The organism is Nonomuraea jabiensis (assembly GCF_014204795.1).
Lineage (GTDB): Bacteria > Actinomycetota > Actinomycetes > Streptosporangiales > Streptosporangiaceae > Nonomuraea > Nonomuraea jabiensis.
In genome coordinates, this window is record NZ_JACHMB010000001.1 from 4298142 (window position 1) to 4527336 (window position 229195).

Genomic DNA, 229195 nt, shown 5'->3' on the forward strand with positions numbered 1-229195 from the left:
GGTGGCCGGCGTGGTGTGGGGCTGGATGCTGCACCCGTCGTACGGCGCGATCAACCAGATCTTCGGCCTCGACCTCGACTGGCTCGGAGATCCCGACCTGGCGCTGGCCACGGTCATGGCGGTCATGGTCTGGTTCCAGCTCGGCTACCCGGTGGTGATCTTCATGGCGGGCCTGCAGCGCGTCGACCCGGCCTACTACGAGGCGGCCGAGATCGACGGGGCCTCGTGGTGGCGCAGGTTCTGGCACATCACGATCCCGCAGATCCGGCCGGAGATCTTCGTGGTGCTGCTGACGTGCACGATCGCCGCGCTCAAGGTGTTCGGGCCGATCTTCGTGCTGACCCGCGGAGGGCCCGGCAACGCGACGATGGTGCCGTCGTACTTCTCGTACCTGAACTTCTTCCAGAAGAGCAACGTCGGGTACGGCTCCGCGATCGCCACCGTGCTGGCCCTGATCATCATCGTGGTGACGTTCCTGTTCCTGCGGATCCAGGAGCGTGAGCAATGAGGGGGCCGGGGCGCTGGGCGGTGCTGTTCTCGCTGGTCGTGCTGGCGATCGTGATGGTGTTCCCGTTCGCGATCGTGGCGATCAACGCGGTCAAGTCGCCGGCCGAGTACAGCTCCGACGGGCCGCTGAGCCTGCCCGACGGGCTCTACCTCCAGGGGCTCGTCGACTTCTGGAACCGGGTGGAGTTCGGCACGAAGCTCTGGAACAGCTTCCTGATCAGCGCGTCCGTGGCCGTGCTCGCCGTCGTGCTGTCGGTGCTCAACGCGTACGCGCTGGGCATCGGCAGGGTGAAGGGCCGGCTGTCGATCCTCGCGCTGTTCCTGGTGGCCAACACGCTGCCGCAGGAGGCGCTGGCCTACCCGCTGTACTACCTGGCCAAGGCCGTCGGGCTCTATGACACGCAGCTGTCGGTGATCATCGTCATGACGGTGATCCAGGCGGCGTTCGGCACGTACCTGCTGAGCGCGGTCCTGGGCCAGTTCCCGAAGGAGATCCTGGAGGCGGCGGCGATCGACGGCGCGGGGCGGCTGCGGTCCCTGTGGCGGATCGTGGTGCCGATCAGCCGGCCCACGCTCAACGTGCTGCTGATCTTCTTCTTCATCTGGACCTGGAACGAGTTCTTCCTGCCGCTGATCTTCCTGATCTCGAACGACACCCAGACGGTGCCCGTCGCGCTCGCCGTGCTGCAGGGCGAGAAGTACATGGACGCGACGATGTCCAGCGCCTCGGCGCTGCTCGGCCTCCTGCCGGCGGTCGCCTTCTTCCTGATCTTCCAGCGCACGCTGACCCGAGGTGTGACGGTCGGCGCCATCAAATGATGGAGAACCATTGATGCGAAAAATCCCGTTACTAGCCACCCTCACGCTGGCGGCCTCGCTGCTGGCCGTACCTCCCGCGCAGGCCGACGGCTTCCCGTTCCAGAACCCGGCCCTGCCGGTGGAGCAGCGGGTCGACGACCTGCTCGGCCGGCTCACGCTCCAGGAGAAGCTGGGCCTGCTGCACCAGTCGCAGGCGGCCATCCCGCGGCTGGGCATCGCCTACCACAAGAACGGCACCGAGGCGCTGCACGGCGTCGCCTGGTCCAACGACTTCAACGACAAGTGGAGCCAGAAGCTCGCAAGCGGCACCATGTTCCCGCAGGCCGTGGGGCTGGCCAGCACGTGGGACCCGGCGCTGATCAAGAAGGTGGGCTCCGCCGTCGGCGACGAGGCCCGCGGCTACAACGCCGTGGACCCGACCGTGTGGGGCCTGCAGGTGTGGGCGCCCGTCGTGGACCTGCTGCGCGACCCGCGGGCGGGCCGTAACGAGGAGGGCTACTCGGAGGACCCGCTCCTGACCGGGGCGATCTCCACTGCCTACGGCAAGGGCCTGCAGGGTGACGACCCCTTCTACCTGAAGACCGCGCCCGTGCTGAAGCACTACCTCGCGTACAACAACGAGAGCAACCGCAGCCTCAGCTCCTCCAACCTGACGCCGAAGCTCAAGCACGAGTACTACGAGCAGGCGTTCAAGGCGGCCATCTCGGCCAACGCCGCGACCGGGGTCATGGCGTCGTACAACCTGGTCAACGGGCGGCCCAACCACGTCAACCCCGATCTCGGCACCACGGTCAGGTCGTGGACGGACAAGACGCTCTACAACGTCAGCGACGCCTGGGGGCCGCACGCGCTCACCGACCTGGAGAAGTACTACGACACCAAGCCCGAGGCGTTCGCCGCGGTGCTCAAGGCCGGGCTCGACAGCTTCACCATCGACGACAACAACCCCGGGCCGCTGGCCGAGCACCTCACGGCCGCGCTGAACCAGGGGCTCATCACGCAGGCCGACGTGGACCGGGCCGTACGGAACGTCCTGACCATCCGCACCCGGCTGGGGCACTTCGACCCGGACGGAGGGCCGTACAAGAAGATCACCAAGGACGTGATCAACAGCCCGGCCAACCAGAAGCTCAACCGGGAGGCGGCGGGCAAGGCGGCGGTGCTGCTGCGCAACTCCGGCGCCCTGCCGTTCAAGGGGCCGAAGTCGGCGGCCGTGGTCGGGCCGCTGGCCGGGACGCTGTACCACGACTGGTACGGGGGCACCATGCCCTACCAGGTGACGCCGCTCGACGGGATCAAGGAGCGCGTCGCCGACGTCAGCACCGGCACCGGGCTGGAGCGGATCGCGCTCAAGCACCTGGCCTCCGGCAAGTACATCACCGCCACCGGCACCGGGCCCGACGACAACGCGGCCCTGGTCGACACGGCGCCCACCGCGGCCTCCGAGTGGGACCTGACCGACTGGACCAGCGGCGTGTCCACGCTGCGCAACGCGGGCAACGGCAAGCTGCTCGGCGGCGACTGGCGCTCGCTCGACACCGACGACGACCAGCCCCACGGCTGGTACGTGCAGCAGCAATTCGAGCTCCAAGCACAGGCCGACGGCAGCTACCTGATCAGGTACGCCGGTTATGAGACCGGCGATGACTGGTACGGCCTGCGCGAGCCGTACGTCACGGTCTCCGCCGACGGCACGCTCGGCCTGGGCACCAAGGAGCAGGCGGCGAAGTTCGGCAAGGAAGTCGTCTCGGACGGCGTCGCCGAGGCCGCCGCGCAGGCCGCCAAGGCCGAGGTGGCGGTCGTGGTGGTGGGCAGCAACCCGTTCGTCGCGGGACGTGAGGTCCACGACCGCGCCAACCTGCAGCTCGGCGAGGGGCAGCGGCGGCTGATCGAGGCCGTGCGCAAGGCCAACCCGCGCACGGTCGTCGTCCTGGAGACCAGCTACCCGGTCATCGTGGACGCCCCGAACCTGCTGTGGACCACGCACGCGGGCCCGGAGACCGGCCACGCGGTCGCCGACGTGCTCTTCGGCGCCGTCAACCCGGCCGGCCGGCTCACGCAGACCTGGCCCGCCACCGACAACCTGCCGAGCATCTACGACTACGACCTGGCCAAGACCGGGATGACGTACCTGTACGGGAAGGGCAAGCCGCTCTACGCGTTCGGGCACGGCCTGAGCTACACCACGTTCGGCTACCAGGGCCTGACCGTCCGGGGCGACAAGGTGAGCGTCAAGGTCACCAACACCGGCAAGGTCAAGGGCGACGAGGTGGTCCAGCTCTACACCCACCAGCGCGAGTCCCGCTTCAAGCAGCCGGTCAAGCAGCTGCGCGGCTTCCAGCGGGTCACGCTGAACCCGGGCGAGACCCGTACGGTGACCTTCACCCTGAAGAAGTCCGACCTGGCGGTCTGGGACTACACCCGGGGCAGGTGGGCCGTGGAGAGCGCCACCCATGACGTCCTCGTCGGCTCGGCGTCCGACAGGATCCGCCAGTCCACCACGCTGCGGGTCTCCGGCGAGACCATCCCCGCGCGTGACCTGGCGAAGACCACGCGGGCGATGGACTTCGACGACTACGCGGGCGTGACGTTCGCGGACGAGACCAAGGCCGGCGGCGAGGCCGTGGAAGGGTCGGCGGGGGACTGGATCTCCTTCACCGGCGCCTCCTTCGGCTCCCGCTTCACGGCCGGCGTGTCGTCGGTGAGCGGCGGCTCGCTGGAGCTGCGCTCCGGCTCGCCGACCGGCGCCCTGCTGGGCACCGTCCAGGTGCCCGCCACCGGCGGCGTCTACCAGTGGGGTACGGCGACCGCCACGGTCAAGGCGGGCGGCGGGAACCTGTACCTCGTGTTCAAGGGTGACCTGCGGATCAAGGACTTCGCGCTCGCCCGATGACGTTTCGCGGCGGCCGTGAGCATGGTCATGGCCGCCGCGGAACACTCACTTGCCTCCGTTGGATAGTCGTGCTATCTGTTATCTAGATAATTCGACTATCCAATGGAGGCTCCGGTGATCGTGATCGTTCTGCTGGTCGCCACGCTGGCGTTCCGGCTGCTGGGCGCGCTGGGTGTGGCCAGGTTCGCCACCTGGGGGGTCAGCGCCGCCCACGGGCTGGCGGTCATGCTGGTGATGACGGCCAGCGCGCATTTCGTCCCGGCGGGCGTGACGTTCATGCCCAACCAGGCCGACATGGTGGCCATGGTGCCGCCGTTCGTGCCGTTCCCGGCCCTGGTGGTCTATCTGACCGGCGTGCTGGAGCTGGCCGGCGCGGCCGGGCTCGTGCTCGAAAGGACCCGCCGGGCCGCCGGGATCTGCCTGGCGCTGCTCTTCGTGTTCCTGCTGCCGGCCAACGTGTACGCCGCCCTCGCCGGCCAGGACGTGACCCCGCTCTGGCAGCGGATCCCCGAGCAGGTCCTCTACATCGCGATCGCGCTGTGGGCCGCCGCGCGCGGCCACAAGCGCCTTAATTCGTTGTCCATCCAAACTATTGACCGTCAGCGCGCCCGTGTGTGAGCCTTCTTGAGTAGCTCATGCGCGAAGGCGCGGTGACGGTCAGGGTCCCTGCACTCTGCTCGTGCATGGCGGTCATCTGAAGCCTTTGGGGCGCCTGCTGGCGTGCCTGGAAAGGGAGAGCCGCGCATGCGAAGAAGATTATCGGTCATGTTCACGGTCGCCGCCGTCCTGCTCGTGGCGGCGATCGTGCGGATGTCGCCGGTCTCGGCGGTCGCCTCGGACCCGTACGCGTACAAGAACGTCAGGATCGACGGCGGCGGCTTCGTACCCGGCATCATCTTCAACCCCACGGAGAAGAACCTCATCTACGCCCGCACCGACATCGGCGGGGCCTACCGGTGGAACCAGTCCACCAAGTCCTGGACCCCGTTGCTGGACTGGGCCGGCTGGGACAAGTGGGGCTACAACGGCGTGATCAGCCTCGCCACCGACCCCGTGCAGACCAACCGGGTGTACGCCGCCGTCGGCATGTACACCAACAGCTGGGACCCCAACAACGGCGCGATCCTGCGTTCGACGGACAAGGGCGACAACTGGCAGGTCACGCCGCTGCCCTTCAAGCTGGGCGGCAACATGCCCGGCCGCGGCATGGGCGAGGCGCTGTCGGTGGACCCGAACAACAACAGCGTCCTCTACCTGGGCACCCCCAACGGCAACGGGCTCTGGCGCAGCACCGACTACGGCGCCACCTGGGCGAAGGTGGCCAGCTTCCCGAACCCGGGCAACTACGCCCAGGACCCGAACGACTCCAACGGCTACCTCAGCCACAAGCCGGGCGTGGTCTGGGTGACCTACGACCCGCGCTCGTCCACCAAGGGCACCGCCACCAAGACCATCTACGTGGGCGTCGCCGACAAGGAGAACAGCGTCTACCGCACCACCGACGCGGGCGCCACCTGGTCGCGCGTGGCCGGCCAGCCGACCGGCTACCTCGCCCACAAGGGCGTGCTGGACACCACCAACGGCTACCTCTACATCGCGACCAGCGACACCGGCGGCCCGTACGACGGCGCCAAGGGCGACGTGTGGCGCTACGCCACCGCGACCGGCACCTGGACCCAGATCAGCCCCATCCCGTCGTCCAGCTCCGACGACTACTTCGGCTACAGCGGCCTGACCGTCGACCGGCAGAAGCCGGGCACGATCATGGTGGCCACGCAGATCTCCTGGTGGCCGGACGTGATCTTCTTCCGGTCCACGGACTCCGGCGCGACCTGGACCCGCGTGTGGGACTGGACCTCGTACCCGAACCGCAGCTTCCGCTACAAGCAGGACATCTCGGAGAACCCGTGGCTGAGCTTCGGCGCCAACCCGCAGCCCCCTGAGGTCACGCCCAAGCTCGGCTGGATGACGGAGTCCCTGGAGATCGACCCGTTCGACTCCAACAGGATGATGTACGGCACCGGCGCCACGATCTACGGCACCGAGGACCTGACCAAGTGGGACTCGGGCACCCAGTTCACCATCAAGCCCATGGCCAAGGGCCTGGAGGAGACGGCCGTCCTGGACCTGATCAGCCCGCCGAGCGGCGCGCCCCTGGTCAGCGCCCTGGGCGACATCGGCGGCTTCCGCCACACGAACCTGGACGCCGTGCCGTCGACGATGTTCACGGCCCCGGTCTTCACCACGACCACCAGCCTGGACTACGCGGAGAAGTCCCCGTCGATCATGGTCCGGGCAGGCAGCTTCAAGGACTCCGACCGCCCGAACGACAGCCACGTGGCCTTCTCCACGGACGGCGGCGCCAACTGGTTCCAGGGCACGGAGCCGGGCGGCATCGACGAGGGCGGCACGGTGGCCGCCGCCGCCGACGGCTCCCGCTTCGTCTGGGCGCCCAAGGGCGTCACGCCGGTCTACTCGGTCGGGTACGGCAACTCCTGGCAGCAGGCGTCCGGCCTGCCCACGGGGGCGATCGTGGAGTCGGACCGCGTCAACGCCACGAAGTTCTACGGCTTCAACGGCGGACGCCTCTACGTCAGCACCAACGGCGGCGCGACCTTCACCGCCACCGCCGCCTCGGGCCTGCCTGCCACCGGCAAGCTCAAGGCGGTGCCGGGCAAGGAGGGCGACCTGTGGCTGGCCGGCGACGGCGGCCTGTGGCACTCCACCGACAGCGGCGCGTCCTTCACGAAGCTGGCGGGCATCACCAACTCGGTGAACGTCGGCTTCGGCAAGGCGGCGCCCGGCGGCACGTACATGGCGGTCTTCGCGGTGGCCACGATCGGCGGCGTCACCGGCCTGTACCGCTCGGACGACGCCGGGGCGAACTGGGCGCGCATCAACGACGACAAACACCAGTGGGGCAACATGGGCGAGGCCCTGACGGGCGACCCCAGGGTGTACGGCCGCGTCTACGTCGGCACCAACGGCCGCGGCATCCTGTACGGCGACCGCACCGGCCCGCCGGTAACCGTCACCCCCACCGTGACCCCGACGGTCACCCCCACCGTCACACCCACCGTGACCCCGACCGTCACCCCCACCACGGGATCGGGCTGCGCGGCGACCTACAAGGGAGTCAACGAGTGGTCGGGCGGCTTCCAGTCGGAGGTCACCGTCAAGAACACGGGCGCAGCGCAGATCACGGGCTGGAAGGTGACCTGGACCTGGCCGGGTAACCAGAAGATCAGCCAGCTCTGGGGCGGCACCCCGACCCAGACGGGCACCGGGGTGAGCGTCGTCAACGCCGGCTACAACGGCACCCTGGCACCGAACGGGACGACGTCGTTCGGCTTCACGGGCACCTACACCGGCACCAACACCCCACCCGCCACCCTCACCTGCGCCCCGGCGTAAGCACGGCCTTTCACGAGGGGGGCGCTGCGCGCCTTGGGATTTCAGACAGCGCCTCCCAAGGGGGCTCCGCCCCCTTTCGATCCCCCCTCAACCCCCCGCTCGCTGCGCTCGCCAGCACCCGCCCGTTGCCTGGTTACCGGCTGGGGCTGCTGGAGCCCGCCCCGAGCGGCCCTCGCTGGCGCTCGGACGTGTCCATCGGCGTCTCGCGGCTTCGCCACGAGCCCCCAGGCGAGAGGGCTTCCCAGCCCTCTCGCGCTCTCCCGGTCCTGGGCCTTCAGCCGGAGAATCGGCTGCGTGCATTTCGTCCGTGGTAATGAGCATCGTCTCCCACGGGAACGCCACGGCCACGATCGCTGCCACGTACAGGATCAGGATGGAGGCTCCGACCAGGGCCCGCCCCCTGAACCTGTCGCGCAGCGCCAGGGCTGCCACCAGCCCGATCGCGATCGACAGCGCGCCGGCCGGCTCGTGAGGGGTCCCCATGAAGTTGGCTCCGAAACGATTCGGTAGCCCCCGCCGTGCTCTACGGCGGTCGGCCAATGCCGGTCTACAGCGAGTCCAGCGGGCCAGAGGCGCGCATCACGACGACCAATCCGAGGGGGTTCCCAAAAGGTTTTTGAGGGGTTCGAGGGAAACTCATCACATGGCCGGATGCGTCGCGACCGTAGGTGATGGAGATCATGACGCCCAAGCCAAGACACCAAGCTGCGGATGACGCGGGCAAGAAAGCCTCATGAGCTGGTGGCTTGATGGTGGTCGCGGTGCTCTGTGACGGCTTCGGTGTAGTCCATGGTCGATAGATCGTCTTCGGTGATCCCGAGGTCGTACATCTGCAATCTGACCGCTTCAAGCGCGGCCGGAAGCTGATCGAGGCTATCAACGATCGTCTCGATCTCCAGGAAAGTACCGTCCAGTTCGGGGACAGTAACCATGGTTGCCAGCATGGCGCGTCCCCTCGCTCGAAACTGCCAATTGACGCAGTGCTTTTCGAACGAGATGTACGGGTTGTAGCCAAGGCTCCTCAGGATGGTGTCGATCGCCTCAGCGTCGGCAACTTCCGTCTCGTCCTCGGGCTTGGAATGGCTGGCTTCGTCCACCATGGGCGACTTGTGGGTCAGCAGAACGCGACGTCCCTCGTTGCTGGTCACCGTGCGGACGCGCAACTCACGGCCGATGGCAGTGAGGGAGCCGTCCGAGCAGTCGTAGTAGGTGTCGCGGTAGATGCTGGTCGCGCTCGTGGCTTGATGGTCCAGTGTCTCCCGGACCAGGTCAGGATCGCGGAGTCGGGCCTTCAGCTCGGCTTCGATGCGCACAGATGTCCTCACTTTCAGATGACGCGTTGAGCGGTGCGAAGAGTTTGCTCGAACAGACGACGAAACCCTCGGTGGAGAGCCCCTTGGGGAGTAGGTGCGATCTTGTAAACGGCGGATTCGTGCCCCTCCCACTTCTGGCCGAATGCTGACACGTACTGGATCTCATCCAAGGTGATCAGCCGCCAAACGGGGAAGACGTTGTACCTGTAAACCTCAACGGTGAGCGATGGGGCGATGGTGCTCAGTTCCCTCAAGCGGGCCTCAGCAAGCTGGATACCGGCAGAGAAGGATTCGGGGGTTTCGTTGATCTCCTCGGCCCTGCGAGCCGCAGCCTGACCCTCAGGGGAGAGAAGTAGCACACGAAGAGTGCGAGGGACATCGGGTTCCCCGATCAACTCGGGGCGCAAGAGGGAGTCGTTGAGACCGAGTATTCCCAGTCCCCGGACGGCGAGGACGTCGATAGCGGTGACCTGGCGCGCGGCAGTACGGATGTCCTGGGCCGCCATTGACTGGGATGGGAATGTTTGGATGATCTCCGCTCGCCCGACCGGGCCTAGGTGATCAAGTCCAGCCGGGTGCTGGGGAGCAAGCCCAAACATCATTCGCGCCTCGTCGGGCATCCCTAGACCCTCGGCTACCCGCTCGTACGTCTCCATCGCTGTGATCGTTCGGACGCCGCTCATTACTTCGCTGACCCTGCCTTGCAGCATCCCGGTCGCGATTGCAATGCGCGTTTGAGTTGCGCCGTGATGCTTTGCGAGGGCGAACAACGCGCGTACGTCCCTTGCCTGAAGTGCGGCTCTGGTGCTCGGGAGTCTCCACGACCGGAGGGGGATGACGATTGGCTCATACGACGGAGGGCTCACGCTGACTCCTGTCCCGGAAGCAAGTGAGCAGAGTATCTCACCATGAGATACCACGCGTGAGATGGCAGCGCACGCCCTTCACGGGGATCGTCATTACGCAGTACGACGAAGGGTTGGGCGTGAGGTAGAGCGTTTGTGCCCGCCAACAAGCCCATCCAGTCAGGGGCGAGAGAACGCCACAAAGGCGGGAGCCGCAGGCGCTAGCACGCCGTACGGCTCCCTTGATCAGGAATCGAGGTCCTGACCCATGGCACAGGATACGGCGAATCGGGCGCGAGGAAGCGACTGCGAGAGCGGCCTAGGCCACGCTGAACAGGGCACGCCGAACGCGTGGCCAGTCCTGGACACGCTGTCGAAGGGGCAGCAGGAGCCAAGGATGTCGCGGTCGGTGATTGATCTGAATGTGCCGAATGTGGCGCGTATGTACGACTGCTTCCTTGGCGGCAAGGACAATTACGAGGCGGACCGGGCGGCAGCTGCGGAAGCGTTGCGGCTGAATCCGGACGCGGCGCGGTGCCCGCGAGAGAACCGGGCGTTCCTGGGTCGGGCGGTGCGGTTCGTCGCTCACTCGGGGGTGCGGCAGTTCCTGGACGTCGGGACGGGTTTCCCCTCGATGGGCAATGTGCACGAAGTAGCCCAGAGCGTCCATGGTGACGCTCGGACGGTGTACGTGGACTATGACCCGGTCGTGGTTCAGCACGGGCGGGCGCTGCTGGCCACGGACGAGCGCACCGTGATGGTGGAAGAGGACCTACGCAAGCCGGGACGGATCCTTGAGCAGGCGGCCGATCTGCTGGACTTCGGTAGGCCGGTATGCGTGCTGCTGGTGGCGTGCCTGCACTTCGTCACGGCGACGGAAGACCCGTACCGGGTCGTGAAACGGCTGATGCGGTCCACAGCGCCGGGAAGCTACCTGGTCATCTCGCATGTGATCAAGACGCCACAGACGATCGCGGCTGCTGCTGCCTATCGGGGCGCGTCTGCGCCGGTGGTGCTGCGAACGGAAGAGCAGGTCGGCAGGATTTTCACAGCGGCGGGCGTGGAACTGGTGGAGCCGGGGCTGGTACGGGTGCCGTCATGGCGTCCCGACCTGGACCATGCACTTGCCGAAGAGGACGCCGCGAGGGCGGACTTCCTGGGCGGGGTTGGGAGGAAGGCGTGAACGCGAGGGCGGGGGTGGACAGCCCTGCGGAGAGCCTGGCGCGAAAGCTGGCTGAGGAACTGGAGCGGTACGGGATCGCATCGCAGGTCTCCGAGTGCCAGGGGGTCGCGCTGGTGGGAATCTGGTCGGTCCGGCTGGCGGTCTGGTGCGAGTGGGGGTCGCAGGGCTGGCGTTTTCGCTGGTGCCTGAACGATACGAGTGAGCGGTGGACGTATACCTCGTGCCCCTGCTCAGCGATGGAGACGGCGGTGCGGCGGCTGGTGCACCGCTACCAGATGCGGCACATACAGGTGTACGGGACGGACCCCTTCGCCACGGGTGAGGTGCGGTCGTGAGCGGCCCCGGGAACGCGGCGGCGACGGGGTTCCGGTATCCGTACGTTATCGGCTGGACGGGCGAGGCTGAGAGGCATCGCCTGATGTGGGTGCCTCGGCCGCTGGGCGGGGTGCGGTTGTGCTACGTCGATTCGCGGCCGGGTGATCACGAGCTGGGTGTGCTCCGTCTGCGGCAGAACGGCAGGCGGGCGGGGCGGCCGGACTTTACGACGGTGAACACGCGTCGGCAGTGGCGCTGCATGACCCGGTCGTGGTGCCAGGTGTGCGGGGGGTCGGCGGTGGACGCGGAGACGGGACGGATCTGGTGGCTGTTGTCGTCGGATCAGGGTGAAGGCGGGGACGGCTACACCAACGCGCCTCCGACGTGCCGGGCGTGCATCCCTGAGGCGATTCGGCAGTGTTCGCATCTGCGTCGTCATGCGGCGGTGTTCACGGTGGCGGAGTGTGCTCCGTTCGGGGTTCGGGGGGATGTGTTCCTGCCGGGCTTGCCGCCGATGGTGCCGTTGGCTGTGAACCGGGTGGTGCGTCTGGACGATGCGGAGTTGCCGCACTGCTTGGCCCGAGAACTGTTGATGCGGGTGGTCGATGTGCGGGAGGAGACAGCCATCGATCACTAACCCTTGAGCGCCCCCGGTTGTACCCGCCCGCGCCCCGGAGCAGCCAGCCGCCCTCCGCTCTGGGCGGCAGCCCCGGCTCCAGCAGCAGGCGCAGGTTGCCCACATACCTGTGGACGACGTTGACCGAGCTGGACGGCGGGTCCTGGCCCCAGAGGACGTCGACCATCTCGTCCAGGCTCACGGGCCGTCCCGCGTACGCCAGCAGGAGGGCGAGCAGGGCTCGTTGCTGCGGAGGACCGGAGTTCAGCTCGACGTCTCCCCGCCAGAGGCGCACAGGCCCCAGCACCGCGAACCGCATCCGTCGCATCCCCCTCCGCCGACACTGACATTTGGGAGTATTTTTAACCGGCCATGCAATCGGATTGCAGCGGGCTGAACGCCCCAAGGGCTCGAGGGTGCGCGTTTCGGGCGTGTCCGAGCTGGGGAATGGTTCTCGGAGTAATGTGGCTATAAGAGTGATATGCCCGAATAGATGGTTGAGGGATGTGCGCTCCAGTCCCGCGACCGCTCCATCACCTTCTCGAGAGGAGCGAGTCATGATCTTCCCGCGTTACATGTCCGCTGCGAGGATCCTGCCCGTGGCCATGGAGCCCCCTGGGCCCAATCCACTGGGGCCGAAGAAGAGGATCAACAGCGACAGCAGCAGCCGTTCCAACCGCCGTCGCAGCCGCCGTCGCCGGTGAGCGAGGCATAGTTCAGACCTGATGACGACCTGGCCGCCCGTAGTGGCCAGGTCTTCGTCTTGCGCGGTCATCCGCGGCGTTCGCGGTCCAGCTCGTTGAGGATGCCGGCCAGGCCCAGCTCGAAGCGGCGGGTGAGGCCGGGGGTGCCGGTGAGCTCGTCGGCGACGGCCGTCACGTGGGGGTAGCGGTCGGCGGGCAGCTCCTGCAGGAAACGGGTGATCTGGGCGAGGCGGGTGGGGTTGTCGGGTCCCTTGCCGAAGGCGATCTCATGGCCGGCGAAACCGGTGACGTAGAACAGCAGCAGCAGGTAGCCGTAGCCGGCCAGCCGGTTGTCGAACCCGGCCTGGCGCAGGACGCCGATGATATGGTCGGCCAGCCGCAGCCCGTTCGGCCCGAACGGCACCCTGCCCGGCAGGAGCCGGGTGGCCGCGGGGTGGGCGAGAAGGACCTGCCGGAGTTCGAGCCCGATGCCGGCCAGCCGTTCGGCCCAGGGGCGGTCGTCCTCGGGCGGCAGCCGGCACTTGCCCAGGACCACGTCGATCAGCAGGTCGAACAGCTCGTCCTTGCTGCGTACGTGCCAGTAGAGCGACGGCGACTTGATGTCGAGCGCCACGGCGAGCTTGCGCATGCTGAACGCGTCGAAGCCGTGTTCGTCCAGGAGGTCGAGCGCCGCCCGGGCGATCTGGGCGCGGTCCAGCCTCGGCCCGGTCTCCTCGATGCCGCCCGGGAAGCCGGGATCTTGACGTGCCATGCGCGAAACCCCTCCATCTGCCGCGCACCAATCTAGCAGTGCAAGGCTTTCCCTAGCAGTGTTAGGGTTTCCCTTGCACTGCTAGGGACGACTGGACGAGAGGCAGCGGACAATGCACGTGATCGTCATCGGCGCGGGGCTGGGCGGGCTGTGCCTGGCGCAGGGGCTGCGGCGCAAGAACATCGGCGTCACCGTGTACGAGAGCGACGACGCCCTGACCTCGCGGCAGCAGGGCTACCGCATCCACATCGACGAGCACGGCGACCGGGCGCTGGCCGCGAACCTGCCCGAGCGGCTGCACCGGTTGTTCCGCGCCACGGCCGGACTGCCGCGTACCAGCACGCCTGTCTTCGACCACCGGCTGGAGCGGCTCACGGTCCTGGAGCCGTCCGACGGCGGCGTGCACCTGGCGGTCGACCGGCTGACGCTGCGGCGGATCCTGCTCTCGGGCCTGACGGACGCGGTCCGGTTCGGCAAGCGGTTCACGCACTACCGCGCCGGCGCCGGCGACCGGGTCACCGCGTACTTCGCCGACGGCAGCACCGCGACCGGCGACGTGCTCGTGGCGGCGGACGGCGTGAACTCCCCGGTGCGCGGGCAGTACCTGCCGCACGCGCGCGTGGTGGACACGGGGCTGCGGCAGCTGTACGGCAAGGTGCCGCTCACGGCGCGGACCCGCGAGCTGTTCCTGGACGACATGTTCGCCGTGTTCACCCCGATCATCGGCCCGGACGGCAGCTTCGTCGGCGTCGCCCCGGTGGAGTTCCCCGAGCCCGTGCCGGCGGAATGGGGCGTCACCCAGGACTACATGACCTGCTCCTTCGGCGCCCGCCGCGAACTCCTGCCGCCCGACGACGAACTGCGCGCCATGCCGGGGACCGAACTGCGCGCCCTGACCCTGCGGGCGATCGAGGACTGGCACCCCCGGGTCCGGGCGATCGTCGAGCACTGGGACACGTCCACGGTCTTCGCCCTGGTGCTCCGTACCAGCGTGCCGATCGAGCCCTGGCCGACCACCAACGTCACGCTGCTCGGGGACGCCATCCACGCGATGAGCCCCGCGGGCGGGGTCGGCGCGAACACCGCCCTGCGCGACGCGAGCGCGCTCGCCGCCGCGCTCGGCGCGGCCGCCACAGGCCGGCCGCTCCTGCAGGCGCTGGCCGGGTACGAGTCCGCGATGATCGCCTACGGCTTCGCCGCCGTACGCGCCTCCGCCGAGAACGGCCACCGCCTGCTCGGCCAGGACCCCCTGCCCGCCGCCTGACGGTCAGCGCCGGCTGCTGTCGTCCGGGGCAGGTGTTCGCGGGAACACCACGACGAGTTCCAACCCGCCCCCCGGGTTGGGGCTCGCTCGTACGTCGGCCCCGTGAGCCTTCGCGATCGACGCGACGATCGACAACCCGAGCCCGGCACCCTGTCCACGGGTCGTCTGCAGCCGGCGGAAGGGCTCGAAGAGATCGCCGAAACGTTCCTGGGGCACGTGCGGGCCGGTGTTACGGACCGTCAGAACACCGCCGGAGAGCGTCACCTCAACGGTTCCGTCAGGATGGTTGTAGCGAACCGCGTTGTCGAGGAGGTTGGTGACGAGCCGGTTCAGCAGGACAGGGTCCCCATCGACGGTGAACGGCTCCACCCGCCCCGTCACGGTGACGCCGTCCGGATCTCTTTCCGCCAGGACGAGCCGTACCACCTGGTCCAGGGCCACCGGGCTCCTGTTGTCCAGGCCGTGTTCCGCCTGGGCCAGGACCAGCAGGGCGTCGATGAGGTTCTCGGCGCGGCGGTTGTGGAGCAGGAGCGTGTCGCGGATCTCGCCGACGTCCTCGGGGAGCCCGATCTCGATGGCCGCCCGCTGGACGGCCAGCGGGGTCCGCAACTCGTGGGACGCGTTCGCGATGAACCGCCGCTGCCCCGCGACGGAGCGTTCGAGCCGGTCGAGCATCGCGTCGAAGGTGTCGGCCAGTTCCTTCAGCTCGTCCTTCGGCCCGGCGAGCGCGATCCGTTCGTGCAGGGTCGAGAGGGACAGCCGCTGCGCGGTGGCGGTGATCCGGTGGACGGGCCGCAGGATCCGTCCGGCGACCAGCCATCCGACGACCAACGAGACCAGCGCCAGGACCCCGACCGTCACCGTGGTCACGTCCCACTGGTAGCCGATCACGTCGTCCACCAGCGCGGGCAGCTGCGGCTGCGGCGGGAGCCGATCGACCGGCACGCCCTGGAGCGGGGCCGTCGGCGCCACCGGTCCTCCGGACAGGCGCGCGATCCGCGTGTCCAGCGCCCGGCGCAGCAGGAGATTGACCGTGACCAGCAACACGACCGAGGTCAGCAGGAACAGCCCGGAGTAGGTCAGCGTGAGCCGTACCCGGATTGTCGTCACAGCAGGTATCCCGCGCCGGGAATCGTCTGGATGCACGGCGGGTCGCCCAGCTTGCCGCGCAGGCGGCTGACCAGGACCCGCACCACCGTCGTGAACGGGTCGGCGTTCTCGTCCCATGCCTCTTCGAGCAGCCGTTCGGAGCTCACGACCGCGCCGTCCGCCCTCATCAGCACCTCAAGGACGGCGAACTCCTTGAGCGACAGGTGCAGGTGCCGCCCGTCCCGCGAGGCCTGCATCCGGTGAGTGTCGAGCACGATCCCGTGCCGCGCCAGCACCGGCGGCACCGGCGACTGGCTGCGCCGCCCCAGTGCCTGCACCCGCGCGACCAGCTCGGCGTAGTCGAACGGTTTGGGCAGGTAGTCGTCGGCCCCCATCCCGAGACCCGCGACCCGCTCCGGCACCGACGCCGCCGCCGTCATCATCAGGATCCGCGTACGGCTCCCGCGCGCCACCAGCTCACGGCACACAAGGTCGCCGTGCGTCTCGGGCAGGTCCCGATCCAGCACGAGAACGTCGTAGTCGTGCACCGCCAGCCGCTCCATCGCGGCGGCCCCGTCGTACACCACGTCAACGGCCATGGCATGGCGGCGCAACCCCACCGCCACGAGATCGGCCAGGTCGCGTTCGTCCTCCGCCACCAGGATCCGCATGCTGATGTTCGTACCCGAACCGGGGTAACAACGGCGTTAACGAATCCGTTCACGACCGTGAAACGCGCTTCAGGCCACGCTGGCGACCATGATCAGAGCCTTATGCGCCGCCGTCCTGGTGACGGCCTGCTCCATGTACGCACCCGCGTCCGCCCTCGCATCGACGCCGGCGACCCCATCGGCCACCACCCCGGGCGGGGGCTGCACCGCCATCACGGCGCCACCGCCGGAATCGGCGCCGCCGACCACGGTGAACACGCTCCGGCAGGCGTACTTCTGCGTGCTGGACAACTATTACAGCGGTCCGGCCATGGATCCGAAGGCGCTGCTGAAGAGCGCCTTCGCCGCCTACACCCAGAACCTGATGCGGCGCGGCGCCGACCGGGCCGACCTCAGGCTGCCCGCCCTGACCGGGAACCGCGACACCGACTGGGCCGCCTTCGCGAAAGTCCTCGGCGCCGGTGACCCCGCCGCCCTGCGCGCCGCGATCACCGGCATGGTCGCCGGACTGCACGACAACCACGCCCGCTGGGTCAGGCCGACCCCGCCGCCGGAGGGCGGGCCAACCGGAACGGGCATCGTGGGCGCGTCGGCCATGCAGGGACCGCAGCTCGACCCCGCGGCCCGGCCGCCGCTGTTCATCACCCGCGTCCTGCCCGGCAGCCCCGCCGCCAAGGCCGACATCAGAGCCGGCGACATCGTCGTCAAGGTCAACGGCATGCCGGCGTTCATCGGGGACACCGTGAATCAAGGGCTCATCGACGCCTTCGCCTCCGGCACGGTACGGCTCACGCTCAAGCGCCCCACTACGGGACGGACCCGCGTCGTCGAGCTCGAAGAGGGCCCTGTCACGCAGCAGCCTCCGGCGGTGACGTCGCGGGAGCTCGCCGACGGCGTCACGTACGTCCAACTGCCCGGTTTCTACGGGGGCGCCGCCGACCAGGTCATCGCCAAGCTGCAGGACAAACCGAAGGCAGTGGTCCTCGACCTGCGCGGCAACGGCGGCGGGTCCCCTCGCGAGGTGACGCGGCTGCTCGGCGCGTTCGCGCACGGCAAGATCACAAGCTACTTCTGCCCGCTCAAGGGCGACTGCGTGCCCAACCGGACCGACGACAGCGTCCCGCTGCTCGGCTCGCGCCTGATCGTCCTCACCGACCGCGGATGCGCCTCGGCCTGCGAGGACTTCAGCGCGGCGGTCAAGGACAACGGCCTGGGCACCCTCATCGGGACCCGCACCGCCGGTGCCGTCTCCGGCCCCAGCGAGGGATACCTCCTCGACGACGGCAGCGTCCTGCTCCTGCCCAGGGTCCGGCACCTCGGGCCCGCCCGCGAAATCATCGACACGATCGGCGTGCCGGTCGACCACTACGCCCCCATGACCGCCCTGGACCTGGCCACCGGGCGCGACCCGGGCGTGGCCAAGGCGCTCACGCTTCTTTGACGTGCTTGCCGCGGCGGCGGCATGTGAGAAGTACTGGACCTGTCGAAGGAGCGGATCGTGAGCAATGCCGCCCACGCGCCCGTACTGAGCGCCCGCGGGTTACGAAAGGAGTACGGCAAGGGGGGAGGTGCTGGTACACGCCGTCGACGCGTCGAGCTGTCGGCGCTGCTCGCCGGACGCTCGCCGCGGGCCGCCCGGCGGCGCGCGGAGGAGCTGCTGGATCAGCTCGGGCTCGCCGGCCGGTCGCGTTTCCTGCCCTCCGCGCTCTCCGGAGGCCAGCGGCAGCGGGTCGCGGTCGGATCGCGGCCACCGCGGACCGGACGTTGTCGATGCGCGACGGCGCGCTCGTGGACGAGACCCGGCTGGCCGGCGGCACCACCGGCCAGCTCGGCGCGCCGCGCAGGTGCTGCCCGCGCTCGTCGGCGCCGTGCTGGGCGTCTTCCCGGGAGGCTGGGCGCTGTTCGCCGCCGTCAACGCGATCACCGGTGGCGACAGCGACAAGGCCACGCTCCCCGCGCCCTGGCAGCTGATCGCCATGGTGCTGGTCATTGTGGCGGCGGTGGCGGCGCTCACCGCTGTTCCCGCCCACCTCGGCGGCCGCCGTCCCGTGACCGCGACCCTCTGAGCGTCGCTAGGTAGCGAGCCTTCCTGCGATCTGGCGAGAATGCGGTAGTGCTGGAGAACGAGGACCGGACGTCCGACTCGCCCTACATCGAGCGGGTCTACCGCAGCGAAGGCGTCACCACGGTGAAGCGGATGCACTCGGTCGCCAACTCCAACTGGGAGCTGGTGGTCTGGGAGCATCGCGGGCGCGCGCACGTCGCGATCCGCGGGCCGGAGACCAGGCCGACCACGGTGGACGTGAGCCCGGAGGGGTCCGCGTTCGGGATCATCTTCGCCCACGGCGCGGCCATGTCGCACCTGCCGGTCCAGGGCCTGGTCGACTCGGCCGTGCTGTCCCCGCACGTGACCTCGGACACGTTCGTGCTGCAGGGGCAGGAGTGGGAGCTGCCGGGCTTCGGCAACGCCGAGGTCTTCGTGAACCGGCTCGTACGGGCCGGCGTCCTGGTGCGCGACCCCCTGGTGACCGACGTCGTCGCGGGCGACGACGCCCCGCGGCTGAGCGCCCGCTCGGTGCAGCGCCGGGTGGTCGCCGCCACCGGGCTCACGCAGGGGGCGATCCGGCAGATCGAGCGCGCCCGGGAGGCGGCCATGCTCCTCGGCGAGGGCGTCGCGCCGCTGGACGTGGTACACCGGCTCGGCTACTACGACCAGCCGCACCTCGCCCGCTCGCTCACCCGCTTCATGGGCCGTACGGCGACCGAGCTGCAGCACCCGGACCCGGACGAGCCCCTGTCGCTTCTGTACAAGTCCGGCCAGTGAATCCCTCGTAGCGTGCGACCACCTACCCACCTCAGTGAGCACAGGAGCGGGAGCATGCCGAAGTTCGCCCTCATCTACCAGTACGACCCCATGGCGACGGGCCCGACCGAGGGAGAGGAGCCGGACTGGTTCGCCTACGACCAGGAAGTGCGCGAGGCCGGCGTGCTCGTGTACGAGGCCGGCTTCCACGAGGCCGGCACCGGCCGGACGGTGAGCGTGCGCGACGGCGCCACGGTCGTGGACGACGGGGCCGCGCCGACGTCCGGCGCCGTCGTCGCCGGCCTGTACGTCGTCGACGTCGCGAACATCAACGCCGCCACCTCGTGGGCGGAGAAGATCCCCACCGCCCGCTACGGCAGCGTGGACGTGCGCCCCGTCGTCGAGTACGAGGGCTGAGCGCACGAGCGTGCGGGGGCTCGCCATGCGGTCGCTTATGGTGTGTTCGTGACTGCCAGCCAAGGCCGCCGTGACCAGCTCAAAGAGTTCCTGCGTGGCAAGCGGGAGGCCCTCACCCCCGCCGACGCCGGCATGCCCGCTGGAGGGCGCCGCCGCACCCCGGGACTGCGCCGGGAAGAGGTCGCGGTGCTCGCCGGGGTGGGGGTGTCCTGGTACACCTGGCTGGAGCAGGGACGCGACATCAAGGTCTCCGACGCCGTGCTCGACGCGGTCGCCCGCGCGCTGCGGCTCGACGAGGCCGAGCGGGCGCACCTGTACGTGCTCGCCGGGCTGAACCCGCCGGACCCCGCAGGCCGGCCCGGCGCGCCGGTGAGCGAGCAGCTGCGCGCGGTGCTGGACGCATGGATGCCCAACCCGGCGCACGTGCTGGACCGGCACTACAACCTGGTGGCGATGAACGACGCGGCCAGGTGGGTGTTCGGATTCGACGGCGAGGTCCGCAACTGCATGATGGCGTTCTTCACCCATCCGATCTACCGCGGCAGGTTCACCGAGTGGCAGGAGTTCGCCCCGGACATGGTGGCCGACTTCCGCGCCAGCGCGGCCCGCTACCACGACGATCCGGTCTTCGGGCAGATCGCCGAAGAGCTGTGCGGCGCCAGCGCGGAGTTCGCCGAGTTGTGGGCCCGGCCGGACGTCCGTTCCCGCTCCCAGGGGATCAAGGCGATCACGCACCCCGAAGCCGGGGACCTCGTCTTCGAGTACTCGCTGTTCCGGCTGCCGGATCGTGCGGACCTCAACGTGGTGCTGCACACGCCGCACCCCGACACCGACACCAAGGCGAAGGTGGAAAGCCTGGTGGTGGCACACCCAGGATGAGCTGACACTGCCTCACCGGGAGCCGTCCCAGCACGATGGACGGCATGAAGGCAATCACGATTCCCGAATTCGGCAGCGCCGACGTCCTCCGCCTCGACGAGGTCGAGCTCCCCGAGCCCGGGCCGGGGCAGGTCTCCATCGACGTGGCCTACGCGGGCGCCAACTTCGCCGAGATCCTCTACCGGCAGGGCGTGGTCGACGTACCGCTGCCCTTCGTGCCCGGCATCGAGGTGTCCGGCCGCATCCGGGCGCTCGGCCCCGGCGTCGAGGGGCTGCGCGTGGGCCAGCCGGTCGCCGCCCTGACGATCGTCGACAGCGGCGGCTACGCGGAGGTGGCGGTCACCTCCGCTGACCTGGTGGCCCCGCTGGACGGGCACGACCTGGAGCCGGGCATCGCGGCGGCACTGCCCTCCAACAGCACCACCGCGTTCCTCGTGCTCGACCGGGTGGCCCGCATCGAACCCGGGGAAAGCGTCCTCGTGCACGCCGCCGCCGGAGGCGTGGGCAGCCAGCTCGGCCAGGCCGCCCGGTTGCTGGGGGCGGGCCGCGTGGTGGGCACCGTCGGCAGCCCCGCCAAGATCGAGACCGCCAAGGCGTTCGGCTACGACGAGGTCGTCCTGCGCGAGCAGGTGTCCGAGGCCGGCCACTTCGACGTCGTGGTGGACATGGTCGGCGGCCCGGCCCGACGCGGCAGCCTGGACCTGCTCGCGCCGATGGGCCGGATGGTGGTGATGGGCAACGCCTCCGGCGCCGAGGACGTCGGGATCTCGGCCAACGAACTGTGGTTCACCAACAAGACGGTCTCCGGCTTCAACCTGGCCGCCTTCTCCGCCGCCTTCCCCGCGGAGGCAGGCCGGGCGCTGCGCCGGGCCGTCGCCGCGGCCGCCGGTGGGGAGCTTCGGGTGCGGGTGGAGTCGCTACGGCTGGAGCAGGCCGCCCAGGCCCACCACCGCATCGAGTCCGGCCACACCACCGGCAAGCTGGTGCTCGAAGTCGAACGAAGCTGAGGTGTCCTCCGTCAGCTCCCGAAGGGCGGCAGCTCAGCCAGCTCCAGGACGGCTGCCGGCGGGAAGTCCGGCCACGAGCTCGGCGGGTCCTGGCTCAGGTCGCGCAGGTGCTTGTCGATGAAGCGCTGAGCATTGCGCAGGACCCTGACCGCGGTGGCGGCATCGATGGCGCCGTCCTGCAGCGCGTCAGCAAGCTCGTCGAGGTCCAGGACTTCGTAGCGCCGGCTGACCGGGGGCACGACGATGTCCACGTAGAGGTCGTGGACCACCAGCCGCTTCGGGCCCGCTTCCGCCAGCTCGACCAGGTCGATGTACCAACCGCCTTCGAGCGCGTCGACGAAGGTGACCGGCCTTCGGATCTGTATCCCTTCGTCGGCGATCACGAAGCAGCGGTCGGTCGTGGGCCGGCCGGGAACCCGCCACGGGGGAAGGATCTCGACGTCGTAGGCCACGATGTTGTCGCCGGTCCGGACACCGGGGCACCATTGCCCAGTGCGGTGGCGGACACGTACCTCTTCAAGGGTCACGAAACGCAGTATGACCGCGCCGGGACGCAGCGCGCCCCGGCACCCGCCATCTTGAAGGGGCCGCTCGGGGCGGGCTCCGGCAGGCCAAGCCGGTAACCGGGCAACGGGCGGGTGCGGTGGGCGCCGGCTGGGGTCCGGAGGTGCGCGGCGCCCACCTTGTGGGAGGGCAGGGTGGTCAGCCCTTGATGGCGCCGACGATCACGCCCTTGGTGAAGTGGCGTTGGACGAAGGGGTAGATGATCAGGGCGGGGATCACCGCGATGACCACGATGGCCATCTTGATGGCGAGTGTCGGCGGCGCGTCGCCGGTCACGCCCGCCGTGGCGCTGGGCAAGGGGTTGGAGTCCACCACGTACTGGCGCAGGATCAACGCCAGCGGCCACTTCCTGGTGTCGTCGATGTAGAGCATCGCGTTGAACCAGGCGTTCCAGTAGCCGACCGCGTAGAACATCGCCACCACGGCCGTGACCGCCTTCGACATGGGCAGGACGATGCGCCACAGGATGCGGAACTCGCCCGCCCCGTCGATGCGGGCGCTGTCCAGGACCTCTCCCGGGATGCTCATGAAGAACGAGCGCAGCACCACCACGTTGAACGCCGAGACGGCCGTCGGGAGGATCAGCGACCAGTAGCTGTCCTTCAGGCCCAGGCCGCTGACCATCAGGTAGACCGGGATGATGCCGGGGAAGAAGACGAACATCAGCAGCACGCTGAACAGCAGCGGGCGGTGGAGGAACGAGCCCGGGCGCGACAGCGAGTACGCGCCCAGGATGCTCACGCCGGCGCTGATGAGCGTCCCGACCACCGTGACGCCCGTGCTGACCAGGACGGCCCTGCTGACGACCGTGTCGGAGAAGATCTGCTCGTACGCCTCGAACGTGATCCCCTCCGGCACCAGCACCAGCCCGCCCGCGCGGTTGACCGTGGCGGCCGAGCTGAGGCTGGTCAGGACGATGGTGTAGAGGGGGCCGAGGATCGCCACGACGATCAGCGTGATCAGCGTGCCCTTGCCGAGCTGGCCGAACGGCGAGGGGCGTTCCTCCCATGGCGCCAGCCGGGAGGGCTTGCGGGAGGTGAGTACGGTCATGATCGCGAATACACCCCTCGCTCGCCGAACGCGTGCGCGACCCGGTTGGCCGCCACGATGAGCAGCAGCCCGACCAGGCCCTTGAACAGCCCGGCCGCCGCCCCGTACCCCAGGTCCCCGGTACGCAGGCCCGACCAGTACACGAACGTGTCGAAGACTTCGGACGCCTCGCTGCCGACGGCGCTGCGCTGCAGCATGAACTGCTCGAACCCGACGTTCAGCGCGTCCCCGAGCCGCAGGATCAGCAGGAGCACGATCACCGGACGCAGCCCGGGCAGCGTGATGTGCCACATGCGACGCCAGCGCCGGGCCCCGTCCACGGCGGCGGCCTCGTACAGGTTGGGGTCGATGGTGCTGAGGGCGGCGAGGAAGATGATCGCCCCCCAGCCGGCGTCCTTCCAGACGGTCTGGGACGTGATCAGCAGGATGAACGTGTCCGAGTTCGTCATCCAGTCGACGCCCTCGTGGCCGCGCTCCCGCAGGATCTGGGCCAGCAGCCCCGCCCCGCCGAACATCTGCTGGAAGATGGCGATGACCAGCACCCAGGAGAAGAAGAACGGCATGTAGACCACGCCCTGCACGAACGCCCGCAGCTTGGCCGAGACGATGCTGTTGAGCAGCAGCGCCAGCATGATCGGCACGGGGAAGTAGAAGACGAGCTGGAAGGCCGTGATGGACAGGGTGTTCGCGATGGCCCGGAGGAACTGAGGGTCCTGGAAGAGCAGCGCGAAGTTGGTGAAGCCGATGATCGGGGAGCCGGCGATCCCGTCGGTGTACGGGTTGTAGTCCTGGAACGCGATGACGTTGCCCAGGGCGGGGATCCACCAGAAGGCGAGGACGAGCAGCAGCATCGGCAGGTTCATCACGAGCAGCGGCCAGTCCCGCCGGAGCTTGGCCCGCCAGGTCAGTTCGTGGGGCTTGGCCGTGGCGTTCAGGGGGCGCCGGGCCGTCCGCCTGGCCGTCGTCACGCCCATGACAGGCCCCTTGTGGTACCCGACAACGTCACAGCCTGCCGTTCTCCCGCGCGACCTTCATGTAGAACTCGCGCGCCTCGTTCCCGCCCTGCTCCTGCCACTCCTTGACGATCTTCGGCCACTCGGACACCGGCCGCTTGCCCCGGAAGATCTCCTGCATCTTGTCCTCGGTGGGCGTGACCAGCCCGGCCATCTTGGAGGGCGTCTCCACCCGGATCCCCACGAACGGGTCGTTGTCCAGGATCTTCGAGGCCTGCGTCTGCCAGTCGTACAGCGCCTGGACCAGGCCCTTGTACTGGCTCTTCTCGTTGGCGTTCGGCCGGCCCGACAGGAACAGGTACGTGGGCGCGACCTCCTTGCGCCCGAGCGCCGTCTGCTCGATCTTGCCGTCCTTGACGTTGTAGTGCTTGCCCTCGACACCGTTGAAGACCAGCTCGTACTCCTGGGTGCCGAACGGCGCCGAGCACCAGTTGGACAGGGCGAGCAGCTCGCGGGTGCGGGCGTCGCCGAGGCCCTTCTTGATGAAGACGAACATGCTGGCGGGCTCGTTGCGCCACATGATGGTCTTGCCGCCGGGCTTGGCCGGGTAGGGGGCGACGATCTGCATGTCGAACTTGGGGTTGTCGGGCTGGAACCGGCCCAGGTTCTCGTGCCAGGCGCCGAGCCCGTCCCGGTAGATGATCATCTGGCCGCTGCCGAAGATGGCTTTGTTGTCGGCGTCCTTGTTGGCGGCGATGTCGGGGTGGACCCACCCGGCCTCGAAGACCTTGGTCATGAACTCGATCGAGGCGGCGAACTCGGCGGTCTCGTACTTGTACTCGAGGGTGCCGTCGCTCTTCTTGCGCCACTCGCGCGGAGCGCCGAAGGCCCGCTGCATCTCCTCCTCCATGCCGCCGCCGAACGCCCAGCGCTTCTTCTTGGGGTCGGTGATGGCCTTGCCGAGCGCCAGCAGGTCGTCGCCGCTCTTGGGCTGCTGCAGGCCCAGCTCGTTCAGGATGTCCTGGCGGACGAAGGTGGCGAACGGGAACGGGTCGTTCTGCCAGGGGATGCCCTGCAGGACGCCGCCGAAGACGCCGTACTGCCAGGCCGCGGTGTCGTAGTTGGCCAGCAGCGGGAACTCCTTGGCCTTGTCCCCGGCCAGGAAGGGGGACAGGTCGGCGAAGAGCTTGTTGGCGGCCTCGGTGAAGTGGGCGATCTTGATGAGCTCCCAGTTCGGCACCATGAGCATGTCGGGCACGTCACCGCTGGCCAGCAGGGTGCTGAGCTTCTGCCCGTAGGTGTTGCCGTCGGAGATGTTGAAGCGCACGACGCCGCCGAGCCGGTCGTTGACGTAGTCGTAGTAGGAGTTGCTGCCCAGTCCGGGCGGCACCGTGCCCCACAGCGGAGTCATCGCGGTCACTTCCTTGCCGCTGGTCAGCGGCTTGGTGGTGACGGCCTGCACCATGGTGGCCGGGCGGGTCAGGAAGCCGGGCGAGACGAACTCGGCGCCGGGCAGATCGGGTTTGAGCCCGGGGATCTCGAACGGGATCCGCGTGGGCACCAGGCTCTTGAGCTTGTCGGCCGCCACGGCCGTACCCTTGGACAGCTGCTTCTTCTCGGCGCAGCCGGCCACCAGGACGCTCGCACCGACCAGGCCGAGGAATCCGCGGCGGGACGTGTAGGTTGCCATGGCCCGCTCCCTTCTCCAAGTGGGGATGACCTCGTTAAAATTAGTTGGTATTGCGACCAAACAAATTAGTAGACTGTGACCGTGGCCACAAGGGATCGCGACGTCACAGGTTGGTGCCGATGAGAAGGTTCGCGGCACCGACTCCTGTTGGTGAAGGGAGCCCGGGATGCGGCATGCTGGGGTCATCTCTTGGCGGGAACGGGGCTGATTTTGATCACTTCTACGACCGGCCCTCAGCCGGCCGACTTCGCCGACGTACGGGCCACCAACCTCGCGGTCGTGCTGCGGTTCGTCCGGGAGCACGCGCCCTGCTCGCGGGCCGACATCGCGGCCTCCACCGGGCTCAACAAGGCGACGGTCTCCAGCCTCGTCGCGGACCTCATCGACCGGCGGCTGGTCCGTGAGACGGGGCTGACCGAAAACCGGGTCGGGCGGCCGGCCACGATGCTGGTGCTGGACGGCTCGCCGTACGCCGCCATCGGGGTCGAGATCAACGTCGACTACGTGTCCGCCGTGGCCACCGACCTGGCGGGGGAGCGGCTGCTGACGTGGCGGCGCTCGTTCGGCGGCGGCGAGTCCGTCAACCAGGGGGTCGCGGGCGTCGGCGCGATCATCCGGCGGGTGGTCAACCGCATGGCCAAGGAGGAGCGCCAGGTCCTGGGCCTGGCCGTGGCCGTGCCGGGGCTGGTCGACGTGCAGGGCGCCGTACGCATCGCGCCCAACCTCGGCTGGCGCGACGCCGACCTCGGCGCAGACCTGACCAAGGCGCTGCGCGATCCCGGCTTCCCGATCCAGGTCGACAACGACGCCAACCTCGCCGCCCTGGCCGAGCAGCGCTTCGGCGCGCACGCGGGGGCCTCCGACCTCGTCTACCTCACCGGCGAGATCGGCGTCGGCGCGGGCATCATCCTCGACGGGCGGCTGCGCCGCGGCCGCCTCGGCTACAGCGGCGAGATCGGCCACGTCCAGCTCGATCCCGACGGTCCCGAGTGCCACTGCGGGCGGCGCGGCTGCCTGGAGGTCATGGCCGGGATCGGCGCCGTGCTGGGCAAGGACCCCTCTCCCGCCGAGATCCAGATGGAGATCGAGGAGTCCGTACGCCTGGCCCGCGCCGGCGACCCGGCCACCCTGGCCACGCTGGAGTCGGTGGGCCGGAGCCTGGGCAAGGGCGTGTCGATCCTGGCGAACCTGCTCAATCCCGAGGTGGTGATCCTCGGCGGCTACTACGTCCCGCTGGCGCCGTGGCTGCTGCCCGCCGTCCAGGAGGAGATGGACGACCGCGTGATCGCCTCCGGGTCGGGCGGTTGCCAGGTCGTCGCCTCGACGCTGGGCCACGACGCGGCCGCGCTGGGCGGTGCCGCGAGGGTGCTCGACTCCATAGATTCGGGGAGATTGCCCCGAGTCCCTTGACCTTGCCCACCGGGGAGTGCACTCTTCAGTCAACCCACCGAAATGTCCGTGTAACTTCCCCAGGCCGGTCGTCGAAGCGCTTCGACACTCTCAGAGGGATGACCATGCAAGAACCCTTCCGCGACCCAGCGATCCCGATTTCCGACCGGATCGACGACCTGGTGCGCCGGCTCACCCTTGAGGAGAAGGTGGGACTGCTGCACCAGTACCAGGCGCCGGTCGAGCGGCTGGGCCTCGGCGCGTTCCGCACCGGCACCGAGGCGCTGCACGGGCTGGCCTGGCTGGGACCGGCGACCGTGTTCCCGCAGGCCGTGGGGCTGGCCTCGACGTGGGATCCCGACCTCGTACGCCGGGTGGGCGAGGCCACCAGCGACGAGGTGCTGGCCTTCCACCACAAGGACCCGGCGGGCGCGGGGCGCAACGTGTGGGCCCCGGTGGTCAACCCGCTGCGCGACCCCCGCTGGGGGCGCAACGAGGAGGGTTACTCCGAGGATCCGTGGCTGACCGGCGTGATGGCCACGGCTTATGCGCGCGGACTGCGTGGGAGCGCTCCCGAAGTCCTCAAGACGGCCCCCACGCTCAAGCACTTCCTGGCCTACAACAACGAGACCGACCGCTGCACGACCTCCAGCAACCTGCCGCCGCGGGTGCTGCGCGAGTACGAGCTGCCCTCCTTCCGGCCCCCCATCGAGGCGGGCGTGGCGGTGGCGGTCATGCCGTCGTACAACCTGGTCAACGGCCGCCCCGCGCACCTCAGCCCGCTGATCGGCGAGGCGCTGCGGGCGTGGGCGCCCGACGACCTGCTGGTGGTCAGCGACGCGTACGCGCCGGGCAACCTCACCGCGCTCCAGGGCTACCACGACACGCTGCCCGAGGCGTACGCGCACGCGATCAAGGCGGGGCTCGACAGCTTCACCCAGGACGACGACCGCTCCGAGGCCACGCTCGGCCACGTGCGCGACGCCCTCTCCCAGGGGCTGCTGGCCGAGGAGGACGTGGACCAGGCCGTGCGGCACGCGTTGTCGATCAGGTTCCGGCTGGGGGAGTTCGACCCGGCGACGCCGTACGACGACATCAGCGACAACGTGGTCAACTGCCCCGAACACCAGGCGCTGGCCAGGGAGGCGGCGCGGCGCTCGTTCGTGCTGCTGAAGAACGACGGGCTGCTGCCGCTCGACGGCGTGACCAAGGTCGCGGTGATCGGCCAGCTCGGCGACGCGCTCCTGGAGGACTGGTACAGCGGCACCCTCCCGTACGCCGTCACCGCCCGCCAGGGGCTGGGCGAGCGGTGCGAGACGGTGTTCTGCGAGGCCGTGGACCGGGTGACGCTGACCGCCGAGGCCGGGCCGGTGGCCGCCGATCCCGCGGGCGGGCCGCTGAGCGTGGACCCCGGCTCCGGGGCGGGCCTGTTCGACCTGTTCGACTGGGGCGGCGGGGCCTACGCGCTGCGGGCCGTGACGACCGGCCGGTTCGTGTCGGTGGACGGCGTCACGCTGGTGAACGACCAGCCGGGACCCAACGGGTGGGAGGTGCGCCAGACGTTCCGGATGGAGGAACGGCCGCGCGGCACGCTCGCCCTGCGCCACATCTCGACCGGCTGCTACGTCGGCGCCGCCGACGACGGCGTGCTGCGCCTGGTCGACGACGCCGACCAGGCGGTCTGGCTGGCCATGGACGTGGTCAGGAGCGGCACCGACCAGGCCGCCCGCCTGGCCGCCGCGGCCGACGTGGCGGTCGTCGTGGTCGGCGACCACCCCCTCGTGAACGGCCGCGAGACCGAGGACCGCATGACGCTGGCCCTGGCCCCCGGGCAGGACGCCGTGGTGCGGGCCGTCCGCGAGGCGAACCCCCGTACCGTCATGGTCATCACCAGCGGCTACCCGCTCACCTGGACCGACGACGAGGTCCCGGCCGTGCTGTGGTCGGCCCACGGCGGCCAGGAGTACGGCCACGCCCTGGCCGAGGTGCTCTTCGGCGACGCCGACCCGGAGGGCCGCCTCACCCAGACGTGGTACCGCTCCGAGCAGGAGCTGCCCGACCTGCTCGACTACGACATCATCGCCTCCGACGCCACCTACCTGTACTTCCGCGGCGTCCCGCTCCACCCGTTCGGCCACGGCCTGAGCTACACCACGTTCGAGTACGCCGACCTGCGCGTACAGCGGGACGGCGACCTGGTGCGGGCCCGCGTCACCGTGACGAACACCGGCCCGCGGCCCGGCGTGGAGGTCGTCCAGTTCTACACCCACCAGCAGCGCTCCCGCGTCAAGCAGCCGCTGCGCCGCCTGCGCGGCTTCGAGAAGGTCCGCCTGGCGCCCGGCGAGAGCCGCGCCGTCAGCCTGACCCTGCCCGTGTCGGAGCTGGCGTTCTGGGACGTGACCAGGAGCAGGTTCGTCGTGGAGAGCGCGCCGCACCAGCTCATGGTCGGCCGCAGCGCCACCGACCTGCGCCTGAGCGCCCGCTTCGAGGTGGACGGCGAGACCGTGCCGCCCCAGTCGGGGCTGCTGCACGCGGCGGCGCACGACGAGTACGACGCGATCACGTTCGTGGACGAGACCAAGGTGGACGGCGACGCCGTCAGGTCCGACGCGGAGGGCGCCTGGATCCTCTTCCGGCAGGTCGACCTCAGCGGGGCCACGACGTGCGTGGCGACGGCGGGCAGCGTGGAGGGCGGCATGATCACCCTGCGCCGCGGCGACCCCCTCTACGGGGAGGCCCTCGCCACCTTCCCCGTCCCCAGGACCGGCCGCTACGCCTACCACGCCGTCACGGCCTCGCTGGCGCCCGCGGACGGCGTGCACGACCTTTACGCCGTGTTCGAGAACGACGGCGTGACGCTGGCCCGGCTCGACTTCGGAGCCGGGGCTTGAGCGGGCGCACGGTCACGATCGCCCAGGTCGCCAAGCACGCGGGCGTGGCCGTCAGCACGGTCTCCTACGTGCTCAGCGGCAAGCGGACGATCTCGGCCGACACCAGGCGCCGGGTGCTCGACAGCATCAGCGCGCTCGGCTACCACCCCAACGCCGGCGCCCGCGCCCTGGCGAGCAAGCGCTCCAACGTGATCGCGCTGGTGCTGCCGCTGCGGGCGGGCATGCACGTGCCCGTCCTGATGCGCTTCGCCAGCGCCGTGGTGACGGCCGCGCGCCGGTTCGACCACGACGTGCTGCTGCTGACCGCCGACGAGGGCACCGAGGGCATCCGGCGGGTGGCCGCGAGCGCGCTGGTGGACGCGCTGGTGCTCATGGACGTCGAGCTGGACGACCGCAGGGTGCCGCTGCTGCGCGAGCTGGCCGAGCCCAGCGTCCTCATCGGCTTCCCCGCCGAGCCCGCCGGGCTGACGTGCGTCGACCTCGACTTCGCCGCCGCGGGCGCGCGGTGCGTGGACCACCTGGCCGAACGCGGCCACGAGGAGATCGCGCTGCTCGGGGCGCCCACGGTGGTGTACGAGCGGGGGACCGGGTTCGCCCGGCGGACGCGCGAGGGGTTCGTGGAGGCCGTGGCCGCCCACGGTCTGCTGGGCGTCGCGCTGCCGTGCGAGGAGACGTTCGACGAGGTGTACGAGACCGTACGCGGCCTGCTCCTCGACCGCCCCGGCCTGTCCGGGCTGGTCGTGCACAACGAGGCGGCGGTCGGCCATGTGCTGGCGGCGCTGCGGCAGCTCGGCCGGCGGGTGCCGCACGACGTGGCGGTGATGGCGATCTGCCCCGACGACGTGGCCGAGCGGGCCAGCCCGCCGCTGTCCTCCGTGCTGATCCCGGCCGAAGAGGTGGGCAGGGAGGCGGTCCGCCTCGTCATGGACAAGCTCGAAGGCCGCGTGGTGCCCGACTCCACCCTCCTCACCCCGCTGCTGGCCGTCCGCGCCAGCACCTGACCGGTGATCTAGCATCGGGTGCGTGGACGACCTTGGGGCGGAGGTGTTCGAGGGGCAGCGGGCGCGGCTGTTCGGGCGGACGCCGCGGCGGGCCAGATTCCGGTACGTCTGGCAGAACATCAGCCTGGGCCGGCACGATCTGGGCTATGCGCCACCCGGGCCCGTACCGGCCGTGACGGCCCATCGCTCGTGGTCCCGCCACGCCCCGTCGATGAACTGGAAGTCCGGCGAGTATCCCTCTCGCCGGAAGCCGACCCGCTTGATCAGGTTCAGGGAGGGGGTGTTGGACGGCTGGATGTTGGCTTCGACGCGGTGCAGGTCCAGCTCGCCGAACGCGTACCGGACGAGCAGCCGCAGCCCCTCGGTCATGTAGCCGCGGCCGGTCGTGGCGGAGTAGGCGCAGTATCCCAGGGTGCCGTCCTGGCGGGTGCCGCGGATGATGTTGTTCAGGTTGGCCCGGCCGACGATCGCGCCGGTGTCGACCCGGCAGATCACGAACCCTTCGTTCGCCGGGTCGTCGAAGCGCGCCAGGTACCCGTCGAAGGCCTCGTCGGTGGTGATGGGGGCGCCGGGCATCCAGCGGGCGAGCAGGTCGGCGCTGTCCCGGTTGAGAGTCAGGAATTCCGTACGGTCACCGTGGTCGATGCGGCGGAGGCCGACGCGGGCGCCCTGGGCGAGGTAGGTCACTCATCGATCTTGTCGCAGAGCCGGCCACGACGCGCACCGCCAGGACCGGCCGTCCCATTCGACCGGGAACGGCACCGCGTGCGGGAGCGGCGTCCCCCAGACCCGCTCACCCAGCCCGTGGCACAGCACGCTGAGCCCGGCGGTGAGGCTGCCCACATGCCCGACCAGCGCGACCGTCCCGCCGTCACGGGCGGCCGTCTGGGCCGGGTGGGTGGCTGCGATGGAGGCGAAGGCGGCGGCCATCCGGGTCACGACGGCGTGTCCGGTCTCGCCGTCCGCCACCGCCTCGTCCAAGCGCCCCTCCACGACCCAGGAACGCAGCACCTCGGCGGTACGCGCCCGGACCGCCGGGTCGGCGGTACCCTCCAACCGCCCGATCCCGAACTCCACGAGCTCCTCCAGCGCCACCACCTCCCGCACACCCAGCGCCCGCGCGATGATCCCGGCCGTCTGCCGGGCGCGCACCGCCGTACTGGCGTAAATGCGGATGACACCCTCGCCCACCAGGCGCTCGGCCGTCTCCGCCGCCTGTGCCCGCCCCCTCGGGGTCAGCTCCGCCGACGGCAGCGCCCCGGACACCCGGGTGACGACGTTCTCGGACTCGGCATGGCGCAGGCACAGCACGCGGACACCCATGCGCCCGACCCTACGATCCGGAGCCCCCGACGCGCTCGAGACCCCGCAGGAGAACGTCCAGCGACTCCTCAGGGGCCTGCCCGGCGGTGTCGACGAGGAGGCGTTCGCGCTCCCACGGCTCGTACTCACGCTCGACGACCTCCCGCCACTCGGGCGGCCGCAGGCCGGGGATGTCGATCGAGCGCGAAGTGACGCGGTGCCGATGCTCGGCGGGATCGGAGCAGACCACCTCCACCTCGGCCACCGGAACGCCCGCCTTCGCGCCCACGTCCCGCCAGGCGTCGCGGGTGACGGCCAGCGGGTTCACCGACTCCGCGATCACCGTCAGCCCCTGCCGCAGGTGCTCCTCGGCCAGCGCGTAACCGACGACGTATCCGGCGGGGCCGATGGGGTGGCGGGCCAGACCGGAGCGGACGATCGCCTGCTCGATGGTGTCGATCCGCACGTGTACCCCGCCGACGCGGGCGGCGAGGAGCCGGGCGAGCGTCGTCTTGCCTGTCGCGGGCAGGCCGCCGATGACGATGAGCACGCACTCCATCCTACGAACGCCCCCCTCGGCGAACGCGGAAAATGTCACCCCCGTAGGCCAAGCTGGAGCCCGTCCGCTCTCGTGAAGGGGTGCCGTCCATGCCGATCCAGGTCGCCGGCCGCCGCCGTTCGGCTGCCTCGCTCGCCAAGGCCTTCCCCGGGGCCGAGGTCATCGACGTGACCTCCAGAGCGGACGAGCCGTGGGTGCGGCTGAGCCCGTTCTACCCGCACGGCGGCATCCCCGTGCCGCAGACCCCGGGCGTCACCAGCCAGAGCGTCGAGGGGATCTGGCAGGCGCTCAAAGTCTTCGAGACCGCCGACGTCGACCCGGCCAAGCTCGCGATCACCACCATGACCGGCCTCAAACGCACCGTGCGCAAACACGGACCGGTGCGCGGCCACCGCGACGGCCTGCACGGGGACCGGCTGCTGCCCTACCGGGCCGCGCGGCGCCGCATCTACCTCCCGGCCTACCGCTGGGTCCTGGAGCACAGGACCGGCGATCTCGTGGAGCGCCTGCGCCTGCTCGCGGCCGACCGCGAGGTCGTCCTGCTCGACTACACCACCAACGGCGACGTCGACGATCCCGCCACCCCGCTCTCCCACGCCGCGCTGATCTGCCTGCACCTCCAGGGGAAGTGGCCCGAGGAAGACTGACCCGCTGGGTCACCAACAGGTTCCCCAGTCACCAAAAAGTGCGTTCTTCCATGTCAGGGCACACTCTCTTATGGTTTCTGAGTAACTGCAAGAGACCACCGGCGTCTCGGTTCGCCGGATGTCCGGACAAGGAGGCAGGCAGCATGGCCATCACCCTCGTGAACCCCAACGGATTGCCCAAGATCGACGTCTACCGGCAGGTGTCGATCGCATCGGGGACGAAGCTCGTCTTCATCGCCGGACAGGTCGCCTGGGACGCCGACGGGACCACGGTCGGCGAAGGCGACCTCGCCGCGCAGGTCGAGCAGTGCTACCTCAACATCGCCACCGCCCTGGCCGAGGTGGGCGGTTCCTTCGACGACGTGGCGAAACTGAACGTCCACGTCGTCGACTGGACCCCCGACAAGATGCCCGCGCTCCTGGAGGGCATCTCCCGGGCGGCCGCGAAGCTGGGGGTCACTCCGACTCCACCGGCCACGCTGCTGGGTGTTGCGGCACTGGACATCCCGGACCACCTGGTAGAGATCGAAGCCACCGCGGTCCTCGACTGAGCAGCTGCTCCGTCCCGTAAAAAGGGGATGAACCTCTCCAGGTTCCGGTGCGAGGCTGGGCTGGTGATCGATACGCGAACCGTGGTCCTGGTCGAGGGCGTCAGCGACAAGTCGGCCGTCGAAGCGCTGGCCGAGCGCCATGGCCGGAACCTGGCGGCCGAAGGCATCTCCCTGGTGGCGATGGGTGGCGCCACGAACATCGGGACGTATGTCGGCAAGTTCGGCCCCGCCGGTCGCGATCTCCGCCTGGCCGGTCTGGTTGACGTCGGGGAGGAAGGCGACTACCGGAGGAGCCTCGAGCGCGCAGGGCTCGGATCCAACCTCAGCAGAAGCGATCTGGAGGCGCTCGGGTTCTTCGTGTGCGTCGCCGACCTGGAGGACGAGCTGATCCGCGCCCTCGGCACCGCCATGGTCGAGGAAGTCATCGACGCAGAGGGCGAGCTCGGCTCGTTCCGGTCGCTCCAGAAGCAACCCGCGTGGCGCGGGCGGGCCACTCACGACCAGCTGCGCCGGTTCATGGGGGCAGGCAGCGGCCGCAAGATCCGCTATTCCGCCCGGCTCGTCGCGGCCCTCGATCTCGATCGCGTGCCGCGCCCGCTGGACAGGCTGCTGGCCCACATCGCCGGATGAGGCGGACTCGCCGGCGGAACCGGCGGGTGCGGGCAGCCAGGCGGATGATGGCGCCGCTGCATCTTCGGCAGCGGCGTGGATCGGCGCCGGGCGGAGGCCGCGACGTGGCGCCTGACGCGCGAGCGCTCCCCGCGGGCTCGCAGGCCCAGGGGGAGCGCTCGTTGTGCTGATCGGTTTCAGCCGGGCTCGGGGTTACCAGTCGCCGCCGCCGAAGTCTCCGCCGCCGAAGTCGCCTCCGCCACCGAAGTCGCCCCAGCCGCCGCCGTCTCCGCCGCCACCGAAGTCGCCGCCACCGCCGAAGTCGCCTCCGCCGCCGTCAGCGTAACCCTCGGCGTAGCCGGCGCCGTAGCCGCCGTAGCCGAAGCCGCCGCTGAGCATGCTGCCCATCATGGTGCCGATGAACATGCCGGTCATGATGTCGCCGAAGCCGCCGTAGTAGCCGTACGCGTACGGCTGGTACGCGGGCCCCGCGTCGTAGTAGGGGCGGCGCTGGCCGTCGACCATGACCTCGCGCATCTGCGGGTCGAAGCCGCGCTCCACGGCCTCGGCGTCCATCTTGCAGGCGGGCACGTCGCGGACGGCGCCACCGGGCGGGGCCCAGCGGACGTCGCGGGCGGACGGGCCGTGCTGCGGGTTGAAGAAGCAGGGGGCACGCCGCTCGGGGACCGGGTCGTTGTGGACCTTGGCCTTCACCACGGCCAGCGCGTAGCGGCCGTCCTCGAGGGTCTGGGTGACCTCGCGGACCTGGTCGGCGCGCTGGACGTTGGCCAGCTGGGTCTTGGCCTTCTCGTAGGAGTCGAGCGCCTGCTGCCACTCCTCGATGTGCGCACCGCCCTGGCCGGCGAGCGTCACGTCGGTGTCGAGGGCGGTGATCTCCTCGCCCAGCTTGGTGACGTCCTCGTCCACGGTCTGCTTGACGGCCGCCAGGTCCTTGGCCTCCTGGATGGCCTTCTTCTTCTTGCGGTTGCTGGAGTAGAGGAAGTAGCCGCCACCGCCGACCACGACCAGGCCGCCCAGGGCGATCAGCGCGGCGGTGCCGCCGGCGCCGGGGTTGGCCTGGCTGCCGCTGTCGAGGGCGGAGCGCTTGCCGTCGACGGCGAGGTCAACGCGGTTGACGAAGTCCTTCATGCCGTCCACGACGTTGCCGGAGTTGGCGCTCACCGCGAGGTCGGCCAGCCTGCCCGCGACACCCGACTGGCGGAAGGCGCTCGAGGCCGCGAACAGCGTCTGGCCGTCGAGCACGACGAACGTGGCGCGGTTGCGGCCGGCCTTCGTGAGCTCGGAGTTGAGCGAGCTCATGTAGGGCGCAATCGTGGAGTTGTCCAGCGTGCCGTCGGGGAGCGCCACGGTGTAGATCTTGCTCTTGGCCCCCTTCAGCGCGTCACGGATCTCATCCTGCTGGTCTGACGACAGTGGTGAACCGGACTGCACGAAGAGCGGGTCCTTCTTGTCCTTCCAGTAGGACACCACCGACTGAGCATCAGGGGGTGCCGCCGCGTTGGCGGCAGGGGACAGCGCAAGCACGACGAATAGACCGGCGATCAGAGCCGCAAACGCGGCCCCTGCTCGGCGCAGCGAGTGGGTCATTGGCAGCAAGCCTCCTTCGCCCATGAGGACGAACGAGCGGTGGGCAAAGTTCCTCACTGCGCACGTTACCTGTCCGCGAGCGCGCGGGCGCACACCGTGGCGAAGATGCCGGGATCTCCGTCAGGTGTCCTTGATCTCACAGATGGTCGCGCCCGACGTGACCGTCTGCCCGATCGCGGCCGTGAGCCCCGTAATTGTGCCCGGTTTGTGGGCGGCCAGCGGCTGCTCCATCTTCATGGCCTCCAGCACCACGACCGTGTCGCCCTCGCTCACCACGTCCCCGTCCGTGGCGACGACCTTGACGATCGTTCCCTGCATGGGGCTGACCAGCGCGTCGCCGCCCGCCGCCGACGCCTTCCTGGCGCCGGCGCCGCCGCGTCGCGGCGCCTTCGCTGGTGCCGGGGCGGACGCGCCGAGCCCGGCGGGCAGCACCACTTCGAGACGCTTGCCCCCGACCTCGACCGTCACCGTCTCGCGGGCGGGGGCGGCGGCGTCCGGGCCCGAGGCGATCTCCTCCTCGTACGGCGCGACCGAGTTCTCCCATTCCGTCTCGATCCACCGCGTGTGCACCGAGAACGGCGAGGCGACGAACGCCGGATCGGCCACGACGGCCCGGTGGAAGGGCAGCACGGTGGGCATCCCCGAGATCTCGAACTCGGCCAGCGCCCGCCGCGAGCGCTCCAGCGCCTCCTGCCGCGTCCGGCCCGTGACGATCAGCTTCGCCACCAGCGAGTCGAACGTCTGCGGCACCGTCATCCCCGCCTCGTAGCCGGCGTCGAGGCGCACCCCGGGCCCGGCGGGCGGGCGCATGACGGTCAGCGTCCCGGGGGCGGGCAGGAAGTTGCGGCCGGCGTCCTCCGCGTTGATCCGGAACTCGATCGAGTGCCCGCGCAGCTCCGGGTCGCCGTACTCCAGCGCCTCCCCGTCGGCGATCCTGAACATCTCCCGCACCAGGTCGATCCCCGACACCTCCTCGGTGACCGGGTGCTCGACCTGCAGCCGGGTGTTCACCTCGAGGAACGAGATCGTCCCGTCCTGCCCCACGAGGAACTCGCACGTGCCGGCCCCGACGTAGCCCGCCTCCTTCAGGATGGCCTTGGAGCTGGAGTAGAGGATCTCGACCTGCTCCCGCGACAGGAACGGCGCCGGCGCCTCCTCCACCAGCTTCTGGTGGCGGCGCTGGAGCGAGCAGTCGCGCGTGCTGACCACGACCACGTTGCCGTGCGTGTCGGCCAGGCACTGCGTCTCGACGTGGCGCGGCCGGTCGAGGTAGCGCTCCACGAAGCACTCGCCCCGCCCGAACGACGCGACGGCCTCGCGCACGGCCGACTCGTACAGCTCGGCGACCTCCTCCAGGCCGCGCGCCACCTTGATGCCGCGCCCGCCGCCGCCGTACGCCGCCTTGATCGCGATCGGCAGCCCGTGCTCCTCCGCGAACGCCACGACCTCGGCCGCCCCGGAGACGGGGTCCTTGGTGCCCGCGACCAGCGGCGCGCCGACCTGCTGCGCGATGTGCCTGGCCCGCACCTTGTCGCCGAGCGCGGCGATGGCCTCGGGCGGCGGGCCGATCCAGATCAGGCCGGCGTCGATGACGGCCTGCGCGAAGGCGGCGTTCTCGGCCAGGAAGCCGTAGCCGGGATGCACGGCGTCGGCGCCGGAGCGCCGCGCGACGTCGAGCAGCTTGGCGATGTCGAGGTAGGTCTCCGCGGGGGACCGGCCACCCAGCGCGTACGCCTCGCCGGCGACCTTGACGTGCAGGGCGTCGAGGTCCTGGTCGGCGTAGACGGCCACACTCCCGATCCCGGCGTCCTGGCACGCGCGGGCCACCCGTACGGCGATCTCGCCGCGATTGGCGATCAGAACCTTCCGCACCGACCTAAGTCCTTCCTGAGAGGTTCAGCGGCCCAGGTACGCGCCGCCGTTCACATGGAGCACCTGCCCGGTCACATGCCTGGCTCCCGCGGAGGCCAGGAACAGAACGGTATCGGCGACGTCGGAGGGGGTGCCGGGGCGCCCGTTGCGCGTGTTCTCCACCCGTGCCCTGATGCCGTCGTCGGTCAGCCGGCCCCGGAAGAACTCGGTGTCCAGGACGAGGCCGGGGGCGACCACGTTCGCGGTGACGCGCCGGGGGCCGAGCTCGGCGGCCAGGTCGGCGGTCCAGGACTCCAGGGCGGCCTTGGCGGCGCCGTACGAGCCGGAGCCCGTGCCGCGCGCGGCGATGGAGCCGATGGAGACGATCCGGCCGCCCTCCCGCAGGCGCGGCGTCAGCGCGGTCGTGACGAGGACGGCGGACATGAGGTTGGCGTTGAGGTTGGCCCACCAGGCCTCGGCCACGTCCACCAGCTCGCCGGGCTGCCTGCGGTCGAGGTTGGTGTTGCCGCCGGCGTTGTTGACCAGCACGTCCACGTGCGGCGGCAGGCTGTCGAGCGCCTCTTTCACGGCGGCGGGACTGGAGGCGTCGAACGCCACGTGCGCCGCCCCGAGCCGGGCCGCGGCCTCCTTCAGCACGTGCTCGCGGCGGCCGGTGATGGTCACGCGGTCGCCGAGCGAGACGAACGCGGCCGCGACGGCGTATCCGATGCCGGTGCCTCCGCCGGTCACCACAACCTCGCGCATGACCCGAGTGCTCCCCGAGACGAATCCGAACAATCCTCGGGTAGACCATAGCCGCTCGGTATAACTCAGGCGACGGTAGGTGGTCACACCTTAGGTTGAGGGCGCTTTCCCCCATGTTCCAGGAGGTATGCATGAGCCAGAGCATGTTCGGCGGCGACCTCGCCGAGATGCAGCAGATGGCCGGCCAGTTCACGCAGCAGGCGGAGGCGGTCCGCACCACGATGACCGCGCTCGACCGCGAGGCCGCCAAGGTCGGCACAGCGTGGACGGGGCCGGGCGCCAACCGTTTCCAACAGTCGTGGCAGAACTACCGCACGGCCTTCCAGCGCATGGCAGAGGAACTCCAGGAGGCCTCGCGGGTCATCGGTACCTACCGTCAGAACATCGAGTCCGCGACGCAGTGAGCGACGGATCGGGGCCCTGGCAAGGGAGCCGGGGCTTCCTTCCGAGGAATCAAGGCTGATTTCGGCGGCCCGCGCCGCCGTCCGAAACCGGCAGGCTACGCTTTTTCCCCATGATTGGTCGCGCGTTGGTGGCGAGCGTGCTCGCTCTGCAGGTTCCCCTGGCGCCCGCGGCCGTGAAGGACGAGTGCCGGCCGCCCAGGGGCACCATGCAGGTGGGCGAGTCCTGGGCGCAGAAGCGGCTCGACCCCAAACGCGTCTGGTCGCTGTCCACCGGCGCGGGCGTGAAAGTGGCCATCATCGACAGCGGCGTCGACCTGCAGCATCCGCAGATCCGCCTGGCGGGCCGGGCCGACCTCACCGGCACCGGCTACCGCGACTGCGTGGGCCACGGGACCGCGGTGGCGGGCATCATCGGCGCCCAGTACATGCAGGGCGTGCTCTTCTACGGCATGGCGCCGGGCGCGCGGCTGCTGTCGTACAAGCAGACCGTCTCCGAGCGGGACGGCGACCCGGAGCTGCTGGTCAAGGCCATCAAGGCGGCCGCCGACGAGGGCGCCAAGGTCATCAACGTGTCGGTGTCGACGAGCGACCTGCCCTCGCTGCGCGAGGTGGTGCAGTACGCGCTCGCCAAGGACGCGGTGATCGTGGCCGCGGCCGGCAACGTCACGAAGGAGGACGGCACCCCCGTACCGGCCTACCCGGCCGCCTACGAGGGGGTGCTCGCGGTGGGCGCGGCGGGCCCGAACGGCATCCTGTCCAACTTCTCCAACGTCAAGACCCCCGTCGCCGTGCTCGGCCCCGGCCAGGGCGTCACGTCCACCTGGCCCGGCCGCTCCTACTTCAAGGACCTCAACGGCACCAGCTACGCCGCCCCCTACGTCGCCGGGGTGGCCGCGCTCGTCCGGGCCCGCTTCCCGAAGCTGGACGAGGCCCAGGTGCGCCAGCGCATCATCGCCACCGCCGACGGTGCCACGGGTGGCGGCAAGGGCGCGGGCATGGTCAACCCGATGCTCGCGCTCAGCGCGATCCTCCCGTACGAGCCCGCCGACGCCCCCGTGGTCGCGCCCCCTCCGCCCAGCCCGCTCTCGGCCGACGCCGTGGCCAAGGTCCCGCCCGTGGACCACGACGCGGTCAACCTGGCCCTGATCGTCGCGGGCTCGGCGCTCGGGCTGGCGCTGCTGATGGCGGTCGCCCGCGTCGTGGTCCCGATGGGCCGCCGCAGGGGCTGGCGGCCCGGCCGGCCCGAGTGACTCGGGCTGCAAGGAAACAAAACGGTGAATTGTCGGGTACGGCCCGAAACTTCTGATGCTGAAGTGAAAGATCTGGTTCAATGTGACTAGATCATGCTTTGCCGTGAAAGGTTTAGTCATGCACGCTTTGCGCCCTGGTGATCCAGAGCGGATCGGCGATCTCAGCATTGTTGGCCGGCTGGGAGAGGGGCCGCGGGGCGAGGTGTTCCTTGGCCGCGAGTCCGAGGACGCCCCCATAGTCGCGGTGAAGCTGCTCCCGGCGGACCCGGACGCCGGCGCCGACGCGCCGGCCAAGCACCTGGCGGCCAAGCAGGTCTCCAGCTCGTACGTGGCCAGGGTGCTGGACGCCGGGATGCACGAGGACCGCCCGTACGTCGTCAGAGAACACGTCGAGGGCAAGAGCCTGGCCCAGGCGGTGGCCGACGAAGGGCCGCTGACCGGGGACGCGCTCGAGCGGGTCGCGGTCGGGGTGCTGACCGCCCTGTCGGCCATCCACCTCGCCGGCCGTTCGCACAAGTCCCTCACGCCCCACAACGTGATCCTCGGCCCCGAGGGCCCGCGGGTCACCGACGCCGGGATCGGCGAGCCGGTGGGCGAGATCGCCTACCAGGCTCCCGAGCAGCTGCTCGGCCTGCAGTACGGCCCCTACGCGGACGTGTTCGCCTGGGCGGCGACCATCGCGTTCGCGGCCACGGGCAAGGCGCCGTTCGCCGACCGTGACGCGGTGCTGACCGGCGAGCCCGAGGTGGACATCGAGGCCGAGCCGGTGCGCAGGGTGGTGCTGGCGGCGCTGTCCAAGGAGGTCGGCAAGCGGCCGACCACGTACAGCGCGCTCATGCAGCTGCTCGGCGGCAACGCCAAGCCGCCCGCGGCCTCGCAGACCGCCATCGAGGGCGTGCCGATCCAGGGCATCCCCGTCCCGGGCGTGCCCGGCGTGCCCGGCCAGGCCGGCCCACAGGACACGCTGGTGGCCGGCCCGCCGACGCTGCACGAGGGCCCGCCGCCCGTCCAGGGCCCGCCGTTCGTGCCGGGACCCCCGATGCAGGGTCCCCCCATGCAGGGTCCGCCCATGCAGGGTCCGCCCATGCAGGGCCCCCCGATGCAGGGCCTGCCGGTGCCGCATCAGCACCAGTCCGAGGCGCCGATGTGGGGCCCGCCGGAGCCGGACCACCAGCCGCAGCACATCAGGCTCGAGGCCGAGCCCTCCGGGGCCGCCGCCCGGCCGCGCCGGGGCTTCCCGCTGGGACTGGTCGCCGGGGTCGCCGTGGTCGCGCTCATCTCGGCCCTGGGCCTGTGGGGCGCGAACAGGTACGTGAAGCTGCAGCAGGTCAACCCGGCCTCCATGGCGCAGGCCAACGCGGACGAGATCCCGGTGCCCGCCAGCGCCCCGGTGACCCCCGGCGCTCAGGGCACGGACCCCCTCGGCGGCGGCGCCGATCCGCAGCAGACGCAGCCCGAGGCCACGGTGCCCTGGGGCGCCACGGCCGCCCCTGACGACTCGGGCGTCGGGCCGCTGACGCTGCCCACCGAGTGGTCCTCGACCGCGCCGCAGGTGCCCCAGGTGCCCGAGCTGACCACCGTGCCCACGACCCCGGCCGCGGTCCCGACCCAGCCGGTCCCGACGCAGCCGGTCCCCACCGCCACGCAGCCGGCCGCGACCAACACGGCCGAGTCGACGCCCACGCCGAGCAAGAAGCGGCACGCCAAGCCGACGGCGACCGTCACGAAGACGGTGGACAGGACGCCCACTCCGACGCCCACGCCGACGCCCACGCCGACGCCCACGCCGACCGAGGAGCCCACGAAGGAGCCGACGCCGACGAAGGAGCCGGAGCCGACCCCGACGCCGACTCCGACGAAGACGACGGCCAAGCCGACGCCCACGAAGACCACGGCCAAGCCGACTCCGACCAAGACCACGGCCAAGCCGACGCCCACGAAGACGACGGCCAAGCCGACGCCGAGCCCGACCAGGACCACGAACCCGTACTCGCCCACCCAGGTGTGCGGCCCCGGCTTCTCGGTCCAGCGGTCCAGCCCCTTCGGCGGTGGGGTGACGTACCAGCTCTGGAGCAACAGCACCGGCGAGAACTGCGTGGTCACCATGAAGACCACTGACATCGGCAAGAAGACGTCGGTCAGCGCGACCCTGGAGGTCCAGGGCGGCGGCAGCAAGACGGAATCCGGCAGCTTCGATTACTACGCCGGCCCGGTCAAGCTGCCCGCCAGGGGCAAGTGCGTGCGTTTCTCCGGCAGCGCCGGTGGCACGAGCACCAGCGCGGGCTGGGGCAACTGCGGAGCCTGAGCGCTCTTTGAAAGACAGATGGGCCCGGATCGCTTGGATCCGGGCCCGTTTGTCGTTCAGTAGCCGACGTAGTCCAGGCCGCGCTTGGAGTTGACCACGCCGGGCACGTTCGACACCGAGCCGTAGCGCGAGATCGCGTAGCGCACGCCCGCGATGATGTTGTCCACCGGGTCGTAGATGTTCTTGTGCCCGGCCAGCGAGTACGAGTTGAACGTCGGGTCGATGGTCTGCATGAGGCCCTTGGACGGCGTGCCGTTGGCCGCGTTGGAGTCCCAGTTGTTGATCGCGTTGGGATTCCCGCCGGACTCGTGCTGGATGATCATCCAGATGTCGCTGGCGTTCATCTTCGAGGCCGGCACGCCGTTCTTCTCCAGGATCGCGATGGCCTGCTCGATCCACTCCTTGACCTGGCCCGTCGGCGCGGGACCGCCTCCGGCGGGCGGGGGGCCGCTGGGGCCGTAGCCCCCGAAACCGGACGTGCCGCCGCTGCCGCCGCCGGGCCCGTTCCCGCCGGCCCCCTGCAGGGTGGTACGCGGCTGGTACTCGGGATCCGGCTTCCAGTCGATCTTCCGCCCGGGCGCCGGCGTGAACTCCTGCGTGGAGACGTCCGGGATCGCGTGGAAAGTGAGCGTGCGATCGTTGAGGAACCCGTTGATGTCTTTCTGGGCCTTGCTGACCGCCTTGTCCGCGGCGTCCACCCACGGCTGGGCCTCGGTCTTGGCCTGGTTGACCAGCTTCCTCAGCCCGGGCTCCACGTCCGCCTCCTTGGCGTCGGGGTGCTCGCGGTAGTAGGCGGTCTTGTAGTTGGCGGCGCTGGTGGTCAGGTCCCGGCAGATGGAGCTGATCTCGGTGTGCGAGGTACGCAGCGCCGAGGCGGCGGCCTCGAGCGAGGACGCGGAGTTGGACAGCGCCAGCTTCAGGTCCTCGGCCGCGGTGCCGTACTTGCGCATGTAAGTGGCGAACTGGTTGGAGGAGTGGCCCTTCCAGGCGTCGTCCACGGTCTGGACCGCGGCCCCCAGCGCGCCGTCGAACTCGTTGACGTCGCCCGCCACGCTGCGCCACGCGGAGGCGATCTTGTCGATGGCGCCGGGGTCGCCGGTCACCTTGTTCAGCATCGCGTCGAGCGCGTCGCCTCCGGGCAGGTGGGCGACGCTCATGAGGTCGCCCGGTGCGCCTTGCGGATGTTCTCCTCCACGTTGCTCAGACCCCGCTCGACGCCGGCGAGCTTCCTGCGGGCCTGGTCCATCTCGCCGATCACTGCGGTCCAGACGCTGTTCGCGGCCGTGGCCAGCGTGCCGGAGTCCTCCAGGTGGCCGAAGGCGGCGGCGGCGACGGGGGTGCGGTTGTTGTGCGGCTCACCGCGGTCGTCGTAGGCGAGCTTGCCGGGGTTGCGTTCGTACAGCGTCTCCTCGTACTGGCCGGCGGCCTTGTGGATGGCTGTGCGGCACCTGTCGAGCGCCGAGAGGTGAATCTCCAGATCCGCCATCATTCTCCCCGTGTCTTGTCCGCGTCCAGGTATGCCGTCTGCGTCAGGCGCGCGCCGTATCGCCGGTCGACCAGGAAGCCGCGGCCCGGCGGCAGCGTCTGAGGCCGTACGTTGCCGAACAGGTAGCCCTCGTCCTTGTTGCCGGACATGAGCAGCGCCGGCGTGGCCATGTCCTTCATGCGCTGGATGACCGGGTCGAACATGGCCCGGCCCGCGCCGCCCATCTGGCGGGCCAGCACGACGTGCAGGCCGATGTCGCGGGCCTGCGGCAGCAGGTCCACCAGCGGGTGCAGCGGGTTGGACGAGGTCGCGACCAGGTCGTAGTCGTCGACGACGATGTACAGGTCGGAGCCCTGCCACCAGCTGCGGTCGCGCAGCTGCTCGGGCGTCAGGTTGGCCGGGGGCAGGCGGCTCAGCAGGGCGCCCTTGGCGTCGTTGATCAGGTCGGCCGCGGCCGCGCTGGAGGCGGCGTAGCCGATGCGGTGCGGGGTCACCGCCGAGTCGAGCAGCGACCTGCGGTAGTCGATCACGATCATCATGGCTTCGCTCGGCTGCTTGCGCTGCACCAGCCCCTCGGAGATGAGCCGCAGCAGGTTCGACTTGCCGCTCTCGTTCTCGCCGAAGATCACGAAGTGCGGGTCGGCGTCGAAGTCGAGGGAGACGGGCGCCAGCGCCGCCTCGTCGATGCCGATCGGGATCCGCTCCCGGTCGTCCGGCAGCGCGGAGACGGGCAGGACGGCGGGCAGCAGCCTGACCCGCGGCGCGGGCGTGCCCTGCCAGGAGTCCCGTACGGCCTGCACCAGCGAGCGCGCCCCGGCCGCCAGATCCGTGGAGTTCTGCACCCCGTCGATCCTGGGCAGCGCGGACAGGAAGTGGAACCCGTCCTTCGTCAGCCCCCGGCCCGGCGCCGCCTCCGGCACGGCCAGCGCCTTCTTCCTGCTGACCTCCGACTCGTAGGCGTCGCCGAGCTTGAGTTCGATCTTGGTGCCGAGCAGGTCGCGGATGCTCGGCCGGAACTCCGACCACTTGTTGGTCGCGGCGATGAGGTGGATGCCGTAACCGAGCCCGCGCGCCGCGATGTCGGTGATGGTCGGCTCCAGGGAGTCGAACTCCTGCCTGAGCGTCAGCCAGCCGTCCACGACCAGGAACACGTCGCCCCAGCCGTCGCCCTGGATCGCGCCCTCCTCGCACAGCTGCCGGTAGGAGGCCATCGACTCGATGCCGCGCTCGCCGAAGTCGCGCTCGCGCTGCTCCAGGATGGCGCCGATCTCGGCCACCGTACGGCGTACCCGGTCCCCGTCGAGGCGGGTGGCCACGCCGCCGACGTGCGGGAGCCCTTCGAGCGAGGCGAGCGCGCCACCGCCGAAGTCGAGGCAGTAGAACTGCACCTCGCGCGGCGTGTGCATGAGCGCCATGCTGGCCACGATCGTGCGTACGACGGTGCTCTTACCGCTCTGGGTGCCGCCCGCCACCCCGATGTGTCCGGCGGCGCCGGAGACGTCCAGCCAGAACGGGTCGCGGCGCTGCTCGAACGGCTTGTCGATGATGCCGATGACGGCGTGCAGCTTGCCCCGGCCCGGCCAGCCCGCGGTCGTCAGGCCGAACTCGGGGGTGACGGAGAGCGGGGGCAGCAGGTGCGCCAGGGTAGGCGGCTCGGCCAGCGGCGGCAGCCAGATGCGGTGCGCGCCGGGGCCGTGCCCGGCCAGCCGGCCGACCACGACGTCGAGCAGGCTGCGCTGGTTGCCGGCCGCGGGCTCGTCCTCCTCCGGCCGCGGCCCCACCTGGACGGGCTTGGTGATCTCGGGCAGCGGCATGAAGGTGGGGCCGTACTCGACGACCTCGCGGATCGCCGCCGTGCCGTCGGCGGAGACCGCCTGCGCCGGGTCCTCGTGGTGGGCGGCGGAGACGTAGGCGGCCTTGAACCTGGTCATGCCGGTCGTGTCGAACTTCAGGTAGCCGTTGCCCGGCGCCGACGGCAGCTCGTACGCGTCCGCCACGCCCAGCACGACCCGGCTCTCCATGGCGGAGAACGTCCGCAGGCCGATCCGGTAGGACAGGTGGGTGTCCAGGCCGCGCAGCCGCCCCTCCTCCAGCCGCTGTGAGGCCAGCAGCAGGTGGACGCCGAGCGAGCGGCCCAGCCGGCCGATCATCACGAACAGGTCGATGAACTCGGGCTTGGCCGACAGCAGCTCGCTGAACTCGTCCAGCACGATGAACAGCGTCGGCATCGGCCGCAGGTCGGCGCCCTGCTCGCGGGCCCGCTCGTAGTCGCGCAGCGAGGCGTAGTTGCCCGCCGCGCGCAGCAGCTCCTGCCGGCGCACCATCTCGCCGTGCAGGGCGTCGTGCATGCGGTCGACCAGGGGGAGCTCGTCCTCCAGGTTGGTGATGACGGCGGAGACGTGCGAGAGCCCCTCCAGGCCGAGGAACGTCGCGCCACCCTTGAAGTCGACCAGGACGAAGTTGAGGATCTCGGAGGAGTGGGTGATCGCCAGGCCCAGCACGAGCGTGCGCAGCAGCTCCGACTTGCCGGAGCCGGTCGCGCCGATGACCAGGCCGTGCGGGCCCATCCCGCCCTGCGCGGACTCCTTGATGTCCAGCTCGACCACCCGGCCGTCGCTGCCGAGGCCGATGGGCACGCGCAGCCGGTTGCGGCCCGCCCTGGGCTGCCAGGTGACCGCGGGCGAGAGCCGGCTCGGGTCGCCCACGCCGAGGAGGTCGGTCAGCGTGGTGTTGGTGCCGAGCAGGTCCTGCGACTCGCCGCCGGAGTTCGCCGAGGCCCGCAGCGGCGCGAGCTGCCTGGCCAGGCCCTCCGCGCGCGCGTAGTCCAGCTTGTCGGGGTCGCCCAGCCGGGTCGTGGACCGCCTGCCCGCATGGTCGATCTTCACCATGTGGAACCCGTCGGGCTGGATCTCCAGCCGCAGCGTGCTGGCCTCCTCGACCGGCCCCGTCGACTCCGACAGGTCGATCACCGTGACGCCCTGGATGGCGTCGGTGCCGAGCTGGGAGTCGTGCGGCACGTGCCCACCGTCGACGATCACCACGTGGTACGGCAGCGCGTCCGACGCCGTGCCCGGACGGAACCTGGCCCGCTCCTTCAGCTCGTCGCCCACGAGCTGGTCGAGGTGGGACAGGTTCTCACCCATCAGCCGCACCTGGCCGGCCGCGTCCATCTCCTCGGGGTGCAGCGCGTGCGGCAGCCACTTGACCCAGTCCCAGTGGGGCATCGCCTCCTTGCCGGCGCACACCAGGACCCGCATGTCGTCGGGGGAGTGGAAGGTGACGAGCTGGGCGATGACCGCCCGTACCAGGCCGCGTACGGCCCGGGGGTCACCGCTGAGGTGGATCCGGGCGAAGGAGTTGAGCGCCACCGCCACGGGCAGCCCGGACACCGTGGAGTGGGCCCGTACGAACCTGCGCAGCGCGCCGGCCGTCAGCGCGTCGAGGTCCTCGACCGGCTTGGAGTCGGGCGGGATGAGCTGCACGGCCAGCTTCTGCACGCCGGTGCCGAGGCGTACCGTGCCGAAGTCGTCGTCGCGGGGCCGGCGCTCCCACAGGCGCGGCCCCATGGCCACCCACCAGAGCGTCTCGGGGGCGGGGCCGCTCCACTCCAGGGCCTCGCGCTGCTGCACGGCGGCCTTGCGGACCCTCTTGCGGATCTGGGAGAGGTAGCGGAAGTAGTCGCGGCGCAGGCCGTTGAGCCGGTTCTTGCGCTCGCCCGCGTTGCGGCCGAACTGGCCGACCGTCATGCCCAGCATCGAGACCGCGAACAGGCCGCTGGCCACGTACATGATGGGGTTGGCGTTGCCGCCCGCGGTGAACATCAGCCCCATGGCCGCCCCGCCTGCCAGCATGGGGACGTACATGAGGACGCCGGTCATCCCGGCAGGCTGCACCTCGGGGATCTCCGGCGGAGACTCCAGCAGGATTTCCCCACGCGGTGGCTGGGGGCTGGGACGGCGTTCAGGGCGCCGGACAACAACAATGCTCACTGACGGGACAACCCTCCTGTCACCTGGAACACTTTCTTACCAGACGTGCCATCCCTATATGTTCGGCATGTCGGATTTAGTCAGTCAGACCTGGAGTGGCCGTGACCTCGCTCGCCCACCAGCCGATGCAGCCCATGCGGCCGATGCCGCCCGGGCCGCCCGGGCCGCCCGGACTGCCGCCGACGCATCCCGGCGCTCAGCCGCAGATGCGCGCGCCGGTGGCGCCGTTGTGCCACGTCACGATCGTGGCCCCGCGCCGCCGCGTCGATCTGGCGCTGCCTGCCGACATCCCGCTCCCGCACGTGCTGCCCGGCCTGCTGCGCGCGGTCGGCGAGGCCGGCGGCGACGCGGCCGGACCGCCCGGCTGGGTGCTCCAGCGGCTCGGAGGCGCGCCCTTCGACCTCGGGCAGACGCTCGCGTCCCTGGGCGTGCTGGACGGCGAGCTGCTCTACCTGCGGCCGCGTGAGCTCGCGCTGCCGCCCGCGCTCTTCGACGACGTGGCCGACGTGGTCGCCACGGGCGTCAAGGACAGCTCGGGCAAATGGGAGGCCCGCCACACCCGGGCCATGGGTGCGGGCGCCGCCGCCATCATGCTCGCGCTCGGCGCCCCCGCGCTGGTGCTGTCCGGGAGCGCGCCGCTGGGCGTGACCGTGGTCGCGGGCATGCTCGCGCTGCTGCTGGTCGGCGTCAGCGCGGCCCTGTCCAGGGCCGTCGGCGACTCCTCCGCGGGCGCGCTGATCGGCTACGCGGCGCTCCCGTACGCGTTCCTGGCCGGCCTGTACGGCCTGGTCAGCGGCTCCACCCTGAGCGGGCTCGGCGCCCCGCACCTGCTGGCCGCGCTGACCTGCACCGCGCTGGTCGCCACCATCGGCGGCACCGTGGTGGCCGACGGAGTCGCGGGATTCCTCGGTACGGCCGTCGCGACCGTGGCGGGGGCGCTCGCGTCCGCCACGGTCATGGTGTTCGGCCTGCCCGCGGCGGGCGTGGCGGCGATGACGGTGACGATCCTGATCGCGCTCAGCCCGCTGATCCCCACGCTGTCGTTCCGGATCGCCAGGGTGCCGCTGCCGGCCCTGCCCACCAACGCCGAGGAACTGCGGGCCGACAACCAGCGGCTGGACAGCGAGGGCGTCCTGGCCCGCACCGCGCAGGCCCGCCGGTACGCCACCGGCATGGTCGTCGGCATCGTGCTCACCGCCATCGGCGCGATGGTCTTCCTGGTCACCACGCCGACCTGGATGGCGGTCTCGATGACCGTCGTGCTCTCGCTGGTGCTGCTGCTGCGCGCCCGCGTCTTCCATGGCCTCGGCCAGCGGCTCTGGCTGCTGGGCACCGGCCTGGCCGGGCTGATCGCGGTGGGGATCGAGCTGAGCGCGGGCGCGGGCACGGTGGCCGCCGCGGCCGTCGTGATGGGCGTGCTCTGGCTGGCGATGCTGGTCGTGGGGCTCGGCCTGTGGCTGCCGTCCGGGCGGCTGTCGCCGTTCTGGGGGCGCGCGGGCGAGGTGGTGGACGTGATCCTGCTGATCGCGCTCTTCCCGCTGGCGCTCGGCGTCCTCGACGTCTACACGTGGATCCGCGGCCTGGCGGGCTGACCGCCTCGGGCCGCCACTGGGCCGCCACTGGGGCGCCACTGCGGCGGCCCGGCCCGGCGGCCCCCGCGGCGGATCAGATGTCGCGGGGGTCCTGCTGGCCGAGCCGCCGGAGCCGGTCGTTGCGTTCGGCCGTCTCCGCGCCGAACATGTCCTGGAACTCGGCGAACTGCCGCTGGATGTCCTCCAGCCCGATGATCTGCGACTGCGGCACGGCCAGCAGTTCCTGGGCCTGGCGCCCCTGGTCCTCCTGGGCCTGGCGCACCGCCTGGACGACCTCTTCCGCCAGGGTCCTGACGTCCAGGCGCAGCACGCGCGGCGAGAAGGCCACGCTCTGGAGCCGTCCGTCGGCGTCCACGACCGCGGTGGTCAGGCCGCTGCGGCTCTCTCCCTTGCCGGTGATCAGCTGCAGCTCGGCGGCGGCCGCGGCCAGGCGCGCGAGCTCGCGCTCGTTGTCCCGCAGGATTCTGTCCACGTCGTCGTCGGTGTAGTCCATGACACGCCACGCCATCGGCGCCGGGTTAACTGGAGGCGATCACAGGCTGGCGAGCCGCTGAATCGATCATGAAGATAGGGGCGAGTGTGCCACTTACTAGCGATATGTGGACAAGAATGCCCATTTGTGGGGCTACAACAGGGTAAAACGGGGCAAGAGATCTACGTCACCTCCTCCACCATCGCGCACACGCGAAAGCGCGTCGACGAGGAGCTGCATCCCAATGTGGAGTTCATCCACGGGCTCATTTCGTACACGGCCGTGGGGGGACTCGGCTTCGGCGCGATCGGCGGCGTGATGATCGGCGGCGCGTACGAGGAGTTCCGCCGCTGGGCGGACACCACGTTCACCGAGATGGAAGACGCCGTGCAGAGCTGGTCGGACGCTCTGGAGCGGGCCAGGCGCAACTGGCGCGCGGCCGAGGAGGCCAGCATCGTGCGGTACCGCGGCTGATGGGCACGCCGCCGCAGCCGGCCGCCCCGGACCCGTGGGCGCACACCCGGCCCCCGGCGCCGGGCCAGCCGGTGCCCGCCAATCCCTACTCCAACCCGTACGCCACCCCGAATCCCTACTCCACGACGCCCACCGGCCCGCGCCCGTACCAGCCGCAGCCGAGGCCCGTTCCCGGCAACCCCTACGCCCAGCCCGTCACCCACACCCCCCAGAACTACGCCGCCAACGGCGCCCAGCGCGCGAACCTGGGCGCAGGCAGGTTCGGTCCGGCTCCGGAGATGAACGCGGCCCGCCCGGCCCTGCCGTCGCTGGGGGAGAAGGCGCTCAACCTGCTGAAAAGGGCGGGCAAGCTCGCCGTGGGCCTGGCTCCCGCCATCGCCATCTGCGGCGGGATGCTCGCCAACGAGCCGGGCATGGCCCAGGCGGTCAGCGTCTGGCAGAGCGGCATGGCCCAGCGGCTCGACGGCGGGATGAAGAACCTGCTCCCGCAGCTGCGCGATACGGCCAAGGACGGCTGGATCGCGATGGACCGCGACGAGTTCGACCGGGTGCTGTGGACCTTCCAGCGCGAGTCCGAGGTGCTGCGCAACGTCCTGAACACGGGCGGCAGCTCGCTCGACGAGGTCGCGGCGGCCTACCGGAGCTTCTGGACGTGGGTCCTGCGCACGTCGGCGGCCGCGCTCGGCCTGCTCGTCGCCGCCAAGGCGCTGCAGCGGGTGCCGCAGAGCTCGGTGTGGGGGGTGCTGCTGGAGAAATACATCACGGCCGAGGTCAACATCGCCACGCTGTTCCTGGCCACCTCGCTGGCCAGCACCCTGAAGGAGGGCGGCGAGGTGCTGTCGACCATGGTGAAGCGGAACCACCAATGGAACTACATCACCCCGGCCGGCGAGGCCGCGGTCGACTTCAAGTCGATCGAGATCGACGCCAAGAAGTACCCCTCCTTCTCGGAGCCCGCCAAGAAGAACGGGCTGCCCCCGCGCTACCAGGACTTCGACTGGATCGAGCCGAAACGGGAGATCTCCAAGCCCTGATGGATAGGGTGGTGAGAAAGCGGCTTCTGCGTCTTGTGGGGTATGAGGGATGATCGAGCGGGAATTCGGGGCGCTGGACATCGACCGGATCCTCCGGAACGCCGACCAGCAGATGGCGCGGGCCGGCGAGTTCCAGCAGGTCCTGCAGGACCTGACGGGCCACGCCCAGGACGAGGACGGGTTCGTCACCGCCGAGTGCGGCAGCACGGGGCTCAAGGAGCTCCTCCTGCACCCCAAGGCCATGCGCCTCAACTCGGCCGACCTGGCCGAGCGCATCAAGGCCGTCATCGCGGAGGCCAACGCCGACCTGCAGCGGCGCATCTCGGAGGAGATGGCGAACGTCTTCGGCGAGGAGAACAACCCCATGCGCTTCGCCCAGAACCCCGAGGGCGGCCTGGAGCTGGTACGGCAGGCCGAGGCGGCCTACAACCGCACGTACGAGGACCTCATGGGTGAGCTGGACCGGATCCGGCAGCGCATGGAGGGCTGAAAAAGCCCGGCTCACGTGGTGTGAGCCGGGCTTTGCCGTTTCCGGTCAGCCGATGCAGTCGGGACTGGTCGGCTGGGGGCAGGACCAGACGTCCCCTTCGGGGTCGTAGATCTCGCGGTGCTGCTCGCCGCGCTGCTCGCCGCCCGCGCCCATGCCGCCCGGCGGGTACGCCATGAGCCCCGTTCCCGAGGCTCCCGCCCCGCCGCGGAGCACCGTCGGAGCGGCCCCCGCCGCCGACGAGCCGCCCGCGCCGTACCAGGTGCTCGGGCCGCCGGCGCCCTGCCCCGGAACCGCGGAGAACGGGGCGTTCGTCGGCATCTGCGTGGTGGGCGAGTTGGTGAGCGGGCTGGGCGTGAACTGCTGCGGGTAACTCGTGCTCGGCGTCGTGGTGGTGGTGGGGAAATTCGGGTTCCCGGCGTCGGCGAGCTGGGTCTTCGGCGGGTCCGCGCCGATCACCGGAGGCACGCTCTGGTCCTGGTCCCCGGGCTTCTGCGGCGAGCCGCCGTTGCCCGTGTCGCTGCCGGGCTGCTGGGGGCTGCCGGGGTCCTGGGTTCCCGTGGACGGGTCGTCCTGACCCTTGCCCTGGTCCTGGCCCGGATCGTCGCGGCCCGGGTCCTGGTCCTTGCCGGGGTTCTGCTCGCCCTTGCCGCCGCCGCCGGTGCCGCTGCCGTCGGAGCCGTCCCGGCCGCCGCCGCCGGTGCCGCTGCCGTCGGAGCCGGTCGAGCCCTTGGAGCCGTCGCCCGTGCCGTCGCCGGTCCAGTACTTCGTCTCGCCCGACGGCACCTTGGTGCCGCTGCCGGGGTCGAGGGGCTGCTGCTTCTGGGTCTCCACCACCATGGGCTGGATCTCGGGCAGCTTGAACGCCAGGCCGTCGGCCATCTGCGCGTTCAGATCGTTGATCTTGTTGTTCAGCTGCTCCAGATGCGCCCGGGCCGCCACGTCCACCAGATATCCGGCGGTCCCCAACTGCGGGTTGAGGTTCGTTGTCGGCTCGTTGTCGACATTGGTCGTGGTGCTCAGGGCGGTGGGCCCGGGCATGGTCGCCTTGGACGTCCTGAGCTGCCGGGCGTACTCGACCATCGGCTTGCCGGTCTTCTCCATGGCGTCGCCGAGCGCCGCGGCGCTGGCGTGCAGCAGCCGCAGCGCCTCCAGCGCCGTCGTGGCCCCCTCGCCGCGCCAGACCTCCGCGAGCTCCTCGGCGGCCTTCAGGAGCGTGCCCTCGAGCCCGTTCTTGCCGTGGACCAGCTCGGCCGCCTTGACGTAGCTGTTGCCGGCGCTCTCGATGCGGTCCGGGTCGGTGGCCTTCAGATAGGAGACGACCTGGGCCCTGGTGACGAAGATGCCCGGCTTGCTGTTGCCGAGGTAGTCATAGAGCCTGATCGGCTTCCACTCTTCGCCCATCTACGCCATCCCTGCCGGTATCTCACGCACTGCTGTCCCGCTGCCCTTTTTCGTAGTTGGAGACGGCCCGTTCGACCGCCTCGGCCCACTTCTCGACGTAGTCGATGAGCTGGCTGTAGCTCTCGCCGAACACCTTGTACGCCGACTCGAAGTTGGCGCCGAAGTTGCTGGCCACCTCCCACTTGCCGGTGGCCTCCGGTCCGACGTTGCCCAGCCCTTGCACCTCGCCGATCGTGCCGGGGCCGCTCCACGTGGCGCTCATCGACGGCTGCGGGTTGCCGTGCACCGAGCCCAGGTTCTTGCGCAGCCGCGAGACGACGTCCCTGATCCCCTCGTGATCCGCGTACTGCCCGCCGCTGTTCCCGCCGAGCCCGGGGAAGTCCTTGGCCAGCTTCAGTCCCGGGGGCGGCGAGTCGTTGTCCTTCGGAACGCTCACGCCTTGCCTTTCGAGTCACCCTTGATGGTGTGGTTGATCGTCGGCACGTCACTCCTGAAGAGGTCCTCGTCCTCCAGGACGAACGTGGTCCGCACGGTCTCCTGCGGTTCCTGGCCGCCCCGGCCGCCGGGCGGCACGGCCGCCGAGACCACGGGGGAGCCGCCGCCGCCCAGGCCGCGCAGGGCGGCCGCGCTCACACCGTTGCCCGCGCTCGTACTCGCGCCCCCACCCCCGCCGAAGCCGCTTCCTCCCACGCCGGAGCCGCCGTACGGGCTGCCGATGCCCGTGGTGGGCTGGCTGGTGGGCTGGCTGGTGGACGGGCCGGACATGGCCGGATCGGGCATCCCGGCCAGGGACGTCGTCGGGCCCCCTGCGTTCGGGCCCTGGGACCCGTTCGGGTTCAGGTTCGCGTTCGCATTCGCGTTCAGGGCGCTGGACGGGTCGGTCAGGCCGGGGACGTTGCCCGCGCCGTTCTGGCCGTTGCCGCCGAGCCCGTTCTGGCCGTTCCCGACTCCGCCCACGGTCCCGGCCGTGCCGCCGTTCGGGAACGTGCTCGTCGGGTTGGTCGTGGTGTCGATGCCCGGGATCTGGTGCCGGCCGGGGTCCTGCATGCCGTCCTGGTTCAGGCCGTCGAGGCCGGCCGTCGGGTCGAACGCCTGGTTGAGGCCGGCCGGGATGTTGCCGCCGATCCCGGTCGTCCCGCCGTACGGGCCGGTGGGAACGTTCGGCGCGAGCGCCATGAACTGCGGGATGTCGGTCCTGAGCTGGGCGGGGAACACGTCGTTGTTGAGCTTGGTGTCCTGGCTCAGCAGCTTGATGGCCTCGGCGGCCTTCTTCCTGTCCTTCTCCTCCTTGGAGTCACCCCAGAGGTTGGCGAAGGGAAGGTCGCTGATGAAGCGGGTGATGCCGCCGACGAGGACGCCCACGCCCGCGCCGATCACCACGCCCGGCACGGCTCCCACGCCGCCGAAGAAGGAGCCGATGGCGGCTCCGGCCACGCCGCCCGTGACGGCGGCCTCCCCGAAGTCGATGTCACTGCCGGGGTTGTCGGGCACGTCTCCCTTGGCCGCCGACAACGTGCGGGCGTGGACGATGAGCGCGGGGGCGACACCGTGCGGGTTCTTCGGGGGGTTCTTCGGATCGACGGGCTGGTCGCTGATAGTGGTCGAGATGTCCGCCGCCGCCTCCCGCAGCCTGCGCAGCTGCTTCTTGACGGTCTTGGCGTCCTCGCCCGCGGTCCAGTGCTTGTCCAGCTCCCGCAGGTGCTTGTCGATCACCTCGACGAGATTGTCGAGCCGTACCTTGGCTTCGAGGAACTCGGCCGCGGCCTGGCCGATGAGCTGGGGCTTGTTCTTGGCCAGCGTGTCGCGGAGCAGATCCAGCGTCGCGCCCTCGAACTCGAGGCTGCCGATCTCGCCCCTGATGGAGGCCTGGTACTCGGCCATCAGACCCGCATCGCCTTCGACCGGCCCTCGCTGTCCGCCTCGACGCCGTCGTAGTTCTTCAACGCCTGCTCGAGGAGGCCGATGACGTTCGCCACCTGGCCGGTGATGTTCGAGTAGGTAGTGGTGACGGTCGTGATGGCGTTGGTGGTGCTCTGCCGGAAGCCCATGGCCGCCGGCCAGAACCCGCCCAGGGCGTCGTAGTCGCCGCTCAAGTTCTCGACGGGGCCGGAGCCCGTGAAGATGGCCTGCACGGCGCCGCCGCCGCCCGCCTTGCCGGCCTGGTGGCCGGGGTCCAGCATGGCGAGGGCCTCTTCCAGGTCCGCCTTGGCCGCCTTGATCGCCCTCCGGCTGAGCTCAACACCGCCGTTGTCGCTGCCCATGTTCCCCCTCTGGAGTCGGCCCCCGCGCTACGCCTTACTTGCCGTCGAAGATCTGGGAGTTGATCCTGTCGACCTGCTGCATGTTCATGTTGGTGACGTTGATGTTCTTCTTCATCAGGTCGATGAACTGCGACATGTCGTTGGCCTCGCGCTCCCAGAGCTGCCTGACCTCGTCGAAGACGGTCTTGGCCTCGCCCTGCCAGATCGCGCTCTTGGCGAGCAGGTCCCGCTCCAGGTTGTCCAGCTCGGTGACCATGTCGTTGAACGCCTTGGCGAAGTCGGTCTCACCCTGGCTGAGGCCGGAGTAGTTGACCTTTGTAATATCGAAGATGTCATCCGCGGGCATCGCGGCCTCCCCTTGCTGCTAGCTGAGACGCGAGTCGAACTGGACGTTGATCATGTTGGCGATCTGGTTCATCGCCTCGGTCCGCTCTTGGTTGAACGCCTGGTAGTTCTTGTTGCTCGTGCCGATGTTCTCGGCCAGGCGGCGCAGGCTGCCCAGGATGACGTCCATCCGCTCGTGCCACTTCTTGTGGACGGCGTCGAACGCGGCCTCGGACTGGCCCAACCAGTGCGCCTTCAGGCTGATGCCGGCCTGGTCGAGCTGCTGCTGGATACCGCGCAGGCGCTCGGCGGCGTCCTCGATGCGGGTGACGGCGGCGATGAGATCGGATTCACTTACTTGAGCCTGTGGCTGTGCCCCCACAGTCCCTCCCTTGCTGGTCGGCTGACTCCCGCCGACTACTGGAGTCGGCCCGTTTGGTCACATTAGTGAACATCCATCACTAGCGTCGCATGTGATCACGTTAATTTTCCATATCTTCGAGGCGGATGGGGGGTGTATTGACAGAATGTAGGCATTTGGGGCCTTGCGCCTGGTGAGTGGTAACAGGCCGTATCTGTCTGTACGGCACATGTGGGGCTGGCGTAACGTATGGGCCGATCGTGACAAGGGGGACACGTGGCCGAGGACAGCAATCCCTACTCGAGCGCCCTGAACGGGCTCAACGGGCTCGGCGGCGCGACCGTCGACCCGCGTTCCAAGGATCCCGACTTCGCGATGAAGTACTCCAGCGTCACGACGCTGGGCAGGAACGTGGGCAGCTATGGCGACGACCTGACCTCGATGAGTCAGAAGACCGGCGCCATCGACATGCACCAGTTCACCTTCGGCGTGATCGGCGGCGGGCTCAACGTGGCGCATCGCTCGGTCCGCGACAACGCCGTCGAGGCGCTGAAACAGGCCAAGGAAGTGCTGGACTCGTGGAAGCAGGCACTCGCCGACGCGGCCACCAACGGCAAGGACGCCGAGGAGGCCAGCAAGGCCCCCAAGAAGGGCCCCGGAGGCCCCGGCGGGCTGGGACCGATGGGCGGCGCCGGCGGTCTGCCCAAGGGCGGCCTGCCCAAGGGTGGTGTCAACCCCGACGACCTGAAGATCGACAAGCCCTCGACGGACGACCTGAAGCAGCCGGACCTCCCGAAGCCGGACCTCCCCGGGTCCGACATCAACAAGCCCGACATCCCCGGGTCCGACATCGACCAGCCGAACATCGATCAACCGAAGATCGACCAGCCGAACATCGACCAGCCGAACATCGACCAGCCCAAGATCGACCAGCCCAACCTTGACCAGCCCGACATCAAGCAGCCGGACGTCAAGACGCCCGACCTGAGCGACCTCAACCAGACGCCCAAGACCAACCTGGAAGGCCTCAACCCCAGCCTGCCGACCTCGACCACGCCGCAGGTCCCCGGCACCACCGGCTACGACCCGCGCGCCGCCATGCCGCGCACCACGGTCGGCGTGCCGGAGGGCGGCGTCGGGTACGCGGGCGGCGCCTCGGGCGGGGGCACGGGCACGGGTGCGCCGGGGAGCATCGCCCGCGCCCTGAACAGCGGGATGCCGCTCTACCCCATGACGCCCGGGATGGGCGGCGGAGCCGGCCAGGAAGAGAAGGACCGCGAGCGCGGTCCCCACCTCGGCGAGGACGAGTCGGTCTGGGAGACGGACGAGGACATCACGCCGGCGGTGCTCGGCAGGGAGGAATAGGCGAGCAGGTGGCTTACGAAGCGGATGTCTGGATGTTCCGCAGTGCCTGGGCGGCCACTGCGGCGGCGACCATCGTCATGCCGTACGCGGCACCCATCCTCGGGCTCATGAGCCTGGTGATCGCGGACCCGGCCGAGCAGAGCCGGGCGGCGGACCAGTGGAACGACAAGACGCCGGTCAACATGATGCAGGCCGACAACAAGGACTGGCACCCGCCGATGGCGGTGGGGGCCAAGCCCGCGCAGCAGACGTCGCTCCTGGCCCCGACGGGGGGCTCGGCGGCCCTCAGCGACATCGCCTACCTGCGCGGCGAGCTGAAGCGGATGGCCAAGGAGATCGGCGACAACAGCGACTGGGCCGGGCGGGGCTACGCGTCGTACGTACAGAAGGTCTCCGAGCTCGACGCGCAGCTGGAGAAGCTCGACAACAACCGCATCGCTTGTGGCGAGACGCTCAAGTGCTCGGCCACCGCGTTCCACGTGGTGGCGGTGCTGTGCGACGTCGTCGCCGGCATCCTGACGGTGATGGCGGGGATCGTGCTGGCCGTACGTTTCGTCCCAGGGGGACAGGCGTGGGAGGCGGCGATCATCCGCGGGGTGATGAGCGTCTACAAGTGCCTGCAGTCGGTCTTCAAGAACCACTGGAAGCTCATCATGAAGGTCACCCTCTACCTGGGGCTCGCGGGGACGGCCTTCAACCAGTTCACCAAGGACCTTCCGTTCCTGAAGGCCATGCCGTCCACCAGCACGCCCAACTTGGTGGAAGCCAGCGCCATCTGGGACCCGACCAAGGCGGACATCGTCAAGGACCCGAAACCCCAGATGCCCAGCATGGACGACTCGATGCTGCCAGAATTCGGCTTCTAACCCGCCCCGCCGCCCCGCCCCGTCCTGCGGCACCGCCCCGCCCTGCAGTACCGCCCCGCCCCACCGACCCGGCGGGCCCACCGACCCGGCCGGCCTCACCGACCCGGCGGAAGACAGGCTACGCGTTTACCTCGCCGTCGGAAGATCGGCCACACCCATCGTGCGGGTGGGAAGCCTACTCCTCGGTGAGGCACACTCACGCGGACTCGGACACAGACGCAGACCCGCCCTCGCCCCAGGACCCCGAAGGCGCCCCGGCCCCCGAGCGCACCCCGGCCCCGAGTGCCCGCAGACCCGGCCCCGAAGGCACCCCGGACCCGGGCGGACCCGCAGACCCGAGCGCGCCCGGACCTGGCCCCGAAGGCACCCCAGGACCCGCGCCCAAATGCACCCACAGAACCGAAGGCACCCCAGGCCCCGGACCCACCCTCGAACTGGCTGGCTTACCGGCTCCCGACGGTCAGGGGCACCATGGCCGCGGCGGGATCCAGCGCCGGCCCCTGCGGGATCGCATGCATGATGTTCGTCGGCACAGGCGCGATGTCCGCTGCGTCGTACCCGAGCTTCGCCAGCACGTCAGCCGACGGAACCGGATAGCGCACCCCCTGGTCACTGATCAGCGCCAGCGTGCCCGCCACCGCACCGAGCTGGCCCTCCCCGGGCAGCACCCCGGCCACCACGGCGCTGCCCGGCGGGAGCAGCACCTGGTCGAAGCGGTCCTGTACGCCTGAGCTCGACGGCGTCGGAATCGGGACCCTGCTGCCGACCGTCACCTTGGCCACGACCGAGCCGGCCACCGTGTTGGGATACACCGAGCAGAGCGGCGTCGAGCCGGACACGTTGATCGCCTTGGGCATGGTCGTCGGCAGGGTGGGGTCCAGGACGTTCTGGCGCGAGGGCGAGGCATTGGCCGAGGCCGCGTCGATCTGGATCTCCCGCGCCACCCGGTTGCCGTACGCCTTCTTGATGTTCGGGTCCTCCAGCAGCAGTCTGGCCTGGACGGGGGAGATGGGCGCCAGGCCGTCGTTGAGCAGCACGTACCACCGCGCGGCCGTGCCCGGCATGGCCGGGACCACGAACACCTGCCCCACCACCGCCGTCACTTTCCCGTTCGCCCGTACCTTCCTGCCGAGGTTCGCCACGTTCGGCCCCTTGAAGTCGTGGCCGACGGGCAGCGCGTTCAGCCACGCCGCCGGCACCTTCCTGGGCTGCGCGTTGAGCGCCCGCACGCCGTGCTCGTTGACGCGCATGCGGCGATTGCCCCAGATCACCCAGTTTTGCTGCCCGTCGGAGACCACCATCGCGTCCCCGCCCATGGGCCTCCCGCCGAGGTCGGTCCCCCCGACAAGCGTCGTGTACGGCTTGCGCCCGCCCGTGTTGTCGGGCCCCTCCACCACGCACACCGACCACGGCGCCTTGACCAGCTTCTTCCGGTCAGGCAGCGAGTCAGGCGCCCCGGAGATCCCGATGAGCGGCCCCCTGGCGTACCCGGCCAGCGAGGCGGCGCTCACGCTCCGGGTCGTGATCTCCCCGGCGTCCAGCACGAGCCGGGCCGACACGTAGTTCGCCACCGGCAGCAGCCGGCGCTGCTGCTGGCTGTAGATGAACTTGGCCCCGCTCTCCTCCTCGACCAGCAACTGCCCCGGATCGGTCAGCTTGGTCGCGTTCCCGGGCCGCACCAGCCCCCAGATCCCGAACACCGCCATCACCAGAACCCCGATCAGGATCCCGCCGAACGTGGCGACGTTCTGCCGCCGCATGGGGGACTCGGGGACGTCGGGCTCGGCCTGCAGGAGCGCCATGCCAAGCCTCTGCTGCATCAAGCGGTGTGCCTGATAGAGGTCCTTCTTGGTCTGCACAGCGCCTCCCCGCGTCACAATCCGCGCATCAGCATAAACGCCTCAAACCCCACCCGCCCCAATCCCCCCAATTCGCACCCCATTCCCCCTCCTCCCGCCCGCCCCCACCTTTCTGCCATCGCCACCCCGCCCCGCCCACCCACCCCAGCCCCTTACGACCACCGCCCACCCAGGACTTTCGCCCCGCCCGAGCCGCCCGCCGCTCCGAGCGTCCTCCACCCACCGACCCGGGGTTCGGGTAGTCCTCGACTCGCCCGCTGCGCGCCCCAGCGCCCTACGACCACCGCCCACCCAGGACTTTCGCCCCGCCCGAGCCCGCCCGCCGCCGACCCCAACGCCCCCGAGCACCACTGAACTCGTTACTTCCGCTCGGCCAACCACCCCGGCCCCCTGCATCCACCGCCCGGAGTTCGAGCCGCCCTCGGCTCGCCCCCTGCCGGCCCCAGCGCCCTACGACCACCGCCCGCCCGAGGCTTTCGACCCGCCTGAGCCCGCCTCCTGCCCACCCCAGCGTCCTCCACCCACCGGCCCGGGGTTCGGGCCGCGCTCGGCTCGCCCGCTGCCGCACCCAGCGTCCTGGGACCACCGCTCGCCTCGAGGCTTCCACTCCCGCCAGTCCACCCCCGCCAGCGCTCTGGCCACCTATGGGAGCAGCAACCCCCAGTACAGCGCCCACGGGACGAACACGACGCCGCCCGCCACCAGCAGCCCGACCCGGACCCTCTCGCCGACCGGAGCGGACCGGCGCCACCGTACGCACGTCAGGACGGTGCCCACGACGGTCGCGATCGCGAGAGCCTGGAGCGCCAGCCAGATGAGCGGCCGTCCCGCCACCAGAGGCCCCGGCGAGGCGAGCTTCCCCCCAGTCATGATCGAGTAGAACAGGTAGACGAACGCACCGACGACCACCGTGAGTCCACCGGCACTGACCAGCCACGCCCCCTTGACGGGCGCCGCCTCACCCTGCCCCGCCCTGCCGACGGCAGAAGACACCCCGCCGCGCCGCCGGACCCGGCGTATCAGGGCCACCACCGGATACCCCCCGAACGCGACCAGGAACAACACCAGCGCCGCGCCCTGAACGCCCGCCGCCTCCCACCATTCGGCAGCCGGCACCGCCACCGTGTCCTCCGCCTGGACCGGCGCAGGCCCTGTCACCTGCGCCACGGGCGCCCGCCCAGAGGTCGCCTCTCCCACCCAACTGCCGACCAGCTCCGCATAACCGGGAGCGAGCTCGGGCAGCCGCGTGACCCCACCATCAGGCGTCCGATGAGCGGCGTGATCGGCATCCGCGAAGAACCGGAACGTGTACTGCCGGTTTCCTCCCTTCTCCAAGGCCTTGGCGAAGATGGGCGGCGTCTCCCGGGGTGGCGTCAGCAGGTCGTGTACGCCCCAGATCCCGAGCACGGGTTGCCGTACGCTCGCGATGACCGGTTCCGGATCGTAGTAGGGCTCGGGAAACATCCCGGCGTCCGCGATCGCCCGGTACATCGTGGGCTCGGTCCGATCGACGAAGGACCCGCGTACCCCCGCCTTCCGCAACCCTGCCGCCACCGCCCAGGTCTGCTGCCGTAGCGGCTGCAGCGCGTTGGCGCCCACCAAAATCACGAACGAGATGTCCTTGGACCGCGACGCCGCCAGCGGTGCCACCCATCCACCCTCGCTGAGGCCCCAGATCCCGACCTTCGCCGGATCGATCCCCGGTTGCCGCCGCAGCGTCCGCACTGCTCCCAGGGCGTCGTCGGCCAGCTGCGAGTACGACCTCTCAAACAGTGAATATCCCTCGGAACGCTTGTCGTAGATCAGCACTGACAGCCCTTGGCGGGCGAACGCGACGGCCTCTCCCAGCAGCTTGTCCCGTTTCGTCCCGGTCCCTGCCCCGTGCACCAGCACAACCCCGGCCCGCCCGCTCCGCGCCCGAGCCCCCGCCGGACTGATCACGCTGCCGTGCAGCACCAGCCCGCCACTCCCTTGGAAGCTCACCTCGGCAGCCGCCAGGTCCTCGGGCACGTCCAACCCTCCACCGGACCCAGCCTCGGAGCGCCCCCCGGCTCCGTCTCTGGCCTGCCCGGCGTCGGAGTGCGCCTCGGCTCCATCTCCGACCTGCCCGGTGTCGGAGTGCGCCTCGGCTCCATCTCCGACCTGCCCGGCGTCGGAGTGCGCCTCCGCTCCGTCTCCGACCTGCCCGCCGCCGAAGCGCCCACCGATTCCACCTCCGACCTGTCCTGCCCCCGAGCCCCGCTCCCGGACCCCCTGTCCTGCGACGCTTTGGGCCGAGAATCCGGCCGCTGAGTGTTCCGAAGGGGAGCCGGCCGCAGCATGTGCCACGGAAGTGCCGAGCAGGGAAGCACCACCAGAAGGTCCGGCCGCCAGAAGGGTGGCGGCGACGACCGTAAGAATCGTTCGCATACCGCCGAACATACTCTGCAGAGAAATATCGGCAAAGAGAAGTCTGCAGATATCCTTCGGAAGGACTACCCTCCTCCTCATGAAGGAGGACGAGACGAAGGACGACCACGAGCCGTTCATCCTCGACGACCCGGACAAGCTCAAGGCCCTGGCCCACCCCATGCGCCGCCGCATGCTGACCCACCTCAACATCCACGGCCCCGCCACCTCCACCACGCTGGGCGAGCTGTTCGGCGCCAAGACCGGCACCACGAGCTACCACCTGCGCCAGCTCGAGAAGTACGGCTTCATCGAGGAGATCCCCGAACGCTCGTCGGGCCGCGAACGCTGGTGGCGCCGCGCCGAGATCCCCCGGGACATGCGCTTCCCCACCCTCGACCAACTGGCCCCGGAGGACCGTGCGGTCCTGGGCGAGTTCCTGAGGGTCGGGTTCGAGGAGGACCGCGCTCTCATGGAACGCTTCCCGGCCGCCTACCGCGCCGACCCCGACTGGGCGAAGGGCTCAAGGGGCCTGGCCCGCATGACGAAGGAGGAGTTGAACGAGTTCCACGACGCGTACATCGCGCTGCTCCTCAAGTACAGCCACCGGCCGGAGGACGCCCCGCCGGACGCCCGCCCCATCTACGTCCGCTTCTTCACCCTCCCCGCCGACGAGCCCTGACCCGAACCCTCACCCCCGCACATCGCCCGCCGACGAGCCCTGACCCGAACCCTCACCCCCCCGCACATCGCCCGCCGACGAGCCCTGGCACGGCCTTCCTGCCCGCAGCTCCAGCTGCCCACGAGCCCTGACACGCCCTCCACGCCCGCGCAGCCGCACCCGCCGACGAGCTGTCTCGTACGTCAGCCGTCGTCGGGGAGTGCCGCTTGGATGGGGGTGATGTTGCCCGTCCTCACCAGGAAGCCTCGGCCAGGGGGACCGCCGACCGTTCCGCGGGGGAGGCGGATCGAGAAGATGTCGCCGTCGGCCTGGTTCTGGACGGCCAGCAGCACTCCGGTGCGGGCCTTGCGCGTCTCCGCGACGAACCCCCTATAGGCGACGGCAAGATCCCCGGTCGTGCCGGCGATCAGCAGAGCGTGATCGCCGTCCCGGCCCGACCGGAGCACCTCCTCCAGCGCCATGCCCAAGGGGCCGTCCGCGTTGATCAGCTCGGCGTCGTCCACGAGCACCACGTACTGCTGCAGCTCCGCGACCAGCTCCGGCAGGTTGGTGGCGTTGCCGTCGAGCACGGCCAGTGCGCCGTTCAGCTCCCTTAACGGGCTGCGTCTGGGGGCGACGGCGATGACGGGCGTGCCCCGGGCGATGAGTGAATGGGCGGCGGTCAGCAGGACGGACGAGCGGCCGGAGCGGGACGGGCCGGCGATCACGGCGCCGGGGCCGTGGGCCAGCAGGTCGAGCCCGAGCGGCGCCAGCGCGTCGCCGCCGGCACCGATCAGTGCCCACAACGGCGATGGGGGCGTGAACGTCGCGTCGAGGGCGAGCGCTTGGGATGCCGTGACGCGCATGGGGAGGGCGTCCACCCGCAAGGGGGGCTCGCCGTTCCACTGCCGGCCGCCCTGGCCGGCGCCCGCGGAGCGCCCGTGAGCGGCACCCCGGCGAGCGCGCTCCGAATCCGCCATCGACCTGCGGGCCAGGGACTGGAACGCGGCGACCTGGGCCGGGCCGGACGGGTCGGGGGAGAGCAGCGCGATGTGGTGCTCCACGATGCCGTGCTCGCCCATCGAGAGCGCTCGGCCGGGCGGCATCGACGAGGGCAGGCCTTTGAGGGGGAAGCCCGCCAGGCCGTAGTCGGAGGGGTCCGAGAGGCGCAGGAGCAGGCGGTCGTCGAAGACCGTCGAGACCTGGCCGAGCAGGCCGGACCGGTCGCTGGTGACCACAGCCCTGAACCCCACCGCCGGGCCCTCGCGCATGAGCTGGAGCAGCGACTCGATCAGGCGGCCGTAGTCGTAGCTCTCGAAGGCGGCGACGAAGCCCTCCCAGCGATCGAGCATGAACACCAGCCAGGGCAGGCGGTGGCCGGCTTGGCGGTATTCGGCCAGGGAGGCGTGCCCGGCCTCGGCCAGGAGTTGCTGGCGGCGGCCCACCTCGGCACGCAGGCGGGTGAGCAGGCGTTCGACCCGGTCGATCTGGTCGCGGGTCACGACGGCGCCGCAGTGGGGCATCGTGACCAGGGGCAGGAGTGCCCCGGAGCCGCAGTCGACCGCGTGGACGTGGACGTCTTCGGGGGCCGCATGGGCCGCGATGGAGCCGGCGATCGTACGTAGTGCCGTCGATCTGCCGGAGCGGGCGGCCCCCGCGATGAGCAGGTGGCCCCCGTGGGCCAGGTCCAGCGCGAGAGGGGACCGGTCCTGCGCCCACGGACGGTCGGTCAGGCCGTAAGGGAGCGGCGGGACCTCGACGAACGCGCCCGATGGGGAGGCCGCGCCGCCGTGGGGCTCCGGGAAGTGGTCGGGCTGCGGGCCGGCCGGTTGAGGGCCTTTCGCCCCTGTGGAGGGGCGGTGGGTCGGCGGGTGGAGATGGCCCGGGCCCGCTGAGTGAAGGGGCGCGGGGTGGCCTATGGGTGGGTGTCCGGGAAGGCCGAGGGAAGGCTGGACCGAGCCCTTCACGGAGATTTGGACGGGGCCGTGGGCGGCGATTCCTGGAATGTGCTTGGAAGCTCCCTTTGGCCTGTCGGGAGGTGCCGTCTGCGGGGCCGGGGAGCCCGAGTCTCCGGCAGGGGAGGACGCGGGTGACGTGGTGAGGGCCGGGAGGTCCAGGACGAAGTGGGTGGGGAGGGGATCGAGCCAGGGGCTGGGCTGGACGGGGACCGCGGCCAGGTGCGTGGCCTCGATGAGGGCATCGGCGACCAGGGTGAGGTCGGTGACCGTCGAGTCCTCCTCCGGCGCCGGCGGCGGTGGGAGGGGCTTGCCCAGCGAGCCCCAGCTCACGTCGAGCACCCTGATGGCGGCGCCCGGCCCGGCGAGCGGGCCCGTCGAACCCGGCGCGGGGCTGCGGCCGCCAACCCTGGCCGTCTGTACGGCGGTCGCGGCCCCCACGCCGGAACGGACGTAGCAGCGGCCGGGCGTCGACTTGGAGATGTGGGCGGCGTCCGGGAGGTCGATGACGTCGGAGGACTCCGCGGGCTCGGTCACGCGCAGGGCGATGCGCAACGACGTGTTCGCCTGGATGTCGGCCGTGACCACGCCCGCGGGCCGCTGCGTGGCCAGGATGAGGTGGATGCCCAGCGAACGGCCACGGCGGGCGATGTCGACCAGGCCGGTGACGAAGTCGGGCAGCTCGGCCACCAGGGCGGCGAACTCGTCGATGATCAACACCAGGCGCGGCATGCCCGTGCCCGTGTAGTCCTCGATGTCCTTGGCCCCGGCGGCCGCCAGCAGGCGCTCTCTGCGCCGGATCTCGGCCGCCAGCGAGTCGAGGGCCCGCTGGGTCAGGTGGCCGTCGAGATCGCTGACCATGCCGACCGTGTGCGGCAGGCGTACACACTCCTTGAAGGCGGCGCCGCCCTTGTAGTCGATCAGTACGAACGTGAGCTGGTCGGGCCGGTTGGCCACCGCCAGCGAGCAGATCAGCGTCTGCAGCAGCTCCGACTTGCCCGCGCCCGTGGTGCCCGCGATCAGGCCGTGGGGGCCGTCGAGCCTGAGGTCCACCGAGAACGGGCCCTCGGGACCGATGCCGATCAGCGCGCTCGTGGAGCCCTGGGCACGCCATCGTCCCACCAGCTCCTGTCCGGACGGGCTCGGCAGGCGCATCAGGTCGAGCAGGCGGACGGCGTCGGGCAGGTTGCCCGACGCGTCGTCCCTGCTCACGTCGCGGATCGGGGACAGGGCCCTGGCCAGCCGGTCGCACCAGGTGGGGGAGACGAGGTCGCCCAGGATCGGGCCGATGGCGTCGAGGCCGCCGCCGCGCAGGCGTACGAGACCGTCCGCGCCGCACGCGGCCACGGTCTGGCACTCCTCGGGCAGCAGCCGCTGGTCGTCGTCGATGGCGAGCGTGAACACCCCTGAACGCGGACCCTGGCGCAGCACCTGCGGCATGTTGGGCAGGCCGCGCAGCACCTGGGCGCCGTCGAGGATCACCAGGACGTCGTACGGGCGCACGTCGTACGAGGAGAAGGTGGGTTTTTCCGGGCCCCCGAGGTCGTCCCAGCCGGTGGGGATCTTGCCCAGCTCGGGGATCGCGGTGTTCTGGCGTTCGTCGATGAGGGCGGCGAGCTCGGAGACGCGGCGGGCGGCCGACTCGGGATCGGTGCCGACCAGCGCCACACACTCCTCGCCCGCCCGCGGCGTGCAGTGCGGGAGCCAGCGCATCCAGCCCCAGCGATGCTCGCCGTCGGCGTGCGCGGACACGATCACGATGGCCAGGTCACGGGGGCTGTGCAGGGTCGCGGCCTGGGCGATCAGCCAGCTCGCGAGGCTGGTCGCCGCGGCGCGCGGGCCCGTGACGCCCGCCACGCCCAGCCTGCGCATGGGCAGCGCCACCGGAACGGAACGGCACATCGGCGGATCTATGGGGCCGCCCTGCTCCTCCGACAGCTCCAGGTTGGCGGGCAGGTCGGCGAGCCCGACCCTGAGCCTGAGCGAGTCGGGGTCGTGGATCCTGCGCTCCCACAGCCGCCTGCGCGGCCCTGTGGCGGTGAGCAGCACCTGCGCCGGGTCGGGCGCGTCCGACCTGCGGGCCGCCTCGTCCGCCACCCGCGCCCGCTCGACGGCCTCGTCGTACGCCTGGAGCTGCTCGTTGTAGTCCTTGAGCGCCTTCTTGTGCTGTTTCTTGCCGTGGCGGCGGTCGCTCCACCACTGGCCGATCATGATGACCGGGGTCATGAGGGCGACGAGCAGGTAGTACGGCTGCTTCAGGGCGAACGCGAGCGTCACGCCGAGCACAGCGGGCAGGAGGGCGGCGAGCAGCTGGAGCCGCAGACCCTCGTTCCTGGAGGGCTCCTTGGGCTTGACGAACTTACGCTCGGGCTCGGAGCGCCGGAGTCTGGGCGGGCGGTTGTAGGAGACGCCGCCCTCGCTCCTGGGCGCCAGATGCGCGTCTTTGGGCTCGATCGACGTCAGCACGAACACCGACGAACCACACGTGAGCACGGCCTGGTCGGGCCATTCGGTCCGCTCCGTGAGCGGACGGCCGTCGAGCTCGGGCACCTCGCCGTAGTCGGCGGCCAGCTCGGCCGCCTCCCGCTCCGCGACCCGGGCCGTGAGCTCGGCGACCTCCTCGGCCCACCTGCCCTTGAGCTTGAGCCTGGGCGCCTCGCCGGGCTGCCGCCAGGCGCGCTCAATGGTGATCGCGTCCGGAGTCACGCGTACGGTCACCGCTTCCGGGGCGAGGGCGGGGTCGGCGGTGGTCATGGCGCACATCGGGTCGGAGCCGATGACGTGCACGCCCAGGCCCAGCCGGTGTACGGCGCCGGCGGCGGGGCCGCCCACCACGCGTACCTCGGCCACCCCGCCCGGCTCCTCGATGAGGGTCTGGCGGGCGAGCGCGGGGTCCAGCGTGACCTTGTCGCCGTCGCGCAGCACGGCGGTGGCCCGGGCGCGGGGGTCGAGCGGGCGGCCGTCACGCCACAGGACCGTCCCCCTTGATTGTGCTGTGACCGCCTGCGTCGCGGTGCGCTCCGGCCGGCGGGGGTGCGGGACGTGGGCGCCGGTGTCTTGGGACGCCGACATTCCGTAGGGGGCTCGTGCTTTGGGCAGGCGGACGACCTTCGCCAGCGGACCGTGATCGTTGAGCGCCTCGCTCACCCTCGCCACTGTGGCGCCGTCGTCGCCGTCGATCACGACGTCACGGTCGCCCTGCCCGCCGAGCACGGTGAGCATGATCCGCATGATGCCGTCTCCTCGCTCGGATCTCGGGCGCCCAAAGGTAGCGCCCGGAGCGAGGGTAGGCGGGGTGGTTGACGGCAATGGCATGGGTGGCTGGTGCTGGGGATGGGTGGGGGCTGGGGCTCCCGATGGCTGTGGATAACCGGTCTCTGCTCTTTGGTGGGGGTGGGCGGCTTGGTCGGGGGGTGGTGGGGGTGGGGCGGGGTGTATGGGATTGGTGTCCGTTTGGTTAGGTCGCGGGCGGTTGCGTCCGGCCATGGGTGCGGGTGGCCGATTGGCGGCCGTTGGGCCCGGCGGCGGGCGGGTGGTGCTGGGGGATGGTGTAAAGGGATGTGAATCTTGTGGTTGGTGTTATTGGGGTGGTGGCTAGCTGGAGAAATGGTTGTTCGTCAACTCGGTAGCAAGAATCGGCATCGATTAGTCGGTATTCACGCCCCGCCACCTGCGAAACAAGCATGGGTCCTCGCATTCCGCCCCCGCGCCCCCTCCCCGCCCCACATAATGGCGGCAATTCCACGATTCAATTGGGAGCCCCCCACCCATGAGGACCAGTGAAAAGCCTGCCGTCAACGCGGCGGCGGGGTTGTCCGGCCCGGCCTCGCGCAAGCTCCCCGTGCCCCCTCGCGAACGCAAGCCGGCCCTCGCCGCCCTCGCCGTTCTGCTGATTCTGGGCGGCGCGCTCGCCACGACCCTGCTCGTGCTGCGCAGCGGCGACCGCGTCTCCGCGATCCGGGTGACCCAGCAGGTCGGCGCGGGTCAGAAGTTCACCGCGCAGATGCTGGAAGAGGTCCAGATCGCGGCCGACAGCGGCGTCGACTACGTGAGCTGGTCGGAGCGGGGCAAGGTGGAAAACAGCTTCGCGACCGTCACGATCCTCCCCGGCACGCTGTTCACGAGCCGGATGGGAGTCAAGCAGAGCAGCGAGCTGGGCCCGGGAAAGGCGACCGTCGGATTGGCCCTCAAGCCAGGGCAAATGCCCGCCGGAGTGGAGGCGGGTGATCGAGTCCAGGTGATATATGTGCCGAGCCGTTCGAGCCAGGGGCAAACGCGGGTACTGGCGGAAAGTGCTCTCGTGTTCTCGGTGGGCGACAGGTCCAGGACGGCGAATTCCGGTCAGATCACGGTAATAGTGGATTCATCGGCGTCACCGGAAATAGTGGCGTTCGCCTCCAGCGGTGAGATCGCGGTGGCCGAGCTACCGGGGGCACGCTGACGTGGCGCTGATCGTACTGGCCGCCGACAAGGGCGCGCCGGGAGTGACGACCGCGGCGACCGCCCTGGCGGCGGTGTGGCCGCGTCCCGTGCTGCTGGCCGAATGCGACCCGGCGGGCGGTGACCTCGCCTACCGGCTCCCCGCCGCCGACGGCGGCGTGCTGAACCCCGGCAAGGGCCTGCTCACCCTCGGCGCCACCGCGCGGCGCGGGCTGGAGCCCGCCCAGATCCACCAGCACACGCAGAAGATCGTCGGAGGGCTCGACGTGCTGGTCGGGCTCACGCACGGCGAGCAGGCCGCCGGGCTCACGTGGCTGTGGGGCCCGCTGGGCAGGGCACTCGCCGGCATCCCGAACGCCGACGTGATCGCCGACTGCGGCCGCCTCGGCGCGCACGCGCAGCTCGGCGACCTGCTCGCCGAGGCCGAACAGGTCGTGCTGCTCACCAGGGCCACCCTCGACCACGTCGCCCACCTGCGCGAACGCCTCCAGATCACCAAGGCGCACGGCGTCGCCGTGATCGCCGACCCGCGCAACTACCGCGGCTCCATCGACGACGTACGCCGGATCGTCGGCCCGGCCGTCCAGTACGTGTACGGCCTAGCACACGACCCCAAGGGCGCCGAGCTGCTACGCGGCCAGTGGGGCGGACGGCTCGACCGCTCCCTGCTCATCCGCACCGCGAGAGACCTGGCGGGAAGGCTGGTGAGTCACCGATGATCGACCACTCGCTGGTCAAGCGCTTCCGCCAGGAGGTCGGCGACCGCCTGGCCCACCAGCGCCGGCTCGACCAGGCCAACGGCCTGCCCCCGATGACGGGGGAGGACGAGCGCCAGTTCGCCCGGGCGCTGATCTCCCAGGTCCTGGAGGAGCACGCCCGCAACGAGATCGGCCTCGGCCGCACGCCCCCCACGGTCGAGGAGGAAGAGGCGCTGGCGGCCGGCATCCACGCCGCGCTGTTCGGCGTGGGCAGGCTGCAGCCGCTGCTGGACGACCCCCAGGTCGAGAACATCGACATCAACGGCTGCGACCGGGTGTTCGTCAGCTACGCCGACGGCCAGGAGGTCATGCACGACCCGGTCGCCGAGTCCGACGAGGAGCTGATCGAGCTCATCCAGATCCTGGCGGCGTACTCGGGCCTGTCGAGCAGGCCGTTCGACACCGCCAACCCGCAGCTCGACCTGCGCCTCCCCGACGGCTCCAGGCTGAGCGCCGTCATGGACGTCACCGTCAGACCGGCGGTCTCGATCCGCCGCGCCCGCCTCGGCAAGGTCTTCCTGTCCGACTTGGCGGGCAACGGCACGATAAGTCGGGACGTAGCCAAGTTCCTGACCGCCGCCGTCGCCGCCCGCAAGAACATCATGATCGCCGGGTCCACCAACGCCGGCAAGACCACCCTGCTGCGGGCCCTGGCCAACGAGATCCAGCCCAACGAGCGCCTCATCACCGTCGAACGCGCCCTGGAGCTGGGCCTCGACCAGTTCCCCGAGCTCCACCCCAACGTCGTCGCCTTCGAGCAGCGCCTGCCCAACTCCGAGGGCCAGGGCGAGATCTCCATGGCCGAGCTGGTCAGACGCTCCCTGCGGATGAACCCCAGCCGCGTCATCGTCGGCGAGGTCCTCGGCGACGAGATCGTCACCATGCTCAACGCGATGACCCAGGGCAACGACGGCTCCCTGTCGACCATCCACGCCAACTCCAGCATGGAGGTCTTCAACCGCATCTCCACCTACGCCCTGCAGGCCAGCGAGCGCCTGCCCATCGACGCGACCCACATGCTCATCGCGGGCGCCATCGACTTCGTCGTCTTCATCACCAAGCGCAACGACTACAACATCGGCGGCACCCTGCGCCGCTACGTCTCCAGCATCCGCGAGGTCAACGGCTGCGACGGCCGCGTCCTGTCGAGCGAGGTGTTCGTGCCGGGCCCCGACGGCACCGCCGTCCCGCACGCGCCTGTCTCCTGCCTGGACGAGCTCGCCGCCCACGGCTACCTGCCAGGGGGGTGGTGACGAGGTGATCTTCGACCCGTTCGCGCTGCTGGCCGGAGCGGTCGTCGGCGGCGGCCTGTTCCTGTTCTTCATCTCCCTGTACGGCATGCGCCCCCGCCCGCCCCAGCCCAAGCGCCACCTGCTCAAGATGCTGACCACCCGTACTGCGATAGCCGCGGTCGCGGCCGGGCTCGTCCTGATCATCACCGGCTGGCCGGTCATGGCGGTGGGCACGGTGCTGCTCGTGTTCGCCTGGCGCGGCCTGTCGGGCGGGGCGGGCGAGGAGCGCGCCGCCATGCGCCGGCTCGAAGGGCTGGCCGCCTGGACCGAGTCCCTGCGTGACACGATCGCCGGCGCGGCCGGGCTCGAACAGGCCATCCCGTCGTCCATCAGGGCCGCCGCCCCCATGCTCAGGCCCCACCTGCGCGCCATGATCGACCGGCTGCACACGAGGATGGCGCTGCCGGAGGCCCTGGCGCTGTTCGCCGACGAGCTCGACGACCCGTCGGCCGACCTCGTGGTGGCCGCGCTCATCCTCAACTCCCGGCTGCGCGGCCCCGGCCTGCGCGACGTGCTGGGCGCGCTGGCCGTCTCGGCCCGCGAGGAGCTCGACATGCGCCGCCGCGTCGAGGCCGAACGCCGCTCGACCAGGCGCAGTGTCCAGATCGTGGTGATCACCGCGCTCGTCTTCGCCGGGCTCCTCATCGTGTTCAACCCCTCCTACGTGGCCGAGTACGAGGGCCTGCTGGGCCAGGCCGTGCTCGTGGTGGTCGCGGGGCTGTTCGGGGCGGGGTTCGCCTGGATGAGGCGGCTGGCCAGGTTCGACAAGCCGACCCGGCTGCTCATGGGAGGAGGCGGTGGCGATGGTTGAGGCCGCGCTGGGCGGAGCCGTATTAGGGCTCGGCCTGTTCGTGCTGCTGCGGGCGCTCTTCCCGGCCCGGCCGGGGCTGGTGGCGCGGCTGCTCGCGCTCGACGCCGTCCGCGAGGACGCGGGCGGCCCGAGCCTCCAGCTCCTGCTGCCCGAGGAGGAGGTCAGCGCGTTCCGCCGCAGCCTGGGTGCCCGCCTGGCCCGCCTGTACGCGGCCCGCGGCTGGGAGGTCAGGTCGATCAAGGCCGACCTGGCGCTGCTCGGCCGCTCGTTCGAGGCGTTCCTGGCCGGCAAGGTGCTGCTGGCGGCCAGCGGCCTGCTGGCCTTCCCGCTGCTGCTCGGCTGGCTGGTGCTCATGGAGTGGGGCACCTCGCTCGCCGTCCCGTTCTGGGCCGCCGTGCTCGTCGCGCTGCTGTTCTTCTTCCTGCCCGACCTCCAGGTACGCAAGGACGCGGCGGCCAGGCGGCGCGACTTCCGCCATGTGGTCGGCGCGTTCCTCGACCTCGTCTCCATGAACCTGGCCGGCGGCCGCGGCGTCCCCGAGGCCCTCATGATGGCCGTCTCGGTCAGCGGCGAGCAGCCCAACTGGGCGATGGGCCGCATCCGCGACGCGCTCGGCGGCGCCAGGATCGTCGGCATCACCCCTTGGCAGGCGCTCGGCCAGCTCGGCGAGGAGATCAACGTCGACGAGCTGCGCGACCTGTCCGCCGCGCTCGGCCTGGTGGCCGACGACGGCGCCAAAGTACGCGCGTCGCTCACGGCGAGAGCCGCGACGCTGCGCCGCCGCGAGCTGGCGGAGATCGAGGGCAGGGCCGGCGAGCGGTCGCAGTCGATGCTCGTGGCCCAGCTGCTGCTCTGCGCCGGTTTCGTGATCTTTCTCAGTTTTCCCGCCGCAATGAAGATGTTGGGGTCCTGATGAACCATCCCTGGATCGTTTACCTCACCGCCTACCTGGGTGTCCGCATCCAGCGCGCCCGCACCGCCCCCACCCGCGGGGCCTCCGCCGTCGAATGGGTGATCATCACCGCCATCATCGCCGGTGTCGCCCTCGGCCTGGCCACCTTGATCAAGACGCTGGTCGAGCAGAAGCAGAGCGACATCACGGGCAGCTTCAGCGGTGGCGGCGACACCGGTGGCAACCCCTAAAGGGGGCGAGCGGGGCGCGACGGTGATCGAGCTGGCCATCCTCATGCCGGTCATCCTGGCGGTCGCGCTGCTCATCGTGCAGGTCGCGCTCTGGTTCCACGCCCGCCAGGTCGCGGAGGCCGCCGCCCAGGAGGGCGCGCGCGTGGCCAGGGCGGCGCCGTTCGACTCCGGTGACTGGCCGGGCCAGGCCACCGCGAAGGCCACCGACATCATCAAGGCCGTCGGCCCGAAGCTGCTCCAGGGCGCCACGGCCACGACGTCCGAGAAGGACCCGGATGAGCGCTTCGTCACCGTGACCGGCAGCGCCGTACAGGTCATCCCGCTGCTGCCCGAGCTGACGTTCACGATCACCGCCACCGCGGGCGGGCCGGTCGAGTGCTTCCGGCCGGACAACGGCGGAGGGGACTGCTCGTGAGGCGGGCGGAGCGCGGCTCCATGGCCGTGGAGACCGTGATGCTGGCCCCGCTCTTCCTGCTGTTCGTCATGTTCCTGGCGGGAGCGGGGGTGCTGGTGGAGTCGCAGGGCCGGGTCAACGGGGCGGCCAGGGACGCGGCCCGGGCCGCGTCGGTGCAGCGCACGCTCGACGACGCCGAGGCCGCCGCCAAAGCCATCGCCGACAGCACGCTGACCGGCCCCTGCGGGTCCCCCTCCGTCTCGCTGGACGGCTCCGCGTGGGAGCAGGGCGGCCAGGTCCAGGCCGAGGTGAGCTGCGAGCTGGATCTCGGCTTCCTGGGGTTCGGCGGCGTCAAGCGGATGACCGGCACGGCGGTGGTGCCGATCGAGCAGTTCAGGAGGGTCGAATGAGGGAGCGGGGGTCGATGTCGGTGTTCACCGTGCTGTTCTCCGTCGTCGTGTTCCTGCTGGCCGGGCTCCTCGTGGACGGCGGCGCGGCGATCAACGCCCGGCTGCGCGCGGCCGACGTGGCCGAGCAGGCCGCGCGGGCCGGCGCCGACGAGATCGACGTCGACCAGCTGCGCACCACCGGCCAGACCCGGCTGCTCGGCGAGGACCAGGTGTGCGCCAGGGCCGACGAGATCGTCGCCGCGCAGGGCGGCGACGGGGTGACCCGCGGCGAGTGCACCGTCGGCCAGGCGCAGGTGACGGTCAGCGTGTCGGTGCGCTGGCAGGCGTTCTTCCTGAGCGCGATCGGCTTCTCCGGTGACGAGATGACCGGCCGGGCCGTCGCCGCACCCGAAGCGAGATAGACCGAAACTCACCGGTCGATGGATCGGCGAGCGTACGAGCACGACCCTGGACGGCGGAAGGGAGAGACGATGCCGACGCGAGAGCCCGCGCGCCCACACGGACGTCACACGCCCGTGCGCGCCAAGGCCAGGCGCAGCGCCGCAGACGTGCTCGCCGGCATCGGATCGCTGATCGTGCTGGTCGCGCTCGTGGGCGGGGTGCCGTACGCGCTGCTCACGTTCGTGGGGCCGCCGATCGCGCCCGAGCTGCTCGACCTCGACCTGCTCACCAGCCGCGTCGGCCCGAGCACCGTCGTGGCCGTGCTGGTGCTGCTGGTGTGGCTGGCCTGGTTCCAGCTGTTCGTGTGCGTCCTGGTCGAGGTGTACGCGGGCGTGCGCAGGGTCGGCATGCCGGCCCGCGTGCCGCTCTCCGGAGGCACGCAGGCCCTGGCCAACAAGCTCGTCGGCGCGGTGCTGCTGCTGTTCACGGCGGGCGCGATGGTCGTGCCGCTGGCCAAGCTGGCGCCCACGCCGGCCGCCACGCCCGTGACGGCGGTCGCGTACTCCGCGCCGATCGTCGAGAAGGCGACCCTCGACACGCACAAGACCAAGAAGGTGTACGTGGTGCAGCCCCCGCACGGCCGGCACCACGAGAGCCTGTGGGAGATCGCCGAGAAGTGCCTCGGCGACGGCCGCCGATATCCCGAAATTTACCGGCTTAATCAGGCGAAGGAGCAGCCGGACGGCTCCCGCCTGCGCATGGCCGACCTGATCAGGCCCGGCTGGGTGCTCGACATGCCGGACGACGCCAGGCACGCCCACGTCGTCCCCGTCGACCAGCCCCGCGAGCAGACCCTGCGCGAGCACCCCGGCAGGGCGCCAGTGGGTCAGCACGCGGGTCAGCACGCCGACCGGCACGCCGACTCGAAGACCGGCCACGCCGAGAAGAAGGTCGAGGCCAAGCACCGCCAGCCGGACCAGCAGCAGCCCGACCGGCCGCAGGCCACCATCCGGCAGAGCCAGACGACCGACCTGACCGACTACCTCGCCACGGCCTCGCTGGCCGCCGCGGGCCTGCTGGTGGTGCTGGCCAGGCGGCGCCGCGAGCAGCTCTGGCGCAGGGTGTTCGGCCGCCGGATCGCACGCCCGCGCGACGACGCCGCCCAGGCCGAGGTCGCGTTGCGGCTGGGCGGCGACGCGCCGGGCGCCCGCATCCTCGACATCGGCCTGCGGCTGCTCGGCGCCGAGCTGGCCGCCCAGAACCGCACGCCGCCCACCGTGTACGGGGCGCACCTGTCGGCCCGCACGCTCGACCTGTGGATCCACCCGCCGGACGGCGACGCGCCCGCGCCGTGGACGGCCCAGGACGGCGGCCAGGTGTGGCGGCTGCCCGCGCACGAGGGCCGCCTGCTGGAGGAGCAGGCGGGCGGGGCGCCGTACCCCGGGCTGGTCTCCATCGGCACGGACGCCAGCGGCCGCGTGCTCATCGACCTGGAGGCCGCGCAGGGCCTGATCAACGTGCGCGGCCCGCAGACCACGGCCGCGCTGGCCGCCCTCGCCGTCGAGCTGGCCACCAACCGCTGGTCCGACCGGATGCGTATCACGCTCGTCGGCTTCGGCGAGGAGCTGACCGCCATCGCGCCCGACCGCATCAGGGCCGTCGGCGGCCTGGCCGAGGTGCTGCCCGAGCTGGAGGCGATGGCCGCGCCGCGCAGGGAGGTGCTGACCGGGCGCATCACCGGCAGCCCGCGCGACGCCCACTACCTGCTGTCCGCGGTCGCGCCCACGCACGAGGAGGCCCGGCGACTGGCGCTGCTGGCCCGCCGGGACACCGCCGGTTACGTGCTGGCGGGCGAGGTCCCGCACGCCACCTGGACGCTGGAGATCGGCGACGACGGCCGGGCGAGGATCGCCGAGCTGGGCTTCGACGTGCAGGCCCAGCTCCTGCCCCGCCGCCACTACCAGGCATTGATCGACCTGTTCCGCACGGCCTCCCAGGTAGACGGCGAGGCCGTCTCCGAGGCCGAGCCGCTGGTGGGGCTGCACCCGCCCGCCGTCGAGATCAGGATGCTCGGCCCCATCGAGGTCATCGGCCTGCGGCCCCTGGAGGAGGGCCGGCTGGCGCTGGCCGCGGAGCTGCTGGTCTACCTGGCCACGCACCCCGGCGGCGTGCACCCCTCGGTGCTGGGCGGGGTGCTCTGGCCGCGCGGCGTGCAGGACATGGTCAGGGACGCCACGATCGCCAGGGTCGCCGAATGGCTCGGCCCGGAGCACCTGCACACCGACGAGGCCGGCCGGATCAGCCTGGGGCCCGAGGTGCGTACGGACTGGGCGCTGTTCCGCGAGCTCGTACGCCGCTCGCACGGCGACCCCACGGCCCGGGCCGTCCTGCTGGAGAAGGCGCTCGGCCTGGTCAGAGGCCCGCTGCTGAGCGGCCGCCAGCCGGGCAGGTACGCCTGGCTGGCGGCCGAGGACCTGGAGTACGACGTGGCCGCCGAGGTGGCCGACGCGGCGCACCAGCTCTGCGAGCTGCGGCTCGCGCACGGCCAGCCGGACGCCGCGGTGGCCGCCGTGCGCGCGGCCCTGCTGCTGGCGGTGGACGACGAGGGCCTCTGGCGCGACCTGCTGCGGGCCACGCACGCCACCGAGGACACCGTACGGCTGCGCGCCGTCGTCGAGGGGCTGACCCGCAGGGCGGCCTCGCACCCGTACGGCGGCGGGATGGCCCCGGAGACCGAGGCACTGATCGAGGAACTGCTGCCCACGTGGCGCATCCATGTGGTGAGGGAGTCGTCGGCATGAGACGAGTCATGGTGCTGCTGGTGATCGTCCTGGCGGGCTGCGGGCAGGCCGAGCGCCCGTACGTGCCCGCGACGGAGCCCGCCCCGGCGCAGAGCTCCGTGAAGCCCTCCGCAAAGGGGACACAGCCGGCGGAGACGCTGCCCTCCGGCCCCCAGAGCATCGCCATCGGCGACGGGCTGCGCGTGCGGGTGGAGTGGCCTGCCGACCCAGACCCGCTGCTGAAGGTCATCGTCGACCAGTACGTGGGCACCCGCCAGGCGGTCGTCGACGGGACCCGCGGCTACCGGCGCAATCTCGAGATCGATGCCGAGGCGCAGGCGACGGAGTGGGTGAACGAGTTCATCGACGCGGAGCGCTCGATGCGGGGGACGGGCCGGCTCTACGACCTGCGCGTCAGTGCCCGCATGGGCAAAGGCGCTCAGATCAACGCATGCGTTGACGAGTCGGGCGTGCGGTTGATCTCCTCCCGCACCGGCAAGGCCGTCGCGCCCCAACCCGATTGGCTGCGCACCCCCTACAGCCAGAGCGTGGTCGCCCATCACGGCGACGACGGGGTGTGGCGCATCAGGTCCTACATCACCTCCACAGAGAGATGCACGCGATGAAACCTTTGCTCGCGGTACTGCTCGCGGTGCCGCTGTCACTCGCTCCGACCCCGGGACCCGGCGATGTGAAGGTCAACGGCGAACAGCGCGGGCCGACGACGACCCTGAGCCTGGAGGCCAGCACCATCAAGATCACCGGTGACGGCAAGGGCGGCTCGGGTGACGGCTACCGCATCCCGCGCCCCTGCTGGTACGAACCCAGCCTGGACGCCGAGGCGATGTACCGGCTGCACACCGAAGGCGCGGGCCCGGCCAGGCGGGCGGCCATCGACGAGGGCAGCTTCCGGGCCTTCATCCAGCAGTTCGAGAAGCAGCGGGGCAAGCCGGGCCGGTGGTGGGTGCCCGCGTACAACAAGGCCGATCCGAACGGCGCCGCCTGCTGGGGCGGCCTCCAGCAGTTCATCTTCATGCCCCCGAACACCACGCCGCCGTCCGGGATCACGATCGAGCAGCTGGCGCAGATCGCCAGGGCCGCGCTGACCGTCCCGGAACCCACGGTCAAGCTGAACCCCGACGCCAAGAGCTTCGTCAACCTCCCGACCTTCGTCTGGCTGGAGAACGTCGGCCAGCCGCGCCGCACGGTCACGGCGTCGATCCCCGGTGTCATGAGCGTGACCCTGGTGGCGACGCTGCAGGACATCAAGATCGACCCGGGCACCACCAAGGACCGGGCCGAGGTGCACGAGGAGGGCTGCGGGCCGTCCGGGAAGCCGTACGAGAAGGGCGCCCCGTTCACCTGCGGCGTGCGTTACCTGCGCTCGGCGATCGACCAGCCGCGCGAGAAGTACACGCTGACCGTCACCACCGTCTGGCCGGTGCAGGTGGCCGACAACGTGGTGCCGTTCCAGTTCGCGCCCGTACAGGTCGGAGCCAGCCGGGACGTGCCGGTCGGCGAGATCCAGAGCAACGTCAAACCCTGAGCGGTGGCCTGAGCCGCTCAGGGGCCGCTCTCAGGCCCGGACCACCGCCACCAGCGGGGCCAGCTCGGGCAGCGCCGCCGCCTCGTCGAGCACTTCCTTCAGCACGCCGTCGTGCGTGGGACGGGCCCGCTCCAGCAGCTCGAACCCGGCCTGCGTGACCTCCGAGTAGATCCCGCGCCGGTCGTCCTCGCACAGATAGCGCCTGAGCAGGCCGCGGTTCTCCAGGCGCGTCACCAGCCTGGTCGTGGCGCTCTGGCTGAGCACGACGGCCCTGGCGAGCTGCTGCATCCGCATGTGCCAGCCGTCCTGGCGGGCCAGCACGTCCAGCACTGTGTATTCGCTCACACTGAGCGAGTGCTCCTTCTGGAGGGATCTCTCCAGCTTGTCCTCGATTTTCGCGTGGAGTGCCGCGAGGGTGCGCCAGCCCTGGGCGCGCGCCTCCACGGCGTCATCGGCTAGGGGCATGTGACAGCCTCCTCGACATCCTTGTATGTTCATATAGTCGGCGTGTGCAAATAATGTCCACGCTTACTAACGTCGTCTGAGGAGTAGTCTATGCCTCTCGCCCTGTTCGCCCTCGCGATCAGCGCCTTCGGCATCGGGACCACGGAGTTCATCATCAACGGGCTGCTGCCCGAGGTGGCGGCCGACTTCCACGTGACCATCCCGGCCGCCGGCCTGCTCGTGTCCGGCTACGCCCTGGGCGTGGCGGTCGGCGGGCCGCCGCTGACCATGCTCGGCGGGCGCCTGTCGCGCAAGACCATGCTGCTGTCGCTGATGGTGCTGTTCATCGTCGGGAACCTGCTGTCGGCGCTGGCGCCCTCGTACGGGGTGCTCATGTCCGGCCGGTTCCTGTCGGCCTTCGCGCACGGCGCGTACTTCGGGGTCGGCTCCGTGGTGGCCGCCGGCCTGGTGGCGCCGCAGAAGCGGGCCAGCGCGATCGCCATGATGTTCACCGGCCTGACGCTCGCCAACGTCCTGGGCGTGCCCCTGGGGACCTGGATCGGCCAGGCGTTCGGCTGGCGGGCCACGTTCTGGGTCGTGGTGGCGATCGGCGTGGCCGGGCTCGCCGGCGTCGTCGCCCTCGTCCCCAGGCAGCCGCGTCCGACCGGGAGCGTCGTGCGGGAGCTGGCGACGTTCCGCAAGGCCGGCGTCTGGCTGGCCCTCGGGATGACCGTCTTCGGCTTCGCCCCGGTCTTCGCCGTCATCACGTTCATCGCGCCCATCATGACCGGCGTGGGCGGCTTCTCGCCCGGCGCCGTGCCCGTGGTCATGGCCCTGTTCGGGGTCGGCCTCGTGGCGGGCAACCTGATCGGCGGCAAGCTGGCCGACCGCGCGGTCATGCCCAGCATCTACGGCTCGGTCGCCCTGCTCACCCTGCTGGCCGTGGCGGTGGCCCTGGTGTCGGGCAACCAGGTGGCCTTCGTGATCACCATCACGCTGTTCGGGGTGGCCGCCTTCGCCACGGTCCCGCCCCTGCAGACCCGCGTCCTGGACGCCGCCGCCGGCGCCCCCACGCTGGCCTCGGCGGCCAACATCGGGGCCTTCAACCTGGGCAACGCGATCGGCTCCTTCGCGGCCGGCCTCACCATCGACGCCGGCCTCGGCTACACGGCCCCCGCCTGGACCGCGGCCCTGCTGGGCCTGGCGGGGCTGGCCGTGGCGGGGGCGGCGGGCCTGCAGGCCCGCCGCCTGGTGCCCGCCACCTAGAGAGCGCGGGACTCGTGGGCGATCAGCCACTCCTTGACCGGCACGCCGTAGTAGTAGCCGCCGTAGCCTCCGACGCTGGGCAGCACCCGGTGGCAGGGGACGAAGGGCGCGATGAGGTTCTGCGCGCAGGCCGAGCCGGCCGCCCGGGCCGCCGTCCTGGGCATGCCCGCCCGCTCGGCCAGCTCCGCGTACGAGACCGTGGTCCCCGCCTTGACCTCGCGCAACGCGGCATGGAGCCGCTTGCGGGTGGCCGTACCCGGCTGGGAGACCTGGACGGCGTCCAGGGCGTCCAGGTCCCCGGCCAGGTACGCGCGGACCGCCTCGGAGGCGGCCCCGAGGTCGTCCACGACCTCCAAACCCTCCGACTGCAGCTCGGGCGTGAGGCGGACGAACATCTCCGTCGGGTCGGCGGTGAAGCCGGCCGCCACCACGACCCCCTCGCGGGACAGCAGGGACAGCGGCCCCACCGGGGTCGGGACGAGCTGGGCAGCGATCATGATGCGCTCCAAAGGTGCAGGGCGGCGTAGGCCCGCCAGGGCCGCCACCGCTCGATGTGGTCGTCGGGAATGCCCAGGCAGGCCATGCGCTTCTTGAGCACGAGGTCGCCCGTGGGCCACGCGTCCGGGTCACGCAGCGCCCGGAGCGCGATGTAGCTGGCCGTCCACGGGCCGATGCCCGGGACCTCGAGCAGGTCCGCCACCGCCTCGGCGGGGTCCTGGCCGCCGTCGAGGTCCAGGCGGCCCTCCACCAGGTGGCCGGCCAGGTGCTTGAGCGTGTCGATCCGGCGGTTGGTCAGGCCCAGGCCGGTCAGGTCCGTCTCGAGGAGTTCGGCGGGGGTGGGGAAGAGGGGGCCGGGGGCCTTGGCGACGATGCGGCCGAGGATGGTGCGGGCGCCGGCCACCGAGATCTGCTGGCCGACCACCGCGCGTACGGCCAGCTCGAAGCCGTCGAACGCGCCCGGCACCCGCAGCCCGGGACGGGCCGTCACCAGGGGCCCGAGCGAGGTCTGCTCCAGGATCTCCGAAATGGCGGTGGGGTCGGCGTCGAGGTCGAGGAGGCGGCGGCAGCGCGCCACGACGCGGGCGAGCTGCCGCGTGTCGTCCATCACGACGTCCAGGGCTATGTGGTCCCGCCGCGGTGTGAGCGTGATCGTCCCACCTGGTACGGCTCGTACGTACGACGTCCGGTCCGCCACCTCCAGCCCCGGAATGGCGCGGGCCGCCAGGAACGCGAAGACCCCCTCCACGTCGTACGGCTCGCGCCGGTGCAGCCGCAGCCGCAGTGCCGCGTCGGAGACCCGCGGGCCCGCCGTGGCCCGCAGTTCGCTGGGCGTGAAGCCGTACGTCTCCCGCATCGTCGCGTTGAACTGCCGCACGCTCCCGAACCCCGCCGCGAACGCCACCTCGGTGACCGGCAGCCCCGTCTCCGTCAGCAGCTGCTTGGCCAGCAGCAGCCGCTTGGTCCGCGCGACCGCCAGCGGCCCGACGCCCAGCTCGGCCACGAACAGCCGGTGCAGGTGCCGCTCGGTGATGTGCAGCCGCTGGGCCAGCCCCGCCACGCCCTGCTCGTCCGCCGCGCCGTCGTCGATCAGCCGCAGCGCCCGGCCGACCAGGTCGCCGCGCACGTCCCAGCCCGGGTCGCCGGGCGAGAGCTCCGGACGGCACCGCTTGCACGGCCGGAACCCGGCGGCCTCGGCCGAGGCCGCGTGCCGGTAGAAGCGCACGTTCCTGGAGGACGGCGTACGCGCCGGGCAGATCGGACGGCAGTAGATGCGCGTCGTCGTCACCGCCGTGTAGAAGCGCCCGTCGAACCGCGCGTCCCTGGCGGAGACGGCCCGGTAGCAGGAGTCGAAGTCGAGCTGCAGTGGTGACATGCCTTCGACACTAGGCGCTCCCCGAGGGCGCTGACTGGCGGAAATCGGACGTGAGCGTCGACCGGCAGGTCAGCAGGCCGAGCCGGGTGACCTGCGGAAATCGGACACCCGGCGCACGGCTACTTGGACGAGACGCCCACACCCAGGTCGAACTCCCGGTAGACCCGGGCCCAGAAGCCGTCACGCAGCCACACCCGGGCCTCCGGGTAGGGGCGCAGCGAGTGGCCGAGCTCCTTCTCCGCCTCGATCAGCAGCTCGGTGTCGATCACGGTCGGCAGGATGGGCCCCGGCAGCAGGTCGCGGATGTTGTCGCGGCCACGGGTGAGGATCCACTTCTGCGCCACGTGCTCGCCCACGTCCTCCACGCGCGGGCGGCTCGGCCCGAGCTTGGCCACCTGGCCGGGCTTGGCGTGCGGCTTGACCGGCGCGCGCCCGGCGAAGACCTGGGCGGGCGACGGGGCCGCGGCCGGCGGAGTGACCGGGACGGGCTGGGGAGCACGGCTGAAAAAGGGCCTCAGGAAATCAGCGGAGATCACTTCCACGGTGTCGGACTCCCACACCAGGCGCTCGGCCTGGTTGGTGCCGTACGGCGGCTCGACGCCCCACAGGTGGATCCGCACTCCGTACGCCTGCGCCGCCTCGACCGCCGGAACCATGTCCTCATCGCCTGCCAGCAGGATCGTGTCGGTCACCGCATGATGCCGGGCCAGCGCCTCCAGATCGCTCCTGATCTGCGCGTCCACGCCTTTCTGCTGGCCACGGGCGTTCAGGTTGCCAAGCCGCACCTTGACCCACGGGAGCTGGGCGATGACCCGCTGGTCGACGGTGGGCACACGGTCACGGGCGGCGTCATACCAATAGATCCGCAGAAGTTCGCCGGAAATACGTTCCTCTGCATGTTTCTGTAGACTCTGGATGAGCTCATCGGCGGCCACCCGATATTCCTTGCGTTCCTTGGCGCCGAGCAGCACTTCACCCGCCGCCGCGTACAGATAACCGACATCCACCAGGACGGCGTACTTGGCTGCCACAGGATGCGGCATGAGGTCTGGGATGGCCATGTCGTCCTCCAGGCCGCGGTGTTAGTTGATCGGCTGACTATATACGCCTACTTTCTCTAGATAGTACTCCCGGGGAACTTGACACCCGATTCTCAGGATCTATCTAGGGTAGTGCGCTCATCCGCCATGCCGACTTCCCTGGGACGACAGGCTTACGCATACCTCTGGCAGGGTTTCGCCACCTTTGCCGATGCGGCTCCGGAGACGCCTCGGGTTCGGCGTGCGAGCTCTGCCGCGCGACGAGTACGGCCACCAACGCCGCGATCTCCTCGGGCGTGGCGTTCCCCCGGACAATTCGCAGATCTGGCGTCATAGCGGGATGTTCCCATGCTTCTTCGGCGGGAGCGTCGCTCGCTTGTTCCTGAGGGCCCGCAGCGCCCTGACGACCTGGGCCCGGGTCTCGGACGGCCGGATCACCGCGTCCACATAGCCGCGTTCGGCCGCGATGTACGGATTGGCCAGCGTGTCCTCGTACTCGGTGACGAGCCGGGCGCGCTCGGCCTCGGGGTCGTCGGAGGCGGCGAGTTCGCGCCGGTAGAGGATGTTGACCGCGCCCTGCGCCCCCATGACCGCGATCTGGGCCGTCGGCCAGGCCAGATTGATGTCCGCGCCGAGGTGCTTGGAGCCCATGACGTCGTACGCGCCGCCGTACGCCTTGCGCGTGATCACCGTGATCAGCGGCACCGTGGCCTCGGCGTAGGCGTAGAGGAGCTTGGCGCCCCGGCGGATGATTCCGTTCCATTCCTGATCGGTTCCTGGGAGGAATCCCGGCACATCCACAAATGTCAGTATCGGAATATTAAAGGCATCACATGTTCGAATAAATCGGGCGGCCTTCTCGGATGCGTTGATATCCAGACATCCGGCGAAATGCATGGGCTGGTTGGCCACGACCCCGACCGGCTGGCCGTCCACCCGGCCGTACCCGACCACGATGTTCGGCGCGAACAGCGCGTGGACCTCCAGGAACTCCCCGTCGTCCAGCACGCGCTCGATGACCCGGTGCATGTCGTACGGCTGATTGGCCGAGTCGGGGATCAGCCCGTCGAGCTCCGGATCGGGCTCCAGGTCGGCGGCGGGCTCGAAGACGGGGGCCTCGTCCAGGTTGTTCGACGGCAGGTACGACAGCAGCGCCTTGACGTACTCCAGCGCGTCGTCCTCGTCGGTGGCCTGGTAGTGGGCCACGCCCGACTTCGTGTTGTGCGTGTGCGCCCCGCCGAGCTCCTCGAACGTGACCTCCTCGCCCGTCACCGTCTTGATGACGTCGGGCCCGGTGATGAACATCTGGGACGTCTGATCCACCATCACCACGAAGTCGGTCAGCGCGGGGGAGTAGACGTGCCCGCCGGCCGCGGCGCCCATGATGAGCGAGATCTGCGGGATCACGCCGGACGCGTGCACGTTGCGCTTGAAGATCTCCGCGTAGAGGCCGAGCGCGACCACGCCTTCCTGGATGCGCGCGCCGCCGCCCTCGTTGATGCCGATGATCGGGCACCCGGTCTTGATCGCCAGGTCGAGCACCTTGACGATCTTCTCGCCGTACACCTCGCCGAGCGAGCCGCCGAACACCGTCACGTCCTGCGAGAACACGCACACCTGCCGGCCGTCTACCGTGCCGTGCCCGGTGATGACGCCGTCGCCGTACGGCCGCCGCTTCTCCAGCCCGAACATCGTCGACCGGTGCCTGGCGAACTCGTCGAACTCCACGAACGAGCCCTCGTCCAGCAGCGCCAGCACCCGCTCCCTGGCGGTCATCTTGCCCTTGGCGTGCTGCTTCTCCACGGCCGCCGCCGAGCCCGCGTGCGCGGCCTCGTCGAGCCGCCGCTCCAGGTCGGCGATCTTCCCGGCGGTGGTGTGGATGTCTGGCTTGTCCGGCAACTCCTCCGCAGCAGTGCTCATGCGCGCAAGGCTAGTCCTTCCTCCTAGAGTGGATCCATGACGGATGCGGTTCGCACGCACGGCTTGTTCAAGCGCTACGGACCGCAGGTCGCGGTGGCGGGCGTCGAGCTGGTGGTGCCGTCGGGGAGCTTCGCGGGCCTGGTCGGGCCCAACGGCGCGGGCAAGACGACGACGCTCAGCATGATCACCGGGCTGCTCCGGCCCGACGGCGGCACCGCGGAGGTCGACGGGTTCCACGTGTGGCGCGACCCCGTGGAGGTCAAGACGCGCATCGGGGTGCTGCCGGAGGGGCTGCGGCTGTTCGAGCGGCTGTCGGGCCGCGAGCTGCTCCTCTACAACGGCCGGCTGCGCGGCATCCCCAAGGCCCAGGTCGAGGAGCGCGCGGCCGAGCTGCTGGCCGTGATGGACCTGACCGGCGCCGCCGACAAGCTCGTCGTCGACTACTCCACCGGCATGCGCAAGAAGATCGGCCTGGCCGCCGCGCTCCTGCACAACCCGTCCGTGCTCTTCCTCGACGAGCCGTTCGAGGGCGTCGACCCGGTCAGCGCCAACACGCTCACCGACGTGCTGCGGCGCTTCACGGCGTCCGGCTCGACGGTGATCTTCTCCAGCCACGTGATGGACCTGGTCGAGCGGCTGTGCGACTGGGTGTCGGTGATGAGCGCGGGCCACATCGTGGCGCAGGGGCCGCTGGCGGACGTACGCGGCGGGCGCAGCCTCAACCAGGCGTTCCTCGAGCTGGTCGGCGGACCGCGCGACAACGGCGAGGGCCTGACGTGGCTCGGCGCCAACCCCAGGTGACACCCCGAGGAGTCCCGTTGACCACCGTGGCCCTGTTCGCGCAGCTCAAGCTCCAGCTGCTGGGCGGAAACCTGCGCGGCGACCTCCAGCGCAAGCTCGGCTTCGTCTTCACCCTGCTCATCGCCACCGGCCTGGCCCTGCTCGGCTTCTTCCTGATGAGCCTGCTCCGGCTGGCGCCCCACGACCTCGCCGCCGACCTGGTGATCGTCGCGTTCACGGCCTTCCTCATCGGCTGGATGATCGTGCCGCTGATGGCGTTCGGCCTGGACGACACGCTCGACCCGGCCAAGCTGTCGCTCCTGCCGCTGCGCACCGGGCAGCTCGCGGTCGGCATGTTCACCGCGTCCGTGACCGGGGTCTGGCCGCTCGCCATGCTGATCATCACGGCCGGCGCGCTGGTGGGGGTGGCGACGGGCGTGGGCGGCGTGCTGCTCGGGGTGCCGGCCGTGCTGCTGCAGTTCGCGCTGTGCGTGGTGACGTCGCGGCTGATCACCACCTCGCTCTCCAGCGCGCTGCGCACCCGGCGGGGCCGCGACGTGCTGGCCGTGGCCGCGCTCCTGGTGGTGGTGCTCGCGCAGCTGCCCAACCTCGTGATGAACCGCGGCCTCGGCGACCCCGAGGGCATGCTGCGCCAGCTGGCGGGCGTGCTCAGGTGGACGCCGCCGGGCATGGCGGCGCACGCGATGGCTGACGGCGGCCTGGCCGGGCTGGCCGAGCTCGCGCTGGTGGCCGTGATCGTGGTGGTGCTCGGCTGGCTGTGGATCAAGGCGCTGGGCCGGGCCCTGGTGACGCCCGACGTCTCCACCCAGGCCGCGTCCGTGCGCAAGGAGAGCGGCCTGGTCGACAGGTTCCTGCCGGACGGGCCGCTGGCGGCCGTGGTGACGAAGGAGCTGAAGTACATCAGGCGCGAGCCCAGGTTCCGCGTGGGCTGGTTCAGCGCGGTCGTGGTCACCGCCGTGCTGGCGTTCTCGCTGAGCAGGAGCGCGGGCGGCGCGGAGGGCGTGCCGATCGTCCTGACCTGCGTCGGCGCCCTGATGATCGCGCTGCAGTCGGGCAACACGTTCGGCATCGACGGCCGCTCGTTGTGGATGAACGCCGTGGCGTTCGGCTCCGAGCGCGGGCTGGCCACCGACCTGGCCGGGCGCCACCTGGCCAACGCGTTGATCGCCGTGCCGCTGCTCACCGTGATCGCGGTGGCCACCGGCCTGTTCACCGGCCATCCCGGCATGATCGTCCCGGCGGCGCTGGCCGGGTGGGGCGCGCTCGGCCTCGGGCTCGGCGTCGGGTCGGTGATGAGCGTGGTGGTTCCGTACACGGTGCCCGAGCGGATGAACGCCTTCAGCGGCGCCGCGCCCGGGCAGGGCGGCCAGGCGTTCGCCTCCGCCATGGGGGGCACGCTCGGCATCGCGCTGCTGTCGCTGCCGTTCGTGGTGCCGCTGGCGTTCGGCTGGTTCTGGGTGTGCGCGGTGGCGCCGTTCTACGGGGTGCTGGCGGAGACGCTCGGCAGGCGCCTGGCGGCCAGGATCGGATTCGCCCGGATGCCGGAGCTGCTGGGGGCCGTTTCCAAAGGTAGTTGAATGGTCTAGTCCAATGGGCGAGACCGGTCTACGGCTTCCCGAAGCGACTCGATACCCTTCGAAACATGATTGACCAGGGGCTCGAGCGTCGCAGCGCCGCCGTTACCGAGATGCCGGACGAGCTACGCCACGATGTGCGGCTGCTCGGCAAACTGCTCGGCCAGGTGCTCGCCGAACAGGGTGGCGAAGACCTGCTGGCCGACGTCGAACGGCTGCGCAAGGCCGTCATCGCAGCACGTAAGGGCGAGGTCTCGGCCGACGAGATCACCGCCATGGTCGCCGAATGGGAGATCGAGCGGGCCGTGGCGGTCGCCCGCGCGTTCACCTGCTATTTCCACCTGGCCAACCTGGCCGAGGAACACTACCGGATCCGCACACTACGCGAGCGGGACGCCGAGGGCAGGGTCCAGCGGGAGTCGCTGGCCGAGGCCGTACAGGAGCTGGGCCACGAGCGGGTCGCCGAGCTGCTGGAGGGCCTGGAGCTGCACCCGGTGCTCACCGCGCACCCCACCGAGGCACGCAGGCGCGCGGTCGTCACCGCCATCCAGCGCATCAGCGGCCAGCTCACCGAGTACAACACGCCCGGCCGCGGCGCCAGCGAGCGCGCCGAGAACAAGCGCCGCATGCTGGAGGAGATCGACCTCCTGTGGCGCACGGCCCAGCTCCGCTCGACCAAGCTCGACCCGCTCGACGAGGTGCGCACCGCGATGGCCGCCTTCGACGAGACGCTGTTCCGCATGGTGCCGCAGGTCTACCGCTCGCTGGACGCCGCGCTCGACGAGCGCACCGGCACGCGCCCGCCGCAGGCCAGGCCGTTCATCCGGTACGGCAGCTGGATCGGCGGCGACCGCGACGGCAACCCCAACGTCACGGCCAGGGTCACCCGCGAGACCATCCAGATCCAGTCCGAGCACGTGCTGACGGCCCTGGAGACCGCCTGCACGCGCATCGCCCGCACGCTGACCGCCTCCGTCCAGCTCGCCGCGCCCTCGCCCGCGCTCAAGTCGGCGCTGGCCGAGGCCGTGGACTCCTACCCTGACGTGGTCTCCGAGCTGGCCACCCGCTCGCCGCGCGAGCCGCACCGGCAGTGGCTGCTGTTCGTGGCCGCGCGCATCGCCGCGACCCGCCGCCGCGATCTCGACCTGGCCTACCGCGCGCCGGCCGAGCTGCTCGGCGACCTCCGCCTGGCGCAGGAGTCGCTGGCCGCCTCGGCGCCGCGGCAGGCGTACGGGGAGCTGCAGCACCTCATCTGGCAGGTCGAGACGTTCGGCTTCCACCTGGCCGAGCTGGAGGTGCGCCAGCACTCCCAGGTCCACGCGGCCGCCCTGGAGGAGATCAGGGCCGGCGGCGAGCTGTCGGAGCGCACCGAGGAGGTGCTGGCCACGATCCGGGTGATCGCCTGGATCCAGGAGCGGTTCGGGACCACGGCCTGCTCCCGCTACGTGGTCTCCTTCACGCGTTCGGCCGACGACATCGCGGCCGTCTACGAGCTGGCCGCGCACGCGCTCGGCGAGCGGGCGCCGGTGCTCGACGTCGTGCCGCTGTTCGAGTCGGGCCAGGACCTGGCCAACTCGCCGGACGTGCTGACCGGGATGCTCGAGATCCCGGCGATGCGGGAGCGCCTGGAGGCCACCGGGCGGCGCATGGAGATCATGCTGGGCTACTCCGACTCGGCCAAGGAGCTCGGCCCCGCGGCCGCCACGCTCCGGCTCTACGAGGCGCAGGAGGAGCTGACGGCCTGGGCGGCCAAGCACGACGTGAAGCTGCGGATGTTCCACGGCCGCGGCGGCGCGCTGGGCCGTGGTGGCGGCCCGGCCAACCGCGCGGTGCTGGCCCAGGCGCCGGGCTCGGTCGCCGGCCGGTTCAAGGTCACCGAGCAGGGCGAGGTCATCTTCGCCCGCTACGGCCACATCGCCATCGCCCGCCGCCACCTGGAGCAGGTGGCCAACGCCGTCCTGATGGCCTCCTCGCCCACGGTCGGCGCCCGCACGGCCGCCGCCGCCGAGCGCTTCCGGGGCCTGGCCGAGCAGGTGGCCACGGCGTCGGAGCAGGCCTACCGCGCGCTGACCGAGGCGCCGGGCTTCCCCGAGTGGTTCGGCCTGGTCAGCCCGCTGGAGGAGATCGGCACGCTGCGCCTGGGCTCGCGCCCGGCGCGCCGCGGGCTCGGCGCGCCGCGCTCGCTCGACGACCTGCGGGCGATCCCGTGGGTGTTCGCGTGGGCGCAGACGCGGGTCAACCTGCCCGGCTGGTACGGCCTCGGCACCGGCCTGGCCTCGGTCGGCTCCCTGGAGGAGCTGCGGGCGGCGTACGCGGAGTGGCCGCTGTTCAACGCGATGCTGGACAACGCCGAGATGTCGCTGGCCAAGACCGACCGCTCGATCGCCAAGCGCTACCTCGCGCTGGGCGGCCGGGAGGACTTCGCGCAGCAGGTGCTGGAGGAGTACGACCGGACCCGCGACCTGGTGCTGCGGGTCACCGGCCACACGCGGCTGCTGGAGAACCGGAAGGTGCTCTCGCGCGCCGTCCAGCTCCGCGACCCGTACGTGGACGCGCTCTCCCACCTCCAGCTGCGGGCCCTGCGCGCGCTGCGCACCGGCAACCCGTCGGAGCAGGAGCGCGAACGCCTGTCCACGCTCCTGCTCCTGTCGGTCAACGGCGTCGCCGCGGGCCTGCAGAACACCGGCTGACCCGGCCCCCGCCGGTCTAGCGGAGGCCCTCGAAGAAGGCGGTGACGTCGGAGGTGAGGGCCTCCGTCGCGGTGTGCGCGGTGTAGTGGCCGTGCGCCGGGGCCGGCAGCGTCTTCCAGGAGACGATGTTGGCGTGGTCGCGCTCGGCGAAGCGGCGGATCGACTTGAAGTCGCCCTCGCCCATCGCCAGCGCGGTCGGCACGGTGGTGGGCTCCTTGGGCTGCTCCATGCGGGCGTTCTCCCAGTACTGCCGGATGGCCGAGCCGGCGGTCCCGGTGAACCAGTAGATCGCGGCGCTGGTGAGCACGAAGTCGTCGTCCAGGTCCTCGTCGAAGAGCTGGACGAGCCAGCCCAGGAGCCCGGCGGGGGAGTCGGCGAGGGCGTGGGCGAGGGTCTGCGGCTGCTGCGAGTGCAGCACGTTGAAGGCGCCCTTCTCCTTCCAGAACCAGTCGAGCACGGCCAGCCCGGCCTGGTCCTCCTCGCTCAGGCCGGCGAACTCGGCCGGGTCGCCGGAGGGGAAGGAGAACAGCTGCGTGACGTGGACGCCCACGACGTGGTCCGGGTCGATCCTGCCGACCTCGGGCGAGATCATCGAGCCGCCGTCGTTGCCGACCGCGCCGTAGCGGGTGTAGCCGAGGCGGGACATCAGCTCGGCCCACGCCCTGGCGATGCGCTGGTTGTTCCAGCCCAGCTCGTTCGTGGGGCCGGAGAAGCCGTAGCCGGGGACCGACGGGATGACCAGGTGGAAGTGGCGTGACAGGGGCTCGATGGCCTCCAGGTACTCGGCGATCGAGCCGGGCCAGCCGTGGGTGAGGATCAGCGCCAGGGCGTCGGGGTTGTCATTGCGTACGTGGATGAAGTGGATGTTCTGCCCGTCGATCTCGGTGGTGAACTGCGGGTGGGCGTTGAGCCTGGCCTCCTGGGCGCGCCAGTCGAAGCCGTCCCGCCAGTAGCTGACCAGGCGCTTGACCCGCTCGACGCTGACGCCCTGGTCGGTGCCGGGGATCTCGTGGGCGAAGCGGGTCAGGGCGAGGCGGGCCTGGAGGTCGTCGAGGTCGGTCTGCGGGATCTCGACGCGGAAGGGGCTGATGCTCATGGAAGGCTCCCGGAACAGGCGGAACGGTTTGTTCTGTTCCAGAATAGCAGAACGGAATACTTCATTCCATAGCTATCCGCTCCGATCCCGCATAGACGTTGCAGCGCTCTCCGCGCAGGAACCCCACGAGCGTGATGCCGAACTTCCTGGCCAGCTCCACCGCCAGCGACGACGGCGCCGAGACCGCGCACACCGCCGGGATCCCGGCGGCCAGCGCCTTCTGCATGATCTCGTAGCTGGTCCGCCCGCTGACCATGAGCACGTGCTCGGCCAGCGGCAGCCGCTCGGTCAGCCCCGCCCAGCCGACCAGCTTGTCCACCGCGTTGTGGCGGCCCACGTCCTCCCGCACCGCCACCAGTTCGCCCGTGGCCGAGAACAGCCCGGCCGCGTGCAGGCTGCCGGTCTTGCCGAACCCGCCCTGGGCGGCGCGCAGCGCCTCCGGCAGCCCGTACAGGAACTCGGGGGTGAGGCCGAGCCGGCCCCTGGGGACCGGCTTGCAGCGGTCGTGCAGCGACTCCAGGCTCGCCGAGCCGCAGACGCCGCACGCGCTGGAGGTGAGGAAGTGGCGGTCCAGCGCGGGCAGGTCGGGGATGGGGCCGCGCAGGCGTACGGTCACCGTGTTGTAGCGGGCCTCGGGCGGGAGGTCCTCGTCGGTGCAGTACGCGATGGCGGCGATGTCGCCGGGACCGGCCAGGCCCTCGCCGTGCAGGAAGCCGGCGGCCAGCTCGAAGTCGTGCCCGGGGGTGCGCATGGTGATGGCCACGGTCCTGCGCGTGCCGTCGGGAGCGGTGAGCCGGATCTCCAGCGGCTCCTCGGTGGCCAGGTAGTCGCGCCGCTCCCTGGTGGCGGAGCCGGACAGCTCCATGATCCTGATGCGCGTGGTGGGCCCAGGACGCGTGTTCACAGGGGCCGCACGGTGACGAGGGCGTTGTAGTCGGGGATCCGCGCGTCCGGGGAGCGGCGGGACTCGTCCAGCAGGACGTTGCCCTCGGGCCAGTGGATCTGCAGGTTGCCCGGCATGAGCGGGGCCCGCAGGATCTTGCCGTGGTAGGTGCGCTCGCCGGAGCGCAGCTCGACCGGGGCGCCGTCGGGCAGGCCCAGGCGGTCGGCGTCGTACTCGCTCATCAGCACGGCCTCGCGCATCGCGCCGTTGAAGCCGTCGCGGCGCTCGTGGACCATGCTGTTGAACTGTTTGCCGCGCCTGGTGGCCACCATGAACGCGCCGTCGGGGCGCTTCAGCGCCGGGGGCCGGACGACGCTGAAGCGGCCCAGCCCGTCGGGGGTCTGGAAGCGGCCGTCGGCGAACAGGTGGCGGCCGCCGTACTGGACGTTGTCGCCGAACTTCCGCAGGTCCGCGATGCCGCGGTAGAAGGGGACGGCGCGCTCGATCTCGGCCCGGATCTGCGGCGTGCCGGTGAAGGTGATTTTTGATGAAATTTCGGGGTTTGTACGGGCGGCCAGCTCCGTGAAGATCTTCCACTCCGGCCACGCCTCGCCGATGCGCGGCCCCTCGACCTCGGGGGAGAAGATGATCCGGCGCTCGGTGGAGGTCTCGGTCACGCCGCCGACCATCTCGTAGCGGGTCTGTGCGGGCAGCAGCAGCACGTCGCCCTCGCCCGGCACCAGCATCTGCGACGACAGCACGATGTCGATGTGCACCCGCAGCCGCAGCCGCGACAGGGCCTCGCGGCAGTAGGCCGGGTCGGGCAGGACCTCCAGGAAGTTGCCGCCGCTCGACACCAGCGCGTCGAGGTCGCCGCGGTGGGCCGCGTCGATCATGTCGGTCGCGGTGAGACCGGGCGTGGCCGGGACCTCGAACCCCCACATCTCCGTAAATTTCGCGGCATTCTCTGGCGTGATCGGCAGCCCGCCCGGCAGGCCGGTCGCGTACGCGCCCATCTCGGCCCCGCCCTGCACGCCGCTGTGCCCCCGGATCGGCATCAGCCCGCACTTGTCGCGCCCGACGAAGCCCCTGGCCAGCGCCAGGTTCACGATCGAGCGGACGTTGTCCTCGCCGTAGGCGTGCTGCGTGATGCCCATCGACCACACCAGCACCGCCGAGCGGGCCTCGCCCAGCAGCCTGGCCAGGCGGAGCATGTCGTCGCGGGAGGCCCCGGACAGCGCCTCCAGCTCCTCCCACGACTGCCCCGCGACCTCCCGGCGCAGCTCCTCGAACCCCGTGGTCCGCTGGTCGACGAACTCCTTGTCCACCCAGTCGTTCTCGATCAGGTGCTTGAGCACGCCGTTGAGGAAGCCGATGTCGCCGCCCACGTTCACGCCGAAGAACTCGTCGGTGATCTTCGTGCCGAACAGCGCGGACTCGGCGTTCGACGGCACCCAGTACTTGTCCATGCCGGGCTCGCGATAGGCGTTGACCATCGCGATCCGGGTGCCGGCCTTCTTGGCGTGGTAGAGGTACTTCATCGCGACCGGCTGGTTGTTCGACGGGTTGGAGCCGATGAAGACGATCAGGTCGGAGCCGATCCAGTCGGTGTACGAGCAGGTCGTGGCCGCCGCGCCGATGGTCTGCTTGAGCGCGACCGTGGAGGGCGAGTGGCAGATCCGGGCGGCGTTGTCGACGCTGTTGGTGCCGAGCGCGCGCACGGCCTTCTGGGCCGCGTAGTAGTTCTCGTTGGGCACGCCGCGGCTGGTCAGGTAGGCGCCGAAGCGCGCGTCCCGCAGGCCGTCCGCGGCCAGGCGCAGCGCCTCGTCCCAGGAGATCCGGGTGAAGCCGGGCTCGCCCGCGCGGCGCAGCATGGGGTACGGCAGCCGTCCCAGCTCGCGGAGCTCGGCGCTCTTCTTGCCGACGAGTCCAGAAATATCCCGCAAAAGTGTGGGGTCCAGGGCGGGCATGGTGTTCAGGGGCAGCAGCCGCAGCCTGATGTTGCACAGATGGATCTCGTCCATCGTCCAGTCACGCATGCCATGGGTGCCCAGCGCGCACCCGTCACAGGTGCCCTGGTTGAGTATCCGCCACGCGTAACCCCGGTTGCCCTTGACCGACCTGAACGCCTTCCACAGCTCCAGGTAGTTGTTCGGCTTGCGCAGCCCGATGCCGAACGGTCGCCAAGAGGCCCAGTTACGCGGATCCAGGAGCTTGCTCATCTCTCCATCTTCCTCCCGGCTGCAAAGATAGGGGGGTGCCCGACTCGCGTTACTCCAACCTCGACCGCCCGCCGCTCTCCGAGGCGGCGCTCAACCGCGCGCTGGTCCGCCCCGGCTCCCTGTGGAGCGGTGTCACCGTCGTGGAGAGCACCGGCTCCACCAACGCCGACCTGGCCGAGGCCGCTCAGGCCGGAGCCCCGGAGGGGACGGTGCTGGTGGCGGAGTCGCAGCTGGCGGGCCGCGGCCGGCTGGGCCGTACCTGGACGGCGCCCCCGCGCTCGGGCCTGACGTTCTCGATCCTGCTCAAACCGGACGTGCCGCCCACCGCGCAGGGCTGGCTGACGCTCCTGTACGGCGTCGCCGCCGCCTCCGCCCTGCGCCGCCTGGCCGAGGTGGACGTACGCGTGAAATGGCCCAACGACCTGCTGATCGGCGAGCGCAAGCTGGCGGGGATCCTGGCCGAGCGGGCGGAGGACGGCGTCGTCGTCGGCATGGGCCTCAACGTGTCGCTCACGCAGGAGGAGCTGCCCGTCGAGACGGCCACGTCGCTGGCCATCGAGGAGGCGGCCTGCCTCGACCGCGACCCGCTGCTCAGGGCCGTGCTCAGGGAGGTCGAGAGCCACTACAGGGAGTGGACCGACGCCAAGGGCGACGCCGAGGCGTGCGGGCTGCGCCCGGCGTACCTGGCGGCCAGCGCCACGGTCGGGCGGCGGGTCAGGGTGGAGCTGCCGGGGCGGCAGGCGGTCACCGGGACGGCCACGGGGGTCGACCAGTTCGGGCACCTGCAGGTGGAGTCGGAGGGGGAGCGCCACACGCTGAGCGCGGGCGACGTGGTGCACGTCCGCCCGGCGGACTGACCGGATCCGCCGGGAGCATAGCCGCCACGCGGCGATGGTGGCACGATTTGGCCATGACCATTCCCGACCATCATCTGACGCAGGGTGAACGGCGCATCCGGTCCTTCCATCCCCACTGGAAGCGGCTCGTGCTCCCCTTCCTGGCGCTGGTCCTCGTCGTCGCGGCCGCGGGCGCGGCGATGTTCTTCATCCCCGGCGGCTGGGAATACGCGTTCTACGCCAGGATCGCCGTCGTCGTCATCGGCCTCATCCTGCTGACGATCTGGTCGCTCGTCCCCTACCTGCGGTGGGTCAACACCGGCTACGTTCTCACCACCCACCGCTTCACGATCAGCACCGGCGTGCTCAACAAGTCGACCGACGAGATCCCGATCACCAAGGTCAACACGGTCAGCTCCGACCAGACCTTCCCCGAGCGCCTGCTCGGCTGCGGCACGCTGACCGTCGAGTCCGCGGGCGACCGGGGCGAGATCGTGCTGCGCGACATCCCCAAGATCCAGGACGTCCGCACCGACCTGTTCAGGCTCGTCGAGGACGCCTCCGACGGCGAGCTCGACGGCCGCTGACGCGTGAGCCGCCAGCCCGGCCGGCCGACCGCCGAGGAGATCGAACGCCTGCTCGTCGGCTCGCCGGCCCGCTTCACGAAAGAGCAGGTCACGGCCAAGGCCGGGGTGTCGCAGGAGCTCGCCGAGCGCATCTGGCGGGCGCTCGGGTTCGCGCAGCGGGCCGACGGCGCCGTGGCGTTCACCGACGCCGACGTGGCGGCGCTGCGCCGGGTGCGCCGGATGCTCGACGGCGGCACGCTCGACGAGCAGACCGTCATCCGCATGGCCCGCGCGCTCGGCCAGACCACGGCCCGGCTGGCGCAGTGGCAGGCCGAGATCATGATCGGCGCGATGCTGCCGGCGGAGCCCTCGCAGGACGACCTGGCCAAGGTGCTCGGGGCGGCGCAGGAGCTGATGCCCGACTTCGCGCAGGTGCTGGTCCACGTCTGGCGGGCCCAGCTCGCCGCCGCCGGCACCCGGCTGCTGGCCATCGCCGACGGCAACGACGAGCTGGTGCCGACCCGGGTGACGATGGCCGTGGGGTTCGCGGACCTGGTCTCGTTCACCAGGCGCAGCCGCGAGCTCGACGAGAAGGAGCTGGCCGAGCTGGTCGAGGGGTTCGAGGCGCGGGCCTCCGACGTGGTGGCCTCCCACGGCGCCCGGCTGGTCAAGACGCTGGGCGACGAGGTGCTCTTCACCGCCCCGAGCCCGGCCCAGGCCGCGGGGATCGCGCTCGACCTGGTCGAGTCGGGCGTCGAGCTGCGCGTCGGTCTGGCGTACGGGCCGGTCCTGCCGACCATGGGCGACGTCTTCGGCACCACCGTCAACCTGGCCGCCCGGCTCACCGCCATCGCCCGGCCGGGCACGATCCTGGTCGACTCCGCGCTGGCCGAAGGGCTGGAGGGGTTCGATCTGCACAAGATCAGGCGCCGGCCCGCGAGAGGGCTCGGCGTGGTCCAGCCCTATCTCTTGCGGAGATCATCCTCCTGACACAAGATGCTGGCATGCCGTACGAAGTGAAGGGCGTCGTCGCCCGGGCCAAGGGCCAGGAAGTTTCGCTCGAGACGGTCGTGGTGCCGGACCCAGGTCCCGGCGAGGCGGTCGTCAACGTGCAGGCGTGCGGGGTCTGCCACACCGACCTGCACTATCGCGAGGGCGGGATCAACGACGACTTCCCGTTCCTGCTCGGCCACGAGGCGGCGGGCGTCGTCGAGGCGGTCGGCCCCGGCGTCACCGAGGTCGCGCCCGGCGACTTCGTGATCCTCAACTGGCGCGCGGTGTGCGGCCAGTGCCGCGCGTGCCTGCGCGGCCGCCCGTGGTACTGCTTCGCCACCCACAACGCCACGCAGAAGATGACGCTCAAGGACGGCACGGTGCTGTCGCCCGCGCTGGGCATCGGCGCGTTCCAGGAGAAGACGCTGGTCGCCGCGGGCCAGTGCACCAAGGTCTCCGCCGAGGCGCCCGCGCAGGTCGCGGGCCTGCTGGGCTGTGGCGTCATGGCGGGCATCGGCGCCGCGATCAACACCGGCGGCGTGACGCGCGGCGACTCGGTGGCCGTCATCGGCTGCGGCGGCGTCGGCGACGCCGCGATCCTCGGCGCCTCGCTGGCCGGGGCCGCGAAGGTCATCGCCGTCGACGTGGACGACCGCAAGCTGGACTGGGCGCGCGACTTCGGCGCCACCCACACGGTCAACTCCCGCGAGAGCGACCCGGTCGAGGCGATCCGCGACCTGACCGGCGGCTTCGGCGCCGACGTGGTCATCGAGGCGGTGGGCCGCCCCGAGACGTACAAGCAGGCCTTCTTCGCCCGCGACCTGGCCGGCACGGTCGTGCTGGTCGGCGTCCCGACGCCTGACATGACGCTGGAGCTGCCGTTCATCGAGGTCTTCGGGCGCGGCGGCGCGCTGAAGTCCTCCTGGTACGGCGACTGCCTGCCCTCGCGCGACTTCCCGATGCTCATCGACCTGTTCCTGCAGAACCGGCTGCCGCTCGACAAGTTCGTCTCGGAGACGATCGAGATCGAGCAGGTCGAGGAGGCGTTCGCGAAGATGCACCGCGGCGAGGTGCTGCGTTCGGTGGTGACGTTCTAGATGATCGACAGGGTCATCACCTCGGGCACGTTCTCGCTGGACGGCGGCACCTGGGACGTCGACAACAACGTCTGGCTGGTCGGTGACGCCCGCGAGGTCGTCGTCATCGACGCCGCCCACGACGCCGCGCCGATCGCCGAGCGGGTGGGCGGGCGCACGGTCAGGGCCATCGTCTGCACGCACGCCCACAACGACCACATCAACGCCGCCAAGCCCCTCGCCGACCGCACCGGGGCGCCCATCCGGCTGCACCCCGCCGACCAGGTGCTGTGGGAGCAGCAGTACGGGGCCGAGGTGGCGTACGAGCCGCTGGCCGACGGCGAGAAGATCGAGGTCGGCGGCATCGCGCTGGAGGTGATCCACACCCCCGGCCACGCGCCCGGCGCGGTCTGCCTGTACGCCCCCGACCTGGGCGCCCTGTTCAGCGGCGACACGCTCTTCAAGGGCGGGCCGGGGGCGACCGGCCGGTCCTACAGCTCGTTCGACACGATCATCGACTCGATCAGGGGACGGCTGCTGACCCTCCCACCGGAGACCGTCGTGCACACGGGGCACGGCGATTCGACCACGATCGGCGCCGAGGCGCCGCACCTCGAGGAGTGGAGCGAGTGAGCGCCGACGCCTGGAGGAGCGGCGGGAGCGAAGCGACCAGAGCGGGGGAAGGCGTCGGCATCAAGGGCGAACGAGCCGCCTCCACGAAGTGGAGGCCATGAACAGGGTGGGTAGGGGGATGTGGCCGAGCTAACATAGGCAAGCCTTACCGAAGTGAGGTAGCTTAGGTGTGCCTAACCTAAAGGCGCCCCCACTTCGCTTGCGAGAGGCCTGTCCCCGGATGTATGTGTGCATTTGTCGTGCCGTGACCGAGAACGAGGTGCACGACTGCATCGCCTCCGGGGCGAAGAGCGCGAAGCAGATCCGCGACACCACTGGGGCCGGTGGTGACTGTGCCCGATGTGTACGGAAAATCTGTGCAATCCTGAAACGGTCTGAAGAACTGACGACCGCATAGCGAGGGGCCCGTTTCATGCAGGGCGACAAGCAGATCATCGAGCTGCTCAACGAGCAGCTGACCGCCGAGCTCACCGCCATCAACCAGTACTTCCTGCACGCCAAGATGCAGGAGAACTGGGGATACACGAAACTCGCCGAGCACACCCGTGCGGAGTCGATCGACGAGATGCGCCACGCGGAGCGTCTGACCGATCGCATCCTCTTCCTGGAGGGCCTGCCCAACTACCAGCGCCTTGGCACGCTGCACATCGGCCAGACCGTGGAGGAGCAGCTCAGGGCGGACCTCGAGGTCGAGCTCTCGGTCGTGCAGCGCCTGCGCCCGGCGATCGCGCTCATGCGCGAGAAGGGCGACATCACCTCGGCCCGGATCTTCGAGGAGATCCTGGAGGACGAGGAGCAGCACATCGACTATCTGGAGACGGAGCTCAGCCTCATCCGCAGCCTGGGCGAGCAGCTCTACCTGGCCCGCTACGCCGAACCGCCCTCGTCCGACGACTGAGCGGCCCCGTGGCCCGGAAGGCGCCCCGTCCCCCCCGGACGGGGCGCCTTCGGTTTCACCGCCAGAGCCACGCCTGCTCTCCGGTGTCCCTGCACGTCCACTGGATGATCCACTTGCCCTTCTTGCGCTCGCCCTTGCCGACCGCCAGGCACATGCCGGTGGCCCGGTTGCGCAGGCGCTGCAGGTCGTCGTAGATCCACTCCTGCTCGATGCCGCCGTCGGTGCACGGCCACTGGATCGCGTACTTGCCCTTGACCTGGGAGCCACGCGCGATCGCCAGGCACATGCCGGTCTTGGCGTTGACGAGCTTGCGCCCCTTGTAGATCCACTGCTGGTCCTTGTTGTCGGAGCAGGTCCACTGGATGACCTTCTTGCCGGCCTTGACCTCGCTCTTGCCCACGGCCAGGCAGAGGTCGGTGGCGCCGTTCATCAGCCGCCCGCTGGCGCCCGCCGTGGCGGGAGCGGCGGCCAGGGACAGCGCGAGGGCGGCGGTGGCGGCGGTGGCGGCGGCGACGGCGAACATTCTGGTGGGAGTGGCGACCACGTCAGTGACCCTTTCCGTTGAGGTATTGATCACTGAGACGCGTGCGATTCCTGTTTTGTTGTGATCTTTCAGCTTTGGGGCGAGCAGTCGGCGACGGTGCTGTCGGAGATGATGTCCTCGTACACGGCGACCTTGTAGGTGATGAGGTCCAGGCAGCGGTTGAGATCGCTCATCTGGCGCAGCACGCGCTCCCGGTGCTCCAGCATGATGGTCAGGCGCTCCGCCTCGTTCCCGGTCCCGTTCCTGACGAGCTCGGTGTACTCCCGGATCGCGGGCAACGGCATCCCCGAGGCGCGCAGGATGATGCACGTGGTCAGCCAGTGCGCGTCCGCGTCGCTGTAGATCCGCCGCCCGCCCGGCCCGCGGCGCACGGGATTGAGCAGGAGACCCTCCCGCTCGTAGAAGCGCAGCGTGTGCACGCTCAGCCCGGTGAGTTCGGCGAGCCGGCCGATGCTGATCTCCGATGACATGCCGCCCAGGATACGATTCCGGCTCTAGTCACCAGGATGGTGTACGCCGTCCCCGCCCGGGCGTCCCAGCTCAGCGTGTCCCCGGAGCGCCGCGTGCCCCAGCGCGGCCGCCACCTCCTCCGGCGCCATCCGCCCGTCGCGATCCAGCGCCTCCTGGACCCGGGCGAGCGCGTCCGGGCCGGCGAGGGGACCAGTCGCCGAAGTCGTACCCCTCCCGCGATCCCGGGCCGCCCGTCCACAGGCTCTTCTCGTTGAACTGGAGCCGCTCGGTGTCCGTCCCGCCGAACGCCATCGCCCCGAGCGCGCCGTTCCCGATGGGTAACGCCTGGGTCTCCCAGTCGGGCCGGTCATACCAGAGGGTCAGATCAGTCACGGCGGACAACATTAACAACATTATTTTTTCCGGCGCGGCGGGGGGCGGGGGACGCCATTGCTTCGGGTCCCGGTAATCGCGGTAATTTAATCCCGACTAACTGATATTTAGCCGTGTTTGCCCAGGTCAATGGATAGGTCAACTGCGAGTCAAACCGCGCGCTGTGCCCGGGAAACGATCGCTTAAGGTCCTACGATCGCTTCATGACCTGCGTACTTCTCGCCGAGGATGACACCTCGATCTCCGAGCCGCTCGCGCGTGCATTGCGCCGTGAGGGCTATCAGGTCGAGGTGAGCCCCGACGGCCCACAAGCCCTGGAAAGGGCGCTGTCGGGCGGCATCGATCTCATCGTTCTTGACCTTGGACTGCCCGAAATGGACGGTTTGGAGGTGGCTCGTCGCATCCGGGCCGAAGGCCACGGCACTCCGGTCCTGATTCTCACCGCTCGCGTCGACGAGGTGGACACCGTCGTCGGCCTCGATGCCGGGGCGGACGACTACGTGACGAAGCCGTTCAGGCTGGCCGAGCTGCTCGCCCGGGTACGGGCGCTGCTGCGGCGCGGCACCTCCGAGACACCGGTCGTTCAGGGCGTGCGTATAGACGCCGACTCCCGCCGCGCGTGGATGGGGGAAAAGGAGCTGCATCTGACGACGAAGGAATTCGACCTGCTGCGTGTGCTCGTGCGCGACGCCGGAAAGGTGGTCACCAGGGAGCAGATCATGCGCGAGGTCTGGGACACGAACTGGTGGGGTTCGACCAAGACCCTCGACATGCACATCTCCTGGCTACGCCGCAAACTCGGCGACGACGCCGCGAAGCCGCGTTACATCACGACCGTCCGGGGAGTCGGCTTCCGGTTCGAACGCGAGTAGGAGATGCGCCGCCGACTGCTCTCCTCAACCCTGGTCGTCGCGGTCATCGCGGTTCTGCTGCTGGGGGTCCCCCTGGGTGTCGTCGTCAGCCGGCTGATCGTCGACGAGGCGGCTCAGGAGCTCGGGGCGGAGGCCAAGCGCCTCGTGGGAGAGGTCGAGTATGCCCGTGTCCAGGAGACGCCGCTCGACCCCCAGCAACTGGAGCAGAAGTATCCCGGCAGATACATCCAGATCTGGGAACGCGGAACCCCCTTGCGGGTGACCGTGGTCGGCACCGCACCGCCGTCCGGTCACCTGATGACCGAGGACGCGCAGACCAACACCGGCGTCTATGTCCGCATAAGTCGTGATCGCGACCAGGTCGAACAGGACGTACGGGCTCGGCTCCTGCTCATCGTGGCCCTGGCCGTCGCCGCCCTGGCGGTGGCCGTGAGCCTGGCCGTCGTACAGTCCCGGCGGCTGACGCTGCCGCTGCAGGACCTGGCGAAGATCGCCGAACGGCTGGGCTCAGGAGACGCCCGGCCGAGCAAACACCGTTACGGCATCCCCGAACTCGACCGGGTGGCCCAAGTGCTCGACCGCAGCGCGACCCGCATCTCCGACCTGCTCACCCGCGAGCGCGAGTTCGCCACCGACGCCTCCCACCAGCTCCGGACCCCCTTGACCGGTCTCACCATGCGCCTGGAGGAGATCGTGTCCGCCGCGGACGAGCCGGAGGTCGTGCGGGAGGAGGGCGAGGCGGCGATCGTGCAGGCGGAGCGGCTGACCGCCGTGATCGACGAGCTGCTGGCGGCGGCGCGGCGCCAGCGCCATGCCCAGGCCGAGCCGGTCGCCATCGACGACGTGATCATCCAGCAGATCAGGGAGTGGGAGCCGGTGTTCCGGGAGGCGGGGCGTACCCTGCGGCTCGAAGGCGCCCGCAGCCTGAAGGCGATGGCCACCACCGGCGGCTTCGGCCAGGTGATCGCCTCGCTGCTGGAGAACTCCCTGCGCCACGGCGGCGGCGACGTCACCGTCACGTCCACCAGCGGCGACAACTACGTGGTGATCGAGGTCGCGGACGAGGGGCCGGGCATCGCCGACGAGATCGCCCCCAAGATCTTCGAGCGGAACGTCAGCGGCGGCGGAGGCACCGGCCTTGGGCTGACGCTCGCCCGCGCGCTGGCCGCGGCCGACGGCGGCAGGCTCGAGCTGGTACGGCGCCGCCCGGCGACGTTCGCCATCTTCCTGCGCCCCGCCGAGGACGACGGGGCGCGGACCCGGGTGGTCAGCGGTCCTGCTTGACCCCGGTCTCGGGCAGCTCCATCGGGATGGGCTCGGTGGCCTCCAGGAACACCCACTTCTTGTACGACCAGTAGCGGAACAAGGTGCCGAGCCCGACGCCCACGATGTTGGCGATGTTGACGCTGAGCGCGTCGTGCCGGTCGAGCGTGTAGGTGGTGAAGCCGATCGTCAGCATGCCGAACAGCAGCGCGATGCCGTTGAGCAGGAAGAACAGGAAGTATTCGCGTCCCAGGCCGCTCTGGTCGCGGTCCCGGAACGTCCAGAATCGGTTGCCGATGTAGGCGAAGGTCGTGGAGATCGTCGTCGCCACGACCTTGGACGTCAGCGGCCCGAATCCCAGCACCACGTTGCAGAGGTTGAGGAGGCCGAAGTCGATCAGGAAGGCGACGGCCCCGATGCTGCCGAACTTGGCCAGCTCGTGCACAAGGGAGGAGAACCGCTCGTAGAGGCGCTTTACGAAGTCCACGTCTCCGCTCGGTCCCTTCCTTCGACGAGCCTGACTCACCTCAGCGTACCGGCCGCCATGGAGGGCCGACGTCAGGCTGGTGAACTTACCACTTAGAAATATCGTCCTATGCCCGGCATTTACGACAGTTGGGCATTACGCTGCCTTGCACATCGCCCGCGCACATCGCCCGCGACCCGGCATGAGCGGGCGCAGCAGAGCCGCTGGGCGGTCGTGCCTGCGAAGGCGACCCGGAACGGCCGCCCAGCCCGGGGCGTCCGGGAAAGTCGTTCCGTCCCGGTAAGCTCACCTGGCGTGAGTTCCTACAGCCCCATCGGGCCGGTCGTCGGCATCGTCGGCGCAGGCCAGCTGGCCAGGATGTCGCAGCCGCCGGCCATCGCGCTCGGCATCGAGCTGCGGGTGCTGGCCAACACGCCGGAGGAGAGCGCCGCACGCGTGATCGTCGACACGCGCGTCGGAGACTACCGCGATCTGGACGATCTACGCGAGTTCGCCAAGGGCTGCGCCGCGATCACCTTCGACCACGAACACGTGCCCACCGAGCACATCCGGGCCCTGGCCGAGGCCGGCCACGCCGTGCATCCCGGGGCCGACGCCCTCGTGCACGCCCAGGACAAGGCCGTCATGCGCGAGCGGCTGAGCGCGATCGGCGTGCCGTGCCCGGCATGGGCGCGCGTGTCCTCGCCCGAAGAGGCCACCCGCTTCGCGGAGCAGCACGGCTGGCCGATGGTCCTGAAGTCGGTGCGCGGCGGCTACGACGGCCGCGGCGTGTGGGTGTGCCGGTCGGCCGAGGACGTCGCGGAGGCGTTCGCGACCGGGGTCGAGCTGCTGGCCGAGGCGTTCGTGCCGTTCGAGCGGGAGCTGGCGGTGCTGGTCGCCCGCTCGCCGCACGGGCAGGGCGTCAGCTACCCGGTCGTGGAGACCGTGCAGCAGGACGGCATCTGCGTGGAGGTCATCGCGCCCGCTCCCGGGCTGGACCCCGAATACTCCGCGCAGGCGCAGCGCATCGGCCTGAAGATCGCCCACGAGCTCGGCGTGACCGGGCTGCTCGCGGTCGAGCTCTTCGACACGCCGAACGGGCTCGTGGTCAACGAGCTGGCCATGCGCCCGCACAACAGCGGCCACTGGACCATCGAGGGCTCGACGACGTCGCAGTTCGAGCAGCATCTGAGGGCGGTGCTGGACCTGCCGCTCGGCTCGCCCAAGATGACCGCCCAGGTCGTCGTCATGGCCAACCTGCTCGGTGGCGAGGAGCCCGACCTGTTCAAGCGCTACGAGCACGTGCTGGCCCACGATCCGGGCATCAAGCTGCACTTCTACGGCAAGGAGGTGCGCCCCGGCCGCAAGATCGGCCACGTGACGGCCCTCGGCTCCAACCTCGACGAGGTGCGTGCCCGCGCCCGCCACGCCGCCGTCTACCTCACCACCGGGGAGTACACGTGACCGTAGGAATCGTCATGGGCAGCGACTCCGACTGGCCGGTGATGAAGGCCGCCGCGGAGGCGGTCGCCGAGTTCGGCGTGCCCTTCGAAGCGGACGTGGTCTCGGCGCACCGCATGCCGACCGAGATGATCGACTACGGCCGCCAGGCCGCCTCCCGGGGCCTCCAGGTGATCATCGCCGGGGCCGGGGGAGCCGCGCACCTGCCCGGCATGCTGGCCTCCGTCACGCCGCTGCCGGTGATCGGGGTGCCGGTGCCGCTGAAGTACCTCGACGGGATGGACTCGCTGCTGTCGATCGTCCAGATGCCCGCCGGGGTGCCGGTGGCGACGGTGGCGGTCGGCGGGGCCCGCAACGCGGGGCTGCTGGCCGTACGCATCCTCGGCGCGTCCGACCCCGGGCTGCGGGAGCGGATGGAGGAGTTCCAGGCGCGGCTGAAGGAGCAGGCGTACGCCAAGGGCGAGAAGCTCCGCGCGGAGGCCGCGAACCTGGGGTCGTGATGGGGGTGCGCCTACGGCGGCCGGGGGCTGTCGTAGGCGGGGGATCGGTCCGTCAGGGGTGGCGTCAGGGGCGGCCGAGGGCGCGGTAGTGCCATCCGGCGGACCGCCACGTCTCGGCATTCAGGGCGTTACGCCCGTCCACGATGCGCCGGGTCGCCACCACGGCCCCCAGCTCCTCGGGATCGAGCTCCACGAACTCCTGCCACTCGGTGAGCAGCAGCACCACGTGCGCTCCCCGCACCGCGTCCAGGGCTGATTCGCCGTAGTTCAGCTCGGGGTGAGCCTTGCGGGCGTTCACGAGGGCGATGGGGTCGTACACGGTGACCTGCCCGCCCTGGTGGCCGATGGTCACAGCGACGTCCAGCGCGGGGGAGTCGCGAATGTCGTCCGAGTTCGGCTTGAACGCGGCGCCCAGCACGCCCACGGTGCACCCGTGGAACGAGCCGCCGGCCAGCTCTCTGGCCAGGTCGACCATGCGGGCGCGCCGCCGCATGTTGATGGCGTCCACCTCGCGCAGGAACGTCAGCGCCTGGTCCGCGCCCAGCTCCCCGGCCCGCGCCATGAACGCCCTGATGTCCTTGGGCAGGCAGCCGCCGCCGAACCCGAGGCCCGCGTTCAGGAACCGCCCGCCGATCCGGTCGTCGTACGACAGCGCCTCCGACAGCTGCTTGACGTCGGCGTGCGCGGCCTCGCAGACCTCGGCCATCGCGTTGATGAAGGAGATCTTGGTGGCCAGGAACGCGTTCGCGGCCGTCTTGACCAGCTCGGACGTGGCGAAATCGGTCACCACGAACGGAACCTCGCCCAGCGGCTCGTACACCTCGCGCAGCACCTTCTCGGCTCGCTCGGTGCGAACGCCGACCACGATGCGATCCGGGTGCAAGGTGTCCTGGACCGCGTACCCCTCCCGCAGGAACTCGGGGTTCCAGGCCAGCTCGGCCTGCCCGCCGGCGGGCGCGAGGCGGGCGAGCTTGTCCGCGAGCCGCTCGGCGGTGCCGACGGGCACGGTGGACTTGCCCACGACCAGGCACTGGCGGTCGAGGAACGGGGCGAGGGACTCGATCGCATTGTCCATGTAAGAGACGTCCGCGGCATATTCGCCGCGTTTCTGGGGAGTGCCAACGCAGACGAAGTGCACGTCGCCGAAGGCGGCGGCCTCCTCGTAGGAGGTGGTGAAGCGCAGGCGGCCGGATTCGAGCCCACGGCGGAGCACGGGCTCGAGCCCGGGCTCGTGGATCGGGAGCTCCCCTTGGTTGAGACTGCGGATCTTGTCGGCGTCGATATCAAGGCCCAGGACGTCGAATCCGAGATCAGCCATGCACGCCGCATGGGTGATGCCCAGGTATCCGGTCCCGATCACCGTGAGGCGATATGGCACGAGTGAGCTCCTTTCGATCGCGCAGGCATGTTACCGGCCCTAGCTACCTCGTACGTGCCACCTGCACCTCCTCGCAAACCGTACCGACTAGTAACAAGAAGGTCGGACCTCCTAATATCTGACACATGAGCTTCCCCCTCTACGCCCCCGCCGAAGAGCACGACATGCTCAGGGAGACGGTCCGGGCCCTGGCCGACGAGAAGATCGCCCCGCAGGCGGCCGCCGCGGACGAGACCGAGGAGTTCCCCTGGGAGGTCTACAAGGCGCTCGTGGCGGCCGACTTCCACGCCGTGCACATTCCCGAGCAGTTCGGGGGTGCCGGGGCGGACGCGCTGGCCACGGTGATCGTCATCGAGGAGGTGGCGCGGGCGTGCGCCTCGTCCTCGCTGATCCCGGCCGTCAACAAGCTCGGCACGGTGCCGCTGCTGCTGTCGGCGTCGCAGGAGCTGAACGCGCGCTACCTGCCGGCGGTGGCCAGGGGCGAGGCCATGTTCTCGTACGCGCTGAGCGAGCCGGAGGCGGGCTCGGACGCGGCGTCGATGAAGACGCGGGCGGTCCGGGACGGCGACGACTACGTCCTCAACGGCACCAAGATGTGGATCACCAACGCCGGCGTGTCGGAGTACTACACCGTGATGGCGGTCACGGACCCGTCGGCCGGCGCGCGTGGCATCTCGGCCTTCGTGGTCGAGAAGTCCGATGAGGGCGTCTCCTTCGGTCCCAAGGAGAAGAAGCTCGGCATCAAGGGCTCGCCCACCCGCCAGGTGATCCTGCAGGACGTCCGCGTCCCGGCCTGGCGCATGATCGGCGCGCCGGGCACCGGCTTCAAGACCGCCCTGGCCACCCTCGACCACACCCGCGTCACCATCGCCGCCCAGGCCCTCGGCATCGCCCAGGGCGCCCTCGACTACGCGATCGGCTACGTCAAGGAGCGCCGCCAGTTCGGCCGCCCGATCGCCGACTTCCAGGGCCTGCAGTTCATGATCGCCGACATGGCCATGAAGCTGGAGGCGGCCCGGCAGCTCACGTACCACGCGGCCGCGAAGTCGGAGCGCGCCATGAACGGCGAGCCCCAGAAGGACCTGACCTTCCTGTCCAGCGCGGCGAAGTGCGCGGCCTCGGACGCGGCCATGGAGATCACCACGGACGCGGTGCAACTGCTGGGCGGCTACGGCTACACCAAGGACTTCCCGGTGGAGCGGATGATGCGCGACGCCAAGATCACCCAGATCTACGAGGGCACCAACCAGATCCAGCGCCTGGTCATGGCCCGCCGACTCCTCAAGTAACGGCTGGGCTCAGTCCTTCGCCGTGGGGGCGACGTCGAACCGTACCTCGACCTCGTCGCTCAGCTTGAGCGCGCCGAACAGCGCCGAGTACGGTCGGATCCCCCACCGGGACTGCACGATCGTCGCCGAGCCCCGGACGCGGTCGGCGGCGAACAGGCCCTGGACCGTCACCAGCCGGGTCATTCCGACGATGGTGAGGTCGCCCTCGATGTGGAACGACTCCGCGGTCCCGTCGACCCGTGACGAGCGGAAGGTGATCGCCGGATATCGGCCGGTGTGCAGGATCTTCTCCCGGATGGTTCGCTCGATCTCCTCGCGGTCGGAGTCCGTGAGCGGCTTGACGCCGCCGGTCCCCGTCCGGACTTCGAGCGAACGCGCGTCGACCTCGACGGTCAGCGAGGAGTTGGCCGGGGCGGCGGTGTCGATGGTGGCCTCGCCGCTCCAGCGCGTGACCTCGATGGTGAGATCGTGGCCGGCCTTGGCGCCCAGTCCGGTGCGGGTCGTGTGGACGAGGAGCCGGCCGGAATCGGGTCCGAATGTGTAGCTACCAGCGGTAATGCTCACCCTGCCAGGCTAGCTCGCCCCGCGTGACCGCCTTCTGACCGCGGGGGCGTGTCCTACGGGCAGGTGGTGGAGATGCCGCCGCGGCCCCAGGCGCAGCCGTCGATCTTCTTGAGGTCGCTGCCCCGGTAGAGGCCGGCCGTGTCCCCGTCGTTGTTCCAGACGTACCACTTGCGGCCCCAGTACAGGGTGGTCGAGGTGTCGGTCCCCTGGCCCGAGCGTACGGTCACTGATTTGCCGGGCTTGAGGGTGAAGCTGGGGAATCGGTATTTGTAGCCGGTCTCGTCCCGCAGGATCCAGTTCTGGAGCTGGATGCCTCGCGTGGTCATGTTGCGCAGCACCGCGTATTCGCCGTTGAGCGAGACGTTGCCGCCCCGGTCGGAGCCTGGCGAGTCGTAATAGACCTTGACGATCTGCACGACCGGGCCGGCGGCCTGGGCGGGCGTACCGGCTGACGGCAGGACCGCGGCCGCGACGCCGATCGCCGCGAGGAGACGCTTGAGCACTGCGGGCTCCCTAGGGCTGGAGATGGAACGTGACATCAGTGGGACGGCTGCTGCGACCGCCGGGTTGGCGATCACCGGTGTCCGCATCCGGCTATCTCGCGGAGGTCCCGCCTGCCTCTATGTCACCATGCGCCACCATTTGCACACTCTTGGGAGATCAACTACGGTCCCTGACTACTGTCAACCGCGCATGTGTGGAGTGATCAAGTGAAGAACCGTAGAGCGGGGACCGGCGTCGCCCTCACCGCAGCCGTGGCCGTGGGCGTCCTGGGCCTCGCCGCCGCGTCGCCGGCCTACGCGTCCCCCGGCACCCCGACTCCCACCCCTTCCCCCTCCTCCACCGTCGCCGCGACGCCCAAAGGGCTCTTCACGCCCCTGAAGTACCAGCTCGACCTCAAGGGCCAGCGCCAGGAGACCAACTACTTCTGCGTCCCCGCCTCGTCGTCGATGAGCCTGTCGACCTTCGGCGTCAACGTCAGCCAGTCGACCCTCGCCAAGAAGATGAAGACCACGGCCTCCGGCGGTACCAAGGGCGTGAACGCGCTGCCGGTGGTCAACGCCTACCTCAAGTCGCGCGGCTACAAGGTCACGAGCCCCACCGACGCGGACGGCAACGCGGTCGTGCTCATGAACCGGGTCTCGGGCAACATCGGCGACCTGCGCCGGGCGCCGGTGCTCGCGGTGTGGATGGAGCAGCTGCCCTGGAACAAGGGCAAGATCAAGGGCACCAGGGTCGGGCACGCCATCATCGCCTACGGTTACGACAAGACGGCGGGCACCATCACCGTGTACGACCCGTGGAAGCCGACCGGCGGCACCCACACCATCAAGACCTCCGTCCTGGCCGGCATCCTCCAGCCGGGCGGCAACATGTACTACATCTCCAAGCTCTGAGGCGAGGCCGCCCGGCCGTGCGCCCGGGGCCGGGAGTGGAAGGGGCAGGTACAGGATGAGCGGGGAACCCTCGACCGGGATGCTGCATCACGTCGAGATCTGGGTGCCCGACCTGCCGCGGGCCGTCGCAAGCTGGCAGTGGCTGCTGGAGGCGCTCGGCTACACCCTCCACCAGGACTGGGAGCATGGCCGCAGCTGGCGGTTGGGGGCCACGTACCTGGTGCTGGAGCAGTCGCCCGCCCTGAGCGCCGGCCGGCACGACCGCTGCCGCCCGGGGCTGAACCATCTGGCCTTCCACGTGGGAAGCCGCGCCGAAGTGGACGCGCTGGCCGAGCGGGCGCCCGCGAACGGCTGGACGCTGATGTTCCCCGATCGTCACCCGTACGCGGGCGGGGAGCGGCACTACGCGGCCTACCTGGAGGACGGCGACGGCTTCGAGGTCGAGCTGGTTGCCGGCGGTGGGGCTGTATGACCCGTGAATGGGCAGTTTGGGGTGACTTCACTGCCAGTTCATGCATATGTCAGACAACGACATTCGGTCGGTATAACGTCAGGTTTCGGTCTGATCCCTAACCGAAGACGGGTACGCAAACATGCGCAAAGTCCTGACGCTGGCCGTGGCCGCCACCGCATCGCTCGGCCTGCTCGCCGCCCCCGCCACCGCCGACGACCGCCCCCGGGAGTTGCCGAACGAGATCTACGGCGGCGCCTGGACCGAGGGGCACGTCCAGGGGATCGCCATAGACGAGCGCAAGGGGTACATGTACTTCTCCTTCACGAATGTCCTCGTCAAGACCGACCTCAAGGGCAACCCCGTGGGCTCGGTGACGGGCTTCACCGGGCACCTCGGCGATCTGGACTTCAACGCCAAGGACGGCCGGGTGTACGGCTCCCTCGAGTACAAGGAGCAGGAGTCGTTCTACATCGCGATCTTCGACGTCGACCGCATCACCAGCATGGGCATGGACGCCCAGACCAGTGACGTCGTCAAGACGGTCTACCTCAAGGAGGTCGTGGCCGACTACGCCGCCGACATGAACGGCGACGGCAAGTTCGACGGCAACGTGGGCAACACCCCCGACCACCGCTACGGGTGCAGCGGCATCGACGGCGTCTCCTTCGGCCCCGAGTTCGGGAAGAAGCACGGCAGGCAGCTGCTGACCGTGGCGTACGGGATCTACTCCAACACCACCCGGACCGACAACGACTACCAGGTCCTGCTTCAGTACGACATCGAGCGGTGGAAGAAGTACGAGAAGCCGCTCACCGAGAGCGACCCGCACAAGAGCGGCCCCGAGCAGGTCAACGGCAAGTACTTCGCGTACACCGGCAACACCACCTACGGCGTGCAGAACCTCGAGTACGACGACTACACGGGCAACTGGATGATGGCCGTCTACAAGGGCAAGAAGCCGCAGTTCCCCAACTACTCCTTCTTCATGGTGGACGGCCGCGAGCGGCCCAGGGAAGGCGACATCGCCGGGCAGCCGCAGCCCGAGCGGGGCCGGCTGCTCACGCTGGCGCCGGGCGGGCTCCAGCACGAGGCCACCGGGGTCAGGGGCTGGGAGTTCGGCGGTGAGTACGGCCTGATCTCGCTCGGCGGGGGGCGCTACTACGTGTCCAAGTCCGGGACCGTCACGGAAGGCGGGGTCAGCAAGTACACCGGCCACGCCCAGCTCTTCCGCTGGACGGGCCAGACGCCGACCCCGTTCGAGAAGGCCGGCTGACCAGAGCTGCCAGCGGGTGGTCAGTTAATGCTGTTATGGTCGGTCCGCAATACCCACGAACTCGTAAGAAATCGTGCACAGGAGGGGCATGCGGACCACGAGCAAGATCGCGGCATTGCTGATCGGAATGACGGTCCCGGTGGCCGTGGTGGTGCCCGCGGCCGGCGCGCAGGCGCGTCCGGCCTGGGTCGCCTACCACGGCCTCACCGCCGAGCAGAGCGTGGCGCGGGTCAAGCAGCTCAGGGACCAGGGCTTCCGGCCGATCACGGTGAACGTCTCCGACGGCGAGCGGTACGCGGCCGTCTGGGTCAAGGGCGGCTCGCCGGCCAACTGGGGCCTCTGGCAGGGCATGTCGGCCGAGGAGTACCAGCAGCGGTTCGACCAGGGGCTGAAGGAGGGGGCGCAACCGGTCTCCGTCTCCGCCACCGGGCCGAGTGACGCGCCGGTGTTCACGGCCGTCTTCGAGAAGCGGCGCGGGAAGTTCTTCGCCAGGTCGAACCTCACCCCCGCCCAGTTCGCCGCCGCCAACAAGCGGGCCACCGCCCAGGGGCTCGCGCTGACCTCGGTCGACGTGTACGGCACCCCGGACGACCTGCGGTACGTGGGCGTGTGGACGGTGAACACGGGCGGGGCCTGGTACTACACGTACGGGAAGTCCAGGAAGCAGCACGAGGCCGCGTTCTACGCCAAGAAGAAGCAGGGGTTCCGGCCGGTCAAGGTGGCCGTGGCGCCCGACGGGACGTACACGGCGGTGTGGCGCAAGGACGGCGTCAGGTCCTGGGCCCACTACGTCGACATGACCTCCTCCGGCTACCAGAAGCGGTTCGACGACCTCAAGACCAAGGGGCTGTCACCGGTCCAGGTGAACGCCGAGAACGGGCTGTACGCCGCCATCTGGCAGTAGCCGCGGGGTCAGCGGGCCCGGAGGATGCGGACGTCACCGGAGCCGCTCACGGCCTTGATGGTGTTGGGGCTCTTGGGGTCGTCCTTGAGCTCCGAGCGCTCGGTGCCGTCCGTACTGCGGGCCGTGATCGCGTAGGCCGCCCTGGGCACGGTCGCGGTCACCCGGCCGTCGCTGGAGCTCAGGTCGAGGGCGGTGGGCGGGCTGGCGAACGACACGTCGATCGCGCCGTCCGCGGTCCGGCACCGGACGCTCGGCGACTTCAGCCCCTCGCCCGTGATCGGGCCCTCGCTGCGCAGCCGCAGCTTTCCCGCGGCGCCCGACACCTGGATGCGGTCCCGGCTGACCACGTCGACGTCCTGGGCGAGGCCGTTCAGGATGACGCCGTCGTCCGCCTCGATCGACAGGGGCACGCCGGGCGGGACCTTGACGTGGTAGCGGGCGCCGCAGTCGCCGAAGACCATGGTGCAGTTCGCGCTCAGGCGAAGGGTGCCGTCCCGCAGGGACCAGGTGGCGTTGCCGTCGTCGGCGGCCTTGCCGCGTACCCACCGCTCCACCTCGACGCGGCCCCCGGTGCCCTGGAGGACGCGCACGCCGCCCAGGGAGGCACTGATCTTCAGCGCGCTGCCCGTGAACGGGAACGCCTGCGCGCTGTGGACGTCCTCGGCGTCCAGGTCCACCGTGCACCCGGTCAACGCCAGCGCCGCCGCCAGCATGGCCCCTGCCACCACGACTCGCCTCTTGGAGATGCTCATGACGACGATGGTGGCCGAGCGCCGCCCGCCCGCCATCGACCGTCCGGCCGAACACGGGCGGGCCGCCATCGGCCTTTCGGCCAGACAACGCGCGTCAGGCCAGAGCGCTCAGGCCAGAGCGTCAGAGGGCCGACAGCAGGGCGGTGACGTGCCGCAGCGGGTCCGGCCCCAGCGGCCGCACCGCCACCGTGGCGGCCCCGGCCGCCCACAGCTCCTTGACGTGCTCGGCCGCGGCCTCGGGAGACCCCGACGCCATCGCCACCTCCTCGGGCGTGACCCCGAGGAACCCGGCCTGCCCCGCCAGCATGGCCCGGGCGCTCTCCGGGACCTCGGCCTCGGTGCTGAGGAAGGAGAAGACCACGAGCTCGTGATCCGCGGAGCCCCCGATCTGGTCGAGGATCCCGGGTAGCTGCGCGGGCCCGACGCCCTCGGGGATGATCGTGCCCTGGGCGACCCGGCCCGACAGGGCCAGCGAGCGCGGCCCCTTCACCCCGGCCAGCACGGGCGGGGGCGCGGCGGGCGGGTGCACCAGGCAGACCCCGTCGAGGTGGATCGACCTGCCGTGCAGGGTGACCGTCTCGCCGCGCAGCAGGGCGCGTACGGACGTGATCGTCTCCTCCAGGAGCGCCAGCGGCGACGACGGGGCGGCGCCCACCTGGCGCATCCAGTCGCCCACGCCGTGACCGATCCCGGCGGCCAGCCGCCCGGGATGCACCCTGGCCAGGTTGGCCAGCTCCATCGCCAGCAGCATCGGGTTGCGCAGGGGAGCGGGCGTGATGCCGATGCCGACCCGCAGCCGGGACGTGACGGCGAGCGCGGTGGCGGCCGAGGAGACACCACCGGTCCAGCCCAGGTCCTCCACCACCCAGAGGTCGTCCACGGACGTCTCGTCGAGCGCCCTGGCGAACGGGATCAACTGCTCGGGAGGAAGGTCCCGGTCGAACATGACTCCGAGTCTCACGATGCCCTCCAGTAATAGCGGAACAACCGGCCGACCTCCGAGTATTCAGCACGCAGGAAGGCGTCGGCAGTCGGGACGTTCGCCACGTCCGTGACGGCGACGATGCGGGGCACGCCCGCCTCGGCCAGCGTGCGGGTGCCCCTGGCCAGCAGGTCGTCGACGTAGCCGTGGCCGCGGTGCTCGGGCACCACCCCGATGTAGGCGATCGAGTGGTCGTCGGGGGCCACCAGGCCGACGGGGGAGTCGCCCAGGTAGCCGATCACGAACCAGTCGGGCTTGCCCTTGCGGTTGACCAGGTCGTCGTACATCCATCGGGCCTCGTGCTCGGCCCCCGCCGTGGCCACCTCGATCCGCGTGTCGTAGTCGAGCGAGCCCTCCGAAATGCGTACGAGGACGTCGATCACCTCGGCGGCGTCCATGCGGCGCGCGGGGCGGTACGTCAGGCGGCCGGGGTCGGCCGGGACGTCGTTGCCCGCCACCCATTCGAGCACCAGCCGCTCGACCTCCATGACGAACCCCGCGAGGGTCAGGGCCTCGTGCTCCACGGCGCGGTCGACCGCGGGATCGAGCCCCGGTTTGAGCGAGATGTCGTGGATGACCTTGCCCAGCCCCATCGTCCGCAGGCTGCCGCGCAGCAGCTCCGCGGCGGCGACCGGGTCGGGGCCCGGGTCGAACTGCCAGATGGTCACCGGCTCCGAGCCGGGGAAGGGCGCCCAGAACGCCAGGCGGGCCGGCCCCGCCACGAAGCACCACTCGGGCCGGGTCCTGCCCTCGTCGAAGGCGGCCGCGAGCTGGGAGCGCCCTGGCTCGGGGAACTGGTCGAACAACGCGAAGGCCTCCACACCCGAGGGGCCCACCATCGGCCCCGTGATGACATGACCATGTTCTCGCACGGAGCCGATCACTCGGGACGTGCCGCTCAAGGTCAGGCGGCGCTGCCGAAGGCCGAGCGCGCCTCGCCGAGGGACTCGCGCGTCTCGAAGTGCCGGTCGAGGTTGGTGATCGTCAGCAGGTGGCGGATCATGCCGGGGGCGAGCACCAGGATCAGGCGGCCCTTCACGCGCCGGACGTGGTTGAGCGTGGCCACCAGCACCCCGAGGCCCACCGAGTCGCAGAACGGCACCTCGGTCAGGTCGACGACGAGGTTGAGCGGGTCGGCGGCGTCGATGGCCTGGTCGAGCTCGTCCCGCAGCCGGGGGGCGCCCGTCACGTCGAGGTCGCCCACGACGTGCAGCACCGTACAGGGGTCCTCCCGCCACGACCTGACCACCATGAGGCCTTCACCTGCCGAACCGCCGACTGTTATTACTGTTTCTTACATATGTTCTGCATTGCCGTTTTGGTGGTCGGTGTAACACCCGGTTTCGCTGACGGCATGGAAGTCGACTTGGATTTCGCGATCTTCGGCTGATCGCTGCCCACGATCACCTCGATGCCCTTGACGTCGGCCTTGTCGAGCTTGGCGCCCGGGATGGCGGCGGCCACGACCTTCGCCTCGTCCTCCTGCCCCGCGCCGTACTGGACGATCGTCTTCTTGTAGTCCTTCTTGGTCGTGTTGCCGGGCTCGCCGGGGACCTTGAAGCCGTACGCGACCAGCCCCTCCTTCGTGCGGGCGCCGAGACCCGTGACGAGCGTGCCGTTCTTGACCTTGACCGTGATGCTGCCGGGCGGGATGGCCGACGGCTTGACCGAAGGAGTGGGCGAGGGCGAGACGGCGGGCTTGGTCAGGTCCTGGTCGGCGTTGATCCTCGCGAACATCTCGCGGGCGGCCGGCTTGTCCCACAGGACCGCGGACTCGCCCGTGGGCGCCTTGAAGTCGACGTTGGACAGCGGCACCTCGGCGAAGCGCACGTCGTCGAGCGAGACGTCCCGCATCTGGGTGGCCAGGCCGAGGAGCCCGTCGTCGGGGTCGACCTTGACCGTGCTCAGCGTGGAGTTGACGAACGAGGCCAGCTTGGCCGGGTTGGCCAGCGTGTCGGCGCTGAGCGCCCGGCTGAGCAGGGCCGAGATGACCTGCTGCTGCCGGTCGATGCGGTCGAGGTCGGAGCGCGCGGTGGCGCGGGTGCGGGCGTAGCCGAGCGCCTGCACGCCCTGGAGCTGGTGGGTGCCGGCGGGCAGGTTGAGCCCGGTCTTGGGGTCGTTGATCGGTACGGGCGTGCAGACGGTGACGCCGCCGAGGGAGTCGACGACGTCGATGAAGCCGAGGATGTTGACCTCGATGTAGCGGTTGATCTGCAGCCCGGTGGCGGCCTCGACGGCTTCCTTGGTGAGCTTGGGCCCGCCGAACTGGTACGCCGAATTGATCTTGTGGTCGCCCTTGCCGGGGATCGTCGTCCAGGTGTCGCGCGGCAGGCTCACCACGGTGACCCGCTTGTGGTCCTCCGACAGGTGGATGACCATCATGGTGTCGGTGCGCTGGCCGGACTCGCGGCCCAGCTTGAGCCGATTCTGCTGCTGGCGGGTGAGGTCGTCGCGCTTGTCGACGCCGACCAGCAGGATGTTCTCGGCGCCGCGGGCCGCCGGCACGGTCACCCCGGCGTCGACGGTGCCGATCTGGCGCGGGGTCGCCCACACCACGCCCGTGGCGACCAGGACCCCGGTCGACAGCAACCCGGCGACGAGCACGTTGCGCCGGCGAGCCTTGGCGCTCCTGAGCGGCCTGCGGGGACGCGTGGGCGCGAGCTTGACGCCGCCGTAGGCGTCGCCGCCCACGAGCACACCGCCGTCCTCCTCGCCCGGGTCGCGCATCCCGTCCCCCTTTTGTCACCCGGAGGATCAGGCTTTCGATTGCCCGACTCCCCTGGTCGTACAGTAGCGTGAGCCCCGCCATGAAGCAGTTCCCCGACTCGCCGCAGGCCCCCGCGGAGACGCGTGCCTGGCCCCCAATCTCCGTCGTCATGCCGGTCCTCAACGAGGAGCGGCACCTTCGCGAGGCCGTCGACCAGGTCCTCGCCCAGAGCTACCCAGGTGAGATCGAAGTCGTGCTCGCCGTGGGTCCGTCCCAGGACCGCACCCAGGAGGTCGCCGACGCCATAGCGGCGGCCGACCCGCGGGTGACGGTCGTGCCCAATCCGACGGGCCGCACCCCCAACGCGCTCAACGCCGCCATCGCCGCCTCGCGCAACGGCATCATCGCCCGGGTCGACGGGCACGCCATGCTGCCCCCCGACTACTTGCGCGTCGCCGTCGAGACGCTGGCCGAGACCGGCGCCGACAACGTGGGCGGCGTCATGGCGGCCGAGGGCGTCACGCCGTTCGAGCAGGCCGTCGCCTGCGCCATGACGTCCAAGATCGGCGTGGGCGCCGCCGCCTTCCACGTGGGCGGCACCGCGGGCCCCGCCGACACCGTCTACCTGGGCGTCTTCCGCCGCACGGCGCTCGACCGGGTGGGCGGCTACGACGAGCACTTCCAGCGGGCGCAGGACTGGGAGATGAACCACCGCATCCGCCAGAGCGGCGGCCTGGTCTGGTTCCAGCCGCGCATGCGGGTCTCCTACCGTCCCCGCCCCAACGTCAAGGCGCTGGCCAAGCAGTACTTCCACTACGGCAGGTGGCGGCGCGTGGTCGCGCGCACCCACGAGGGCACGATCAACCTGCGCTATCTGGCGCCGCCCGCCGCGGTGCTGGCCATGCTGCTGGGGCTGGTCGTCTCGCCGTTCTTCCCCTGGGCGCTCATCGTCCCCGGCGGCTACGTGGTCGCCATCGCGGCGGGCTCCGCGGTGACGGGCAGCGGGCTGTCCCCGGGGGCACGGCTGCGGCTGCCGATCGTGTACGCCACCATGCACTGCTCCTGGGGCTGGGGCTTCCTCACCAGCCCGAAGAAGCTGGCCACGCCGCCCCGGTCATGACCCGGCGAAGACCCGCTCGACGGCGGCGTCGAAGCGGGTCAGCGCGTCCGGATATTCCGCCCCGAACAGATGGCTCCTGAGCTTGATCCTGGCCCGGGCCAGCGTGTCCTCCCCGTCGAGGAACTCCGCGAGCCCGGCCAGGTCCTCCCCGATCAGCACGCCCGCCTCGGTGCTCGGGTAGCGCTCGTGGAAGGCGCGCTCCTCCAGGCCGGCGACGTTGGTCACCGCGTACGGCTTCTCGCTGGCCAGGAAGTCGGCCACGACGCTGGAGATGTCGCTGATCAGCAGGTCACACTGGTTGAAGCAGTCGTACAGGTGCGGCTCGGGGCCGGTGACGATCAGATGCTCGATCCGCGGCGTCTCCCCGGTCGCCCGCGACGGGTGCCTGGCCTTCGACTTGGCCAGTTCGGCCGCCTCGATCATGGCCACGATCTTCCGGTGCGCGCGGATGGCGCTGCGGTCGCGGTGGCCGGTCAGCGGGTGCGGCTTGTAGATCACGCGCACCCGCGGCCGGTGGTCCAGCAGCGCCCGCACGAGGCGCGGGCCCATGGTGATCAGTGACGTGTGGAACAGGTCGTCGTTCCAGCCCTCCCAGGTGGGGGCGTACAGGACGGTGCGGTACGGCAGCCCCGGCCCCTCCGTCGAGATGCCTTCGAGCTGCGGCCGGCCGACCTCGTGGATGTTCTCGTCCCTGACGCCCACCCGGGCCCGGCGGTAGCGGTCGCGGCCCGCGGGACCGGCCACCCACACCTCGTCGTAGACCCGGGAGAACGGGTTGAACGACGCCTCCTTGTCGCTGTCGCCGTGGTTGAGGAACGCGCTGCGCAGGGTCGGGATGCGCAGCATGTGGACGTTCCTGCCGACGTTGGAGACGTACAGGCAGAGCTTGGCGCTGGACAGGGCGCGGAAGCTCATCAGGTCGGCCGCCGACGGGATGCACAGCATCGGCAGCGTGGTCCCGTCGAGGTGGTTGGCCATGCCGCGCTCGCGCAGCACGACGATGGCGCGCCGGCCGATGCGCTCCAGCGTGGGCAGCCACATCCTGGCCTGGTAGGCGGCCGCGGTGGCGCCGGAGAAGTAGAGGATGACCTCGGGCCGGTACTTCTCGACCTGCTCGCCCACGACCGCCAGCACCCTGGCCTTGTCGGTGAGCGGCGTGGCGCGGCGCACGTACGGGATGAGCGCGAGCGCCCCCGCGGCGCCCAGCAGGACCGCCAGACCGGCGCCGATCGCGGCGGGCACGGCGCCGACGGCCGCGCCGACCACCGGCAGCGCGTCCAGGTAGAGGAAGCGCACGCTGCGGCTGTCACGCAGGAACGGCGGCGGCATCTTCGGGATGCGCAGCGCCGAGACGTCGAGGTTGCGGGTGGTCACCGGCATCCGGCTGAGCGTCCCCTTCAGCCGCAGCGCCAGCGCCGTGTGCCCGGCCCGCACCACGTGGATCGCGAAGATGCCCGACGCCAGCGCCACGAACCACGGCGAGTCGACCCCCGCCATCCGCGCCACCAGCAGCAGCGCCATGGTCTCCCTGGCGGCGAAGCGCAGCGTGACCCCGAGGTGGACCCTGCCGAGCAGCTCGGGCAGCGGTCTGGCGGCGTGCGAGGCCGCGTACTCCACCGCGTAGGAGAGCGCGGCGACCGCCCCGAACACCACCGGAGCGGGCCAGAGGGCCGACCACAACAGCGTGGGGTAGCAGCCGAGCAGGGCCGCGATCACGATGAGTCTCCTCATGTGATCGCACAGTAACAACTCTCAGGTCAAACGTCTGTGACCTATCTGGGCAAGTCGGAGATCGGCGGGGTTGCGGCGAGCTGGAAGAGCAGCTCGGCGATCCGCAGATCGAGAGGGTGGGTGACCTTGATGTTGTGCTCGCTGCCCGGCACGAGGTGGATCGGCACGTCGGGCAGGTAGCGCAGCACCACGCCGCAGTCGTCGGTGGCCGGGCGGCCGGCGAACATGGGGTCGGCCAGCGCCCGCTCGTACGCCTCGCGGATCACCGAGAGCCGGAAGCACTGCGGCGTCTGGCTGCGCCGCAGCACCGACCTGTCCAGCACGTCGCCGATCACCTCGCCGCCGGGGCCGGGCACGGCCACGAGGACCGTGTCGGAGCTCGGGATCGCCACGTTGACGGCCGTATGGGTCTCCAGCGCCTTGACGCACTCGGTGATGATCCGGGGCTCCACGAGCGGGCGTACGGCGTCGTGCAGCAGCACATCGCACTCCTCGGTGCCCAGCGCCTCCAGGGCCAGCCACGTGCTCTCGGTACGGCTCGCGCCCCCCTCCACGACCTTGCTCACCTTGTCGTAGCCGCCCTTGGCCACGATCTCGCGGACCCGGTCGGTGTAGCCGGGCGTCATCAGCACCACGATCTCGTCGATCTCCGGCGCGTTCTGGAACACCGCCAGCGAGTGCTCGATGATCGGCTTTCCCGCGACTTCGATGAGCTGTTTGGGGGTGTCCATCCCGATTCGCTGCCCCACGCCGCCCGCGAGGAGCACCCCGACCGACCGCAACCGTGAATCCATATCGGCAGCGTAACGGTCCTGTTCCGTGATTACGCCTTGACCTGTCGCTACGCTGTGCCTACGCACCCCCAAGCCACGCGGCTCCCGCGCGACCGGGAGGAGACCTGCGCTTTGCCCGACTCATTGACCCGCGAGACCACGACCACCTCGGTCGTCCTGCTCGCCACGACCCCGGCATGCAAGCTCTCCAGCTCCGACGGCACCTTGCTCGACCGCGTCACCGACCAGCTCGCCACGCTGCCCGTACGGGAGATCCAGGTGGTGACGCCGGGTGGCGGCCTCGGAGCCGACCTCAGAGGCGTCGCCAAGATCGCCCGGATCTCCACGGGCGCGGTGGCCGTGCTCCCCGCGGACCTGGTGGCCCACACCGAGGCGCTGGCGCTGCTGCTCGACCACCCCGCGCGCGGCAGCGGGGCCCTGGTCTCCTATGACGCCGCCACGGCGCCCATGCGGCCGCCCGTCCGCGTCGAAGGAGGCAAGATCGTCGCCGCGGGCAGCTCGTTCCACGTGGTGCCCGAGGCCAACGCCACGTTCAGGGGCGTGCTCAAGGCCGGCGAGGCCGACCTGGGCGCGCTGGCGGACATCGCCGAAGAGCTGGCCGAGCTGGCCGACACCGGCAAGCTCGGCCCGGTCACCCCCGTCGAGGCCGTCGACCTGCTGCTGGTCGGGCTGGTCAGGGCGGGCGTCTCCGTGCGGGCGGCCGGGATCGGGCCGCTGCACGCCGACCGGGTGACCGGCCAGATCGCCGCCGACACCGCCGTCTCCAGGCTGGCCGAGGTGGACGAGGCCAAGGTCAGGCTCGACCTGGCCATCAAGGCGGACGACGGCTTCTTCGCCACCTTTTTCGTCTCCACCTGGACCCGCCACCTGATCAAGCCGGCGGCCCGGCTCAAGGTGGCCCCCAACACCGTCACCGGCGCCTCGATCGGGGTGGCCGCGCTGGCGGCCGTCTGGTTCTCGGAGGGCAGCCAGGGCGGGCGGCTGGCGGGGGCGCTGCTGTTCTACCTGTCGTTCGGGCTCGACTGCCTCGACGGGCAGCTGGCCCGCTACACGCGCACGTTCTCGCCGCTGGGGGCGTGGGCCGACGGCATGGCCGACCGGCTGAAGGAGTACGCCGTCTACGTGGGCCTGGCCCTGGGCTTCGCCGGCGCCGGCATCTGGCAGCTCGCCGTGGCCGCCATGATCCTCCAGGTCGCCCGGCACGCCATCGACCAGACGTACGCCGGGGCCCTCACCGACGCCGCCCGCGTCGGCGCGCAGTGGGGACGCCCCGCGCGCTCCCTCCTGGAGTCGGCCGACGGCGGCCGGGCACGGGGCGTGCTCGGGCTCGCCCAGCGCCTGGAGCGCGACGCGATCGCCCGCTGGCTCAAGAAGAGCGTCGTGCTGCCCATCGGCGAGCGCACCGCGCTGATCGCCGTCACCGCCGCGGGCTGGAACGCCAGGGTGACGTTCCTGTCCCTGCTCTGCTGGGGCGGCGTGGCGGCCCTCTATCAACTCGCCGGACGGATCGCGAGGTCGGCACGGTGATTTCGGTCCACATGGCTCCCGTCCCCCGCAGCACGGTCGTGGCCTACCGCGACGACGGCCCGCTCTCGCGCGCCATGGGCCTGCTGGTGGCCGGGCAGCTCCCGCCGCTGCCGCCGGTGATCGCGGGCACGTTCGTCACGGGCGTGCTGCTGCTGCTCGGCGTGGCGGGCACGGACGGGCTCGCGGTGTTCGCGCCCGCCGTGACGCTGCTGCTGGCCGGGCCCGGCAGCACCCATGCGCACGACGGCAGGTTCGACTGGCTCGTCCCGCCGATCCTGCGCCTCATCGAGTACACCTTCGTCGCGGCGTGCGGGTTCGCCCACGAGGTGCACCCCGTGGTGATCTTCCTGCTGCTCGGCGCGCTGGCGTTCCACCACTATGATCTTGTTTACCGGCTGCGGCAGCGCGTGTACGCACCGGCGTGGCTGTCCACGTTCGGCCTCGGCTGGGACGGCCGGATGATGGTGGTCTCGCTGGTCGCCCTCACGGGCTGGCTGACCGGCGGCTATCTGCTGCTCGCGCTCTACCTGTGGGCGTTCTTCGGGTGGGAGAGCCTCACGTGCTGGCTCGCCGCGCCCCGCTCCGGGGTGGAAGCAGCCGATACGGGAACGCAAGACTAACGCCGGATTACCCGCTCAGGGCCCAAAGACGAATACTCTTTGGGCTCACGAAGACATGCTCGACTGAGGAGTGCACGTTGCTGGGAATGGTTCTGGCCGCTGGAGCCGGACGACGTCTGCGGCCGTACACCGACACGTTGCCGAAGGCGCTCGTGCCGGTCGACGGCGAAACCACGATCATGGACATCTCCCTGCGCAACCTCGCCGAGGTGGATCTGCGGGAGGTCGTGGTCGTCGTCGGTTACGCGGCGCAGGCCGTCCACGACCGCAAGGAGGCCCTGGAGCGGCGGCACGGCGTCAAGCTGACCCTCGTCCACAACGACAAGGCCGAGGAGTGGAACAACGCCTACTCCCTGTGGTGCGCCCGCGACTACTTCTCCCAGGGCGTGCTGCTGGTCAACGGCGACACCGTGCACCCCGTCTCGGTCGAGAAGACGCTGCTGGCCGCCCCCGAGACGAGCGACATCCTGCTGGCCGTCGACGACGTCAAGCAGCTCGCCGACGAGGAGATGAAGGTCACGCTCTCGCCGGAGGGCTCGCTGCGGCGCATCACCAAGCTGATGGACCCGGCCGAGGCGTACGGCGAGTACATCGGCGCCACCCTCATCCGGCCCGGCGCGGCCGACCGGCTGGCCGACGCGCTCAAGACGACCTTCGAGCGTGACCCCCAGCTCTACTACGAGGACGGTTACCAGGAGATGGTCGAGCGCGGCGAGGTCATCCACGCCGCGCCCATCGGAGAGGTCGACTGGGTCGAGGTGGACAACCACGACGACCTGGCGAAGGCTCGTACCATAGCCGTCCGCTACTGAGGGGGCGCGCATGCCGCTTCTAGCGAGGATGCTGCCGGCGCCGCTGACCATGGAGGTCAGGAGGGGCGCGGTGGCCGAGCTCGGCGCCCTGCTCTCCGACAGCCGGGTGGCCACCTCCGGCCGGGTCGCGGTGGCCGTCGGTCGCGGCCAGGGCGACCACATCGAGAGCTTGATCGCACCGCAGCTGGGCGAGGCCGAGGTGTTCCGGGTGGCCGACGGCTCGGTCGACGCGGCCGTCTCCCTCGGCGCCGACCTGCGCAAGGCCGCCTACGAGGTGGTGGTGGGCGTCGGCGGCGGCAAGACCATCGACGTGACCAAGTACGCCGCCTCGCTCGCCGGCATCCCGATGGTCGCGGTCGCCACCAACCTCTCCCACGACGGCATCTGCTCGCCCACGGCCTCCCTGGTCTACGAGGGCGGCAAGGGCTCGTTCGGGGTGCCGATGCCGCTGGCCATCCTGGTCGACCTCGACTTCGTGCACAACGCGCCGGAGTCGCTGGTCAGGGCGGGCGTGGGCGACGTGGTGAGCAACCTGTCGGCCATCGACGACTGGCAGCTCGGCAACGTCGAGCGCGGCGAGCCCATCGACGGGCTGGCCTGCTCGATGTCCCGCACCGCCGCCGAGGCGCTCATCGGCCGCGGCGACTCCATCGAGTCCGACGCGTTCCTGACCGTGCTGGCCGAGTCCCTCATCCTGTCGGGCATGTCCATGGTGATCGCGGGGTCGTCCCGGCCCGCGAGCGGTGGAGATCATGAGATCCTTCATGCCGTGGATCAGCTCTTCCCCGGCACCTCCAACCACGGCGAGCTCGCCGGGATCGGTGCCGCCTTCTGCTTCTTCCTGAGGGAGGACGAGGCCAGGGTCACGCAGGTGGTCGACTGCCTGCGCCGGCACAAGCTGCCCGTCGTGCCCGCCGACATCGGGCTGACCGGCCAGCAGTTCGCCGAGGCCGTCGCCCTGGCACCGGCCACCCGCCCCGGCCGCTACACGATCCTGGAGCACCTGCGCATGCAGGACTCCGAGATCCACGATCGGGTGGGGGACTATGTCCGGGCCTTCGGTAGCTGACATCCGGCGGGTCGCCCAGCCCGCCGGCCACCTCGAGCGCAGGAACGGCGAGCACTGGGCCGGCGTGCTCTACATGCGCCGGCTGTCGATCTACGTCACCTGGCTGTTCACCAAGACCTCCGTCACGCCCAACCAGCTCACCTGGGTGATGACGGTGGCCGGGGTCCTGGCCGGGGTCGTGCTCGCCCTGCCGGGCCTGTGGGCCGCCGTGGCCGCCGCCCTGCTGGTGCAGGTCTACCTGCTGCTCGACTGCTCCGACGGCGAGCTGGCCCGCTGGACGGGGAAGACCTCGCTCGTCGGGGTCTACCTCGACCGGGTCGGGGCCTACTTCTGCGAGGCCGCGGTGCTGGCCGGGCTGGGCTGGCGGGCCTCGGCCGTCCTGCCCGACTGGTACACCGTGCTGGGCTTCGCCGCCGCGCTGGGCGCGATCCTCATCAAGGCCGAGACGGACCTCGTGGAGGTGGCGCGGGCCAAGGGCGGCCTGGCGGCCGCCACGGAGGCGGCCGCGGTGCAGTTCCGCTCCGGGCTCCTGGGCCTGGGCCGGCGGGTGCTGTCGGCGACGAAGTTCCACCGGATCGTCCAGCCGATCGAGCTGTCGCTGCTGGCGCTGGCGGCCGCCGTCGTCGACCTGCTCCTCGGTGACCTCACGGCCTCGCGGGTCCTGATCGTGGCCTGCTTCGTAGCGGCATGCCTACAGGTTGTCCTGCATTTGGTAAGCATCATCGCCTCGAAGCGGCTGGCGTGATCTGATGTCGGAACCGGAGGAGCTCGCCGTCCGTCGTATAGATCGGACGTCCGCCGTTCGGTGGGGGTTCATCCTCGGTTCCGATACGCTTAGCCCCAGCCTTTCCAAAACATGCAGACCACAGACTCGGTGATCATGAAAGAATGCTCCGCCCGTGTTCTCAACGCGTCAGGACAGTGATTCGTTGAAGATCTCGTGCGTCATCCTCACCATGGGTAACCGGGTCGCGGAGCTGAATCGGGCGGTCGAGTCCGCGCTCAACCAGGTCGACGGCGACGTCGAGGTGGTGATCGTCGGCAACGGCGCGGATGTGCCCGAATTGTCGGCGACGCCACCCGAAGGGTCGGCCGCGGTCGTGAAATCGATCCGGCTCGATCAGAACACGGGCATTCCCGCAGGCCGTAACCGCGGCGTGGAGGAGTGCTCGGGAGACGTCGTGCTGTTCCTCGACGACGACGGCTGGTATGCCAACCAGAAGGTCGTCGCGCACGTACGCGACCGCTTCGCCACCGAGCCGGACCTCGCGGTGATCTCCTTCCGCGTGATGGACCCCGACGGCGGCATCGGCCAGCGGCGCCACGTGCCCCGGCTGCGCGCGGGCGACCCGCAGCGCTCCTCGCCGGTCACGACGTTCCTCGGCGGCGCCTCGGCCATCAGGCGCTCGGCCTTCCTCCAGGTGGGCGGGCTGCCCGAGCGGTTCTTCTACGCCCACGAGGAGACCGACCTGGCCTGGCGGCTCCTGGGCGAGGGCTACCGGATCGAGTACGACGCCGAGACGGTGATGTACCACCCGCAGGTCCCGCCGACCCGGCACGTCGAGTTCTACCGGCTCAACGCGCGCAACCGGGTCTGGCTGGCGCGGCGCAACCTGCCGTGGCCGCTGGCGTTCCTCTACCTCACCAACTGGGTCGTGCTCACCCTCCTGCGGGAGCGCGCGGCCGGGCCGGCGCTCAAGGCGTGGTTCCGCGGGTTCTTCGAGGGCCTGCGCACCCCGGCGGGGGAGCGGCGGCCCATGGCGTGGCGTACGGCGTGGCGCATGGTCAAGCTGGGCCGCCCGCCGATCGTCTGACGGCGGCCGGGCCCTCGGGGGCGTTCAGACCTCGACGGCCTCGCCGAAGGACATCGCGGCCCGCGAGATCGTGCTGGTGAACATCGCCCGCCTGGGCAGCCCCAGCTCGCTCAGCTCCTTGGCGATGGGATGGTTGCCCAGGCGGATCAGCGCCCCGCTGGGGCGGATCCGGGCGCCGCGGGCGCGTACGGACCAGGGCACGCGCCGCGTGATCCCGTCCCGGTGCGTGTAGGCGTCGAGCGGAGCCATCACCGTCGCGCCCGGCGCGGGCACGCCCGGCTTGATCAGGATGTCCAGCACGAGCCGGCCGTCCCTGCGCAGCACACACCGTTTGTACGGCGTGCCGAGCCGCAGCTCGATGTCCGCCAGCTCCTTCGGGAACCCCCACAGCGTGCGCCCGGCCTCCAGCGTGAACGGCTGGTCGACGGGCAGCCAGTGCACGAAGACCCCGGCCCGGCGCAGGTCCCGCAGCCCGCCGGGCCCGGACACGCCGGGGGGACGCACCAGGAACGCCATGCCGAACTCGTGGTACGGGTCCAGGTCGCCGTCGCGGTAGTCCACGAACAGCAGCACGCAGACGGCCTTGCCGGGCACGATCTCGGCCACGTCGAGTCCGGAGTACGCGATCACCGCCCTGGCGGCGTCGGCGCGCACCGCGTAGAAGGCGCTGCACACCTCCGCGTCCCGCACCCGCACCGGCATGGCCACCGTCCGGCCTTGGATGAGATGCGTTGCCATGGCCCCAGTACATCAACCCGTCGGTCGTGCCGCCATTCCCACCCCCGATGTCCTTGCGTGGCGCCGCACCCGCCGCCTCCCCCACACCGGCGCCGCAGCGCGGGCTCAGACGGCCAGGGCGTGGGCGGGGAGGCCGGCCCAGGACTCGGCGCGGTTGACGAAGGCCGCCGCGTGGTCCGGCCAGTGGTGCTGCAGCCGCGCCTCCGCGTGCCCCAGGGCGCCCAGCCGGGCCCGCCGCACCGGGTCCTCCTTGAGGTCCAGCACGGCGTTCAGCACGGCGTCCACGTCCAGCGGCACCACGAGCCCGCACCCGGTCCGCTCGACCAGCGCCGAGCCCTGGGGAGTGGTGATGACGGGCAGCCCGCGCCCCATGTAGTCCATGATCTTCGTCGGCGCCGTCCGCACCGTGTCGTCCGCCAGCGAAAGACCGGCCAGCGCCCCCTCGGCCATGCGCAGCGCGTGCCGGTTGGGCACGTACCCGAACCAGTCGAGGAGCCCGACCCGCTGCGCGTCGCGCAGCAGCGGACGGACGTCCCGGGCCGCCGCGCCGATGAGGTCGAGCCTGACGCCGTACGGGACCAGCCGCTCGGCCAGCCCGATCAGCTCCGACACGCCGCGCTCGGCCGACAGGCGGCCGATGTGCACGACCCTGGTGTCCCCGGGAGGAGGCGGGCTGGGCGACACCAGGGTCGCCTCGGGAACCACCGCGGGCGTGATCAGGCGGTGGCGTCTCCCCGCGCGGGCCAGCCGGCTGGGGGAGACCTCTTCGCGTATGTCCCAGACGACCGGAGGACGCCTGTAGGGCAGGGCGCGCAGCAGCCGGTACTCGTGCACGATCAGCAGGTCCGCGCCCTTCACACCTCGTCTCAGCGCCGCGCGCGCCCTGCCGTACGAGGCGTGCCGCGCCACGTCGATCGCGGTGAGCCCCATGGCGGGGGTCACGTTGAAGTACGTGAACGGCGCGACGTAGGTGACCTCGTGGCCCGCGTCGAGCAGCGCCCTGATCTGCCGGTGCATGATCCGGGCGTCCTCGGGATGATGGACGGTCGTGGCGACACATGCGCGCATGTGTCGATGCTCCGCGCTTACCAGGTCAAAGGCGTAAATGTGGGTAGAACTGTCGCTTAACTTCGTGAGGGGCGGCGATAGAGCCAGGTCAGGCGGGGTTCGAGCACCCACTTGAAGACCGTACGGGTCTCGGGCAGGCACAGGATGATCGCCAGCGCGAAGGCGCTGGAGGCGATCGCCAGCACGCCGAGCGGCCCGAACAGCCACGGGAACTCCAGCCAGCCCATCTCCTTGGCGACCAGCACGGGGATGCCGTGCAGCAGGTAGCAGTAGAGCGTGCGGGTGCCGAGGTCGGAGAACCACGTCTCGCCCCGGGGCACCAGCGCCAGGACGGCGAAGCACATGGCCAGCGCGCACACCAGCAGCCCGGCGCGCAGGCCGAGGCCCATGTACCAGGACAGGTGGAGGTCCTGGAAGCTGGCCTTGAAGTAGAACGGGGAGAGCTTCGCCTGCGGCGCGACGAAGATCGCCACCCCCGCCGCACCCAGGATCGTGAGGACTCCCAGGATCTTGATCCACCGCCGGTTGAGCATCTCGAAGTGCTCCGGCTGCATCACCAGGCCGATCACGAAGAACGGCATGAGACCGAAGAAGCGGTCCATGCTGAAGTCGCCCTCGATCTGCGAGAACCCGGAGAGCAGGTAGACGACGATCGCCACCGGCACCGGATATTTCATCCGCTTCCACACCGGGGTGGACAGCCGCCAGAACAGCAGCGCCAGCAGGTACCAGTTGAGCCACGCCGGGTCGATGATCGTCAGGCTCCACTTCTGGCCCACCGAGACGCGGAGCAGGGCGTAGCCGACCTCGACGATCACGTACGGGACCAGGAACGTGTCGACCAGCTTGTTGGTCTTGGCGTTCGAGTTCCAGAAATTTCTGGACAAATAGCCACTGATCAGCACGAACAGCGGCATGTGGAACGTGTAGATGAAGATGTACAGGGCCCTGGAGGAGTCGGCCGACAGCGTCGGCACCAGCGAGTGGCCGACGACCACCAGCGCGATCAGCACGAACTTGACGTTGTCGAGGTACGGGTCGCGCTTGCGCCTGGCCGGCTGGGCCTCCTGCTTCGGCTCCGGCTGCGGCTGGGCCGGGTCGTCCGCCGGGTCATCCGCCGTGGCCTTCGGCCGCTGCCGCGAACGCCCCTCCTGCGCCGCGGGCTCGTCGGCCGCGGCGGGAGCCTTCGGGCCCTTCGCAGGGTTCTTCGCCGGGCTCTTCGTCAAAGCCTTCGCCGGGGCCTTCGCCGGGGGCTCGTCGTCCTTGATCGCGGGCTGCGGCTCGGTCAGCTCTCCCGGCGCCATCCAGTGCGGATCGGCCTCCTCGCTCCAGAACGCCTCCTCCGGCAGCGGCCAGCGGGCTCCCGTCTGGGCGGGGCCGCCGGTCTCCTCCTCGGGGCTCCGCGGAGTCGTGACCGGTAGGGAGAATCTGGTGTCAGACACAGGGGAGTCGCTCAGCTTCGCTCGGGGCCGGGGAACACGACGGCAGCACGACCAACGGATGGCCTCTCGGCTCCGGGTCGCGCTGCGTCGCCGACCCGCAACAGACTATCCCGCCCACGCGCCTCCTGTCCCTCGCGCGAGGCGAGAACGCCCGATTCCACAGGGAACTTGGAGGCTCGTCAGGTGCAGACGCTCTTCTGCTCGGAGGCGGTGATCGTGCTGTTGTTGACGCTGTCGGGCAGCTTGGTCACCTTCACCGAGTCGAAGTCCTCGCCCACCACCAGCTGGATCACCGGAGTGCCCTTCGGCGGGGTGCTCGTGGGGGGCGTCGCCGGCGTGTACGGCTGCGGGTTGGTGGCCGCGACCTTGCCTTCCGCGGGGGCGGGCTTGGGCACGACGGCCCCGGCCAGCGTGCCGGCGTGGTCGGGCGCCGACTCGACGGCCTTGGCGTAGTGGATCTCGGTCTTCGGCAGGCTCTTGCCGTCGGCGGCCTCGTAGTTGCCGACGCCGATGACGTTGAAGCCCTCCTTGGCGAGCTGGTCGGCGACCAGGCGGGCCTTGCCGAAGGTCTTGGTGCCGTTGAGCACCTGGACCTTCACCTGCTCGGGCTTGAGCGTCACCTTGGGCTTGGTGGTGGTACCGGTGCCGGTGCTGGCGGACGGCGCCGGGGTAGCGGGCTCGGTGTCGGTCTTGATCGAGGTGAACAGCTCGTTGGCGTCGGGCTGCTTCCAGATCACGCGGTTCTTGTCCTCGGGGTCGGGGAGCCACGGGATCGTCGTCAGCTTGACGCCGCCGGCCGTCAGCTGCTTGGCGCTCATCGCGATGTCGATGAGCTGCTCGGTGTCGTTGGCCAGCTCCGGGTCCATGGTGACCGACCCGGCCGCGGCCGCGATGAAGTCCCTGAGCTTGCCGACGTCGGTGAGCAGCTCGCTGCTGGTGGCCTTGGCGATGACCTTGCTCAGGAAGATCTGCTGCCGCTTGATGCGCCCGATGTCGCTGCCGTCGCCGTAGTGGCGCAGGCGCACGTAGCCCAGGGCCTTCTCGCCGTTGAGCAGGCTCTTACCGGGCGGCAGGACCAGCTTGGAGCTCTTGTCGTTGACGCCGGACTTCAGGCAGATCTCGATGCCGCCGAGCGCGTCCACGATGTTCTTGAAGCCGCTGAAGTCGACCTCGGCGAAGTGGTTGACGCGGATGCCGGTGAGGGTCTCGATCGTGGAGATCGTGCAGGCGATGCCGCCGGAGCTGTACGCCGAGTTGATCATGGCCCGGCGCGGCGGCATCTCCTGCTTGGTGGTCTCGTTCTTGCACTTGGGGATCTGCACCATCGAGTCACGCGGGAAGCTGATCAGCCGCGCCTTGTCCCGGTTGGGCGAGATGTGCATGAGGATGATCGTGTCGGTCCGCTTGCCGCCCGCGTCGGCCGTCCTGGCGAGCTTCTGGCCGTACTGCGCGTTGCCCTTGCCCGCGCGGGTGTCGGAGCCGACGAGCAGGACGTTGAGCGCGCCGGTGTCCACGGGCCGGGGGTTGATGATGTCGCTGTTGACGCTCTTCTTCTTGATGTTGCTGAAGGCGTCGCGGTAGACCGTGTAGCCGGTCAGCGCGCCGGCCACCATGACCGTGGTGACGCCGATGCTGACCCAGGCCAGGATGCGCATCTTGTTCTGGCCACCGCCGCTGCCGCCGCCGCGGTGGCCGCGCGGCGGCCGGTCGTCGGGCGGGGGCGGCGGTGCCGCGGCGGCCGCTCTGCGCGCCATCCTGCTGCCGGGCTGAGTGGGGGCAGCCCGGTAGTCCTGCCCGGAGGTGACTACGGGCACGCTCCTGTAGTCAGTCATACGTCCCCTAGCCTCACTTCTCGCGCCTGACGCGCTGGCTTCGTCGCCTCGCGCCACGAGACGAGGTCACGTACGGCGTGCCAGGTGCCATGACCGCGGGGAACGACCGTGACCCGGGCGTGATGTTTCCGCGGCAAAGCATACTCAGAGCTGGACATTACGTGGAATATCATCGCCAAACTCTTTCTTGCTTTCGCACTGTCTTCGCACGTCAGGCCTGATGCTGAGGGCCGCCGCCAAACAGGCCAGGGGCACGGCCGGCAACACGTATCGGTAGTCGAACTCCGCCGCCGCGGCCGGCGTGACCAGCAGCACCACGGCCGCCGACCAGGGCACCAGCCAGGGTGCGGGACGCCTGCGCCCGCTCCGGCGCACGACGGCCGCCACCGGGGGCACCAGCAGCACCCCCAGGAGCACCGGGCCGGGCAGCCGCACCATGTTCTGGTAGGCCCTCAGCCAGCCGGCGTAGGGCTCGACGATCTCCGTGCCGATCGCGCCCCGCTCGTAGAGCTTGGCATAGTCGGCGCCGACCTGCGCGGGATAGCGGCCAGGTGGCCCCGGCTCCGTCACCGGGAACTGGTAGTAGCCGTAGATCTCCGGATCGGGGTAGACCGGGCGGCCCCACGTGAACGTGCGGCCCAGCTCGGTCAGCACCGAGGCGGCGTAGTCGAGCGGCTGAGTGGTGATCGCCAGCGTCGCGAACCGGCCCGCCAGGTCGTCGGTCTCCTTCGTGAACGTGATCCCGGGCAGCAGCACGAGCGGGGAGTCCTTCGCCCAGATGTACTCCTGCGACGGCGGCCGCCGCTCCGGGGGCCGCGGGTCGCACAGGACGCGCAGGTCCGGCGGCGGGTCCATCCTGGCGCAGTCGGCGAACGACATCGTGCGGGCGTACAGGAAGACGCCGTTCGCGCCCACGAGCCCCACCCGCTGGTACGTGGCGTAGAACCAGGCGCCGTACGCGATGACCGGCACGAGGGCGGTGGCCAGCAGCAGCCCGGCCAGGCGCAGGCGCCCGCGCAGCACGTACCAGGCGGCCAGCAGCACGATGAGGGGCTGGCCGACGGTCCTGGTGAGGGTGGCGGCGGCCAGCAGCAGGCCGATCGCGACGACCCCGCCCGCCGCCGGGGCCCGCCGCTCCGGCACGCACAGCGCCACCGCCGCCACGACCAGGAACATGAAGAGCGTGTCCGAGACGAGCAGGTGCTCCAGCTCGATCTGGTACGCGTCGAGCAGCACCGGCACCGTGGCCAGCGTCGCCACCCACCTCGGCGCCCTGCGCGCGCCCCGGTAGATCAGCACGCCGGTGGCCAGGCCGAGCAGGTGCTGCGCGGCCGTGACCATCCCGAAGGCGTGGAACGGCTCCAGCAGCTTCAGGAACATCGAGTAGCCCGCCGGGCGGACCAGGTCGGGACGGGGCCTGAAGACGGTGACGACGTAGGTGTAGGAGTCGGGGAACCACAGGGCCGGCCGGTAGCCGAGCATCGCCAGGGCGCGCAGGGCCGTGCCGAGGGCGAGGACCGCCAGGAACCACCCGTGCCGCCTCCAGCGGGAGGGATCCCCGACCCACGCCAGGCTGCCGCGAGCGGGCTCGTCGGCGCGAGTCTCCGCCATCACCCGCACGTCCTCCCGCTGTCTCTCCGGCATGTCCCGTAGTGCCCACGTACGCTACCCGCCATTCAGTGAACCCCGTGCCAACCGGCCGACAAGGGGTACGCACGCCGGGTCTCCCCGGTTGCGACGAAGATCGCCCACCGTGTGGCGGAACCCGCCGGGACCTCCAGGTTGGATACGCTCGCTCACCGATGGGACTCGACCGATCCGGGCGGATGCTCGCCGTGCTCTCGGTGGCGCCCGCGCTCGCCGTGGCGGGCTGGCTGCTGGCGGGGCTGCCGCTGCTGCTGCTCGGCCACTTCGCGCCGCTGCCGGCGGCGCTGCTCGGGCTGCCCGCCGCCGCGCTGCTCGGCTGGGCCGGCACCCGGCGGCTGGGCAAGGTGGTCGAGGCCACGTCCCGGCAGGTCCTGGGCGTCGTGGCGGTGGCCCTGGCGTCCGGCGTGTTCAACACGCTCATGCACACCGAGCAGATCATCGTGCGGCGGGACCCGGCCACGTACGCGCAGTACGCGGCCTGGATCGCGGGCCACGGCTCGCTGCCCGTCCCCACGCAGGCGTGGGCGTTCGGCGGCCCGGACCCGTCGCTGATCTTCAAGAGCGTCGGGTTCTACGCGTTCGACGGGGCGGTGGTGCCGCAGTTCATGCCGGGGCCGCCGCTCCTGTTCGCGGTCGGCGAGTGGCTGGGGGTGCCCTTCGCGATCCCGGCGGTGCTGGGCGCGCTGGCCGTGCTCACGGTGGCCGGAGTGGTGGCGCGGCTGGCGGGGGCGCGGTGGGCGGTGCCGGGCGCGGCGGCGTTCGCGGTGAGCCTGCCGATCCTCTACACCTCGCGCAGCACGTTCAGCGAGATCCCGTCGCTGATCCTGCTGTTCGGCGGGCTGGCGCTGGCGCACGACGCGCTCGCCCGGCCGGGCCGGGCCCGCGGGCTGCTGGCCGGGCTGGTGTTCGGGCTGGCCGTGCTGGTCCGGGTCGACGGGCTGCGCGACGTGCTGCCGGTGCTGGCGTTCGCGGGGCTGCTGATCGCGATGCGCCGCTTCGCCAGGCCGCAGGGGGCGCTGGGCGTGCCGCTGCTGGCCGGGCTGGTGGCGGGCGCCGGGGCCGGGATGCTCGCGGCATACCTGCTCTCCCGGCCGTACCTGGAGTATCTGTCGGGTTCGGTCAAGCCGCTGCTGGCCATCTGCGCCGCCGTCCTGGCGCTCACCGCGGTGGGCACGGCCGCCGCCCCGCTGCTGGCCAGGATCCGGCCGCCGGCGTGGGCCCCCGCGGTCGGGGCCGGGCTCGTCGTGCTGCTCATGGCCGGCCTGTACGCGCGCCCGTGGTTCCAGACCGTGACCCGCGTGCCCGTGACGGAGGAGGACCGGCGCACGGCCCTGATGATCGCCCAGACCCAGCAGGCCAACGGCCTGCCCGTGGACGGCACCCGCCTCTACTTCGAGAACTCGCTGCACTGGGTGACCTGGTACGTCGGCCTCCCTGTGGTGGTGCTGGCCACGCTCGCGGCGGCGGTGCTGGTGCGGAGGCTGCTGCGGGACGGCGGGCCGTTCGAGTGGCTGCTGCCGCTGGCGGTGATCGGCTGGACCACCGTCACCACGCTCCTGCGCCCCGAGATCACCCCCGACCACCCGTGGGCCGCCCGCCGCCTGGTCCCCATCGTGATCCCGGGCCTGATCCTGCTCGCCATGTACGGCCTGGCCCGGCTGCGCGACCGGCTCCGGGCGCACCCGCCGTCCTGGCCGCGCGGGCCCGGGGCGCGGCGGTGGGGGACGGCGCTCGCCGTCCTGGTCGTCCTCGTGCCGCCGGCCGTCACCTCGATCGGGACGGCGTTCACGCCGGTCGAGCGGGGCGAGGCGGCGGCGGTGGCGGCGATGTGTGCGAAGTTCCCGCCCGACGCGTCGGTGCTGATCGTGGAGCGGGTCACCGGCGATCGGTTCACCCAGCTCGTACGCGGCATGTGCGACCGCCCGGCGGCGATCGTGGCCCGCGAGGGCACGGTGGACACCGCCCCCGAGGCGCAGGTGCGCCGGCTGATCGCACGGGTGCGCGCCGCGGGCCGCGTCCCCGTCGTGCTGGCCGCCGACGACGTCCAGGTGGCGCCGTACGGACGTCCGGTTCAGGTCATGGCCCTGGTCTCCCGCCAGGACGAACGCTCTCTCGTGGACGCCCCGAACGGCACCTGGGGCCTGCAGATTCCCGCCTGGATGGCCCTCCCCGAAGCGAACGGGTGATCTTGGAAGTGGGAGCTCCCAGTGGGCGCGCGTGGACTCGGCTTTGAGTTGGGCAGAGTACCCTCAAGGCCCGTGAGCACGCTTGAGACCCCGAAGAGTGGACCCGCCGTGGAAGAAGCGCCGTACGTCACGATCGTTCTCCCCTGCTACAACGAGCAGGATCACGTCATCGATGAAGTCGAGCGCATCACCCGGGCCATGGACTCCAGCGGCTACACCTACGAGCTCGTGGCCGTGGACGACTGCTCGACCGACGCGACGCTGGCCCGGCTGAAGCAGGCCGCTCCCGACTATCCCCACCTGCGCATCCGCGCCTTCCACCGCAACGGCGGCGCGGGCACCGTGCGGCGCATCGGCACGCAGGAGGCCAGGGGCGAGATCGTCGTCTGGACCGACGCCGACATGACCTACCCCAACGAGCGCATCCCCGAGCTGGTGCAGATCCTGGAGAAGGATCCGATGATCGACCAGGTGGTCGGCGCGCGCACCAGCGAGGAGGGCTCGCACAAGCTGCTGCGGGTCCCCGCCAAGTGGGTGATCCGCAAGGTGGCGGAGAAGCTGGCCGGGCAGAAGATCCCCGACCTCAACTCGGGCCTGCGGGCCTTCCGCAGGACGGTGGCCAAGCCCTATCTGCGGCTGCTCCCGCCCGGGTTCTCGTGCGTGACGACGATCACGCTGTCGTTCCTGTCCAACCAGCACGACATCTACTACCTGCCGATCGACTACGCCAAGCGGGCCGGGAAGTCGAAGTTCAGCTTCGTGTCCGACGCGTACCGCTACATCCTGCAGGTGCTGCGGATGATCATGTACTTCAACCCGCTCAAGGTGCTCATGCCGCCCGCGTTGTGGCTGGTGGGCATCGGGTTCGTGAAGGGTGTGTGGGACATGATCCTGCACCCGTTCTACTTCCCGGCCAACACCGTGATGATCTTCCTGTCCGGGCTGCTGATCGGGTCGGTGGCGCTGCTCGCCGACCTGATCGTGCGGTCGCGGGGGGAGTAGCGCGTGCGGATCGCGATCGTCGGCCCGACCTATCCGTACAAGGGGGGCGGGGCCCAGCACACCACCGAGCTGGCGCACCGCCTCGCGGCCCAGGGCCACGACGTGGTGATCGAGTCGTGGCGGGCGCAGTACCCGTCGTTCCTCTACCCGGGGCAGCAGACGATCTCCGCGCCTGAGGGCACGCCTTTCCCGAAGACCCTGCGCAGGCTCGACTGGCGGCGTCCCGACGGGTGGGTGTCCGCCGGGAGGCGGCTGAGGTCGGCGGATCTGGTGGTGCTGGCCGTGCTGAGCCCGGTGCAGGTTCCTGCCTATTTGGGGATTTTGTACGGAATAAGGCGAAAAGTCAGGACTATTGCCCTCTGTCACAACGTGCTGCCCCACGAGCGCAAGCCGTACGACGAGCCGCTCATGAAGGCGCTGCTCAAGCGGGTCGACGGGGTGCTGACCCACTCCGAGCAGCAGGCCGGGCTGGCCAGGGGCCTGACGGGCAGTCCGGTCAGCGTGGCGGCGCTGCCGCCGCACCTGCCCTCCACCAACGCCGAGAAGTCCACCCAGGTCCATCGCCGGTTGCTGTTCTTCGGCATCGTGCGGCCGTACAAGGGGCTGGATCTGCTGCTCAGGGCGCTGCCCGACGGGATCTCGCTGACGGTCGCGGGGGAGTTCTGGGGCGGGCTGGAGGAGACGCGGGCGCTGGTCGCCGAGCTGGGCCTCGGTGACCGGGTCGAGCTGCGGCCCGGCTACGTGGCCGCCGAGGACGTGCCGGGGCTGTTCGCCAGGGCGGACGCGCTCGTGCTCCCGTACCGGAACGCGACCGCCAGCCAGAACGTCTGGCTCGGCCACGAGCACGGCGTGCCGGTGATCGCCACCCGCGTCGGCGCGCTCGCCGACCACGTCACCGACGGCGTGGACGGGCTGCTGGTCGAGCCGGGCGACGCCGGGGCGCTGCGCGCGGCGATCGAGCGCTTCTACGCCTCGGGCGAGCCCGAGAGGTTGCGGTCGGGCGTCAAGGCCGTCGACCCCGAGCCGTTCTGGTCGGCGTACGCGGGGGCGCTGCTGGCCGCCTGACGGCCGAGCACGAACGAGATGCCCGCGGCCGCCGCGTCCGCCAGCGTGAACGCCAGCCGTGACACGATCGCCACCGCGAGCGCCGCCGGGGTGCCGATGATCGGCGCGAGCACCAGCACCAGCGCGCCCTCCCTGACCCCGACCCCCGCGGGCACGACGATGGTGAGGATCCCGGTGGCCCAGGCGAACGCGTACGCCCCGGTCGCGACGAGGTAGAGGTCGGAGCGGCCGGAGAGCAGCCAGATGTGCAGGCCGTACACGAACCAGCCGAGCGCGGTCCACGCCACCGCGACGACCACCGTACGGCCGGGCAGCACGCTCTCCAGCGGCTCCTTGCGCGCGATCCGCAGCGCCAGGTTGAGACCCCAGGTGAGCACCTTGGGATGCAGGCACACGATGATCACGGGCACGAGCAGCACGAGGTACCAGGCCTTGCGCACCGCCTCCAGCGAGCCCAGCGTGGCCGCGGCGATCGAGACGGCGACGCCGAGGTTGATCACCAGGCTCAGCGAGATCGTCGCGAACGTGCGCCGCGGCGGGCTCCCATGGTCGCGCCCGAGGTCCATCATCGCCGCGTAGGCCCACACCGCGCCCGGGATGTACTTGCCCAGCTGGCCCACGAACATGATCCGCCCGGCGATCCGCAGCGGCACCCGCGTGCCGAGCCCCGCCAGGATCTCCCGCCAGGCCATCAGGATGAAGAACTGGCCGAGCAGCACCGCCGCGAACGCCCCGAGCACCGCCCACGGCGACATCGCCGCCACCGCCCCGGTGGTCTCGTCCCAGTTCGTGGCCAGCCCGTAGCCCAGGAAGCCGAGGGCGATCAGGGCGAGTACGACGCGCAGCAGGCGACGGAGCATTCGCTCAGGCTACGCGTGCTCCGCCGGGCAGGCCAGACGGCGGCGCCGGCGATCGCGAGCGCGCCCGCACCGGCGCCGTACCAAGGCCCATTTGGGTACTGTGGGTCCTCGTGGGTAAGCAACGGGTCGCGCAGCTCGAATACTCGGAGTTCCAGTCCGCCATGCTCGACGAGGGCAAACGGCGGCGGAAGGCTGCGAAGATCATCGCGGTGCTCGAGCACTTCCGCGGGCCGCTGGACGGGCTGACGGTGGGTGACGTGGGCTGCTCCGCGGGGTTCATCGCCGACGAGCTCGCGCGGGCCGGGGCGGAGCACACGCTGGGCATCGACATCGACGTACCGGGGCTGCGCAAGGCCGCCGACCGGTTCGGCGAGCGGGTGGCGTTCGTGTGCGGCGACGGCACCGCGCTGCCGTTCCCCGACGGCTCGATCGACGTGCTGGTCTTCAACCACATCTACGAGCACGTGGTCGACCCCGACGCCGTGGTGGCCGAGATGCACCGGGTGCTGTCCGACGACGGCGTCCTCTACCTGGGACTGGGCAACCGGCTCGGCGTCATGGAGCCCCACTACAAGCTGCCGTTCCTGTCCTACCTGCCGCCCGCGCTGGCCGACCGCTACGTGCGGGCGTCCGGGCGGGCCGACCACTACTACGAGCGGTTCAGGACGCGGCGCGGGCTGCGCAGGATGCTGCGGGCCTTCCACGTGTGGGACTACACCTTCCCCGTGCTGGCCACGCCGGACCGGTTCGCGGGAGGCGAGCTGTTCCCTGGCGCGCTGGGGCGGATCGCGCAGACCGTGCTGGCCCGCACTCCCCGCGAGGTGCTCCGGCTGCTGCTGCCCCTGGTGCCCACGTACCTGTGGGTGGCCACCAAGACGCCGCGGCGGCCCGCGGGCGCGGCGCTGCCGCAGCCGCCCGAGCGGGTCCGCCCGCTGTGACAGCCGTGAAGGAGGCCGCCCCGCGCCGCTCGCCGGTCCGCAGGCTCGTCCGGTACGGCTTCCTGGCCGTCGCGCTCGGCTTCGGCGCCTACGCCGTGGCCAAGCAGTGGGACGCCGTGGTGGCCGGGTTCGCCAGGCTGTCGTGGGCCGCGCTGGCCGGGTCGCTGGTCGCCGTGATCGCCGCGCTGCTCGGCGCCATGCTCACCTGGCGCACCCTCCTGTCCGACCTCGGCTCCCCGCTGCCGCTGAGGCCCGCCGCCAAGGTCTTCTTCGTGGGCCAGCTCGGCAAGTACATCCCCGGCGCGGTCTGGCCGGTGATCGCCCAGATGGAGATGGGCCGCGACCTCGGCGTGCCGCGCTCGCGCAGCGCGGCGGCGTTCTTCCTGATGATGCCCATCCAGCTGGCCACGGGCCTGCTCGTCACGCTGGTCACGCTCGGCTGGGACCGCTACGGCTGGTTGCTGCTGTTCATCCCGGTGCTGCTGGTCCTGCTGGAGCCCAAGGTCATCAACGCCGTGATCGGCTACGCCCTGCGCAAGCTCAAGCGGGAGCCGCTCGACCGCCCGCTCACCCGGCGCGGCATGCTCGCCGCCCTCGGCTGGGCGCTGGCCGGCTGGCTCTGCTACGGCGTGCACCTCTACTTCGTCGCCCCCCAGGGCGGCCTGCTCTTCGCCGTCGGGGCCTTCGCGGTGTCGTGGTGCCTGGGCATCCTGACGTTCGTCGTCCCGGCGGGCGCGGGCGTGCGGGAGGTTGCGATGGTCGCGGTGCTGGCGCCGCACGTGGACGGCGGCGCGGCGATCGCGGTGGCACTTTCGTCCCGCATTGTCATTATTTTGGGCGACTTGATCTGCGCCGGTATGGCGGGAATCGCAGCGCGTCGCGACTCGGTGTGATTTGACCGACGTTTTAGGGGAGGCTGGTCATAAGCTGAACTTCAGAGGGGGACACCAGTCCCACGTTGATCTTGAGGGGAGAAGATCTACGTAATGCCTCGAGTGCTCGTCGACGCGGCGGCGGTCCCCGCGGACCGTGGCGCGTTGATCAGATATGTGGACGGGCTCGTGGCCGCGCTCGACCGGGCCGGCGCAGACCTCGCAGTGGTCTGCCAGCGATCGGAAGCCGAACGGTACCGGCGCCTCGCGCCCTCGGCCCTGGTCCTCCCGGGGCCCGTGGCGATCTCCAACAGGGCCGCCCGGCTCGCCTGGGAGCAGAGCGGCCTGCCGCTGCTCGCCCGGCAGGCGGGGGCGGACCTGATCCACGCCCCCTACTACTCCATCCCGCTCGGCTCGGGCCTGCCGACCGTGGTGACGATCCACGACGCCACCTGGTTCACCGAGCCCGACCAGCACAGTCCGCGGGCGTCGTTCTTCCGCTCCGCCACCCGCACGGCCGTGCGCCACGCCCGGCGGGTGATCGTGCCCTCCAAGGCGACCAGGGACGAGCTCGTCCGCGTGCTCGCCGCCGACCCCACCCGCATCGACGTCGCCTACCACGGAGTCGACCTGGGGCAGTTCCACCCGCCGAGCGAGGACGAGATCCGTAGGGTCGCGCTGCGGTGCGGGCTGCACGGCCAGCCCTACGTGGCGTTCCTGGGCGCGCTCGATCCCCGCAAGAACGTTCCCAACCTCATCCGCGGCTTCGCCGCCGCCGCCAAGCACCTGGACGCGCCCCCCGCGCTGGTGATCGGCGGCGGGATCCACGAGGACGACGTCGACGCCGCCTGCCGGGAGGTGGAGGCCACGGTCAGGGTCATCCGGCCCGGCTACCTGCGCGCGCCCGACCTGCCCGGGTTCCTGGGCGGGGCGCTCGTGGTGGCCTTCCCGTCGCGCGGCGAGGGGTTCGGGCTGCCGGTGCTGGAGGCCATGGCCTGCGGCGCACCGGTCCTGACGACGCATCACACGTCTCTGCCGGAGGTCGGCGGCGACGCCGTGGCCTACACGGAGCCGGACGCCGACAGCATCGCCGCGGCGCTCGGAGACCTGCTGGGCTCCCCCTCCCGCAGGGCACAGCTGCGGGAGGCGGGGCTGGCGAGAGCACGCGAGTTCACCTGGGACGCCTCGGCCGAGGCGCATCTCAGCTCCTATCAACGCGCGATCGAATAGTTCGGTAACCTCACGGAGTGATGGAGAGCTCTTTGCCAGACCTCGAGGCGATCCTCCTGGTCGGGGGGCAGGGCACGCGCCTGCGTCCGCTGACACTGGGCACGCCCAAACCGCTGCTGCCGACCGCCGGAGTGCCGTTCCTGGCGCACCAACTCGCCCGTGCGCGATCTTTCGGCGTACGCCGGATCGTGTTCGCCACCTCCTACAAGGCGTCGATGTTCGAGCCCGCCTTCGGTGACGGGTCGGCGTTCGGGCTCTCACTCGAATACATCACCGAGGAGACGCCGCTGGGCACGGGCGGCGCGATCCGCAACGCCGCCGAAGCCCTCACGGCGGGGCCGTCCGACCCGGTGCTCATCCTCAACGGGGACATCCTGTCCGGCCACGACATCGGCGATCAGGTGCGCACTCACCTCGCACGACATGCCGCTGTAACGCTCCATTTGACAGAAGTCGATGATCCCTCCCGGTTCGGGTGCGTCCCGACCGACGAGACCGGGCGGGTGACGGCCTTCCTGGAGAAGACGCCCAACCCGGTCACCAACCGGATCAACGCCGGCTGCTACGTCTTCACCCGGTCGGTGATCGACTCGATCCCCCGGGGCGAGATCGTGTCCGTGGAGCGGGAGACGTTCCCCGGGCTGATCGAGGCGGGCGAACTGGTGCTGGGCTACGCCGACCGCACCTACTGGCTCGACGTCGGCACGCCTGCGGCGTTCGTGCGGGGGTCGCGCGACCTGGTGCTGGGGCGGGTCGCCTCGCCCGCGCTGCCCGGGCCGACCGGGGAATTCCTCCTGCTGGAAGGGGCTCAGGTCTCGCCGGAGGCCAAGGTGCAGGGCGGCACGGCGGTCGGCGCGCGGGCCGTGGTCGAGGCCGGGGCGACGGTGGTGGGCTCGGTGCTGAGCGACGAGTGCGTCATCGAGTCGGGCGCGTCCGTGACGGACTCCGTGGTGGGCCGGGGGGCGCGGGTCTGCGCGGGCACGGTGGTGTGCGACGCGGTGATCGGCGACGGGGCCGTCGTGGGGCCCGGCAACGAGCTGCAGAACGGCGTGCGCATCTGGCCGGGGGTGGAGCTGCCCGAGCGCGCGATGCGCTATTCGAGCGACGTCTGAGCCTCTGTCCACCTCCCTGCTGCCAGGTCACGGGCAGGGGGGAGGTGGGGGCAGACTGGACGGGTGAGGGAGCGCAGGTGGGTGCCCGAGGGGCCGTTGGACGTGGGGCTGGCGTTGCAGCCGCACAAGCGCGGCGGCGGGGACCCCACCTGGCGGCAGAGCGCTGACGGGTCCGTGTGGCGTACGTCCAGGACGCCCGACGGGCCGTGCACGCTGCGGGTGAGCGTCAAGGCCGGGTGCGTGCACGGGCAGGCGTGGGGGCCGGGGGCGGAGTGGGCGCTGGAGGCGCTGCCGGGGTTGTTGGGGGCATTTGACGACGCTTCCGGATTTGTCGCCAAACATGAGGTTTTGGCGGAGGTTCTCAGGAAAAATCCGGGTTTGCGGATCGGGCGGACCGGGCGGGTCATGGAGGCCCTCGTACCGGCCGTGCTCGAGCAGAAGGTGGTCGGGCGGGAGGCGTGGCGGGCCTGGCGGTGGCTGCTCGGCCGGTACGGCGAGCCCGCGCCCGGACCCGCGCCCGAGGGGATGCGGGTCGTGCCCGAGACCGTGGTGTGGCGGCAGATCCCCAGCTGGCACTGGCACCGCGCGGGAGCGGAGGCCGTGCGCGCCCGGACGATCGCGAACGCCGCCTGGCACGCCGACAAGCTGGAGTCCGCCGCGACCACCGAGGAGCTCGACCGGCTGCTGCGGGCGCTGCCCGGGATCGGGGTGTGGACCTCGGCCGAGGTGCGCCAGCGCGCGCTGGGCGACCCGGACGCGGTGAGCGTCGGTGACTACCATCTGGCCAAGCTCGTCGGGTACGCCCTGACCGGGGAGAAGACCGACGACCCTGGGATGTTGCGGCTGCTGGAGCCGTACCAGGGGCATCGGCACCGCGCCACGGTGCTGGTCTGGCTCACCGGCCTGCGCCCGCCGGCGCGCGGGCCCCGGATGTCCGTGCGCGACTACCGGTCCTTCTGACCTGCCGGGCCCCTGGGTGCGTGCGGTGAACTCAGCCGTCGTACTGTGCCCGTATGAGTCTCGTCAGTGATTCCGCACTCCGCCGGGCCCTCGCACGTGCCCGCGACGGCAAGGCCCTCGACGTCACGGAGGTGACCGTCCTCCTGCACGCCCGGGGGGAGCACCTTGATGCCCTGCTCGACCACGCCTCCCGCGTACGGGACGCCGGGCTGCGGGCGGTCGGCCGCGAAGGGATCATCACGTACAGCAAGAAAGTGTTCATCCCGTTGACCCGGCTCTGCCGGGACCGTTGTGGTTACTGCACCTTCGCGACCGCGCCGCACAAGCTGCCCGCGCCGTTCCTGAGCCCTGACGAGGTGCTGGAGATCGCCCGGCAGGGGGCGGCCATGGGGTGCAAGGAAGCGCTGTTCACGCTGGGGGACCGGCCTGAGGACCGCTGGCACCAGGCGCGCTCCTGGCTCGACGCGCACGGCTATGACGACACGCTTTCTTATGTGCGGGCCATGGCGATCAGGGTGCTGGAGGAGACCGGGTTGCTGCCGCACCTCAATCCGGGGGTGCTGACCTGGCGTGACCTGCAGCGGCTCAAACCCGTCGCGCCGTCCATGGGGATGATGCTGGAGACGACGTCGCGGCGGCTGTTCGAGGAGAAGGGGGAGGCCCACTACGGGTCGCCGGACAAGGACCCGGCCGTACGCCTGCGCGTCCTGGAGGACGCCGGCCGCACGAACGTGCCCTTCACCACCGGGATCCTGATCGGCATCGGCGAGACCGTCGAGGACCGGGCCGAGTCGATCTTCGCGATCCGGCGGGTGGTGCGCGAGTACGGCGGGATCCAGGAGGTCATCGTCCAGAACTTCCGCGCCAAGCCCGACACGGCGATGCGCGGGCTGCCGGACGCGTCCCTGGAGGAGCTGGCGGCCACGATCGCGGTCGCGCGGCTCGTGCTCGGGCCCCGGGTCCGCATCCAGGCGCCGCCCAACCTGGTGGACTCCGAGTACGCGCTGATGATCCGGGCGGGGATCGACGACTGGGGCGGGGTGTCGCCGCTCACCCCCGACCACGTGAACCCCGAGCGGCCCTGGCCCCAGATCTCCCTCCTGGAGACGCGCACCGCCGAGTCCGGGTTCCAGCTCCGGGAGCGGCTGACGATCTATCCCGAGTACGTGCTGGCCGGGGAGCCGTGGCTGGACCCCCGCCTCTTCGCCCACGTGGCCGCCCTGGCGGACCCTGCCACGGGACTCGCCCGCCCTGACGCCGAGCTGCGGGGGTTGCCGTGGCAGGAGCCGGATGGCGGGTTCGCGCCGTCGGGGCGGGTGGATCTGCACGTGGAGGTGGACACGTCGGGGCGCACGCATGATCGACGGGACGACTTCGACCACGTCTACGGCGACTGGACCGCCCTCCGCGACCGCCTCCCCCCAACCTCCCCCAACCCCACCACACCGCCCACCACACCGTCGTCCGCCACGCCATCGGACGGTGCGGGCCCGGATCCCGCCGCACGCGTTGCGCCGGGCACCACCGCCGGGGTTCCCGCCGCACTGGCGCCTGGAGCGCGGGTTGCGGAGGGCGCGGCCGCTGCCGCCGTAAGCCCCGACGCGTGGCCAGCCGGTGTGGCGAGTGGCGGGGTGGCTGGGGAGGTGGGGCGGGCGTTGCGGAGGGCGGCGGCCGATCCGGGTGGGTTGAGTGACGCCGAGGCCGTCGCGTTGCTGGCCGCCGAAGGGGAGGCGCTGGACGAGCTGGCCGCCATCGCCGACGACCTCCGCCGGCAGGCCGTGGGCGACGAGGTCACGTACGTCGTCAACAGGAACATCAACTTCACCAACGTGTGCTACACCGGATGCCGCTTCTGCGCCTTCGCCCAGCGCAGGACGGACGCCGACGCGTACACCCTGAGCCTGGACCAGGTGGCGGACCGGGCGCAGGAGGCGTGGGACGCGGGCGCGACCGAGGTGTGCATGCAGGGCGGCATCCACCCCGACCTCCCCGGCACCGCGTACTTCGACCTGGCCAAGGCGGTCAAGGAGCGGACGCCCGGGATGCACGTGCACGCGTTCTCCCCGATGGAGGTCATCAACGGGGCGAGCCGCACCGACATGTCCATCCAGGCGTGGCTGGAGGCGGCCAAGGAGGCCGGGGTCGACTCGCTGCCCGGGACGGCGGCCGAGATCCTGGACGACGACGTCAGGTGGGTGCTGACCAAGGGGAAGCTGCCCGCGAAGGAGTGGGTGGAGGTCATCACGACGGCCCACAAGGTAGGTATCCCGACCACGTCCACCATGATGTACGGGCACGTCGACAACCACCTGCACTGGGTCAGGCACATCAAGCTGATCCGCAACCTCCAGGAGCGGACCGGCGGGTTCTCCGAGTTCGTGCTGCTGCCGTTCGTGCACACCAGCGCCCCCATCTACCTGGCCGGGATCGCCCGCCCGGGCCCCACGGCGCAGGAGAACCGGGCCGTGCACGCGCTCGCCAGGATCCTCCTGCACGGCGCGATCAAGAACATCCAGTGCTCCTGGGTGAAGCTCCGCGACGACCTGTGCCGCCAGGTGCTCCAGGGCGGCGTGAACGACCTCGGCGGCACCCTCATGGAGGAGACCATCAGCCGCATGGCGGGCTCGGAGAACGGCTCGTACAAGACGATCAGCGAGCTGCGCGAGATGGTCGAGGTCACCGGCAGGCCGGTCAGGCAGCGCACCACCGAGTACGGCGTCCCCACGGACGAACGGCTCGCGGCGTCCGAGGCCAGCGACGGCGTGTGCAAGAGCGTCAGGAGGGTCCTGCCGATGGCGTAGTTGTAACATGTTCTAACAAGGCTTGCGCGCGCCATGGGAGGCGCTGGAAGAATCATCACTCCCCTGGGAGAGAGGTTCACCGTGCGGTTAGGTCGGCACCGCGCTCCGCTGCCCGCTGAGCAGCGGCGTAGGAAGGCTTTTCGGCGCGGCATGCTGGCGGGTCTCACCGCCGTGGCGATCGTGGCCGCCGGGCTCGTCGTGGTGTTCGGCGGCGGCGGTCTGCTGTGCGCCACACGAGAGCCTGTTCTGGTCAGCGTCGCGGCGGCCGTCGACGTGGCCCCGGCGGCCATGGAGGCGGCCGAGCGGTTCAACGAGACGCAGACGTCCGTGGGTGGCCGGTGCGTGCTGGTCCAGGTGACCGAGCAGTCGCCGGCCACCGTCCTGCGCACGCTCATCGGCGACCGCGCGGGCGTCCTGCGCGAGCGGCCCGACGGGTGGATCGCGGACTCGTCGGCCTGGATCAGGCTGGCTCGCCAGCAGGGCGCGAGCGCGCTGCCCGCCGGTGAGAGCGTGGTGGCGACCTCGCCGCTGGTGTTCGCCACCCGCTCGTCGCTGGCCCAGCGCTTCTCCGTGGGCAGGACCGAGATGAACTGGCGGATGGTCTTCCCCGCGACCGTGCGGGGGCGGCTGACGCCCAACTCCGACGAGCCGGACATCGTACGCGTGCCAGACCCGTCGCTCGCCGGGGCGGGCATCGCGACCGTGGCCGCCGCCAGGGACGTCGTCGGCACGGGGCCGGAGGCGGACAAGGCGCTGACCGCGTTCGTACGGTGGGCGCAGGCCGGCTCCGCCCCCGACTACCGCAGCATGCTGGCGGCGGTCGACGACCACACGTTCTGGCAGCGTCCGGTCGTCATCGTCCCCGAGCAGTCGGTCTGGAACCACAACCTGCGCCCCTCCGCCGACCCGGTCGTGGCGCTGCACCCGCGTGAGGGCACGATCAACCTCGACTACCCGTACGTCGTCACCGCCACCGACCCCACGGTGGCCGAGGCGTCCACGGTCTTCGCCGACTGGCTGAAGGGCTCGCAGGCGCAGGACATCGTCCGGCGGGCCGGGTTCAGGTCGGGCGACGGCACCCTGGGGCCGATCTCGCCAGGGCCGCAGATCCCCTCGGAGACCCCGAAGACCAGGTCGTCGGTGTCGCCGCAGGACATCGACGAGGCGCTGCGGGCCTGGAGCCGGCTGGCCCCGCCGACGAACATCCTCGTCCTGGCCGACACCTCCAAGCACATGGCCGAGTCGCTGAACGGCACCACCAGGATCAGCATCGCGCTGGACGCGGCCAAGATCGGGCTGCAGCTCTTCCCGGACTCGACGCACATGGGCCTGTGGGAGTTCGCCGAAGGGCTGGGCGGCCTCAAGCCGTACCGGGAGCGGGTCGGGCTCGGCCCGATCAACGAGCCCGAGACCGGACAGGTGGTACGCAAGAGCCGCCTCGCCGAGCTGACCGGCACGATCACCGCCCATCCCACCCTGGACAGCTCGCTCTACGACGCGATCCTCGGCGGCTTCCGCAAGGTCACCAGCGAGTACCGCGAGGAGATGAACAACGCGCTCCTGGTGATCACGGCCGGCAAGGACGACGGCAAGGGCACGAAGCTGCCGGAGCTCCTCGACAAGCTGCGTCGCGAGTGGAACCCCGACAAGCCCGTACAGATCATCATCATCGCCTTCGGCAAGGGCGTCGATCACGACAGCCTGTCGCGGATCACGGCCGCCACGAACGGCTCGCTGCACGAGGCCCAGGAGCCGGGGGAGATCATCGACGTCTTCCTCGCCGCCCTGGCCCGCCGGCTCTGCCACCCCACCTGCAAGCCGGCCACATGAGAAAGGGGGCGTTCCAGGCGGAACACCCCCTTTCAGGTCAGACGCGCTGCCAGAGCGCCGGGACGTTGGGCGGCTCCCAGCCGGCCAGCGCGGTGTGGGCCTGGATGCAGCGGTAGGTGACGCCGTTGTAGGTGACGGTGTTGCCGACCGCGTACGCGGTGCCGGCCTTCCACGTGCCCGACGGCGTCGTCGGAGTGGGCGTGGGCGTCGGGTTGGGGGTCGGCGTGACGGTCGGGGTGGGCGTGGGGTTCGGGTTGCCGCCACCGCCGCCGATCTGCAGGTCGATGCAGGAGTAGAAGGCGTTGGTGGTGTCGGAGATGTTCCAGATCGCCAGGACCTTCTGCCGGCCCGAGTAGCCGGACAGGTTGACCGTGTGCGAGACCGTCGCGGGCGGCTGCTGGCCGTTGCCGTTGAAGACGGCCACCCGCGTGTTGCCGATGTAGTACTCGTAGTTGAGCGTGGCGTGCCTGGCGGTGAACGTCCAGTTGAAGGTCACCGTGGTGCCCACCTGGGCGGCCGGCCAGGGCTTGCTCTCGTCGCTGAGCTGCGCGAACTGCGACAGGTTGGCGTGGCAGCTCCGCAGCCCCTTCGGGCCCTCCACGCTCTGCGGCTCGTAGATGATGTTGCCGCAGTTGGGGACCTTGCCCTGGGCGCAGTTGGCCTGCCGGCTGGGCGGGGAGTTGACGTAGCCGTGCGCGAACGCCGGCGCCGTGTTGAACAGCGTGGTGGCGACGGCGATCACCACCACGGCGACCAACGTGAGCGTCCTTCTCATGAAGTTGCTCCTTCACATGGGGGGATGCCCCAAATGTAAAGGAAACTTTCCTAACGGTAAATGGCCGTCTGACTTGCCCTTTCCGGCTGCGGTCAGCGCGTGACGATGAAGTTGTCCGGGTCGCGGGGCGCGCGGTCGCGCGGCGGCGCGGCGGCGTGGCCGACGGCCACGCAGCCCATCGGGTCCCAGGAGCCGGGCAGGTCGAGCGCCTCGCGGACGACCGGGCGGCAGAACATCGTGGACGACACCCACGCCGAGCCCAGCCCCTCGACGGCGAGCTGGATGAGGAGGTTCTCCACCCCCGCGCCGGCCGCCACGACGAACATCTCCCGCTCCGACGCGTTGCGCCGCTCGTCGCGGTAGGTGTGGGAGCCCTCCATCACCAGGCACGGCACGATCAGGCAGGGCGCGTCGCGCAGCACGTCGCCCCGCTTGATCCGCTTGGCGATCGACTGCTCGGTGAACCCGTCGCCGCGCAGGTCCTCGATCCACGCCTCACGCATGGCGTCGAGCAGCTTGGCGCGCGTCTCCGGCGACTCGACCAGCACGAACCGCCAGGGGGCCGTGTGGTGCGGCGCGGGCGCGGCGATGCCCGCCGCGACCGCCCTGCGTACCTTCTCCGGATCGACCGGCCGGTCCGAGAACTCCCTGATGGTACGGCGGGCGAACACGACATCCCGCGACCCCCAGCGGAACAGGTCGTCGTCGGCCGCCCGCACCAGCGGCCTGACCCCGGGCCCGTCGTCGTCGGTGACCAGATGGGACAGCCCGCGCACGATCGCCACCGGGACCCCGCTGAGCTTGCCCTTGACCAACTCGGCCGCGCCCGCGATCTCGTCGGCCAGCGCGGTGACGGTGGCGTTGAGCTCGTTGCCGTAGCCGTCGGAGGTGCCACGGAAGTCGTCGAGCGGGCGCACGCCCGCCGCCCCGATGGCCACGTCGGTGAGCCCGTTGCGCCACGGGCGGCCGAACGTGTCGGAGACGATCACCCCTGCCCGCACCGCCAGGCCCTTCCTGATGCGCCTGGCCGAGGCGTCGGGGTCTTCGGGGAGGAGCAGCACGGTGCCCGGCTCGGTGTTGGAGGCGTCGACCCCGGCGGCGGCCATGACGAAGCCGTGGCGGGTCTGGGAGATCACGGTGTCGCCCCGCCTGGCCACCACGCGCTCGGTCTCGTCCTCGATGGCCTGGGTGCGGTCGGGCGCCCGGCGGACGCGTCCCTCGGCCTTGCTGACGATCTTGGACGTGACGACCACGATGTCGCCGTCCCGCAGGCCGGCGTCCTTGAGCAGCGCCGCGACGTCGTCGCCGGGGCGCACCTCGCCGATGCCCTCGACGGCGATCACCTCGAACCGCTGCGGGGCGACGGTCATCGGGCGAGCTCCTGGGCCAGGTCGAGCGCGGTGCGGGCGATGTCGGCGGCGGCGTCGGCGTCGTGCATGAGGATCGGCCGGGCGATCACCCGTACGCCGTCGAGCGCGACCCCTTCGTCCTCCTCCGCCACCAGCCACCCGTCGATCAGCTCCGAGCCGTACAGGTCGAGCACGGCCTGCGCGGTCGTCTCCACCCCGATGGCGGTCAGGCAGGCGTCGGCCATGCCCCTGACCGGCGCGCCGCCGATGATGGGCGAGACCCCGACCACGGTCTTGGGCAGCAGGGCGTCGCGGATGCCCGGGACCTGCAGGATCGTGCCGATGCTCACCACCGGGTTGGACGGCGGCAGGATCACCACGTCGGCCTGCTCGATCGCGTCGAGCACGCCCGGCGCCGGCTTGGCCGTGTCGGCCCCCACCAGCGCGAACGACTGCGCCGGGACCGAGGCGCGCAGCCGCACCCACCACTCCTGGAAGTGGATGGCGCGCTTGCCGTTTTCGTCCTCGATCACCACGTGGGTCTCGCAGCGGTCGTCGGTCATCGGCAGCAGCCGCACGCCGGGCTGCCAGCGCGTGCACAACGCCTGCGTGATCTGGGACAGCGGGTAGCCGGCCTCCAGCATCTGCGAGCGCACGATGTGGGTGGCGAAGTCGCGGTCGCCGAGCCCGAACCACTGCGGCTCCACGCCGTACGCGGCCAGCTCCTCCTTGACGACGTGGGACTCCTTGGCACGCCCCCAGCCCTGCTCCTCGTCGATGCCGTTGCCCAGGGTGTACATCACGGTGTCGAGGTCGGGGCAGACCCGCAGGCCGAACAGGGTGATGTCGTCACCCGTGTTGCCGATGACGGTGATGGTGGCATCCGGCGCGGTCGCGCGCAGTCCGCGCAGGAAACGGGCGCCGCCGATGCCGCCGGCGAGTGACACGATGTGCATGGCGCCAGTCTTCCATCGGCCCCTGACAACCCCATCTCGGGTGTGGTTTTACCCCACTTGTTATGAGAGAAGTGCCAGGTGTAGGCCGAATTGGGATGCAGGAGGTTCCTGGGACCCCCGCCACCCGAGTCAGTCATGTGGCAAACTCCCTTCGGGCTAAAGGGTCCGTTGGGGGTACATGTGAGCAAATTTGACGTCGCCCGGCTGAAGGAGCCGGGCGCATGGATCATGCTCGTCCTGGGCTTGCTGGCCGTGCTGCTGACGATCGGCGACGTTCTGGTCGGCTCGTCGTCGTCGTCCCTGACCAGGCGGGCAGCGGTGCACGTCCTGGACCTGGTGGACCCCGTCGTGCCCGCGCTGCTGCTCGGAGCCGTGCTGCTGGTCACCAAGGTCGGCGAACCGTCGCCCAAGGCCAAGCCGGTCATGTACGGATCGGCGGTCGGGTTGGTGCTGGCCACGGTGTTCGGCATGCTGTCGCTGATCCTCGGCCTGTTCGCCGGGATCGGGGCCTGGCCGACGATGAAGCTGGTACTCCTCGGCGTGCCCTCCGTCGCGTTGACCGCCGTCGCGCTGGTGTACCTGCTCCCGCAGATCCTGCCGGAGCGGCCCGTCGCGCAGGTCTACCACCACCCGAACGTCGGCCAGCAGGCGCCCTGGCAGCAGCCGCAGCAGCAGTTCGGCCAGCCCGACCAGCCGCAGCCTTTCGGCCAGCCGGAGCAGCCGCACCAGGGCCCCGGTTTCGGGCAGCCCGAGCAGGCTCCCGGCTTCGGCCAGGCCCCTTACGGCCAGCAGCCGCCCTCGGGCGCGTACGGCCCGCAGCCCGGCACGCAACCGGGCTTCGCCCAGCAGCCCCCTTCCGGCCAGGAGCCCGGCTACGGCCAGCAGCCCCCGTCGGGCCAGTACGGCCAGCAGCCCCCGTCGGGCCAGCACGGCCAGCAACCCCCATCGGGCCAGTACGGTCAGCAGCCCCCATCGGGCCAGTACGGCCAGCAGCCTCCGAGCTTCGGCGGCCAGCCCGAGCCCCAGGCCGCGCAACCGGAGCCCCAGGCCGCCGCCGTGCAGCAGCCGCCCCAGCCGCACGTGATCAGGGGTGCCCTGCCCGCCGCCCCCTCGGACCAGAGCCAGCCCGAACAGCCCTACTCCACGCCCGGCTTCGGCCCGTCGGAGCAGAGCCAGCCTGACCAGCCCTACGCCCCGCAGAGCTTCGGCCAGCCCGAGCAGAGCCAGCCCGATCAGCCCTTCGCCCCCCAGGGCTTCGGACCAGGTCAGCCCGATCAGTCCTACGCCCCGCAGGGCTTCGGACCAGGCCAGCCCGAGCAGCCCTTCCCCCCGCAGGGCTTCGGACCAGGTCAGCCCGAGCAGCCCTTTCCCCCGCAGGGCTTCGGACCGGGGGAGCCTGGTCAGGCCTATTCCCCGCCGAGCTTCGGCCCGCCGGACCAGGCCCAGCCGGACCAGCCCCACGCCCCGCAGGGTTTCGCCCCGTCGGCCTACGCCCCCGCCGACACGGCCCCCTCGGTCCAGGAGTACTCCACCCCGCCGGCCGTCGAGTACCAGCCCGCCCCGTACGTCCCCGCCGACAGCCAGCCGAGCGCCTACGGCCAGCCCAGCCCCAACCCGTACGCGCCGCCCGGGACCGACCAGCCCAACCCGTACGCCGCGGCCGCGGACCAGCAGCCCAACCCGTACGCCCCGCCCGCGGACCAGCAGCCCAATCCCTACGCGCCCCCCGCGGACCGCCCGAACCCGTACGCGCCCCCGGAGGCCGCGCCCAACGCGTTCGCCGACCAGGCCTTCCCGACGCCGGCCGGCGACACCGCGCCGAGCGTCCCCTACCCGCCGGCCGCCGAACAGCAGCAGCAGCCGCCGTACTTCGGCCAGAGCGCCTTCGACCAGCAGGGCGGCCAGCCGTTCACCGGCTACTCGGGCCGCGAGTACGCCACCCCGCCCGCGTACCAGGAGCCCGACCCGCCCGTGGACCCGCGGTCCCAGCAGCTCATGGACGCCTACCAGCAGGCGGAGACGTACCAGCACTCCACCGGCCAGCACTCCACCGGCCAGCACTCCACGGCCCAGCACTCCACCGCGGGCACCCAGCCGGAGCTGCGCGTGCCCGACTACTCCAGCCAGGCGCCCAGGCCGTACGAGGACCCGTTCGGCCACCCGCAGCAGGGTGGTTACGAGCCCCAGCAGGGCCAGTACCAGCCCACCCACCAGGCGCCCCAGCAGCAGCCCTGGCCCCAGCAGCAGGCGGAGCCCGTCGGCGACGCGACCATGCGGCTCGACTCCACCCCCTTCGGCGGCGGCTACGGCACCCGCCCGGGAGACGACCCCATCGACCCGACGGCCATATACACCCCCAACGAGCCCCGCAGGTAACGGACCGGTAATGAACGACTAGAGAGAAGGTGGGCCCTGGGCGGGTGTCTATCCCGCCCTGGTACGGTTCGGACCGCTGACAGGTTGAACGAGCCTTACGACGCCGCGCGCAAAAGGGTGTCGGCCGGGCGTGAACATCACATGCCAAGCACACCGGGGCGAGCTCTGGTCTTTCCCCGGATAGCTGCATGCCGCTTGACGTCAGCTACAGCACACGCGTGTAATTACAACCATGTTGTTACGCCTTCCGATGGGTGGGTAATAAGGAAGGCGTCCATGGGGGGCTCCATTGCGGGCGGGCGGCAGGGAGGTGTGCAGTGACCGATCCGGTCATCGCACAGGATCAGCTTGACGCTGAAGAACTCGGCTGGCAGGAGCGCGCGTTGTGCGCGCAGACGGATCCGGAGGCGTTCTTCCCGGAGAAGGGTGGCTCCACCAGAGAGGCCAAGAAGGTCTGCCGATCGTGCGAGGTCCGTGCAGAGTGTCTTGAATACGCACTCGAGCACGATGAGCGGTTCGGCATCTGGGGTGGGCTGTCCGAGCGGGAGCGCAGACGGATCAAGCGCCAGGCCGTTTAGGTATATGGGCGGAAGGGTCACGCGGTCGAACGCGTGACCCTTTTCGCATCTGCTGTCCCCGCTGTCACAGGTATATGGTGGGCGCGCCTGCTCAACCCCCCTTCAGGAGCATCCGCCCATGTCACGTCCCTATGTGACCGCGATCGTCGTCGCTCACGACGGCGCGCGCTGGCTGGGGGAGACGCTGCGTGCTCTGGTGAACCAGAGTCGCAGGCCGGACCGCGTGGCCGGCGTCGACAACGGCAGCAGGGACGGCTCGGCCGACCTGCTCGCCCAGGCGTTCGGCCGCGGAAACCTGATCTCCCTGCCGCGCTCCACCGGCTTCGGCGAGTCCGTCGCCGAAGTCCTCGCCAAGCTGCCGCCCGCCGGAAGCGACGAGTGGATCTGGCTGCTGCACGACGACTGCGCCCCCGACCGGCGCGCGCTGGAGGCGCTGCTCACCGCGGCGGCGCAGGATCCGAAGGCCGCCGTGCTGGGCCCGAAGCTGCTCGACTGGCTCGACCGCCGGCGCCTGCTCGAAGTGGGCGTCACCGTGGGCCGTACCGGGCGCAGGGAGACGGGGCTGGAGCCGCGCGAGTTCGACCAGGGGCAGCACGACGGGACGCACGACGTGCTGTCGGTGTCCACGGCCGGGATGCTCATCCGGCGCGACGTGTGGGAGCAGGTCGGCGGGCTGGACCCGTTCTTCCCGCTGTTCCGCGACGACCTCGACCTGTGCTGGCGGGTGCGCAACGCCGGGCACAAGGTCCTGAACGTCACCTTCGCCGTGGCCTGGCACGCCGAGGCGGCGGCGCGCAGGCGGCGCAGGATCACGGTCAGCGGCGACCATCCTCGCAGGCTGGACAGGCGTAACGCGATCTTCGTGGTGATGGCGAACCTGCCGTTCGGCGCGATGCTCTGGACACTCCTGCGGAACGTGCTCGGCTCGGCCTTCCGCACGGCGCTGTTCGTGGTGAGCAAGCAGCCCGCGAACGCGCTGGACGAGATGGTGGCGATGGCGTCGGTCCTGCTGCATCCGTTCCGGCTGCTGCGGGCGCGCCGGGCCCGCCGGCACGGCCGCAAGAAGGGATATATCCGCATAAAGCGGTTGATGACCCCTCGGGGCGCGGCCTGGCGGCGGCTCACCGACATGGTGCAGAGCTTCCTCGCCGGCGAGGCGCCCGTGGACTCGACGGGCCGCCACCACCACGCCACTCCCTCCACCGAGGACGAGTACGAGGTCGTGCCCGCGGACACCGGGGCGGTCAAACGCTTCCTCAGCCGTCCCGGCGCCGTCCTCATGCTCGCCCTGACCGCGGTCGCGCTGGTCGCCGAACGCTCCCTCCTCGGCGGCGAACGGCTCGGCGGCGGCGCCCTCGTCCCGGTCACGGGCGGCGCGGGCGACCTGTGGGCCTTCTACACCGAGGGCTTCCACGACATCGGGCTCGGCTCGAACGCCTGGGCTCCCCCGTACGTCGCCGTGCTCGCGGCCCTGTCCACGCTCGCGTTCGGCAAGACGTGGCTGGCCGTGTCCGTGCTGCTGCTCGGCTCGGTGCCGCTGGCGGGCACGACGGCGTACCTGGCCACCCGGCACGTCATCCCGGCGGTGCCCGCGCGGGCCTGGGCGGCGGGGACGTACGCGCTGCTGCCCGTCGCGACGGGAGCGGTCGCGGCCGGACGGCTGGGCACGGCGGTGGTGTTCGTGCTGGTGCCGCTCTACGCCTCGCTCGGGACGGTGCTGCTGTCCGGCGAACGCCGCCGCGCCCGCCGGGCCGCCTGGGCGCTCGGGCTGCTGCTGGCCGTGGGGACGGCGTTCGCGCCCCTGGTCTATCCGCTCTTCACCGTGCTGGGGGTGCTGGCGGCCGTCGCGTTCCGCGGCGTGGTGACCTCGATGGCCATCTCGCTTGCGGTGCCTCTGGTGCTGCTCTTCCCCTGGCTGGCGGGGCTGGCGACCTCCCCGGGCAGGATCCTGCTGGAAGCGGGGCTGCACGATCCCGCCCTGGTGGACGCCGCGCTCGCCCCCGAGTCGCTGCTGGCGCTCAGCCCGGGAGGGCCGGGGCTGCCGCCGTTCTGGGTGACCGCCGGCCTGGTGGCCGCGGCGCTGGCCGCGCTCCTCATGCGCCGCCGGCGGATGATCGTCGCCGTCGGCTGGGGCATCACCTTGTACGGGATGCTCGCGGCGATCCTGGTCAGCCGCGTCACCGTCGAAGGCGCGCGGGCCTGGCCCGGGGTCCCGCTGGCGTTCGCGGGGACCGGGCTCGTGGTCCTCGTGGGCCTGACCGCCCACCGGCTGGCCGAACTCCGCGCCGGAGGCGGGCTGCGGTGGCTCGGGGCGATGGCGGTGGCGGCGGTGGCGTTCAGCACGCCGCTGCTGGCGGCCGGGTACTGGGTCGCCACCGGGGTGCGGGGGCCGCTCGTGGGCGACGCGCCGGACGTGCTGCCCGTGCTGGCCGCCGCCCGTACCACGCACGGGGAACGCACGCTGGTGATCAAGGGCTCCTCCTTCACCGTGCTGCACGGCCGTACCCCGCTGATCGGCGAGTCGGAGCTCCCGATCGCGTCCGAGGCCCGCACCCGCCTGGGAACGGCGGTCGAGGGCCTGGTCGGCGGGCGCGGCGGCGACGCGGCCACCCTCGGCAGGCTCGGCGTGGGCATGGTGGCCGTGGCGCCGCCCGTCTCCGCCGAACTGGCCAGGACGCTCGACTCGCAGCCGTCGCTGGCGCGCATGAGCCTGTCGGAGGCGGGCGGGCTGTGGCGGCTGGCGGAGCCGGTCGTCCGCGTACCCGCCCAGCCGGTCAGCGCCCTGCACACGCCCTGGCTGTGGACGCAGGCGGCGCTGGTGCTGGTGATCGCGGTGCTGGCGGCGCCGGGGCGGCGCGAAAGCGGCCCCGAGACCGTGGAGACGCCGCCGGCGGCCGCCGCCAGAGTGGCCGTGAAGGTGGCGGGTGGGCGATGAAGACGGACGCCGCTCGCGGTCGCCGTGAAGGTGGCGGGTGGGCGATGAAGACAGACGCCGCGCGCAGTCGCCGTGAACGTGGCGGGTGGGCGATGAAGGCGTTCGTGGAGAACCGGTTCGGGCTGCCGGCGTTGGTCGTCGTGGCACTCGCGGCCCTGTACGGCGTCGCGTACGTCACCAGGCCGACCCCTCCGGCGGCCGCCGCCCCGCAACCCAGGAAGGTCGCCGTCGAGTCGGTCACCGCGGTGTGCCCCGGAGCCAAGGGCGAGCGGGTCAGCGTCCACCTGCCCGGCACGCTCACCCATGAGCCGATGCGCGACGCCAAGCCGTACGTGACGAAAGGCCCCGGCGGGCTGGAGGCCGGCTACCTCACCCGCGCCACCCAGGGCGCCGGCCGCGGCCTCGCGGGCGTGCGCTGCACCGAGCCCGCCCCCGCGACCTGGCTGGTGGGCCCCGGCCCCGCCAACGCCGACGTCCGCCTGCACCTCACGAACGCCGACAAGGCGCCGGCCCTGGCGGACGTACAGGTCTACGCGGCGGAAGGCCCCATCTCGGGCGACAAGGGCATCGGCCTGGAGATCGCGCCCGGCGAACACCGCGAGATCGACCTCAAGACCATCGCCCCGTCGGCGGACATCATGGCCGTGAGCGTCACCACCGCCTTCGGCCGCCTCGCCGTCGCCGCCAGGACCACCCTCGAAACCGGCGGCGTCGACTGGCTCCCCGCCGCCGCCCCGCCCGCCACCCGCGTCGTCGTACCCGGCCTCCCCGGCGGCGGCGGCCGCCGCGAACTCCTGGTCGCCGCCCCCGGCGAGAACGACGCCCAGGTGCGGATCAAGGCGGTGAGCGAGGACGCCGAGTACGCCATGAAGGGCCGCGAGACCCTGGACGTGCCCGCCGGCAGCGTGGCCTCCCTGGACGTCACCACGGGCATCGGCGGCTCCTCGGCGGCCCTGGTCCTCACCTCACCCACCCCGATCGTGGCCGGCCTCGTCATCACGGGCACGGGCGGACGCTCGGACGTCGCCTTCACCGCCGGCACCCCCGCACTGGACCTGGGCAGCACGGTGGCCCGCAACGGCCCGGGCTCGAAGCTGATCCTCACGGCCGTCGGCGGCCCCGGCAAGGTACGGATCCAGGTGATCCCCGAGAAGGGCCGGCCGGACGAGCCGTTCGAGGTGTCGATACCGGCGGGCCGCACCAAGAACGTCAAACTGAAACCGAAGGGAGACTACGCGCTGACGGTCACGCCGGTCACGGGGGAGGTCTACGGCGCGCGAGTGATCGAGGACCCCCTGAAATCCGGCCTCCTCCTCACCACCCAGCCATTGGCCCCTTCCCGCCTATGGACCCTCCTCCCACCCTTGACCGACACCCCCAACGTGGTGACGCCATAGGGGCCCCGGGCGGAACTGCATGGGCCTCCGCAATACGAGGCGCTTCGCGCGGATCGGCTCCGGGCAGCGCCCTGTGGGGGCCAGCCCCCACACCCCCGGCGAGGGGCTTTCCAGCCCCTCGCGCTCCCCGGCGTCGGCCGTTCGGGGACTACAGGGGTTGGTTGGCGGCGGAACGATCCGAGGTGAACTGATCTCGAAATCGACGAGGAAGCTCGGCAGCGCCGGAGGCCAAATCAAGGGTCTCCCGCCAGGACTCGTCCACGCAGAGCCTCCAACTCCCGTCTCAGGGCACATGGCCCGGCGACCATCAGGGCATGTACGGCGCTCATTTCCCGGGAGGTCGCCCAGATGCCCGATGCAGGGGTCACAAACGGGAGGACCTCGATCGAGCGAACCCGGAAGGCGGCCGGGTCCAGATATCGCATGCCCCCGGTCCCGCACAGGTAGGTGGTCGCGCCGGTCAACCAGGCGAGATCGGCCAGGCGCTGCGACCGGGCACCCCGCGTGAGCAGATCACTGCTGTGTAGAACCCGCCCCGGCCACCCGACCTCCTCCAGCAGCAGGCGCGTGGACAGCTCCGTAACGTCCGCCAGCCGATCCGTTCTTCCGAACGCGGCCAGCACGGGTTCGAGCCGCCGCCTGAACGGCGGCCAGTGAGCGCTGCGCCGGTAGTGGTCGGCAAGGAGCTGGGCGACGCGGCGTCGGCAATGGGCGGGATCAGCCAGGAGCGCTTCGTGGATGGAGGTGGAGCGGCCGTGTGGCAGATGGGTGGAGATCGAGAGCCACTGCGGCTGCCACGGCCCGTCGAGCGAGGCGAGGAGCGCGCGGTGCTGGTAGTCGCGCCGGGCGAACTGCACGTCGTCCAGGACGATCCAGTAGTCGGCGGTGAACAGCTTGGCCAAGGTCGCGAGCCGAGGGAAGAGGTTGGGTTGGTGGATCGCGCACACCTCGCCGTACGGCAGGTCAGGGTGTAAGGAGCCTGCTGTCGAATCCGGCGTGGAGGAGAGCCTGGTAGGCGTCATGGACCTCTCCTGGGACGGGCTGCTCGATGGCGTAGCCGAGCTCGGGATACTCGATCACGCGCTGGAGGTCGCCGACGAGCATGTCGATGACCAATTTCGGATCGCCGATCGAGCTGACGTAGTCGTCCAGCTCAAGCGGCTCGGAGGCGCACACCACCTCGACCTCTGGCCACACTTTGCGCGCCGTGGCGTACGCCCGGCGCTCCATGTACGGCTTGGAGATCAGGAGCACCGACCCGGGCCGGATGCCGGCGTCGAGCAGCACCCGGCGGGAAAGGGCGATGTTCTGGCCGGTGTTGGTGGCGTTCGGTTCCAGCAGGATCGCTTCTTCAGGCAAGCCGAGTTCGAGCGCGTGCTCGCGGTAGTGGACGGCCTCGCCCCGGGGGAAGCGGTGCGCGGTGGTGGGGCTGGTGGCGCCAGAGAAGACGAGCAACGGAAACCAGCCGGCGCGGTACAGCTCGACTGCCGCACGCGCAACTCCCAGATCGTGGCTGCCCAGGCCGATGGCCACATCACACCGGCGCAGGTCGTGGTGCATCTGGTGGTAGTCCCAGACGGTTCGTGCGTGCCGCCACTGCTCGTCGGTGATGACCTGCTGCTTGACGCTCACTTGGCTGCTCCCTGATCGCCGGGCAGAGGAAGACGGATCTCCCTCTGGATGGTCCGCTGGATGCCCTCGATACTTCGCAGTTGGTGGGCGAGCCCATGCTGTGCCGCCTCGCGCGCGGCACGGTCGAGGAACATCAGCCCATCATCCACGGTGGCCCGGTCCGAGAGCAGAATGTGCCCGTAGGCGGTGTCCAGCCGGACCCGCTGTATGGGCGCATCGGTGACGGCGGTGGCGCGGGCGAGGTCGATCAGGCGTAGCGCCTCCGAGAGGTTCCCGGCGCCGCGATGGGCCAGGGCGAGTTTCTGCTGTGCGACGGACCAGTCCTCGGCTTCGCCGAGGCTCTCGAACTCGCGGATGGCGGTTGTCATCAGGCGGGCGGCGTAGTCGTTCTGGCCGTTCTTGCTCAAGGCGGTGCCAACCCACAGCCGGGCTCGCGCGCGGTCGCGTGGTGAGAGCCGGTCATCCACCGCCAGCGCCTCATACTCCTTGGCTGCTTCGTCCAACCGTCCCGACATCTCGGCCACCACTGCCAGCGATAGGTCGAGTTGGGCGATGCGGCGAGGGATGTCGAGCTGGCTGTAGACAGAGCGGGCGTTGAGGTAGGAGCGGCGGGCGGACAGAGGACCGGCGACTGCGCCCTGGTCGCGTTGGAGATCGCCGAGCAGTGTCGTGGATCGTGCGAACAGGTACAGGCCCTTGTCGTCCAGAGAGTGGGGGGTGTGGCGGGTGAGCCATCGGTTCAGCAGTTCGGCGGCGTGGCCGAAACTCTGGCGGCTGAGCGCGACTACGGCCCGGTCGAGGTCGTCGCTCCATGTCTCGTAGTCCCAGGCCCGTGGTCCCACACGGGCGACTCGCAGCCCTTGACCCTCATCGTGGCCGCGTTCCAGTAGCAGCGTCTCGAACCGCAGGTGGGCAGCCGAGTCAGCGCGTGTGAGCGCGGTGTCCAGGATGGCCTGGGTGTCGGGGCGCGGCCGGGTGGTGGGGCCGAGCTGGTCCCACTTCGCCACGGTGCGGGGAGCCACGCCGAGATGCTGGGCGAACGTCCGCACACTCATCCGCAAAGCAAGACGAAGTGCGTGCGCTTCGCGGCCGGTCCACTCATGCACGGTCGTCACGTCGCTGCTCCCTTCACGGAGATGGAAGCACGCAGAGGTACCGAGCGACTACGGAAATGCAACAGAAGTGCGACAGCAGGTCGTATCCAGCCGTGCCGGGGCCGGCCATGCTCGAAGAGCGGTGCCGGTCGCCGGGTGTCCCCCGGGCGTGGGGCGGCGAGCAAACACCGCTGTCCCTGTCTGTCCGCGAGCTGTAGGAGCAGCGTTGGACCCCAACATCGCTCATCCGTTCTGCGAGCCGGACGGCCCGCTCGAATGCCGGTGGCGTTGGATCGCAACGCTGCCGCGCGAACTCGAATTCATCGAGCCGGCGACGGCCTCGCAGGTACAGCACCACCACCTCACAAAGGAGCCATCTTCCGTATGACTACTCAGGCGCCCCTGAAGCCGTGGGGCTTGACCCGAGCCACACCGCATCTGCCGCAAGCTCCGCAGCCTTGGGCCGACACCCGGCTCGACCCCGGCACCCAGCTCACCGTGTTCCTCGACGAGCACGGTGAGCCGATCGACGCCAAGGGCGACGGGACGAACAGGACCTTCGCCACGGTCTCCGAGAGCCGCCCGCACGACGGCGAAACGAACGCCCCGCTACGACCCGACGACTCACCCACCGACAGAGAAGCGGACTAGAACACGTGCGATCCTCCCCGGGCACCGTCATGGTCGTCACCTGCGCGGAAGACGTCACCGCCAACCTGGTCATCGCCAAGCTGAACGAGCGCGACGTGAACGTCGCCCGGGTGGATCCGGCTGACATCGGCCCCGGTCTGGTGGTCGGCGCGCAGATCGGTGCCGGTCCGGCGACAAGGTGGGACGGCTGGCTGCGAACCCCGACTCGCGATGTCGCGCTCAAGGACGTGCGCGCGGTGTACCACCGCCGCCCGTCGCTGTGGCGCTTCCACGACCTGGAGCCGCAGGCGCGGGAGTTCGCGATGGCTGAGGCACGGCAAGGCGTGAAAGGTCTCCTGGCCGCGTTGCCTGCCTGCCGGTACGTCAACCATCCCGCCGCGAACGACCTGGCCGAGATCAAGCCCGCCCAACTGCGGACGGCGGTGGACGCGGGTTTCCGCGTGCCGCCCACGCTCATCACCAACGATCTCGACGCGGTCCGCGCATTCGCCGAACAGCACGCGCCCGTCATCTACAAGTCGTTTCGCGGCGTGCCTTCGGCGCCGGGCGGCGAGGTCGCCGCGATCTGGACGCAGCGCATCGATGCGGCCGACGTGGATGATCGGGTGGCCATCACCGCCCACCTGTTCCAGGCCGAGATCCCCAAGACGTCCGACGCCCGCGTGACCGTGATCGGTGACCGGGTGTTCGCCCAGGAGATCACCAACCAGGACGGCGTACTCGACTGGCGGGCCACCGACTGGGCGACACTCCGCCACACCCCCATCCAGGTCCCCCGAACCGTCCAGGCCGCAGCACGCGTCTACCTAGACAGGTTCGGGCTCGCTTTCGGCTGTTTCGACTTCGCCCTGCAGAAGATCACCGGCGGCCACCAGTGGACGTTCATCGAGTGCAACCCCAACGGGCAGTGGGGATGGCTGCCCGACGCGGACGCGATCGCCGCCGCGTTCGCCGACACCCTGCTGGAAGGATGGGCCTCGTGAACGACCTCGCTGCCGAGCTTCGCGCCGATCTCGCTGCCACGATCGACGCCGGAGACTGGCGCGCGGCGATCGAGGCGGTGCCGCGCGAGGTGTTCATGGGAGCCGCCGTCTACCGAGACGACATGGACGGCTGGACACCCGTGCACAAATCGGAGATGACTCGCACGCAGTGGCTGAAGCTCGTCTACCGCGATACGACCTGGGTGACTCAGGTCGCGGGAGTCACGGCCGAGGAGGCCCCGCGTGAGCCGGTGCCCGTCAAACGGCCCACGTCGTCGTCCACGCTGCCGAGCCTGGTCGTGCGGATGCTCAGGATCGCCGGGATCAGCGAGGGCGACAAGGTGCTGGAGATCGGCACCGGCACCGGGTACTCCACCGCGCTCATGTGCCACCGGCTCGGCAGCGGCGCCGTCACTTCGATCGAGTACGACCCGCAGATCGCCGACCGTGCCAAGACAGCGCTCGCGATCGCCGGATACGCGCCCACCCTCGTGCGGGGCGACGGGCTGCACGGTTATCCGGACAATGCCCCTTACGACCGGCTCATTGCGACCTGCGCTGTACGTACCATTCCGCACGATTGGGTGACGCAGGTCCGCGACAGCGGGACGATCACCACACCCATGCTCGGCTGGACCGGAGGAGCCGCGTTCGCCCACCTCCAGGTTTCCGGTGACGGCACGGCGAGCGGACGGTTCCTGGCCCGCAGCGTGTACTTCATGCCGGCCAGACCGCACGCCGCCCCACCCCTGGAGGTCATCGAACTCGGCGTCGGCGACGTGAGCCACACCAGCACCGATCCGTCATTGCTGACGGACGACACGGCGTTGTTCGTGGCTCAGCTCGCCGTCCCGCACGCGCAGCACGCCTGGGCCGGGAAGATCCTGACATTGGATGACCCGGGCAGCGGCTCGCATGCCGACGTCAGGCCCATCGGCGACGGGCGGTGGCTGGTCCATCAGCAGGGACCACACCGGCTGTGGGACGAGGCCGAGCGAGCTCTCACGACCTGGTTGGAGGCCGGGAAGCCGAACCAGTCCTCGTTCACCATCACGGTGACGGGGGACCGGCAGTGGGTATCCCTGAACGGCTCTGGAGGGCTGAGCTGGGACCTTCTGGCCTAGCCGCGTCATCCTGCTCTGCACCTGCTCGTCGACAGGTACGACGGCGGCCACCAGGGCCGCGATCTCTCCACCGATCAGGGCGCCCCCCATCCTGTGGCCCATCTCCGCGAGGAACTCCGAGAGGCCCGGCAAGCCCTGGAACTGTACAGCTCAGCGCTCGCGTCATTTCACCTCGACGTTCCGCGATGAGTTTCGGGCGGTTCGCGAGTCCAACCGGGTGAACCGAACGACAGGGGGCCCGAAGTGGGCGAGCAAGTGAGTGCCGGGGTCACCGGCGTCAGGACCGTCGGCGTCCCCGTCACCGACCAGGACCGTGCCGTCGAGTTCTACGTGGGCACACTGGGGCTGGAGAAGCGGCTGGACGCGCCCGTCGAGCAGCTCGGCGCGCGATGGATCGAGGTGGCGCCGCAGGGAGCGACGACCACGATCGCGCTGATCTTGGCGGCTCCCGGGACGGCGGTCGGGGTCGAGACGGGCATCCGGCTCGGCACGGCGGACGCGGCGTCCCTGCACAAGGAGCTGGTGGCGCGCGGGGCCGACGTGGACGAGCTGCTGCGCTGGCAGGGCGTCCCGCCGATGTTCGTCCTTCGTGACCCGGACGGCAACGGCCTCGAGATCGTCGAATAGCGGAGAGGGGAACCTGCGATGAGTGGTGTCACGCGAGCGGATGACGTGGTCCAGGAGCTCGACAAGGAGTTCACCGCCACGCTGGTGAAGAGCCCGAACAAGGGCGGGTGGACGTACGTCGTGATGCCCGGGTCCGCCGAGTTCTTCGGCACCCGGGGACTGGTGAAGATCCGGGGGATTATCGACGGTCACCCGTTCCGGAGTTCGTTCATGGCTCTGGGGGACGGCACGCACAAGCTGCCGGTGAAGAACGACGTACGGGAGCTGATCGGGAAGGGGCCTGGGGACAGCGTCACCATTCACCTGCTGGAACGGATCAAGTAACGGGCTGTAGGGGGTGCGACCTTTGGTTCATCTCCAGTCTCTGCGGTCCAGAGGACGGCAACCGATCCGGGCGGCGGATCCGACCCCGTCGTCTCCATGGGACAGGTGGGAGGTTTCCGCCGAAGTCCGGCAGTCGATTGCGGCCGCCTGACCGGCCAACTTCTATGGGTGTCATGACCGTCACTCGTGAGGAGATCAGTGCTGTTCTGAGGCGCTACCTTGCCGTCCACCCCGACCGCGCTGCTGACGTCCACCTCCTGAGCGAGGCCCTGGACACCCAGCGCGACCTGGCATCGCGCAGCACTTTCCCGCTCCATGTCACGTGCAGTGCCGCCGCCGTCGATGCCGGCGGCCAGGTGCTGATGATCCACCATCGTGTGCTGGACCGCTGGCTGCTGCCCGGCGGCCACGTCGAGCCAGGGGACAGCAGCCTGTACGGGGCGGCGCTACGCGAGTTGGAGGAAGAGACCGGGGTTGCCTGGCGGCACGCCATCTCCCTGTCTGCGCACGACATCACCCCCGTGGACATCGACGTTCACGAGATCCCGGCCGGTTCCCCCAAAGGCGAGCCCGCACACCTGCACGCCGACTTCCGCTTTGCCTTCTGGGCCGCGGACACTCGCATCACGCCGCAGCTCGAAGAGGTCATCGCGGTCGCCTGGAGGAGCCCGGTGGATCTGCCTACCGCGCGCCTCGCGGACAGCGTCGCCGTGATCTGACCGAGGGAGGATGGCAGCCATGACGGTCATGGGGTTCGGTGAGGAACCTGCGTTAGCGAGCAACTTCGGGGTTGTCCACAGGGTGGTGCCGTCATGCGTCCAGGTGTGAAGCGGCGCGCTGTCTTGGCGACTCTGATCGTGGTCGTTGTGGGTGTCCTGGTCGTCGCATGCGTCTTCTTTCTTCCCTCCTGGATTGTCCGGCACGACCTTGAGGGCGCAGCGACCGGGTTTTCGGCCGGCGACCGGCTCAAAGCGGTCAACGACGTGCGGGTGACCTTGCTGCAGGGGTTGGCCGCGCTGGTGGCGCTGGGGAGTGTTGCGCTGGGCGCGGTGATGACGCTGCGCCAGATCCGGGTCAGCAGGGAGGGACAGTTCATCGATCTGTTCACGAAGGCCATCGAGCAGTTGGCGAGCGATCACGTCGGAACCCGGATGGGCGGTGTCTACGCCATGGAGCAGATCGCGTCTGCCGCGCCGCACTATCGCGGTCACGCTGCCGCCCTGCTGGCCTCCTTTGTGCGGCTGCACGCTCCCTGGCCGCCAAGCCGCCCGACGCAGGAGGTCGATCTTGAACGCAAGCGCTATCACGGAGGGCTGCGCGACGACATCGGTGCGGCGATGGCGGTGCTCAGCCGGCGAACGATGGTCCTTCCGGGCGACAGCATCGAACTGGAGAAGATCGATCTACGGGGGGCCGACTTGGCCGGGCATGACCTGAGCCGGTTCTGCTTCGCCGACTCCAACCTTGAGGGCGCGATCCTGACCGGATGCGACCTCACGGCCGCTACTTTCGCCGGGGCCATTCTGCGGAACGCCGACCTGACCGGCTCAAATCTTTCGGGAGCGGACCTCAGCGGTGCCGATCTCACTGGGGCTGTCGGCATCGATTCGGGCCGGGTGGAGCCAACTCCGACTGGAGGGCCTGGCGGAGTCGAACCCCGTCCGTAGAGCGGGGCTCGCCCTACCCCCACCCCCGTCGGCGATCTCCTGAAGACGACCTCTATGCGGAGCGTCTGCGGGCCGATTCCTTCTCCTCTGGAGGCAGTGCGTCGGCGACCAGCAGCCGCGGCAGTAGTTCCGGCTCCAGGGTCATCGCACGGAAGACGAGCGCGACGGTCACGTCGTGATCGGGCCGGTGCACGATCTCGACCGGGTCGCCGGCGCTGATGTCGCCCGGCTCGATCACGCGCAGGTACGCGCCCGGCCGGGCAGCCTCTGTGAAACGCTTGATCCAGCCGTCACGCTCCAGCCAGCCCTGGAAGGTCCCACACGGGATCCGCGCGCACGACACCTCCAGGACGACCTCCGGCCCGATCCGCCAACGTTCACCGATCAGGGCACCATTGACGTCCAGGCCCTGGGTCGTGAGGTTCTCCCCGAAGACGCCGTTTGCGAGCGGCCTGCCCAGCTCGGCCTGCCACGTGTCGAGGTCCTCGCGGGCGTAGGCGTAGACGGCCTGGTGAACGCCGCCGTGATGCTTCACGTCGTACACCCGGTCGCCGGCGAGACCGACCTCACCGGTGCCCTTCGGGCCAGGGGCGCTCACGGCGACCGGGCCGGAAACGGGCCGCTTGTCGATGCCCGTCGCGCCCAGGCCCTTCCAGGGGTTGGGCCGGGGTCTGCCGATATTGACGGAGAGCAACCTCATAGAGTGTGACGTTACGGCCCTCATCCGCGCTCTCGCGACTCATTTCTCCTCGGCCGCTTGGGATCAAGCGTCCGGGCCCTGGGCCGCGCTGGTCAAAGATCATTCATGGTGGAAAGCGATCAGGGCCGGGGAGCGCGAAGCGCCTCGCTCAGCGGAGGTCCATGCTGTTTGCCCGGAAGCGCCCGTACGGGGTCAGCGGCGGTCGTCGTAGCCGGGGTCGACGGTTTCAGGGGAGAGGCCCAGGAGGGTGGCCACTTGTTCCACCACCGTGTCGTGGACCATGGCGCCCAGGGTGTCGCGGTCTCTGGCGCGGGCTTCCAGCGGGCGGCGGTAGACCACGATCGACGCCGGGTTCTGGCCGGTTGCGGCATCGGCGCGGCCGAAGGGGATCGGGTCGGTGCCCAGGCTCGGGCCGTCGCCGAGCTCGCTCAGCGGAGGGACCTCCTCCACCGCGAACTCCACCGCCGACAGCTGGCGCTCCCAGCGGGGGCGGAGGCGGTCGACCGCGTCCAGCACGAGGTCGTCGAAGCGCTCGCTCCGGGACTTCGCCATGGGCACGTGGGAGGGAGCGAGCGGGCCGCGGAGGCCACGACCGTGGCGATCGCGCCGTCTGGGACCGCGCTTCTGTGTCACGCAAGCAAGTGTACGGGGATGGACTGTCGATTCTGAGGAATGGTGTCACCTCTCCGCGCCTCTGGGTGATGTTCCGAGGTTCTGGGTGGTTGGCGGCACCGTGAGAGGTCCTGGGGTCAGTCCTGCGGCGCGGGGGCGTCGGCCGTGCTCCCGGTGTTCGGTGGCGTGAGGTCCCCCGGCGTTCGGTAGTGGGTCCCGGTGTTCGGTGGCGTGAGGTTCCCCGGCGTTCGGTAGTGGGTCCCGGTGTTCGGTGGCGTGAGGTTCCCCGGCGTTCGGTAGTGGGTCCCGGTGTTCGGTGGCGTGAGGTTCCCCGGTGTTCGGTGGTGGGTCCCCGGCGTTCGGTCGCGTGAGGTTCCCCGGCGTTCGGGGGTGTGGGGCGGGGCGTGTGATCTCTCGGGGGGCCGGTGCGGCGTTGCCGCTCCCCACCGCGCGCGGATCCCCTTAGGCTCTGAGGAAGCGTCACCGCTCACCACCTCTGCGTGATCCCCCAAGGTCCGGATGGCCGGTGTCTTCGGGGCATGTGGGTGGAAAGGCTGCGACAGGTGTCCGAATTGTGGCGACACGCTCGTTAAGAGCGCTCAGATAGTGGCGCCTGGCACACTTACCAGATACGGTCCCTCCGTGAGCCCCGTCCGCCGCTGTTCCCGCACCGCCTGCAGTCAGCCTGCCGTCTTCACGCTCACGTACGTATACGCCGACTCGACCGCTGTTCTCGGCCCCCTGGCGACGTACGCGGAGCCACACTGTTACGACCTGTGCGCCGAACATGCCGAGCGGCTGACCGCTCCCCGAGGCTGGGAGGTGGTACGGCTGCCGACGGACGGCGCCTCCCCCAGCTCCGACGACCTCGAGGCGCTGGCCAACGCGGTCAGGGAGGCCGCGCGGCCCACGCCGCCCGGCGGCGGTGAGCCGGTCGGTCAGGGCGTGGAGGTCGGTCGCAGGGGGCACCTGCGCGTTCTGAGGTCGGCTCAGCAGCACCGCGACCGGTAGGCTCGATTACGCCGGAGAAGCGACCCAAGGGCGGAGCTGGAGAGTGGGCGACCTCGCCAAGATCTTCAAAGCGTACGACGTTCGCGGAGTGGTGCCCGACGAGCTCGACGAGCCGACCGCCGAGGCCGTGGGGGCGGCCTTCGTCGAGGTGACAGGTGCCGAGTCGATCGTGGTCGCGCACGACATGCGCGAGTCCTCGGTTCCGCTGGCAGAGGCGTTCGTCAGAGGCGCCCGTTCGCGTGGCGCCGACGTGGTGCACGCCGGGCTGGGTTCCACCGATCTGCTCTACTACGCGAGCGGCAGCCTGGGGCTGCCCGGGGTGATGTTCACCGCCAGCCACAACCCCGCCCGCTACAACGGCATGAAGATGTGCCGAGCCGGTGCGGTGCCGATCGGCGGTGACACGGGGCTCATTGACATCCGTGACCGGGCCGCCGAGCTGGTGGGCGTCCCGGCCGCGCCCGGCGGGTCGGTGATCGAGAAGGACCTGCTGCAGGGCTACGCCGACCACCTGCGCACGCTCGTCGACCTGTCGCGCATCAGGCCGCTCAAGGTGGTCGTCGACGCGGGCAACGGCATGGGCGGGCACACCGTACCGGCCGTGTTCGAGGGGCTGCCGATCGAGCTGACGCCGCTCTACTTCGAGCTGGACGGCAACTTCCCCAACCACGAGGCCAACCCGATCGAGCCGCAGAACCTCGTCGATCTCCAGCGGGCCGTGGTCGCGGGCGAGGCGGACCTCGGGCTGGCGTTCGACGGTGACGCCGACCGGTGCTGGGTGATCGACGAGCAGGGGCGGTCGGTCTCGCCGTCGGCCGTCACGGCGCTGGTCGCGACGCGGGAGCTGGCCAAGCATCCCGGTTCGACGATCATTCACAACCTGATCACGTCTTCGGCCGTTCCCGAGATCGTGCGCGAGCAGGGCGGGGTGCCCGTGCGCACGCGCGTCGGGCACTCGTTCATCAAGGCCGAGATGGCCCGTACGGGAGCCGTGTTCGGCGGCGAGCACTCGGCCCACTACTACTTCCGCGACTTCTGGTTCGCCGACTCCGGGATGCTGGCGGCGCTGCACGTGCTGGCCGCGCTGGGCGAGCAGGAGCGCCCGCTGTCGGAGGTGGTGGAGGTCTACTCGCGTTACCACGCCTCCGGCGAGATCAACAGCGCCGTGGCGGACCAGGGCGACGCGCTGCGGCGGGTGCGGGAGGCGTTCGCGGCGCGGGGGGAGTTCGACGAGCTCGACGGGCTGACCGTGACCGGGCCGGGCTGGTGGTTCAATCTGCGGGCGTCCAACACCGAGCCGCTGCTCAGGCTGAACGCCGAGGCGGCCGACGAGAGCACAATGAGGGCGATCAGGGACGAGGTCCTCGCCATCGTGGGAAGGGTGTCAGAGTGAAGATCGACGACTGGCTGCTGGAGATCCTGGCCTGTCCGGCGTGCAAGGCCGCCTTGCGTGCCGAGAACGAGGCCGAGGAGCTGGTCTGCACGGGCTGCGGCCTGATCTATCCGGTACGGGATGACATCCCCGTCCTGCTCGTCGACGAGGCCAGGAAGCCGTGACCTGGGAGCCGGAGCGGCTCGACGACCAGCGTCACCTCAGCGAGGCGGATCCCGGCGGGATGCTGCCGGCGGTCGCCTCCTCGGCGGCGCACGTACGCACCGGCTACCGCACCGCGGTCGAGACCCGCGTCGACCGCCTGGCCGACCACGGGCGCCCGCGCGCCATCGTGGTCGCGGGCATGGGCGGCTCGGGCATCGTCGGCGACATCCTGGCGGCGATCGTCGGCAACGGCGCGCCGCTGCCGATCGTGCCGCTGCGCTCCTACCAGCTCCCCGGCTGGGTGGGCGCCGCCGACCTGGTCGTGGCCGTGTCCGGCTCCGGCGACGCCGAGGAGACGGTGTCCGTCGCCACCCAGGCGGTGCGGCGCGGATGCACGCTGCTCGGCGTGGGCGCCCCCGGCTCCCCGCTGGAGGCCGTGGCCACCCAGGCCTCGGCGATCTACGTGCCGGTGCCGGTCACCGGCCCGTCCAGAGCGAACCTCTGGCTGCTGGCCGCGCCGGTCATCGTGGCCGCCGCCGCGCTGCGGCTCGTGCAGGCCGACGCCGACCTGTTCGAACGGGTGGCCAAGGCGCTGGAGGACATGGCGCACCGGTGCCGGCCGTCCAGCGAGTCGTTCATCAACCCGGGCAAGTCGCTCGCCATGGATCTGGCCGAGAGCGTGCCGATGATCTGGGGGTCGTCGCCGGTGGCGACGGTGGCGGCGTACCGGCTGGCCTGCCAGCTCAACACCAACGCCAAATACCCCGCCGTCCACGGCGAGCTGCCCGAGGCCGCCCACAACCAGGTCGAGGTCTTCGACGGGCCGCTGGCCGAGCGCGACATCTTCGCCGACACCGCCGGGCGCACGCTCCGGCTCGTCGTGCTGCGCGACGTCGAGGAGCAGCCGCAGGTCGCGCGGCGGCGCGAGACGTCGGTACGGCTGGCGCGCGAGCGCGACGTGCCGGTGACGGAGCTGTCGGCGGAGGGCGAGCATCCGCTGGAACGGATGGCCACGCTGATCGCGCTCGGCGACTACGCGAGCACGTATCTGGCGCTGGGATATGCCATCGATCCCACCCCTGTGTCAGCGATCAGTGAGCTGAAGGCCAGGATTTCGCAATAGGATCCCTTTTCAGGCCTTTGTATATGATCTTTATGAGTGGAGAAGACCGGTGAGCGCGAGCGGCGGTACTAAAGCGATCATTGCGGCCTTGACCGCGAACCTGGCAATCGCCGTGTCCAAATTCGTGGCCGCGTTCTTCACCGGGTCGTCCTCCATGCTGGCGGAGGGCATTCACTCGGTCGCCGACTCGGGCAACCAGGTGCTGCTGCTGATCGGCGGCAAGCGGGCGGCCAGGGCCAGCACGAAGGAACACCCGTTCGGCTACGGCCGCGAACGCTACTTCTACGCCTTCGTGGTGGCCGTCGTGCTGTTCACGATCGGCGCGGCGTTCTCGATTTACGAGGGCATCCACAAGCTCTCCGCTCCGGAGCCGGTGGAGGCGCCGATCTGGGCGTTCGCGGTGCTGATCTTCGCGATCATCGCCGAGGGTTTCTCGTTCCGCACGGCCATCAAGGAGTCGAACCAGGTACGCGGCAAGCAGTCGTGGGTCTCCTTCGTCCGCCGGTCCAAGTCGCCCGAGTTGCCGGTCATCCTCCTGGAGGACCTGGGCGCGCTGCTCGGTCTGATCTTCGCGCTGTTCGGCGTGACGATGGCGGTCATCACCGGCAGGGGCGAATGGGACGGCGTCGGCACCCTGATGATCGGCGTGCTGCTGGCCGTGATCGCAGTGGTGCTGGCCATGGAGACCAAGTCGCTGCTGGTCGGCGAGGGTGCCACCCCCGAGATGGAGGCCCAGATCCGCTCCGCGCTGGAGGGCTCGCCCGAGGTGGCCAGGGTCATCCACATGCGCACGCTGCACCTGGGCCCCGAGGAGCTGCTGGTGGCGGCCAAGATCGCGGTCGAGTACAACGACACGGCGGCCGAGGTCGCGAAGGGCATCGACGAGGCCGAGCGACGCATCCGCGAGGCCGTGCCGATCGCCCGCGTGATCTACCTGGAGCCCGACCTGGACCGCCTGCGCAGCAGCACCTCCACCTCCTAGAGCTCTTACGACGTGAGCTGGGCCGGGCGCAGGCGCGGCAGGCGCAGCCGGGGCCTGCGGGGCCGGCCCAGGGTGATGAACGCCTCGGCCTGCAACGCCGAGACCCCGATGCGGGGCAGGTCGCGGGCGTTCGGATAGACCACGAAGCGCGGCTCCCAGATCGGCCGGAACTTGGCGTTGAACCGATAGAGCGACTCGATCTGGAACCAGTGCGACAGGAAGATCAGCAACGCCCGCCAGGCCCGCAGCACCGGTCCGGCCCCGAGGCGCTCCCCGCGGGCCAGGACCGCGCGGAACATGGCGAAGTTCAGTGAGACCTGCGTGATGCCCAGGGCGGGCGCGGCCTGGAGGGTCTTGACGATCAGGAACTCGTTGAGCCCCGGATCGGCGCCCCGGTCGCGCCGCATCAGGTCGAGCGAGATGCCGTGCGGCCCCCACGGCACGAAGTGCAGCACGGCCTTGAGCTCGCCGTCCTTGTGGGCGGTGGCCACCAGGCACTGGGAGTCGGCCGGGTCGCCGAGGCGCCCGAGCGCCATGGAGTAGCCGCGCTCGGTCTCGGTGCCGCGCCAGGAGTCGGCCGCCTGCTGGACGCGTTCACGCTCCTGGGCGGTCAGGTCGGCGGTGCGGCGCACGTGGCAGGTGTAGCCGTTCCGCTCGGTCCTGTTGACCATCTGGCGGACGTTGCGCATGGCGCGGCCCTCCAGCGTGAAGTCGGCGACGTCGACGATGGCCTCGTCGCCGATCTCCAGCGCGGACAGCCTGGCCTCGCGCGTCCACACCTCGCCGCCGGTCTCGCCGCAGCCGATGACGGCCGGCACCCAGGCGTGCCGCCTGGCCTCGTTCATGAACACCTTGATCGCCGCCGGCCACGCCTCGCGGTCGCCGATCGGGTCGCCGCTGGCCAGCATGACCCCGGACACGACGCGATAGGCGATGGCCGCCTTCCCCGAAGGGGAGAACAGCACGCTCTTGTCCCGCCGCAGCGCGAAGTAGCCGAGCGAGTCGCGCTCGCCGTGCTGGGCGAGCAGGGCGCGCAGGCGCCGCTCGTCGTCCTCGGTGAGCTCGGCGGCCGGGCGTTCGGGGCGCAGCGCCAGGTGGAGCGTGGAGACGGCGGTGAGCGTGCCGAGCGCGACCAGGGAGAAGTAGACCAGGTCGGAGACCCGCTCGACGGTGAACGTGACCGGGCCCTCGATCCCGACCAGGCCGAGCAGGACGTGTTCGAGGCGGTCGAGCACGCTCGGACGGCCCACGATCACGTGGGGGCGGGCGCTGACGATGAGGTAGCCGAGGCCCACGTCGATGGCGCCGAGCACGAGCAGGTTGCCCAGGGCGCGCCAGCGCGAGCGCGGGTCGGGCAGCGCGGCGAACTCGCCCCTGCCCCACACGAGCAGGGCCAGCAGGGCCAGGCTGATCACGGCCGACGCCGGACGCAGGTGGACGAAGCTCACGGCGGCGCTCACCGGGAGCAGCACCACGACCGCGCGCCAGGCGCGCACCTTCCCGCGGCGCAGCGCGTGCGCGAGCATGATGAGCATGATGCCGACGACCAGGGAGGACGCTCTGGCGAAGGTCGTGACGATGCCCGGCAAGAGGTCCGTCCACTCGCCCATGCGGCTGTGCTCGAAGCGGGGGAACACCGCCTTGCTGATGTCCAGCAGGCCGACCACCAGCGAGGCGTAGGCGGCCACGGCACGAATCCAGGAGCGCTTCACACTCCGAGATTGAAGACCCGGCCGGGTAATCTCCATGTTAACTCCCTGCTTACGGCCCTCCCTGTATTCGTGCCTCATGGGACTGAACTCAATCGGCCTGCTGGTCACCTTCTCGGTGCTGGCGGTGGCGGCGATGGCGACGACGGTGTGGCTGTGGCCGCGGCTGAGCCCGGCGCGCTGGAGCGCCGTGCTGGGCCGGGTGGGCGCGCTGGCCGTCTGCCAGGCGTTCACGCTGGCCGCCCTGGGGCTGGCGGTGAACCAGTACTTCGCCTTCTACAGTTCCTGGAGCGATCTCCTGGGCACCGACACGGCGACGGCGCCGATCACGGTCGCCGCCTCGGGGCTGCAGGTGCTGAGCACCCGCTCGGTGCCGGGCGGGCGGATCGAACAGGTGATCATGCCGGGGCCGTCCACGCGCCTGAGCGAGGAGGCGTACGTGTTCCTGCCCACGGCGTACCTGAAGCACACCACGGAGCGCTTCCCCGCGATCATCGCGCTCACCGGCTACCCGGGTGACCCGCGCAACCTCATGACCCGGCTCGACCTGCCGGGCCGGATGGCCAAGGCCATCGCCCAGCACCAGGTCAACCCCACGGTCCTGGTCATGATGCGGCCCAGCGTGGTGCTGCCGCGCGACACCGAGTGCGTGGACGTGCCGAACGGGCCGCAGGTCCAGACGTACTTCGCGAACGACGTCAAACACGAGATGACCACGCACTACCGGGTGGCGGAGGGCCGGGACTCGTGGGGCATCCTGGGCGGCTCGACCGGCGGCTACTGCGCGCTCAAGATCGTCATGAGCCATCCCGACCAGTTCGCGGCGGCGGTCTCGCAGTCGGGCTACTTCAAGACGATCGTCGACGGCACCACCGGTGACCTGTTCCACGGGGACAAGTCGGTCGAACAGCGCAACGATCTGATGTGGCGGCTGGCCAACCTGCCCGCGCCGCCCGTGAACGTGCTCGTCACCAGCAGCAGGAAGGGGGAGAGCGACTATCCGGCGACCATGAGGTTCCTGAGCGCGGTGAAGCCGCCGATGCGGGCGTCCTCGCTGATCCTGCCCAGCGGCGGGCACAACTTCAACACCTGGAATCGCGAGCTCCCGCAGGCCCTTCCGTGGCTGGCCCAGCAACTCGTCGCCCCCGCCGCCTGAACGGGGTCAGCGGCCGGAGGGCCGCAGGAGCCGCAGCGCCTTCTCCTTCTCGAAGTCGAGGGCCCGGCGCGGCACCTGGATCCGCCCGATCCGTACCCCGAGATCGCGGACGGCCGCCGCCACCGTGGGCTCGCTGAGCACCCGCAGCGCGAAGGCCAGCTCCGCGGGCGAGACGTCGAACTGCTTCTCCAGCTCCACCCCCTGCGCCACCGCCGCCAGCTCGTCGGGCCCGAACCGCCGGTGCGCCCCCTGCTCCCGCACGGGCGGCAGCAGACCGAGTGCCTCCCGATATCGGAGCATTCGAGGGGACATGCCGAGCCGCTTCGCGGCCTCCGTGATACGCATTCTTACATTCTTACGTCAGTTTCGACCGCTCCGAGATGCGCACCCCTCGAAGGGCCGCCTAAACTCGTCGGGACAACCATCAGTGACGCGAGGGGAAACCCGATGGACTTCAAGGTCGCAGACCTTTCACTTGCCGACTTCGGCCGCAAGGAGATCCGGCTCGCCGAGCACGAGATGCCCGGCCTCATGGCGATTCGCAAGGAGTACGCGGCCTCCCAGCCCCTTCGCGGCGCGAAGATCATGGGCTCCCTGCACATGACGATCCAGACGGCCGTCCTCATCGAGACGCTCGTCGCGCTCGGCGCCGAAGTCCGCTGGGTCAGCTGCAACATCTTCTCCACGCAGGACCACGCCGCCGCCGCGGTGGTCGTCGGCCCCAACGGCACCACGGACGACCCGCAGGGCGTGCCGGTGTTCGCCTGGAAGGGCGAGACGCTGGAGGAATACTGGTGGTGCACCGAGCAGGCCCTCACCTGGCCCGACGGCGACGCCCCCAACATGATCCTCGACGACGGCGGCGACGCCACGCTGCTGGTCCACAAGGGCGCCGAGTACGAGAAGGCGGGCGCCGTGCCGGCCGCCACCGCCGACGACCCGGAGGAGTGGCACGTCATCATCGACCTGCTCACCCGCACGGTCGGCGACGACAAGAGGTGGACCAGGATCGCCGAGAGCATCAAGGGCGTCACCGAGGAGACCACGACCGGCGTGCACCGCCTCTACGAGATGCACAAGAACGGCCAGCTCCTCTTCCCGGCCATCAACGTCAACGACTCGGTCACCAAGTCCAAGTTCGACAACAAGTACGGCTGCCGCCACTCCGTCATCGACGGTCTCAACCGCGCCACCGACGTGCTCATCGGCGGCAAGGTGGCCGTGGTGTGCGGCTACGGCGACGTCGGCAAGGGCTGTGCCGACGCGCTGCGCGGCCAGGGCGCCCGCGTCATCGTCACCGAGATCGACCCGATCTGCGCGCTCCAGGCGGCCATGGACGGCTTCCAGGTGACCACGCTGGACGAGGTCGTCGGCATCGCCGACATCTTCGTGACCGCCACCGGCAACTTCAACATCATCACCGCCGACCACATGGCGAGGATGAAGCACCAGGCGATCGTCTCCAACATCGGCCACTTCGACAACGAGATCGACATGGCCGGCCTCGCCAAGCTGCCCGGCATCGCGAAGAACAACATCAAGCCGCAGGTCGACGAGTGGGTCTTCGCCGACGGCCACTCGATCATCGTCCTCGCCGAGGGCCGCCTGATGAACCTCGGCTGCGCCACCGGCCACCCGAGCTTCGTCATGTCCAACTCGTTCACCAACCAGGTGATCGCGCAGATCGAGCTGTTCACGAAGACGGCCGAATACCCGATCGGCGTCTACACGCTGCCCAAGCACCTGGACGAGAAGGTCGCCCGCCTGCACCTCGACGCCCTGGGCGTCAAGCTCACCGAGCTCACCAAGGAGCAGGCCGCCTACATCGGCGTCCACGTCGAGGGCCCCTACAAGTCCGACCACTACCGGTACTGAATCTTTGTTTTCAGCAAGCTCCGGGAGGGGTTTCTCGCCTCCCGGAGCTTTCCGTCCATGGTTTTTTACGGCGGAGCACGGTGGGCCGCACGCGCCGACGTCAGTGGCCGTCCGTCATGGCCGGTCGTGAAGGCTCACGGGTCGCTCGCCGTGACGGCGCGCGTTCTTGGCCGTCTTCTTCGCTCGAAGGGCTGGCATGGATCTCTGGGAAAGTGGCGAGCGGCAGATCTCCTGGGCCGCTCGTTCGATGCCGGTGTTGACCGCGATCGGAGAGCGGTTCGGCGTCGAACGGCCGCTGGACGGGCTGAAGATCGCCGCCTGCCTGCACGTCACCGCCGAGACGGCCGTACTGATGGGGGCCCTGAAGGCGGGCGGGGCCGAGATCGCGCTCGCCGCGTCCAACCCGCTGTCCACGCAGGACGACGTGGCCGAGGCGCTGCGTGCCTACGGGATCGCCGTGCACGCGCGGGCCGGCGTCGATCGGGCCACCTACTACCGGCACATCCACCAGGCGCTCGACCTCGAGCCCGACCTCGTGCTCGACGACGGGTGCGACCTGGTGAACATTCTCCACACCGAACGTACCGACCTGCTCGAACACGTCACGGGCGGGTGCGAGGAGACCACCACCGGGATCATCCGGCTGCGGCAGATGGCCGCCGAGGGCGCGTTGAGGTTCCCCGTCGTGGCGGTGAACGACACCCGGACCAAGCGCATGTTCGACAACCGCTACGGCACCGGGCAGTCCACGCTGGACGGCATCATGCGCGCCACCAACGCCATGCTGGCCGGGCGCACGGTGGTCGTGGCCGGGTTCGGGTTCTGCGGGCGGGGCGTGGCCGAGCGGGCCAAGGGGTTCGGCGCGCGGGTGATCGTGACCGAGATCGACGCCGTGAAGGCGCTCGACGCGAACCTCCAGGGGTACGAGGTCCGGCCCATGGCGCAGGCGGCGATGCTCGGCGACCTCTTCGTCACCGTGACCGGCAACCGCGACGTGATCAGGGCCGAGCACCTGTCGGTCATGAAGGACGGTGCGATCCTGGCCAACGCCGGGCACTTCGACGTGGAGATCGACGTGCGGGCGCTGGACGAGCTGGCCACCGAGGTGCACCGCGGGGTGCGGCCCAACACCGACGAGTACGTGCTGCCCGACGGCCGGCGGCTGCTGCTGCTCGCCGAGGGGCGGCTGGTCAACCTCACCGCCGCCGAAGGCCATCCGGCGGCCGTCATGGACATGTCGTTCTCCGCGCAGGCGCTGGCCGTGGCGTGGCTGGTCGGCGAGCGTTCCCGCCTCGATCCCGGCGTCTACGACGTCCCGGAGGAGATCGATCACGAGGTGGCCAAGCTGAAGCTGGCCGCGGCCGGGATCGGCATCGACGAGCTCACGCCTGAGCAGGAGGACTATCTCCACTCCTGGCGGGTCGGCTCCTAGACGGACGGGAGTCGCCTGTGGGGTTGGCGTGGCCGATGATATTGCAGGATGATCGGATGATCCTGGAATGTCTGGCGGTGGAGAAAGGGTCTGCCACGTGAGTCCGTCCCCCAAGTCCCTTCCGATGGGAGGGTTCGCGTTCTCCGCCCTCGGCGTCGGTGCCGTGGTCCTGCAGATGCTGTCCGTCGTCTATCCCGACGGCGACCCCGCCAGGGCGCGCGAGGCCGCGCGCCTGCTGCGGCAGCTGGCCACGCGGGTGGACACCAGCCTGGACGACGTGGAGGACGTCGCGCGAACGGTGTGGCGTCCGCCCAGCTCCGGCGCGGGAGTCGACGCCTTCAGGAAGTACTTCGGCGAAGATCTCGCGCCCTACCCGCCGCACGTGTCCGCGTACCTGCGCGGGCTGGCCGACGCGGTCGACGACTACGCGGACCTGCTGGAGCAGACCCAGCACGCGCTCCGCACGATGGCCATGATCCAGTGGCTCGAGCTGCTGATGTTCTTCTGCTGGCCGGCCATCGACAGGAAGGTCCAGACGCTGATCAACTGGGCGATGCGGAAGAAGCAGGCGGGGCTGCTGGTCAGGATGTTCAATCACGCGGTGGGCAAGCGGTTCATCTACGCCGTGGGCGGCAGCCTCGCCTACACGGCCCTCGACCAGCTGCTCGTCAACGGGGTCAAGCTGGGGCGAGGCGAGGACATGGGGTCGTCGGGCGACCAGGGCGAGTACATGGTGAAGAACTTCGCCGCGGCCATGGTCTTCTACCATGTGGATCCCGCCAATTTCGGCAAGGCCGCCAACCTGCTGCCGAAGAACCAGGCGGCGCAGAACGCCATCGTGTTCCTCACCGGGTCCTCCATCTTCACCACCACGGCGAACGCGCTCAACCGGCCCGGCGACGTGATCGACGACCCGGCCAGCCTGTTGCCCACGTGGGAGCAGATGCTCGCCAAGCTGGGTGTCGCCGCGGGCCAGGACCAGTTCAGGCGCTGGCGCGGATACTGAGCGCCGGGGACCACGTAGCTAGTCCTGGCCGAAACGCCTGACCTCGTCGGCGAACGGGGTCAGGCCGTCCGTCATCATCCCGGCCATCCGCTTGGTCAGGTCCGCGGCGGCCTCGCTCGCGGCGGCGAGCACCGCCTCCGCCAGCGCGTCGGCGCCGAGCCGCATCGCCCGCGGGTCGATGCGCAGGCCGCCGAGCGTGCCGCTGGGCAGCACCTCGGCCTTCACCTGGCCATTGGCCGCCTCGCCGCGGCCGCGGAGGTTGTCGAGGCTTTCGCGCAGCTCCTGCAGCGGCCGCAGATCGGCCTGGAACTGGGCGAGAAGGCGCTGCATCTCCTCGTCGAGGAAGGGGGCGTCGCCGTCTGGTGTGGGCATCGGGTCTCCGAACAACGTCAGGGGTTGAGCTTTCCGTCCGACTTCGAGTATTTGGGTGGGTCGGACACTTTCGGCAGGGACTGGATGGTCGCCCAGTGCGCGATGTCGAAGCCGGTCTTCATGCCGGCCAGCCGTTCGGCGATCCCGGGATAGACGTCGCGTAACGCGTTGACGTACGTCTCGGCCTTCTTCAGCGCGGTGGAATAGCCCTGTTTGAAGGTGTTCGCCGTCTCATCGGTGCCGGCGAAGTCGCCCAGGGCGGCGATGGCGTCGAGAATCCGGCGGGCGTCCCTCGCCAGCTCGTCGTGCTCGGTGATGAAGCCGCCGGCCGCTCGGGTGAAGGTGCTGCCGCGGACGTCGATGTTCGGCATGCCCGGGCGGTCGAGGCCGGGCGAGCTCGGCGACGGGGTGGGGACGGGGTACGTGGGAGCAGTCGAGGGCACCGGCGACGCCCCAGGCGTTTGCGTTGGCGTCGGGGTGGGGGTGGGCGTTGGTGTGGGCGTGGGGGAAGGGCTTGGCGACGTCGGACTCGGGCTGGGCGTCGGGGACGTGGGACTCGGGCTGGGCGTCGGGGACGTGGGGCTCGGGGTGGGCGTGGGGGTCGGGGACGTCGGGCTCGGGCTGGGCTCCGGGGTCGTGGGGCTGGACGTGGGTGTCCCTGTGGGGCTCGGCGCGGGCGTCCCCGTGGGCGTCCCCGTGGGGGTGGCCGTGGGGGTGGCCGACAGCGTGGGCGATGCGGATGGAGCGTTTGAATCTGCCATAGACGTGACGTCCTCCTCACGCATTGCATGCACTTCCTGCAGGGATAGTGTAGTTTAGCGCCAGGATGAGGCCCTCGTCCTCGAAGTCGCGACCTTACTGGAGGGCGGACTGCATCTGCTGCATGCGGCGGATCTCGGCGGCCTGGGTCACGCTGACGTCACTGGCCAGCTCCTCGACCCGGATGTGCGAGCCGCTCGTCAGCACCTGCTCCGACATCTTGATCGCCCCGAGATGGTGGTTGATCATGAGCTCCAGGAACATCCGGTCGAAGTCCTTGCCCTTGGCCGCCTTCAGGGCCTCCATCTGGGCGGGCGTGGCCATCCCCGGCATGCCCTCGTGCGCGGCGTGGTGGTCGGGCACCGTCTGCTGCTGCTCCCGCAGCCACGTCGTCATGAACTGGATCTCCGGCCCCTGGGCGTCCTTGATCCGGCTCGCCAGGCTCTTCAGCTGGGCCGAGTCGGCCCGGCTGGGCGCGAGGAGCGACATGTCCAGGGCCTGGCGGTGGTGGACGACCATGTCCTGGACGTACTTGATGTCGGACGCGTTGGCCGTGGCCGAGGGGACGGCGGTGGCGGCCTCGCTCGGCGACAGCGTCTTGGCCTGCTCCCCGGGGCGGCCGGGAGCGATCACGGGCGCGGTCGAGTCGGCCCGTGGAGCCGGCGGCGGGGAGGAGGAGGTGCAGCCGGAGAGGGCAACGACCGTGCCCATGACGACAATGAGCGCGGCGCGCACCCACAACCTCCCTGACTGACTCGGACGAGAATGCGCACTCTAGGTCATAAGTGGACAAATTAAAAGAGGGTGAACAGGAACAAAATTTGACAGGTTGTCGGCTTGGCCAGTCGAGGGGGGACCGGCGAGGATGGCGTAGATTTATGCCCCCTTTATAGGAGGATTGCGAGTGTTCTCCCTCCGCAGGGCCCTCACCCTGGTCACGGCGGTCGCGGCGATGGCCGGCACCGTCTTACCGGCTCAGGCCGCGGACGTTCCGGCTCCTGGCGAGATCGTCATGAGTCCCAACATCCAGCACGTCACCAACGTGCCCAAGCCCGAGGCCCTGGCCGACATCCACACGGACATGGCCTTCCAGGGCGACTACGCCTACGTCGGCAACTACTACGGCTTCTCGATCTACGACATCAAGCGCCCGAAGCGGACCTCGCTGGTGAGCTCGGTCGTCTGCCCAGGTGGCCAGATGGACATGTCCGTCTACGGCAACCTGCTCTTCGGCTCCGTCGACTCCTCCCGCAACGACGACTCGTGCAACAGCACCTCGCAGCCCGCGTCGGTCAAGGAGTCGTGGGAGGGCATCCGCATCTTCGACGTCTCCGACAAGGCCAACCCGAAGTACATCAAGTCGGTCGAGACCAACTGCGGCTCCCACACCAACACGCTGGTGCCTGACCGCAAGGGCGAGAACGTCTACATCTACGTCTCCTCCTACAGCCCGAACGCCTCGTTCCCCGACTGCCAGCCGCCCCATGACCTGATCTCGATCATCAAGGTGCCGCTGAGCGACCCGACGGCCGCGACCGTGATCGCGACGCCGAACCTCTTCCCCGACGGCGGCTACGGCGGCGTCTCGCAGCCCTACCCGAACGGGAAGTCCGCCACCACCGGCTGCCACGACATCACGGCCTACCCGGAGAAGGGCATCGCCGCCGGCGCCTGCATGGGTGACGGCATCCTGCTCGACATCCGCAACCCCGAGCAGCCCAAGGTCACCGCGACCGTGCGCGACGAGACGAACTTCGCGTTCTGGCACTCGGCCACGTTCAACAACGACGGCACGAAGGTCATCTTCACCGACGAGCTCGGTGGCGGGACCAGGGCGACCTGCAACGAGGCCATCGGCCCGAACCGGGGCGCCAACGCGTACTACGACATCGTGAACGGGCAGCTCCAGTTCAGGAGCTACTTCAAGATCTCGCGCCACCAGGCCGACACCGAGAACTGCGTGGCCCACAACGGCTCGCTGATCCCGGTCAAGGGCCGCGACATCATGGTGCAGGCGTGGTACCAGGGCGGGATCTCGGTGGTGGACTTCACCGACTCGGCCCACCCGCAGGAGATCGCGTTCTTCGAGCGCGGTCCGGACAACACCGCGCCGGCGCTCAGCGGCGGCTTCTGGTCCGCCTACTACTACAACGGCTACATCTACGGGTCCGACTTCAACCTGGGCCTGGACGTTCTGAAGATCAACGACTGGCGTACGAACCGGGCGAACGGCGTCAAGATGCGCTCACTCAACGCGCAGACCCAGACGTCGTATCCCGAACACGGCCACTAACCCCCAGGCGGCGAGGGCCCCGACCGGGCCCTCGCCGTTTTCACTTATCCCGACATATGCGATAAGGAGTCTCGGAGTGTTCAATCCGCGCCGTGCCCTCGTCATGGCCGCGGCCGCCGTCGCGTTAGCGCTGACGAGCCTGCCCGCCCTGGCCGCCGACATCCCACCGGCCGACACCGTGGTCACCAGCCCCAACGTGAGCCACGTCCTGAACATCCCCAAGCCCGCCCCGATCGCCGGCACCATCAACACCGACATCGCCTTCCAGGGCGACTACGCCTACGTCGGCAACTACGGCGGCTTCTCGATCTACGACATCAGCAACCCCAAGAAGGCCAGGCCCGTCAGCTCGGTCGTCTGCCCCGGCTCCCAGATGGACGTCAGCGTCTACGGCGACCTGCTGTTCACCGCCGTGGACTCCTCGCGCAGCGACGACTCGTGCAACAGCACGGCGCTGACCGCCGACCACAAGGAGGCCTGGGAAGGCGTCCGGATCTTCGACGTCTCCGACAAGGCCAACCCGAAGTACATCAAGTCGGTCGAGACCAACTGCGGCTCCCACACCCTGACCCTGGTGCCGGGCAAGGGCCGCGACCGGAACAAGAACGTCTACATCTACGTCTCGTCCTACAACCCGAACGCCACGTTCCCCGACTGCCTGCCGCCGCACGACAAGCTGTCGATCATCAAGGTGCCGCTCAGGAACCCGACGGCCGCGGCGGTCGCGGCCACCCCGGTGGTCTTCCCCGACGGCGGCAACGAGACCCAGCCCGGCCTGCTCCTGCCGACCAGCGGCTGCCACGACATCACCGCCTACGCCGAGAAGGACATCGCGGCGGGCGCGTGCATGGGTGACGGCGTGCTGTTCGACATCTCGGACCGGCTGAACCCGAAGGTCACGGCCAGGACCACGGACCCGAACTTCGCGTTCTGGCACTCGGCCACCTTCAGCAACGACGCCAGGAAGGTCGTCTTCACCGACGAGCTCGGCGGCGGCGGCGGGGCCACCTGCAACGAGGCCACCGGGCCGAACCGCGGCGCGGACGCGATCTACGACATCTCGAACGGGCAGTTCACGTTCAAGAGCTACTTCAAGATCCCGCGCTACCAGGCCGACAGCGAGAACTGCGTCGCGCACAACGGCTCGCTGATCCCCGTCAAGGGCCGGGACATCATGGTCCAGGCCTGGTACATGGGCGGGCTGTCGGTGTGGGACTTCACCGACGCGGCCAACCCGAAGGAGATCGGCTACTTCGAGCGCGGCCCGCGCTCGGCCGGCGGTGGCGGCGGCATCTGGTCCGCCTACTACTACAACGGCTACATCTACGCGGCCGACTTCCACGAGGGCCTCGACGTCGTCAAGGTCACCGACCCGCTGACGAACAACGCCAGGCACGTCCGTACCGACCGGTTGAACGTGCAGACGCAGGAGTCGTACCGCAACTGGTGACGATCCTCTGCGCCGCTCTCACTGCGGCGGCGCGAACCCGCCGCTGGTCGCGTATTCTCGCGGGGACTTCGTCACCACGGTTGCCGTAGGTGCGGAACGTTCACTGCGGCGGCGCGAACCCGCCCGGAGTCGCCTTAGGCGGCTCCGGTGCGGGGGGCCGGGGCTGGTACGGGCCCGGCTGCTGGTAGGGAGCCGGGGGCTGGGGCTGGTACGGACCCGGGTGCGCGTAGGGGGCCTGGGGCGGGCGGCCGTTGGCGGCGCGTTGCGCGAAACGTACCTGCTCCCTCCTGCGGCGCTCGGCCAGGACGGCGCTCAGGTACGCGTGCGGCGGCACCCCGGCGGGCGCCGCGGGCGAGACGAAGGACGCCGTCTGGGTGGCGATCCGCACCCCCATCTCATGCTGGACCTGCGGCGACAGGTCGTGCCACCGCGACAGGTACTGCCGGGCCGCCTGCGCCACCTCGTCGGGGAGCTGGGAGAGCTCCAGCGTCGCAGCCCAGGCCGCCAGCGGCGGCGGCATCACGATGAGCTGCCCGGAGTCGCGCGGCGCCCGGTCGGAGATCACGATGGTGCCGGCGAAGACGTCGCCGAGCCGCTTGCCCCGCTGCGAGACCAGCGACGCGATCAGCGCGGGCGCCCCGGAGAGCATCCAGAACTCCACCACCCCGGCCAGGCCCCGGAACAGCGCCTGCCTGAAGCGTTCGGGGCTGCCGTCGTCGCTGACCACCCGGAGCCCGAGCGCGAGCTTGCCGAGGGTGCGCCCCCTGGTCAGCGACTCGAAGATCACGGGGTAGCCGACCAGCACCAGCACCACGAACACGATCATCGCGGCCCCGAACATGGCCGCGTCCGAGATGACCGAGAACGCGCCTAAGATCGCATAGGCGGCGATCAGCACCGTGAACTGCACGGCCATGTCGATGACGATCGCCAGCGCGCGCGAGGGCATCTGGGCGATCCGCACTTCGACGACGACCGCGTCGCCGGTCACAACCTCAGACATATGTGGAGCCTAACGGCTATGTACCGGTGTTTGAGCGGCCAGAATGTTCGGGTGGACATCGATGCGTTCGTCACAGCTCACCGCCCCGTGTGGGACCGGCTCGATCACCTGGTCAAGCGCCGCTCGTCGCTGACGGGTGCCGAGGTGGACGAGCTGGTGGACCTCTACCAACGCGTGTCCACCCATCTGTCCATCGTGCGCTCCTCGTCCGGGGACGCGATGCTGACCGGGCGGCTGTCGGCGCTCGTGGCGCGGGCCAGGTCGGCGGTGACCGGGGCGCACACGCCCGCCTGGCGGGAACTGGTGAGGTTCTTCACGGTGTCGTTCCCCGTGGTGGCCTACCGGGCGCGGTGGTGGTGGCTGGGGAGCACGGTGGCGTTCGTGGCGGTCGCGTGGGTGATGGGCGCCTGGGTGGCGGCCAACCCCGACGTCCAGGCAACGATCGGCTCGCCGGACGAGATCGCCCAGCTCGTCGACCACGACTTCGCCGACTACTACTCCGAGCACCCGGCCGCCTCCTTCGCCAGCCAGGTGTGGACGAACAACGCGTGGGTCGCCGCCCAGACGATCATCTACTCGGTGCTGCTCGGCCTGCCGATCCCGTACGTGCTCTACAGCAACGCCGCGAACGTCGGCATCTCCGGCGGCCTCATGGCCTCCCGCGACAAGCTGGACATCTTCTTCGGCCTGATCATGCCGCACGGGCTGCTGGAGCTGACCGCCGTGTTCCTGGCGGCGGCGGTCGGGTTGCGCCTGGGCTGGACGGTCATCGACCCGGGGCCGCGCCGGCGGACGGAGGCCCTGGCCGAGCAGGGCCGGGCGGTGATGAGCGTGGCGCTGGGGCTGGTCGTGGTGCTGTTCGTGTCGGGCCTGATCGAGGCGTTCGTCACGCCCTCCGGGCTGCCGACGTGGGCGCGCGTGGGCATCGGCGCGCTCGCGGAGGCGGCCTTCCTGCTGTACGTGATCGCCTTCGGCCGCCGCGCCCTGCGCCAGAACGAGACCGGCGACCTCGAGCGCGCCCCGGACGTCGCCCCGACGGCCTGACCCCCGGTTCGGGCCCTACAGCCGCCCGGCCGCCTTCAGGGCCAGGTACGCGTCCGCGAGCGCGGGGGCGATGTCCTCCGGAGGCGCGTCCACGACCTCCACCCCGTGCCGCCGCAGCCGGGCCGTGATGCGCCGGCGTTCGAGCTGGGCGTGCTCGGCCGCCGCCGCGTCGTACACCTCCTCGGCCGACGCCCGGCGTCCCGCCATGGCCGCGACCCGGGGGTCCGACACCCCGGCCACCAGCACCAGGTGGCGCGAGGAGAGCTGGGAGAGCACCGGCATGAGCCCTTCGTCCAGGGCCGCCCCGTTGAGGTCGGTGAGGAGCACGACCAGGCAGCGCCGCTTGGCCCGCGACAGGACGGCCGCCACCATGCCCTGCGAGTCGGCCTCGATCAGCTCCGCCTCGATCGGCGCCATCACGTTGACCAGCGACGACAGCAGCTCGGTGCGTGACGCCCCGCTCACCCAGGCGCGCACCGCCCGGTCGTAGGCGAGGAAGTCGACCTGGTCACCGGCCCTGGCCGCCAGCGCGGCCAGTAGCAGCGCGGCGTCCATCGACCAGTCGAGCCGCGGCCAGCCGGGCGCCGGGCGCGGGTCCGGCCGTACCAGCAGGCCGCCGCCGCCCGCGGTGGCACCGGCCATGGGGATGGGCGCGTCGCCCACCCGGCCCGCCGAGGTGCGGCCGGTGTCGAGCACGATCAGCACGCGGCGGTCGCGTTCCGGCCGCCAGGTGCGCACGACCACGTCGTGGCGGCGCGCCGTGGCCCGCCAGTCGATGGAGCGCACGTCGTCGCCCACCACGTACTCCCGCAGCGAGTCGAACTCCGTCCCCTGCCCGCGCACCAGCGCCGGATGCTGGCCGTCCAGCTCGCGCAGCCGGGCCAGCCTGGACGGCAGGTGCTTGCGCGACAGGAACGGCGGCAGCACGCGTACCGACCACGGCGCCTGGTGGCTGCCCTGGCGGGCGGCCAGGCCCAGCGGCCCGAGCGAGCGCACCGTGACCGCCACGGACGAGCGGTCGCCGCGCCTGGTCGGGGCGAGCGTCACGACGATCTTGCGGCGCTCGCCCTTGGGCACGTTGAGGTCGGCGACGCGCGGCGTGGCGCCCGCCGACGGCGGCCAGGCGTCCCTTAGCACGCCGCGCACCCGCCTGGAGCCGGGGTTCTCGACGATCAGCTCGACCGTGGCCCGCTGGCCGAGCCGTACGAGCGTGTCGCCGGAACGGTGGAACCTCAGTGGACGTACGGCTCCGGCGAACACCAGGTCCACCACGATCGCGGCGGCCAGCAGCAGGCAGACCCCGGCCAGCGCGGCCCCGGGCTGCGGCGCCAGCAGCACCACGACGATCCCGATCGCCGCGACCAGCCCGGCCCGTCCCGTGAGAGCCATCAGCGCGGGACCGGGACGGAGGCCAGGATGCCGTCGAGCAGGCCGTCGGCGGTCGCGCCCTCCAGCTCGGCCTCCGGCCGGAGCTGGATCCGGTGCCGCAGCGCGGGCCTGGCCAGCGCCTTGACGTCGTCAGGAGTCACGTACGGGCGCCCGGACAGCCACGCCCACGCCCGCGAGGCCGCCAGCAGCGCGGTGGCGCCCCGCGGGGAGACGCCGAGTTGCAGCGACGGCGAGTTCCTGGTGGCGCGGGCCACGTCCACGATGTAGCCGAGCACCTCGGGCGCCACGTGCACCTTCGAGACCGCCTCCCGCCCGGCCGCCAGGTCGTCGGCCGTGGCGACGGGCTTGACCTCGCTCAGGTCGCGCGGGTCGAAGCCGCGGGCGTGCCGTTCGAGCACGGAGATCTCCTGCTCGCGCGGCGGCAGCGGCACGGTCAGCTTGAGCAGGAACCGGTCGAGCTGGGCCTCGGGGAGCTGGTAGGTGCCCTCGTACTCGACGGGGTTCTGCGTCGCGCACACCACGAACGGGTCGGGCAGCCGCCGCGCCGCGCCCTCGACGCTGACCTGCCGCTCCTCCATCGCCTCGAGCAGCGCCGCCTGCGTCTTCGGCGGGGTGCGGTTGATCTCGTCGGCGAGCAGCAGGTTCGTGAACACCGGCCCCTCGCGGAACTCGAACTCCGCGGTCTTCGCGTCATAGATCAGCGAGCCGGTCACGTCGCCCGGCATCAGGTCCGGCGTGAACTGCACCCGCTTGAAGTCAAGGGACAGGGCGGCCGACAGCGTGCGCACCATCAACGTCTTGGCCACGCCCGGCACGCCTTCGAGCAGCACGTGCCCCTTGCACAGCAGCGCGATGACCATCCCCGTCACCACCGCGTCCTGACCGACCACGGCCTTGGACACCTCGGCGCGCAGCGCGCCCAGCGCCTCCCTGGCCGAGTCGCCCGAGCTCGGGACGCGGAACGTCTCCTCAGAGTTCACTGACCTGCCTTTCGATGAAGTCCAAATATCCGGCCAACCCGACGAGCCCGGCGTCGTCCACCGGCGGTGGCCCGTAGAGCGCCGCGCCGACCTGGTGGGCGTCCTGGCCGGTGCGGGCGGCGAGCGCCGCGACGACCTCGTTCGGCCCGGCCCCCGATCCGAGCCCCAGCCTGGGAGTGAGCCGGTCGACGGCGCCCGCGCGCAGCGACTCCGCCGCCCGCTGCCGCGCGCGCCTGGCCCGGTAGAGCCTGCCGCGGCCCTCGACGGTCTCGGCCGCGCGCACGACGACGGGCAGCTTCTCCGTCACCACCGGGCCCAGCCGCCTGCCCCGCCAGAACGCCGTGACGGCCAGTGCGATGAGGGACATGTAGACGGTCCAGCGGATGCTCTCGGGCATGAGGTCGTACATCGACTTGCCCCGCTCGCCCGGCAGCTCGGTGACGGGCGGGGTCGCGGGGCGGACCAGCCAGGTCACGGGCCTGCCGGTGCCGATCAGGTTGAGCGCGAGCGCGGCGTTGCCGTCCTCGGCCAGGCGCTGGTTGGTCAGGAAGCCGCCGTCGCCGACGACCGTGGTGACGCCGCCCGCCTGCGGGAAGCTGACCAGCGTGTATCCGTCGCCGGCCGGGTAGCAGCCGGTGGCCCCGGTGGGGCCCCGGAAGACGGCGCCGCCCAGGTAGGCGCTGCCCGCGGCCGTGGCGGCGGGCAGCGAGCACTCGGGCTCGCGCGAGCGCGTGCGCGCCGGGGCCGGCTCGGTGCGCACGCCGGGGGCCAGGACGTCGAGGCCGGGGAGGTCGCCGACGATCAGCCGGTCGCCCTGGATCCGGGTCAGGCTGTACTCATCGAAGTACGACATGTCGGTGATCAGCAGCAGCCGGTTGCCGGTCGTGGCCTTGGCGGCGGCGGCTTCCACGGAGTCGACCCGGTCCACCGTGACGCCCCGGGACCTGAGCACCTCGGCCAGCGCCTTGGAGCCCGCCAGCGTGGTGTCGTCGGGGTCCAGCGCCCGCGACGGGCCCGACTCCGGGCCGAACAGGACGCCCGCGACCGAGACGAGCACGATGACGAGGCCGAGCAGGACGATGATCCGGCTGCCGCGCCAGGTGGAGCGCGCGGTGGGCGAGGTCGGGTAGGACGCGTCGCCCGCGGGCCGCGTGAGGACGCTCATGCCGGCCCACCTGCCCCGGGCCGCTCGCCCGGGGCCGCGCCGACCGGGGTCCAGGCCGTGGCCGCCGCGCCGGCCCCGACCGGGACCGGGCGGGCCTGGCGGAGCTGCTCGTCCAGGCCGGCCATCTCCTCGTACGCCTCCCGCGTGCCCGGCACCCCGCCGTAGGTCACGTCGTCGAACGACCGGGCGGCCGCCGCCAGCCTCGTGGCGAAGCCGGGCAGCGACAGGGCCGCCTCGCTGGTCAGCTCGTCGGCCGTGCGCCCCGGCATGCCGTCGACGAGCGCGCGTTCCTCCAGGTCACGGGCGATGGCGCGGAGCCGTTCGCGGATGGCCTCGCTCCAGCGCTGCTCGGCGGCCAGCCCGGCGGACGCCGCCCGGTGCTCGGCCGCCGTCATCACCCGCTCCCCGAACAGCCCGCCCACGGCGAGCGCGTTCTTGCGGCTGGCCCTGCGGAGCTGCCACGAGATCAGCGCGATCAGCGTGAGGATGACCAGCACGATGAGCACGGAGGCGATGACCCCTCCGGCGGGGCCCCCGCCCGCGGCCGTGTTGACCAGGTCGCCGAGGAACTGCATGACCCGCCGGTAGACCAGGTCGAGCAGGGACTCCTTCTCGTATGCAGGCTTGAGGAGCTCCTCCGCGGCCCGGCGCGCGGCCTCCTCCCTGTCGATCGGGCTCACGGCCTGGCGGAGTTGGAGGGGTGCCAGAGCTCGTCCGCCGAGGCGTGCACCCATCCCTGACGCTGCTGCTCGATGGCCGCCGTCTGCAGCACGAGGTCGAACGCCTCGCTGCGCATGCGCCGGTCGGCGTAGAGCAGGCCGGCGACCCCGGCCTGGAACGGGTAGGTGAGCATCGATCCGAGCGTGCCGCCGAGGGCGATGAGCACGACCGACACGACGGTGGTGGCCACCGAGCCCGCGCCGAACATGCCGAACAGCGTGCCGGCCAGCGTGAAGGGCACCGACAGGACGCCCGCCACGAGCCCGACCAGCAGGGACGTGAGCAGCAGGATGCCGAAGACGCGCCAGAAGTCGCCGGTGACCAGGTGCCACGAGCGCCGCATGGACTCGATCGCCCCCCTGCCCTCCAGCACCACGATGGGCGAGGCGAAGGCGAAGCGGGTCGTGAAGAACAGGTAGTAGCCGAGATAGACGATCATGAACAGGAAGGCCAGCCCGAGAATCACGCCTGCTCCGCCGGAGGAGACGTTCATCGCGACCACCACGATGAGCAGCACCATCACGACCAGCGGCACCAGCATGATGACGGCCATCATCGCCACGACGCCGAACAGCGCGGGCACCCTGCCCTTGACGAGCTGCCACGCCTCCCGGGCGGTGATGCTGCCGCCGAAGACGGCCCGGCCGAGGATCCTGGTCAGCACGCCGGTCAGCAGCGTGACCACGACGAACTGGACCATGTACGACACGAGCGTGCCGCCGTACTGGGCGGCGACGCCGTACACGCTGGTGAGCCCGTCGTTGGAGGAGGTGTACGCGCTCTCGGGGTCGTCGAGCACGCCGCCCATGGTGTCGAGCACGAACGCCTGGCCGACGGCCACGGGCACGGAGGCGAGCAGGGCGGCGACGGCCGACAGGCCGAGCACGGCCTTCGGGTTGGACCGGATCAGCTTGATCGTGCCGTCGAGGATGTCGCCGAGCCCCAGCGGGCGCAGCGGGATGATGCCCGGCCTCAGCGCCGGCGGCGGCGGCGCGTAGCCGTAACCGGGCTGAGGATGCGGATGGGGCGGATAAGGTGTTTGGGGCCCGGGTCCCAGTGGCTGAGGTTGCTGAAGGGGCTCCCCGTACGGCTGCCCGTAGGGCGTCGGCTGCGGCTGCTGCTGCGCGCCTGGCGCGGTCCACGGGGAGGCCGGCGGGGCGCTGTAGGGCGGGGGCTGCTCGGCCGACCAGCCTGATGGCGTCTCGGGCGGGGGACCGTGACCGTCTGACATATCCCAATCCTGGCATGCTGAACGGGGCATTGGTGTCGCTGAGCGCATTCGCCGTCTCATCGGTGCCGTATTCGACGGCGAATCCGGTCGAGGTTCACGTGCAGGGGATGGCAGAAAGTTGCTCTGTTACCGCAGACTTGAGATTGCGGTCGCGGGGGGCGGACCTAAAATTCGCCTTTTGCATGGCTCATGTCACACTCATGGGCCTACCAAGGGTAACCTTCAGCGATCGTGCGGGTATGTCCCACAATGCGTAGAACGAATGAGGGGCCATGAAAGGTCGCGTGCTGGTCGTCGATGACGACGCCGCTCTCGCCGAGATGCTGGGGATCGTGCTGCGAGGGGAAGGCTTCGAGCCGTCTTTTGTCTCCGACGGCGACAAGGCCCTCGACGCGTTCCGGGATACACGCCCGGATCTGGTCCTGCTCGACCTGATGCTGCCGGGGGCGGACGGCATCGACGTCGCACGCAGGATCAGGGCTGAGTCGGGGGTTCCGATCGTCATGCTCACGGCCAAGAGCGACACGATCGACGTCGTCCTCGGGCTGGAGTCGGGGGCCGACGACTACATCGTCAAGCCGTTCAAGCCGAAGGAGCTCGTGGCCCGGGTGCGGGCGCGGCTTCGCCGCACCGATGAGCCGACCCCCGAGATCCTCCAGATCGGCGACATCACCATCGACGTGGCCGGGCACTCGGTCAAGCGGGGCGAGGAGACGATCAACCTCACGCCGCTGGAGTTCGACCTGCTGGTCGCGCTGGCCCGCAAGCCGCGCCAGGTGTTCACCCGCGAGGTCCTGCTGGAGCAGGTCTGGGGCTACCGCCACGCGGCCGACACGCGGCTGGTCAACGTGCACGTGCAGCGGCTCAGGGCCAAGATCGAGAAGGACCCCGAGCACCCCGAGATCGTGGTGACGGTCCGCGGCGTCGGCTACAAAGCCGGCCCCGCCTAGTCCACGTCCCGTCCTGCCATGCCCCCGGCGAAGAAGAAGCGTTTCCGCCGACGGACATTCCGCCAGATTCTCGGCGGCGTTCGCCGGCGGGTGCGCCGTGCGGCAGGCAGGACACGGAGCGTGTGGCGGCGCTCGCTCCAGCTCCAGGTGGTCACCAGCACGCTGGTGATCTCCGTGATCGTGGTGGTCGTGCTGGGCACGTTCCTGTCCGAGCAGATCAACCGGTCGGTCGTGCAGAGCAGCCAGCGCTCCTCCGCCAGCGAGGCGTTCGCCGACCGCCTCCAGATCGCCGACGCGCTGGCGCCCGAGGCCGACGACCCGACCAAGCCTGCCGACAGCGGCAAGAAGGGCTCGGCCAACCCGCTCGACGACGTCATGGACATCGTCACCGGATCGGGCGAGAACGGCTCCAAGAAGCGCTACGACGTGCTGATACTCAACCAGGCGATCCCCGGCCAGTCGCGGGCGTCCGGGGGCGTCGTGCCGGCCAACGTGCCGGAGAGCCTGCGGCACAACGTGCAGAAGAAGACCGTCGGGTCCATCGAGAAGATCAAGTTCGTCGGCGAGAGCCAGCCCAGGCTCACGTACGTGGTCGGCGGGACCGTGCACGTGCCGTCCAGCGGCCAGAGCTACGAGGTCTACCACTTCTTCCCGTTCACGGACGAGGAGGAGCTGCTGTCCAACGTCCGGCTGGCCATCGTGGTGGTCGGCCTCGGGCTCGTGCTGCTGCTCGCCGCCATCGCGTACCTGGTCGCCCGGCAGGTCGTCACCCCCGTACGGCTGGCGCGACAGGCCGCCGAGCGCCTGGCCTCCGGCAAGCTGGACGAACGGCTCAAGGTGCGCGGCGAGGACGACCTGGCCCGCCTGGCGAACTCGTTCAACGAGATGGCCGCCAACCTGGCGCTGAAGATCCACCAGCTGGAGGAGCTCTCGCAGGTCCAGCGGCAGTTCGTCTCCGACGTCTCCCACGAGCTGCGCACGCCGCTGACGACCGTGCGCATGGCCGCCGACCTGCTCTACGACGCCCGCGAGGACTTCGACCCGATGGCCGCCCGCTCGGCGGAGCTCATGCAGGCCCAGCTCGAACGGTTCGAGTCGATGCTGGCCGACCTGCTGGAGATCAGCCGTTACGACGCCGGCGCCGCCACGCTCGACCTCGACTCCGTGGACGTGCGCGACGTGGTGCTGCGGGCCATCGCCGACTCCGAGGCGCTGGCCGAGCGGCACGCGACCCGCTTCGAGCTCCGGCTGCCGAACGAGCCGTGCATGGCCGAGATCGACAACCGCAGGGTCGAGCGGATCCTGCGCAACCTGCTGTTCAACGCCATCGAGCACGGCGAGGGCAGGGACATCGTGGTCACCGTCGGCGCCGACCGGGACGCGGTCGCGGTCGCCGTGCGCGACCACGGGATCGGGTTGAAGGGCGGCGAGGAGACGATGGTGTTCGACCGGTTCTGGCGGGCCGACCCGTCGCGGGCGCGGACGATCGGCGGCACCGGGCTCGGGCTGGCGATCTCGCGCGAGGACGCCACGCTGCACGGCGGCTGGCTGCAGGCCTGGGGACAGCCGGGGGAGGGCTCGCAGTTCAGGCTGACGCTGCCGCGGACGGCCGGGGCCGATCTGAAGGGCTCGCCACTGTCGCTGGTGCCGCCGGAGATCGAGATGCGGCGTACGTGGCGCACGGCCATGACACCGGTGCTGCTGCCGGCCTCGGCGGACGGGGCCGACCATGACGACGACTAGGCGGCGTGGGCGGAGCCGGCGGCTCGGCGCGGTGATCGTGATCGCGGTCGCCGTGGTCTGCGCGGGCTCCGGCTGCACCGTGATCCCCGTGACCGGTCCCATCACCCTCAACGAGGCCGGCAGCGGCGACCCGCTGAGCAAGCCGTTCCACCGCATGATCGCCTTCCCGCCCGACAAGACCTGGAACGAGGAGCAGACGATCAGGGGTCTGCAGGCGGCCATGGCCGCCTACGCCGACGACCCGACCGTCCTGCCTCGATACCTGACCCAGGAGGCGCGGGCGAAGTGGAGCGCCTCGGGGCCGGTGACGGTGGTCGACGACGCGTACGAGGTCGTGCCTCCCACCGATCGCGAGGAGACCGGGCCGGTGGCGAAGATCACGGTCAAGGGCCGGTGGGTGGCGCGCATCAAGGAGGACGACTCCTACGCCCCGACCGCCGGTCCCTGGGAGGACTCCTTCGAGCTCGTGAAGGCCGAAGGCGGCGGCTACCTGGTCAATCGCCTGCCCAACGGGCTGCTGCTCACCAACTCCGACGTGACCCGCGCGTACCGGGCCACGAACCTCTACTACCTGAACGGCAACAGCCCGAACACGCTGGTCGTGGACCGCGTACGCCTGCGGCTGAAGCCGACCGAGACGTACGCGCAGACCATCCTGCAGCGCCTGCTCAAGAGCCCCACCTCGGCCCTGCAGGGGGCGGTGACGACGAGCTTCCCCGCCGACACCAAGGTCGAGTCGATCAGGTCCGGCGAGGACCGCGTGGTGATCAACCTCTCCGGCCCCCTCGACACCCTGGACCTGAGCGCCGAGGACTCCCTGCGGGCCCAGATCAGGTACAGCCTCAACAAGAACGAGATCGCCAAGGGCCGCGTCATCGAGATCCAGGTCAACGGGGAGTCCTACTCCATCGACCGGCCCGACTCCGACGACGACTGGCTGGACGCCACCAGCGACGCCGCGTACTACATCAGCAAGGGCGCCGTCCACTACATGAGCAAGGACGGGCCCGCGGGCAGCGTGCCGGGTCCGGCGGGGCAGGAGCGCGAGGGCTTCCACGGCTTCGCCCTGTCCAAGGACGGGGGGTACGTGGCCGCCCAGACCTCGACCGGCATCTCGGTGGCGGCGCTGACCCAGTCGGGGCGCTGGCAGGAGGTCATCCAGGGCACGCTGACCGCGCCGACATGGCACCGGGACGGGTCCCTATGGACCTACGACCAGACGAACGCCGCCCTGCTCCGGTACGACCCGCTCAGCGGGAAGGGACCCCAGCGGATCTCCGCGCCCAAGCTGACCGGGCTGGACGTCACCCGGCTCCGGATCGCCAGGGACGGCGTCCGGGTGGCGGTCACCACCGGGCAGAACACCGTCCAGATCGGCGCGCTCACGGGCGGGGCGGCGGGGATGATGCTCGGCAACTTCCAGGCGCTGACCAGCACCGAGGAGGGGAACAAGATCCTCGATGTGGCCTGGGAGGATGACGAGCACCTGCTGGTGCTGGTCGAGGGCCAGGCCGGGCAGGTGCTCAACGAGATCAACGTGGGCGACGGGGAGATCGTGGGAGTGCCCTTGAAGGAGCCGCTCGCGTCGGTGGCGGCGGTGAATGACCGCGTGCTGGCGGAGACGAAGGCGAAGAAGGACAAGACCAGCCAGATCATGGAGCTCAGCCAGGACCGGCAGACCTGGAACCCCAAGATCGAATCCGGCGCCAGCACCCCCCTCTTCCCCCTGGGGTAGCCGCTCGTCGGGGTCGGCCGTTCCTCGGCTCCTGGACGGAAATTGTCGGTGGCGGGCGGCACCCTGGCACGCGTGCTGCTGACCACCGTGCTCGACCTCGTCCTCCCGCAGTCCTGCGCCGGGTGCGGCGCCGGAGGGGCGCGATGGTGCCCAGCCTGTCATGCCGAGCTCGTCGGCGCGCCCGCCCGGCGGTTGCCCGAGCCCGTGCCGGACGGCCTGCCCGACTGCTGGTCGGCGGCACCGTACGAGGGCGCGGTGCGCGCGGCGGTCGTGGCGTACAAGGAGCGGGGCGCGGTGGCGTTGGCGGAGGTGCTGGCGGAGGCCGTGGCGTTCACCGTCGTGACGGCGGTCAACGGCGCGAAGGCACCCTGGGCCGACGGGCGGTTCGCGGTGGTGCCGGTGCCGAGCGCGCGGCGGACGCGCCGGCACCGGGGCCACGACCCGGTCGGGCGGCTGGCGGTGCTGGCGGCGGCCCGGCTGCGGGCGTGGGGCCTGCGGGCCGAGGCATGGCCGGCGCTGGGGCAGGCGCGGCGGGTGGCCGACCAGGCGGGGCTGAGCTCCGCCGAGAGGAGCTCCAACCTCGCGGGGTCACTCCAGGTACGGCGGGCCGCGAAAGGCCCTCCAGCGGCCTGTGCGGTGCTCCTGGACGACATCGTCACGACCGGGGCCACCCTCGCGGAGGCCGCCAGGGCGCTGAGCTCGGCGGGGATGCGAGTGCCGCTGGCCGCGACCGTCGCCGCGACACGCCGAAGATCTTGAAAAGGATTACGATTACGGTGCGTAAAGAAAGATCCAAATCGCCACCCTCACCAGGAGGCCACATGTCACTTCCCCCAAGGTGGCGGCAGGGCTGGTCGGCAGGGGGCAGCTCCATCCCCGTAAGGGTTGCCGATCGGTTAAATAGGGCATTTGGGAAGGCATGCGGACCTCGGGAAAATCACGGTACGTGATCCGTTGGCCGATCCTCCGGCTGACATTCGCGCAGGATGCGGATAGCGTTCTGACATGGCACCCGTTCGGGTCCGTGGTTGCGCAGGGTCGGGGTCCCCGGCTCTGCTAGCCGATGCCAGCCGCAGGCAAAACGGTCCACGTAAGGCGACTCTTTGTCGACCGATCACGGTGCGGCTTAGGGGTAAGTCCTGCCTTCCCGAGGGTCCAGATGTCCCTCGCCAGGAGAGAAGGGCAGTAGTGGCAACAGAGCTGCGAAACCCTCAGCAGGCGGATGTGGGGTCGAAGACCAGGTCGGCCGGGCGGGTGCCAACCGAGTTCCCGGTGACGCAGAGTCGGAAGAGGGTAACGGTGACAGAAAGGCAGACAGCAGACCCCGTCCGACACGTACATCGTCGGGCGCTCTTGCTCAGTCGCTAGACCGAAGGGGGGCTGTTGCATGGACATCATCGTCAAGGGCCGGCACACAGGTGTGAGTGATCGGTTCCGTGACCAAGTGACGACCAAGCTGGCCAGGATCGAACGTCTGGACAACAAACTCATCCGAGTCGATGTGGAGGTGTCGAAAGAACGCAATCCGCGCCTCGCTGACCAGCGCGAGCGCGTCGAGCTCACCATTCACTCTCGAGGACCGGCCATCCGGGCCGAAGCCTCGGCCGACGACCGATTCGCAGCCCTCGACATGGCCCTCGACAAGCTGGAAGGCCGCCTCAGGCGGCTGGCCGACCGGCGCAAGGTTCACCACGGCAACCACTGTCCGCCCTCCGTGGCGGAGATCACCGCGACCCTCCCCGACGTCGCGGACCTGCCCCCGCGGGCGGCCACCGTCCCCGCCGAGGCCGAAGAGGACGAGCAGATTCAGCGCGACCAGCGCTACGACGACATCGTCCCGATCGAGATGGACGGCGAAGGGCCGCTCATCGTCCGAGAGAAGTTCCACAAAGCGGAACCCATGACCATCGACCAGGCCCTCCTCGAGATGGAGCTGGTCGGGCACGACTTCTATCTGTTCCGTGACAAGGAGAGCGGCCAGCCGTGCGTCGTCTACAACAGACGCGGCTACAACTACGGCGTGTTGCGGCTCGTAGAGCCATGATCGCGCGCTAAAAGATCTTCTCGACCACCCGAGAACCGCGGCTCCGTGCCATCATGGCGGTTCAACGGCTCTGGCCCCCCGACGAGGAGGAGACGTGAGCGAGCTCAGTCAGGTTCAGGTGAGCGAGCGGAGCGAGGCGAAGGCTGTCGCGAGGCGGATCAAGGAGGCCTCGTGACCGAGTCTGGCGAGGTCCGTACGTCAGCGAGCGAGCCGATCCGCGTGTTGATCGTTGACGATCACGAGCTGATCCGGCGGAGCCTGGCTCTTGCGCTGGCCGCTGAGCCCGACATCGAGGTGGTCGGCGAAGCGAGCGACGGGCAGGAGGCGGTCGAATTGGCCAACCGCCTCATGCCCGACATCGCGCTCATGGACGTGCGAATGCCACGGCAGGACGGGATCGAGGCCACGAAGGGCATCAAGGCCTCGGTCCCGAGCACGCGCATCATCATGCTGACGGTCAGCGACGAGGAAGAGGACCTCTTCGAGGCCATCAAGGCAGGCGCCACCGGCTACCTGCTCAAGGACGTCCAGATCAACGACGTGCCCGCCGCGGTGCGCGGCGTGCACGGGGGCCAGTCCTTAATCAACCCGGCGATGGCCGCCAAGCTCATCACCGAGTTCCAGAGCATGAGCCGCAAGGAGTCCGAGCGCCCACCCCAGCTCCCCGTCCCCCGCCTGACCGACCGCGAGATGGAGGTCCTGCGGCTGGTGGCCAAGGGGATGAACAACCGCGAGATCGCCAAGCAGCTGTTCATCTCCGAGAACACCGTGAAGAACCACGTCCGCAACATCCTCGACAAGCTGCAACTGCACTCGAGGATGGAGGCCGTGGTGTACGCGGTACGGGAACGCATGCTGGAGATCACCTAGCCGCCGCGCAGGCCCCCTCACCCCTCGCCCGAACGACCAGGAACCAGGCCGCCACCGCCGCCCACGAGGCCAGTTCCCCTCGGCCCCTGCCCGAGCGCTTCACGGGGACAGGGCTGCCACCGCCTCCGCGCGTCACTCGGGCTCCGTCCGGGCAGCAAGGGGACGCAACAACCACCGTGTCGCCCTGGTGCCGTCGTGCCGGGTGGCTAGCGGGCGGTGGCGTTCAGGATGGGGACGAGCTCGGGTGGATCGGCACGCTCGACCCGTACGGTGTCGCAGCCCACCCACTCGGCCGCCGACCACAGGGCGTCCTCCAGGGCGCCGGCCCATTTGGCGGGCGACAGGCCGGGCTCCAGGTGGAGCTGTCGGATCACCAGCGTGCTGCCCTCACGGGCCGGGTCGACGCGGCCGATCAGCCGGCCGCCCGCCAGCACGGGCATCGTGAAGTAGCCGTGGACGCGCTTGTGCTTGGGGACGTACAGCTCCAGCGTGTACTGGAAGCCGAAGACACGCTCGGTGCGGCCGCGGTGCCAGATGAGGGAGTCGAACGGCGACAGCAGCGTCGTGCGGTGGCGCCCGCGCGGCTCGGACTCCAGCGCCACCGGGTCCGCCCAGGCGTTGGGGGAGCCCTTCTTGCCCGGCCAGCCGGCGACCGTCACGGGCACCAGGCCCGCCGCGCCGCTACGCAGGGCCTCGTCGAGCATGGCGGCGTACTCGCCCTTCAGGCGCAGGAAGTCGATCAGGTCGGTCCTGTTGGCCACGCCCAGGGAACGGCCCGCCACGGCGGCCAGGCGTACGACGCACTCCTCGTCGGAGAGGTCGGCGGCCAGCAGCTCCGCGGGGATGACGCGTTCGGCCAGGTCGTAGACGCGCCGCCAGCCGACGCGGCGGCTGCAGACCAGCTCGCCGATGTCGAGCAGCCACTCCAGGCCGATCTTGGAGTCGGACCAGTCCCACCACGGGCCGCCGTTCTTGGCCCCACCGACGTCCGAGGTCGTCAGCGGGCCCTGCTCGCGTACCTGCTCAAGCAGTTTGTCCACGCTGTCGGGGACCTCGTGCCAGCGGTAGCGCCGCTTGCGGTACGCCCGGCGCCGGAACGAGTAGAGCGGCCAGTGCTCGACGGGCAGGATGCAGGCGGCATGGCACCAGTATTCGAAGCTCTGGGCGGGGTTGTGCCAGTAGGCCCGCTCGATGCTGGCCCGTCCCACCGCACCCAGGCGGGCGTAGGCGACCAGCTCGTGGGAGCGGGCGAGCACCGAGATGGTGTCGAGCTGCACGGCGCCCAGCCTGCGCAGCATCGCGTGCGCCCCGCCCTTGCGCGCGTCGGCGCCGATCATGCCCTGGGAGCGGAGGATGATCCGGCGCGCCTCGTCGAGGGTCAGGTCGGTGGTGCCGGTCATGTTTGCGATTGCGTATGGCGATGCATGCGAGCAATGTAGCGACGCCCACCGACAAAACACCCCCGCGCGTCCACCCCCTGGACACACACACCACCCGCCATCCCCGCTCACCGCACCGCAAGGTCACTGGCCCGCCGCAAGGTCACTGGCCCGCCGTAAGGTCACCGGCCCGCCGCAAGGTCACCGGCCCGCCGTAAGGTCATCGGCCCGCCGTAAGGTCATCGGCCCGCCGTAAGGTCACCCGCGTCGTAACGCCACCCGCACCCGCCGATGGCGCCAGTGCTCGGCCCGGCAGCGCTAACGGCGCCAGTGCTCGGCCCGGCAGCAGCTAATGGCGCCGGTGTTGGGTTCGTGTGTCTTCCAGTGCCGCTTGTCCGGCCTGGGGCTTGTACGCCGTGCGCATAACCCCTCATCCGTGCCCGACACGCGCGGCGAGCTCGTCATTACGGGGATTGTGCTCGTCTATTACGTACGCCGCTCGCCATGGCCGAGGCGGTCGGCGTTCAGCCCGCAGCGAGGCGCGCGGACGGTGGGAGAGACCGGTCGGCGGTGGCGCGCGGAGCGGGGGAGCTGGCGGGGCACCCGTGGGGTGGGTGCCCGCCCGGTGAAGCCTGCGTCAGCGGTGATCTTCGGCGCGCATGCCCACGCGGGGCGCGTCGATCACGACGTCGGTGAAGATATCGAAGACGAGAGCCAGGATGCCGCCCACGACGAACGCTCCGGCACCGACCCAGACGAGCGTCCAGTTGGCGACCGTGAGGCCGAAGCCGGCCACCACCGTGCCCACCAGCATCACCGTCACCGCCAGCCACGATGACGCGCGCCCGGCGTGGCTGCCGAGATTCTCCGTATGCTCCGACTTCTTCCCCTCAACCATGACTAATCCTTCCTTTGCCGGTTATCGCGCTTATTGGTGCGAGCCGGCTCTCAACCGGCATACTCTCTGCCTTGCCTCATTCTCCCAGACGGGTGTGGCGCCCTCGTCGTCACGGTGGCTGTGTCTGGTTGCGGAACCGCCTACGATGGCAACGGGGAAGTTTGTCTCGGCCTCTCCTCCTGGCGGCGCCGCCGGGGTAGACCTGCGAGGAGCTTTACATAAAGTGGCAGCCATTCTCGACAAGATCCTACGTGCCGGCGAAGGTAAGATCCTGCGCAAGCTCAAGCGGATCGCAGACCAGGTCAACTCCATCGAGGACGACTTCACGAGCCTGTCCGACGCGGAGTTGCGTGCGCTGACGGATGAGTTCAAGCAGCGCCATGCAGACGGTGAAACGCTCGACGATCTGCTTCCCGAGGCGTTCGCGACCGTGCGCGAGGCGGCCCGCCGCGTGCTCGGCCAGCGGCCCTACGACGTGCAGATCATGGGCGGCGCCAACCTCCATATGGGCAACATCTCGGAGATGAAGACCGGTGAGGGCAAGACCCTCACCTGTACGCTGCCGGCGTACCTCAACGCGATCTCCGGCAAGGGCGTCCACGTCGTCACGGTCAACGACTACCTGGCCAAGCGTGACGCCGAGACCATGGGCCGCGTCCACCGGTTCCTCGGCCTCGAGGTCGGCTGCATCGTCGCCGGCCAGCAGCCCGACGAGCGGCGCAAGCAGTACCAGGCCGACATCACGTACGGCACCAACAACGAGTTCGGCTTCGACTACCTGCGCGACAACATGGCCTGGTCGCTCGAGGAGTGCGCGCAGCGCGGCCACAACTTCGCGATCGTCGACGAGGTTGACTCCATCCTGATCGACGAGGCCCGTACGCCGCTGATCATCTCCGGCCCCGGCGAGCAGTCGGGCAAGTGGTACCAGGAGTTCGCCAAGATCGTTCCTCGCCTGCGCAGGGGCGTCGAGGCGAAGAACCCGGGCGAGGAGAGCACCGGCGACTACATCGTCGACGAGAAGAAGCGCACGGTCGGCATCCTGGAGGCCGGTGTCGAGAAGGTCGAGGACTGGCTCGGCATCGACAACCTCTACAAGCCCGAGCACACCCACCTCGTCGGCTTCCTGAACAACGCGCTCAAGGCCAAGGAGCTGTTCAAGAAGGACAAGGACTACATCGTCTCCGACGGCGAGGTCCTGATCGTCGACGAGTTCACCGGCCGCATCCTGCACGGGCGCCGCTACAACGAGGGCATGCACCAGGCCATCGAGGCCAAAGAGGGCGTGAAGATCAAGGACGAGAACCAGACTCTCGCCACGGTCACCCTGCAGAACTACTTCCGCCTCTACTCCAAGCTGAGCGGAATGACCGGTACGGCCGCCACCGAGGCCAACGAGTTCCACCAGACGTACAAGCTGGGTGTCGTCCCGATCCCGACCAACCGGCCGATGATCCGCAAGGACCAGCCGGACGTGGTCTACAAGACCGAGGACGCCAAGTTCGACGCGGTGGTCCAGGACATCAAGGAGCGCTACGAGGCCGGCCAGCCGGTGCTCGTCGGCACGACCTCGGTGGAGAAGTCCGAGCGGCTGTCCAAGGCGCTCAAGCGCCGCGGGGTGCCGCACGAGGTGCTCAACGCGAAGAACCACGCGCGTGAGGCGTCCATCATCGCCGAGGCCGGGCGCAAGGGCGCGGTCACCGTCGCCACCAACATGGCCGGTCGAGGCACCGACATCATGCTCGGCGGCAACTCGGAGTTCCGCGCCGACCTCGAGCTGCGCCAGCGCGGCCTCGACCCGGTCGAGACGCCGGAGGAGTACGAGAAGGCCTACCCCGAAGCGCTGGAGAAGGCCAGGGCGGCGGTCAAGGCCGAGCACGACGAGGTCACCGCGCTCGGCGGCCTCTACGTTCTGGGCACCGAGCGCCACGAGTCGCGCCGCATCGACAACCAGCTCCGCGGCCGCTCCGGCCGTCAGGGCGACCCCGGTGAGTCGCGGTTCTACCTGTCGCTCGGCGACGATCTCATGCGCCTGTTCAACTCGGCCAGGGTCGAGATGATCATGACGAGGCTGCAGATCCCCGACGACCAGCCGATCGAGTCGGGCATCGTCTCCAAGGCCATCGCCTCCGCCCAGCACCAGGTCGAGCAGCAGAACTTCGAGATCCGCAAGGAAGTTCTGAAGTACGACGAGGTCATGGACCGCCAGCGCAAGGTCATCTACGCCGAGCGCCACCGCGTGCTGGAGGGCGCCGACCTGCACGAGCAGGTGCGCGGCTTCGTCGGCGAGGTGATCGACGGCTACGTGCAGGGCGCCACGTCCGAGGGCTTCGCCGAGGAGTGGGACCTCGACAAGCTGTGGAAGGCGTTCGGGGAGCTCTACCCGATCTCGATCCGGATCGACGACCTCGTCGAGGAGGCCGGCAGCCGCGAAGAGCTGTCCGCCGAGCTCATCGCCGAGAAGGTCAAGGCCGACGCGCTCGAGGCATACGCCAGGCGCGAGGAGGAGTTCGGCCCCGAGACCATGCGCGACCTGGAGCGCCGCGTGATCCTCTCGGTCCTCGACCGGAAGTGGCGCGAGCACCTGTACGAGATGGACTACCTGCGCGAGGGCATCGGCATGCGGGCCTACGCGCAGAAGGACCCCAAGATCGAGTACGCCCGCGAGGGCTTCGAGATGTTCGCCGCGATGCTCGAGGGCATCAAGGAGGACTCGGTCGGGTTCCTGTTCAACCTCGAGGTGGAGGTGCAGGAGAACCCGATCGTCGAGGAGGAGGACGCGGTCCTCGCGGAGACCCGCTCGATCATCGCGCGCGGGCTGCGCGGGCCTGAGCGTCCGGCGGAGCTCGAATACACCGCGCCCGGCGAGCAGGGCGAGGTCGAGCACACCCGCGTCCGCACCACTTCGGCGGAGCGGGCCGCGTACGGCAACGTGGAGCGCAACGCGCCCTGCCCGTGCGGGTCGGGCAAGAAGTACAAGCGCTGCCACGGCGATCCGAAGAACGCGGCCTGACGCTCTTTTCCGAGACCCCCACCTCGTGTGGGGGTCTCTCTTTTTCTGTCGCTTTTCGTCGGCGCCTTTTCCGGGCCTTTCCTACGCCGTTTCGAAGTCCGTGCAGAGCCATTGGGCGCCTCTGCGTTCGAGGCGGATCGCCAGGACGCGGTTGCGGTCGCCGCAGTGCACCAGCATGCACATCTCCACCGCGCCGTCCCTGGGCTCCTTGACGTGCACGCTGCCGGCGAACGGGGGGCGGCTGGTCCTGATCATCTGCCCTGCCTGGACCAGCTCGCGGTAGGCGCGGGCTGTGAGCTTGTCGGCCACGGTCTCCGGCGGGCGGCGGCCCGCGAGCACCTCGGCCAGCGCCTGGCCGAGGTGGCGCAGCTTGCGCTCATCGGGGATGGATCCCGGCGGGCCCCATACGAGGGGGTGGGGGTCGAGGGCGAGGGTGCCGTGGATTTCCGGGGGTGCGGTTTCGGAGGTCGGCTGCTCTTCGTCGTAGGGGGGTTCCGGGGTGGGGGTGACGCCGATGCGGGGGGTTGTTGACACGCATCCTCCAAATTCTTTGGGTGAAGAAAGAATCGTTATAAGGAGTTTTCGGTCCGGCTCAGGAATACAAACGCCGCCAACTTCTCCTGGGGGTGACTGGGTTTGTCCGTCTTTGATGGAGAAGATTTTTGGAAGTTGGATTCCCTTGGGGCGGGGGTGGCGGGTTGTTCCGGACGCGATTGGCTTGATTGCGGTCACCCCAAACGCTTTTGGTCATGCGTGAGATGGGGTGGTGGTCGTCCCTTTTGATGGAGGGTGCGGTGGGCTCGCGTCGTTGATTGGCGCCGGATGCGGCCGTGGGGCGTCTCGCCGACGCGGCGCTCTGGAGGCGCGGGTGGGGTGAGGTGCTTGGGTGGCGGGGTTGGCGCGGTGGGCTCGCGTCGTTGATTGGCGCCGGGTGCGGCCGTGGGGCGTCTCGCCGACGCGGCGCTCTGGAGGCGCGGGTGGGGTGAGGTGCTTGGGTGGCGGGGTTGGTGCGGTGGGCTCGCGTCGTTGATTGGCGCCGGGTGCGGCCGTGGGGCGTCTCGCCGACGCGGCGCTCTGGAGGCGCGGGTGGGGTGAGGTGCTTGGGTGGCGGGGTTGGCGCGGTGGGCTCGCGTCGTTGATTGGCGCCGGATGCGGCCATGGGGCGTCTCGCCGACGCGGCGCTAATGGGAGCGGGCGCGGCGCGCGTCGGCATGGAGTGGCCCGTCGGCAGTGGATCGCGGGGCGTGGCGCGTCGGCCGTGGGGCGTCGGGCGTGGCGCGTTGGCCGTGGGGCGAGGGTCGCGGGGATGGCAGGTTGGCCGTGGGCGTGGGGTGTTGCGACGGGCATGGGGCGTGGCGTGTCGGCCGTGGGGCCTGGGGGCTTGTGGCATGGGGTGGCGGCGTCGGGTGCGGTTTGGGGCTGGTCGGGCGTTTGTCCTCGCTGAACGGTGGAGGGCTTTGGGACGGGTTCGCCGGTGTGCGGGATGAGGGCGTCCGTTATGCGGTCGGGCCAGGTCGGCTGTGCGAGGTCGATCCGTGGATGGAGGGCTCGGCGAGACGGATCGGCTCGGTCGAGTGTGGGTGAGATTCTGGAGATTTTGAAGGGCTATTGTCCTGGTTGTTTGGCTTCACCCTGTGAGGGTGAAGAGGTTGTGAGCCAGCCTCCCCAGCCGTGTTCCAGCAGGTCGAACAGTTGCCGGAGGTCTTGATCGCTTCGGGCCAGGGAAGGGCATTCCAGGGCGAAGCGGGCGAGGGCGGTGGCGGCGAGGTTGTCTCGGGGGACGCCTGCGGCCTGGGCGATGGCAGCGGTCAGGGCGTCCTGGTGGCGTAGCCACATGCCGCGCGCGTACTCGCGCAGTGCGGGGGTGGAGTTCACCAAGGCTGCGTGGGCGGTGTGGGATGGGTCGTCGTCGTCCCCGCGCCGCTGCTCTCTGGCCGTGAGGTGATCGCGCAAGGCGTGCAGGACGCTCTGCCCGGCGGGGCGGTCGCGCACGGCGGCGACCATGTCGGCCTCCAGATCGGCGTCCATGTCGAAGACGAGCGCCTCCTTGCTGGGGAAGTGCTGGAACAGCGTGCTCAGGGCGACGTCGGCGGCCTGGGCGATCTCCCGGACTCCGACGTTGTCGAAGCCCTTCTCGGTGAACAGCGCCAGTGCGGCGTCGGCCAGGGCCTGGCGGGTCTGCGCCTTCTTGCGCTCGCGGCGCCCCATGGTCTCCGTCATTCCCCCATCCTATCCAGTCGGCGGAACAAGTCCGAAGTCGAATCTGATTTGATTTCGAGTCGGATTCGACTATGTTGCGCGGAGCGGGCCGGTGGTCCCCAGGCGCCCCTTGTCACCCACCCGCTGAGAGGAGGTCACGACGACCGGCGCACCGCCCCGCAGGTCAGCGGTTGGCAGCTCACCTTCGCGATCGTCGTCCTGGGGGTCGGCGCGGGCGCGAGCATCCTGGACTGGACTCCGCGATCGTCAATGTCGCGGTCGCTCACCTCGCCCTCGCCCAGGTGTTCGGCAGGAGCCGCGCCAGCGCCACTCACCGGGCAAAGCGGCGTTCGGGACTGCCTTCCTGAGGGGCCGTCGCCTTCACCGCCCTGCCCGGCGCCCTCGCCTGCCTTCTGCCCAAGGGCAAGAAGCAGCCGGGCTGATCCCTTCTGTCCCTCAATCACTCTCTTCCGTGAACGGAGCACCACCCGCATGACCAGCACTCCCCGTATCGCGATCGTCGGCGCGGGCCCCGGCGGGCTCGTCTGCGCCCGCATCCTGCAGAACCACGGCATCCCCGTCACCGTCCTGGAGCGCGAGGCGGCCGCCACCGTCCGCTCCCAGGGCGGCACCCTCGACATCCAGGGCCCCACCGGCCAGGTCGCCCTGCGGGCCGCCGGGCTGTTCGACCGGTTCCTCGCTCTGTCCCGTCCCGAGGGCCAGGAGGTACGCATGATGGACCGTAGTGCCGTCATGGTGCGGCACTTCATCCCCGACGCTGAGGACATCGCCGCCCCCGAGATCGACCGGGGGCAGCTACGCACCCTGTTGATGGACTCCCTCGCCCCCGGCACCGTGCGCTGGGACCACTCCGTAGAGACCACCACCGCCCTGCCCGACGGTACGGTGCGTCTCGAGTTCGCCAACGGCGGCACTGAGGTCTTCGATCTGGTCGTGGGGGCCGACGGCGCCTGGTCCCGGGTCCGCCCAGCCCTCACTGACACCGAACCCGTCTACAGCGGCGTCACCTTCGTCGAGATCCACTTCGACGACATCGACGACCGCCACCCCGACCTAGCCCGACTGATCGGCCAGGGCACCCTCGCCGCCAAGGCCGGCCGCCTCAGCCTCATCGCCCAGCGCAACAGCAACGCCCACGTCCGGGTCTACATCGCCTTCCGCGGCCCCCTCGACTGGAACGCCGGCCTCGACCCCGACGACAGTGACGCCCTCCGTGCCCGCCTCCTGGGGATGTACCAGGGGTGGGACGAGGGCCTGCTCGCCATGCTGCGGCTCAACGTGGGCCCGTTCATCAACCGGCCGATCTTCGTGCTGCCCGTCCCGCACACCTGGCAGCGCGTGCCCGGTGTCACCCTGCTCGGCGACGCCGCGCATCTGATGCCGCCGGCCGGTGTCGGCGCCAACCTCGCCATGCTCGACGGCGCCGAACTCGCCCAGGCCGTCATCGACCACCTCACCGTTGAAGAGGCGCTGGCCGCCTATGAGGCCGTGATGCTGGCCCGCTCGGTGAGCGAGGCGAAGCGGACTGGGGAGATGCTCGCGGTCCTCATGCCCGACACCGACTCCGTCGAGCCGCTCTTTCCCAGCATCCGCGGCGACTGAACCGGCTTCACCGCCCCCCAAGGATGGTTAGGTTTCGCCTGAGTCGACGTCTGGTTCGGGCTCGCGGCCTGGGGTGAGGATGTTGAGTTTGCGGATGAGGAAGGTGAAGACGGCGTAGTAGATAACGCCGTAGATCACCCCCAATATCAGGATCCCGGGCAAATTCTGGGTGTTCGACTTGCTGGCGTTCAGGAGCAGGTCGAGCAGACCGGCGGAGAAGCCGAAGCCCAGTTGCCCGCCGATCAAGGTGGTCAGGGCCATGGCCAGGCCGGTCAGGATGGCGTGCGCCACCAAAAGCAGCGGAGCCACGAAGATGAAGGCGAACTCGATCGGCTCCGTGATCCCCGTGACGAACGACGCCAGGGCGGCCGAGAGCATGATGCCGCCCACCGTGGCGCGGCGGTGGGGTGGGGCGGCGCGCCACATGGCGAGGGCGGCGGCGGGCAGGGCGAACATCATGATGGGGAAGAAGCCGGCCATGAACTGGCCGGAGTGCGGGGCGCCGCCGAAGTAGCAGTTCCAGTCCCCGCCCAGCACCCGGCCGCCCACCTCGCACTGCGGCACCACGTACCAGACGACGGAGTTGACGAAGTGGTGCAGGCCGAGGGGGATGAGCAGGCGGTTGACGAGGCCGTAGATGCCGGTGCCGATCGGGCCGATGGCGGCCAGGGCCTCGCCGGCGTGGCGGATCCACTCGCCGATCACCGGCCACAGCCAGCCGAAGACCACGCCGATGAGCAGGGCCACGATGGAGGTGATGATGGGGACGAACCGGCGACCGCCGAAGAAGGCCAGCCAGGACGGCAGCTTGATGCGGTGGAAGCGCTGCCAGAGGAGGGCGGCGACCAGGCCCATGACGATGCCGCCGAGGACCTTGGTGGGGTTCTGCATGCCGTAGTTGATGATCTCCTTGATGCCCTGGGCCTGGGCCTCCTTGATGAGGACGGTGTCGCGGATGTCGGAGCCGAAGAACATCACCTTGGTCACCCGGTCGAAGACCAGGTAGCCGACCACGGCGGCCAGGGCGGTGGAGCCGTCGGCCTTGCGGGCGAAGCCGATCGCCACTCCCACGGCGAACAGCAGCGGCAGGTTCTCGAACAGCGCCGCGCCGGCCGCGGCGAGCACCTCGGCGACCTGGTTCATCCAGGAGAACCCGGCCACGTCCGCCAGGCCGCCCGGCTCGGCGCCGTTGGAGCCGAGCATGTCGGGCTGGCCGAAGCGGAGCAGCAGGGCGGCGGCGGGCAGGGCGGCGATGGGCAGCATGAGGGAGCGGCCCAGCCGCTGGAGCACGGTCATCACGCGAGCGAACGGCGAAGGCCGGGCGGCGGTGGTCTCGTTCACCGGGCGTTCCTCCGAGCCGGGTGAGGCCTCAGCCCCGTCTTACGGGCATTTCCAGGATGGTGCGCAACTGGTAGCGATCCGCACGATACGTGGACACGCCCAGCTCCGCACAGACGCCGCCGGCGAACGACCTGCGCTGCAGCAGTAGTACGGCGCCGCCGCGCGGGAGCTTCAGCAGGTCGGCGTCGCTCGGGTCGGCGATGCCGCCGTCGATGGTGAGCTCGCCGGCGTCCATGACGAGGCCGTAGCGGCTCTCCAGCAGCTCATACAGTGATTTATCCGACAAGTCGTGGGAACCCAGGTCGGGGGCGAGCTTGACCGGGATGTGCGCCCGTTCGATGGACAGCGGCTCCCCGTCGGCCATCCGCAGCCGCTCGATGAAGTGCACCTCCTCGCCCGGCTGGATCCCCAGCTCCTTGGCGAGATGTGCGCTGGCCCGCACGATCCGGCGATCGAGGTCGCGCGAGCCCGGGACCATGCCCCGCGCCCTCATGTCGTCGGTGAACGACGTCAGCTGCAGCGCCAGCTCGATCTTGGGCCGGGCGACGAACGTCCCCTTGCCGGGCACCCGGTGCAGGCGGCCCTCGGACACGAGGTGGTCGACGGCCTGCCGTACGGTCATCCTGGACAGGCCGAAGCGCTGGCAGAGCTCGCGCTCGGACGGGATGGCCGCCCCGATGCTGAGCTCGTCGCTGTCGATGAGGTCCAGCAGGATCTCGCGGAGCTGGAAATACTTGGGCACCGGGCTGTCCGGATCGATGTGCGCCACGGATCCTCCCCTCGATCGCGACCTTGGCAATGGGTTATGGTTCGTACTGGTCTAGTCCGGACTAGACCACATGTCGCGAAAGACGGTCAAGTCCGCGTCGCAGTCGATCAAGGAAAGAGCCCGAGATGACCACGAAGATGCGCAGCGAGATCGCCGAGCAGCCGGCCGCGCTGCGGGCCACCCTGGACTCCCTGCTGCCGAGGGTCGGCGAGGTGAGGGCAGTGGGCGAGCAGACTCGCCAGCTGCTGTTCATCGCGCGCGGCACCTCTGACAACGCTGCAGTTTATGGGCGATACCTGGTCGAATCACACGCGGGTCGCCTGGCCGCGCTGGCCGCGCCCTCGATCGCCACGACGTACAAGCGCAAGCTGGACCTGGACGGGGTGCTGGCGGTCGCGATCTCGCAGTCGGGGCGCACCGAGGAGATCGTCGAGACGCTGACCTGGGCCAAGGACTGCGGGGCCAGGACCGTCGGCATCACGAACGGGGGCGAGCAGAGCCCCCTCGCGCAGGCCGCCGACGTGGCCCTGTGTACGGTCGCCGGCGAGGAGAAGGCCGTTCCCGCGACCAAGACGTACACGACGCAGCTGGCGGCGCTGGCCGTGCTCGCGCTGGGCCTGGGCGCGGACGTGGACGCGGAGGAGCTGCGGCGGGTGCCCGAGGCGGTGGAGAAGCTGATCACCGAGCCGGGCGACCTGGAGGCCGTGGCCGAGGGCCTGCTGGACAAGCCGGGCGTGGTCGTGTCCGGGCGCGGGCTGGCGTTCTCGACGGCCCTGGAGACGGCGCTGAAGCTCAAGGAGGCCTGCTACCTGCACGCCATGGGCCTGTCCTACGCCGACCTGCTGCACGGCCCCATCGCCGTGGTCGACGCCGACACGCCCGCGCTGCTGGTCGCCGCCGAGAACAGCCCGACCCTGTCCGGTACGGTCGCGCTGGCCGAGCGGGTGGTGGCCGCGGGCGCGGCGGCGTACACGATCGGTGGCGGCGACGCGCTCGCACGGGCGGGCACCGCCGCGCTGAACGGCCCCGACCTGCCCGAATGGGTGGCTCCGATGGGCTTGATCGTGCCCGGCCAGCTGCTCACCGAGGCGCTGGCCCGCAGGCTCGGCATCGACCCCGACGCGCCGCGCGGGCTGAACAAGGTCACCCAGACCGACTGAAATAGCCTGGTCACAAGAGCTCTAGGGAGGGCCGGATGGCGGCTGACGCGAACGCGATCATCGCCGGTTTGGGCGGGGCCGACAACATCATCGAGATCGAGCCCTGCATCACCCGGTTGCGCACGGAGGTGCACGACGCGTCCAAGGTCGATCAGGCCGCCCTCAGGGCGGCGGGCGCGCATGGTGTGATGGCCGCGGGGAACGTGGTCCAGGTCGTCGTCGGGCCGGAGGCGGACACCATCGCCAGCGACATCGAGGACATCATCGGCTAAGGGCGAGACCATGACGACTGTTCTCGCCCCGGTTGAGGGGGCAGCTGTGGGGTTGGCCGCCGTGCCCGATCCGGTGTTCTCCGCCGGGTTGGTCGGGCCGGGGGCCGCGATCGACCCGCTGCGCGGGCCGGGAAAGGCCGTAGCCCCTATAGCTGGAAAAATCATGAAACTGCATCCGCACGCGTACGTCATCGTCGGAGACGACGGCAGAGGCGTCCTGGTACATCTGGGCATCGACACGGTCGAGCTCAAAGGCCAGGGGTTCGAGCTCCTGGCCGCCGAGGGCGACCGCGTGAGCGCCGGGCAGCCCGTCGTGGCCTGGGACCCGGCGGTCGTCGAGGCGGGCGGCCGCTCGCCGGTCTGCCCGGTCGTCGCGCTCGACGCCCTCTCCGGGTCCGTGACGGAGGTCGCGGAGGGAGCGGTTCACGCCGGGGACGAGCTCTTCCGATGGGAATAGCCGCGGAACGAGCGGGTTCAGCGAGACGGCAGAATGTAAACGCGCTATCACAACGGTCCAGCTGGTCTGGACCGCCGGCAAAGGAGGAGTAATGGGTGAGCGCAAGGTCACCGTGGCGGCGGAAGTGGGGCTGCACGCCCGCCCCGCCGCGACGTTCGTCCAGCGGGCGAAGAAGGCCCCCATGGACATCACGGTGACGAAGTCTTACGGCAGCGAGAAGGTCAACGGCAAGAGCATTCTCGCGATCATGGCCCTGGACGTGAAGCAGGGCGAGACCGTCGTGATCAGCGCGGAGGGCGAGGGGTCGGAAGAGGTCCTCGACGAGCTGGCCGCGATCGCCGCGGCGCCATGAACCTGCGGGGGGTAGGGGTCAGCCCGGGCATCGGGCACGGCCCCGCGTACGTTCTGACCGTCTCCGTGCCCGAACCCCCCGAGGGCGCCACCTACACCGGTGAGGCGGATCAGGAGAAGGAGCGCGCGATGGCCGCGCTCACGCAGGTCGCGGGCGAGTTGGAGGCCCGGGGAAACCAGGCGGGCGGCGAGGCCGGGGAGATACTCAAGGCCCAGGCGCTGATGGCCGAGGATCCCGGGCTGGTCGTCAAGGTACGAACGTTGATCGACCGCGGCCTGGCCGCCCCGAGGGCGGTTTTTGAAGCTTTCACGAAATATCGGGACGTACTGGCCGGGTCCGGGGGCTACCTGGGCGAGCGGGCCGCCGACCTCGACGACATCAGGGACCGCGTGATCGCGCTGCTCTACGGGCACGCCATGCAGGGGCTCCCGAGCGCCCCCGAGGAGCCGTACGTGCTGGTCGCCAGGGACCTCGCGCCCGCCGACACGGCGCTGCTGCGCAAGGAGGACGTCGCGGCGTTCGTCACCCAGGAGGGCGGCCCCACCAGCCACACCGCGATCATGGCCAGGGCGATGGGCGTGCCCGCCGTCGTGGCCTGCCCGGGCGCGCTGGACATCCCGCCGGGCGTCCGGGTGATGGCCGACGGCACGTCGGGAGACGTACACGTCGAGCCGGCCGAGTCCGACGTGGCCGAGGCGGTCGGCGCGGACGCCGCGCGGCAGGCGGCGATCGCCGCGGCGAAGGGGCCGGGCAGGACCGCCGACGGGCACCCGGTCCCGCTGCTCGCCAACATCGGCGGCCCCGCGGAGCTCGGCGACGCCGTCAACGCCGGAGCCGAGGGGATCGGGCTCTACCGCACCGAGTTCCTCTTCCTCGACAGGACCGAGCCGCCCTCCGCGGAGGAGCAGCGGCGGGCCTACCTCGCGGCGCTGGAGGCGTTCCCCGGCGGCAAGGTGGTCGTGCGGACGCTGGACGGAGGCGCGGACAAGCCGCTGGCGTTCCTGCCCGCGCCGGCCGAGCCGAACCCGGCGCTCGGGGAGCGGGGGCTGCGCAGGTTCAGGAAGTTCCCCGACGTCATGGCGGCGCAGCTCGGCGCGCTCGCGGCCGTCGCCTCCGAGCGGCTGCAGGTGATGGCGCCGATGGTGGCCACGGCCGAGGAGGCCGCGTGGTTCGCGCAGGAGTGCCGGGCCAGGGGCCTGACGAACGTGGGCGCGATGATCGAGATCCCGTCGGCCGCGCTGCGCGCCCGCGAGCTGCTCACCCGGGTGGACTTCGTCTCGATCGGCACCAACGACCTCGCCCAGTACGCCTACGCCGCGGACCGCCAGGTCGGCGCCGTGAGCGCGCTGCACGACCCGTGGCTGCCCGCGCTGCTGGACCTGGTCGCCATGACCGCCACCGCCGCCGCCAGGGCGGGCAAGCCGTGCGGCGTCTGCGGCGAGTCGGCCGCCGACCCGGCGCTGGCCTGCGTGCTCGTCGGGCTCGGGGTCTCCTCGCTGTCGATGGGCGCCGCGGCGCTGCCCGCCGTACGCGCCGTGCTGGCCGAGCACACGCTCGAACAGTGCCGGCGGGCCGCCGAGGCCGCGCGGGCGCAGACGACGGCGGCGCACGCGCGGGCGGCGGCCCGGGTGCACCTGTCCGGGCTCGCCCGGCTGGGGCTGTGACCGGGTCCACATCCGGCCGTCTTGGTAAAGGGACGGTCTGGTGTGGGTTGCCGGATGGATACCTTTGGAAGCATGCTTCGACGGATCGGTACGGCAGGCCTCCTCTCGATCGCTCTGACAGCCTGCGGCGCAGGCGGCAGCCCGGCGGGTGCGACCCCGACCGGCGGAGGCAAGGCCGCACCGCCCGCGCAGACCACGCCCCCGCAGGCGCCCCCGCCGACGACGCCGCAGGCGCGGCAGGACGCCGTCGAGCGGGCCCTGGCGAGGATGAGCGTCGAGGAGAAGGTCGGCCAGCTCTTCATGCCCGTCCTGTACGGCACCGCGGCCGACACGGTGTCGGGCGAGAACCAGGCCAGGTACGGCGCCCAGACCCCGGCCAAGGTGATCGCGAAGTACCACCTCGGCGGCGTGATCCTCTTCCCCCACAACATCAAGGGCGTCGGCCAGGTCGTCGGCCTCACCAACGGCCTGCAGCGGGCGTCCGGGGACGTGCCGCTCCTGATCGGCACCGACCAGGAGAACGGCCTGGTGGCCAGGATGTCCGCGCTCATGACCGACTTCCCCGGAGCCGCCGAGATCGGCGCCACCAAGAACCCCGACCGGGCGCGCGCCGTGGCCAAGGCCACCGGCGCTGAGCTGCGCGCGCTCGGCGTCAACCTCGACTTCGCCCCGGTCGCCGACGTGAACGTGAACCCCAAGAACCCGGTCATCGGCCGCCGGGCCTACGGCAATGACCCGGCGCGGGTGGCGAAGATGGTCGCGGCGGCGGTCAAGGGGTTCGACGAGGCGAAGGTGGCCGCCACCGCCAAGCACTTCCCCGGCCACGGGGACACCGACGTCGACAGTCACACCGGGCTGCCGGTGATCAAGCACACGAAGGCGCAGTGGGAGAAGATCGACGCGCCGCCGTTCAGGGCGGCGATCGACGCGGGCGTGGACGCCGTGATGAGCGCGCATCTCGTCTTCCCCAAGCTGGACCCGTCCGGCGACCCGGCCACGCTGTCCAAGCCCATCCTGACCGGTCTGCTGCGCCAGAAGCTCGGCTTCAAGGGCGTGATCTCCACCGACGCGCTCAACATGGAGGGCGTGCGCAAGAAGTACAACGACGGGGAGATCGCGGTGCGGGCCGTGCTGGCCGGGGCCGACCTGCTGCTCATGCCGAACGACCTGCCGAAGGCGTACCGGGCGGTGGTGGCGGCGGTGAGGTCGGGCCGGATCTCCAAGGAGCGGCTCGACCAGTCCGTCACCAGGCTGCTCACGCTCAAGCAGGACAAGGGCTACCTGCCCGAGGCCCCTGCCGCCAATGCGGAGAGGGCGGCCGGCGTGCTGCGCTCCGCGGCGCACCGCAAGCTGGCCGCCCAGGTCACGCGCTAGCTAGTGTGCGCCGCGCAGGCCGCTGGCGATGAACATCCCTGCCAGCATGGCGAACAGGAACGCCTGCAGGAACTGGATGAACATCTCGAACGCGGTCATCACGATCGTCATCAGCACGCCGAGGACGCCGAGCCCCGCGCCCAGCGGGGTGAGCTGCTCGAACAGGAACCAGAAGCCCACCGAGCTGAAGAAGGCCAGGAGGATGTGGCCGGCGAACATGTTCGCGAACAACCGCACGAAGTGCGTGAACAGCGACGTGATGAACACCTCGGCCAGGATCATCGGGGCGTAGAGGCCGTACGCCCAGCCGGGCAGGCCCGGGAGGTGCACGATGCCCCTCAGGTAGCCGCGCACGCCGTGGTGGCGGACGCCGAGGTAGATCTTGATGCCGTACACGGTGAGCGCCAGCACCAGGGGGAAGGCGATGTGCGCGGCGACGGGGAACTGGATGAGCGGGATGACGCCCATCAGGTTCCAGATGAGCACGGTCAGGAAGATCGTGAGGAGGAAGCCCATCCATCGGTCGGAGTCGGCGCCGAGGTTGGGCCGGGCGATCTGGTCGCGTACGAACAGGTACGCGTACTCGCCGATGCTCTGCCAGCCGCGTGGGATGATCTTCGGCTTGGCGAACGCGGCCCAGCACAGGGCGATGGCGATGACCGAGCTGAGCAGGGCGATGAGCACCGGTTTGGTGAGCCATTCCGGGCCGCCGGGGAAGATCGGCGCGAACTCGAAGAGTTCCAGGCCTGGGGCGGTCCATCGGTCAGGGGAGGTGATCAGGATCGTCGTCCGCACGGCGGTCCTTTCTGGGTAGCGACTATCGCTGGAAGCACACCATAACCGGATAAATTGGACGCCCTTTTTATGGGGTTTTATCGGCTTATAAGTGCCGATGGCGTTCTATTCTGGAACGGTGCTTACGGGTGTGCTCATCGACTGGGGCGGCGTACTGACGACCAGCCTTTCCGACTCCATCGCGCGCTGGATCGCGGCGGACAGGATCGACGGCGACCACTACCGCGCGGTGATGCGGAAGATGGTCGACCACGCTTACGGCGACGGTGCCGGCGAGAGCGTCGTCCACGCGCTGGAAAGGGGCGAGATCGACGGCTCCGCTTTCGAGCGCGACCTGGCCGCCCGGCTGCTGACCCTCGACGGGGTGCCGCCCGTGGCCGAGGGGCTGCTGGAGCGGATGTTCGCGGGATTCGAACGCGTTGACGCAATGTACGACATGCTCCGCGACGTACGGAAAAATGGTGTCAAAACGTGTTTGGTATCTAACTCCTGGTCGAATGAGTATCCCCGTGCCGACTGGGACGAGTTCTTCGACGCGATCGTGATCTCCGGCGAGGTCGGCATGCGCAAGCCCGAGCCGCGCATCTTCCACCACGCGGTCGAGCTGATCGGCCTGGGGTGCGAGGAGTGCGTGTTCATCGACGACATCGAGGCCAACATCCTGGCCGCCCGCGCCCTCGGCATCGCCGGCATCCATCACAAAGATGCCCACTCGACCATCGAGGAACTCGAGTCTCTCCTCCGTCTCACGCTGCGACGGGCATGATAGAGCCCTTGCACGCTGAGACGGGTCCGCCGCCGAGTGCGGACCTCGATCTCGGCACGCCGAGCTGAGCTGAGCTCGGCCGGAAAGAAAGCACGAAAGGTTCGTCATGCGCGTCTATCTGCCGTGCACTCTCCCGGCACTGGCCCAGGCGGTCAAGGCGGGAGAGTTGGGCCCGGCCCCGCTGACCGGCTACGCGGTGACCCCCGCGCTGACCGAGTGGTATGCCTCGGGCGACACCGAGGAGCTCGAATACGTGGCGCTCACCGAGGCGGCCCGCGCCTCGCTGCGCATGCTGGCCGCCGACCGCGCCGACGGCGTCGAGACCGCGTTCCGGCGCGTGGTGGTCGCCGCCGAGGTGCCGGAGCGCGCGGTCTCCGCCGGAGTCGACCTGGAGGAACGGGCGAGAGTACGCCTCGCCGACCCGATCCCGCTGGCCAAGGTGGCCGCGGTGCACATCGACGACCACGAGGCGATCTCCGACATCGAGGCCGCCGTCGCCGCGCTGCCGGCCGCGGACGAGGGCGACGACGACGCGAGATTCACCGTGGACGGGGCCGAGGCGCACGAGCTCATGTGGTACGCCACCCAGGAGATCCCCGACCTCCTGGGCTCATAACGGAGGCGTTACATCGATCACAGTTCCTTGACCATCGAGAGCCGGGCCTCGCTAGGGTCGCGATCTAGCAAGTGTTGTTTACGCAAGGAGTCGGTCCAAGTGAAGCTTCGAGTTGCCGCTACCGTCCTGGGCGCCGTCGCGGCGGTCCTCCTGGCGGGCGCGCCCGCGCACGCCCAGGCCAAGCCCGGCGACCACAAGGACCCGGCCAAGTCGGGCTGCTGGAACTCGGCCAAGGTGGTCAAGACCGCCTCCATCAAGAGCCGCATGGACGGCAACGTCGGAACGATCAAGCTCTGGTGGTCCGGCAAGTGCAAGACCAACTGGGTCGAGATCCGGACGGCCTCCTCGGCGACCGGGACCATCAGCGTGTACGCGGCGGACGGCCGCTACGACCGGTTCAGCTTCAAGAAGGGCAACAAGGGCAGGCACTGGGGCAACATGATCTGGGCCAACAACATGTGTGCCTGGGGCAGCGCCTCGATCCAGTGGAACGGCGGCCGCGGCGGCCAGAACGGCGCCGGCACCACCGCCAAGGCCTGCGGCTAGCTCTCCCCCGGGGGCCGTGGCCGGATGGTCGCGGCCCCTGCGCTGGGCGTTCATCGAAACGTCACACGTGCCGTCTAAGCTTGTCGCAACATGACAAAACACATCATCTGGGATTGGAACGGCACGCTCTTCCACGACATCGACGCCGTGGTGGGAGCCACCAACGAGGTCTTCAAGCCGTACGAGCTTCCTGAGATGACCGCCGACGGCTTCCGCGCGGTCTACACCCGGCCCATCTGGGTCGCCTACGAGCGCATGCTCGGCCGCCCCCTGACCGAGGGGGAGTGGGAGCTGCTCGACAACGGGTTCCACGAGCACTACTTCCGGCTGAGCGACGCCTGCGCGCTGGCCGCCGACGCCGAGCTCGCCCTCGCGAGCTGGACGGGCACCCAGTCGCTCTGCTCGATGGCGCCGCACGCGCACCTCGTGCCCAAGGTCGACTCGTTCGGCATCACCCGGCACTTCACCCGCATCGACGGGCTGCTGGGCACCACCGGCGGCGAGAAGGCCGCGCACATGACGGCGCACCTCACGGCCATCGGGGTGGATCCCGGCGAGATCCTGGTGATCGGCGACAGCGTGGACGACGGGCTCGCCGCGCGGCACGTGGGGGCCAGGGCGGTGCTGTACACGGGCGGGATGACGACCCGCGCCGAGCTGAAGAGCACCGGCTTCCCCGTGGTCGACACGCTGTCGGACGCGCTGAATTTCGCGTAAAACTCCAGCGGTAGATGGCGATCTGGCTGGTAGAGGCCTATCGCTGTGGAGCTCAAGCTCAGTCGTGGGATGTATCGCTCGAGTGTTCTATATGGCAGGGCTGAACCTGGTAACCTAGCGCTCACTTACAGTGAAGATCGGAGCGGCGGGGCAGGGTTGCTGGTGAGGCGCAGACTGCTGCTGGTCAAGGGGCAGACTGCCCGGACGGCGGGTGCCCGCGTGCCGCTGCGCGGTGGTGTGGAGGAAAAGACTGGCGAGGTGCTGCCCGCAGCCGTGCTGGCCGAGCGGGTCGGTTGGTGTGCCGCGTTGGTGTCCGGGATCGTCGCGCGACTGCTTGCCGAGCACTGGGTGGACGCCGACGTTGCATTGCTCGCGGGAGGGCTGGACGCCGGCGGGCGGAAGCTGCCGTCGAACGCGTGGATGGCGATGCGTCGGCTGGGCTGGACCGCGGGCGCGCCGGAGGGCGTGACGGTCAACGACCGGATTGTACGCATGGCTCAGGAACAGGCTGGACGTCTGCTGCGCGCTGCAAACTGGCGGGTTCAGCTCACCGCTGGCGTGCTGGCCACTTGGCCCGTTGATGTACGCAAGCGCACCGCTGAGGAATGGGAGCAGGTGCGCGCCGCGATCCCCGGCGGACGGCACCTGCCTTCAGGTGTCATCAAGGCCCGTACCCGGCAGATCACCGCCTACCTGCGGGCCGGTGGACGGCTGCCGACCGATGTGTTCGAACTGGAAGATCCGCCTCGGGCGGCGCGGATGTTGCTGCTAGCTGCCTGCGACCGCCAGCAGGCCACCATCGAGCGTAGCGACGCCGATCCACGCAGAGCATTGCTACGGCTGCAACTGCCGACCCGTCCCGATCCGCGTAAGTACGCCGATTGGACGTGGGTGGCCTGCCCCATCATGCTGCCCCCCACCATCCCGGCCAACGCGGTGCTGCACCTCCCCACTCTGTGCCTGCATGGTGGAGACGTCCGCGCCGAGGTGGCATATACCCATGCCGTCCCCCAGGCTCAGCGCCTGGGCCACACCGTCGCGCTCGGCGTGGACTGGGGGCTGAACACGCTTTTGTCAGCCGGGGCGGTGCGGCTCCATGGGGACGGACGCCTGACCGCTCTGGGCGGCGGCGCTCAGTTTCGCGCTGCCGGAGTGCTGGCCAAGCAGCACCGCCTGCGCCGACACAGCGAGCAGTTGCGCGCCAAGGTGGACCACTACCAGCGCCTGATCGACGGGCGTGGGCCCGATCCGGCGCTGGCGGGTAAGCGCGCGCTGCTGGCAGAGGAGATCCGGCATTTGTCCAAGCGCCGCAAGTACCTTAACGACGCTCTCGCACGGGCAGCAGCCCGGTGGGTGGTCGATCATTCCATCGCCGCCGGGGCCACGGTCATCTATCTGGAAGATCTGCGCTCGCTGGAGGCCTGCAGGATGGGCCGCACCCTGAACACGCGCCTGTCGCAGCAGGTGCGCGGCCGAATCGTTGACCACGTCCGGAGCATTGCCGCCGAAGTGGGCATCGCGGTGGTGATCGTCCCGGCGAAGAACACATCCCGGCACTGCCCGAACTGCCTGACTGTGCTGCGGCACTGCAAGGCGCCTGACCAGCCGGCGGTGGCCGGGTGGAAATGGGCGAGTTGCCTGGGCTGCGGCTGGCAAGGCGACCGCGACCATGGTGCCTGGCTCCGGATCGCCGCCCGTGGCCTCTCCCACCAGGCCACGACCGCCGTGGACCGGGCAACTGGTGAGATGGTTATCCGCTCCGTGAGAGACGAGCTTGAAGCCCAGGCGGTCATCGCTTCGCCCGCCTCAAAGACCATTCGGACGGATCGGTCGAAGACTGGACCAACCCGACATCGCACTCCACGCCCTGTGCCCAGGCGACGCAGGGCACCCTCCCCAGCACGGCCTGCCGGCCAGGCTGGCCAGCGTCCGGAGGGACTCGAACCAACGGACCGGTCTCGGTTGCCGCGCGCAGCCCACCGGCACCAGGTCGGGATGACGATCAGCACACCCACCAGGCGGCACCAACCGCGCGGGGCGGCATTGGGTGCAGGATTTCACCTACACGCCCATGCTTCCCCACCACGGTGGGATACGATCGCAGGTGTTATATCCACCAAGGGTCGCTTAGCTGATTAGAGACGCTGCCATCAATCGTCTTGTGCTGTGGAACATCGACCTGACGCTGGTCGACGTCGCCATCGTGACCAGAGACGCCTACGCGGAGGCGTTCCGCGTCGTCACCGGGCGGCCGCTGGTCAAGCTCGTGCCCCCGCTGGGGCGCCCGGACTCCGAGATCGTCTTCGAGACGCTCGCCGTCAACGGCATCCAGGCCGAGGACGACCATCTGCCCAAGTTCCTGTCGGCGCTGGCCGTGGCCTTCGCCGACCGGCGGGGGCGGCTGGCCAAGGAGGGGCGGATGCTGCCGGGGGCCAAGGACGCGCTGAAGGCGGTGTCCAGGCTCGACGGCGTGATCCAGACGGTGCTGACCGGGACCATCCGGAGCAACGCCGTGCACAAGCTGAAGGCGTTCGGGCTGGACAAGCACGTCGACTTCACGCTGGGCGGGTACGGCGAGGAGGTCTACCCCAAGGCGACGCTGCTGCAGGTGGCGCAGTCCCGGGCCAAGGAGCGCCTGGGCACGCCGTTCACCGCGGCGAACACCGTGGTGATCGGGGACTCCACGCGGGACGTCCAGGCGGCCAAGATCGGTGGTGCGGCGATGATCGGGGTGGCTTCGGGGCGGTCCATGGCGGGCGAGCTGCTCGAGGCGGGGGCTGACGTGGTGCTGCCCGACCTCTCCAACGCCTCCGAAGTCGTCGCCGCCGTAGCGGGCCTCACCTCCCCGGTCGGCCGCACCGCCTGACCCCCCGTCCCGCACCCCAACCGCGGCGCCCCGCATCTCACGCGCCCGAGGCACACGCCGGTCCGTCTTATCGCTGCGGTGTGGTGGGGGCGTTGTGCCCGCTTCTCGTGCGTCCGGGATGTGTGCCGGTTCGTCCCGCTGCTGTGGCGGGGTGAGCTGCGTACTTGCCGTCAGGTGCTGTCGTTGAGGGCGTTGAGGAAGCGGGCGGCGGCCGGGGCGGCTACGCCGGCGCCGGTGCCGGCGCCCTCGGCGATGACCGCGAAGGCCAGGTCGCCGCGGTAGCCGATGAACCACGAGTGGGTCGGCGGCTCCTTGCCGGACCCGAACTCCGCCGTGCCCGTCTTGCCGGCCGTGCCCTTGGGGAACCGGACGGCGTGGGCGGTGCCGTCCGTCACCACGGCCGGCATCAGCTTGCGCAGGGCCGCCACCACCCCCTCCTCCAGCGGCCGGGGGTTGGTGGGCTGGGCGTCCGGGATCAGCTCCTCCTTGACGAGGGTGGGGGAGATCCAGGCGCCCGAGGCGATGGCGGCCGCGACCGAGGCCATGTTGAGCGGGCTGGCCAGGACGCGGCCCTGGCCGATGGCGGCGGAGGCGAGGTCCGTGTCGTCCTTGGGGTCCGGGAACTCGGCGCGGACCGCGGGCACGCCGGGGGTGATCGGGCTGCCGAAGCCGAAGCTGCGGGCGACCTGCGCCAGCCGGCCGCCGTTCAACTGGGCCACGCTCATCTCCCCGAACGTCGTGTTGCACGAATGCGCGAACGCGTCCTGGAACGACAGCGTGCCGAAGTCCTCGAAGTCGGCGTTGTGGAACGGGAAGCCGCCGATGTTCTTCTCGGCGGGGCAGGTGACCTGGCGGGACGGCTCGACCCCGTCCGCGACGAGCGCGGAGGCCGTCACGACCTTGAACGTCGAGCCGGGCGGGTACTTGCCGAGCAGGGCCCGGTTGAAGCCTCCCGGCTTGTTCACCACCGCGAGGATCTCGCCGGTCGAGGCGCGCAGGGCCACCAGGGACGCCGGTTCCGAGACATCCTCCAGGGCCTTGGCCCCGGCGCGGTGGACCTTCAGGTCGATAGTGGTCTGGAGCGGGCGGTATCCATCGGCGCGGACAACCGTCTGGATGGGTTTGTCGCCCTCGTACAGGTCGATCCGGGAGCGCCCCGGCTTCTTGAAGCGGTCGGGGAACGTCTGCTTGATGCCCTCCACGAGCTGCTGCACCGAGCCGGGCGCGGACGGCGTGTTGATCGCGGTGCCGTCGGCGGCCAGGACCCGCAGCGGGTCGCCCTCCTGGGAGACGACCCGCAGCGAGCGGCCCTGCTTGAGCAGCGGGTGGATGGCGGCCGGCGTCCAGGCGACCTTCCAGGCGCGGTCGCGCTCCACGAGCTTGAGCCGGCCGCTGTAGGTCCAGTCCTGCCGGCCGAGCAGCCTGGCCTGGAAGCCGACCTCGTCCCCGGAGGTGGAGGCGAAGACCCCCGTCGGCCTGGGGCGGTGGAAGGACGCCTCGGTGAGCTTGAGGTCGGTGCGGAAGCGGCGGTGCCAGGTCTCGAAGTCGGCGGGCGGGTCCGCCACCAGGGCGCGCATCCCCGCGTAGTCCTGGGCAGACCAGGCCGAAAGATACTTGTCGGCCGTCTCCTCGGGCGAGCCCTCCGTGCGGAGCGCCCAGACGACGCCTCCCGCCGCGACGACCGGGATCAGGAGCCCCGAAAGGATCCACGGCCAGCGACGCTTTATCCCCCTTTGTGGTGCCATGAGGCAGAGGACACCAGAGAACGGCAAGGGTGTCCAATACTGATATGAGCGCCTTAAGGATATAAATCTGGATATAGTGGCTGGTCGTGGACCTCGTCCGGCACCTTCGCTACTTCACCGTCGTCGCGGAGGAACTCCACTTCGGCAACGCCGCGATCCGGCTCGGCATGGCGCAGCCGCCGCTCAGCCAGCGCATCAAGCGCCTGGAGGAGGAGCTCGGCGTGCGGCTGTTCGACCGCTCGGCCCGCCAGGTGCGGCTCACCGAGGCGGGCCGGCTGCTCCTGGGTGAGGCCCGCGAGATCGTGGCCCGGGTGGACCGGCTGCACGAGCTGGCCAGACAGGGTGAGGGCACGGTGCTCAAGGTCGGCCTCCCGCCCGACCTGGCCGCCGCCGCCATCGCCGCCCTGGTCGCGGGCTTCCGCGAGACCAACCCCACGGTACGCCTCGCGCCCGCCGAGATCTGGACCGCCGACCAGGTGACGGCGCTGGCCGAGGGGACGATCGACGTCGGTCTCGTCCGCCATCCGGTCGCCGCCCCCGGGCTGCGGTTCGGCCAGGTGCTCGCGCAGCCGCAGGGCGTGCTGCTGGCCGAGGGCGACCCGCTCACCGGCGTCGGCGAGGTGCACCTGGCCGACCTGGCGGGGCGGGAGCTGCTGATGCCGCCCCAGGAGGGCGAGCCGGGGCTGTACGCGGAGATGCTCTCGGAGTGCCGCCGCCACGGCTACGTCCCCGTACAGGTGCACGAAGGCGCCGGGCTCGGGCTGGTGCTGGCGGGCGCGGCGGTGGCCTTCGGGCCGAAGGCGGAGCTGCCGGGGCTGGCCTGGCGGCCGCTGCTAGGCTCGCCGATCACGTGCCGGGTCTCCACCGCCTGGCGCCAGGCGGCGGCCGCCCCGATCGACGAACTGGTCGACGACTTCTCGGCCGTCGCCGTACGCACGCTGAAGGAGAGCGCCGGGATGACGGACGAGGGCGCGGTGTCCGTGCGGCGGATCAGCCGCCGGCCGGGGATGCTGGCATGAGCCCGCCGGACTTCGAGGCGCTGTTCCTCGCGGCGGGGGTGCGGGGCTGGCTGTACGCGGCCGACCTCGACTCGGGGCGCGAGGTGGGACACCGGCCGGACGAGCCGGTGCCCACGGCGTCGATGTTCAAGGTGCCGCTGCTGGTGGCGCTCTGCCGGCAGGCCGACGCCGGGCTCCTCGACCTCTCCGAACGCGTGACCGTCACGGCCGCGGACAGGGTCTCGGGGCCGACGGGCCTGTCGGCGATGCTCGACGACGTGACGATCTCGCTGCGCGACCTGGCGTACCTGATGATCGCGGTGAGCGACAACACCTCGGCCGACGTGGTGCTGGGTAGGGTCGGGTTCGAGGTGATCAACGCCATGCTGGCCGGGTTCGGGCTCGACGGGACGCGGGTGACGCAGAGCTGCCGGGAGTTCCTGGCCAGCATGGCGGTCGACGCCGGGCACGCGTGGCCGTTCGTGGATCCGGACGACATCGCGCGGCTGAGCGCGCTCGACCCCGCGCGGGCGAACCGGTCCACCCCGCGCGAGCTGGCCACGCTGTTCGGGATGATCTGGCGGGACGAGGCGGCCTCGGAGGAGTCGTGCGCCTGGATGCGCGGCGTGCTCAACATGCAGGTGTGGCCGCACCGGCTGGCCTCCGGCTTCCCGTACGACGACGTCGCGGTCAGCGGCAAGACCGGCACGCTGCCCACGCTGCGCAGCGAGTCGGGGGTCGTGGAGTACCCCGACGGCCGGCGCTACGCCGTGGCCGTGTGCACCCGTTCGTTCAGCACCGCGCTCAACCAGCCGCGCGCCGACGCGGTGATCGGCACGGCGGCACGTATGGCGGTGGACCACCTACGGAGATAGCAAGTTATGTGGGAGTCCGGGTATGACTTTCCCCCCGACGGGCGACAGGATGGGGCACATGGTTGCTGAGGGCGCGCTTCTCTGGGAGCCGAGCGAAGAGGTGGTCGCGAAGGCCGGGCTGACCCGCTACCTGGAGTGGCTGGGACGGCCGGGACCCTATGAGGACGTGTGGCGGTGGTCCGTCGAGCACCCGGAGGAGTTCTGGACGTCGGTCTGGGACTACTTCGACGTGGTCGGCGAGCGGGGCGACGGACCGGTGCTCTCCGGGACGATGCCGGACGTCACGTGGTTCGAGGGGAGCAGCCTCAACTACGCCGAGAACGCGCTGCGCCGCACCGAGGGCACCGCCGTGGTGTTCGTGTCCGAGGACGGCGCCCGCCAGGAGCTGACCTGGGACGAGCTGCGCGAGGAGGTCGCCCGCGTCCGGGCGGGGCTGGCCCGCCTCGGCGTGCGGCGCGGCGACCGGGTGGCCGCCTACCTGCCGAGCATCCCGCAGGCCCTGATCGCCTTCCTGGCGACCGCCTCCCTGGGCGCGATCTGGTCGGCCGGCTCGCCCGACTTCGGGGTGCCGAGCATCGTCGACCGGTTCAAGCAGATCGAGCCCAAGGTGCTCATCGCGGTCGACGGCTACCACTACAACGGCAAGACCTACGACCGCTCCGACGCCGTCAACGAGATCGCCGCCCAGCTGCCCACGCTGCGCGCGACCGTGTGGATCCCCTACCTGGCGGCGCTCGACGAGGGCCGCGCGCCCCAGCAGGCCGAACCCGCCGAGGCGCACACCCGGGAGCTGCCGCACGGCGAGGTGATCGGCTGGGAGGGGCTGCGGGCCGAGGAGGGGCCGCTGGAGTTCGAACGGGTGCCGTTCGGCCACCCGCTGTGGATCCTCTACTCCAGCGGCACGACCGGGCTGCCCAAGCCGATCGTGCACGGCCACGGCGGCGTGGTGCTGGAGCACCTCAAATCTCTCGCCTTCCACCAGGACATCGGCGAAGGCGATGTGTTCTTCTGGTACACCACCACGGGCTGGATGATGTGGAACTACCTCATCGGCGCCCTGCTGGTGGGGGCCACGCCGGTGCTGTACGACGGCGCGGCCACCTATCCGTCGCCGGCGGCGCTGTGGCGGATCGCCGACTCCGAGAAGGTGACCTACTTCGGGGTCGGGGCGCCGTACATCATGGCCTCGCTGAAGGCCGGGATCCGCCCCGAGGGGCTGGAGCGGCTGCGCGGCATCGGCTCGACCGGCTCGCCGCTGCCGCCGGAGGGGTTCGCGTGGGTGGCCTCGGAGCTGCCCGGGGTGCCGCTGGGGTCGTTCTCCGGGGGCACGGACGTGTGCACGGGGTTCGTCGGGGCGACCATGCTCCACCCGATCAGGGCGGGCATCATCCCGTGCCGGGCGCTGGGGGCGAAGGTCGAGTCGTACGACTCCACGGGCAAGCCGGTCGTCGGCGAGGTGGGCGAGCTGGTGCTGACCGCGCCGATGCCGTCGATGCCGGTGAAGTTCTGGAACGACCCCGACGGCCGGCGCTACTTCGAGAGCTACTTCGACGTCTACCCCGGGGTGTGGCGGCACGGCGACTGGATCAAGATCAACGAGGACGGGAGCTGCGTGATCTACGGCCGCTCCGACTCGACCCTCAACCGGGGCGGCGTCCGGATGGGCACCAGCGAGTTCTACCGGGTGGTCGAGCGGTTCGACGAGATCGCCGACAGCCTCGTGATCGACACCGGGCAGCTCGGGCAGGAGGGCCGGCTGCTGCTGTACGTGACGCTCGCCGAGGGCGCCACGCTGACCGAGTCGCTCCAGCGGACCCTCTGCGACGCCCTGCGCAAGGAGCTGTCGCCCCGTCACGTGCCCAACGAGATCCACGCCGTCCCCGGCATCCCGCGTACGCTCTCCGGCAAGAAGCTGGAGGTGCCCGTACGCAAGATCCTGCTGGGCACGCCCGTCGAGCAGGCGGCCAACCCCGACGCCATGGCCAACCCCGAGGTGCTGCGCCACTTCAGTCCGGCAGCAGAATGATCTTGCCGCGCGTCCGGCCCTGCCCGGCCGCGCGGTGGACCTC

General features: G+C 70.4%; 212 protein-coding genes and 2 pseudogenes (2 of these 214 only partly in view). 128 read left to right on the top strand and 86 right to left on the bottom strand.

Annotation, left to right across the window (positions count from 1 at the left end; genetic code table 11):
* The 6 genes from HD596_RS19820 to HD596_RS19845 form a co-directional block, all read left to right on the top strand.
* Positions 1 to 508, top strand: the 3' portion of a protein-coding gene (locus tag HD596_RS19820; protein WP_185070845.1) for a carbohydrate ABC transporter permease. The gene continues 356 nt to the left of window position 1, outside the view; 508 of the gene's 864 nt are visible here — the last part of the coding sequence; the start codon falls outside the window, past its left edge; its stop codon occupies positions 506 to 508.
* Positions 505 to 1326 (top strand): carbohydrate ABC transporter permease, encoded by an 822-nt coding sequence (locus HD596_RS19825; protein ID WP_185070846.1) that lies wholly within the window; start codon positions 505 to 507, stop codon positions 1324 to 1326. The genes HD596_RS19820 and HD596_RS19825 overlap by 4 nt, the downstream gene beginning before the upstream one ends.
* Positions 1327 to 1339: 13 nt before the next feature.
* Complete coding sequence (locus HD596_RS19830; protein WP_185070847.1) at positions 1340 to 4219, top strand: glycoside hydrolase family 3 protein; 2880 nt, start codon at positions 1340 to 1342, stop codon at positions 4217 to 4219.
* Between the two features lie 114 nt (positions 4220 to 4333).
* Complete coding sequence (locus HD596_RS19835) at positions 4334 to 4837, top strand: DoxX family protein (RefSeq protein WP_313044614.1); 504 nt, start codon at positions 4334 to 4336, stop codon at positions 4835 to 4837.
* Between the two features lie 126 nt (positions 4838 to 4963).
* A complete protein-coding gene (locus tag HD596_RS19840) occupies positions 4964 to 7633 on the top strand; it encodes a cellulose-binding domain-containing protein (RefSeq protein ID WP_185070849.1) in 2670 nt (889 codons plus the stop codon).
* A 313-nt stretch (positions 7634 to 7946) separates the two neighbouring features.
* Positions 7947 to 8105 (top strand): hypothetical protein, encoded by a 159-nt coding sequence (locus tag HD596_RS19845; RefSeq protein ID WP_185070850.1) that lies wholly within the window; start codon positions 7947 to 7949, stop codon positions 8103 to 8105.
* 259 nt (positions 8106 to 8364) lie between these two features.
* Here the strand turns inward: HD596_RS19845 and HD596_RS19850 are convergent, their stop codons facing one another.
* Both HD596_RS19850 and HD596_RS19855 read right to left on the bottom strand, forming a co-directional pair.
* Positions 8365 to 8946, bottom strand: a complete 582-nt coding sequence (locus HD596_RS19850) for a class IV adenylate cyclase (RefSeq protein ID WP_185070851.1) — start codon at positions 8944 to 8946, stop codon at positions 8365 to 8367.
* Positions 8947 to 8960: 14 nt separating this feature from the next.
* Positions 8961 to 9812 carry a hypothetical protein gene (locus HD596_RS19855; protein ID WP_221519404.1) on the bottom strand — a complete coding sequence of 284 codons (852 nt, stop codon included), beginning with the start codon at positions 9810 to 9812 and terminating at the stop codon, positions 8961 to 8963.
* Positions 9813 to 10200: 388 nt separating this feature from the next.
* On the opposite strand from HD596_RS19855, the gene HD596_RS19860 reads away from it, so the two are divergent.
* The 3 genes from HD596_RS19860 to HD596_RS61850 are packed head-to-tail and all read left to right on the top strand — an operon-like array spanning position 10201 to position 11926.
* Positions 10201 to 10974 carry an SAM-dependent methyltransferase gene (locus HD596_RS19860; RefSeq protein WP_313044615.1) on the top strand — a complete coding sequence of 258 codons (774 nt, stop codon included), beginning with the start codon at positions 10201 to 10203 and terminating at the stop codon, positions 10972 to 10974.
* Positions 10971 to 11309: a hypothetical protein gene (locus HD596_RS19865; RefSeq protein ID WP_185070853.1), complete on the top strand. Its 339-nt coding sequence runs from the start codon at positions 10971 to 10973 to the stop codon at positions 11307 to 11309. Before HD596_RS19860 ends, HD596_RS19865 begins: the two co-directional genes overlap by 4 nt.
* Positions 11306 to 11926, top strand: coding sequence for a hypothetical protein (locus HD596_RS61850; protein WP_246554620.1), 621 nt, complete (start codon positions 11306 to 11308; stop codon positions 11924 to 11926). The genes HD596_RS19865 and HD596_RS61850 overlap by 4 nt, the downstream gene beginning before the upstream one ends.
* 85 nt (positions 11927 to 12011) lie before the next feature.
* On the opposite strand, the pseudogene HD596_RS65680 reads toward HD596_RS61850, so the two are convergent.
* Together HD596_RS65680 and HD596_RS19875 are read right to left on the bottom strand one after the other, a co-directional pair.
* A pseudogene (locus HD596_RS65680) lies at positions 12012 to 12464 on the bottom strand (AfsR/SARP family transcriptional regulator); the annotation flags it as partial.
* Positions 12465 to 12676: 212 nt separating this feature from the next.
* Complete coding sequence (locus tag HD596_RS19875; protein ID WP_185070854.1) at positions 12677 to 13360, bottom strand: TetR/AcrR family transcriptional regulator C-terminal domain-containing protein; 684 nt, start codon at positions 13358 to 13360, stop codon at positions 12677 to 12679.
* A gap of 112 nt (positions 13361 to 13472) precedes the next feature.
* Between HD596_RS19875 and HD596_RS19880 the strand changes: the two genes are divergently transcribed.
* Positions 13473 to 14624, top strand: coding sequence for an FAD-dependent oxidoreductase (locus HD596_RS19880; RefSeq protein ID WP_185070855.1), 1152 nt, complete (start codon positions 13473 to 13475; stop codon positions 14622 to 14624).
* Positions 14625 to 14627: 3 nt separating this feature from the next.
* Here the strand turns inward: HD596_RS19880 and HD596_RS19885 are convergent, their stop codons facing one another.
* Entirely contained in the window at positions 14628 to 15734 is a 1107-nt protein-coding gene (locus tag HD596_RS19885) for a HAMP domain-containing sensor histidine kinase (protein ID WP_185070856.1), read from the bottom strand.
* The gene (locus HD596_RS19890; protein ID WP_185070857.1) at positions 15731 to 16384 is read right to left on the bottom strand and encodes a response regulator transcription factor; all 654 of its coding nucleotides are present in this window, start codon (positions 16382 to 16384) and stop codon (positions 15731 to 15733) included. The genes HD596_RS19885 and HD596_RS19890 overlap by 4 nt, the downstream gene beginning before the upstream one ends.
* Before the next feature lie 88 nt (positions 16385 to 16472).
* Between HD596_RS19890 and HD596_RS19895 the strand changes: the two genes are divergently transcribed.
* The 6 genes from HD596_RS19895 to HD596_RS19920 all read left to right on the top strand — a co-directional run bounded on the left by HD596_RS19895 (position 16473) and on the right by HD596_RS19920 (position 21490).
* Positions 16473 to 17825 carry a S41 family peptidase gene (locus HD596_RS19895; protein ID WP_185070858.1) on the top strand — a complete coding sequence of 451 codons (1353 nt, stop codon included), beginning with the start codon at positions 16473 to 16475 and terminating at the stop codon, positions 17823 to 17825.
* Positions 17826 to 18228: 403 nt separating this feature from the next.
* Positions 18229 to 18450, top strand: a complete 222-nt coding sequence (locus tag HD596_RS19900) for a hypothetical protein (protein WP_185070859.1) — start codon at positions 18229 to 18231, stop codon at positions 18448 to 18450.
* Between the two features lie 47 nt (positions 18451 to 18497).
* Positions 18498 to 19208, top strand: coding sequence for a helix-turn-helix domain-containing protein (locus HD596_RS19905; RefSeq protein WP_185070860.1), 711 nt, complete (start codon positions 18498 to 18500; stop codon positions 19206 to 19208).
* Positions 19209 to 19262: 54 nt separating this feature from the next.
* Complete coding sequence (locus HD596_RS19910) at positions 19263 to 19604, top strand: YciI family protein (protein ID WP_185070861.1); 342 nt, start codon at positions 19263 to 19265, stop codon at positions 19602 to 19604.
* A 48-nt stretch (positions 19605 to 19652) separates the two neighbouring features.
* A complete protein-coding gene (locus HD596_RS19915; RefSeq protein WP_313044616.1) occupies positions 19653 to 20483 on the top strand; it encodes a helix-turn-helix transcriptional regulator in 831 nt (276 codons plus the stop codon).
* 44 nt (positions 20484 to 20527) lie between these two features.
* Positions 20528 to 21490 carry a quinone oxidoreductase family protein gene (locus HD596_RS19920; protein WP_185070863.1) on the top strand — a complete coding sequence of 321 codons (963 nt, stop codon included), beginning with the start codon at positions 20528 to 20530 and terminating at the stop codon, positions 21488 to 21490.
* Between the two features lie 11 nt (positions 21491 to 21501).
* On the opposite strand, the gene HD596_RS63790 is transcribed toward HD596_RS19920, so the two are convergent.
* The 4 genes from HD596_RS63790 to HD596_RS19940 all read right to left on the bottom strand — a co-directional run bounded on the left by HD596_RS63790 (position 21502) and on the right by HD596_RS19940 (position 25747).
* On the bottom strand, positions 21502 to 22017 hold the full coding sequence (locus HD596_RS63790) for a DUF402 domain-containing protein (protein ID WP_185070864.1): 516 nt from the start codon (positions 22015 to 22017) through the stop codon (positions 21502 to 21504).
* Positions 22018 to 22192: 175 nt separating this feature from the next.
* Positions 22193 to 23104 carry a carbohydrate ABC transporter permease gene (locus tag HD596_RS19930; RefSeq protein ID WP_185070865.1) on the bottom strand — a complete coding sequence of 304 codons (912 nt, stop codon included), beginning with the start codon at positions 23102 to 23104 and terminating at the stop codon, positions 22193 to 22195.
* Positions 23101 to 24078 carry an ABC transporter permease gene (locus HD596_RS19935; RefSeq protein ID WP_185070866.1) on the bottom strand — a complete coding sequence of 326 codons (978 nt, stop codon included), beginning with the start codon at positions 24076 to 24078 and terminating at the stop codon, positions 23101 to 23103. The genes HD596_RS19930 and HD596_RS19935 overlap by 4 nt, the downstream gene beginning before the upstream one ends.
* Positions 24079 to 24106: 28 nt before the next feature.
* Positions 24107 to 25747, bottom strand: coding sequence for an extracellular solute-binding protein (locus HD596_RS19940; protein WP_185070867.1), 1641 nt, complete (start codon positions 25745 to 25747; stop codon positions 24107 to 24109).
* 210 nt (positions 25748 to 25957) lie between these two features.
* Between HD596_RS19940 and HD596_RS19945 the strand changes: the two genes are divergently transcribed.
* The 3 genes from HD596_RS19945 (at position 25958) to HD596_RS19955 (ending at position 31028) form a co-directional block, all read left to right on the top strand.
* The gene (locus HD596_RS19945; protein ID WP_185070868.1) at positions 25958 to 27157 is read left to right on the top strand and encodes an ROK family transcriptional regulator; all 1200 of its coding nucleotides are present in this window, start codon (positions 25958 to 25960) and stop codon (positions 27155 to 27157) included.
* Positions 27158 to 27261: 104 nt separating this feature from the next.
* Positions 27262 to 30027 carry a glycoside hydrolase family 3 protein gene (locus tag HD596_RS19950; protein WP_185078574.1) on the top strand — a complete coding sequence of 922 codons (2766 nt, stop codon included), beginning with the start codon at positions 27262 to 27264 and terminating at the stop codon, positions 30025 to 30027.
* Positions 30024 to 31028 carry a LacI family DNA-binding transcriptional regulator gene (locus HD596_RS19955; RefSeq protein WP_185070869.1) on the top strand — a complete coding sequence of 335 codons (1005 nt, stop codon included), beginning with the start codon at positions 30024 to 30026 and terminating at the stop codon, positions 31026 to 31028. The genes HD596_RS19950 and HD596_RS19955 overlap by 4 nt, the downstream gene beginning before the upstream one ends.
* A gap of 144 nt (positions 31029 to 31172) precedes the next feature.
* On the opposite strand, the gene HD596_RS19960 is transcribed toward HD596_RS19955, so the two are convergent.
* Genes HD596_RS19960 through HD596_RS19970 form a run of 3 tightly spaced genes read right to left on the bottom strand, consistent with a single transcriptional unit; the run spans position 31173 to position 32880 of the window.
* Positions 31173 to 31715, bottom strand: a complete 543-nt coding sequence (locus HD596_RS19960) for a GNAT family N-acetyltransferase (protein ID WP_185070870.1) — start codon at positions 31713 to 31715, stop codon at positions 31173 to 31175.
* Positions 31716 to 32351 carry a histidine phosphatase family protein gene (locus HD596_RS19965; protein WP_221519405.1) on the bottom strand — a complete coding sequence of 212 codons (636 nt, stop codon included), beginning with the start codon at positions 32349 to 32351 and terminating at the stop codon, positions 31716 to 31718.
* Positions 32352 to 32361: 10 nt separating this feature from the next.
* On the bottom strand, positions 32362 to 32880 hold the full coding sequence (locus HD596_RS19970; protein ID WP_185070871.1) for a P-loop nucleotide/nucleoside kinase family protein: 519 nt from the start codon (positions 32878 to 32880) through the stop codon (positions 32362 to 32364).
* Positions 32881 to 32978: 98 nt separating this feature from the next.
* On the opposite strand from HD596_RS19970, the gene HD596_RS19975 reads away from it, so the two are divergent.
* The 3 genes from HD596_RS19975 to HD596_RS19985 all read left to right on the top strand — a co-directional run bounded on the left by HD596_RS19975 (position 32979) and on the right by HD596_RS19985 (position 34717).
* On the top strand, positions 32979 to 33536 hold the full coding sequence (locus tag HD596_RS19975) for a DUF6939 family protein (RefSeq protein ID WP_185070872.1): 558 nt from the start codon (positions 32979 to 32981) through the stop codon (positions 33534 to 33536).
* Positions 33537 to 33679: 143 nt separating this feature from the next.
* Positions 33680 to 34087, top strand: a complete 408-nt coding sequence (locus HD596_RS19980; RefSeq protein ID WP_185070873.1) for a RidA family protein — start codon at positions 33680 to 33682, stop codon at positions 34085 to 34087.
* 81 nt (positions 34088 to 34168) lie between these two features.
* Positions 34169 to 34717 (top strand): TOPRIM nucleotidyl transferase/hydrolase domain-containing protein, encoded by a 549-nt coding sequence (locus tag HD596_RS19985; RefSeq protein ID WP_313044617.1) that lies wholly within the window; start codon positions 34169 to 34171, stop codon positions 34715 to 34717.
* A 192-nt stretch (positions 34718 to 34909) separates the two neighbouring features.
* Here the strand turns inward: HD596_RS19985 and HD596_RS19990 are convergent, their stop codons facing one another.
* From HD596_RS19990 to HD596_RS20000, 3 genes are all read right to left on the bottom strand, one after another.
* Positions 34910 to 36187, bottom strand: a complete 1278-nt coding sequence (locus HD596_RS19990; protein WP_313044618.1) for a hypothetical protein — start codon at positions 36185 to 36187, stop codon at positions 34910 to 34912.
* 237 nt (positions 36188 to 36424) lie between these two features.
* On the bottom strand, positions 36425 to 38176 hold the full coding sequence (locus HD596_RS19995) for an acetyl/propionyl/methylcrotonyl-CoA carboxylase subunit alpha (RefSeq protein ID WP_185070875.1): 1752 nt from the start codon (positions 38174 to 38176) through the stop codon (positions 36425 to 36427).
* A 24-nt stretch (positions 38177 to 38200) separates the two neighbouring features.
* Complete coding sequence (locus tag HD596_RS20000; protein ID WP_185070876.1) at positions 38201 to 38920, bottom strand: SDR family NAD(P)-dependent oxidoreductase; 720 nt, start codon at positions 38918 to 38920, stop codon at positions 38201 to 38203.
* A gap of 131 nt (positions 38921 to 39051) precedes the next feature.
* Here HD596_RS20000 and HD596_RS20005 point away from each other — a divergent pair, with 131 nt between their 5' ends.
* The 3 genes from HD596_RS20005 (at position 39052) to HD596_RS20015 (ending at position 42879) form a co-directional block, all read left to right on the top strand.
* Positions 39052 to 39324 (top strand): WXG100 family type VII secretion target, encoded by a 273-nt coding sequence (locus HD596_RS20005; protein WP_185070877.1) that lies wholly within the window; start codon positions 39052 to 39054, stop codon positions 39322 to 39324.
* 137 nt (positions 39325 to 39461) lie between these two features.
* Complete coding sequence (locus HD596_RS20010) at positions 39462 to 40574, top strand: S8 family serine peptidase (RefSeq protein WP_221519407.1); 1113 nt, start codon at positions 39462 to 39464, stop codon at positions 40572 to 40574.
* 118 nt (positions 40575 to 40692) lie between these two features.
* A complete protein-coding gene (locus tag HD596_RS20015) occupies positions 40693 to 42879 on the top strand; it encodes a serine/threonine protein kinase (RefSeq protein ID WP_185070879.1) in 2187 nt (728 codons plus the stop codon).
* A 56-nt stretch (positions 42880 to 42935) separates the two neighbouring features.
* Here the strand turns inward: HD596_RS20015 and HD596_RS20020 are convergent, their stop codons facing one another.
* From HD596_RS20020 to eccCa, 3 genes are read right to left on the bottom strand one after another with little or no spacing between them, the layout of a single operon-like run.
* Positions 42936 to 44036: a transglycosylase SLT domain-containing protein gene (locus tag HD596_RS20020; protein WP_221519408.1), complete on the bottom strand. Its 1101-nt coding sequence runs from the start codon at positions 44034 to 44036 to the stop codon at positions 42936 to 42938.
* A complete protein-coding gene (locus HD596_RS20025; protein WP_185070880.1) occupies positions 44033 to 44368 on the bottom strand; it encodes a hypothetical protein in 336 nt (111 codons plus the stop codon). Before HD596_RS20025 ends, HD596_RS20020 begins: the two co-directional genes overlap by 4 nt.
* The gene (gene eccCa / locus HD596_RS20030; RefSeq protein WP_185070881.1) at positions 44365 to 48354 is read right to left on the bottom strand and encodes a type VII secretion protein EccCa; all 3990 of its coding nucleotides are present in this window, start codon (positions 48352 to 48354) and stop codon (positions 44365 to 44367) included. The genes HD596_RS20025 and eccCa overlap by 4 nt, the downstream gene beginning before the upstream one ends.
* Positions 48355 to 48455: 101 nt before the next feature.
* Here eccCa and eccD point away from each other — a divergent pair, with 101 nt between their 5' ends.
* Positions 48456 to 49946: a type VII secretion integral membrane protein EccD gene (gene eccD, locus HD596_RS20035; RefSeq protein ID WP_313044619.1), complete on the top strand. Its 1491-nt coding sequence runs from the start codon at positions 48456 to 48458 to the stop codon at positions 49944 to 49946.
* A 73-nt stretch (positions 49947 to 50019) separates the two neighbouring features.
* Here the strand turns inward: eccD and HD596_RS20040 are convergent, their stop codons facing one another.
* Positions 50020 to 50454: a YbaB/EbfC family nucleoid-associated protein gene (locus HD596_RS20040; protein ID WP_185070882.1), complete on the bottom strand. Its 435-nt coding sequence runs from the start codon at positions 50452 to 50454 to the stop codon at positions 50020 to 50022.
* A gap of 111 nt (positions 50455 to 50565) precedes the next feature.
* Between HD596_RS20040 and HD596_RS20045 the strand changes: the two genes are divergently transcribed.
* From HD596_RS20045 to HD596_RS20055, 3 genes are read left to right on the top strand one after another with little or no spacing between them, the layout of a single operon-like run.
* Positions 50566 to 50892, top strand: coding sequence for a hypothetical protein (locus tag HD596_RS20045; protein ID WP_185070883.1), 327 nt, complete (start codon positions 50566 to 50568; stop codon positions 50890 to 50892).
* Positions 50892 to 51926 (top strand): hypothetical protein, encoded by a 1035-nt coding sequence (locus tag HD596_RS20050; RefSeq protein WP_185070884.1) that lies wholly within the window; start codon positions 50892 to 50894, stop codon positions 51924 to 51926. Before HD596_RS20045 ends, HD596_RS20050 begins: the two co-directional genes overlap by 1 nt.
* A gap of 49 nt (positions 51927 to 51975) precedes the next feature.
* Positions 51976 to 52416: a YbaB/EbfC family nucleoid-associated protein gene (locus tag HD596_RS20055; protein WP_185070885.1), complete on the top strand. Its 441-nt coding sequence runs from the start codon at positions 51976 to 51978 to the stop codon at positions 52414 to 52416.
* Between the two features lie 45 nt (positions 52417 to 52461).
* Here the strand turns inward: HD596_RS20055 and HD596_RS20060 are convergent, their stop codons facing one another.
* The 6 genes from HD596_RS20060 to HD596_RS20085 are packed head-to-tail and all read right to left on the bottom strand — an operon-like array spanning position 52462 to position 56784.
* Positions 52462 to 53817 (bottom strand): hypothetical protein, encoded by a 1356-nt coding sequence (locus HD596_RS20060; protein ID WP_185070886.1) that lies wholly within the window; start codon positions 53815 to 53817, stop codon positions 52462 to 52464.
* A gap of 22 nt (positions 53818 to 53839) precedes the next feature.
* Positions 53840 to 54253, bottom strand: coding sequence for a hypothetical protein (locus HD596_RS20065; RefSeq protein WP_185070887.1), 414 nt, complete (start codon positions 54251 to 54253; stop codon positions 53840 to 53842).
* A complete protein-coding gene (locus HD596_RS20070) occupies positions 54250 to 55698 on the bottom strand; it encodes a hypothetical protein (RefSeq protein ID WP_185070888.1) in 1449 nt (482 codons plus the stop codon). Before HD596_RS20070 ends, HD596_RS20065 begins: the two co-directional genes overlap by 4 nt.
* A complete protein-coding gene (locus HD596_RS20075) occupies positions 55698 to 56078 on the bottom strand; it encodes a hypothetical protein (protein ID WP_185070889.1) in 381 nt (126 codons plus the stop codon). The genes HD596_RS20070 and HD596_RS20075 overlap by 1 nt, the downstream gene beginning before the upstream one ends.
* 34 nt (positions 56079 to 56112) lie before the next feature.
* Positions 56113 to 56424, bottom strand: a complete 312-nt coding sequence (locus HD596_RS20080; RefSeq protein WP_185070890.1) for a WXG100 family type VII secretion target — start codon at positions 56422 to 56424, stop codon at positions 56113 to 56115.
* A gap of 18 nt (positions 56425 to 56442) precedes the next feature.
* On the bottom strand, positions 56443 to 56784 hold the full coding sequence (locus tag HD596_RS20085; RefSeq protein WP_185070891.1) for a WXG100 family type VII secretion target: 342 nt from the start codon (positions 56782 to 56784) through the stop codon (positions 56443 to 56445).
* A 255-nt stretch (positions 56785 to 57039) separates the two neighbouring features.
* On the opposite strand from HD596_RS20085, the gene HD596_RS20090 reads away from it, so the two are divergent.
* Positions 57040 to 58128, top strand: coding sequence for a hypothetical protein (locus tag HD596_RS20090; RefSeq protein WP_185070892.1), 1089 nt, complete (start codon positions 57040 to 57042; stop codon positions 58126 to 58128).
* Between the two features lie 8 nt (positions 58129 to 58136).
* Positions 58137 to 58994, top strand: a complete 858-nt coding sequence (locus tag HD596_RS20095) for a hypothetical protein (protein ID WP_185070893.1) — start codon at positions 58137 to 58139, stop codon at positions 58992 to 58994.
* A 443-nt stretch (positions 58995 to 59437) separates the two neighbouring features.
* Here the strand turns inward: HD596_RS20095 and eccB are convergent, their stop codons facing one another.
* Together eccB and HD596_RS20105 are read right to left on the bottom strand one after the other, a co-directional pair.
* Complete coding sequence (eccB, locus tag HD596_RS20100; RefSeq protein ID WP_185070894.1) at positions 59438 to 60853, bottom strand: type VII secretion protein EccB; 1416 nt, start codon at positions 60851 to 60853, stop codon at positions 59438 to 59440.
* Positions 60854 to 61495: 642 nt separating this feature from the next.
* Positions 61496 to 62863 (bottom strand): alpha/beta hydrolase family protein, encoded by a 1368-nt coding sequence (locus tag HD596_RS20105; protein ID WP_221519409.1) that lies wholly within the window; start codon positions 62861 to 62863, stop codon positions 61496 to 61498.
* Between the two features lie 478 nt (positions 62864 to 63341).
* Here HD596_RS20105 and HD596_RS20110 point away from each other — a divergent pair, with 478 nt between their 5' ends.
* Positions 63342 to 63923: an ArsR/SmtB family transcription factor gene (locus tag HD596_RS20110; RefSeq protein ID WP_185070896.1), complete on the top strand. Its 582-nt coding sequence runs from the start codon at positions 63342 to 63344 to the stop codon at positions 63921 to 63923.
* Between the two features lie 182 nt (positions 63924 to 64105).
* Here the strand turns inward: HD596_RS20110 and HD596_RS20115 are convergent, their stop codons facing one another.
* Entirely contained in the window at positions 64106 to 69088 is a 4983-nt protein-coding gene (locus HD596_RS20115) for an FtsK/SpoIIIE domain-containing protein (RefSeq protein ID WP_185070897.1), read from the bottom strand.
* A gap of 538 nt (positions 69089 to 69626) precedes the next feature.
* Here HD596_RS20115 and HD596_RS20120 point away from each other — a divergent pair.
* The 12 genes from HD596_RS20120 to HD596_RS20175 all read left to right on the top strand — a co-directional run bounded on the left by HD596_RS20120 (position 69627) and on the right by HD596_RS20175 (position 79812).
* A complete protein-coding gene (locus HD596_RS20120) occupies positions 69627 to 70298 on the top strand; it encodes a hypothetical protein (RefSeq protein ID WP_185070898.1) in 672 nt (223 codons plus the stop codon).
* A 1-nt stretch (position 70299) separates the two neighbouring features.
* Entirely contained in the window at positions 70300 to 71016 is a 717-nt protein-coding gene (locus HD596_RS20125; protein WP_185070899.1) for a hypothetical protein, read from the top strand.
* Positions 71013 to 72308, top strand: a complete 1296-nt coding sequence (locus tag HD596_RS20130; RefSeq protein WP_185070900.1) for a TadA family conjugal transfer-associated ATPase — start codon at positions 71013 to 71015, stop codon at positions 72306 to 72308. Before HD596_RS20125 ends, HD596_RS20130 begins: the two co-directional genes overlap by 4 nt.
* Before the next feature lie 4 nt (positions 72309 to 72312).
* A complete protein-coding gene (locus HD596_RS20135) occupies positions 72313 to 73158 on the top strand; it encodes a type II secretion system F family protein (protein WP_185070901.1) in 846 nt (281 codons plus the stop codon).
* On the top strand, positions 73151 to 74071 hold the full coding sequence (locus tag HD596_RS20140; protein WP_185078579.1) for a type II secretion system F family protein: 921 nt from the start codon (positions 73151 to 73153) through the stop codon (positions 74069 to 74071). Before HD596_RS20135 ends, HD596_RS20140 begins: the two co-directional genes overlap by 8 nt.
* On the top strand, positions 74071 to 74301 hold the full coding sequence (locus HD596_RS20145) for a Flp family type IVb pilin (protein WP_185070902.1): 231 nt from the start codon (positions 74071 to 74073) through the stop codon (positions 74299 to 74301). Before HD596_RS20140 ends, HD596_RS20145 begins: the two co-directional genes overlap by 1 nt.
* On the top strand, positions 74288 to 74716 hold the full coding sequence (locus HD596_RS20150; RefSeq protein ID WP_185070903.1) for a TadE family protein: 429 nt from the start codon (positions 74288 to 74290) through the stop codon (positions 74714 to 74716). Before HD596_RS20145 ends, HD596_RS20150 begins: the two co-directional genes overlap by 14 nt.
* The gene (locus HD596_RS20155) at positions 74713 to 75105 is read left to right on the top strand and encodes a TadE/TadG family type IV pilus assembly protein (protein WP_185070904.1); all 393 of its coding nucleotides are present in this window, start codon (positions 74713 to 74715) and stop codon (positions 75103 to 75105) included. The genes HD596_RS20150 and HD596_RS20155 overlap by 4 nt, the downstream gene beginning before the upstream one ends.
* Positions 75102 to 75506 carry a TadE/TadG family type IV pilus assembly protein gene (locus tag HD596_RS20160; protein WP_246554638.1) on the top strand — a complete coding sequence of 135 codons (405 nt, stop codon included), beginning with the start codon at positions 75102 to 75104 and terminating at the stop codon, positions 75504 to 75506. The genes HD596_RS20155 and HD596_RS20160 overlap by 4 nt, the downstream gene beginning before the upstream one ends.
* Before the next feature lie 69 nt (positions 75507 to 75575).
* The gene (locus HD596_RS20165; RefSeq protein ID WP_221519410.1) at positions 75576 to 78287 is read left to right on the top strand and encodes a BTAD domain-containing putative transcriptional regulator; all 2712 of its coding nucleotides are present in this window, start codon (positions 75576 to 75578) and stop codon (positions 78285 to 78287) included.
* On the top strand, positions 78284 to 78892 hold the full coding sequence (locus HD596_RS20170; protein WP_185070905.1) for a hypothetical protein: 609 nt from the start codon (positions 78284 to 78286) through the stop codon (positions 78890 to 78892). Before HD596_RS20165 ends, HD596_RS20170 begins: the two co-directional genes overlap by 4 nt.
* Complete coding sequence (locus HD596_RS20175) at positions 78889 to 79812, top strand: hypothetical protein (protein ID WP_246554641.1); 924 nt, start codon at positions 78889 to 78891, stop codon at positions 79810 to 79812. The genes HD596_RS20170 and HD596_RS20175 overlap by 4 nt, the downstream gene beginning before the upstream one ends.
* Positions 79813 to 79842: 30 nt before the next feature.
* Here HD596_RS20175 and HD596_RS20180 read toward each other — a convergent pair whose 3' ends face one another.
* Positions 79843 to 80277: a MarR family winged helix-turn-helix transcriptional regulator gene (locus tag HD596_RS20180; RefSeq protein ID WP_185070907.1), complete on the bottom strand. Its 435-nt coding sequence runs from the start codon at positions 80275 to 80277 to the stop codon at positions 79843 to 79845.
* Positions 80278 to 80367: 90 nt separating this feature from the next.
* Here HD596_RS20180 and HD596_RS20185 point away from each other — a divergent pair, with 90 nt between their 5' ends.
* Positions 80368 to 81522: an MFS transporter gene (locus HD596_RS20185; RefSeq protein ID WP_185070908.1), complete on the top strand. Its 1155-nt coding sequence runs from the start codon at positions 80368 to 80370 to the stop codon at positions 81520 to 81522.
* Here HD596_RS20185 and HD596_RS20190 read toward each other — a convergent pair.
* From HD596_RS20190 to HD596_RS20210, 5 genes are all read right to left on the bottom strand, one after another.
* Positions 81519 to 82019: a methylated-DNA--[protein]-cysteine S-methyltransferase gene (locus HD596_RS20190; protein WP_185070909.1), complete on the bottom strand. Its 501-nt coding sequence runs from the start codon at positions 82017 to 82019 to the stop codon at positions 81519 to 81521. The two genes, HD596_RS20185 and HD596_RS20190, sit on opposite strands and share 4 nt — an antisense overlap.
* Positions 82016 to 83395: an AlkA N-terminal domain-containing protein gene (locus HD596_RS20195; protein WP_281398260.1), complete on the bottom strand. Its 1380-nt coding sequence runs from the start codon at positions 83393 to 83395 to the stop codon at positions 82016 to 82018. Before HD596_RS20195 ends, HD596_RS20190 begins: the two co-directional genes overlap by 4 nt.
* A gap of 119 nt (positions 83396 to 83514) precedes the next feature.
* Positions 83515 to 84456 carry an NYN domain-containing protein gene (locus HD596_RS20200; RefSeq protein WP_125632505.1) on the bottom strand — a complete coding sequence of 314 codons (942 nt, stop codon included), beginning with the start codon at positions 84454 to 84456 and terminating at the stop codon, positions 83515 to 83517.
* Positions 84457 to 84559: 103 nt separating this feature from the next.
* Positions 84560 to 84769, bottom strand: a complete 210-nt coding sequence (locus tag HD596_RS20205; protein ID WP_185070910.1) for an acyl-CoA carboxylase subunit epsilon — start codon at positions 84767 to 84769, stop codon at positions 84560 to 84562.
* Positions 84766 to 86355, bottom strand: a complete 1590-nt coding sequence (locus HD596_RS20210; RefSeq protein ID WP_185070911.1) for an acyl-CoA carboxylase subunit beta — start codon at positions 86353 to 86355, stop codon at positions 84766 to 84768. The genes HD596_RS20205 and HD596_RS20210 overlap by 4 nt, the downstream gene beginning before the upstream one ends.
* A gap of 36 nt (positions 86356 to 86391) precedes the next feature.
* On the opposite strand from HD596_RS20210, the gene HD596_RS20215 reads away from it, so the two are divergent.
* From HD596_RS20215 to HD596_RS20225, 3 genes are all read left to right on the top strand, one after another.
* Positions 86392 to 87156, top strand: a complete 765-nt coding sequence (locus tag HD596_RS20215; protein ID WP_185070912.1) for an ABC transporter ATP-binding protein — start codon at positions 86392 to 86394, stop codon at positions 87154 to 87156.
* 26 nt (positions 87157 to 87182) lie between these two features.
* The gene (locus tag HD596_RS20220) at positions 87183 to 88733 is read left to right on the top strand and encodes a hypothetical protein (RefSeq protein WP_313047560.1); all 1551 of its coding nucleotides are present in this window, start codon (positions 87183 to 87185) and stop codon (positions 88731 to 88733) included.
* A 65-nt stretch (positions 88734 to 88798) separates the two neighbouring features.
* Positions 88799 to 91420, top strand: a complete 2622-nt coding sequence (locus tag HD596_RS20225; RefSeq protein ID WP_185070914.1) for a phosphoenolpyruvate carboxylase — start codon at positions 88799 to 88801, stop codon at positions 91418 to 91420.
* Positions 91421 to 91436: 16 nt separating this feature from the next.
* Here HD596_RS20225 and HD596_RS20230 read toward each other — a convergent pair whose 3' ends face one another.
* The 3 genes from HD596_RS20230 to HD596_RS20240 form a co-directional block, all read right to left on the bottom strand.
* Positions 91437 to 92516, bottom strand: a complete 1080-nt coding sequence (locus HD596_RS20230; RefSeq protein WP_185070915.1) for an epoxide hydrolase family protein — start codon at positions 92514 to 92516, stop codon at positions 91437 to 91439.
* Between the two features lie 61 nt (positions 92517 to 92577).
* Entirely contained in the window at positions 92578 to 93420 is an 843-nt protein-coding gene (gene fdhD, locus HD596_RS20235) for a formate dehydrogenase accessory sulfurtransferase FdhD (protein WP_185070916.1), read from the bottom strand.
* On the bottom strand, positions 93417 to 95621 hold the full coding sequence (locus HD596_RS20240) for an FdhF/YdeP family oxidoreductase (RefSeq protein ID WP_185070917.1): 2205 nt from the start codon (positions 95619 to 95621) through the stop codon (positions 93417 to 93419). Before HD596_RS20240 ends, fdhD begins: the two co-directional genes overlap by 4 nt.
* 35 nt (positions 95622 to 95656) lie before the next feature.
* On the opposite strand from HD596_RS20240, the gene HD596_RS20245 reads away from it, so the two are divergent.
* The 7 genes from HD596_RS20245 to bfr all read left to right on the top strand — a co-directional run bounded on the left by HD596_RS20245 (position 95657) and on the right by bfr (position 100623).
* Positions 95657 to 96478, top strand: a complete 822-nt coding sequence (locus tag HD596_RS20245) for a biotin--[acetyl-CoA-carboxylase] ligase (RefSeq protein WP_185070918.1) — start codon at positions 95657 to 95659, stop codon at positions 96476 to 96478.
* Positions 96479 to 96531: 53 nt separating this feature from the next.
* The gene (locus HD596_RS20250) at positions 96532 to 97044 is read left to right on the top strand and encodes a PH domain-containing protein (RefSeq protein WP_185070919.1); all 513 of its coding nucleotides are present in this window, start codon (positions 96532 to 96534) and stop codon (positions 97042 to 97044) included.
* A 3-nt stretch (positions 97045 to 97047) separates the two neighbouring features.
* Positions 97048 to 98013: an adenylate/guanylate cyclase domain-containing protein gene (locus tag HD596_RS20255; protein WP_185070920.1), complete on the top strand. Its 966-nt coding sequence runs from the start codon at positions 97048 to 97050 to the stop codon at positions 98011 to 98013.
* Positions 98014 to 98027: 14 nt separating this feature from the next.
* Entirely contained in the window at positions 98028 to 99113 is a 1086-nt protein-coding gene (locus tag HD596_RS20260) for an S-(hydroxymethyl)mycothiol dehydrogenase (protein WP_185070921.1), read from the top strand.
* Entirely contained in the window at positions 99114 to 99725 is a 612-nt protein-coding gene (locus HD596_RS20265) for an MBL fold metallo-hydrolase (protein ID WP_185070922.1), read from the top strand.
* A 220-nt stretch (positions 99726 to 99945) separates the two neighbouring features.
* Positions 99946 to 100122 (top strand): (2Fe-2S)-binding protein, encoded by a 177-nt coding sequence (locus HD596_RS20270; RefSeq protein WP_138669932.1) that lies wholly within the window; start codon positions 99946 to 99948, stop codon positions 100120 to 100122.
* Between the two features lie 15 nt (positions 100123 to 100137).
* Positions 100138 to 100623, top strand: a complete 486-nt coding sequence (bfr, locus tag HD596_RS20275; protein ID WP_185070923.1) for a bacterioferritin — start codon at positions 100138 to 100140, stop codon at positions 100621 to 100623.
* Between the two features lie 55 nt (positions 100624 to 100678).
* Here the strand turns inward: bfr and HD596_RS20280 are convergent, their stop codons facing one another.
* The 3 genes from HD596_RS20280 to HD596_RS20290 form a co-directional block, all read right to left on the bottom strand.
* Complete coding sequence (locus tag HD596_RS20280; protein ID WP_185070924.1) at positions 100679 to 101167, bottom strand: RICIN domain-containing protein; 489 nt, start codon at positions 101165 to 101167, stop codon at positions 100679 to 100681.
* A 68-nt stretch (positions 101168 to 101235) separates the two neighbouring features.
* A complete protein-coding gene (locus tag HD596_RS20285) occupies positions 101236 to 101637 on the bottom strand; it encodes a MerR family transcriptional regulator (RefSeq protein WP_221519411.1) in 402 nt (133 codons plus the stop codon).
* Positions 101638 to 101707: 70 nt separating this feature from the next.
* The gene (locus HD596_RS20290) at positions 101708 to 102031 is read right to left on the bottom strand and encodes a glycoside hydrolase N-terminal domain-containing protein (RefSeq protein ID WP_313044620.1); all 324 of its coding nucleotides are present in this window, start codon (positions 102029 to 102031) and stop codon (positions 101708 to 101710) included.
* A gap of 182 nt (positions 102032 to 102213) precedes the next feature.
* On the opposite strand from HD596_RS20290, the gene HD596_RS20295 reads away from it, so the two are divergent.
* Positions 102214 to 102882: a response regulator transcription factor gene (locus tag HD596_RS20295; RefSeq protein ID WP_043620820.1), complete on the top strand. Its 669-nt coding sequence runs from the start codon at positions 102214 to 102216 to the stop codon at positions 102880 to 102882.
* A 3-nt stretch (positions 102883 to 102885) separates the two neighbouring features.
* Complete coding sequence (locus tag HD596_RS20300; protein ID WP_185070925.1) at positions 102886 to 104166, top strand: ATP-binding protein; 1281 nt, start codon at positions 102886 to 102888, stop codon at positions 104164 to 104166.
* On the opposite strand, the gene HD596_RS20305 is transcribed toward HD596_RS20300, so the two are convergent.
* Positions 104150 to 104632: a GtrA family protein gene (locus HD596_RS20305; protein ID WP_185070926.1), complete on the bottom strand. Its 483-nt coding sequence runs from the start codon at positions 104630 to 104632 to the stop codon at positions 104150 to 104152. The two genes, HD596_RS20300 and HD596_RS20305, sit on opposite strands and share 17 nt — an antisense overlap.
* A gap of 294 nt (positions 104633 to 104926) precedes the next feature.
* Between HD596_RS20305 and HD596_RS20310 the strand changes: the two genes are divergently transcribed.
* Both HD596_RS20310 and purE read left to right on the top strand, forming a co-directional pair.
* Positions 104927 to 106075: a 5-(carboxyamino)imidazole ribonucleotide synthase gene (locus HD596_RS20310; RefSeq protein ID WP_185070927.1), complete on the top strand. Its 1149-nt coding sequence runs from the start codon at positions 104927 to 104929 to the stop codon at positions 106073 to 106075.
* Positions 106076 to 106089: 14 nt separating this feature from the next.
* Complete coding sequence (gene purE / locus HD596_RS20315; RefSeq protein ID WP_185078584.1) at positions 106090 to 106572, top strand: 5-(carboxyamino)imidazole ribonucleotide mutase; 483 nt, start codon at positions 106090 to 106092, stop codon at positions 106570 to 106572.
* Positions 106573 to 106636: 64 nt separating this feature from the next.
* On the opposite strand, the gene HD596_RS20320 is transcribed toward purE, so the two are convergent.
* Complete coding sequence (locus HD596_RS20320; RefSeq protein ID WP_185070928.1) at positions 106637 to 107950, bottom strand: UDP-glucose dehydrogenase family protein; 1314 nt, start codon at positions 107948 to 107950, stop codon at positions 106637 to 106639.
* 125 nt (positions 107951 to 108075) lie between these two features.
* Between HD596_RS20320 and HD596_RS20325 the strand changes: the two genes are divergently transcribed.
* Positions 108076 to 109239, top strand: coding sequence for an acyl-CoA dehydrogenase family protein (locus tag HD596_RS20325; RefSeq protein WP_185070929.1), 1164 nt, complete (start codon positions 108076 to 108078; stop codon positions 109237 to 109239).
* Positions 109240 to 109248: 9 nt separating this feature from the next.
* On the opposite strand, the gene HD596_RS20330 is transcribed toward HD596_RS20325, so the two are convergent.
* Positions 109249 to 109803 (bottom strand): YceI family protein, encoded by a 555-nt coding sequence (locus HD596_RS20330; RefSeq protein ID WP_185070930.1) that lies wholly within the window; start codon positions 109801 to 109803, stop codon positions 109249 to 109251.
* 53 nt (positions 109804 to 109856) lie between these two features.
* Positions 109857 to 110306 carry a lamin tail domain-containing protein gene (locus HD596_RS20335; RefSeq protein ID WP_313044621.1) on the bottom strand — a complete coding sequence of 150 codons (450 nt, stop codon included), beginning with the start codon at positions 110304 to 110306 and terminating at the stop codon, positions 109857 to 109859.
* Between the two features lie 207 nt (positions 110307 to 110513).
* Here HD596_RS20335 and HD596_RS20340 point away from each other — a divergent pair, with 207 nt between their 5' ends.
* From HD596_RS20340 to HD596_RS20355, 4 genes are all read left to right on the top strand, one after another.
* Positions 110514 to 111200: a C39 family peptidase gene (locus HD596_RS20340; RefSeq protein ID WP_185070932.1), complete on the top strand. Its 687-nt coding sequence runs from the start codon at positions 110514 to 110516 to the stop codon at positions 111198 to 111200.
* A 55-nt stretch (positions 111201 to 111255) separates the two neighbouring features.
* Positions 111256 to 111672, top strand: coding sequence for a VOC family protein (locus HD596_RS20345; protein WP_221519413.1), 417 nt, complete (start codon positions 111256 to 111258; stop codon positions 111670 to 111672).
* Positions 111673 to 111793: 121 nt separating this feature from the next.
* On the top strand, positions 111794 to 112927 hold the full coding sequence (locus tag HD596_RS20350) for a hypothetical protein (RefSeq protein ID WP_185070933.1): 1134 nt from the start codon (positions 111794 to 111796) through the stop codon (positions 112925 to 112927).
* 88 nt (positions 112928 to 113015) lie between these two features.
* Positions 113016 to 113831, top strand: a complete 816-nt coding sequence (locus HD596_RS20355) for a hypothetical protein (protein WP_185070934.1) — start codon at positions 113016 to 113018, stop codon at positions 113829 to 113831.
* Positions 113832 to 113839: 8 nt separating this feature from the next.
* Here HD596_RS20355 and HD596_RS20360 read toward each other — a convergent pair whose 3' ends face one another.
* The 5 genes from HD596_RS20360 to HD596_RS20380 all read right to left on the bottom strand — a co-directional run bounded on the left by HD596_RS20360 (position 113840) and on the right by HD596_RS20380 (position 118292).
* On the bottom strand, positions 113840 to 114583 hold the full coding sequence (locus HD596_RS20360) for a DUF4097 family beta strand repeat-containing protein (protein WP_185070935.1): 744 nt from the start codon (positions 114581 to 114583) through the stop codon (positions 113840 to 113842).
* Between the two features lie 121 nt (positions 114584 to 114704).
* Positions 114705 to 115544 (bottom strand): LLM class flavin-dependent oxidoreductase, encoded by an 840-nt coding sequence (locus HD596_RS20365; RefSeq protein ID WP_313044622.1) that lies wholly within the window; start codon positions 115542 to 115544, stop codon positions 114705 to 114707.
* On the bottom strand, positions 115541 to 116404 hold the full coding sequence (locus tag HD596_RS20370; protein ID WP_185070936.1) for a GNAT family N-acetyltransferase: 864 nt from the start codon (positions 116402 to 116404) through the stop codon (positions 115541 to 115543). Before HD596_RS20370 ends, HD596_RS20365 begins: the two co-directional genes overlap by 4 nt.
* Before the next feature lie 65 nt (positions 116405 to 116469).
* A complete protein-coding gene (locus HD596_RS20375) occupies positions 116470 to 116817 on the bottom strand; it encodes an STAS domain-containing protein (protein WP_185070937.1) in 348 nt (115 codons plus the stop codon).
* A gap of 32 nt (positions 116818 to 116849) precedes the next feature.
* On the bottom strand, positions 116850 to 118292 hold the full coding sequence (locus HD596_RS20380) for an LCP family protein (RefSeq protein WP_185070938.1): 1443 nt from the start codon (positions 118290 to 118292) through the stop codon (positions 116850 to 116852).
* Between the two features lie 80 nt (positions 118293 to 118372).
* On the opposite strand from HD596_RS20380, the gene HD596_RS20385 reads away from it, so the two are divergent.
* Positions 118373 to 119392, top strand: a complete 1020-nt coding sequence (locus HD596_RS20385; RefSeq protein ID WP_185070939.1) for a glycosyltransferase family 2 protein — start codon at positions 118373 to 118375, stop codon at positions 119390 to 119392.
* Here HD596_RS20385 and HD596_RS20390 read toward each other — a convergent pair.
* Positions 119387 to 121123, bottom strand: a complete 1737-nt coding sequence (locus HD596_RS20390) for a CDP-glycerol glycerophosphotransferase family protein (RefSeq protein ID WP_221519414.1) — start codon at positions 121121 to 121123, stop codon at positions 119387 to 119389. The genes HD596_RS20385 and HD596_RS20390 overlap by 6 nt on opposite strands.
* A gap of 41 nt (positions 121124 to 121164) precedes the next feature.
* The gene (locus HD596_RS20395; protein WP_221519415.1) at positions 121165 to 121917 is read right to left on the bottom strand and encodes an IspD/TarI family cytidylyltransferase; all 753 of its coding nucleotides are present in this window, start codon (positions 121915 to 121917) and stop codon (positions 121165 to 121167) included.
* Between the two features lie 111 nt (positions 121918 to 122028).
* On the opposite strand from HD596_RS20395, the gene HD596_RS63795 reads away from it, so the two are divergent.
* The 6 genes from HD596_RS63795 to HD596_RS20425 all read left to right on the top strand — a co-directional run bounded on the left by HD596_RS63795 (position 122029) and on the right by HD596_RS20425 (position 127759).
* On the top strand, positions 122029 to 123444 hold the full coding sequence (locus tag HD596_RS63795; RefSeq protein ID WP_185070940.1) for a CDP-alcohol phosphatidyltransferase family protein: 1416 nt from the start codon (positions 122029 to 122031) through the stop codon (positions 123442 to 123444).
* 11 nt (positions 123445 to 123455) lie between these two features.
* Positions 123456 to 124064: a DUF5941 domain-containing protein gene (locus HD596_RS63800; protein WP_221519416.1), complete on the top strand. Its 609-nt coding sequence runs from the start codon at positions 123456 to 123458 to the stop codon at positions 124062 to 124064.
* A gap of 77 nt (positions 124065 to 124141) precedes the next feature.
* The gene (locus HD596_RS20410) at positions 124142 to 124876 is read left to right on the top strand and encodes a phosphocholine cytidylyltransferase family protein (RefSeq protein ID WP_185070942.1); all 735 of its coding nucleotides are present in this window, start codon (positions 124142 to 124144) and stop codon (positions 124874 to 124876) included.
* 28 nt (positions 124877 to 124904) lie between these two features.
* Positions 124905 to 125945, top strand: coding sequence for an iron-containing alcohol dehydrogenase family protein (locus HD596_RS20415; protein WP_185078589.1), 1041 nt, complete (start codon positions 124905 to 124907; stop codon positions 125943 to 125945).
* A complete protein-coding gene (locus HD596_RS20420; protein ID WP_185070943.1) occupies positions 125923 to 126690 on the top strand; it encodes a CDP-alcohol phosphatidyltransferase family protein in 768 nt (255 codons plus the stop codon). The genes HD596_RS20415 and HD596_RS20420 overlap by 23 nt, the downstream gene beginning before the upstream one ends.
* Positions 126691 to 126874: 184 nt before the next feature.
* Positions 126875 to 127759, top strand: a complete 885-nt coding sequence (locus HD596_RS20425; RefSeq protein WP_185070944.1) for a glycosyltransferase family 2 protein — start codon at positions 126875 to 126877, stop codon at positions 127757 to 127759.
* A 24-nt stretch (positions 127760 to 127783) separates the two neighbouring features.
* Here the strand turns inward: HD596_RS20425 and HD596_RS20430 are convergent, their stop codons facing one another.
* The 5 genes from HD596_RS20430 to HD596_RS20450 all read right to left on the bottom strand — a co-directional run bounded on the left by HD596_RS20430 (position 127784) and on the right by HD596_RS20450 (position 134483).
* Complete coding sequence (locus tag HD596_RS20430; RefSeq protein WP_185070945.1) at positions 127784 to 128497, bottom strand: acetoacetate decarboxylase family protein; 714 nt, start codon at positions 128495 to 128497, stop codon at positions 127784 to 127786.
* Positions 128498 to 128602: 105 nt separating this feature from the next.
* Positions 128603 to 129565 carry a glycosyltransferase gene (locus HD596_RS20435; RefSeq protein WP_185070946.1) on the bottom strand — a complete coding sequence of 321 codons (963 nt, stop codon included), beginning with the start codon at positions 129563 to 129565 and terminating at the stop codon, positions 128603 to 128605.
* A gap of 56 nt (positions 129566 to 129621) precedes the next feature.
* Positions 129622 to 131007 (bottom strand): acyltransferase family protein, encoded by a 1386-nt coding sequence (locus HD596_RS20440; RefSeq protein ID WP_185070947.1) that lies wholly within the window; start codon positions 131005 to 131007, stop codon positions 129622 to 129624.
* A gap of 179 nt (positions 131008 to 131186) precedes the next feature.
* Positions 131187 to 132839, bottom strand: a complete 1653-nt coding sequence (locus HD596_RS20445; protein ID WP_185070948.1) for an LCP family protein — start codon at positions 132837 to 132839, stop codon at positions 131187 to 131189.
* A 144-nt stretch (positions 132840 to 132983) separates the two neighbouring features.
* Positions 132984 to 134483 carry a glycosyltransferase family protein gene (locus tag HD596_RS20450; RefSeq protein WP_246554648.1) on the bottom strand — a complete coding sequence of 500 codons (1500 nt, stop codon included), beginning with the start codon at positions 134481 to 134483 and terminating at the stop codon, positions 132984 to 132986.
* A gap of 158 nt (positions 134484 to 134641) precedes the next feature.
* On the opposite strand from HD596_RS20450, the gene HD596_RS20455 reads away from it, so the two are divergent.
* From HD596_RS20455 to HD596_RS20465, 3 genes are all read left to right on the top strand, one after another.
* The gene (locus HD596_RS20455) at positions 134642 to 136672 is read left to right on the top strand and encodes a hypothetical protein (RefSeq protein ID WP_185070949.1); all 2031 of its coding nucleotides are present in this window, start codon (positions 134642 to 134644) and stop codon (positions 136670 to 136672) included.
* A 72-nt stretch (positions 136673 to 136744) separates the two neighbouring features.
* Positions 136745 to 137674 carry a glycosyltransferase family 2 protein gene (locus tag HD596_RS20460; protein WP_185070950.1) on the top strand — a complete coding sequence of 310 codons (930 nt, stop codon included), beginning with the start codon at positions 136745 to 136747 and terminating at the stop codon, positions 137672 to 137674.
* Positions 137675 to 137677: 3 nt separating this feature from the next.
* Entirely contained in the window at positions 137678 to 138739 is a 1062-nt protein-coding gene (locus tag HD596_RS20465) for a glycosyltransferase family 4 protein (protein ID WP_185070951.1), read from the top strand.
* On the opposite strand, the gene HD596_RS20470 is transcribed toward HD596_RS20465, so the two are convergent.
* A complete protein-coding gene (locus HD596_RS20470; protein ID WP_185070952.1) occupies positions 138640 to 139599 on the bottom strand; it encodes a lysylphosphatidylglycerol synthase transmembrane domain-containing protein in 960 nt (319 codons plus the stop codon). The genes HD596_RS20465 and HD596_RS20470 overlap by 100 nt on opposite strands.
* 110 nt (positions 139600 to 139709) lie before the next feature.
* On the opposite strand from HD596_RS20470, the gene HD596_RS20475 reads away from it, so the two are divergent.
* The 7 genes from HD596_RS20475 to HD596_RS20505 all read left to right on the top strand — a co-directional run bounded on the left by HD596_RS20475 (position 139710) and on the right by HD596_RS20505 (position 149342).
* Positions 139710 to 140537, top strand: a complete 828-nt coding sequence (locus HD596_RS20475) for a class I SAM-dependent methyltransferase (protein ID WP_185070953.1) — start codon at positions 139710 to 139712, stop codon at positions 140535 to 140537.
* Positions 140534 to 141430, top strand: coding sequence for a lysylphosphatidylglycerol synthase domain-containing protein (locus tag HD596_RS20480; RefSeq protein WP_313044623.1), 897 nt, complete (start codon positions 140534 to 140536; stop codon positions 141428 to 141430). Before HD596_RS20475 ends, HD596_RS20480 begins: the two co-directional genes overlap by 4 nt.
* 93 nt (positions 141431 to 141523) lie before the next feature.
* Entirely contained in the window at positions 141524 to 142639 is a 1116-nt protein-coding gene (locus HD596_RS20485; RefSeq protein WP_185070954.1) for a glycosyltransferase family 4 protein, read from the top strand.
* Positions 142640 to 142671: 32 nt separating this feature from the next.
* A complete protein-coding gene (gene manB, locus HD596_RS20490) occupies positions 142672 to 143751 on the top strand; it encodes a mannose-1-phosphate guanylyltransferase (RefSeq protein ID WP_246554651.1) in 1080 nt (359 codons plus the stop codon).
* 63 nt (positions 143752 to 143814) lie between these two features.
* Complete coding sequence (locus HD596_RS20495; RefSeq protein WP_185070956.1) at positions 143815 to 144711, top strand: DNA-3-methyladenine glycosylase family protein; 897 nt, start codon at positions 143815 to 143817, stop codon at positions 144709 to 144711.
* 53 nt (positions 144712 to 144764) lie between these two features.
* Positions 144765 to 147512 (top strand): bifunctional FO biosynthesis protein CofGH, encoded by a 2748-nt coding sequence (locus HD596_RS20500; RefSeq protein ID WP_185070957.1) that lies wholly within the window; start codon positions 144765 to 144767, stop codon positions 147510 to 147512.
* Between the two features lie 150 nt (positions 147513 to 147662).
* The gene (locus HD596_RS20505; RefSeq protein ID WP_185070958.1) at positions 147663 to 149342 is read left to right on the top strand and encodes a substrate-binding and VWA domain-containing protein; all 1680 of its coding nucleotides are present in this window, start codon (positions 147663 to 147665) and stop codon (positions 149340 to 149342) included.
* A 37-nt stretch (positions 149343 to 149379) separates the two neighbouring features.
* Here the strand turns inward: HD596_RS20505 and HD596_RS20510 are convergent, their stop codons facing one another.
* From HD596_RS20510 to cofD, 3 genes are all read right to left on the bottom strand, one after another.
* Entirely contained in the window at positions 149380 to 150117 is a 738-nt protein-coding gene (locus tag HD596_RS20510; protein ID WP_185070959.1) for a lytic polysaccharide monooxygenase, read from the bottom strand.
* Positions 150118 to 150209: 92 nt separating this feature from the next.
* Positions 150210 to 151487 carry a coenzyme F420-0:L-glutamate ligase gene (locus HD596_RS20515; protein ID WP_185070960.1) on the bottom strand — a complete coding sequence of 426 codons (1278 nt, stop codon included), beginning with the start codon at positions 151485 to 151487 and terminating at the stop codon, positions 150210 to 150212.
* Positions 151484 to 152422: a 2-phospho-L-lactate transferase gene (gene cofD, locus HD596_RS20520; RefSeq protein WP_185070961.1), complete on the bottom strand. Its 939-nt coding sequence runs from the start codon at positions 152420 to 152422 to the stop codon at positions 151484 to 151486. Before cofD ends, HD596_RS20515 begins: the two co-directional genes overlap by 4 nt.
* 180 nt (positions 152423 to 152602) lie before the next feature.
* Here cofD and HD596_RS20525 point away from each other — a divergent pair, with 180 nt between their 5' ends.
* The 4 genes from HD596_RS20525 (at position 152603) to HD596_RS20540 (ending at position 159708) form a co-directional block, all read left to right on the top strand.
* Positions 152603 to 154798, top strand: coding sequence for a hypothetical protein (locus HD596_RS20525; protein WP_185070962.1), 2196 nt, complete (start codon positions 152603 to 152605; stop codon positions 154796 to 154798).
* A gap of 317 nt (positions 154799 to 155115) precedes the next feature.
* Positions 155116 to 155376, top strand: coding sequence for a WhiB family transcriptional regulator (locus tag HD596_RS20530; protein WP_020546325.1), 261 nt, complete (start codon positions 155116 to 155118; stop codon positions 155374 to 155376).
* 118 nt (positions 155377 to 155494) lie between these two features.
* On the top strand, positions 155495 to 158311 hold the full coding sequence (locus HD596_RS20535; RefSeq protein ID WP_185070963.1) for a glycosyltransferase family 2 protein: 2817 nt from the start codon (positions 155495 to 155497) through the stop codon (positions 158309 to 158311).
* Between the two features lie 44 nt (positions 158312 to 158355).
* Entirely contained in the window at positions 158356 to 159708 is a 1353-nt protein-coding gene (locus HD596_RS20540; RefSeq protein ID WP_246554654.1) for a DUF5719 family protein, read from the top strand.
* A 233-nt stretch (positions 159709 to 159941) separates the two neighbouring features.
* On the opposite strand, the gene HD596_RS20545 is transcribed toward HD596_RS20540, so the two are convergent.
* The 3 genes from HD596_RS20545 to HD596_RS20555 are packed head-to-tail and all read right to left on the bottom strand — an operon-like array spanning position 159942 to position 162455.
* Positions 159942 to 160730 (bottom strand): WbqC family protein, encoded by a 789-nt coding sequence (locus tag HD596_RS20545; RefSeq protein WP_185070964.1) that lies wholly within the window; start codon positions 160728 to 160730, stop codon positions 159942 to 159944.
* Positions 160672 to 161340, bottom strand: a complete 669-nt coding sequence (locus tag HD596_RS20550; RefSeq protein WP_313044624.1) for a YdcF family protein — start codon at positions 161338 to 161340, stop codon at positions 160672 to 160674. Before HD596_RS20550 ends, HD596_RS20545 begins: the two co-directional genes overlap by 59 nt.
* On the bottom strand, positions 161337 to 162455 hold the full coding sequence (locus tag HD596_RS20555; RefSeq protein WP_185070965.1) for a hypothetical protein: 1119 nt from the start codon (positions 162453 to 162455) through the stop codon (positions 161337 to 161339). Before HD596_RS20555 ends, HD596_RS20550 begins: the two co-directional genes overlap by 4 nt.
* Before the next feature lie 205 nt (positions 162456 to 162660).
* On the opposite strand from HD596_RS20555, the gene HD596_RS20560 reads away from it, so the two are divergent.
* From HD596_RS20560 to HD596_RS20595, 8 genes are all read left to right on the top strand, one after another.
* The gene (locus tag HD596_RS20560; protein ID WP_185070966.1) at positions 162661 to 162822 is read left to right on the top strand and encodes a hypothetical protein; all 162 of its coding nucleotides are present in this window, start codon (positions 162661 to 162663) and stop codon (positions 162820 to 162822) included.
* Positions 162819 to 163085 carry a putative ATP-grasp-modified RiPP gene (gene tgmA, locus HD596_RS20565; RefSeq protein ID WP_185070967.1) on the top strand — a complete coding sequence of 89 codons (267 nt, stop codon included), beginning with the start codon at positions 162819 to 162821 and terminating at the stop codon, positions 163083 to 163085. Before HD596_RS20560 ends, tgmA begins: the two co-directional genes overlap by 4 nt.
* Positions 163086 to 163090: 5 nt before the next feature.
* The gene (gene tgmB / locus HD596_RS20570; protein WP_313044625.1) at positions 163091 to 164068 is read left to right on the top strand and encodes an ATP-grasp ribosomal peptide maturase; all 978 of its coding nucleotides are present in this window, start codon (positions 163091 to 163093) and stop codon (positions 164066 to 164068) included.
* On the top strand, positions 164056 to 165192 hold the full coding sequence (tgmC, locus tag HD596_RS20575; RefSeq protein ID WP_246554664.1) for an ATP-grasp peptide maturase system methyltransferase: 1137 nt from the start codon (positions 164056 to 164058) through the stop codon (positions 165190 to 165192). Before tgmB ends, tgmC begins: the two co-directional genes overlap by 13 nt.
* A 243-nt stretch (positions 165193 to 165435) precedes the next feature.
* Positions 165436 to 165819 carry a VOC family protein gene (locus HD596_RS20580; protein WP_185070969.1) on the top strand — a complete coding sequence of 128 codons (384 nt, stop codon included), beginning with the start codon at positions 165436 to 165438 and terminating at the stop codon, positions 165817 to 165819.
* 18 nt (positions 165820 to 165837) lie between these two features.
* Positions 165838 to 166143 (top strand): DUF1905 domain-containing protein, encoded by a 306-nt coding sequence (locus HD596_RS20585; RefSeq protein WP_185070970.1) that lies wholly within the window; start codon positions 165838 to 165840, stop codon positions 166141 to 166143.
* A gap of 173 nt (positions 166144 to 166316) precedes the next feature.
* A complete protein-coding gene (locus HD596_RS20590; RefSeq protein WP_185070971.1) occupies positions 166317 to 166862 on the top strand; it encodes an NUDIX hydrolase in 546 nt (181 codons plus the stop codon).
* A gap of 147 nt (positions 166863 to 167009) precedes the next feature.
* Positions 167010 to 167810 carry a pentapeptide repeat-containing protein gene (locus HD596_RS20595; RefSeq protein ID WP_221519418.1) on the top strand — a complete coding sequence of 267 codons (801 nt, stop codon included), beginning with the start codon at positions 167010 to 167012 and terminating at the stop codon, positions 167808 to 167810.
* Positions 167811 to 167862: 52 nt separating this feature from the next.
* On the opposite strand, the gene HD596_RS20600 is transcribed toward HD596_RS20595, so the two are convergent.
* Positions 167863 to 168510, bottom strand: a complete 648-nt coding sequence (locus tag HD596_RS20600) for an MOSC domain-containing protein (RefSeq protein WP_185070973.1) — start codon at positions 168508 to 168510, stop codon at positions 167863 to 167865.
* 192 nt (positions 168511 to 168702) lie between these two features.
* Positions 168703 to 169062 (bottom strand): metallopeptidase family protein, encoded by a 360-nt coding sequence (locus HD596_RS20605; protein WP_221519419.1) that lies wholly within the window; start codon positions 169060 to 169062, stop codon positions 168703 to 168705.
* Positions 169063 to 169764: 702 nt separating this feature from the next.
* Here HD596_RS20605 and HD596_RS20610 point away from each other — a divergent pair.
* The 5 genes from HD596_RS20610 to HD596_RS20630 are packed head-to-tail and all read left to right on the top strand — an operon-like array spanning position 169765 to position 173775.
* Positions 169765 to 170133: a DUF3499 domain-containing protein gene (locus HD596_RS20610; RefSeq protein WP_185070975.1), complete on the top strand. Its 369-nt coding sequence runs from the start codon at positions 169765 to 169767 to the stop codon at positions 170131 to 170133.
* Between the two features lie 43 nt (positions 170134 to 170176).
* Complete coding sequence (locus HD596_RS20615; RefSeq protein ID WP_185070976.1) at positions 170177 to 171526, top strand: phosphomannomutase/phosphoglucomutase; 1350 nt, start codon at positions 170177 to 170179, stop codon at positions 171524 to 171526.
* Positions 171523 to 171690: a Trm112 family protein gene (locus tag HD596_RS20620; RefSeq protein ID WP_185070977.1), complete on the top strand. Its 168-nt coding sequence runs from the start codon at positions 171523 to 171525 to the stop codon at positions 171688 to 171690. Before HD596_RS20615 ends, HD596_RS20620 begins: the two co-directional genes overlap by 4 nt.
* Positions 171687 to 172793, top strand: coding sequence for an SIS domain-containing protein (locus HD596_RS20625; protein ID WP_313044626.1), 1107 nt, complete (start codon positions 171687 to 171689; stop codon positions 172791 to 172793). Before HD596_RS20620 ends, HD596_RS20625 begins: the two co-directional genes overlap by 4 nt.
* Before the next feature lie 49 nt (positions 172794 to 172842).
* On the top strand, positions 172843 to 173775 hold the full coding sequence (locus HD596_RS20630; protein WP_185070978.1) for a cation diffusion facilitator family transporter: 933 nt from the start codon (positions 172843 to 172845) through the stop codon (positions 173773 to 173775).
* Between the two features lie 5 nt (positions 173776 to 173780).
* Here HD596_RS20630 and HD596_RS20635 read toward each other — a convergent pair whose 3' ends face one another.
* The gene (locus tag HD596_RS20635; protein WP_221519421.1) at positions 173781 to 175487 is read right to left on the bottom strand and encodes a phosphatidylglycerol lysyltransferase domain-containing protein; all 1707 of its coding nucleotides are present in this window, start codon (positions 175485 to 175487) and stop codon (positions 173781 to 173783) included.
* 76 nt (positions 175488 to 175563) lie between these two features.
* Here HD596_RS20635 and HD596_RS20640 point away from each other — a divergent pair, with 76 nt between their 5' ends.
* Positions 175564 to 176640, top strand: coding sequence for an alpha/beta hydrolase (locus HD596_RS20640; RefSeq protein ID WP_185070980.1), 1077 nt, complete (start codon positions 175564 to 175566; stop codon positions 176638 to 176640).
* A gap of 6 nt (positions 176641 to 176646) precedes the next feature.
* Here the strand turns inward: HD596_RS20640 and HD596_RS20645 are convergent, their stop codons facing one another.
* Complete coding sequence (locus tag HD596_RS20645) at positions 176647 to 176985, bottom strand: MerR family transcriptional regulator (protein ID WP_185070981.1); 339 nt, start codon at positions 176983 to 176985, stop codon at positions 176647 to 176649.
* Between the two features lie 102 nt (positions 176986 to 177087).
* Here HD596_RS20645 and ahcY point away from each other — a divergent pair, with 102 nt between their 5' ends.
* From ahcY to HD596_RS20660, 3 genes are all read left to right on the top strand, one after another.
* Positions 177088 to 178515, top strand: a complete 1428-nt coding sequence (gene ahcY / locus HD596_RS20650; RefSeq protein WP_185070982.1) for an adenosylhomocysteinase — start codon at positions 177088 to 177090, stop codon at positions 178513 to 178515.
* A gap of 196 nt (positions 178516 to 178711) precedes the next feature.
* Positions 178712 to 179947: an adenosylhomocysteinase gene (locus HD596_RS20655; protein WP_185070983.1), complete on the top strand. Its 1236-nt coding sequence runs from the start codon at positions 178712 to 178714 to the stop codon at positions 179945 to 179947.
* Positions 179948 to 180044: 97 nt separating this feature from the next.
* Positions 180045 to 180953 carry a hypothetical protein gene (locus HD596_RS20660; protein ID WP_185070984.1) on the top strand — a complete coding sequence of 303 codons (909 nt, stop codon included), beginning with the start codon at positions 180045 to 180047 and terminating at the stop codon, positions 180951 to 180953.
* An 18-nt stretch (positions 180954 to 180971) separates the two neighbouring features.
* Here HD596_RS20660 and HD596_RS20665 read toward each other — a convergent pair whose 3' ends face one another.
* From HD596_RS20665 to HD596_RS20675, 3 genes are all read right to left on the bottom strand, one after another.
* The gene (locus HD596_RS20665; protein ID WP_185070985.1) at positions 180972 to 181325 is read right to left on the bottom strand and encodes a YbaB/EbfC family nucleoid-associated protein; all 354 of its coding nucleotides are present in this window, start codon (positions 181323 to 181325) and stop codon (positions 180972 to 180974) included.
* 17 nt (positions 181326 to 181342) lie between these two features.
* Complete coding sequence (locus HD596_RS20670) at positions 181343 to 181768, bottom strand: hypothetical protein (RefSeq protein ID WP_185070986.1); 426 nt, start codon at positions 181766 to 181768, stop codon at positions 181343 to 181345.
* A gap of 412 nt (positions 181769 to 182180) precedes the next feature.
* Positions 182181 to 182819, bottom strand: coding sequence for a DUF305 domain-containing protein (locus HD596_RS20675; protein WP_185070987.1), 639 nt, complete (start codon positions 182817 to 182819; stop codon positions 182181 to 182183).
* Between the two features lie 169 nt (positions 182820 to 182988).
* Here HD596_RS20675 and HD596_RS20680 point away from each other — a divergent pair, with 169 nt between their 5' ends.
* Both HD596_RS20680 and HD596_RS20685 read left to right on the top strand, forming a co-directional pair.
* Positions 182989 to 184377: an LVIVD repeat-containing protein gene (locus tag HD596_RS20680; RefSeq protein ID WP_185070988.1), complete on the top strand. Its 1389-nt coding sequence runs from the start codon at positions 182989 to 182991 to the stop codon at positions 184375 to 184377.
* A 103-nt stretch (positions 184378 to 184480) separates the two neighbouring features.
* Positions 184481 to 185827 (top strand): LVIVD repeat-containing protein, encoded by a 1347-nt coding sequence (locus tag HD596_RS20685; protein ID WP_185078596.1) that lies wholly within the window; start codon positions 184481 to 184483, stop codon positions 185825 to 185827.
* Between the two features lie 100 nt (positions 185828 to 185927).
* Here HD596_RS20685 and HD596_RS20690 read toward each other — a convergent pair whose 3' ends face one another.
* Positions 185928 to 186830 carry an RDD family protein gene (locus tag HD596_RS20690; protein ID WP_185070989.1) on the bottom strand — a complete coding sequence of 301 codons (903 nt, stop codon included), beginning with the start codon at positions 186828 to 186830 and terminating at the stop codon, positions 185928 to 185930.
* A 51-nt stretch (positions 186831 to 186881) separates the two neighbouring features.
* Here HD596_RS20690 and HD596_RS20695 point away from each other — a divergent pair, with 51 nt between their 5' ends.
* The gene (locus tag HD596_RS20695) at positions 186882 to 187874 is read left to right on the top strand and encodes a stage II sporulation protein M (RefSeq protein WP_185070990.1); all 993 of its coding nucleotides are present in this window, start codon (positions 186882 to 186884) and stop codon (positions 187872 to 187874) included.
* 15 nt (positions 187875 to 187889) lie between these two features.
* Here HD596_RS20695 and HD596_RS20700 read toward each other — a convergent pair whose 3' ends face one another.
* From HD596_RS20700 to HD596_RS20720, 5 genes are read right to left on the bottom strand one after another with little or no spacing between them, the layout of a single operon-like run.
* Positions 187890 to 189263 (bottom strand): DUF58 domain-containing protein, encoded by a 1374-nt coding sequence (locus HD596_RS20700; protein WP_185070991.1) that lies wholly within the window; start codon positions 189261 to 189263, stop codon positions 187890 to 187892.
* Positions 189263 to 190243, bottom strand: a complete 981-nt coding sequence (locus tag HD596_RS20705) for an AAA family ATPase (protein ID WP_185070992.1) — start codon at positions 190241 to 190243, stop codon at positions 189263 to 189265. Before HD596_RS20705 ends, HD596_RS20700 begins: the two co-directional genes overlap by 1 nt.
* Positions 190233 to 191408: a DUF4350 domain-containing protein gene (locus tag HD596_RS20710; protein ID WP_185070993.1), complete on the bottom strand. Its 1176-nt coding sequence runs from the start codon at positions 191406 to 191408 to the stop codon at positions 190233 to 190235. Before HD596_RS20710 ends, HD596_RS20705 begins: the two co-directional genes overlap by 11 nt.
* Positions 191405 to 192088 (bottom strand): DUF4129 domain-containing protein, encoded by a 684-nt coding sequence (locus tag HD596_RS20715; protein ID WP_185070994.1) that lies wholly within the window; start codon positions 192086 to 192088, stop codon positions 191405 to 191407. The genes HD596_RS20710 and HD596_RS20715 overlap by 4 nt, the downstream gene beginning before the upstream one ends.
* Positions 192085 to 193359, bottom strand: coding sequence for a DUF7847 domain-containing protein (locus HD596_RS20720; RefSeq protein ID WP_185070995.1), 1275 nt, complete (start codon positions 193357 to 193359; stop codon positions 192085 to 192087). Before HD596_RS20720 ends, HD596_RS20715 begins: the two co-directional genes overlap by 4 nt.
* 272 nt (positions 193360 to 193631) lie before the next feature.
* On the opposite strand from HD596_RS20720, the gene mtrA reads away from it, so the two are divergent.
* The 6 genes from mtrA to HD596_RS20750 all read left to right on the top strand — a co-directional run bounded on the left by mtrA (position 193632) and on the right by HD596_RS20750 (position 200701).
* Positions 193632 to 194309 carry an MtrAB system response regulator MtrA gene (mtrA, locus tag HD596_RS20725; protein WP_043620615.1) on the top strand — a complete coding sequence of 226 codons (678 nt, stop codon included), beginning with the start codon at positions 193632 to 193634 and terminating at the stop codon, positions 194307 to 194309.
* An 18-nt stretch (positions 194310 to 194327) separates the two neighbouring features.
* The gene (gene mtrB / locus HD596_RS20730; RefSeq protein ID WP_185070996.1) at positions 194328 to 196052 is read left to right on the top strand and encodes an MtrAB system histidine kinase MtrB; all 1725 of its coding nucleotides are present in this window, start codon (positions 194328 to 194330) and stop codon (positions 196050 to 196052) included.
* On the top strand, positions 196039 to 197787 hold the full coding sequence (locus HD596_RS20735) for an LpqB family beta-propeller domain-containing protein (RefSeq protein ID WP_185070997.1): 1749 nt from the start codon (positions 196039 to 196041) through the stop codon (positions 197785 to 197787). The genes mtrB and HD596_RS20735 overlap by 14 nt, the downstream gene beginning before the upstream one ends.
* Before the next feature lie 72 nt (positions 197788 to 197859).
* Positions 197860 to 198546, top strand: coding sequence for a ComF family protein (locus tag HD596_RS20740; protein ID WP_313044629.1), 687 nt, complete (start codon positions 197860 to 197862; stop codon positions 198544 to 198546).
* 628 nt (positions 198547 to 199174) lie between these two features.
* The gene (gene hpf, locus HD596_RS20745; protein ID WP_185070998.1) at positions 199175 to 199831 is read left to right on the top strand and encodes a ribosome hibernation-promoting factor, HPF/YfiA family; all 657 of its coding nucleotides are present in this window, start codon (positions 199175 to 199177) and stop codon (positions 199829 to 199831) included.
* Between the two features lie 171 nt (positions 199832 to 200002).
* Positions 200003 to 200701 carry a response regulator gene (locus tag HD596_RS20750; RefSeq protein ID WP_185070999.1) on the top strand — a complete coding sequence of 233 codons (699 nt, stop codon included), beginning with the start codon at positions 200003 to 200005 and terminating at the stop codon, positions 200699 to 200701.
* 206 nt (positions 200702 to 200907) lie between these two features.
* Here HD596_RS20750 and HD596_RS20755 read toward each other — a convergent pair whose 3' ends face one another.
* Positions 200908 to 202101 carry a winged helix-turn-helix domain-containing protein gene (locus HD596_RS20755; protein WP_185071000.1) on the bottom strand — a complete coding sequence of 398 codons (1194 nt, stop codon included), beginning with the start codon at positions 202099 to 202101 and terminating at the stop codon, positions 200908 to 200910.
* A 616-nt stretch (positions 202102 to 202717) separates the two neighbouring features.
* Positions 202718 to 202978, bottom strand: coding sequence for an HGxxPAAW family protein (locus HD596_RS20760; protein WP_185071001.1), 261 nt, complete (start codon positions 202976 to 202978; stop codon positions 202718 to 202720).
* A 223-nt stretch (positions 202979 to 203201) separates the two neighbouring features.
* Between HD596_RS20760 and secA the strand changes: the two genes are divergently transcribed.
* A complete protein-coding gene (gene secA / locus HD596_RS20765; protein ID WP_185071002.1) occupies positions 203202 to 205991 on the top strand; it encodes a preprotein translocase subunit SecA in 2790 nt (929 codons plus the stop codon).
* Positions 205992 to 206072: 81 nt separating this feature from the next.
* On the opposite strand, the gene HD596_RS64815 is transcribed toward secA, so the two are convergent.
* Both HD596_RS64815 and HD596_RS20775 read right to left on the bottom strand, forming a co-directional pair.
* Positions 206073 to 206525 (bottom strand): Rv3235 family protein, encoded by a 453-nt coding sequence (locus HD596_RS64815; RefSeq protein ID WP_185071003.1) that lies wholly within the window; start codon positions 206523 to 206525, stop codon positions 206073 to 206075.
* A 1071-nt stretch (positions 206526 to 207596) separates the two neighbouring features.
* The gene (locus HD596_RS20775) at positions 207597 to 208211 is read right to left on the bottom strand and encodes a TetR/AcrR family transcriptional regulator (RefSeq protein WP_185071004.1); all 615 of its coding nucleotides are present in this window, start codon (positions 208209 to 208211) and stop codon (positions 207597 to 207599) included.
* Between the two features lie 471 nt (positions 208212 to 208682).
* Here HD596_RS20775 and HD596_RS20780 point away from each other — a divergent pair, with 471 nt between their 5' ends.
* Positions 208683 to 209813 (top strand): FAD-dependent oxidoreductase, encoded by a 1131-nt coding sequence (locus HD596_RS20780; protein WP_185071005.1) that lies wholly within the window; start codon positions 208683 to 208685, stop codon positions 209811 to 209813.
* A 27-nt stretch (positions 209814 to 209840) separates the two neighbouring features.
* Here the strand turns inward: HD596_RS20780 and HD596_RS20785 are convergent, their stop codons facing one another.
* Positions 209841 to 211154: a PTS transporter subunit EIIC gene (locus HD596_RS20785; protein ID WP_185071006.1), complete on the bottom strand. Its 1314-nt coding sequence runs from the start codon at positions 211152 to 211154 to the stop codon at positions 209841 to 209843.
* Positions 211155 to 211182: 28 nt separating this feature from the next.
* On the bottom strand, positions 211183 to 211923 hold the full coding sequence (locus HD596_RS20790; RefSeq protein ID WP_185071007.1) for a GntR family transcriptional regulator: 741 nt from the start codon (positions 211921 to 211923) through the stop codon (positions 211183 to 211185).
* A gap of 125 nt (positions 211924 to 212048) precedes the next feature.
* Here HD596_RS20790 and HD596_RS20795 point away from each other — a divergent pair, with 125 nt between their 5' ends.
* The 6 genes and pseudogenes from HD596_RS20795 (at position 212049) to nagZ (ending at position 217202) form a co-directional block, all read left to right on the top strand.
* Positions 212049 to 213083 (top strand): SIS domain-containing protein, encoded by a 1035-nt coding sequence (locus HD596_RS20795; RefSeq protein ID WP_185071008.1) that lies wholly within the window; start codon positions 212049 to 212051, stop codon positions 213081 to 213083.
* 32 nt (positions 213084 to 213115) lie between these two features.
* Positions 213116 to 213355, top strand: a pseudogene (locus HD596_RS20800) (PTS sugar transporter subunit IIB); the annotation flags it as partial.
* Positions 213356 to 213365: 10 nt separating this feature from the next.
* Entirely contained in the window at positions 213366 to 213812 is a 447-nt protein-coding gene (locus HD596_RS20805) for a PTS sugar transporter subunit IIA (protein ID WP_185071010.1), read from the top strand.
* A 91-nt stretch (positions 213813 to 213903) separates the two neighbouring features.
* Positions 213904 to 214164 carry an HPr family phosphocarrier protein gene (locus HD596_RS20810; RefSeq protein ID WP_185071011.1) on the top strand — a complete coding sequence of 87 codons (261 nt, stop codon included), beginning with the start codon at positions 213904 to 213906 and terminating at the stop codon, positions 214162 to 214164.
* Entirely contained in the window at positions 214161 to 215828 is a 1668-nt protein-coding gene (gene ptsP / locus HD596_RS20815; RefSeq protein WP_185071012.1) for a phosphoenolpyruvate--protein phosphotransferase, read from the top strand. Before HD596_RS20810 ends, ptsP begins: the two co-directional genes overlap by 4 nt.
* Before the next feature lie 72 nt (positions 215829 to 215900).
* Positions 215901 to 217202, top strand: coding sequence for a beta-N-acetylhexosaminidase (gene nagZ / locus HD596_RS20820; protein ID WP_185071013.1), 1302 nt, complete (start codon positions 215901 to 215903; stop codon positions 217200 to 217202).
* Here the strand turns inward: nagZ and atpB are convergent, their stop codons facing one another.
* The gene (atpB, locus tag HD596_RS20825) at positions 217203 to 217997 is read right to left on the bottom strand and encodes a F0F1 ATP synthase subunit A (RefSeq protein WP_185071014.1); all 795 of its coding nucleotides are present in this window, start codon (positions 217995 to 217997) and stop codon (positions 217203 to 217205) included.
* Between the two features lie 97 nt (positions 217998 to 218094).
* Between atpB and HD596_RS20830 the strand changes: the two genes are divergently transcribed.
* The 6 genes from HD596_RS20830 (at position 218095) to HD596_RS20855 (ending at position 223508) form a co-directional block, all read left to right on the top strand.
* Positions 218095 to 218763: an HAD family hydrolase gene (locus HD596_RS20830; RefSeq protein WP_185078598.1), complete on the top strand. Its 669-nt coding sequence runs from the start codon at positions 218095 to 218097 to the stop codon at positions 218761 to 218763.
* A 106-nt stretch (positions 218764 to 218869) separates the two neighbouring features.
* The gene (locus tag HD596_RS20835; protein ID WP_185071015.1) at positions 218870 to 219379 is read left to right on the top strand and encodes a DUF6912 family protein; all 510 of its coding nucleotides are present in this window, start codon (positions 218870 to 218872) and stop codon (positions 219377 to 219379) included.
* 99 nt (positions 219380 to 219478) lie between these two features.
* Entirely contained in the window at positions 219479 to 219925 is a 447-nt protein-coding gene (locus HD596_RS20840) for a DUF2690 domain-containing protein (RefSeq protein ID WP_185071016.1), read from the top strand.
* A 90-nt stretch (positions 219926 to 220015) separates the two neighbouring features.
* On the top strand, positions 220016 to 220642 hold the full coding sequence (locus HD596_RS20845) for an HAD family hydrolase (RefSeq protein WP_185071017.1): 627 nt from the start codon (positions 220016 to 220018) through the stop codon (positions 220640 to 220642).
* A gap of 162 nt (positions 220643 to 220804) precedes the next feature.
* Positions 220805 to 222781, top strand: a complete 1977-nt coding sequence (locus HD596_RS20850) for a zinc ribbon domain-containing protein (protein ID WP_185071018.1) — start codon at positions 220805 to 220807, stop codon at positions 222779 to 222781.
* A 22-nt stretch (positions 222782 to 222803) separates the two neighbouring features.
* Complete coding sequence (locus HD596_RS20855) at positions 222804 to 223508, top strand: HAD family hydrolase (RefSeq protein ID WP_185071019.1); 705 nt, start codon at positions 222804 to 222806, stop codon at positions 223506 to 223508.
* 170 nt (positions 223509 to 223678) lie between these two features.
* Here the strand turns inward: HD596_RS20855 and HD596_RS20860 are convergent, their stop codons facing one another.
* Entirely contained in the window at positions 223679 to 225253 is a 1575-nt protein-coding gene (locus HD596_RS20860) for a penicillin-binding transpeptidase domain-containing protein (protein WP_185071020.1), read from the bottom strand.
* 86 nt (positions 225254 to 225339) lie between these two features.
* Between HD596_RS20860 and HD596_RS20865 the strand changes: the two genes are divergently transcribed.
* The 3 genes from HD596_RS20865 to HD596_RS20875 are packed head-to-tail and all read left to right on the top strand — an operon-like array spanning position 225340 to position 229152.
* On the top strand, positions 225340 to 226272 hold the full coding sequence (locus tag HD596_RS20865; protein WP_185071021.1) for a LysR family transcriptional regulator: 933 nt from the start codon (positions 225340 to 225342) through the stop codon (positions 226270 to 226272).
* Positions 226269 to 227126: a serine hydrolase gene (locus HD596_RS20870; RefSeq protein WP_185071022.1), complete on the top strand. Its 858-nt coding sequence runs from the start codon at positions 226269 to 226271 to the stop codon at positions 227124 to 227126. Before HD596_RS20865 ends, HD596_RS20870 begins: the two co-directional genes overlap by 4 nt.
* Positions 227127 to 227184: 58 nt before the next feature.
* Positions 227185 to 229152, top strand: coding sequence for an acetoacetate--CoA ligase (locus HD596_RS20875; RefSeq protein WP_185071023.1), 1968 nt, complete (start codon positions 227185 to 227187; stop codon positions 229150 to 229152).
* Here the strand turns inward: HD596_RS20875 and HD596_RS61865 are convergent.
* Positions 229133 to 229195, bottom strand: the 3' end of a protein-coding gene (locus HD596_RS61865; protein WP_246554673.1) for a zinc-binding dehydrogenase. It continues 1602 nt past the right edge of the window; the window shows 63 of its 1665 coding nt (coding positions 1603–1665); its start codon lies off the right edge, out of view; it ends in the stop codon at positions 229133 to 229135. The genes HD596_RS20875 and HD596_RS61865 overlap by 20 nt on opposite strands.

What these genes read in the sequence shown, in the direction of transcription:
- HD596_RS19825 (WP_185070846.1), top strand. Translation starts at nt 505, where the DNA reads ATGAGGGGGCCGGGGCGCTGGGCGGTGCTGTTCTCGCTGGTCGTGCTG.
- HD596_RS19830 (WP_185070847.1), top strand. Translation starts at nt 1,340, where the DNA reads ATGCGAAAAATCCCGTTACTAGCCACCCTCACGCTGGCGGCCTCGCTG.
- HD596_RS19840 (WP_185070849.1), top strand. Translation starts at nt 4,964, where the DNA reads ATGCGAAGAAGATTATCGGTCATGTTCACGGTCGCCGCCGTCCTGCTC.
- HD596_RS19845 (WP_185070850.1), top strand. Translation starts at nt 7,947, where the DNA reads ATGAGCATCGTCTCCCACGGGAACGCCACGGCCACGATCGCTGCCACG.
- HD596_RS19875 (WP_185070854.1), bottom strand. Translation starts at nt 13,360, where the DNA reads ATGGCACGTCAAGATCCCGGCTTCCCGGGCGGCATCGAGGAGACCGGG.
- HD596_RS19880 (WP_185070855.1), top strand. Translation starts at nt 13,473, where the DNA reads ATGCACGTGATCGTCATCGGCGCGGGGCTGGGCGGGCTGTGCCTGGCG.
- HD596_RS19890 (WP_185070857.1), bottom strand. Translation starts at nt 16,384, where the DNA reads ATGCGGATCCTGGTGGCGGAGGACGAACGCGACCTGGCCGATCTCGTG.
- HD596_RS19895 (WP_185070858.1), top strand. Translation starts at nt 16,473, where the DNA reads ATGATCAGAGCCTTATGCGCCGCCGTCCTGGTGACGGCCTGCTCCATG.
- HD596_RS19910 (WP_185070861.1), top strand. Translation starts at nt 19,263, where the DNA reads ATGCCGAAGTTCGCCCTCATCTACCAGTACGACCCCATGGCGACGGGC.
- HD596_RS19920 (WP_185070863.1), top strand. Translation starts at nt 20,528, where the DNA reads ATGAAGGCAATCACGATTCCCGAATTCGGCAGCGCCGACGTCCTCCGC.
- HD596_RS19930 (WP_185070865.1), bottom strand. Translation starts at nt 23,104, where the DNA reads ATGACCGTACTCACCTCCCGCAAGCCCTCCCGGCTGGCGCCATGGGAG.
- HD596_RS19935 (WP_185070866.1), bottom strand. Translation starts at nt 24,078, where the DNA reads ATGGGCGTGACGACGGCCAGGCGGACGGCCCGGCGCCCCCTGAACGCC.
- HD596_RS19940 (WP_185070867.1), bottom strand. Translation starts at nt 25,747, where the DNA reads ATGGCAACCTACACGTCCCGCCGCGGATTCCTCGGCCTGGTCGGTGCG.
- HD596_RS19950 (WP_185078574.1), top strand. Translation starts at nt 27,262, where the DNA reads ATGCAAGAACCCTTCCGCGACCCAGCGATCCCGATTTCCGACCGGATC.
- HD596_RS19965 (WP_221519405.1), bottom strand. Translation starts at nt 32,351, where the DNA reads ATGGGTGTCCGCGTGCTGTGCCTGCGCCATGCCGAGTCCGAGAACGTC.
- HD596_RS19975 (WP_185070872.1), top strand. Translation starts at nt 32,979, where the DNA reads ATGCCGATCCAGGTCGCCGGCCGCCGCCGTTCGGCTGCCTCGCTCGCC.
- HD596_RS19980 (WP_185070873.1), top strand. Translation starts at nt 33,680, where the DNA reads ATGGCCATCACCCTCGTGAACCCCAACGGATTGCCCAAGATCGACGTC.
- HD596_RS20000 (WP_185070876.1), bottom strand. Translation starts at nt 38,920, where the DNA reads ATGCGCGAGGTTGTGGTGACCGGCGGAGGCACCGGCATCGGATACGCC.
- HD596_RS20005 (WP_185070877.1), top strand. Translation starts at nt 39,052, where the DNA reads ATGAGCCAGAGCATGTTCGGCGGCGACCTCGCCGAGATGCAGCAGATG.
- HD596_RS20015 (WP_185070879.1), top strand. Translation starts at nt 40,693, where the DNA reads ATGCACGCTTTGCGCCCTGGTGATCCAGAGCGGATCGGCGATCTCAGC.
- HD596_RS20020 (WP_221519408.1), bottom strand. Translation starts at nt 44,036, where the DNA reads ATGAGCGTCGCCCACCTGCCCGGAGGCGACGCGCTCGACGCGATGCTG.
- HD596_RS20025 (WP_185070880.1), bottom strand. Translation starts at nt 44,368, where the DNA reads ATGATGGCGGATCTGGAGATTCACCTCTCGGCGCTCGACAGGTGCCGC.
- HD596_RS20040 (WP_185070882.1), bottom strand. Translation starts at nt 50,454, where the DNA reads ATGGCGTGGCGTGTCATGGACTACACCGACGACGACGTGGACAGAATC.
- HD596_RS20050 (WP_185070884.1), top strand. Translation starts at nt 50,892, where the DNA reads ATGGGCACGCCGCCGCAGCCGGCCGCCCCGGACCCGTGGGCGCACACC.
- HD596_RS20055 (WP_185070885.1), top strand. Translation starts at nt 51,976, where the DNA reads ATGATCGAGCGGGAATTCGGGGCGCTGGACATCGACCGGATCCTCCGG.
- HD596_RS20060 (WP_185070886.1), bottom strand. Translation starts at nt 53,817, where the DNA reads ATGGGCGAAGAGTGGAAGCCGATCAGGCTCTATGACTACCTCGGCAAC.
- HD596_RS20070 (WP_185070888.1), bottom strand. Translation starts at nt 55,698, where the DNA reads ATGGCCGAGTACCAGGCCTCCATCAGGGGCGAGATCGGCAGCCTCGAG.
- HD596_RS20075 (WP_185070889.1), bottom strand. Translation starts at nt 56,078, where the DNA reads ATGGGCAGCGACAACGGCGGTGTTGAGCTCAGCCGGAGGGCGATCAAG.
- HD596_RS20080 (WP_185070890.1), bottom strand. Translation starts at nt 56,424, where the DNA reads ATGCCCGCGGATGACATCTTCGATATTACAAAGGTCAACTACTCCGGC.
- HD596_RS20110 (WP_185070896.1), top strand. Translation starts at nt 63,342, where the DNA reads ATGAAGGAGGACGAGACGAAGGACGACCACGAGCCGTTCATCCTCGAC.
- HD596_RS20115 (WP_185070897.1), bottom strand. Translation starts at nt 69,088, where the DNA reads ATGCGGATCATGCTCACCGTGCTCGGCGGGCAGGGCGACCGTGACGTC.
- HD596_RS20120 (WP_185070898.1), top strand. Translation starts at nt 69,627, where the DNA reads ATGAGGACCAGTGAAAAGCCTGCCGTCAACGCGGCGGCGGGGTTGTCC.
- HD596_RS20130 (WP_185070900.1), top strand. Translation starts at nt 71,013, where the DNA reads ATGATCGACCACTCGCTGGTCAAGCGCTTCCGCCAGGAGGTCGGCGAC.
- HD596_RS20140 (WP_185078579.1), top strand. Translation starts at nt 73,151, where the DNA reads ATGGTTGAGGCCGCGCTGGGCGGAGCCGTATTAGGGCTCGGCCTGTTC.
- HD596_RS20145 (WP_185070902.1), top strand. Translation starts at nt 74,071, where the DNA reads ATGAACCATCCCTGGATCGTTTACCTCACCGCCTACCTGGGTGTCCGC.
- HD596_RS20160 (WP_246554638.1), top strand. Translation starts at nt 75,102, where the DNA reads ATGAGGGAGCGGGGGTCGATGTCGGTGTTCACCGTGCTGTTCTCCGTC.
- HD596_RS20165 (WP_221519410.1), top strand. Translation starts at nt 75,576, where the DNA reads ATGCCGACGCGAGAGCCCGCGCGCCCACACGGACGTCACACGCCCGTG.
- HD596_RS20170 (WP_185070905.1), top strand. Translation starts at nt 78,284, where the DNA reads ATGAGACGAGTCATGGTGCTGCTGGTGATCGTCCTGGCGGGCTGCGGG.
- HD596_RS20175 (WP_246554641.1), top strand. Translation starts at nt 78,889, where the DNA reads ATGAAACCTTTGCTCGCGGTACTGCTCGCGGTGCCGCTGTCACTCGCT.
- HD596_RS20180 (WP_185070907.1), bottom strand. Translation starts at nt 80,277, where the DNA reads ATGCCCCTAGCCGATGACGCCGTGGAGGCGCGCGCCCAGGGCTGGCGC.
- HD596_RS20185 (WP_185070908.1), top strand. Translation starts at nt 80,368, where the DNA reads ATGCCTCTCGCCCTGTTCGCCCTCGCGATCAGCGCCTTCGGCATCGGG.
- HD596_RS20190 (WP_185070909.1), bottom strand. Translation starts at nt 82,019, where the DNA reads ATGATCGCTGCCCAGCTCGTCCCGACCCCGGTGGGGCCGCTGTCCCTG.
- HD596_RS20195 (WP_281398260.1), bottom strand. Translation starts at nt 83,395, where the DNA reads ATGTCACCACTGCAGCTCGACTTCGACTCCTGCTACCGGGCCGTCTCC.
- HD596_RS20200 (WP_125632505.1), bottom strand. Translation starts at nt 84,456, where the DNA reads ATGGCCATCCCAGACCTCATGCCGCATCCTGTGGCAGCCAAGTACGCC.
- HD596_RS20205 (WP_185070910.1), bottom strand. Translation starts at nt 84,769, where the DNA reads ATGACGCCAGATCTGCGAATTGTCCGGGGGAACGCCACGCCCGAGGAG.
- HD596_RS20210 (WP_185070911.1), bottom strand. Translation starts at nt 86,355, where the DNA reads ATGAGCACTGCTGCGGAGGAGTTGCCGGACAAGCCAGACATCCACACC.
- HD596_RS20215 (WP_185070912.1), top strand. Translation starts at nt 86,392, where the DNA reads ATGACGGATGCGGTTCGCACGCACGGCTTGTTCAAGCGCTACGGACCG.
- HD596_RS20225 (WP_185070914.1), top strand. Translation starts at nt 88,799, where the DNA reads ATGATTGACCAGGGGCTCGAGCGTCGCAGCGCCGCCGTTACCGAGATG.
- HD596_RS20230 (WP_185070915.1), bottom strand. Translation starts at nt 92,516, where the DNA reads ATGAGCATCAGCCCCTTCCGCGTCGAGATCCCGCAGACCGACCTCGAC.
- HD596_RS20240 (WP_185070917.1), bottom strand. Translation starts at nt 95,621, where the DNA reads ATGAGCAAGCTCCTGGATCCGCGTAACTGGGCCTCTTGGCGACCGTTC.
- HD596_RS20250 (WP_185070919.1), top strand. Translation starts at nt 96,532, where the DNA reads ATGACCATTCCCGACCATCATCTGACGCAGGGTGAACGGCGCATCCGG.
- HD596_RS20260 (WP_185070921.1), top strand. Translation starts at nt 98,028, where the DNA reads ATGCCGTACGAAGTGAAGGGCGTCGTCGCCCGGGCCAAGGGCCAGGAA.
- HD596_RS20265 (WP_185070922.1), top strand. Translation starts at nt 99,114, where the DNA reads ATGATCGACAGGGTCATCACCTCGGGCACGTTCTCGCTGGACGGCGGC.
- HD596_RS20270 (WP_138669932.1), top strand. Translation starts at nt 99,946, where the DNA reads ATGTATGTGTGCATTTGTCGTGCCGTGACCGAGAACGAGGTGCACGAC.
- bfr (WP_185070923.1), top strand. Translation starts at nt 100,138, where the DNA reads ATGCAGGGCGACAAGCAGATCATCGAGCTGCTCAACGAGCAGCTGACC.
- HD596_RS20285 (WP_221519411.1), bottom strand. Translation starts at nt 101,637, where the DNA reads ATGTCATCGGAGATCAGCATCGGCCGGCTCGCCGAACTCACCGGGCTG.
- HD596_RS20290 (WP_313044620.1), bottom strand. Translation starts at nt 102,031, where the DNA reads ATGTTGTTAATGTTGTCCGCCGTGACTGATCTGACCCTCTGGTATGAC.
- HD596_RS20295 (WP_043620820.1), top strand. Translation starts at nt 102,214, where the DNA reads ATGACCTGCGTACTTCTCGCCGAGGATGACACCTCGATCTCCGAGCCG.
- HD596_RS20300 (WP_185070925.1), top strand. Translation starts at nt 102,886, where the DNA reads ATGCGCCGCCGACTGCTCTCCTCAACCCTGGTCGTCGCGGTCATCGCG.
- purE (WP_185078584.1), top strand. Translation starts at nt 106,090, where the DNA reads ATGGGCAGCGACTCCGACTGGCCGGTGATGAAGGCCGCCGCGGAGGCG.
- HD596_RS20325 (WP_185070929.1), top strand. Translation starts at nt 108,076, where the DNA reads ATGAGCTTCCCCCTCTACGCCCCCGCCGAAGAGCACGACATGCTCAGG.
- HD596_RS20345 (WP_221519413.1), top strand. Translation starts at nt 111,256, where the DNA reads ATGAGCGGGGAACCCTCGACCGGGATGCTGCATCACGTCGAGATCTGG.
- HD596_RS20350 (WP_185070933.1), top strand. Translation starts at nt 111,794, where the DNA reads ATGCGCAAAGTCCTGACGCTGGCCGTGGCCGCCACCGCATCGCTCGGC.
- HD596_RS20355 (WP_185070934.1), top strand. Translation starts at nt 113,016, where the DNA reads ATGCGGACCACGAGCAAGATCGCGGCATTGCTGATCGGAATGACGGTC.
- HD596_RS20360 (WP_185070935.1), bottom strand. Translation starts at nt 114,583, where the DNA reads ATGAGCATCTCCAAGAGGCGAGTCGTGGTGGCAGGGGCCATGCTGGCG.
- HD596_RS20370 (WP_185070936.1), bottom strand. Translation starts at nt 116,404, where the DNA reads ATGGTGGGCCCCTCGGGTGTGGAGGCCTTCGCGTTGTTCGACCAGTTC.
- HD596_RS20375 (WP_185070937.1), bottom strand. Translation starts at nt 116,817, where the DNA reads ATGGTGGTCAGGTCGTGGCGGGAGGACCCCTGTACGGTGCTGCACGTC.
- HD596_RS20380 (WP_185070938.1), bottom strand. Translation starts at nt 118,292, where the DNA reads ATGCGCGACCCGGGCGAGGAGGACGGCGGTGTGCTCGTGGGCGGCGAC.
- HD596_RS20385 (WP_185070939.1), top strand. Translation starts at nt 118,373, where the DNA reads ATGAAGCAGTTCCCCGACTCGCCGCAGGCCCCCGCGGAGACGCGTGCC.
- HD596_RS20390 (WP_221519414.1), bottom strand. Translation starts at nt 121,123, where the DNA reads ATGAGGAGACTCATCGTGATCGCGGCCCTGCTCGGCTGCTACCCCACG.
- HD596_RS20395 (WP_221519415.1), bottom strand. Translation starts at nt 121,917, where the DNA reads ATGGATTCACGGTTGCGGTCGGTCGGGGTGCTCCTCGCGGGCGGCGTG.
- HD596_RS63800 (WP_221519416.1), top strand. Translation starts at nt 123,456, where the DNA reads ATGGCTCCCGTCCCCCGCAGCACGGTCGTGGCCTACCGCGACGACGGC.
- HD596_RS20415 (WP_185078589.1), top strand. Translation starts at nt 124,905, where the DNA reads ATGCTGCCGGCGCCGCTGACCATGGAGGTCAGGAGGGGCGCGGTGGCC.
- HD596_RS20420 (WP_185070943.1), top strand. Translation starts at nt 125,923, where the DNA reads ATGTCCGGGCCTTCGGTAGCTGACATCCGGCGGGTCGCCCAGCCCGCC.
- HD596_RS20430 (WP_185070945.1), bottom strand. Translation starts at nt 128,497, where the DNA reads ATGGCAACGCATCTCATCCAAGGCCGGACGGTGGCCATGCCGGTGCGG.
- HD596_RS20435 (WP_185070946.1), bottom strand. Translation starts at nt 129,565, where the DNA reads ATGCGCGCATGTGTCGCCACGACCGTCCATCATCCCGAGGACGCCCGG.
- HD596_RS20445 (WP_185070948.1), bottom strand. Translation starts at nt 132,839, where the DNA reads ATGACTGACTACAGGAGCGTGCCCGTAGTCACCTCCGGGCAGGACTAC.
- HD596_RS20450 (WP_246554648.1), bottom strand. Translation starts at nt 134,483, where the DNA reads ATGCCGGAGAGACAGCGGGAGGACGTGCGGGTGATGGCGGAGACTCGC.
- HD596_RS20455 (WP_185070949.1), top strand. Translation starts at nt 134,642, where the DNA reads ATGGGACTCGACCGATCCGGGCGGATGCTCGCCGTGCTCTCGGTGGCG.
- HD596_RS20470 (WP_185070952.1), bottom strand. Translation starts at nt 139,599, where the DNA reads ATGCTCCGTCGCCTGCTGCGCGTCGTACTCGCCCTGATCGCCCTCGGC.
- HD596_RS20485 (WP_185070954.1), top strand. Translation starts at nt 141,524, where the DNA reads ATGCCTCGAGTGCTCGTCGACGCGGCGGCGGTCCCCGCGGACCGTGGC.
- HD596_RS20500 (WP_185070957.1), top strand. Translation starts at nt 144,765, where the DNA reads ATGAGTCTCGTCAGTGATTCCGCACTCCGCCGGGCCCTCGCACGTGCC.
- HD596_RS20505 (WP_185070958.1), top strand. Translation starts at nt 147,663, where the DNA reads ATGCTGGCGGGTCTCACCGCCGTGGCGATCGTGGCCGCCGGGCTCGTC.
- HD596_RS20510 (WP_185070959.1), bottom strand. Translation starts at nt 150,117, where the DNA reads ATGAGAAGGACGCTCACGTTGGTCGCCGTGGTGGTGATCGCCGTCGCC.
- HD596_RS20515 (WP_185070960.1), bottom strand. Translation starts at nt 151,487, where the DNA reads ATGACCGTCGCCCCGCAGCGGTTCGAGGTGATCGCCGTCGAGGGCATC.
- cofD (WP_185070961.1), bottom strand. Translation starts at nt 152,422, where the DNA reads ATGCACATCGTGTCACTCGCCGGCGGCATCGGCGGCGCCCGTTTCCTG.
- HD596_RS20535 (WP_185070963.1), top strand. Translation starts at nt 155,495, where the DNA reads ATGTCACGTCCCTATGTGACCGCGATCGTCGTCGCTCACGACGGCGCG.
- HD596_RS20540 (WP_246554654.1), top strand. Translation starts at nt 158,356, where the DNA reads ATGAAGACAGACGCCGCGCGCAGTCGCCGTGAACGTGGCGGGTGGGCG.
- HD596_RS20545 (WP_185070964.1), bottom strand. Translation starts at nt 160,730, where the DNA reads ATGACGCCTACCAGGCTCTCCTCCACGCCGGATTCGACAGCAGGCTCC.
- tgmA (WP_185070967.1), top strand. Translation starts at nt 162,819, where the DNA reads ATGACTACTCAGGCGCCCCTGAAGCCGTGGGGCTTGACCCGAGCCACA.
- tgmC (WP_246554664.1), top strand. Translation starts at nt 164,056, where the DNA reads ATGGGCCTCGTGAACGACCTCGCTGCCGAGCTTCGCGCCGATCTCGCT.
- HD596_RS20585 (WP_185070970.1), top strand. Translation starts at nt 165,838, where the DNA reads ATGAGTGGTGTCACGCGAGCGGATGACGTGGTCCAGGAGCTCGACAAG.
- HD596_RS20590 (WP_185070971.1), top strand. Translation starts at nt 166,317, where the DNA reads ATGACCGTCACTCGTGAGGAGATCAGTGCTGTTCTGAGGCGCTACCTT.
- HD596_RS20600 (WP_185070973.1), bottom strand. Translation starts at nt 168,510, where the DNA reads ATGAGGTTGCTCTCCGTCAATATCGGCAGACCCCGGCCCAACCCCTGG.
- HD596_RS20605 (WP_221519419.1), bottom strand. Translation starts at nt 169,062, where the DNA reads ATGGCGAAGTCCCGGAGCGAGCGCTTCGACGACCTCGTGCTGGACGCG.
- HD596_RS20640 (WP_185070980.1), top strand. Translation starts at nt 175,564, where the DNA reads ATGGGACTGAACTCAATCGGCCTGCTGGTCACCTTCTCGGTGCTGGCG.
- HD596_RS20645 (WP_185070981.1), bottom strand. Translation starts at nt 176,985, where the DNA reads ATGCGTATCACGGAGGCCGCGAAGCGGCTCGGCATGTCCCCTCGAATG.
- ahcY (WP_185070982.1), top strand. Translation starts at nt 177,088, where the DNA reads ATGGACTTCAAGGTCGCAGACCTTTCACTTGCCGACTTCGGCCGCAAG.
- HD596_RS20655 (WP_185070983.1), top strand. Translation starts at nt 178,712, where the DNA reads ATGGATCTCTGGGAAAGTGGCGAGCGGCAGATCTCCTGGGCCGCTCGT.
- HD596_RS20665 (WP_185070985.1), bottom strand. Translation starts at nt 181,325, where the DNA reads ATGCCCACACCAGACGGCGACGCCCCCTTCCTCGACGAGGAGATGCAG.
- HD596_RS20685 (WP_185078596.1), top strand. Translation starts at nt 184,481, where the DNA reads ATGGCCGCGGCCGCCGTCGCGTTAGCGCTGACGAGCCTGCCCGCCCTG.
- HD596_RS20690 (WP_185070989.1), bottom strand. Translation starts at nt 186,830, where the DNA reads ATGTCTGAGGTTGTGACCGGCGACGCGGTCGTCGTCGAAGTGCGGATC.
- HD596_RS20700 (WP_185070991.1), bottom strand. Translation starts at nt 189,263, where the DNA reads ATGGCTCTCACGGGACGGGCCGGGCTGGTCGCGGCGATCGGGATCGTC.
- HD596_RS20710 (WP_185070993.1), bottom strand. Translation starts at nt 191,408, where the DNA reads ATGAGCGTCCTCACGCGGCCCGCGGGCGACGCGTCCTACCCGACCTCG.
- HD596_RS20720 (WP_185070995.1), bottom strand. Translation starts at nt 193,359, where the DNA reads ATGTCAGACGGTCACGGTCCCCCGCCCGAGACGCCATCAGGCTGGTCG.
- mtrA (WP_043620615.1), top strand. Translation starts at nt 193,632, where the DNA reads ATGAAAGGTCGCGTGCTGGTCGTCGATGACGACGCCGCTCTCGCCGAG.
- mtrB (WP_185070996.1), top strand. Translation starts at nt 194,328, where the DNA reads ATGCCCCCGGCGAAGAAGAAGCGTTTCCGCCGACGGACATTCCGCCAG.
- HD596_RS20735 (WP_185070997.1), top strand. Translation starts at nt 196,039, where the DNA reads ATGACGACGACTAGGCGGCGTGGGCGGAGCCGGCGGCTCGGCGCGGTG.
- hpf (WP_185070998.1), top strand. Translation starts at nt 199,175, where the DNA reads ATGGACATCATCGTCAAGGGCCGGCACACAGGTGTGAGTGATCGGTTC.
- HD596_RS20755 (WP_185071000.1), bottom strand. Translation starts at nt 202,101, where the DNA reads ATGACCGGCACCACCGACCTGACCCTCGACGAGGCGCGCCGGATCATC.
- HD596_RS20760 (WP_185071001.1), bottom strand. Translation starts at nt 202,978, where the DNA reads ATGGTTGAGGGGAAGAAGTCGGAGCATACGGAGAATCTCGGCAGCCAC.
- HD596_RS20775 (WP_185071004.1), bottom strand. Translation starts at nt 208,211, where the DNA reads ATGACGGAGACCATGGGGCGCCGCGAGCGCAAGAAGGCGCAGACCCGC.
- HD596_RS20780 (WP_185071005.1), top strand. Translation starts at nt 208,683, where the DNA reads ATGACCAGCACTCCCCGTATCGCGATCGTCGGCGCGGGCCCCGGCGGG.
- HD596_RS20795 (WP_185071008.1), top strand. Translation starts at nt 212,049, where the DNA reads ATGACCACGAAGATGCGCAGCGAGATCGCCGAGCAGCCGGCCGCGCTG.
- HD596_RS20805 (WP_185071010.1), top strand. Translation starts at nt 213,366, where the DNA reads ATGACGACTGTTCTCGCCCCGGTTGAGGGGGCAGCTGTGGGGTTGGCC.
- HD596_RS20810 (WP_185071011.1), top strand. Translation starts at nt 213,904, where the DNA reads ATGGGTGAGCGCAAGGTCACCGTGGCGGCGGAAGTGGGGCTGCACGCC.
- ptsP (WP_185071012.1), top strand. Translation starts at nt 214,161, where the DNA reads ATGAACCTGCGGGGGGTAGGGGTCAGCCCGGGCATCGGGCACGGCCCC.
- nagZ (WP_185071013.1), top strand. Translation starts at nt 215,901, where the DNA reads ATGCTTCGACGGATCGGTACGGCAGGCCTCCTCTCGATCGCTCTGACA.
- HD596_RS20830 (WP_185078598.1), top strand. Translation starts at nt 218,095, where the DNA reads ATGGCGTTCTATTCTGGAACGGTGCTTACGGGTGTGCTCATCGACTGG.
- HD596_RS20835 (WP_185071015.1), top strand. Translation starts at nt 218,870, where the DNA reads ATGCGCGTCTATCTGCCGTGCACTCTCCCGGCACTGGCCCAGGCGGTC.
- HD596_RS20845 (WP_185071017.1), top strand. Translation starts at nt 220,016, where the DNA reads ATGACAAAACACATCATCTGGGATTGGAACGGCACGCTCTTCCACGAC.
- HD596_RS20860 (WP_185071020.1), bottom strand. Translation starts at nt 225,253, where the DNA reads ATGGCACCACAAAGGGGGATAAAGCGTCGCTGGCCGTGGATCCTTTCG.
- HD596_RS20870 (WP_185071022.1), top strand. Translation starts at nt 226,269, where the DNA reads ATGAGCCCGCCGGACTTCGAGGCGCTGTTCCTCGCGGCGGGGGTGCGG.
- HD596_RS20875 (WP_185071023.1), top strand. Translation starts at nt 227,185, where the DNA reads ATGGTTGCTGAGGGCGCGCTTCTCTGGGAGCCGAGCGAAGAGGTGGTC.